Source organism: Pseudarthrobacter sp. PvP004 (assembly GCF_017876035.1).
Taxonomy (GTDB): domain Bacteria; phylum Actinomycetota; class Actinomycetes; order Actinomycetales; family Micrococcaceae; genus Arthrobacter; species Arthrobacter aurescens_A.
This window is the reverse complement of the sequence record NZ_JAGINL010000001.1, coordinates 572,613-803,298: the sequence shown is the minus strand read 5'-3', so window position 1 is coordinate 803,298 and position 230,686 is coordinate 572,613. Positions and strand designations below refer to the sequence as shown.

Genomic DNA, 230,686 nt, shown 5'->3' with positions numbered 1-230,686 from the left:
GATAGCCAAAGGGGTTTCACCGTGATGTGTTCAATTGTCCCGCCGTATATGCTGCGCAGGATTGCTGCCCGGAATGAACCAAGGCTTCGGGCGGTTGCCCGGGCCGCCAAGGAGTCCTTGCTGCACATCAAGGACCTGCAGGCCATCCGTACAGCCCCTATCCCCGCGGCACCGCCAAGCGCACGCCAAGCCAAACCGGGTCCGCCCAAGCGGACCATTTTCGACGCCGGCTCATCGGAAACCCTGCCCGGCCGCATTGTCCGCAAGGAGGGTGCCCCACCCGTCGGAGATGTCGCTGCGGACGAGGCCTACGACGGCCTCGGGAGCACGCACCGGCTGTACGGCGAGATTTTCGGCAGGGATTCCATTGACGATGCCGGGCTCTCCCTGGATGCAACGGTCCACTATGGGAAGCTCTACGACAACGCCTTTTGGGACGGCAGCCAGATGGTCTTCGGCGACGGTGACGGCCAGATTTTCCAGCGCTTCACCAAGTCCGTGAGCGTCATTGGCCATGAACTCGCCCACGGGGTTACGCAGTACACAGCCAATCTGGCGTATCGGAACCAAGCCGGAGCACTCAACGAGTCCATGTCGGACGTCTTCGGGGTCCTCGTCGAGCAGTATCTCAAGCAGGAGTCCGCAGGGGACGCCAGTTGGCTCATTGGGGAGGGCCTTTTCACCGAGCAGGTCCAAGGTGCCGCCCTGCGCTCCATGAAAGCACCGGGGACAGCTTATGACGACGACGTTTTGGGAAAGGACCCCCAGCCGGACTCCATGGATACGTACGTGCGGACGAGCGCTGACAATGGCGGAGTGCACATCAACTCCGGCATCCCCAACAAGGCTTTCTATGTTGTGGCCTCGGAACTCGGCGGCAAGGCTTGGGAGGCACCCGGCCAGATCTGGTACGGCACCTTGACCAGTGGGTCCCTGCCGGCAACCTGTACTTTTGGAAAGTTTGCCAAGACCACTCTTGCGACCGCTGAGGAACTTTTCGGTTCCGGGTCAGCTGAGCATGACGCCGTCCTGAAGGCGTGGGAGACTGTGAAGGTCAAGGTTTAGTCAGGTGGCGGGACCGGACAGTTCGCTCCGGTCCCTGCCGGTTGGCTGACTACAGAACGTCGAACGAGAAGCAGCCGGCCATGAAGATCACCGTCCAACGCAGTGGGGGAATCGCCGCGATGACACGCGTCTGGAGCGTGGATGCTGTGTCTCCCGATGAGAAGGAACGATGGGTTCCGATCGTGGAGGCCTGCCCGTGGGACGAAGCCAAAAGTCAAGCCCGGACACCCAACGAACCTGACCGGTTCATGTACTCCATCCGCGCAGGGCAACGCCGCGCCACTCTCCCCGACCGCGCCGTAACCGGGCCTTGGCAGGAACTGGTGGAATGCGCCCAAGCCGAAGGTTCGGAGTCACGGGGACGGCTCGGCAGCCGACGCTAAGAGCAGCCGCCTTCGTCGGGCAGCAGCCGCTGGGTTTCAGATGGCTTCTGCCAACTGTCCCCGGAATGCCCGCCTGTAGCTCTGTGGACTCGTGTCCAGCACTTTTGTGAAGTGGTGGCGCAGCAGGACAGAATGCCCGAACCCTGCAACACGAGCGATCTCGTCGATGTTCAGCTCAGTGGTTTCCAACAGTTCCTGCGCACGCAGCACGCGTTGCGAGTTCAGCCAGGCAGCGGGCGTAGCTCCGGTTTCCGCGCGGAAGCGCCGGGCGAACGTCCTTGGCGACATGTGGAGCCGTGCAGCCAACTCGTTCACGCTGTGTTCTTCGTCGAGGTGTTCAACCATCCAGCGAAGCAGTTCCTCCATGGGTGCGGAACCGCAACGGGGCATGGGCCTGTCAATGAACTGGGCCTGGCCACCGTCGCGATGCGGCGGTACCACCATGTCGCGTGCGATTGCAGCAGCCACGTTCGCCCCCAATTCCTCACGGACAAGATGGAGGCATGCGTCGATTCCCGCGGCCGTACCGGCGCTGGTGATGATGGTTCCGTCCTGCACGTAGAGGACGTTCTCGTCCACGATCGCGGACGGGTACCGGCTGGCCAGATCCTGCGAATAGTGCCAGTGCGTGGTGCAACGCCGTCCGTCCAACAAACCGGCGCGGGCCAGGGCATAGGCCCCGGAGCAAATGGACATCACCCACGCACCCCTGGCATGTGCTGCCCGCAACGCATCCATGACGGACTCGGGGACGTCCTGGTCCCGGCCGAACGGCGCCATGATGACGAGGTCTGCATCTGCCGCTGCTTCGAGGCCGAGGTTCACATGAAGCGACAGACCGGACTTCATGCGGACGTCACCCGGTTCCGGTGTTACCACCCGGAAATCGAAGGCCGGTACCCCGGCACCACGGTCAGATCGGTCGATGCCGAAGACCTCGAAGGCCGTACCGAATTCGAAGACCGAGAAGTTGGGTACAACAATCACCGCCACTGATTTCAACATACCTCCAGTGTGGCAGAAAATTATCTAAATGGGGCATTTCTGCCACTGTTTCTTGGAGTCCCACAAGAGCAGGCTTGAGACATGGAAATCTTCGGAATCATCCTCTTCATCGTCCTCATCACCGCCGTCGCAGCTACCGTTTCAGCCCTGTTGAAGGATGGACGCGGGCACAACCCGCCCATCAATTCCAAGGAACCCTGGAGCGCCTTCGACGCTCCGAGCAGCCCGTACTGGAACCCCCGCATCTACTAGGGGCATGCCAGGCGACTGCAAGGTCCACCAAGCCAATCCAACCGACGCCCGTCCGTTCACGGAATTCTGCAGGATTCCCCTGAACGGCGGGCGTCCCTATGTCTGCCCGACGCCCACCCGGGACGCCCATGGGCTAGATTCACTTGCATGATTCAAACGTCTGCCCGGCTCCTCCAGCTGCTGTCACTGTTGCAGGTGCGACGCGAATGGACAGGCCCGGCACTCGCTGATCGGATGGGCGTGACCGAGCGGACCGTCCGACGCGACATCGACAAGCTACGGAACCTTGGCTACCCCATCCACGCCTCCCCCGGGATCGCGGGCGGTTACCAGCTTGGTGCCGGCGCGCAGCTTCCCCCGCTGCTGCTGGATGACAATGAGGCCTTGGCTGTCGCCCTCGGTTTGAGTTCGGTAGCCGCCGGCCCGGTGGCAGGCATCGGCGAGGCATCCGTCCGCGCTCTGGCAAAGCTGGAGCAGGTCCTGCCGTCCCGGCTGCGCCCGAAGTTCGCCATGCTGAAAGCGGCCGTCACTACCCTTCCCAGCAATGCGGCCACCGTAGATCCTGAACAACTGACCGTCGTCTCGGCCGCGATATCGGACCGGCGCCAAATCACCTTTGACTACGTCAAGTCCGACGGCGAGTCAGCACGGCGGCTGGTGGAGCCCTACCGATTGGTGGACACGGGGCGTCGCTGGTACTTGGTGGCGTGGGATGTTGATCGGGAGGACTGGCGGACGTTCCGGGCCGACCGCCTCGCTTCCCTGCCGTCAGAACGAAAAAGATACACGCCCAGGCCCCTGCCCGCGGAAGACCTGGCAGCGTACGTCCAACAGTCGATCACCCGTTCGCCTTACAGATTCGACGTCGTGGTGCGGCTTCACGCGCCGCTGGGCGAGGTGGCCGCCGTCGTCAATTCCCAGTACGCGACGCTGACAGCCGACGGGCCGGAAGCCACCATCCTGCGGTCCGGATGGGATAACCTGGCTGCCCCGGCCGCCTATCTGGCCGCGCTGGACATGGACTTCGAGATCCTCGAGCCTGTTGAATTCACGACCTACGCCATGGAACTCGCGCACCGGCTGAGTGCGGCAGCCGGGACTGTGACGGACACAGCGGACGCCGAACCCCAGCCACAGTAGACTGACAGCAGCCATGACACTTCATATTTCCTACCCCGCAGAGCTGCCCGTATCCGAGCGCCGCGAGGATCTGATGGCGGCCATCGCCGCAAACCAGGTGACCATCATTGCCGGTGAGACCGGTTCGGGTAAGACCACGCAGATCCCCAAGATGTGCCTCGAACTTGGCCTTGGAGACAAAGGCCTGATCGGGCATACCCAGCCACGCCGGTTGGCGGCCCGCACAGTAGCCGAACGCATCGCGTCTGAACTCGATGTAGAGATCGGCCAGGAGGTGGGCTTCCAGGTCCGCTTCACCGGTGAGGTCAGCGCTTCCACCAAGATCAAGCTGATGACCGACGGCATCCTCCTCGCGGAGATCCAGCGGGACAAACTGCTCCGGAAATACAGCACCATCATCATCGACGAGGCCCACGAGCGCAGCCTCAACATCGACTTCATCCTGGGCTACCTCAAACGCATCCTCCCCCAGCGCCCGGACCTCAAGGTCATCATCACCTCGGCCACCATCGATCCCCAACGCTTCGCCAAGCACTTCGGGAGCGAGGAAGATCCAGCGCCGATCATCGAGGTCTCCGGACGAACTTACCCGGTAGAGATCCGGTACAGGCCGTTGTCCCAACCCGCCGGCGGGGAGGAAGATACCTCGGACGACGAACTTGAAGAGGACCGTGATCCCCTGGACGCCGTATGCGATGCCGTGGACGAGCTCGCCAAGGAAGCACCCGGCGACATCCTCGTCTTCTTTTCCGGTGAGCGTGAAATCAGGGATGCTGCCGAGGCCATCAACGGCCGCATCCAAACGAACCGGCGCCTTGCCGGGACGGAAGTCCTGCCCCTTTTTGCCCGATTGAGCCTGCAAGAGCAGCACAGGGTGTTCAACCCCGGCGGAAAACGACGCATCATCCTTGCCACCAACGTCGCCGAAACGTCGCTGACCGTGCCGGGTATCAAGTACGTGATCGATACCGGCACCGCCCGCATCTCGCGGTACTCGCACCGGACCAAAGTCCAGCGGCTGCCCATCGAGCGAGTCTCCCAGGCCTCGGCCAACCAGCGCTCGGGCCGCTGTGGGCGCGTGTCCGAGGGCATCGCCATCCGTTTGTACTCGGAAGAGGACTTCGAGTCGCGTCCGCAGTTCACGGATCCGGAGATCCTCCGGACCAATCTCGCTGCGGTCATCCTGCAGATGACCGCCATGGGCGTTGCGCGCGGCCCCAAGGATGTAGAGAACTTCCCCTTCGTGGAACCGCCGGACTCGCGTGCTATCAACGACGGCGTCACGCTCCTGCGCGAACTCGGCGCTTTGAGTTCGCCCAAGGCCGGTGACGCGCAGGGCAACGGTCGCAGTGGCAGTGGCCTGACCGCCGTCGGGCAGAAACTTGCCCAGCTGCCGGTGGATCCGCGGCTGGGCCGGATGATCGTGGAGGCCGGCAAACGCGGCTGCGTACGCGAAGTCATGATCCTGGCCGCAGCACTGACCATCCAGGACCCCCGCGAACGGCCCACGGACAAGCAGCAGCTTGCCGCGGAAAAGCATGCACGCTTCCGGGATGAGTTGTCGGACTTCACCGGCTTCCTTAACCTGTGGAACTACATCCAGGAAAAGCAGCGCGAACTCTCCTCAACCCAGTTCCGCAAGCTGTGCCGCAACGAATTCATCAACTACCTGCGTGTTCGTGAGTGGCAGGACCTTTTCACCCAGCTTCGGCAGATGGCTAAACCTCTTGGCATTGTGTTGGACAACAAACGCGAAGCTGATCCCGTAGGCAACTACGAGGGCATCCACATCAGCCTGCTCTCCGGATTGCTGAGCCACATCGGTCTCCTGGATGAGCGCAAGCGCGAATACGCCGGTGCACGCGGCAGCCGCTTCGCGATCTTCCCCGGCTCTGCGCTGTTCAAGAAATCCCCGGCGTTCGTGATGGCGGCCGAGCTCGTGGAAACCAGCCGGTTGTGGGCGCGTGTTGCTGCCAAGTTCGATCCTTTGTGGGCCGAGCAAGTCGCCCCGGACCTGGTGAAGAGGTCGTACAGCGAACCTCATTGGTCTTCGCGGCAAGGCGCCGTCATGGCCCATGAGAAGGTGACGCTGTACGGCGTGCCGATTATACCTAACCGCCGGGTCAACTACGGGCGCATCGATCCCGAACTCTCCCGGGAAATGTTCATTCGCCATGCCTTGGTGGAGGGCGAGTGGAAAACACACCATAAGTTCTTCCATCGCAACCGTGCCCTGCTCCAGGAAATCGAAGAACTCGAAACCCGCATGAGGCGGCGGGACATCCTGGTGGACGACCAGACGCTGTTCGACTTCTATGACGCACGCGTGGGCAAAGAGGTGGTCTCCGAGAGGCACTTTGATAAGTGGTGGAAGGATGCCCGCCACACGGATCCCGCTCTCCTGGATTTCGACCAATCGTTGTTGATGAGCGAAGACGCCGAGGCGCTGGACGACTCCGCATACCCGAAGAGCTGGCTGCACAAGGGATTCGAACTCCCGTTGAGCTACGAGTTCCATCCCGTGGCGCCCGGTTCGGCCCCTAATCCATCCGACGGTGTTACCGCTGAAGTCCCGGTGCTGTTCCTGAACCAACTGGACGATGCCCCGTTCCGCTGGCAAATTCCGGGGCAACGTGTAGAGCTGGTGACAGCGCTGATCAAGTCGCTACCCAAGCAAATACGGAAGAACTTTGTGCCTGCCCCGGACGTTGCACGGCAAGCAACCGCAGCGCTGGAAGCCGATTTCGACCCCGCCACCGATGAACTGGAGCCGTCCTTGGAACTGGTCCTTCGCCGGCTCCGCGGACACGTCATTCCTCCGGGCTCGTGGAACTGGGACGCGGTACCGCCTCACTTGCGCGTGAGCTTCAAGGTGGTGGACAGCAAGGGCAAGGTGCTTGACGAAGGAAAGGACCTCGCTGAACTCCAGGAGAAGCTGGCGCCGGCAACGCGCCGCGCCATCGCCGAATCGCTCGGCGCCACACCCGCGACGACGTCACGCGCCAAGGGCGGCAAGGGAACCGGCACGTCGGGCCCACCCAACGGTCAAACGCCAGCCCCGGGCGCAACGCCCGCAGGCGATGGAATTGTTGCCGAACGCGGCGGCATCACCACGTGGGACTTCGGCACGGTGGAGCGCCAGGTTACCCGGACGGTCAAGGGCCACGCCGTCACCGGGTTCCCGGCGATCGTGGACGAAGGAAAGTCCGTGGCACTCCGGGTATTTCAGACCCGCCCGGAGCAGGAGGCCGCCATGCGTGGCGGCGTCATACGATTGCTTGCCCTGCGGATCCCGCCACCCGACCGCTACGTGCTGGAGCACCTCAGTAACACGGAGAAGCTGACGTTTAGCCAGAACCCGCACGGATCCGTGAGCGCACTCATCGCGGACTGTGCACTGGCAGCCATCGACAAACTGGTTCCGCAGGATCTGCCATGGGACAAGGAGGCGTTCGATGCGTTGTACGAGGTAGTCCGCGCAGAACTGATCGATACCGTGTTCACAGTGACGGCCGTCGTCGAACGTGTCCTGGCCAGCACCCGCAGGATCCAGAAAGAGCTCAAGTCCAATGCAAGCCTGCCGCTGATCAGTGCCCTCAACGATATGAAGAGCCAGCTGGAGCAGTTGGTCTTTCCTGGCTTTGTGGCACAGACGGGCTACGCGCAGCTCAGCCAACTGCCGCGGTACCTTCAGGGCATCGAGAAACGGCTGCAAAAGCTCCCTGGCAACGTCCAACGGGACAGCTTGAACATGGCGATCATTCAGGCGCTGGAGGATGACTACGATGACGCTGTGTCTGCTCTCCTTCCGGGGCGCAGGGCGGGCACCGAGTTAACCCGTGTGCGCTGGATGATCGAAGAACTGCGGGTGAGCCTCTTTGCGGTGGAGCTCGGCACGGCCTACTCGGTGTCGGAGAAGCGGATCCGCACGGTGCTGAACCAGGCCCTGGCACCCGCATAACCGCACCCGCATTGCCATGAAAAACCCGGCGGTGCTTATTAGCACCGCCGGGTTAAGTCGTGTAGGAGTCAGTCCTCGGGGACAGCGTCCCCGTGGCCCGCTTCCCGGAGCGCCGCACGGAGCTTCACTGCCGTGGCCTCCATGACCGCGGGATCCGGGTTGTGGTCCACGTTGTGAATTTCAAAGTCTGCCGTGGAGTAGGCAGGCCACACGTGAACATGCAGGTGGTCCACCTCGAAGCCTTCCATCAGGACGCCCACACGCTTGGCATCAAACAAATCCTCCTGCACCTTGCCGATGCGCTGGGCCACGTCCATGACCTTGGCCAGCAATTCGGGACTAGCATGCGTCCATGAGTCAACCACATCACGCGGCACCACCAGGGTGTGCCCTTGGGTGATGGGCGAAATGGTCAGGAAAGCAACCACGTCCTGGTCCTTCCACACAAAGCGGCCCGGGATTTCCCCATTGATGATCTTGGTGAACAGTGTGCTCATGCGTCTGCCCTTTCGGATGGTTCCTGAAGAGTTGCTGTGTCCAGTACGAAACGGTACTTCACGTCGCCGGCCACCATGCGGTCGTAGGCTTCATTGAGTTGCTCCGCAGCGACAACCTCGATGTCGCTCACCACTCCGTGTTCCGCACAGAAGTCCAGCATTTCCTGCGTCTCCTCGATGCCACCAATCAACGAACCCGCATAGGCGAGTCGACGGCGGATGAGCAACCCGGGGCTGACCGGCGGCATGTCGTCAGCGGGAAGGCCCAACTGGAAGAGGGCCCCGTCCAGGCGAAGGGTCCGGAAGTAGGGGTTGAGATCGTGGGGCGCGGCCACTGTGTCGATAATGACGTCAATGCTCCGGTTAGCGACCTCCATGGCGTCCGCATCCTTGGACAGGACCACGTGGTCGGCGCCGAGTGCCCGGGCAGCGTCGAACTTGGACTCGGAGGTGGTGAAAACGGTGACGTCGGCGCCCATGGCCTTGGCGATCTTGACAGCCATATGCCCCAGACCACCCAAGCCCACCACTCCCACGGAGTCGCCTTCTTCCACATCGAAATACCGGAGCGGCGAATAGGTGGTGATGCCGGCGCACAGCAACGGTGCGGCCGCCGCGGCGTCCAAAGCATCCGGGACGCGCAGTACGAAGCGCCTGTCCACCACCACCGACGTCGAATACCCGCCTTGGGTGACCGAGTCGCCGTTTCGCGGATCTACAGCACCGTACGTGCCGATGTTGCCCCGCTCGCAGTACTGTTCCAATCCATCAAGACAGCTTTCGCATTCGCGGCATGAGTCCACCAAGCAGCCGACACCTACGCGGTCGCCGGGAGCGAAGTCCTGCACCGCGCCGCCTACACGGGTGACGCGACCTACGATCTCATGGCCGGGGACCAGCGGGTAGGGAGGAACCCGCCATTCACCGCGCGTTGCGTGCACATCCGAGTGGCACAGTCCGCAGAACTCAATGGCAATCTCCACGTCATCCTCTTTAGGTGCGCGGCGAGCCACCGTCAGGGGTACCAAACCACTGTCCGGAGACGTCGCGCCGTAGGCGGCCGCCAGCGTGCTTCCGGTCCTGGATTCACTGGTGTCCAAAGTAATGGGCTTGGCAAGGGGCGGGGGCACAGGGCGTCCGGGAGTCATGCTCCGACGCTACTCCCGGCAGCCGTGCTTGTGCCACTTGGGTGGCCACCGGCTCCTTCAAAAGGCTCGCTGCCCACAGCGACGTCGTTGGCATCATTGTTGGACCATTGCGAGAACGATCCCGGGAACAACGCCGCACGGTAACCGGCGATCTCCAAGGCGGCGATCTCATGGGATGCCGTCACTCCGGAACCGCAATACACCGCAACGTTGGACGAGGTGCCCAGACCCAACTCCTCAAAGCGCCGCCGCAACTCCTCCACCGGCAGGAACATGCCCTCGGCCGTGACGTTCCCTGTGGTCGGCGCGCTCAGTGCGCCCGGGATATGCCCGGCCCTGGGGTCAATCGGCTCCACTTCACCGCGGTACCGCTCCCCCGCCCGGGCATCCAGCAACACGCCCCTGCGGTGCCACTGTGCCGCCTCACTCTCGGAAATGACCGGCATGCGGCCCTCGCCCAACGTGACATTCCCGACGGCGGGACTCACCTCGCCGGTCTCCACCGCGTAACCGTTCGCGCGCCAGGCTGCCAAGCCGCCGTCGAGCAGGTAGACAGCGTCAACGCCGGCGTTCCGCAGCATCCACCAAACACGTGCTGCGGCCATGTTGCCGCTGTTGTCGTACGCGACGATCGTGTCGCCGTCGTTGATCCCCCACCTTCGCGCGGAGTCCTGAAAGTGGTCGCGGGTTGGCAGTGGGTGGCGGCCCAGCCCGGGCTGCGCGTGGTCGGCCAGCTCTATGGGGAGGTCCACGAAAACGGCGCCTGGAAGGTGGGCCGTCAGATAGTCAAGGTGACCGTCAGTACGGCCCAGGACCCAGCGGACATCCAGGAGTACGGTCCGCTCCCCGGTTTCGAGTCGCTGGTGCAGTGCTGACGCACTTATCAACGTGGCCATGGTTCTCCTTCGTTCTTGCGGCGACGGTCAGGCATCCGGTCTTCCTGCACAGGCTCTGTTGCTGCCGGTGCCCGAATTCCAGCCTAGGCTTATCCGGTGAGCAATTCGTGTATTCAGGACAGGGCATGGGCCAGTGAGGCCATCCGCAAGATCGAGGCAGAGAACAACCGCTCGGCCGACACCCATCTTTACGCGGTTCCACTCCCGGAGCACTGGGGCGTTCAGCTGTACCTGAAAGACGAGTCAACGCATAGATCCGGCAGCCTCAAGCACCGCCTGGCACGATCTTTGTTCCTGTACGGCCTGGTCAACGGCTGGATCACGGAAGGCACCACCATTGTGGAAGCCTCCAGCGGCAGTACGGCCGTTTCCGAGGCCTATTTCGCCCGGCTCATTGGATTGCCTTTCATCGCGGTGATGACAAAGACCACCAGCCCCGAGAAGATCGCCCTGATCGAGGAGTTCGGCGGCGCTTGCCTGCTGGTCGACCACGCGTCCGAGGTCTATGCCGTGGCCGAAGAGACTGCCAGGACGTCCGGTGGTTACTACATGGACCAGTTCACCTACGCCGAGCGGGCGACGGACTGGCGCGGCAACAACAACATCGCGGAATCGATCTTCGAACAACTCTCTTTGGAAGAACACCCGGTTCCGGACTGGATCGTGGTGGGTGCAGGCACCGGCGGTACCAGCGCCACTATTGGCCGCTACCTGCGGTACAACCGCTACAACACCCGCCTGGCCGTGGTGGATCCCGAAAACTCGGCCTTCTACCCGGCGTGGCGCGACGGAGACGCGGCTGCGGCCACGGGCCTGCCCTCCAGGATCGAGGGCATCGGCCGGCCTCGCTCTGAGCCCAGCTTCGTACCGGCGGTCATCGACCATATGATCCAAGTGCCCGACGCCGCATCCGTTGCCGCCATGCGGCACCTCCGGAAACTCACCGGCCTCCATGCGGGCCCCTCAACCGGCACCAACCTGTGGGGCGTCTGGCAGTTGGTGGCCGGGATGGTGGCTGAGGGCCGCAAAGGCAGCATCGTTTCACTCATGTGCGACGCCGGCGACCGCTATGCGGGCAGCTACAACGACGCCGGGTGGCTGGCCGCGCACGGCCTGGATCCCGCACCGCACGAAGCAGTTCTGGAGCGCTTTCACAACACCGGGGTGTGGACCGCCTAGACCTCCACGGACTCCATGGGCGCCAGTCGCACGTAAGCGGTGCCATAGCGGGCCCCGATCCGGGTGACATGCCCCTCCACGATGCCGCGTCCCAATTCGTTGAGCAGCCCGTCGTGGACCGGGAAAGCCTTGGGTGCACGGACGGAAATCACGAAGTCCACCACTTCACCCACTTTGGACCACGGTGCATGGATGGGGACCAAGAGGGTCTGGACGTTGATCCCGTCAGGGACAACGAACGAATCCCCCGGGTGGAATACGTTGTCATCCACCAGATAGCCGATGTTCGCTACCACCGGGATCTGTGCGTGGATGACGGCATGTTGTCCACCGAAGGTCCGGATACTGAACCCTGCCGCGTCAAAGGCGGAGTTGGGCTCTACGGTATGCACGCGGTCGGAGACATCGCCGTTTTCCTTCAGCGCAGCAGCCACCCCGGCCGGGGCGTGGACCTCAAGCGCGGTGTTGCTCCGCAGGGCTGCTGTCACCGCGGGACGGTCGATGTGGTCGTTATGCTCGTGCGTCACAAGTACAGCGTGGGCCCCGCTCAGCGCTTCCTCTGCTTCAGAGAAAGTCCCGGGATCGATCACCAGGACCTTTCCCTCTTTCTCCAACCGGACACAGGCATGGGTGTACTTGGTGAGCTTCATGGAGACAGCCTAGGGGCGCCCGCTGACAGTTTCCAAGCTTCCCGTACTGGTAAAATTGGGCTTTGCCAGCATCCCCAGGGAAGTGAGTCTTTCAATGCCACAAGGCACCAGTTCCGCCACGACCGGCAATGAAGCGCCGGCCACCAGCGGCGTCAAGGAGCAGCGCGTCACCAAGCAACGCTTGGCCGTCAGCGCAGCCTTGGATGAATTGGATGACTTCGTCAGCACCCAGGAGCTGTACCGGCTTTTGCAGAACAAAGGCATCTCCGTGTCGTTGGCCACTGCGTACCGCATCCTGCAGTCCTTGGCTGACGACGGACTCATTGATGTCCTCCGGAACGGTGATGGTGAAGCCGTCTACCGCCGGTGTGCAGTCACCGGACACCACCACCACCTGCTCTGCCGCAACTGCGGCAAGGCAGAAGAAGTGGAGGCACCCGCCGTCGAGACCTGGGCCGCCCGCACGGCAACTGAACACGGCTTCACCGAGGTTGCCCACACAGTGGAAATCTTCGGGCTATGCCCCGAATGCACGGCCAAAAAAGCAGCCGGCAAGCTCTAGAGCGCACCGGCCGGCTGGTCCCGTGACACCCGGCCGTTGAGGCCCCTGTTGGCGCGGACCCTGCCGATGATCCGGCACACCACGTAAATCAGGAAGGACAGCGTGGTGACGTAAGGGCTGATGGGGATGCGACTGCCCAAAGCCAAGAGAATTCCGCCCACTGTGGCCGTCATCGCGAAAAGCACACTCAACAACACCACCAAACGCGGCGATGTAGTCACCCTCAGCGCAGCAGCTGCAGGGGTGATCAGTAAGGCGAGGACCAAGAGTGCGCCAACAATCTGGATGGACAGGGCCACGCTGACCCCCAAAAGCACCATGAAGCCGATGGCCAGTCCCCGGACAGGAACGCCTCTGGCCTCAGCCATCTCCGGGTCTACGCTGGCAAAGCTCAGTGGCCGCCATATTGCCACCAGCGCTGCCATCACTACCACGGCGGTGCCGGCCAAAACTTGCAGCTGAACCGAGTCCACGGACACAATCTGACCGGTCAGCAAGCCGAACTTGTTCGCTGCGCGCCCCTCATACAGAGCAAGGAACAAGATCCCCAGGCCCAGGCCGAATGGCATGATCACACCGATGATCGAGTTCTTGTCCCGCGCCCGGACTCCCATGAAACCAAGAAGCACAGCGGCAGCCACCGAGCCGATCAAGGAACCGAAAATGATGTCGGCACCGATCAACAGGGCAAACGCTGCGCCGGCGAAGGACAACTCGGAGATGCCGTGAACAGCGAATGCAAGGTCCCGCTTCATGACGAACGTACCAACCAGTCCGCCCAGCAAGCCGAGAACAGCTCCCGCCCAGATGGAATTCTGGACAAGGACCAGCAACTCACCATAGTTCTCGAAGTTGAAAATGGTCTGCAGGATGCTCTCAAGATCCATCTAGAACTCCTCCCCTGCGGTGGCGTGGGCATCGTCATGGAAGTGCGTGGTTGCGTCGGGAAGACCGACGACGACGATCCTTCCGTTGGTGTGGATGACCTCCACATGGCTGTCGTACAACTCGGAAAGAACTTCCGTGGTCATCACTTCCCGGGGCGTCCCTACCCGGAACTGGCCGCCGGCAAGGTAGAGGACCCGGTCCACGTAGTCGATCACAGGGTTGATCTCGTGGGTCACGAAGACCACAGCGCTGTTCCGCTCGTGGCATTGCTTGTTGATCAGCGCACTGACCCCCTGCTGATGGTGCAAATCGAGGGACAGCAATGGTTCATCGCAGAGGAGAACCTGAGGTTCGGTGGCCAGCGCCTGTGCAACCCTGAGCCGTTGTTGCTCGCCCCCGGACAATTGCCCTACCGGCACCTTGGCATAGTCTGAGGCACCCACCTGCTCCAACAGCGCGTCGATCCGCTGGTTGACGTTGCCGGATGCGAATCGCATTCCCCAGCGGTGACCGTCAATACCCAGACCCACCAGGTCGCGGGCCCTAAGAGGGGTGTCCGGCGCAAACGACTTTTGCTGCGGTATGTAGCCGATCCGCTTGCTGCCGCGTTCCACCGGGTGGCCACCCAACGACACGGTCCCGGAGTGGAGTTCCTGTAATCCGAGAAGGACTTTCAGGAAGCTCGTCTTGCCACTCCCGTTGGGTCCCAGCACAGCAAAGAACTCGCCCGGGTTAATGTCGAGGTCGAGATCCCGCCAGAGTGTCCTCTTGCCGAACTGCAGGCGGGCTCCGCGGAGGCTCACTACCGGTGTCAAAAGTTGTCCTCGATCCGTGCGCTCCGTGGAACGCAGTTGTTGTGCCGCTGGTGTTGGCGAGTGCGGTGGTGGCAGGCAAAAGGCCCCGCAGCCATCCTGAATATCTTAGGACGCCTACGGGGCCCTTCACCGCAATTGGGTTCCGGGAACGCTACTTCTTGAGTGCTGTCGAAATGGATTCCACGTTGTCCGTCATCCACTGGAGGTAGTCTTTCCCGTCAGGCAGCGTCTCAGTGAAGTTCACTACCGGCACGCCGGCCGTGTCCGCGGCCCGTTTGACGGCCTCGGTCTGGGGCCCTTCCGTCTGCTGGTTGTAGGCCAGGAACCGGACAGACTTGGCACTGACAAGGTCAGTGGTTTCCTTCAACACAGCTGCCGGGACATCGGTTTCCTCTTCGATGGCGGCACTGTAAGCCTCAGGGGTCTTGTTTTCCAGGCCGGCTGCTTCCAGCAGGTACAGGGGAACAGGCTCAGTGACCGCCACCGGGGCGTGATCGTTGGCCGCCTTGACGGCAGCGAGTTGTCCGTTGAGTTCAGCGAGCTTCGCTTTAAAGGTGTCCGCATTGGCCGTGAAAGTGGATGCGGACCCCGCGTCCAAGGTGCCCAACTTTACGGCCACTGCATCGGCGAGCTTGCCCATCGCGTCCAGGCTGTACCAGACGTGCTCGTTGAAGTCACCGTGGTCGTGCGCGTGCTCGTCTTCGCTGTGGGCCTCGGCGCTCTTGGATTCCGTGCCATGGCCTTCCTCTTCGGGCGCAAGCCCTGAGATCTCCACAGCACTGATCATGTTCTCGTGTCCGACCTTGGTCTCGTCGGCAATTTTGTGAAGGAACTCGTCGTAGCCTCCGCCGTTCTCCACCACGAGCTTCGCCTTGGAGATCACCAACTTGTCCTGGGCGCTTGCCTCGTACGAGTGCGGGTCCTGGCTTGTCTTGGTGATGATGGCACTCACGTTGACTTTATCCCCGCCAATGGCCTTCACAACGTCTCCGTAGACGTTCGTGGAGGTGACTACCTCAATAGCACCGGATGACGATGCATTGTTGGCTCCAGCCGTACCGGCGCAGGAAGAAAGCATGAGGGCGGCAAGAGCTGCTGAAGCTGCCACGGACAGGCGGGCGGCGGAACGACGCACGAGGACCTCGGATCTACTCAAAATGAGAATCAAACACAATTACTGGCAGATTCCAGTGTAACCCCTAGTTTGGAATGATTCCTATTTAGACAAGTCTGGCGCCGACCTAGGGGGTCGACGCCAGCCTGATTCATTGCTTGCTACTGCACTTGGTGACCACCGTAGCGGCGAATGCCGGTTGCCTGGGTGGCATCCCGGATCTCACCGACCAACTGTTCGATGACGTCCTCCAGGAACAGGACACCCTGAGTTTCGCCGCCTGCGCCGACAACACGGGCAAGGTGCGAACCCGTACGTTGCATGACGGACATTGCCTGCTCGATCTCGTCATCAGGCGCAAGGTTGGCCAACGACCGGATGCGGCCCTCGGCGATGGGATGCCGCCGGCCCTCGTCCGGAATGGACAGGATGTCCTTCACGTGCAGGTATCCGGCGAGTTCGCCGTCGTCGTCCACCATCGGGAACCGGGAGAAACCGGTGCGGCTGACCGCCTTTTCCAAGTCCACCGGAGTGGAAGCAGTCTTCAGCACCACCAGCTTGTCCAAAGGAACCATGATGTGCGAGGCCGTATGCTCCGAGAACTCCAAAGCGCCGCTCAGCAGGCCCGTTTCGTCATCCACCAAACCGTGGCGCGTGGATTCCTGAACAATCGACTGCACCTCCTCAAGCGTGAACGAAGAGGACACTTCATCCTTGGGCTCGATCTTCATCAGCCGCAGGATGTGGTTGGCCAACCAGTTCAGGGTCCAGATAATCGGGTTCACCACACGGGCGATGAACATCAGCGGCGGAGCCAACAGCAGGGCGGCTTTGTCCGCAACGGAAACCGAGATGTTCTTGGGGACCATCTCGCCAAAGGTGACGTGCAGGAACGTGACGAACAGCAGCGCGATGGCAAAAGCGATGATGTCTGCCAGTTCAACCGGAACACCAACCAGCTCCAATGGCTCAGCCAACAGATGGTGGATCGCGGGCTCGGCAACTTGGAGGATCAAGAGCGAGCAAACAGTGATACCCAGCTGGGCGCAAGCGAGCATCAGCGAGACGTTTTCCATAGCGCGCAGTGTTGTTTGCGCGCGCTTGGACCCGGCTTCGGCAAGTGGCTCAATCTGGCTGCGACGCGCCGACATGACCGCGAACTCGGCACCCACAAAGAACGCGTTGCCAATCAGGAGCACCACGAGCCAGACAATTCCTACCCAGTCACTCATACGGCACCTGCTTCGCGACGCGTGCTTCCGGTATCCACGGGTGATGATTCGTCCGTCTCCACGTGATGGAAACAGATCCTGTCGATCCTTCGGCCGTCCATCCGGGTGACGGTCAGCGTCCCGCCGACGGTATCCACCACATCACCTGTCCTGGCAATACGGCCAAGCTGGCTCATGACGTACCCGCCCACGGTCTCGTAGGCAGATTCATCAGGAACGGTCAGGTTGGGAATCTGCTCAGACACTTCGTCCGGCCTCAACAAGCCCGGGAAGTACCAGTCCCCGGACGCGCTCTGCAGCACTCCCGGCCGGACCTTGTCATGCTCATCGGCGACTTCGCCGACGATCTCTTCCACGAGGTCCTCAAGGGTGGTGATGCCCGCGGTGCCGCCGTATTCATCCAGCACGACGGCGAGTTGGAGGTTGCCCTCGCGCAATTCAGCAAGGAGTGCGTCCAAATGAATAGTCTCTGGAACCTTCAGGACGTCCGTCATGATCGCGCCTGCCTCAAGCTTGGCCCGACGCTCCGCGGGAACAGCTACCGCCTTCTTGATGTGAACCACGCCGCGGATATCGTCCGTGGAATCCCCAATGACAGGGAACCGGGAATATCCGGTTCTGCGCGCGGCATCCAGGACGTCGGAGACGGGCTGGTCGGCGTCGATCGTTTCCATGCGGATGCGGGGCGTCATGACGTCCGCCGCCGTGCGCCCGGAAAAGTTCAGGGTACGGGCGACGAAGTTGGCCGTACCGGCATCCAACGTCCCCAGCTCCGCCGAGCGCCGCACCAAAGATGCAAGCTCCGCAGGGGTCCTCGCCCCCGAGATCTCTTCCTTGGCTTCGAGGCCGAACAGGTTCAGCACCTTGTTCGAGAATCCATTCAGCACCACGATGGCCGGCTTGAAAACAGCCGTAAACATCAGCTGGGGGCGCGCCAGGCGTTTGCCCAAAGGAAAAGCGAGGGCAATGGCCATGTTCTTGGGGACCAACTCGCCCAGAAGCATCGAAAGGAGCGTGGCGAACGCCATGGCAACAATCAACGCGACCGAATGCGCCACTTCAGGGGCGAGGCCCAGCAGGCCGAGGGGCCCAACAAGCAGCTGCCCGACAGAGGGCTCCATCACAAAACCTGTCAACAAAGTGGTCAGCGTGATGCCCAACTGGCAACTGGAGAGCTGTGTGGAGAGCGACTTAAGGCACTTCAGCAGCGGGGCGGCAGCGTGGTCGCCGTTGTCGACTGCACGCTGAACGCTTGCTTGGTCCAAGGCAACAAGGGAAAACTCAACTGCTACAAAAAAGCCGGTGCCAAGAATCAAAGCAAAGCCGGCAAGGAGAAGAATCCATTCCACCTAGTGCATCACTCCAAGAGTGGGCGCGTGCAAGGGTGAAGAAGCCTTTGGCTCGGGGATTCTCCCCGGCGGAGGCTGGTCGGGTCCCGCGGACGCATGGTCTGCGGCACCACCGGCTGTGAGCGCCGGCGCGTGATGGGCATGTGAACGGGTATTGCCGGCTCGACGGGCACGCTGTGCGGGTTTGCCAGATTGGCTCCCCCGACAGTTCCCAGGCCGGCACCTAGATTTACTGTCCATAAGAACTTCAGTCTACAGTCCGCCCGGCCACGGGCGCTTCGCCGGCGTCACGTACGCTTCAAGAAGAAGGCCATGCCCAATACGTCAGCCGCAACATGATTTAGGTCACCACTATTGGCAGTTAACCAACGATCCTAACTAGACTGACATGGGTCTGAGTTCGCGGGACCCGGACCCTGGCCCACCGTTGTGGAGAGCATCTGTGGCCAGCGGGAAAACAACACTCATGGAAGAGGCGTATTTCAAGTGCCAGAGCAGCCCAGCCACCGTCTACCAGAGGAATTTGGCGGAAACGAGTGGCTCGTTGACGAACTGTACGAGCGGTACCAACAGGACAAGAATTCGGTCGACGCCAAATGGTGGCCACTCTTCGAGTCCTTTGCTTCCGGTGACGGCACTTCTTCCAACGGATCCTCCGCAGCCGCATCGGCTGCCAATCCCCCTACCCAAGTACTTCCCGTGGTAGCTCCGGCAGCACCGGCACCGACGCCGGCCGCTCCCGCCGCTGCCCCGGAGGCTGCACCGGCGGCGCCCGCCCCGGCGAAAAAGGCACCCGCCACGGTTGCCCGGGACGGAGCAAAGAAGCCCGCCGCCGGCACCACGGCCCAGCCCATTCCGGCACAGCTCCCCAAGAGCACCAAGGCTCCTACAGCACCTGAGGAAGACGTCGTTTCAGTCCTCCGCGGTCCTGCCAAGGCTATTGCCACCAACATGGTGACCAGCCTTGAAGTGCCCACTGCCACGAGCGTCCGGGCAGTTCCTGCCAAGCTGCTCATCGATAACCGAGTGGTCATCAACTCCAACCTTGCCCGCGCCCGCGGTGGCAAGGTGTCGTTCACGCACCTCATCGGATATGCGGTTGTCCGCGCGCTCTCCCAGTTCCCGTCGATGAACGTCTACTACGACGAGATCGACGGAAAGCCGAGCGCCGTTCAGCCCGCCCACGTCAACTTCGGCATCGCCATTGACATGCCCAAGCCCGATGGCACCCGCCTCCTGATGGTTCCGAACATCAAGAAGGCCGAGACCATGGACTTCGCCGAGTTCTGGCACACCTACGAGGACCTCATCAAGCGCGCCCGCAACGGCAAGCTGACCGCTGACGACCACGCAGGTACTACGGTCTCCCTCACCAACCCCGGTGGAATCGGTACGGTCCACTCGGTACCGCGCCTTTCCAAGGGCCAGGCGGCCATCATCGGCGTCGGCGCCCTTGACTACCCTGCTGAGTTCCAGGGCGCGAGCGAGAAGATCATCGCTCAGAACGCCATCAGCAAGATCCTCACCCTGACCTCCACCTATGACCACCGCGTCATCCAGGGCGCAGGCAGCGGCGAGTTCCTCAAGCTTGTCCACCAGCTCCTCCTCGGTGCGCAGAACTTCTACGACGAAATCTTCGAAGCCCTGCGCATTCCGTACGAGCCCGTGCGCTGGAGCCCGGACCTCCAGGTTGATCCTGCAGACGAGATCAACAAGGTAGCCCGCATCCAGCAGCTGATCCACTCCTACCGCGTGCGTGGCCACCTCATGGCCGACACCGATCCTTTGGAGTACGTACAGCGCAAGCACCCTGACCTGGACGTCCTCACCTATGGCCTGACCCTCTGGGACCTGGACCGCGAATGGCCTACCGGCGGGTTCGGTGGCAAGCCGCAGCTCAAGTTCCGAGACATCCTCGGCGTGCTCCGCGACGCCTACTGCCGCACCACGGGCATCGAGTACATGCACATCCAGGAGCCGGCAGAACGCAAGTGGTTCCAGGACCAGTTGGAGCACCCATACTCCAAGCCGAGCCGTGAAGAGCAGTTGCGCATCGTCTCCAAGCTCAACGCTGCAGAGGCTTTCGAAACCTTCCTGCAGACTAAGTTCGTTGGCCAGAAGCGCTTCTCCCTTGAGGGTGGCGAGTCGCTGATTCCGCTGCTCGACGCCGTCATTTCCGACGCAGCCGACGACGGCTTGGACGAAGTTGCCATCGGCATGGCCCACCGTGGCCGCCTTAACGTGCTGACCAACATCGCAGGCAAGACCTACGCACAGGTCTTCCGCGAATTCGAGGGCACCCAGGACCCCCGCTCGGTCCAGGGCTCCGGTGACGTCAAGTACCACCTCGGCACGGAGGGTACTTTCACCTCGGACAACGGCAAGCAGACCAAGGTCTACCTCGCCGCCAACCCGTCCCACCTGGAAGCTGTTGACTCCGTCCTCGAAGGCATCGTCCGCGCCAAGCAGGACCGTCTGGACCAGGGCGAGTCCTTCCCTGTCCTGCCCATCATGGTCCACGGTGACGCAGCCTTCGCAGGCCAGGGTGTTGTGGCTGAAACCCTCAACCTCTCCCAGCTGCGTGGCTACCGCACCGGCGGTACCATCCACGTGATCGTCAACAACCAGGTTGGCTTCACCACCGCGCCGTCGTCATCGCGCTCGTCCACGTACTCCACGGACGTTGCCAAGATGATCCAGGCACCGGTGTTCCACGTGAACGGCGACGACCCCGAAGCCGTGGTGCGCGTTGCGCAGCTCGCCTACGAGTTCCGTCAGCGTTTCCACAAGGACGTTGTCATCGACATGGTCTGCTACCGCCGTCGCGGCCACAACGAAGGCGACGACCCCTCGATGACCCAGCCGCTCATGTACAACCTGATCGAAGCCAAGCGCTCCGTTCGCAAGTTGTACACCGAGTCGCTCATCGGCCGCGGAGACATTACCGAGGAAGAAGCTGAGCAGCTGCTCCGCGACTACCAGGAGCGCCTTGAGCGCGTCTTCGCTGAGACGCACGCTGCACAGACTTCACCGATCCCGATCATCACGGCGGACTCCGCTGCTGTCTCGGACATCGAGCGTCCCATTGCGCAGCAGGCTGACTTCGGGACCAACTCCCCTGCCTCCACGGCGATTTCCGCCGAAACCCTTGCCCGCATCGGCAAGGCGCACCTGGAAATTCCGGATGGCTTCACCGTTCACTCCAAGCTCAAGCAGCTCCTTGAGAAGCGTGAGCAGATGTCCCGTGAAGGCGGCATCGACTGGGGCTTCGGCGAGATCGCAGCCTTTGGCTCCCTGATCATGGAAGGCGTACCCGTACGCCTGGCTGGCCAGGACTCCCGCCGCGGAACGTTCGTCCAGCGTCACGCCGTGTTCCACGACCGCGCCAACGGCAACGAATGGCTGCCACTGGGCAACCTTTCCGACGACCAAGCCAAGTTGTGGATCTACGACTCCCTGTTGTCCGAATACGCGGCCATGGGCTTCGAATACGGCTACTCGGTGGAGCGTCCGGATGCCTTGGTCCTCTGGGAGGCCCAGTTCGGTGACTTCGTCAACGGCGCCCAAACCATCATTGACGAGTTCATTTCCTCGGCTGAACAGAAGTGGGGCCAGCGCTCCTCGCTGGTTCTCATGCTGCCGCATGGTTACGAAGGCCAGGGTCCGGACCACTCGTCGGCACGCATCGAGCGCTTCCTGCAGATGTGCGCCGAGGACAACATGATCGTGGCCAACCCCACCACGGCCGCCTCGCACTTCCACCTGTTGCGCCGCCAGGCTTACAGCCGTCCGCGGAAGCCGTTGATCATCTTCACACCCAAGCAGCTGCTCCGCCTCAAGGGTGCGGCTTCGGCCGTGGAAGACTTCACCACCGGCGGCTTCAAGCCGGTCATTGCTGATCCGGAAGTACAGCCTGCCAATGTGGACCGCGTCATCCTGGTCTCAGGCCGTTTGTACTACGACCTCCTGTCCAACCGTCAGAAGTCCGGCGACACTTCGACTGCGATCATCCGCGTAGAGCAGCTGTACCCGCTGCCCAAGGCTGAGATTGACGCCGAACTCGCCAAGTACCCGAACGCTGACATCGTTTGGGCACAGGACGAGCCCGCCAACCAGGGTCCGTGGCCGTTCATGGGCCTGAACCTGGCACCGGAGCTTGATCGCAAGCTTCGTCTCGTGTCGCGTCCGGCTTCGGCATCCACCGCTGCCGGTTCCATGAAGCGCCACGCTGCTGAACAGGATGCCCTGATCAAGCAGGCGTTCGAACGCAAGTAAACGAAACTGCCCGGCCTGAGGAGCGATGAGCGCGCCTCAGGCCGGGCAGTTCTGTTTAATGGGACAGGTACCCGGTTCCCAAACCGGCCGATGATTCGGAAACCGTGCAAGGACCGTAACGAGTGTGAAGAGGTAACCGTGGAAGACAGGAAGCTGCGCATCGCAGCTGTAGGAGATGAACTGCTCGCGGGTCTGGGGGATCCCCGCGCATTGGGTTGGCTCGGAAGAGTCCTGGCCCGCACGCCCCAGGACTCCGTTGTGGTGGAAAGTTTCCCGCTCCCCTGCCCCATGGAAGGCACTGAGGGCCTCGCCGCCCGCTGGCAGGACGAGGCCGGCAGGCGCTTCAGCGACACGCATGAGAATCGATTGGTGATCGGTCTTTCGGGGCGCGACCTCGAATTTGGCCTGTCCACGGCGCGCAGCCGTTTGAATCTTGCCAACATCCTGGACGGCGCTTCACACAGCAGCGTGGAAGTCTTTGTGGTGGGCCCGCCCCCCACGCTTGATCCCGCCCGCAACAAGCGGCTTGCTGAACTGAACACTGCCTTCGCTGATGTCACCACGCGACGAAACCACCACTACGTTGACACGTTCTCCCCCTTGCTCAATCATGAGCAGTGGAGGACCGACCTCGCAGCCAATGGGGGAACACCGGGCCAGGCCGGCTACGGATTAATTGCGTGGCTTGTCCTGCACCGCGGCTGGTTCCAGTGGCTTAATATCGCACAACCGGAGTAGCCATGACACGGATCGTGAAGGTTTCTGTCAGAGCACCATTCACCGCGGCCATTGTTGCCGCAGTGGTAGCCACAGTTTCCTGCAGTTCCGGTCCGCCCTCTCCTTCAGCGACGTCGCCAACAGCCACGCCCACGGCTTCGTCATCAACGATTTCGTCATCAACATCCTCGCCATCAACGGCCACGGCTGCGTTGCAGCCATTCGACGCCGGAACCCTGCGCGCCGACTTCGAGCGGACCGCGAAGGAAGTCCTTGTCCCTGGGGCGGTGATGTTGTTGGTGACCCCCGAAGGGACCCTCACGGCTTCTTACGGCACTGGTGTCCGCGACGCCCAGCGCGCAGTATCCACCGAGGACCATATCCGGGTGGGCTCCGTCACCAAGACCTGGACCACAACAGCCATTCTGCAGATGGTCCAGGAGGGCAAGCTTTCCTTGGACGATCCGGTGTCCCGGCACCGGCCCGACGTTCCCAACGGGGACAACATCACTATCGATCAGCTGCTGACCATGCGGAGCGGGCTGTTCAACTACACGGAAACCCTCGAGCTCAATTCGGCCATGGACACGGACCCGCAAAGGGCTTGGCAACCGGACGAACTTCTAGCCCTGGCCTACAAACACCCACCGTACTTTGCGCCTGGCCAGAGTTTCCATTACTCCAACACCAACACGGTCCTGCTGGGCCTCATCGCCGAAAAGATCGCCGGGAAACCGTTGGGGCAACTGTTCAAGGAACGCATCTTTGAGCCGCTGGGCATGACGGGAACAGTGTTCCCCGACATCGCGTCGAACAGTATTCCCGAACCCCATCCCCAGGGCTACTTCTTCGGGGACAACGTCCTGACCATGACGAATCCCGCACTCCCGGAGGCCATGCAGCAGGAAGCCAACGCCGGCACGCTCGCACCCAACGACGTCACTGACGTCAATCCATCGTGGGCTTGGGCAGCGGGTTCGGGGATCTCCACGGCCACTGATCTGAAGACTCTTGGGGAGGCCCTTGTCAACGGAAAGCTCCTGAACGCTGAACTGCAACAAAAGCGGCTTGAGACCGTCACGCCCACGAACCCGGACGACCCGCGCAGTGCCTCGTATGGTTTGGGGATCGCGAAGTTCGGTAATCTCTACGGCCACACCGGAGAACTTCCAGGCTTCAACACCTTCATGGGCAGCGATCCTGCGAATTCCGTCACGTTGGTGGTGTGGACCAATTTGGCGCCCGCTGCCGACGGCCGCGATCCCGCGGTAATCATCGCCCGCTCGCTCATCGGCAAGATTTACAGGTCATAGCCCTGACCTGCCGTCCGGCATTAGTCAACAAACCATTGCCTCCTGGCTAGACGCGATATATCGTGTTTTCTATCAACGCGATATATCGCAACTTGGAGGGATCATGTCTGACGAACTATGGACCGTGACGGGCCCGCAAACCATTGATGTGGAGAATGTCCGCTCTCTCAAACTGGGCATTGTCAAAGGCCGCTTTGACGTGGTGACGCACGACGAGCCATTTGTCCGCATCGAGATCAGCGAGATTACGGGCGACCCTCTGACGGTCACGCTTGTTGACGGAAGGCTGGAAGTACGCCACCAACTCCAAGGACCGCAGGGCTGGTTCCGCAACCTGATGGGTACCGTCAACAACACCAGCAGCAACTCGGTGATCGTCGGCATTGCGCTACCATCCGGCGTCGACGTTGAGGCGGGTACCGTGAGCGGTGACGGCATGGTCTCGGGAATCAGCGGCCGCACTCGTCTGAACACGGTCTCCGGTTCGGTCCTTGCCGACAGCACCAGCGGCGAATTACACGTCAATACAGTCAGTGGCGAGGTCATCGCCAGAAACCACGACGGCGTCCTGACCGCCAAGAGCGTCTCAGGCGAAGTCACCGCTTCAGGCAAGTTCAAGAACGTCCGTGCGAGCACCGTGAGCGGCGACCTCAGCTTTGACCTGCAGGACTACACCAACGACCTCGGGGCCAATTCCGTCTCCGGAGACCTGACTATCCGGCTGCCACATGATGTCGGCCTGGACATCGTGGCGAAGTCGGCCAGCGGTACCGTGGTGATCGACGACCAGATGTACGCCCAGCCCGGCAGCAACGTTCACACCATTGTGGGCCCGGACGAAAAACTGATGCTGGTTCGGACCAACACGATGTCCGGGAAGACCTACATCATGCACGGATCGGCGCCCACACCGGAAAACGGCCACCCGGCCCCCGGGGAATCGGGCCTCTGATGCCCCCGGTTTTTGCGCACGGCGCCCTGCGACTGTACCTGCTTGCCTTGCTCGAGACAGGTCCGAAGCACGGCTATGAGCTGATCAAGGAGTTGGGCGAGCGATTCGGCGGCACCTACTCCCCCAGCGCCGGAACCATCTACCCGCGTTTGGGAAAGCTGGAGGAGGAAGGCCTCGTTGCCACGGAGGCCGAAGGGCGTCGCACCAAGTACCTCATCACTGATGCCGGCCGCGCTGAGCTGGACAGCCGCCGGCAGGAGCTTGCCGATGTAGAGGACACAATTTCGGCCTCCGTCAGGCGGCTCGCCGACAATCTGCGGGAGGACATCCGAACCAATATGCGCGGCTTGCGGGCAGATCTCGCAGCCACCGCCGAGGCCGCCCGCACCAGCGCTTCTTCGGCTGCTTTTCGGAGCAGGACAGCGGGCTACACTCCTGAAGGTCAGCGCATCCTCAAGGAAGCGGAACTATTGGTCCAGTCCTTCAGGGACGACATTCGTGTCGAATTGCGCCAGCACGGCGCCGCTCATCCGCTGACTCCCATTGCGCTTGAAACCGTGCGCACTGTATTGGACCAGGCCCGCATCTCGATCAGGAACTCGCTGCGAAACTGACTAACGGGCTGCTCCGAGGGAGCACGACACCCGCCCGGTTCGCGGCGCAGCGCTCTGATGTGCGAAACTGGAGGGCAGCTTTATTGAGTATCAATCCTTGAAGGAGGCCAGCTATGAGCAAGCGTGCACGTAAGCGTCGTGACCGTAAGCGCGGCGGCGCGAACCACGGCAAGCGTCCCAACACCTAAGCCATCGGCTTAGCGTCACAGGCTTAAAAGCGAAGGACCCGGAAACCATGCGGTTTCCGGGTCCTTCGCAGTTAAGAGCTGGAGAAGTTGCACCCTGTGAAGGGATCAACTCTGGAGCGCCGGAGTTGTATCAGGCGTCCACGGCTTTGATGGAGTGAATCCTGTCAAGAATCGAGTTCTTGAGGTTTTCCGGCGCAGATTCAGTGCATGAGCGCTTGACCATGGTGCGGATGAGGCATTCAAGGTCGTACTGCTCGGCACATTCCTCGCAGGTGTCCAGGTGCTGCTTGATCTCAGTGAGGTCCTCGCGGGTCAACGCACCGTCGAGGTACTCGTAGATCCGCTGCATTCGCGTATCGTCGCAATCGCCCAATCCCTGGCAGTCGCTCATTTCTCTTTCTCCTGATTGTTGCTTCCGGCCGCGGCCTGATCATCGGTTTGGGCCCTGAAGCCCCGTTCGGCGGCATAGTCCGCCAGCATGTCCCGCAGCATCTTCCTGCCGCGGTGCAACCGTGACATGACCGTGCCGATCGGGGTGTTCATGATTTCTGAAATTTGCTTGTAGGCGTACCCTTCAACATCCGCGAAGTAGACCGCCAGCCGGAATTCCTCAGGAATTGACTGCAAAGCGTTCTTCACGTCGGAGTCAGGGAGGTGGTCCAGAGCCTCAGTCTCAGCGGACCGTAAGCCCGCGGAGGTATGCGACTCCGCCTTGGCCAACTGCCAATCCTCGATCGTGTCCGAGTTGGACTGCAGAGGCTCACGCTGCCGCTTCCGATAGAGATTGATGTACGTGTTGGTCAGGATGCGGTACAGCCAGGCCTTAAGGTTGGTACCCGGCTTGTACTGGTGAAAGGCCGAAAACGCCTTGGTGTAAGCCTCTTGGACCAGATCTTCGGCATCGGAGGGGTTGCGCGCCATCCGCATGGCTGCCGAATACAGTTGATCCACGTACTGCATCGCGTCGCGCTCGAAGCGTTCCCGCCGCTGTTCAGGAGTCTCCGTAGCAGGATCGACGTCGGGTGCAACAGCTGCGTCGTCGTCCGCGTCGGCTGCCTGGTACATGGCCGCTGCGGCCGGTTCAATGGTGCTCATCGTTGCCAAGTCTACTGTCAGCGTGGGTGAATCCGGCTGCGCACCAAACCCAACCTCCGGTAGAACCATGCGGTCCTTCACCAAAGTCAAAAAACCAACTCCGTTCAGCGAGGCGGCATCACCATGCCGCGGTCCGGTCTCCGCCGCACCTGAAACTCACAACGGCTGCCGCTGGGTAAATATTCCGCAAAAGTGCAAGACTAGAGCAGACTGCACCCCTTGAGCACAACACTCATCGAACTAATGTGGCAAGCCATCCAGGAGGCAAGACATGTCTGTTATCCGTTTTCTCGCACGTCCCATGCTCGCGTCCAGCTTCGTCGTCGCAGGGCTGGACAAGCTCAGGAACGCGGACGACACTGCGAAGCAACTCTCACCCGTCCTTCGCCGCGCCTCGGAATCCCTGCCCTTCAAAGCTGACGAAAAGACGCTCGCGCGCGTCATCGGCGGTGCACAGCTGGGCGCCGGAGCTTTGCTCGGGCTCGGCAAACTCTCCCGCTTCGCCGCCACGGTCCTCGCTATCACGTCGGCCTTGAACTCCTATGTCGAGTGGCGTTCGGCCGATATCAGCACGAAGGAAGGCCGGAGCGCCCGCAAGGCCCAGTTGCTGAAGAACATTTCCCTCACGGGCGGCGTGCTTCTTGCCTCAGTTGATACAGAAGGCCGTCCGAGCATTGCCTGGCGGGCAGAACACTTGGCGGCCGATGCCAAAAAAGTGACAGGCAAGCAGATCAAGCGCGCAGACAAAGCAGTTCGCAAAGCCGTAGACAACGCAGTTGGAGCATAAGGAAGCATGACAGGCACCACCCCCGCTAACACCGAATCAACAAAAGCCGCCACCACGCTCCCCTTGTGGCCGGCCCCTCATGCCAAGGGGCCCGTGGACGCAACGGTGACGGTCCCCGGTTCAAAGTCCCTGACAAACCGGTTCCTGGTGTTGGCGGCTTTGGCGGATGGTCCCTCACGGTTGAGGGCTCCCCTTCATTCCCGCGACTCCGCACTGATGATCCAAGCCCTCCGGCAGTTGGGTGCAACCGTCACCGAAGTACCCGGTGACGGCCACTTCGGACCGGACCTGGAAATTACACCCATGGATCCGGCTGCGTCGGGCGCGGAGACGGCAATCGACTGCGGACTGGCCGGAACCGTCATGCGGTTCGTTCCCCCGTTGGCGGCACTGCGTAACGGCGTTACAGTCTTCGACGGCGACCCCCACGCACGCAACAGACCCATGGGAACCATCATCGAAGCCTTGATCGCCCTCGGCGTTCCGGTGGCAGCGGACGGCGGCAGGACGCCGTCGTCCCTTCCCTTCGCTGTGGACGGTACCGGCGAGGTCCGGGGCGGCCATCTGGTGATTGACGCCAGCGCATCGTCCCAGTTCGTTTCCGCGTTGCTGCTGGTGGGTGCCCGCTTCGTTGAGGGCCTGCATCTGGAGCACGTGGGCAAGCCCGTTCCCAGCTTGGACCACATCACCATGACCGTGGAGGTCCTCCGCAGCGTGGGCGTGGTCGTGGACGATTCCGTACCCAACCACTGGCGGGTCTCCCCTGGCCGCATCCGGGCTTTTGACCAGCGTATCGAACAAGACCTCTCCAACGCAGGGCCTTTCCTCGCCGCCGCGCTGGCCACGCGTGGCACCGTCCGCATTCCCAATTGGCCTGCCGGCACCACACAAGTGGGCGACCAGTGGCGCACCATCCTGACCGCCTTAGGAGCAGAGGTGACCTTCCAGGACGGAACGCTGACAGTGACTGGCGGCGCCGAAATTAAGGGAGCCGACTTCGACGAAACCAGCGAGCTGGCACCTACTGTTGCCGCGCTGTGCGCGTTGGCCACCGGGACCTCCCGGTTAACCGGCATTGCCCACCTCCGCGGGCACGAAACTGACCGGCTTGCCGCCCTTGTAGCCGAGATCAACGGCCTCGGAGGCGATGCGGAAGAGACCGCCGATGGCTTGGTGATCCGGCCGGCGACCCTTCACGGGGGCGTGGTCCACAGCTATGCCGACCACCGCATGGCTACTGCCGGCGCGATCCTTGGTCTCGCCGTCGAAGGCGTACAGGTTGAGGACATCGCCACGACGTCCAAGACCATGCCGGAATTCCCACAGATGTGGGCGGCCATGCTGCAGCCAACCGATGCCGATGAGGCCAGTAACTGATCATGGGCCGTGACGCACGTTCCTGGGACGAATCCGACGTCCGGATCCGTCCCAGCAAAAAAGGATCCAGGCCCCGCACCAAGGATCGCCCCAGCCACGACGACGCCGTGATAGGCAGGATCATCACCGTGGACCGCGGGCGCTACAGGGCTATTGTGGGCGAAGATTCCGCACATGAGCGCATCGTGATTGCAGCCCGCGCCCGTGAACTGCGGCGCAATCCCGTTGTCCCTGGCGACTTCGTCGCTTTGGTGGGTGACGTCTCCGGGTCCCCCGACACTCTGGCGCGCCTGGTGCGGGTGGAAGAGCGGAAGACGCTCCTTCGCCGCAGCGCTGATGATACGGACCCCATCGAACGAGTGGTTGTAGCCAATGCCGATCAGCTCGTTGTGGTTGTTGCGGCGGCCAACCCGGAACCACGTACCGGATTTATTGACCGTGCTTTGGTTGCAGCATACGACGCCGGCATCGAGCCGTTGCTGCTTATCACCAAGGCGGACGTCAAGGATCCGGCGGAGCTCCTTGCCAATTACCTGAGCTTGGACTTTCCCGTGATCATCAGCCGTACGGCTGACTCCGAGGCCGGCGGCATCGATGCCCGCTCGGATGATGGACTCTCAGCCCGGCTGGACAAGGACGCCGTCTCCCAGCTCCGCTCACATCTGGGTGGCAAAGTCACCGTCATGCTCGGCCACTCAGGTGTAGGCAAATCCACCATGGTCAATGCACTGACGGGGGCAGAGCGCGCGACTGGCGGCGTCAACGCGGTGACGGGCCGTGGCCGGCACACGTCATCCTCGGCTTTGGCGCTGAAGCTGGACGATGCACCGTCCGGCAGCTGGATCATCGATACTCCCGGCATACGCTCCTTCGGCTTGGCGCATGTGGACCCGGACCGGATCCTCCATTCCTTCCCGGACCTTGAGCCCGGCACGGAAACCTGCGACCGCGGCTGCAAGCACGGTGCCACCGCCACCAATTGCGGGCTTGATGCATGGGTGAACGATGGCCATGCAGGCCCATCAGGAGTGGCGCGGCTGGCCTCCCTGCGCCGCTTGCTGGGTGCAGACCCACGACTCGAAGCGAAAGAGACCAAGGAACTGGGCACCGTCAACTGATCGTTACCGGCTTCACGTCCCCAATGAGGCGAACGATTCAGGATAGTTTGGTGGCATGACCCATCCCGTTTCCACGTACAACGATGACCTGCGCCTTGCCCATGTCCTCGCTGACTCAGTCGATGCCCAGACCATGGATCGCTTCAAAGCGCTGGACCTCAAGATCGAAACCAAGCCCGACCTCACGCCTGTCACTGACGCTGACAAGGCCGCTGAGGAAGCAATCCGCGGTCAGCTGTCCCGCTCGCGCCCACGTGATGCGGTCCTGGGCGAGGAGTTCGGCAGCAGCGGCCACGGCTCGCGCCGCTGGATCATCGACCCCATCGACGGAACCAAGAACTTCGTCCGGGGTGTTCCGGTGTGGGCAACGTTGATCGCCCTCGTGGACGAAGGCGAACCCGTCGTGGGCGTCGTGAGCGCCCCCGCGTTGGGCAAACGCTGGTGGGCTGCCAAGGACATGGGTGCCTACATGGGGCGGTCCCTCGCCTCGGCCACTCGCCTCAAAGTTTCCAACGTCTCCAGCCTGGCAGACGCCTCCATGTCCTACTCAAGCCTTTCGGGCTGGAAGGAAAGGGGCAACCTTGACGAGTTCCTGGACCTCACCGAAGACGTCTGGCGCACGCGTGCCTATGGTGACTTCTGGTCGTACTGTCTCGTGGCCGAGGGCGCAGTGGACATCGCCTGCGAGCCTGAGCTGAACCTTTATGACATGGCAGCACTCGTCCCCATCGTCACTGAGGCCGGCGGCCGTTTCACGTCCCTGGAAGGCGAAGACGGTCCTTTCGGCGGCAATGCACTGGCTACCAACTCGATCCTTCACTCCGAGGTCCTCAAGCGGCTCAACCCCGGCCTGGACGACCTTCTCTAAACTTTTCATCGCCTTGTCTAACCAGTAGGCGACGGAATTTTCGACGGCGGCAGCCCCCTTTTGGGGGTCTCCGCCGTTTTTTATTCGACGAAGCAGGCATTTTGCCTTCCGCGTAACAAAAGGCTTAACAATCGGCAGCGGCTTTGGATGGGCCCCCGGACGTGCTCTAGCCTTTTTACAGGTCACGAGTGCCAGCGCTAAACCCCGGTTTGCTGGCCGGCAACCCTCCATTCGCGGTGGGGTGCCCCGGGTGACGACCCGGCCGGTCCGGAACGGATGCGGCAAGCGCGGATCCCCTCCGGGGGTCCCTCTTGAGTGAGGTCCCATGAGCACTGTCACGTTCGACTCAAACATCATTCCGTCCTTCGCCGCAGAAACCACAGCAGAAACAGCCCCTGCTGCACGGCCGCTGGCGGCTGTTACCGGCGCCGAGTTGCAGGCGCCCCTGATTCAGGGCGGACATGTTCGCTACGCAAACCTCGACTACGGGGCATCGGCTCCGGCGTTGACCATCGTCTCGGCGTACCTCAACGAAGTCCTTCCCTACTACGCGAGTGTCCACCGCGGCGCAGGCTACGCCTCCCAAATCAGCACGTCGGTGTACGAGAACTCCAGGAACATCGTCCGTGACTTCGTCGGTGGGCGGCCGGATGATTCTGTCATCTTCACCCGGAACACCACGGACTCCTTGAACCTGCTGGCCGGGTGCCTTCCGCAGATCGACGGCAAGCCCGCAGGCGAGGTCCTGTACCTGGATATCGAGCACCACGCCAACCTGCTTCCATGGCAGGGTGTACCGCACCGCAGCGTCGTAGCGGCCCCCACCCTGTCCGCCACACTGGACAAACTCCGCGGAGAGTTGGCCCAGGGCGGTGTCAGCCTGCTTGCGGTGACCGGAGCCTCCAACGTCACCGGCGAAATTCTTCCCATCGCAGAACTTGCTTCCCTGGCCCACGAATACGGTGCGCGGATCGTGGTGGATGCCGCCCAGCTCGCTCCGCACCGCCGGATCAATATCACCGAAGCAGACGTCGACTACATTGTCTTCTCCGGACACAAGCTCTACGCTCCCTTCGGCGCCGGCGTCGTGGTGGGCCGTCCCGACTGGCTCGACGCCGGCACTCCGCATCTGGCCGGTGGCGGCGCGGTCCGTGAAGCCCGTTTGGACTCCGTCAACTGGGCGGCCGGCCCCGCACGGCACGAGGGCGGCTCCCCCAACGTGCTGGGAGCCGCAACGCTCGCTCGCGCCACCCAGGTGCTCGCAGGCCTGGACCAGGACGCGTGGCACGCCCACGAGGCTGCCATCCGCTCGTACTTGGTGGAAGGCCTGGAGGCCATCGACGGCGTGACAGTCCACAAGATCTTCACTGACTCCTTGGACACCATCGGTGTGGTCAATTTCTCCGTCGAAGGATTCGACGCCGGATTGGTGGCCGCTTACCTGGCAGCGGAGCACGGCGTGGGCCTGCGAGATGGCCGCTTTTGCGCCCACCCGCTCCTCAAGCGCCTCGGGCTTCCCTCAGGCTCTTTGCGCGCCAGCTTCGGCGTCGGCTCCCGGTTGGAGGACGCCACCAGGCTGCTAGCAGGCATCCAAGGGCTCAAGCGCGACGGACTGGGCTGGGACTACGTGGTGGACGAGGGCCGCTGGGTTCCCGCCAATGACCACCGCAGCTACCCCGAGTGGGCGCCAAACACTCCGGGCACTGCGGGCGCAGCTCCCTGCACGGTCGACTAAGAACACAGTGAACCGGGCGTCCCGGCCGCTGCGGTAAATTCGTAGGGTACCTTTTGGCCACCCTGTGAAGGAGTTCTGCGTGTCCCTGCGTACCCCGGGCCCCGCAAACGGTGCGGCCGGCATTCCCGGACCCGCTGGACCGCGAGGTCCCAAGCTCCACGCTGCCCGTCGGCGCGAACTCGGCCAGAGCTTCCAGGACGGCGGAGAACACTATGACCGCGTGCGTCCTGGCTACCCACAGGACTCTCTGGATTGGCTCGTTCCTCCCGGGGCGCGGTCCGCGGCCGACCTCGGTGCGGGCACAGGCAAGTTCACGGCACTCCTCATCGAACGCGGACTGGCGGTCACCGCCGTCGATCCTTCCACGGACATGCTGGAGCAATTGCGAAAGAGCTACCCCCACGTCAACGCGTTGGAGGGAACGGCAGAGGCAACCGGACTGACGGACTCAGCATTCGACGTCGTCAGCGTTGCCCAGGCCTGGCACTGGTGCGAGCCCCTCGCAGCGAGCACGGAGATCGCCCGGATCCTGCAGCCCCACGGGGTCCTGGGGTTGATCTGGAATCAATTGGACACTTCGGTTCCCTGGGTTCACCGCCTTTCACGCATCATGCATGCAGGCGATGTCCACAAGCCCGGTTTCCGGCCAGTCGTCGGTCCGGAGTTCGAAGGCCTGGAATCCCACCTGACCAGGTGGGAGGATTCCCTGACGCCGGAGGACATCATGGAATTGACCAAGTCCCGCAGCTACTATCTCCGCGCCAACGATGCCACCCGGGCGAAGGTCATGCACAACCTGGAGTGGTACCTCCACGACCACCTCGGTCATTCCCCGGGTGAAACCATCGGGTTGCCCTACATGACGCAAACCTGGCGGGCATTCAAAATTCAGGGCACGACGCCACGGTAGGCTTAGGGTGTGAAGACCAGTACGCCCTCCTCCTCGATTGAGGACTACGTCAAGGTCATCTACTCCTACACGGAGTGGCAGGACAAACCAATTACGTCCTCCCAGCTCGCCCAGCGCTTGGGGGTGGCCAATTCCTCGGTGTCCGAGATGGTACGCAAGCTCAAGGACCAGGGCTTGGTGGATCACCAACCCTATAGCGCCATCAGGCTGACCCCTCAAGGTATGCGGCTCGCCCTCTCCATGGTTCGCCGGCACCGGCTCATTGAGACGTACCTGGTGGAGGAACTCGGCTACAGCTGGGACGAAGTCCATGACGAAGCCGAAATGTTGGAACATGCGGTGTCCGATACGTTCATAGAGCGTATGTCTGCCAAGCTTGGCCATCCTGTCCGGGACCCGCACGGCGACCCTATTCCGTCGGCCGATGGTTCAGTCGAGTTGCCGCACGCCTACCGGATGATCGAACTGGACCAGGGCCACTCGGGCCGCATCACACGAATCAGCGACGAAAATCCGGACCTCCTGCGCTACCTTGCCTCGGAGGAGATATCCCTGGACGCACCGGTCGAAGTCGTGGGCCGTAAACCTTTCGGCGGAGCCTTGGTAGTGCGCATCGGCAGCGGCGCAAAAGGCCGCGAGTTCGACCTCGCGGACGAAGTCACCTCGGCCCTCTGGGTCCAGAGCTCCGAGACGCACGAAGGGTGCGTTCTTCCGGCCCGTTAAGCCGGGGCGCCTCAGAGGTCAGCCGCGCTGCCCGGCCGCACCGCCGTCGTCGGAGGCTGTATCAGGTTCGCTGAGAGTGGTTGTCGCGACTTCCTGTACCGGGTTCCGGATTCCGACGGCGGACGCCACCGCCCCGATCAGGAACAGGCCTGCTGTCACCAGCAAGGCGTTGTAGAGTCCGTCCCTGGTGAAAGCCGGCCCCACAATCACCCCGGCAAAGGCGATGGAGATCAGGCCCGCAATACGGGCCACGGCGTTGTTCACGGCCGAGCCAATCCCGGCTTCCTCCGAAGGGACAGCCCCCAGGATGGCGGCCGTCAGGGGCGCCACCAACGTCGCGAGGCCAAGACCAAAGACAATCTGACCCGGGAGCACCTGCGTCCAGTAGTTGAGCGGGTCCTGAACAGACAGCGACATCAGGAACCCCGCCCCGCACAATAAGGGGCCGATCGTCATGAACCATCTTGGCCCGTACTTGCCAGCGAGGCCGCCAAAGTACGATGCACCCAGCATCAGGATGACTGTGCCGGGAAGCAGCGCCATACCCGCCACCGTGGCGCCCATGCCGCCCACCTGCTGCAGATAGATGCCCAACACGAAGAAGCCCAGGGAAATGGCGGCATAGATGGCCAGCGTGGCGAGATTACCCCAGGCAAAGTTGCGGATACTGAAAAGTCTCAGCGGCAACATGGGTTCAGCAGTCCTGGACTCGTGAACCAGGAACAGAACCATGGCAACTACACCCACCAGAAGCGGAGCCCATACCTGGGCACTGCTCCATCCCATCCTCCCCTGTTCGATGAAGGCATACACCGGTCCTCCCAGGCCCACCATGGCCAGGAAAGCCCCCAGGTAGTCGATGCTCTTGCTCTTGTCCCTCGCGGCATCGGACGCCCGGAGACCGGCAAGCATGGGCCAAATGGCAACCGCGGGTATGACGTTGATGAAGAAGATGACCCGCCAGGACAGAAGATCCACGGCCACACCACCGATGAGCGGACCCACAATGGCCGCAGCGCTTGTCCAGCCGGACCATTGCCCAATGGCCTTCGACTGCGCCGGGCCTGAGAACGACGAGATGATCATGGCAAGCGAACTCGGAACCAGGAGGGCGCCAGCGATCCCTTGGAGCGCCCGCGAAACCACCAGCACTTCTCCGGTCCATGCCAGCCCGCACATGACCGAGGTCAGCGCGAAACCGGCGAGGCCCCATTCAAGAATCCTTGCCCTGCCGAAATGGTCGGATAATGAGCCGGCCACCAGGATCAACGCCCCCAAGGTGAGCAAGTACGCGTCCACCACCCATTGCTGAATGACCAGGCCGCCACCCAGTTCACGCCCGATCGCCGGAAGTGCGAGATTCACCACAAATCCATCAAGGATCGCGATGAACGAAGCCACAATCGCCACCACAAGTACGCGCTTTTGGAGCGGAGTTCTCGGCAGGAGGGCCGCTGCGTCAGTCATGTGCACAGCCTACGCCGGGGAAGTCCCGTATCGTTGAATGGTGATTAGCAGACGTGATGCCGCCTTGGCCCTTGATATTTCGATGGAAATGGCCCAACGCCACGGCATTCCGTCCCGCCTGTCAGAGGCCGAGCTCAGGGAGATGCAGGACAACCCCCCGGCGTGGCTGGTACAGTCCCGGGCCAACCGCACCGGCAAGCGACCCGTCTGGGTCCATCTGACATGCGCTGTGTGCGGCTACTCCGAAGCCGTTCGCCCCAAGAAATGGTGGCCGGACTTCTCCTTCGTCTTCTGCGGCACCCACCGAAACAACGAACTTCCCGAACTCTTCCTCGGCGACGTACGCAGCGAATACGAGGGCGTCGGAAGCCGTTTCATCGGCGTGGTGGACGTTCGTGAGGACCAAGGCTAGACAGGGAGCCTCAGCCGGCAAACACCTAGGCCGGCTGACTCATTTCGGATGGCACGGCTGTGATCTTCAGGGCCTTGCCTTCGCGGAGCACCGTCAAGGGGAAAGGCTCGCCGATAGCGTCGGCAAAAAGCAACTTCTGCAGGCTTTCAGCGCTGGAAACCGCACGGTCCTGCGCACGCAACACCACGTCCCCCGGTTGAAGTCCGGACAACTCCGCAGGCGAGCCCGGAATGACCTCCACCACCCGCAGACCCTCCTTCTGGCCGGTCCGAACCACCGCACTCGCGTCGAGGGGTATCGGAGTGCTGACCAGGCCAAGGTATGCGCGGCGAACGCGGCCGTCCCTCAGCAGCGACGCGATGATCCGTTGTGTCGTGGTGTTGATTGGTACTGCCAGTCCCAGCCCGAGGCCGGCAACGGCGGTGTTGATGCCCACGATGCGTCCCCTTGTGTCGGCCAATGCACCCCCGGAGTTTCCCGGATTCAGGGCGGCGTCGGTTTGGATGACATCCTCGATCACACGCCTGTGCTCCCCCGCCCTCACGGGAATGGACCGCCCCAATCCGCTCACTACGCCAGCGGTCACCGAACCGGCCAGGCCCAGCGGATTCCCCACGGCAATCACCAATTGGCCTACCCGCAACGTGTCGGCATTGCCCAGCAATGCCGGCGGCGGGGTGGACTTCAGGCCACGGACCACTGCGAGGTCGGAGAGTGGATCTGCTCCCACCAGCTCCACATCAGTGTGCTTGCCATCAGCGAATACAGCCCGGCCGGACTGGATGCCCGCCACTACATGCGCGTTGGTCAGCATATATCCGTCGGCGGTGAAGACCACCGCGGAGCCGCTTCCCCCACGGACCCGGCCACGGCGGTCAGTACTTGTCATCTCGATCGCGGCAACGTGGGGCGTCACTGATTCAGCAACGCGTATGACGATCCGGGAGTACGCATCCAAGGCTTCATGGTCGTCTGCGGATTGCTCTTCGAATGCCGGATTTGTGCTCATCACGTGCCTCCTGCCAATATCCAGCCACGCTTAACCGCGATCCTTCGGCAAAGCGCCCAACAAGTACAACTGCCAAGCAGGTGCCGGTAGTCCTGAACACGCTACGCCGTAGGTGAACGCACGGTGCATTCGGCAAAAGAAAACCCCCGGATCACGAGGATCCGAGGGCTTTCCGGGGTGGAGATGGGGGGAATTGAACCCCCGTCCGATGTCGTTTTGTCAGGGCTTCTCCGGGCGCAGTTCGCGTCGGATTTTCTCGGCCCCAGCCATCCTGCGAACAGGTGGCTGATCCGGGCCCAGTCATCTAAGAGTCCCGTTTACCTCAATGACGAAGGCAAACAGCAGTGGCTATCTAAATGACGCCAGGAACCGGGGCGATAGCAACCCCGGGCTGACGGACTGTCTTACTGCTTAGGCAGCGAGAGCGAAGTCAGTGCGCTTAGATTCGGCACTTATTGGTTTGCAGACAGCGTTTACGAGATAATTCTGCATCCTCGGCCCGCTTCACCTGTCGCGACTAACATCGTCGAAACCGATCATCCCCGTATTTTGTTACCAAACCCGGCAAGAGTTCTTAAACTCCTGTCGGACTACTCATCATAACGCATTCATCCGGCGGATCATTCCCGGACACGCGCTGCCTAGCGTCGGTTACGTTCCCGCAACTCGCGCAGGGACTCACGCTTGTCCTGCTGCTCACGGAGTGTCTGGCGCTTGTCGTAATCCTTCTTACCGCGGGCGATGGCGATTTCCACCTTGGCCCGGCCATCCAGGAAGTAGAGCTGGAGAGGCACCACGGTGAATCCGGACTCGCGAATTTTCTGCGAGATCTTGTCCAGTTCATCGCGGTGCAGCAGGAGTTTACGACGGCGCCGCGCGGCATGGTTGGTCCAGCTCCCCTGATGATATTCAGGGATGTGGATGCCCTCCATCCAGAGTTCGTCGTTGTAGAAGGTACAGAAGCCATCAACCATGGAGGCATGACCTTCACGGAGGGACTTCACCTCTGTTCCCATGAGGGCAATGCCTGCCTCATAGGTGTCCAGGACATGGTAGTTGTGCCGGGCCTTCCGATTGGTGGCCACTACCTTACGGCCACTTTCCTTGGGCACGGTAGAACTCCTTGGTTAGATGCGGATTTCAACTAGTGTACGCCAGCGCGGCATAGCCTCTGCGCGCTATCGACACGCTAGAGGAGGGTCATGGGGTCCACTGCTGCACTGTTGAGCCAGGTTTCGAAGTGCGCGTGGCAACCTGTCGAGTTACCCGTGCTGCCCGAGTATGCGATGAGTTGCCCCGCCGATACTTGCTGGCCGTTGGCTACGACAATGCTGCTGTTGTGGTAATAGATGGTGGTCAGCGAGTTGCCTTGCACCACACCATGGGACAGTTTTACCCGCCATCCGCCGCCGTCGGCCGAGTTCCAGCCCGAGTTGAAGACCTCGCCCGCCGCCGCTGCGTAGACGGGCGTGCCACATGCCGCACCGAAGTCGATGCCGGTGTGCATGTAACCACCGGTGCCATAGAAATCAATGGTGCCTGGTGGCGTTGCACGCCAGCCAAATCCGGAGGTGATGGGGACAGCACTTGCGAAGGGGTGCCGAAGGCCGAACGCCGACGGCGAACCAGCCGGCGGAGGGGAATATGGCGGTTCCGGAGGTGCAGGCCTACCTTGCGCTGCTGCTGCAGCAGCAGCCGCGGCCGCAGCCTCTTCAGCGATCCGGCGCTGTTCCGCTTCCCATGCTTCCCTCAGCTTCCGGTCACGCTCCACGATCTCGGCGGCCACCGTATTTTGTTCGGCCTTCACGCGGGCGAGATTGGCTTCGATGCCCGGTTTGGCTGCCTGAAGTTGTCCGTTGAGGCGGGTGGTGTCCTCGATCAACTTGTCTACTTCGGCCTTCTTGCTCGCTGCCTCGTCCCTTGCCGACTTTTCCCGGTCAAGTGCAGCGTCCGCCTTGGCCTTCAGGTCTTGGATTTCTTCCTCGACGGCAACGAGCCTCGCCTGGGAGTTCACGTTGGTGGCGTTCTGCTGGGTGAGTTTGGTCATCGCCGCGTTTTGGCTGCGCATGGCTTGGTCAGCCAAATCCATGGACTCGGTCAGGCTGCCGGATTCGCTGGACCCGAATAAAAGCGCGATATTTGTGGGGACGCCTCCGGATTTGTACGCCTGGGAGGCAATCTGCCCGATCAACTTCTTGGTGTCAGTGATCTTCTGCTTATCACTCTCCAACTGCTCTGTAATCTTGGCCTTGTTCTGCTGGGCAAGCTCAACCCTGGCAGCAAGTGCCTCGACTTCCTTGACCGCACTCGCCACCCGGCCCTGTGCCTCAAGCAGGGCCTGCTGTGCGCCGGGAAGGCGACCCTGGTAGATCACCAGGTCACCGGCAGCCTTTGCGATGTTTGAGTCAACAAATTCGAGTGAAGCCTGGACACGGGCCGCTTCAGCTTCCAACGCAGCCTGCTGGTCCTCGAGGCTGTCCGCCTGAGCAGTTGGAGCGCCGGACAGGAGGCTGACAGCCAGGCCCACAGCAAGAACCGCTCCCACAAACCGAGCATGACCCGACGCAAGGCGTCGGCGCAGGGGGTTCGGGTCCAACGTGGTCATCAGGAGTCCTTTTCGCTTGTCAGCATTGTTGATTGTTGAGTCAGGGCGTTCACGGCTAGACCTTCAGGTAACGCCGGAGCGTCAAAAGGGAAGATATGCCGGCCAAGCCCGCGCCAAGCGCAATGAGCACCGGCGCGATCACCAGGACCTGGGTGGAGGAGATGAACGGGGTATTGAGGAACTGCCTCGACAGGTCGCCGTTGAGCCAGAAGTGCGCCATGAGCCAGAGCGTGATGGAAGCCAGCAGTGCTCCTACTACGGCAGCAATGACACCTTCCAGGATGAACGGCAATTGGATGACCGTCTTTGACGCGCCCACGAGTCGCATGATCCCTGTCTCCCGCCGTCGGCTGAACGCCGACAGCCGGATGGTGGTGGTGATCAACAAGACCGCGCAGAAAATCATCACCGCCGCCACGCCCATGGCAGCAACCGATGCCCCGTTCATCCAGGAAAAGATGCGTTCGAGCACCTGCCGTTGGTCACTGACTGTCTCAACACCCGGTTGAGAGGAAAACGTTTCGCTGATGATTTCGTACTTTTCGGGGTTCTTCATGTTGATCCGGAAGGAGGCCGGCAACTGGTCTTCAGATACCGAATCCACTATCGGTGAGTTGGAGAACTGCTCTTTGAAGTGGGTGTACGCCTCAGCTTGCGACTCGAACTGGAAATCGTTGATGTACGGCTTGATTGCCGGGGACTCGAGCATGGCCTGAAGGTTCGCCTGCTGTTCCTTGGTGGCCGACCCCGAAGCGCAGCCCACCGCCGTCGAACCGTCATTGCAGAGGAAGACCGCTACCTGGACTTTGTCGTACCAGTAGCCCTTCATCTGGTTGATCTGCATCTGCAGCATTCCTGCCGCACCCACGAACGTCAGCGAAACAAAGGTCACCAGGACCACGGAGATCACCATGGAGAGGTTCCGGCGCAGGCCGCTGCCGATCTCCCCCAGGATAAACAAAAGCCTCACAGCTGTGCCCCCTGCGCACGGTTGAGTTCCTCGCCGCTGGCATCCCTCAGCCGGCGCGATTCGCCAACCACGGGGATCATCGATGTGTACAGCGCCTTGGCTTCGTCGCGAATGACCTTGCCGTTCTTGAGTTCCACCACGCGGCGGCGCATTTCATTGACAATGTCGTCGTCGTGGGTTGCCATGACTACCGTGGTGCCGTTCTGATTGATTTTGTCCAGGACTCCCATGATTCCCATCGAGGTGATGGGGTCCAGGTTTCCAGTCGGTTCGTCCGCCAGCAGAATGCCGGGGCGGTTTACGACGGCGCGGGCGATCGCCACGCGCTGCTGCTCGCCACCGGAAAGTTCATGGGGCATGCGACGTTCCTTGCCCTCCAGGCCGACCGTCTTCAGAACCTCAGGCACTGTCTCCCGGATAATCGAGCGACTCTTGCCGATCACCTGCATAGCGAAAGCAACGTTAGCGAAGACGTTCTTCTGCGGGAGCAACCGGAAGTCCTGGAAGACAACGCCAATTCCGCGCCGCAGCTTAGGGACGCGCCAGCTCGAAATGTTCGCAACGTTCTGGCCGGCGACGTACACGGACCCGGACGAGGCTTTGTCCTCTTTAAGGATCAACCGCAGGAACGTGGACTTGCCTGACCCTGAAGCGCCCACCAAGAAGGTGAACTCGCCGCGGTTGATCTCAAGGCTCACAGAATCGAGCGCCGGTCGGGCATTCTGCTCATAGACCTTGGTGACATTCTCAAATCTGATCATGGCCCTTAGAACCCCGCCGGACATGACATAGTCGCCCAGTCCAACAGCCGGAGCGCGGGCTTTCGATGGGGGAAGTGAGAGCACCGGCCACTCGACTATACGCACGGGCCAGCCGCTATTCCGCGGCTTTCAGGGGCGTGTCGCGGAATCCGAACTCTCACGTGACCCGGGCCACAATGCCCGGGTGCTAGTTGGCCGCTGCGTTGCGGTTGCCGGTACGCCAGCGAATGCCGGCGTCGATGAAGTCATCGATATCCCCGTCAAGCACTGCCGAAGTGTTGCCCACTTCGTGTTCCGTCCGCAGGTCCTTGACCATTTGGTATGGATTGAGGACGTAGGAACGCATCTGGTCACCCCAGGACGCCTTAACGTCTCCGGCCAACGCCTTCTTTTCCGCGTCTTGCTGTTCCTTCTTCACCAGAAGCAACCGGGACTGGAGCACACGCATGGCGGCTGCACGGTTCTGAAGCTGCGATTTCTCATTCTGCATCGAAACCACAATGCCCGTAGGGATGTGCGTCAGCCTCACAGCGGAGTCTGTGGTGTTGACGGACTGGCCGCCCGGACCCGAGGAACGGAAGACGTCAACGCGGATTTCGTTGTCCGGGATCTCAATGGAGTCCGTCTGCTCGATCAAAGGGATGACCTCCACCGCGGCGAAGGATGTCTGACGGCGCCCCTGGTTATCGAAAGGACTGATGCGGACCAGCCGGTGCGTTCCGGCTTCAACACTCAACGTGCCGAAGGCGTAGGGTGCCTTGACTTCGAAGGTGGCGGATTTCAGGCCGGCTTCCTCGGCATAGGACGTGTCCATCACCGTGGTCGGGTAGCCATGGCGTTCAGCCCAACGCAAATACATCCTCATCAGCATCTCCGCGAAATCGGCAGCGTCCACGCCACCGGCTCCTGCCCTGATGGTAACTACGGCTTCGCGTTCGTCGTACTCGCCCGACAACAGCGTTGTTATCTCCAGCTCCGCAAGCGCCTTGCGAATGGACGAAAGTTCTTTGGCCGCTTCCGCCATCGAGTCCTCATCGCCCTCATCCTGGCCCAGTTCAACCAGAACTTCGAGGTCGTCAATCCGGGATGCGAGCTTGGAAAGGCGCTCAACTTCGGACTGCCGGTGCGACAACCTTGAAGTGATCACCTGGGCAGAAGCAGGATCATCCCAGAGGTCCGGAGCCCCGGCCTGCTCGCTCAGTTCAGCGATCTCAGTCTTGAGTGCATCAACATCGGTGACGTTCTCGATTGAGCTGTACGTTGCTCGAAGTGCGCGGATTTCCGCGGGAAAATCAATTTCAGCCATGATCATCCCAGCGTACGCTATCCGTTGCACTCCCCGGTGGCTCCCCCACTCTGTGCCCGTGCCCGCGCGACATCTCATGACCGGGACCTCTCATGACCGGGTCCGCCTATTACTGAGTCAGCCGGGATCGGGCCGTTGACCTCGCTTCAATGAGAATCCCCTCCGGCAGTAGAAAGCTGATCACGGGCGGATGCGCCACTGCGGTTAGTACTACTACCGCCGTACCGCCCGGCTCGCTGCCCGTACCCGCTCCAACAGCCAGGTGGTCATGCCGGGAAAAGGCGTTACTTGCATCAAGGTAGGAGCCGGCTGAGGCGATCGCTGTCGCATCCACCAGCGATGTGGAAGGAACGTAGCTTCCGCTGATATGCGCCACCGTGTAGGAGTCCGCGGCCGCGAGCGCCGCTCCGTCAGCCAAAGACAGCAACTTCTTGTGCTCCAGGTAGACAGCTGACGCTGCCATGACCACCGAAGCCAGGAGGAGTATTAACAGCACGAACCCGACGATGAGAACCGTTATCTGGCCTTCTTCCCGCCTTCTCGATGAAACTACTGTCATTGGTAACGCCCTACAACCTGCGATGCCGACGCACTGAGTCGGCTTGCGTTCAACCGCAGGGAGTCCCCGAAGGGCATCAAGGGTAAGGGAACATCCAAGCGCACAGTGACAGTCACCGTTGCGCCTGCTGACAAGCAACTCCCGCGATCACATTCGATGGCGATGCTGGCCTGCTCCGGCGAATAACCGTGATCCTTGAGAGCGACAAGCACGCTGCGCTCCGCTGCTGTCCTTGCAATGACCGGGTCCCGTTGGGTCACAAAGACTTTAGCTGCTTGATCGGCAGCGCCCACCACGGCAAACGACCCGCCCTGAATCTGGCCAACGGTCACTACGAAATAGACCACCGGGACCATGAGGAGCAAAGCCAGGAAGGTAAATTCCACCACGGCGCTGCCCTTTTGTGCTTCGTGGGGTGGAAGGCAATCCCCTACCTTCCCAGCCCATCCCGCTGGCAAGCACAGGGCATCGCGCAGCCTGCTTTTTAACACATTTTTCACCGCGGCGAGTGGTGGCATTCGCGCGTCACCTTGGGAGATCAGCATGTCCCGTCACCTCCAACAATTTACCGGGGCCGATCAGACCAAAAACCGGCAGAGGGGCCTTTACTGTCACTTCCAAGGTTCGGACCCCCTCAATGGTGACTTCCGTTGAAGTGACATCGCGGGCAAAATCACCGTTCAACGCAGCGCCAATCAACTCCGCGGTCCTGGCACGGGCATCCATAGACGTGCGATCCGACAAGGCCCCGTATCGCGCTCCGGAAGCGGCGGCATCGACGAGTGTGTTCCGAACGTGCAGCACCAGCGTGAGTTGAACTATCGAGATAAAAAACAAGGTCAGCAGGGCACCAACCAAGACGAAGTCCACCGCAGCAGACCCGCGCTCATGTGCGGCATTCGTGGGCACTGAGTGAGAAGAGTCATCGACGACGCCGTCGTAGTCCATCCCGCGTCCTACTTGCCCACCTTGCTCATCGCTTGATTGAAAAGGTCGCCCAATGCCGGTGTCGCGATGGCAAGAAGTCCTGCCACGAGGATCGCGGACATCAGTGTGATCATCACCCACCCAGGTACGTCACCGCGCTCGTGGTCTTCCCTGGGGTGTGTCGTCCTGTGGGCAATCGCCACGAACAACCACCATGAGCAGAGGAGCAGGATTGAGATAACGGACAGTTTGCTTGCACTTCGTTTCATGGTCTTCCTCAGTGTATTTCGAGACGTTGCTGACTTAGCGTGGTTAGTTGAGTGGATAGCTGGGGCGGATCATGGGTGGCGCTCTATAGGCTCATCTCCAAAGCCGCAATGGCAGGAAAAGCAGCGAAGATTACGGTCAGCGGGAGCACGCCGAAGACAAGCGGGACCATCATGGCAATTTCTTTTCGGCCTGCTGACTCCATGAGGTCCCGCTTTGCGGCGTCACGGACGTCCGCTGCTTGCGCCCGGAGGACGTCTGCCAACGGTGTCCCGCGTTCAACAGCAACCATCAGGCCGTCGATGAACCTGACCAAGGGCGGAAGTTCCGACCTCGATGAGAATGCCTGAAGCGCTTCCGTCAGCGGCTTCCCGGACCTGGTATCCGCCAAGATCGTGGCAAACTCCGCGGAGAGCTCGCCATTCGAGCTGCGGCTCACCCTGTCCATGGCGCCCATGGCACTCTCACCTGCTGCGACCGCGAGCGCCATCAACTCCGCGAGGCTGGGAAACTCGGACAACATCCGTGACTCCCTCCTCTTTATCCGCAGACCCAACGCATAGTCCCGAAGCAGGTAGCCGCCCAGCGCGCTGGCGATCACTGAGCTACATGAGACGGCCGGACTGAACCGGCCGGCGCTTGCCCCGGCGACCACCACGACGATAGAGAGCACGAAAGCGGCCCCGGCCCACAGAAGCTGTTCGGCCCGGAAATCCAACGTTGATTTTTTCGAACCCGCACGGTCAAGCTTCTTCGCCAAGGCCGTGTTGCCTACGTTGAAGCGGGACATGGAAGTAAGGGCGTCGCGGATGATGGGGCGAAGAATTCGTTCGAAGGGCCCAAACGGAGTGAGATTGTGTGTTGGCGTGCGGAGCAGGCGCGATTCAAGATTCTGCGACTTCAGTTGAGGTTCGATCCGATCAGCGAATCTGGTTCCCCGCATGAACGGGAGGCGCACCACGATCAACCAGCACCCGGCTCCTAGAAGCAGGCCGCACAGCAAGGCGAAGGCTGTTGATGTGGTCATCGAAGAACCCGCTCATCCTCCGGCAAGGCGCCGACGCGGAGCATCACGGAGTAGCAGAAAACTGAAATCAACAGGCCTCCGAGCAAAACCAAGGCGCCCATGCCTGAGTTGAATGCCAGCATGGCTTCAGGCCTGCTAGCCATGACCACCAAAACTATCCAAGGCGCAGCTACAGCGAGCCGGGCAGCATTGACGGTCCAGGACTGCCGGGCCTCAAGCTCACTGCGCGTCCTTGCGCTGTCGCGCAGGAACCCTGACAGGGTCCCCAGCATTCGTCCGAGGTCGGAGCCACCCACTTCACGAGTCATTCGCAGGGCCTCAATGATTCGGTCGGCCACCGGATCAGCCAGGCGTTCCTTGAGTTTGTCCGCTGCAGCCTCAAAATTGCCGGCGGCTCTATAGTCGGCCCCGAAGTCCAAGAACAACTCCCTTAATTCTTCCGGGCCATTGTGTCCCAGCTGGATCAGCGCCTCTGGCAGTGCAAGGCCTGCACGAATAGCTGAACGCAAGTGGTCCACGATGTCCGGCCACAGCTGCCGTAGTGAGTTCCTACGCTTCCGTGCCCGCCAGCGCACAATTGCAAAGGGAATCCATGAACCGAAGATTGCGAAACACAGGGCCACCGGCGGCGATCCTGTCAGAACATAGAAAACCAGCAGTGCGAACAGTCCAAGTCCGGCGCACGTGGCAAGGAGTCCGGTGCCGGTGACTTTCTCAATCCCTGCTGCCATCAGGAGAAGGTCCAAGCGTCGGGGCTTTTTTCTTTTGGGCTCAGCCGGTGGTTGGATCCATGTGGACCACCACATGAGAAACACCCCTAAGCCACACACGATCCCGAGCAGTGCCGCCATCAGTTCAACTCCAAGAGGGCAGCCACATCGAAGCCTGCGCGGGCAAACTTTTCCGGTGCCGGCATGGAGTTGACCCTGGGATGCAACTGCCCTGCAACCATGCCGAAGACACCCGAGGATTCAATGATCCCGTTTTCCACCCTGCGTCCCAGCGACAGGATCTCGGTCACCTGCCTGCGCCCGGTTGAATGGCGACCGCAGTGCACCACGAGGTCGATGCACGACGCCACTGTGGGTACTACGAAAGCACTCGATATATTGGCCCCTGCCAAGAGCGGGAGGGTGCAGATCTTGGTGACGGCGTCGTGGGCAGAGTTGGCGTGCACGGTACACATCCCGGGTAACCCGGAGTTCAGCGCAATGAGCATGTCGAGGCTTTCCGCTTCGCGAACTTCTCCCACTATCAAGCGATCGGGACGCATTCGAAGCGCTTCCTTGACAAGCCTTCGCAAAGGAATGTCGCCTTCACCCTCGAGATTCGGTTGACGGCACTGCAATCCCACCACGTCGCGCAGCGGAAGCTTCAGTTCAAAGATCTCCTCCACCGTGATGACCCGTTCACGGGAACCGATGCTGGCGGCCAAGCAATTCAACATTGTGGTCTTTCCCGCTTGGGTGGCTCCGGACACCAGAATGTTGAGCCCGCTGGCTACCGCCGCACCGAGGAACCTGGCAGCCTGGGGCGTCAGGCTTCCAAGCTCGACGAGGTGCTCAAGGCGGCTTGCCTTCGCGATGAATTTCCTGATGTTGACAGCCCAGTGCTTGCGGGTGATGTCAGGAATTGCTACGTGCAACCTGGATCCGTCCGGAAGGGCAGCATCCACGAAAGGGGATGAGAGATCCACCCGGCGTCCCGAGCTCTTGAGCATTCTTTCAACCAGATCGCGTACCTGCTGCTCGCTGAGACTTATGGCCGTCAGCTCGGATTCCCCGTTGCGCGCCACGTAGATCTCGTGCGGCGCATTGATCCATATCTCTTCGATTCCGGGATCATCCAGGAGCGGCTGCAGTGGCCCAAATCCTGCGACGGCATCAAAGATGTGTTGTCGCGCGGTCTCGAGGTGTCCGAGAGAGGGAAGGGGACCCAGAAGTGCCCGTTCGTCGTAATCGTTGACCGCCGCCTCTACCAAAAGCCGGACATCCCCGGCTTGTTCCAGCGGATCCAGCCCGCGGCGCCGAATGAGTTCCCGGACTTCTCCCTCGACGATTTTTACAGCATCCACAACTCTCCCCTGATCACGAGCCTGTAAACGAGAGGCGTATCTCGAGTCATTCACGCTAGGCGAGCGAATTCGGACCCTCAAGTCACTCCGAACGCTATGTGGATAACTTCCCATCATCAGTCACGCCAGCACCCTGAATCCCACTAGTCACTCCAGTTTCGGAATGTTAGGGTAAAGCCCGTTAGGAGCTGGCCTAAGGTCTCATGCGCAAGCGCCCGCCCCGGAGCTTGTCCACAAGCCACACCATGCGCCGCTAAGCCGCGGCACAGGGCCGGATGTGAAAATGAAAACTACTTCGATGGACCCGGTCCGCCGCATCCGACTGGCACGTGTAGGCCTGGCGCTTACTATCGCCCTGATCGGAAGTTCAAGCCTGGGAGCACCTGCATGGGCGCAGACGTCCGGACCGCAACCGGCACCGCAGTCGGAGACCCGGGAACCGACGCCGTCACAGGGTCCGCGACCAGCCGGAGACGGCTCGGGTTCGGCGCCCTCCGGCAGCGATTTGCCGACCATCGAACCGGTTCCCGGTCAGCAAGAGCCGCCGCCCGCCGTCGAACCTTCACCATTAGAGGCGCCGTTGCCAACCTCCACGGCCTCAGGACAACCCGAAGCGCAGCGCGCAACACCCCAGACAATGCCTGGCAGCGCCAATAACGCCGACGCCATGAAAGCGGCCATGCGCGCCGCTATTCCGGCCGGTGGCGCCGAAATGGGGCAGCGATCGCCAAGGGTCATGGCGACGAAGCAGCAGAGTGCGGTTTCGCCCCCGTCGGGAGCCCGTTCAATCGGCGGAGCAGTGAATTCAGTGGTTCCCATGGCGGCTGACCCGGGACACTGGCGCCCGACTATCGGCATCGCGGGTCAGGATGTCAGCGCCCACCAAGGCAACGTCAACTGGCAAACCCAATGGAACCAAGGTTCCCGATGGGCCTACGTCAAGGCGTCCGAAGGCAACTACTACCTCAATGAAAACTACACACAGCAGTACAACGGCTCCCGTGACGTAGGAATGGTCCGGGGCGCCTACCACTTCGCTATCCCCAACTGGTCATCGGGTGCGGACCAGGCCAGGTATTTCGTGGCAAACGGTGGCGGATGGACTGCCGACGGTTACACGCTCCCGCCCGTCCTGGACATCGAATACAACCCCTACGCCGGACGCACCATCAACGGGTTCTACTTCGGCAACACATGCTATGACATGTCCAAGGCGCAGCTCGGACAATGGGCGGCCGACTTCGGCAATACTGTCAAGGCACTGACGGGTCGATTCCCGGTGATCTACAGCACCACCGACTGGTGGAACACCTGCGTAGGGAACTCCACCTTCGGAAACTACCCGCTGTGGATCGCGTCCTACTGGAACAACCCAACCAACTCGCCCGGGGCCATGCCTCTCAGTTGGGGCAATTACACCATGTGGCAGTACAGCAGCACGGGCCCCTTTGAAGGCGACTCGAATATTTTCAACGGCACTTATGACCAGCTTCGGACATTCGCTAGAGGAGTCCCCCGCCCCTCCAGCCCCTCCATCCGGTCCGGGGCGGACGTGCTCGCTGCCATGCCCTCCGGACGTCTGGACAATTTCCCGGCAGACGGACAGGGCCGCATCACAGGACCGGTAGGCATTGGTTCCGGCTGGGGAACTGCACAGTCCGTCCACGTCGTTGACTGGAACCAGGACGGAGTCCAGGACATCCTCGCCCAGTGGCAGGACGGCTCGCTCCAGGTTTTCCGGGGCGCTTCCGGTGGCGGTTTCCTTGCGCCCATTCTGGTGGGAACGGGGTGGCAGGAGATGTCGCTCACCGCGGGGTGGTGGAACTCCAGGGACGCGTATCCGGGTGTTATCGGCCAGGACGGCAAAGGAAATCTGTACCGGTACGTGAATGCGGCCGGAGGCGCCCTCGGTGGAGGAGTGCTGATCGGGACCGGATTCGGAGGGCACCAGTTCAACCAACTGGACTTCGACGGGGACGGCAACCAGGACATCGTCTCCCGGACAAATGACGGCATCATGCGTCTGTACCGCTCCAACGGGGTGGGATCGTTCCTCTCCGAACCGAGCCGGGTAATCGGAAACGGCTGGTCCGCCATGACGTCGGTGAGCTCATCGGCCGGGTTCAATGGCGCTGGTTCGCAGGGGCTCCAAGCCCGGACCGCCAACGGTGACCTGTACTACTACCCGGCAGTGTCCGGGTCGTGGGGCAACCGCTTCCTCATCGGAGTGGGATGGAATGATGCGAACGTGATCAGCGGCGCTCCGGTCAACGTTGAGGCCACGCTCGGCGTGGACGCTCAAGATGTGGTGGCCACGCGTCAAGACGGCAACATGTATCGCTACCCCGGGTCAGGTTCAACCTCCTTGTTGCCTGCTGAACTTATCGGCACGCAGTGGACCGGGCTGAAGGCCGGCTTCCTCGCCGACTGGAACAACGACGGCACCTTGGACATCCTGGCTCAGTGGACCGATGGGCGGCTCAGCATGTATCCGGGATTCAAAGGCCGAGGCTACGGGGCGCCCATCAGCCTCGGTACCGGTTGGAAAGACTGGACGCTCACTGTCGGTTCGTGGAAGAAGTCCGACGCCCGGCCGAGCATCGTTGGATACGACCCCTCAGGCCGCTTGTTCCACATCAGTAACCCGTCCGGCACGGGATTGGGCGCGCGTGTTCAGATTGGCGTCGGTTGGGCCGGATTGGCCATCCTCCAGATGGACTTCGACAAGGACTCCAACATGGATCTCCTGGCGAAGAATGCCGCCGGCGATTTGGTGCTCTACCGGTCAACCGGCAGCGGAACACTGATTCAGGAAGCGCCCGACACCGTAGGTGTCGGTTGGAACGTGATCAACAGCTTCGGAGCCATCCGTGGATTCGCTGGAGCCGGCTCAAGCGGGATCCTGGCGCGGACGACCGGTGGCGATCTGCGTTATTACCCGGTTGGACAGAATCGAAGCTGGGGCACACCCACCAGAATCGGCACCGACTGGGGCGGGCTAAGAATCCTCGCCCCCGCCGCAAGTTAGACCAAGCGGGCGCCGGCTCCCGAAAATAGGGCCTGCACACTCTGAAAAGGAGGGTGCGGGCCCTTTTCGTATTCGGCAAAATTACGTAAAGGAAACAAACAATGTTTAGGCCGGAGACAGGTCTAAATCGCGGGATTGCGTGATCTAATGAAGGTGGTCTCACGTATTGGCTGTTCAGCGCATTCGGGAAACGGGCTTTGTTTGGGGGCAAGCGAAGGTCACCAATGCGCACAATCAAGGAGTGATCTTTCATGGCGTTTACCGTTTCAACGGCCAAGGTCAGCATTTCGCCGCCCCTGGATGTCAATCCCTATATGGCGGGGTACGGGACCCTCGACGGCGGCCGGGAGGCTACAAGCAGTGCACCCTACGAATCGCTGTGGGTCAGGGCCATCGTGCTGTGGGAAAATGGCTCACCCAATCTGATCATGAGCGTGGACATTCTTGCCCTGCCCCGGTCAATACACCAGCGTGCCCGGGAGCGGATATTGGCGCTGGCGGGATGGTCCAACGGCGACATTCTGATCCAGTCCACGCACACGCACAATGGGCCGGCCGTCGTCGACACCCTCCACCCGTTCATGTGCTACGGGTTGTCGGACTTGTCCATGGTGGAGACCTACAGCCAGCACTTGGAGAACGACCTCGTGGATGCTGCAAGCGAAGCGCTCAACGCATCGCAGACAGCTGTCACGTTGGATTACAAGGTCACAACGGCCAGCATCGCGTACAACAGGGTGGGCCTTCCCTACCTTGAGAACACCGTGCCGGTCATTGTGGCGCGCAAGCCAAACGGGAACGCCGCAGCGGTGATATTCAACTACGCATGCCACCCGGTCGCGGCCGGCATGCGCACACTTTTCGACGGCGATTTTCCCGCCGGAGCCTGTAACTACATCGAAAACACCAACCCCGAATGTTTCGCCTTGTTCCTTCAAGGAGCAGCCGGAGACCAGAACCCCATGGGAGTGCCCAGCTGGGAGTTGAGGGACGAGTACGCCACTAAGCTCGGCGCTGCTGTTGACGTTGCCATGCAGACACCCGGAAGGTCCATCGGCAGCCCCCTCCAGACCAGCTACCAGGAGGTCCAGATCCCCCTGGACATCACTCCCACTGCCGGGAACATGGCAGCTGTCCGCGCCGCCTACGTGTCACGGCTCCCCAACCTGGACGGCAATCCCGCCTGGTACGGACGCCACGCCCAAGTCATGATCGGTCGAATTGACAGCGGCAGTTACGAAACCTCGGTCGCTTGTCCCTTCCAAGTGTGGAAGTTCGGGGGCAGCCCGCAACTGAGGATTGGAATCGTCGGTGGCGAGTTGGTAAGCGGTTACGCCGCATACTTCCGGGCAAGGTTCGGCGGCGCAAACGGAGTGATCGTTGGCGGGTACGGAAACGAGTCGTGCTACTACGTACCCAGTGCGCAGTTCCTGCCGCCTTATTCTTCCGGGGGCAGCTATGAGGGAGGCTGGGACCCGGACCATCCGGGGATCGCGGGTGGCTCGATGACCGTTTACGGACACATCGGTCACTTCCGGGGCGGAACAACGGGCGTAGAAGCCACTGTTATCAACACCCTGAACTCCATGTTCGCCTGACAACCACCAAACGTCGAAGGCCTTGGTCTCCGGAGCAAGGCCTTCGACGTTTGTATCACCATTTTGTAGCGGTATCGATACCCGATTCACGGGCAAATTCATTGACCGGCATGCGGGTTCTGACAACCATGGAGGTGGAGGTCATCATGCGAACCCTGTACCCGGCCGCTGCGGCGATGCTACTGCTCATTGCCGGTTGCTCCAGCCCACCGACACCTTCCACCACGGCAACGCCCGTTCCCTCCGTATCGGCAACTCCTTCAGCATCGGCGACTCCTTCATCATCGGCAACGCCTGCTCCCGAACCGACAGAGCCGGGCAATGGCAGCGGACAAGGCGCCGGCGCACCTGATGATTCGGGCCGGTTCTCGTACCTCTGTTCAAGCCTTAACGAGGCAGTTCCGGACGTGACGTACACAAGCCTTGCGGAGGTTTGGGCTTCCACCGGATATGTCCGTATGGATTCCTGCACTGCGAGCTATGAAGGACCCGCTCCGTTCGAGCCCACCGAAGATGAAGCCCGGATCATCTCCCTAGCTGAGCCCGGTGTCACACCATCCGAGGGCCTCGACGCCTATTTGACCGCATTGGCACTCTGTACACGCGTCAGCGACGAAGCCGCTTCGGAGCTCTTCGGCCGAAGCAGCCGTCAAATGCTGCGGGCCGCAAGTGAGCTATGCCCCAGGGCACCGCAGGGGCGAATCATCGAACTCTGGGCGTCGGGGGAAAGAGCCGGGGACGGCGAGTCTTCGGTGACGAGCGACGGCCTGGTTCCCGGAAAGTTCCACCTCCGGAAGACCCCGCCGGAAGGCTGCACATGGTCGGTGTCGGCCTCTGACGGCAGCACGAAGGCCAACGGCGGGGCAGCCGAAGGTCAATCAGGAATAATCCTTGAAGAAAAAGACGTACTAGCTAGTGACAAATGCGGAATTTGGGAGAAGATAGAGTAATGCAGCCGGCAACGGCTGGGGCGAAAATCCAACTGCATGCGGAGCTGGGGAGCATCCGAATGAAGTGGGGATCCCTCGGTGGACATGCCAAGACGCGCTATCGTCCAGCTTGGCCTAGCCGGTCTCGTTCTTACAGGCTGCTCGGTCAAGGTCGTTGAAAATGTTGAGCCATTCAGGCTGGGCGTGACGAATGCCGGCGATGCCGACAAACCACGCGTCGAAAGACCCGAACCAGTCAAGCGATATCAATTCGAATGTCGCGGAGCCAATGGAAATCCGCTCATCATTTTGTCGAGCCTTGAAGAGGTTTGGGCAAACACTCAATACAAGAAATTCGCAGATGTCGTAGTGACATATGTGGGCCCTCAGCCCCAGGTTTTGGCGGCGGAAGAAAATGCCGCGGTTAATGTCGCTGTTGAAGCGGGCGCCATTGGAACAAGGAATGACATTTGCCTTGCCATTGTCAAAGCCTGCACCAGAAACAATCCCCCAACCATCAGTACGGCGCTCTATGGGCTTGGCGGCGTTCCGATCGTTAAGGGAGCACTCACGCTGGCGCCCATGGCACCGCAGGCCGCAGTCCTGACCAAGTGGTTGAAGGAAGTGGCGTGATGGGACAGCAGATGAGGCGCGACGCCGGATGGCGGCTTCGCGGACAAAAGGTCACCACGGCATTGGCCGCCGTACTTCTGACGGTTGCAGGCATGACCGCGGTGGTTTCCAGCACCCCGGCACATGCGGACCAACAGAAACAGATCATTGGTATTGGGCTCACCAAGCCTGCGGGGACTGTTCTTGACCCCATCGGCCGCATGTGGGTTTCAGATAGCGTGGCCGGTTTCTGCCGCATGTCCGAACCCGTTAACGGAAACGCGGGCACCATCGAGGAAGACACGTGCTTGGGCGGCAGCCTGCCTGGAGCCGGCCCCGGACCGAAAGTCCCCGGGGTCTCCATCGTGCTTGACCCCACCCCCGGCTCCATCGGCAATGGCGACGAAACAGTCTTCATTCCGGATTCAGCGGTTGGAAGTTCGCATCTTGTACGGGCCGTGTGGAATCCACCGCTGGACCTCTTCGAGTACAGCAGCACACTGACGGTCCTCGATGGCGACGTCCGCCCGAACGCCGTTTCTGACGGACCGGATGGCAACATCTATCTGTCATTCGCCAATGCCCGCTCAATCATCAAGATCGTTGATCCGACCATCATGCACCCAAGCATCGAATCCATTGCGTCGGTCACCACCCGCGCACTGGGCCTGGTGGCGGCGGGCTACGACAGCAACGGATACGTCAGTGTCTACGTACTGGAAACCACCGGCCTCCGGGCGTTTTCCGCCCCTGGCAACGGCGAAATGACAGACTACGTGCCATTGACTTCGTACAACGTCGGCGTCGCGGCGTCGATCTACTACGACTACAACGCCCACGTTATTTACACGGGCACCAGCAGCGGCACCACGGCGGGCACAGACAAGGTCTCACGGCTCGACCTCACGAACGGCACCGTAGACAACCAATGGGCCTTGGGATTCAGCAAGATCGGCGGCCTTGGAATGCGGGGCGGTCAACTTCTGGTGCTCGATGATCCCGGGCAGCTGGCCTCTTCTCCGGGCGAAGGCCGGGGCAGCATCAGCATCCTTGGCGGCGCAGTGGCGAAAATTACTTCCGGCCCCACACTGGCCAGCGGTGCACAAGCTCCCAATCCCGAATTCACCAATGACACGACTCCCACGTTCGGCGTCAGCGCGGATCCGGCCGGCAGTGCGTTGGAGTGTTCCATGGGTGGAGCCTGGGTGAACTGCACCGGCGGCACCTACACGTCAACTGCGTTGACGAACGGGCAGCAGACCTTCTCCGTGAGGCCTGCACCCGGTGGCGTACCGGTTTCACGGACATTCACAGTGGACACAGTCGCACCTGCTGCGCCGGTCTTTACAGCTCCAAACAGTGGTCAAGTAGTCAACGGCAAACCGGTTCTGGGCGCCACTTTTGAGCCAGGAACAACACTCACATGTTCCGTTGACTCCACTGCCGACGCTGCCTTCCAGGCATGTGTACCGGGTGACACATTCACGCTCACCACTGCGGGTGCCCATACCTTGAGGATCCGAAGCACGGACTCGGCAGGGAACGTCAGCCCTGCTGCTGCGCAGACCGTAACGGCTGATCTGACGGCCCCCCAGGTTGCCATCACGGCTCCGGCCAGCGGGGCCACAGTGGGAGCCGGGTACCAGTTCCAGTTCACCTCCGGCTCCTCGGATGTAGCTGGGTTCCGCTGCCGGTTGGGAACCGATGCTTTCACCGCTTGCACATCACCGAAGGTCTATGCGGACATCGCCAACGGACCAAACAGGTTTGAAGTAGAGGCCCGGGACGTTGCAGGCAACACCACCGTTGCAGGCGTCAACTTCACGGTCTTCATAGCTGACACGACTCCTCCCACAGTGACAGCCAGTCCTGTAGGCGGAACGTACGGTCCTGCAAGCAAAGTCACGCTGACAGCGAGTGAAGCAGACGCCAAGATCTACTACACAGAGAACGGCACCACTCCCACCACGGCCAGCACGCTCTACACCGGCCCCATCACCATGGGAAGCAAAACCCTCAAGTACATAGCAGTCGACGCAGCCAACAATGCCTCGGCACCGCAAACCCAGGTGTACGTGTTGGACAATGTTGCGCCAACGGTGACAGCCAGCCCACAGGGTGGAAACCTGACGCTTGGACAAAAGGTCACGCTGACCACGGAATCCGGAGCGAAGATCTACTACACAACGAACAACTCCACACCCACGCTGTCCAGCCCCACCGGCACAACAACCGTGACCGTGACGCCAACAGCGACCACCACGGTCAAGTACTTCGCTGTTGATGCGGCAGGCAACCAGTCTGCGGTGGCATCGCAGACATATACCTTGCCTGCGGCACCGGCCAACACGTGGAAGGACTTCAATGCGGACGCGAAGAATGACGTCCTGGCTCGCGACGCGGCCGGTACATTGTGGCTCTACCCGGGTAACGGCACCGGCGGATGGCTGGGTAAGGTCAACACCGGGACCTCGTGGAACAACTACAACCTGATCGTTCCAACGCGGGACTTCAGCGGCGATGGACGCAGTGATGTCCTCGCCAGGGACGCGTCCGGGCAACTGTGGCTCTTCAAGGGAAACGGCGTGGGCGGCTGGCAGCCTCCTGAAGTTGCCGGTGCCGGCTGGAGCGGATTCACGGCTGTTGTGGCACCCGGCGACTTCAGCGGTGATGGCAAATCCGATGTCCTTGCCAGGGACTCCTCCGGAATCCTGTGGCTTTACAAGGGCGATGGATTGGGTAAGTTCACCGCTGGTCGGACTCAGGTTGGAGCAGGGTGGAACGTCATGAATGCCATCTTCAGCACAGGTGACTTCAACGGCGACGGGAAGACCGATGTGTTGGCCCGCGACACAGGGGGCGCCCTGTGGCTCTACCCAGGCAATGGCAGCAGCGGCTGGGGCAACCGCTCCCAGATCGGAAGCGGATGGAATGGTATGACCGCCTTGCTCGGACCCGGCGATTTCAATGGGAACGGCAAAGCTGATGTCCTCGCCAGGGACGCCAGCGGCAATCTGTGGCTCTACCCAGGCAATGGCTCGGGCGGCTGGCTCGCCTGGGGCCAGGTAGGCAACGGATGGCAAGGATTCACATCGCTCCCCTGATAGGGACCGGACGTAGCTTGCCGTTTTGAGGGGTGCACCGGAGAATATCCGGTGCACCCCTTTCGTCTGCACCCAGCACTGGAGATGCTGCCCTTCCACAGAAGGTATCCAGCAATGAACTAGACTGAGGGTTTGCAAGGAACTCGTGACAACAGCGTTGCGGGCTACGGCTGGCGTTCAAGAATTCGTCGGCACGAACTACCGAGGAGAGTCTTGACTTTCGACCAGGCAGGCCAACCGGATCTCTCCGTTGTGATCCCCGTCTATAACGGAGAACGGATTTTGGCGGCAACAATGGCCCGTCTTTCCGGCTACTTGACCAGTGGCACCTCCGAGATCATCATCGTGGAGAACGGATCTTCAGACAAAACACTCGAGGTCGCCCTCAAGCACGCGGTGGATACTCCCAACGTGACGTTCCAGGTTCTCCAGAGCCAAAAGGGCATGGGAAACGCCTACCGCAGGGGCATCGAAGCCAGCTCCGGCAGCCGCGTGCTCCTCACGGCGGACGATCTTCCCTTCGGTACTGACGATCTCGACGAAGACAAGAAGCTCCAAACCAAACCCCACGTCGTCATCGGTTCGAAGGCCCACAAGGACTCGATCACCGAGCGCAGTCTCATCCGCGGAATTACCACTTTTGGTTTCAAGACTCTGCGGCAGGTAATCCTCGGGTCCAAGGTTGGCGATTCCCAAGGAACACTGATTGTCGACGGCGACTGGCTTCGAAGCATGGTCGACCGCTTCGATGACCCCGGATTCCTCTTCAGCACCCAGGTCGTCTACGCCGCTGAAAAGCAAGGTTTCAAGATCGTAGAAGTGCCCGTCACACTGGCGCCCGACGACGAACCGGGCGAAACCACCATCCGGACTGCCGACGTCGTCAAGATGTTCAAAGGACTCGTGGCCATGCGCCGCCGCCGGAGTGAGTTCGCGGTGGCTCCCAGCGCGGGGACGCACGCCTCATGACGGGATCAATTGCGGAAACACCTTCCAACGACAACGATCTCAATCAAGAACAGCCTCCGGTGAAGAGCACCAAGGCCAAGCTGGTTGACTTCGCCCGGCGCGCCTTGGTGGTCATCGTATTCGCCGCGGCCGTGTACTTCATTGCAGTCCAGTGGCCGCAAGTCCAAGCCACGGTTTTCGCCCTTCAATGGTGGCAGGTCCTGCTGTCCCTGCTGGCGCTTATCCCGGGCGTCTTGCTCGGTATGTACATGTGGCGGGTAGTCATGGCAAGCCTGCTGCGATCCGTAGACATTGAACCCCAAGGTTTGGTGCTCAACCAGATCTACCTGGTCGGCCAGATCGGCAAGTACCTGCCCGGTTCCGTGTGGGCGTTCGTACTTCAGATGGAGCTAGGGCGAAAGAACGGAATTGCTCGCGCGCAAGTCTTCGTAGCGTCCCTGGTGAGCACCGGAATCACCATTGGCGCGGCTTTGGTGGTTGGGGCTTCGGCGCTTCCTATCCTGGTCCAACGGCAGCCCAATCTGCAGTGGCTGTACGTCATCCTGCCGGTTGTTATTTTGGCGATGAACCCAAACGTCGTGACGTTCCTGGTCAACATCGTCCTGCGTGTGTTCCGCCGCCCGCCCCTCCCCGAACGAATTCAGGCCAACACCATGGTCAAGGCCTTCATCCTTGGCGTGCTGATGTACCTGTGCTTTGGCCTGCACCTTTGGATCCTGGTTGGCCATGAGGCCACCTTGGACCTCGCGACGTTCCTGGTTCTGACTGGTGCGTTGGCTCTTGGTATGACGCTGGGCGTGCTGGCATTCCTGCTTCCCGCAGGCGTGGGGGCCCGCGAAGCCATCTTGATCCTTGCCCTGGCCGGAATGATGAGCGCCGGTGCTGCGACGGCAATCGCTGCCCTTTCACGAATCATGTTCACGATCGCGGATCTACTGTGCGTCGGCATAGCTTATGTTCACTTCCGGTGGCGGCAACAGTCAGCTTCCAAGACCACCGTGGACTCGGCCTCGGAGGCCAAGTAGCAGGTGGTGGCGGGTGCCCCCGAACTTCCCGTAATCCAGGCAGTCCTTCAGGCCAATATTCACACTTATGCCGCGCGCTAAGGAGCAAGCTAAGACCATGACAGCAGGAACCTCCGGGGCTACTGCCCAGCGCCCGCCGGTCACCCGACGGCGCTACTTCATGCAGCACGATTGGCATTGGGGCATTGTTACTGCCGCAATAGCAGCCGTCGCCTCCATCATTCCCCGATTGTTCAATCCCACGTTCTACTACTGGGACGACATGATGCAGTCCTTCCTCCCCCTGTGGCGTCATATGGGTGAGGAAATACGCTCCGGCCGGTTCCCGTTGATGGAACCCGGCGGATGGGTGGGCGGCAACATTGTGGCCGAGGTGGGCTACGGTATTTTCAACCCGGTTAACATCGTCAACTCAGTCATCGTTTCGAATTTCGAGAACCTGTCTCTGGCGAGTTATTTCATCATCGTCCAGTTCATCGCGTTGCTGGCGTTCGGTACGTTCATGCTCGCCCGCGACTACGGTTCCAACAGGCCCTTGGCTCTGGCTGCCGGTGTGGCAATCCCCTTCAGCGGCTTTACGCTCTTCTACGAGGCTGCCCGGTGGCCGGGCGGCCTGATGGCCTTCGCATGGATTACCGTTTTCTGGTGGTCTGTCCGCCGCTACGCGCGCCGCAACACGTCACCGTTCCTGCCGTTCCTGCTGGGCTTCCTGACGATGACGGCGGGAAACCCCTACGGGGCCATTGGCGTCATTCTTGTCCTCGCGGCTGTCGCCATCGAGCTGATGCTCATGAGGCATTGGCGCCGGCTTATTCCAATCGTCATTGTCGGTGCCCTGGTAGGTCTGACCGCTGTCCTGGTCTACTTCCCCTTGCCCCTCAGCTCAGCCGTCACAGTGCGGCAACAGAGCGAAATTCTGAATGACCTATTCCTTTCCCCGGACATGTCGTCGCTACTAACCATGAGCACATCGTCCATGCGGCCGCGGATCAACAACTTCTGGGCACCCATCGACAACGTCCCCTCAAGTTACCTGGCGTGGTTCGTCCTGCCACTGCTTCCGTGGCTGGATTTCCGCAGCTTCCGAAACCGCTCGCGTCAAATTTTCAGCATCTACATCATCACCGGAATCTACTTCCTGCTGACCTTCGCTCCTTCCCAGGTGCTGGTCTTCCGCTGGCCGATCCGACTCATCGAGTATGTGTACCTCGGCGTCATCGTTCTCGTCGCGGTGGTGGCCTCAGCGGGCTTGAAGACCACATCATGGAAGAAGCGGTTGTTCATTACCGTGGCCATCCTTGGTTTTGGAACCTACCGCGCCTGGTCCATGGTTCCCGAGGGCGGCAAATGGCAGGTCTTCACCCTGGCCGTGACTTTGGCCTTGGTGGCGCTGGCCGTCTTTGGCTGGAAGCGCTTCGGCTACCGAGGCTTGGCCGCAGTGATGGTACTGGGAACAATCGCCACGCTTGGAATGCAGTCCAGGCAGTTCGTCCCCAACAATGCCGTAGCCGGAATCGGCTCCCCCGTGGATGCAGACACGCTCCGTGACTCAACCAGCAGTTACCGGGGCAACACCATTCAGATCTTCAACACCATGAAAATCACAGGCGAGGAATTCACTGAGGGACGCCTCCTGTACGGCAATCAGATCCTCAACGCCGACGTCAACAACAGCATGGGCCGGTATAGCGGCATCAGCTTCACTACATACGTCAATGCCTTGTGCATGAACTACCGCGGCGAGACCTGCCCGCTTGCCTACACGGAGCTGTTCAAACAGGCGTCCCCGGAAATCGACGTTACGTTGGCCGATGTCCTTCAAGTCGAGACTGTCGCCGTCCAGAAGACCATGATTGCCCCGGACCAACTCAACGTTGCCCCTGGCTGGTCGATTGTGGCCTCGGATGAGACCCGGACAATCCTTCAGCGGGAGAACCCGTTGCCCTACCCCGGCACCGTTTCCTGGGCCTCGGACGGAGTCTCAGTCCAGGATGCGGTCAGGAACGGCAACGATGAACACATAACTCTGTCCGGCGACGGCAGGGCAGGGAAGCTGACCCTCGCCCGCCTCGCGTGGCCCGGCTACACCGTTACGGTTGATGGCGAACCGCAGAAGCTCACGCAGGGCCCAGCGGGGGTCATCCTGGTGGACGTTCCAGCGGGTGCCAAGTCAGTGGACATTTCCTTCACGACGCCGGGCCTCACCATGGGCCTCGCTGCCCAGGCGGTCGCGTGGTTCGGGATATTGGTGTTCACTGTTTTCCACTATGTTCGTCGGCATCGCCGCACAGGGTCCGAGGAACACGTCATTCAGGAGCCGGCCGAAAAGGTATCTGTCTAGCCGGCTGCAACGCATTAGACCGCCTGTAAGTCAGAAGAGCGTCTAAGGTCCGAGGAGCGTCCGCCCCCACCGGGGCGGACGCTCTTCTTTGTGGGGCGCTGGTTTGTGGGGCGCTGGCAGATCCCTCCAGCACCCATGCAGTAGCGCGGTCAGGCCCGCCCCCGTCCTACTTAGAGCAACTCACCTACGGCAAAGGCCACCGCACATCATTCGGAGAAGATGTGCGGTGGCCTTTTTGCTGTCCCTCGTAGGGTTCAAACAGCAATTACCTGCTAGTTGCTATCGCGCAGCCATGCTACAGCTTGGTTAGCGGGGCCTTCGAACTGCACCGTGCCGGAGGCAAGCACAACTCCCCTGTCGCAGATACGCGAGATCATGTCGAGGTCGTGGCTGACCACAACCAGCGTCCGTCCTTCATCCGAAAGTTGCTTGATTTTGGCCAAACACTTCTTCTGGAACGGCTCGTCGCCCACGGCCAGGATCTCATCCACCAAGAAGATGTCGGGCTGCGTGTGGACTGCCACTGCGAAAGCAAGCCTCAGGAACATACCGGAGGAATAGAACTTTACTTCGGTGTCGATGAACTGCTCAATCTCGGAGAACGCAACGATTTCGTCGAACTTCTCGTTGATTTCCTGCTCAGTCATTCCCAGGATTGCAGCATTGAGGAAGACGTTTTCGCGCCCGGACAGGTCCGGGTGGAAACCTGCGCCAACCTCGATGAGCCCGGCTACGCGACCCTTAGTACGGACCGTGCCTTTATCCGGCAGGATAACGCCGGAGATAAGTTTCAATAATGTGGATTTACCTGAGCCGTTGAACCCCAACAAAGCCACGGTCTCCCCTGGCTGAATCTCGAGGCTCACATCGTGGAGTGCATCGAACTTCTTGCTGAGGTCGCTTTTCCGACCCTTCACCAGCCAAACGAGGGTCTCCTTGAGAGAGTGCGAATGGCGGAGATTAAAGGTCTTTTTAAGGTCCTTGACGATTATTGCGGCGCCCATCTAGACCTCCTGCGCAAAGTGGCCCTCAAGTCGTCGGAAGACGAGTTGGCCGATGATAAGGAACAGGGCAGCCATGCCGAGACCAATCAATCCCGTCCACATCAGATGTGGAGGCAGTTCGACTGGACGGTCAACAGTGGGATACCAGAAGGCCCAGTGGAACAACTCAACAGCCACCGTGATCGGGTTGAGCTGATAGATGACCAACACCCAAGGCGGTGCCAGCCGACGGATCATGGTCCAGTCATAAAGCACCGGCGATGTCCACGTTACGATCATCATCAACATATCTACGATGTTCTCGGCGTCGCGGAAGAAGACATTGACGGCTCCGGCCAAGAGGCCCAGGCCGGTCGCCGTAACTGCCACAATGACGAAGCCCAGAGCAGCTCCAATGAGTTGCATGATGTCCGGTTTCCACCCGCTCAGCAGCGCAGCAGCCAACAACACAACCAATTGGGGGAGGAAATGAACCGCAGCAACCCACACTGAGGCAACGGGGAATAATTCCCGTGGCAGGTAGATCTTCTTAACCAAGGCAGCGTTCGACACGATGGATCTCGTGGCATTCGAAAACGCTTCGGAGAAGAAGTTGATGACGATGACACCAGAGAACATGTACAGCGCGTAGTTGGGAATCTGATCCCCGACGCGCAGGACAATGCCCAAAGCAAAGAACAGCACAACGTACTGGACCAACGGCTTGACGTAAGACCAAGCAAGGCCCAGGACAGAACCCCGGTACCTTACCCGGAGTTCCTTACGGACTATCAGTTTGAGGAGGTACCGGCGCCGGTAAACGTCCAGCAGCCCGGCCCCTACCCCCGGAACAGCGTATGTATCAGTGGAAGTTGTCATTGCTACTTGCTGGGCTCCGAAGCTTCGAACGTTTCCCGCCACGACTCCATGGAGGTGATCTCGGGAAGGGCCTCACGGTACTGTGCCCGGAGGGTCTCCCAGTTAGAGAAAAGCTGAGCATGGAGTTTGGCGGACTCAACCACCAGCTGGCGTGCCATCTTCGGGTTTCGCAAATGCCATGAAGCGCCCGTGCCGTCTGCGTTGGATACCACGGCGCTATCCAAGTGCGCCAAGCTCCACCATTTGCCGTCCTGGTGAGCAACGTGAGCCTCAGGGGCAGCCTTGGCGGTGCCGCGCACGGGAGCCAGTGTCTGTTTGAGGACGGTCTTAACTGCCCAAGGAAGCAGTCCCAAGGCGCCTGGCTGCTTGAAAGACTGGGGCTTCTTGGGGGGACGCTTGCGGAAGACCTCGGGGAACGCTGCAGGGTCGGTCTTGACCTGTGAGTCCGGGAACTCCTCGCGCATGGCACGGAGTTTCGGCATCGTCGTCGGCAGTTGCTTGTGCAGATTGTCTGGACCGGCGAGAACATCGCGAAGTGCCATCACCCGTGCCTGCTCCGGGTAGTACTGCATGGATACCAGGTGCTTGACGTCCGTGTTCAAGCTCTCGCGCAGGATGCGACCGCCCTTGGGGAACGGCGAGTGCAGGAGGGTCGCGATAAGACGGTTGCGCTCGTGGTAGTAGGCCTGCCAGTCCACGGAGTCGTCCTTATCGGCCCAAGAGACATGCCAGACCGCTGCCCCGGGAAGGGTCACCGTGGGGAAGCCGGCAGCCCGGCCCCGGAGGGAGTACTCAGCGTCGTCCCACTTAATGAACACAGGAAGGGACAGACCAATGGTTTCCACAACCGTCTTGGGAATCAGGCACATCCACCATCCGTTGTAATCCGCATCCCAGCGACGGTGGAGTTGCGGAGTGGAGCGCAAACCCGCAGTGGAGAAGTCGTGATTACCGAGTCCCTCCACAGGCCCCCAAAGGAAGCGATAGAAGTTGACGACCTCTGAATAGGCGTGCAGGACGGACTTGTTGTACATATCGAACATGTGGCCGCCAACGATGGTCGGCTTACGGCAGAGGTCTGCAAACGCCACTGCACGCATTACGCCTTCTGTTTCCAGCTCGATATCGTCGTCCAGCAGCATGACGTAGTCGCTCTTGTCAGAAACGACCATCTCGTACATGTTCCGCGCGAAACCTCCCGAGCCGCCGAGGTTGCCCTGGTTGATGATCCGAAGTTGATCACCCATGGACTCCGCGACTGCGTCGAAGCCAGCTTGGTCTGCGACCTTCTTGTTGCCCTGATCCACGATGATAAGTTCCGCAAGGATTTCCCGCAGACCAGCGTCACCGTCAATGGACTTGATGGTTTCGAGGCAGTAGTCGGCGCGATTGAACGTGGTTACGCCGAGCGTGACGCGACCCTGTGGGCGGCCCTCATCAGGGACAGCCCAGTGAGCGCTCTTGAGCGTCATGCCGTCGCCGCCCGCAATGAGGTCAAACCAGTACCAGCCACCGTCCCCAAACGGGGCCAATGTCAGTTCGAATTCATTGGTGGAAGGGCCCTCCACCAGAATCGAATCCACGCGCTGGGAAGCACCGCGGGCGTTGGACCGGTAAACGATAACCGTCCCCTCGCCTTCGGTTTCGATGTGCAGCACGGTTTTGGTAGCGATGGTCCACTTACGCCAGTAGCTGGCAGGGAAAGCGTTGAAATACGACCCGAAAGAAAGACGCTCACCACGGCGGACCTGAACGGAGCCGCGGTTCAAAATGTCCTCCGGGTGGAGTTTCCGGGCCATGCCAATGGCCTGAACATCGGCGCCGCCGCCACTCGTGTGAAGCTTGTTGGTGTCAGGATCCACGTACAGCGGCAACGTGTCGAGGTCACGGTTGGCCGGGAAAATCACCCGCTGGACAATCCGCAGGTTCTGTTCCGTGGAAGCGGGGATTTCATCGGCAGTAGTGGCCGTCATAGCGATCTCCTGGCTTTCGTTTGTTGTCGTGGTCATGCGTCCACTCCCCCACTTTCAAGCTTGGCGCCGCCAGTGAAGTGCGGCTTGATCTTGTTGTCGAACATGGACAAGGCGGAACCAATGGCCATATGCATGTCCAGATACTTGTACGTTCCAAGCCGGCCGCCGAACAGGACCGACTTCTCGCCCTTGGCCAGATCGCGGTAGGCAAGCAGCTTCTGGCGGTCGTCAGAAGTGTTGACGGGGTAGTAAGGCTCGTCCCCCTTCTCAGCAAAACGAGAAAACTCGCGCATGATGACCGTAGCGTCCTTGGTGTAGTCCCGCTCGGGGTGGAAGTGACGGAACTCATGGATGCGCGTGAAAGCAGCATCGGCGTCGGGGTAGTTCATTACTGAACAACCCTGGAAGTCCTCAATAGGCAGGACCTCTTCTTCGAGATCGATGGTGCGCCATGAAAGGTCACCTTCGGCATAGTCGAAGTAGCGGTCAACCGGGCCTGTGTAGATGACGGGCACCTGACCGAGGACAGAGGAGCGACCGTACTCACCGTCGTCGAAGAAGTCCGAGTTCAGGACAACCTCAATGTTCGGGTGATCTGCCATCCGCTCAATCCAGGCAGTGTAACCGTCAACTGGAAGACCTTCGTAAGTGTCGTTGAAGTACCGGTTGTCATAGTTGTAGCGCACGGGAAGCCGCGAGATGATTTCAGCCGGCAGATCCTTCGGATCCGTCTGCCACTGCTTTCCCGTGTAGTGCTTGATGAAGGCCTCATAAAGGGGACGGCCAATGAGTTGGATGCCCTTGTCATTGAGGTTCTGGGGGTCCGTTCCCGCCAGTTCGCCAGCCTGCTCGGCAATGAGTGCCTTTGCTTCCGTCGGGCTCATGGCCGAGCGGAAGAACTGGTTGATGGTACCCAGGTTGATGGGCATGGGGTAAACCTCGCCTTTATGGCTGGTGTACACCTTGTGCTGGTAACTCGTGAACTTGGTAAACCGGTTCACGTACTCCCACACACGTTCATTCGAGGTGTGGAAGAGGTGGGCGCCGTAGCGGTGCACCTCGATTCCGGTCTGCGCCTCATTCTCGCTGTAGGCGTTTCCACCAATATGGTGGCGGCGATCAAGCACCGCAACCTTCAGCCCCAACTCGGTAGCGGCGCGTTCTGCAATGGTCAGGCCAAAGAAACCCGAGCCGACGACGACGAGATCAGCGTTCACAAACTCTCCTGTGTATTGGCGTGCGGGCACAGAGATGCCCACGTCTACTGGTAAAGGCTACCCGACGTTACGATCGTTCCCCGATTCGGCAGCTCGCGGCAGCAAGGCATCAATTGTCCGGAAAAACGAACGGGAGGCTTGGCCCGTAGCCAGCCTCCCGTTCAAAACTGCAAAAAAACGAACAAAGCTAGAGCGAGATCACGGAGCCTGTCTCCGCGGACTCAAGTACAGCTTCAGCGACGCGAAGGGTCTCGAGTCCCTCCGCCATTGTGACAATATTCATGGACTTTCCGAGAACAGCATCTCGGAATGCCTCGTGTTCCATCTTCAGCGGTTCGCGCTTTGCCAGGGCAAAGCGGGTCGATGAACCCTCGGACACGCCACGGAATGCCGCAACGGAGTCCCAGTCAGTCTGGAAAGTGCCGTTTTCAATGAACGTCAGATCAGCTGAAATGGTGTCCGCGATGTAGGCACCACGCTCACCCAGAACAACAGTGGTGCGCTCCTTCATGGGCGACAGCCAGTTGACGATGTGGTTGGTCACTACGCCGCTCTGCAGGTGGCCAATGGCGGTGACCATGTCCTCGTGCTCGCGTCCGCTCCGGGAAGTCGTGTGTGCCACGACATTCACGAAATTGCTCTGTGCAAGCCATGCAGTGAGATCGATGTCGTGCGTTGCGAGGTCCTTGACCACGCCGACATCTGCAATGCGGGAAGGGAACGGCCCTTGGCGTCGCGTCGAAATTTGGTAAACCTCGCCGAGGTCGCCGTTGCCGAGCCGTTCGCGGAGGCTCTGCAGTGACGGGTTGAAGCGCTCGATGTGACCTACGGCCCCGATCAATCCCCGCGAGTCAAAAGCCTCGGCAATGCGCCGGCCCGACACAGAGTCGTTGGCAATAGGCTTTTCCACCAGGCAGTGCACGCCGGCTTCAGCCAACTGCAGAGCCACTTCCTCGTGAAGCACGGTGGGCACTGCGGCCACAGCCATGTCAATACCCTGCTCGATGAGCTGTTCAACGGAGCTGCAAACCTCAAGTCCGTTGGCTACGTTGTGGGGGTCACCGAAGGAGTCAGCGACGGCCACGAGGTCGACGCCTTCAAGCTCTCGAATGACGCGGGCATGGTGTCGGCCCATCATCCCCAGTCCAATGAGGCCTGCACGCAGATTTGCCACTAGCTTCCTGCCTTCGCAATGGCGTTGACCGCGGAAACGATGCGGTCAAGGTCATCCTGGCTCAGCGACGGATGTACCGGGAGCGACAAGACGCTGGCAGCTGCTTCTTCCGTGACGGGCAGGTCATCAGAAGTCTGGAAAGGCGCAAGGCGGTGGTTCGGGATGGGGTAGTAGACGCCGCAGCCCACGTTGTATTCCTCGCGCAGGGCCTTGGCGAAACCATCGCGGTCCTCAGCGATGCGAATGGTGTACTGGTGGTACACGTGCTCGTAGCCTTCAGACACCTTGGGAGTGACAACGCCTTCGATGTTTGCGTCGAAGAAGGCAGCGTTCTCCTGGCGGGTCTTGGTCCAGGCGTTGATTTTGGTCAGCTGCACGCGGCCAATGGCAGCGTGGATGTTTGTCATGCGGGCGTTGAAGCCAACAAGCTCATTTTCATACTGCCGCTCCATGCCCTGGTTGCGGAGCAACCGAAGTCGACGCTCGACATCGGCCAAACCTGTGCTGACCATGCCACCTTCGCCGGACGTCATGTTCTTGGTGGGGTACAGGCTGAACATGGCGAAGTCACCAAACGTACCCACCTTGCGACCGTTGACGGCCGCACCGTGTGCTTGGGCGGCGTCTTCAAAGACCTTCACACCGTGCTTGGAAGCGACTGCGCCGATTCCGTCCACGTCGAAGGGGTGGCCATAGAGGTGAACCGGCATGATGGCGGCCGTGCGATCCGTGATCTTCGATTCGACGGAGGCCGGATCAAGCGTGTAGTGGTCCAAGTCCACGTCGGCGAAGACAGGAGTTGCTCCCGTCAGGGCCACGGAGTTAGCCGTGGCCGCGAAAGTGAACGACGGAACAATGACTTCGTCGCCGGGACCGATGCCCGCAGCCAACAAGCCGAGGTGCAGGCCGGAGGTGCCTGAGTTGACCGCTACTGCAGCCCTGCCGTCGAGGAGTACTTGCGAGAACTCCTGTTCAAAAGACGCAACCTCCGAACCCTGTGCGAGTTGGCCGGAAGCCAGGACGGCCTCTACTGCCTTGCGCTCGTCATCACCGATGATGGGCTTAGCGGGGGGAATGAATTCGGGGCTCATGCCTCTACCTCTCGAAGGGTCTCGTTCTGTTCAACATATGTAGCGCCGGTCTCCGGGCATACCCAGTTCTCACCACTGCGTTGCAGCGGGAAACCAGCTTTACCGACCCAACCATGGCGTTTGGCCGGAACTCCGACCATCAGGGCAAAATCAGGGACGTCTTTGGCGACGACAGCACCAGCAGCCACTGTTGCCCACCGTCCAATGGTGACTGGTGCGACGCAGACAGCGCGGGCACCGATGGATGCTCCTTCACGAATGGTGACACCAACGGGCTCCCAGTCGTGGGCGCTCTTCAAGCCGCCATCCGGGCTAACCGCCCGGGGGTAAGTATCGTTTGTAAGTACAACGGCCGGGCCGATGAAGACGCCTGCCTCCAGTACCGCGGGCTCGTAGACAAGTGCATAGTTCTGAACTTTGCAGTTGTCCCCCATTTTGACTCCGGTGCCAATATAGGCGCCGCGTCCTACGATGCAGTTGACGCCCAATTCGGCCTGCTCGCGGACTTGGGCAAGATGCCAAATCTTTGATCCGTCACCAATTACCGCCTTGTCTGAAACATCGGCGCTCTCCGCAACCACTATCACCGGTGAAGGTCCTTCCTCATTGAGCACACGCGACAACGAGATTCATCTTAGCTGAGACACCATGCCACGGTGGCAAGGCAGCGGCTGTACGAGCGCGGGCAGGGGTTGTCCACATACGCCATATCTCCCGCAGCGCTTCCATTCGCAGGGCCGTAGCGTGATTTCTGTCAGCCCGACAATACCCGCCAAGACGCAGAGGATTAGCTAATGGCTTTGGAGTGCACACTGGTACGCGCCCCTGGTGCCGCTGAAGCGACGGACCCGGAGGAACTGAGCATCGCCGTCCCGGAAGGCACGTCCGGCGCCCACGTGCAGCAGCTTCTCTCGGCTGCTCGTGGAACCCGCCGGCTCTCCGTCGGTGGACGACTCCTTGCCACACTTACGGTGGGACAACCTCCTCTTGTTTCGGGCGCCGTCATTGTGGATGCCGCTCCGCCGCATCGGAACGCGAACAGAGCGTCGTTGCCGCTGATGTTGCTCACTCACTCGGGGCCCGGAGCCGGCTCTGTCTTCCGGATTCAACGAGGCCAGTACCGAATCGGCAGGGCTGGTGCCGAAATTTCGGTGTCCGATCCCGGGATGTCCAGGGAACACGCCATATTGGAGGCTTCCAGCACAGCCCTGACCGTGAGGTCCGTCGGGGGTGCGAACCCGGTCTTCGTGGACAATCAACCCACCAATCGAAAGGTGTTGACCTCCTCGTCGACGATGCAATGTGGAAACTCCACCTTCACCGTCGTCACGGACAGTGGTCCCCTTCCATCGATTTCAGTCGACGCGGGTCGCTCCGTTGAAGAACCGCTCGCAGTACCTCATGCCAGCCGTCCCGGAAACCGTCTCGTAGTGGCATTGTCGGCCGGCCTACCGTTGGTTGCCGGCATCGGTCTGGCCCTTGTCACGGGAATCTGGATGTTCCTGGGATTCACCGCCATCTCAGCGATCAGCCTTCTCGTTCCGTTGGCCGCCGGGCGGAAGGCCCGCCGGGAGTGCAAACTCGCCATAGCGCATGCAGTCCAAGAGGACAAAGAACGACGCCGTCGATGCTCGCCATCAGCTGCAGAGATGGTTGTGGCCGTCCACGGGGCTTCCGAGGCGCAAATGGTGGCCACCGAACCCGCAACAGGCGATGTCGGTCCAGCTCTGTCTGCGGCTTCACCGACAGGCGTCCACGCTGTGCGGGATGGCGCATGGCTCCGTCTCGGCACAACTCAAACGGCGGCGAACATTCGGCTGGTTCCCGACGATTCACAGTTCCGGCCACCATCCATTGGCACCGCGCCAATTACTTTGGATCCCGGACATCCAGTGGTGACGCTCTGTGGCCACCCCGATCATACGGACGCCTTACTTCGTTTCGTATTGATGCAGCTAGTTGGTTTTCCCGGCTCTGCCAAAACGCCAGTGATAGTTTTGGGCCGGGCCGGAAGGTTGCCATTGAGCGCCCGATTCCTCCCCCGCGTCACCCTGGCAAGCACCTTGGATACCGCCCTCGCTGCCATGCAGCAGGCAGGCACCAGCGCGAACGGCAGGCTCATCATGGTTGATGATCCATCCCCTGAAGAAGCAAAACTCCTGTCCGCGCTCTTGAACGCCGCCCGACTCGCCGCGTGGCAAGTGATCAAGTGCTGCGCTCAGTCCAAACGCTCCGGTGTCTGCATCGAAATTTCGCCATCCGGCACGGTGGGCTACTTGGAGGCAGGCGGTGAGCGCCGACCATTCATCCCGGATCTCGTGCCGGTCGAAGTTTTCGATAGCTACTGTCGTCAGACACGGGCCACGGCTTTCGGTGAAGGACCCGGAACAAGCTCAACCATTCCTGATGAATGTTCGCTGGCTGAGTTACTCCCCCACGGGCAGCGCAGGGTGCTCCGGCGGTGGGCCGACGCATCCGGGCAAAACGGCCTCAGCGCTGTCTTGGGCAAGGGGCACGGCGGGCACATGATCTTCGACTTTAAGCTCGACGGTCCGCATCTCTTGGTTGCCGGAACCACTGGCTCGGGTAAATCCGAACTCTTGAGGACCCTTGTGGCTTCCATGGCACTGAGTGACTCTCCGGATCGCACAACATTTTTGTTCTTTGATTTCAAAGGCGGATCAGGTTTGCGACCGCTTGCAGGCCTTCCCCACTGCGTCGGCCTGTTGACTGATCTCAGCAAGCATCACCTGGAACGCGCTCTTGTTTCCCTCCGTGGAGAAATCCGTCATCGCGAGGAGTTGTTCGCTGCTGCCTGTGTGTCTGATCTCGCCCAGTATCGGCGGACGGCTTCGCCCACCGATCCGAAGATCCCGCATCTGATCCTTGTCATTGATGAATTCCGCATGCTCGTTGACGAATCTCCAAGCACTCTGCGGGAGCTCATGCGAATCGCGGCCATCGGGCGCTCCCTGGGCATTCATTTGGTGATGGCGACCCAAAGACCCCAGGGAGCACTGACTGCCGATATTCGGGCAAACGTGACCTCAAGCATCGCCCTACGCGTGCAATCGGAGGCCGAGTCCATGGACATCATCCACACTAAGGCTGCCGCCACCATAGGCGTAGCGGCTCCGGGGCGAGCCTATCTCGCCAGGGCTTCGTGCGACCCTGAAGAATTCCAGACGGCGTCCATCGCAGGCTCACCCGATATCGCGGTGTCTGGCGTAAGGCTGGACGGTTTCGGGCCAGCCGTGCAGCCAGCCACGCAGGCTTTGCAGCAGCGTTCCGGAGCCCTTACAACTGGCACCACCCAGGATTCCCTCCCGGATGGTGACCCCGAGTGGGTGGTTTCAACGGTAGAAGAAGCATGGCGCCGGCTTGGCAGACCACTCCCCCGGCGTCCTGTAGCCACGCCACTGCCCTCGTCGATCCTTTGGCATGACAAACTGCCCGATTCAGCTGAAATCTTGGATCTGGCGACCAGCCCGGAAGGCCATTGGGCAGTAGGACCTTTGGCGATGCTCGACAGGCCGGCGAACCAAGTGGTGGAACCGCTGGTGTGGTCGCCGTCCAAAGACGGCCATCTGGCAATGATCGGCACCGATTCAAGTGGCATGCGGGAGTGCTTCAGGGCTGCGTCGGCGATGCTTGCGACTCAGAAACCCCAACCGCACCTCTATATCCTCGACGCAACGGGCACGCTGGACCATCTCACCGACGGGGGTCACCTCGGCGCGGCAGTTGGCCTGCACCAACTGCACCTCGCAGTGCGGGTTTTGAAGCGCCTCGCCACAGAAATGGAACATCGACGAAGTGCGGGCACGTCCGGAATGTCCAGTTCACCTTTGGTCTTGATCGTGGCTGGGTGGTGCTCGTGGGCTACGGCACTCAGAAGCGGGCCTTTCGCCTACGCAGAAGGAATTTTGCAGGACATCGTTCGGGACGGTTGTTCCCTTGGCGTCACTGTGCTTATTTCAGGGGAGCGGGAACTCGTCAGCTCACGCTTTTTTGCCGCCATACAGAACCGCGCCTACTTTCCTTCGGGATCCACTGAAGAGTCGCGGTTCCACTGGCCGCGCCTCCCTGAGGTGGAGTCATTCCCCGGGCGCGCCGTCGTTATGGGGAATTTTACAAAGGAGCACGCTACCGTGGCACAGTTTCGCGGGGCTCCGGACAATGGACGCTGGCCGTTTGCTGATCTGACGCCGTCTGAACCGCCGTTCCGGATACGGCCGCTTCCTGAGCTTCTCCGTAGTGAGGACTTCCATGATTTGGTGGCGCCGCCCCAGGCACAAGGACTGCCATCAGGATCAGGATCAGGCTCCGGCTCGGCGGCCGATCATGGAGCAGGAGCCCACTTCGCAACCGGCTACGCAGTGGGTCCACTCTGGATCGGAGTCGGAGGAGACGAAGCCCTCCCCGTGTCCATGCCTCTGCGGGAACATGGAGTCAGCACCGTCCTCGGTGGTCCTCGCTCTGGAAAAAGCTCCGTTCTGGCATCGCTTCACACCCTGAATCCCGTGGTTCCATGGGTGTTCCCGCCCGATGCAGCGTTCGCCGGCTCTTTCTGGGCCTTGGTGGCGTCCCAGGTTGCTGCGGACACCCTGGACCCCCACAGCATCCTGTTGGTGGACGACGCCGATCTGCTGGATCACCAAGGCCGACAGGCCTTGGCTGCCGTGGTGGGCAAAGTCCGTGGCATCATCCTGACAGCAACACCGGGGCCTGCCCTGCTCCATCAGCTGCCGCTTGCGAAGGAAGCGCAGGCTTCCAGCGCGGGTTTGGTTTTGAATCCCGCAACGCCCCACGACGCCGAACTCCTCGGAGTGAGGTTGGAAGTCGGTCGCGCAGGGTGCCCTGGTCGCGGCTTTCTCATCGACGGCGCAGAGGTGACACCTGTGCAAGCCGTACTCACCACAAGCTTTCCTCCGCCGTCCCAATCTCACTGAGCCCCGGTCAGGAGCCGTCTAGAGTGCCGCGGTGGTGCCCCCGGTTCTTGAGGCATAGGCCACCACGTCCTTCTGAAAAAGGAAGATGATCGCGGCCACCGCTGGAATAAGCATCGCCAGCCCCGGCAACAGCAGCCCACCAGTTACGGTAGGAAAACCAATGGTGAGGACGAACAACTGGGCCACCAACGCTGCCGCACGCGTCCATCTGTAGCCGCGGAACAAGAAATGGCTCACGGCGAATAGCCACGCAGAGAAGGCCAGCAGTAGTCCAAGGGTGAACACTGCCCCCCAAAAGGTCAGGACTGGCGCCCCGCTCAAGAGTTCGAAGGCGTACCAGGCAGCGGCGCCGAGAAGGGCTAGCGCTTCAAGCCCAACAACCACCGAGATAATGACAATTCCCAGTGGACGGCGACCGGCACCAGGGCTGTTCGCCGGTGCATCAAAATCGTCACTTCCGTCCGGGCCGGACGCGGGTTGGGCTGGGTTTACGGGAGGTCTTGACACACTGGCACACTACCGGACATAGTCATCTAGCAGTGAGGGCACTGGCGGCTGATGTGATGCATCGCTCACGGATTCCGAGCATTTCGACCACTAACACCCCTTGTTTACAAGGCGTTAACATGAAACGCTTGACTCAGACGACCAAGGGGGCCCATGCGGGCCCCTTTCCTTTGGAGCCTCTCGTGAATGTTTTCACAAAAGGCTCATCTAGTTCTCACGAATGGAGTGACTGATCAGCATGGATTGGCGTAATCGCGCAGCCTGCCTCGACAAGGACCCGGAGCTCTTTTTCCCAGTCGGCAACACGGGACCCGCACTTCTGCAGATCGAGGAAGCCAAAAGCGTCTGCCGCCGCTGCCCTGTAGTAGACACCTGCCTCCAGTGGGCCTTGGAGTCCGGACAGGACGCCGGTGTTTGGGGCGGTATGAGTGAAGACGAACGGCGGGCACTCAAGCGTCGCGCTGCACGCGCACGGCGCGCTTCCTAACTCACGGCACAAGAAAGGCCGCGGACCATCCGGTCCGCGGCCTTTCTTTGTTTTCTGCTCTTGTGATCGAGTCGAAATTGCTCTCGGAGCTATGCCCTGGCGAGGTTGAGGACGATTTCGACGGCGGTCCCGCCGCCTTCGCGCGGGCTCCATTGAATGGATCCACCGAGCTCGCTGGTCACGAGTGTACGGACAATCTGCAGGCCCAATCCCTCGGTGTACTGGCCATCCGGAAGGCCGACGCCGTCGTCGGCTATGGTCACGGTCAAAAATTCGTCGTTGCCGTCGCCATCTGCCCGGTCCGCCAGCAACCAGACGGTTCCTGTGCGCCCCTCCAGTCCATGCTCGACGGCATTGGTGACCAGCTCGTTGATGACCAAAGCCAGTGGTGTGGCAAAATCACTGGGCAATTCGCCGAACAGGCCTGAACGTTCCGTTCGCACCTGCTGGGACGGTGAAGCCACTTCGGCTGACAGCCTGAATTGGCGCCCGATCAGTTCGTCAAAGTCGACACTCTGCGTCAACCCTTGGGAGAGGGTCTCATGGACGAGTGCGATCGTGGCCACGCGCCGCATGGCTTGTTCCAGCCCCTGTTTTGCTTCGTCACTGACCATTCGCCGTGATTGCATCCGGAGGAGAGCTGCCACAGTCTGAAGATTGTTCTTGACCCTGTGATGGATTTCCCGAATGGTGGCGTCCTTGGTAACAAGCTCCATTTCCCTGCGCCGTAATTCGGAGACATCGCGGCAAAGGACAAGGGCTCCGAAACGGTGCTGTTCGTCGCGCAAAGGAATGGCCCGAAGGGAAAGACTGACACCCCTTGACTCGATCTCGCTGCGCCAGGGCATCCGCCCGGTCACAACCAGGGGCAATGTCTCGTCCACCATTCGCCGGTCCTTCAGAAGCCCGGCAGTCACCTCAGCCAGCGACCGCCCCTCCAGAGATTCGACTTCGCCGAGCCGACGGAACGCTGACACGCCATTGGGGCTCGCATACTGCACTATGCCGTCGGCGTCGAGTCTGATGAGACCGTCGCCAACTCGGGGCGCTCCTCGACGGGAGCCCGTTGGGGAGGCAAAGTCGGGCCATAGACCCAACGTCCCCATCCGCAGGAGGTCATAAGCGCACTGGCGGTACGTGAGTTCCAGCCTCGATGGCATGCGTGAGCTGGACAAGTCCATATGCGACGTCACAACAGCGAGAGTTCTGCCGTTACGTACCATCGGCACAGCCTCTACCCGGAGCGCCATTTCGCTGCTCCAGCTGGTTTCACTGGAGCGCTCGATCGATCGGCTGTTCCAAGCTTTGTCCACAAGGGGGCGAAGATCCGAGCGGATGCCCTCTCCCACGAAGTCCGCGTGGAACACCGTATGTGATGTCGACGGACGGACGTGGGCGAGGGCAATGTAGCCGAACTCCGGATGCGGGAACCACAGAGCGAGGTCCGCGAATGCCAAGTCAGCGACCATTTGCCAGTCACCGACGAGGAGGTGCAGCCATTCGGCATCTCCAGGCCCGAAATCAGCGTGTTCCCTGATGGGGTCTGTAAAGATTGCCACTGCACCTCCATTTGCGACGCCGGGACTGACCCTAGCGTCGAACGATTGACCTCAAGAGCCTTAATGCTACCGACAGTGAAGCCATGTCGTCGGCTTCGAGCGCGTTGACCTCATCAAACATGGTCTTGGCACGTCCCAGTTGTTCGGCATTCTGCCCTTCCCAGGCCTTGAGCCGATCTTCCGCCGCACCGCCGGACTCTGTCGATTCGAGGACCGACGTCGTCATATCCGCCACCGTCGAGTACAAGTCATCACGGAGAGCTGCACGTGCCAAAGCCTGCCAACGGTCATCACGAGGCAAAGAGCTGATTCGTTCCAGCAGAGAATCCACGTGGAAGCGGTTGAACACCGTGTAGTAGACGTGCGCCACGTCCTCGACGCCCTCGTTTCCGGTTTGGGCAATCCGCGCAATGTCCAGGAGTGCGTAGCTCTCGAACAGCTCAGCCCACCTGTGTGCAAGATGATCCGGCAGTTCCCAGCCACGGGCTTTATCCAACCATCCGGAGATGCGGACCTTGTCCTCACCACGGAGGTAGTCAAGAAGCCTGGCCCTCAGCGGAGACAACATGGGCTTGAAGGACTCCACGACGTCCGAAATAGGCTGAGAACCCATCCCCTGCCCCAATACCCAACGCACAGCCCGGTCGAGCAACCGGCGGATGTCCAGATGGACTTCACTCCAATGCTCGGTGGGGAAGGACGCCGGAAGAGCATTCAGTTCGGCAACCATGGGGTCGAGGTCGTAGATTTCACGCAGCGCCACGAAGGCCTTGGCAACAGCCACCTCATTGGCCGAGGTTTCTTCAATGGCCCGGAAGGCGAAGGTGATGCCGCCCAGGTTAATGATGTCGTTGGCGACTACAGTGGCGATAATCTCGCGCCGCAGCGGGTGGGTGTCCAATTCGGCATCGAATTTCTCCCGCAACTGCTTCGGGAAGTATTCACGGATTGTGCCGGCAAACCAGGGATCGTCGGCGAGGTTGCTGTCCCGCAACGCTGCTGCGAGCTCGATCTTTGCGTATGCGGCCAAGACCGCCAGCTCGGGAGACGTGAGTCCTTGTCCCTGCTCCAACCTTGACCGGAGCGTTTCTGTGGTGGGGAGTGCCTCAAGATCGCGCTTGAGGTCGGCAGACTTCTCCAGCCAGTCCATGAGGCGCTCGTAACTTGGGCTCCAGTCCGCTACCCGGGTCCGATCGTTGAGGAGCAGGATGTTCTGGTCGATGTTGTCCTGGAGGACGAGCCGTCCCACCTCATCGGTCATGTCGGCCAGGAAGCTGGCTCTTTCGGCGGAATCGAGCTTGCCGGCCGCCACCATCCGGTCAACGAAGATCTTGATGTTGACCTCATGGTCGGAGCAGTCCACGCCAGCGGAGTTATCGATTGCATCTGTATTCAGGATGACGCCTTGCAAAGCGGCTTCGATGCGACCCCGTTGGGTCAGTCCCAGGTTTCCGCCTTCGCCCACAACTTTGACCCGCAGATCCCGACCGTCCACGCGGATAGCGTCGTTGGCTTTGTCACCGACAGCAGCATGGGTTTCCGTACTGGCCTTGACGTAGGTTCCGATACCGCCGTTGTAGAGGAGATCGGCCGGCGCCAGCAAGATTGCACGAAGAAGTTCCGGGGGGCTGAGCTGCGTCGTTCCGTCCGGCAGGCCCAAGGCCTTGCGTACCTGGTCCGAGACCGGGATGGTCTTGGCCTGGCGGGAATAAACGCCGCCGCCTTCGCTGATGAGAGTCCGGTCGTAGTCGTCCCAGGAAGACCGGGGCAATTCGAACAGCCTTTGCCGCTCGGCAAACGATGCAGCAGCTTCGGGTGAGGGATCCAGGAAGATGTGGCGGTGGTCAAATGCGGCTAGGAGCCGGATATGGCGGGAAAGCAACATCCCATTGCCGAACACGTCCCCGGACATGTCGCCCACACCAACTACCGTGAATTCCTCGGTCTGGGTGTCCAGGTCGAGCTCACTGAAGTGCCTCTTGACTGATTCCCATGCTCCACGCGCCGTGATGCCCATCGCCTTGTGGTCATAACCGACTGAGCCACCCGAGGCAAACGCGTCACCGAGCCAGAAACCGTATTCGGCCGCCAGCCCGTTGGCGGTGTCGGAGAACGTGGCGGTGCCCTTGTCTGCTGCCACTACCAAGTAGGAGTCGTCACCGTCGTGCCGAACAACGTCCGACGGCGGTACAAGCCTTTCGCCGTCCGCCGACGTCACGAGGTTGTCGGTAATATCCAACAGACCCCGGATGAAGGTCTTGTAGCTTTCGATTCCTTCGGCCATCCAGGCCGCCCGGTCCACTGCGGGGTTGGGCAGTTTCTTCGCAAAGAATCCTCCCTTGGCTCCCGTAGGAACAATGACAGCATTCTTGACCGTCTGTGCCTTCACCAGGCCCAGGATCTCGGTGCGGAAATCCTCCCTGCGGTCCGACCAACGGAGGCCACCTCGGGCCACCTTCCCGAAACGGAGGTGCACGCCCTCCACCCTCGGTGAGTAGACCCAGATCTCGAACATCGGACGTGGGAAAGGCAGCCCGTCAATCGACGTGGGGTCCAGCTTGAAGCTGAGGTATTCCTTGTTCTGGTAGTAGTTGGTCCGCAGAGTCGACTCAATAAGATTCACGAAGGTGCGAAGGACGCGATCCGCATCCAACGTGGCCACCTGCTCTATTGACTCCGCGAGGGCTGCCCGCGCAGCGGCTTGGCGTTCAGGCCGCTGTTCTTCCGCAACAGTGGGATCGAAGCGCGCAGAGAAGAGCTCGTTAAGCCCACGTGCAACATCCGGGTTGCCCAGGAGGGTATCAGCGATGAATCCGAAGGAGTTGGTGTTTCCCATTTGCCGCATGTATTTGGCATAGGCCCGGAGAACCACCACTTGACGCCAATGAATTCCTTCACGGAGCACCAGTCGGTCAAAGTTATCCGATTCAACAGCACCCGTGATGGCGGCGCTGAAGGAGTCGCCCAGCAGCTCTCCTGTAGCCAGGGGATCGACTCCCGCGGGGTACTTGAGTCCGAGGTCGTAGAGGAAGAAGTCACGATGATCTGAGGTTTCGATCTCAAAAGGACGCTCATCCAATACCTCCAGACCGAGGTTGTGGAAGTAGGGCAGGATTTGGCTGAGGCTCTTGGGCTCCATCAGATAGAGCTTGACGCGGGCATCCTCTTCCAAAGCCTCGCCGGCACCTTCGGGAAGATATACGTGGACACCGGGCCTGACTTGCTTGGTGACCCGTCCTGCCCGTTCTGCCTCTGCGCCATATTTCTCGAAGCGCTCAATGTCCTCAAGAGCGTCTTCCACCTCATAGTCAACGCGGTATCCCGCCGGGAATGCCTCCGCCCACAGCGCAGATAGAACATCAGCGTCAGCGGCACTCCGGTGCTCGCGGAGAACCTCTGTAATGCCCTCGCTCCATGACCGGGACGCACGCATCAGCCGTTGTTCCAGCTCTTTTACGTCAACTTCCGCCAGCTCGGCTGTTCGGGGCAACCTGATCCTGAAGAACACACGAGCCAGCGCGGATTCGGTGATTCGGGCCTCGTAGTCGATGCTTTCGGCGTGGAACGTTTCGCGGAGTTCCTGCTCGATCCGGAGTCGGACACTGGTGGTGTACCGGTCCCGAGGCAGGTAGACCACCGCGGACATGAACCGTCCGTAGATGTCCGGGCGCAGGAACAGCTTGGTCCGGCGCCGTTCCTGGAGTCGCTGTATCCCGGTGGCCGTGGCGGCGAGATCCGGTATTTCTATCTGGAACAGTTCGTCGCGGGGATACGTTTCAAGGATGCCCAGAAGGTCTTTGCCCGAGTGGGAGTCGACGGGGAAGCCGGCGTTCCGCAAGACAGCGTCCACCTTATCCCGGACGATCGGGATGCTGCGTACGGATCCGGTGTACGCACTGGTGGCAAACAGACCTATGAAGCGGCGTTCACCGTTGACGTTGCCCAAGGCATCGAAGCTCTTGACTCCGATGTAATCGAGGTATGCGGGCCGGTGCACGGTGGAGCGCGAGTTTGCCTTGGTAATCACCAAGGCACGCTTCTCCCTTGCGCGCTTTCGGCCTGCGTCTGTGAGGTGCTGGACCTGACGCGTGGTGTCGCCTGCGCGCAGCAAGCCAAGGCCACTGTCCTCACGGAGCTGAAGAACATCCTCGCCATTCTCATCTACGAGGTCGTATTCGCGGTACCCCAGGAAAGTGAAGTTTCCGTTGTCCAGCCAACGCAGAAGGTCTTGTGCTTGCCTGAGTTCGGCGACTTGCTCAGGATGCGTAATGCCACCCAATGCTTCGGCCAGCTCAAGAGCTTTACTCCGCATCTTGGGCCAGTCCTCGACCGCGGCCCGGACGTCACCAAGGATGCGTTGCAGCCCTGCAATCAGTTCCTCCCGCGCATCATCACCTATCCGGTCAATTTCAACCGCGATCCATGACTCCATGTGCGATGCGTTATCGCCATCGCCCAAGAGATGGGCCACGCTGGGGAGTGCGGCGGTGTCGCCACTGGAAAGGCCAACGTTTGACGGTACCCTCGAGATACTGCTCAGCTCGCCGGAAACCCGGTCACGGGTGACCACGAACAACGGGTGCATCACCAAACGGATTGCGCAGTTCTGGCGAACCAGTTCCGCATTAACAGAATCCACGAGGAATGGCATATCGTCCGTGACGATATAAACAACGTTTCGCTCAGGTTCGGCAGCGATTTCAACGACCGCGTTACCGGGCCTGCGGGATTGGGCCGCAATCCGGTGCTTCCTCGCCCGCGAAATCAGAAGTTCCGGCGAATACGCGCGTGAATCCTCCTCTGCGAGGTGCTCATAGTAGTCACCGAAGAACCCTTCACGGATAACTGCTGCATCGGACCGATCCTCCACGCTGGATCCTGACGACATCGACAAACGCCTCCATCACATGTTGATTGCTGCGACTCTGCAGCCCACATGGCGAGCCTAGCGCTTTAGGTGCCGCAAGGCTCTGATAGTTCGACCAAAGGAATTATGATTTTGCTGGACAGGTGCACAGACGAGCGCTGCTATCGCCTTCCGCAGGGCCGACTCTGGTGCCACTTCCAGCAAAACCGAACCTGATAGTAGGGCGGCATCACAGGCCTCAGCATCAGCCGGCAGGAACGCATCTACACCCGTTCCAGGGCCATAGCGGACCCACGCATCCTCCAGTTGCTCCCGGGGAGAATGGCCCACAGTGGAGCGCTTCACCTTGTTCAGCACAACCCGGAGAGACACATTCGGAACCGCTGACTCGAGGTCCGCCAGCCCGCGCACCAAACGCGGCACTCCAATGGCATCCGCGGACCCGACAGCGAACACCACGTCGGCCATTTCCAAGCTGCGAAGCGTGGCGGCGTTCCGTCGCGGGGCCAGGGTGTCAAAGCTGAGCTCTTCATCCGACTCGAGGCAGAAACCTGCGTCCACCACAACATGATCCGCCAGTTGCTTGGCCCTCTCGAGAACCGTCGAGTAGGCCCCCGCCCTAAGTTCAGTCCACCGATCCGCCCTGGTGGTGCCCGTGAGTACTCTAAAAGTTCCGCCTTTAATGAAGACTGGAATTGCCGCCGCTTTGAGGGCTTCAACATCAAGCAGTCCTTGGTCCGCCAACCTACAGGCCTGGGCCAAACCCGCCGACTCATCCAGGAGTCCGAGCACCGCCGACACACTGGCTCCATAACTGTCTGCATCCACGAGGATGACCGATTTGCCGACGGCGGCCAACTCCGCGGCGATGTTGACCGCAAGGAGTGTCCTGCCGGGGGCGCCGATCGGTCCCCACACGGAAATTACTTGGCCGGCCCCCTCAACCGATTCATCGACACGGGTCGCCACAGGCATCACAAGCAAGTCTGCCCCTGGATCTGCAAATCCCGTGTCCCGAGTGGACCTCAGCTGACTTCGAGGACTGTCGCGCCCAACAGCCTCCGATATTTTGGCCGCGAGGTCTGCAGCCTCGATTCCCGCGCCAGCAGGCACTGCGCCTATGGAGTGCAGACGTTCGACCTCGGCTGGATCATCACTTAGGGCAACAATGGAGACACCGACCGCCCTGAGACGATCAACCAGCGTGGTGGTGAGCTCCTCGCAGCCTTCCGCTACGACAGCCGCCACCGCGAGACCGCTTTGGCAAGCGGCTATGAGTTCAGCGAGCTCTGAACAACGGCGAACCACGGTTACCGGGCCATGCAGTCGCTCCAACCCGCCGACTATGACATCCTGCGCCGAGCCGACGGTAACGACAGGAATGCTCATCGGACTACGCCCGCAGGGTTCCAAACAACTGAAACCTTCGCCTTGTTCGCTTGCGCCCAGAGCAGTTTTGGCATTTGTTCGTCCGTCACCAGCACCATCACCACGGTCGTTTTCGCTGAACCAAAGGCTGTAGACCCCGGAGTCATCAGGGCGATTTCCGCGCTGGGCAAAAGTAACTGCGGTTCATCGAACGCACTATTGGAGCCCGGCATTGCAATCCAGACGTCAACCCTTGCGCCGGGAACGGCCTGCACGGGTAGTTCTTCTTCCGTTGCAATGGCCACCGGCTTACGGTTCAAAGCATCGGGCGCCCCCAGGCTTTCCTGTGGGACAAGCTGGTTCTTGGCCACCCGCTGCAGGGCAACCTTTCCCTCAGCGACTCCGTTCTCGACTGTGACGTAACTGGATTCGACGTCATCCAGACGGACTTTGACGATGGATAGGTCCGCCTCGGTGACCACCTGACCTACTGCAATGTCTTCGCGGGCCGTGTAGACCTGAGTTGTCCTGTCGGCTGTGCCTACCAGTGCAATCACGCCCGAGATAGACGCCAGAACCAGCAAAACGCCGATAAGAAGCCGGGGATCTTTCCACGAAGGCTTCTTTAGCCTGGGGGCTGCGATGCCCGCACTTTGACCCATTTTCCTGCTCCCCGCTGTGAGTTACTGCATGGTGAACGGCACCTGCCTCCTCATTCTTACCGGGCACCTTGGACGGGTCCAAAGCCATCGACCCCAAAGAGGCCGAAACTGTGGATAACTACACCAAACCGCAGCAACGGTGGCAAAATGAAGCCATGCCCCGATTCCTGACTCTTGCGGACGTCGCAGAACAACTACAAATCAATTCACCGCAGGCCTACGCCTTGGTTCGAAGCGGCGAGCTGAAAGCCATCCAGGTGGGAGGGCGGGGACAATGGCGCATCGAGGAAAAAATGCTCGAGCAGTACATCGAGGACCGTTACGCAGAGGCCAGCCGCATGATTCAAGAGGCCAAATCCAAAACCAACCAGCCTTAGTTGCCGCCGCCCCGGAAGTCCTGACTCCCCGCCGAGCAAAGCGCTGCAAATGAACCGAAAGGGACGGTCATGACCGCGGCCACGTTGCCTGCCCGGCGTGCCTCACCGTGCGGGACCACTGCGAGGTCAAAGTGGTCGCGCCCCACCCTGTCTATGACTCCATGCAGCTTGTATCCATCACCTGTCCGCACCTTCAGATGAACAACCAGTTCAGAGCGGTCCCTGGACAGCGCCCTTAGTGCGGAGGCGATCCCCAGCGAATGCTGGATCCGCGATGAGGGCCTCAGCGACACCCTTCCGAGTCCTTGATAGGAAAGGACAGACGTGTAGGGCACGAGCCACTGCCGAGCACCCTCCGTCAGGACCAGCCACTCGCTCCCCACATGGCCTAGCTCCCCTCGAATAACATCGCCGTCGACCATGACGATTTTGATTTCGGTGCCAGCGGAGCCCCGAAGGCGATCGGCCAGTTCGATGCCCGCGAGCTCGATCCTGGCTCGATCCGCTATCTCAGATTCCTTCTCCAAGGCTCGCTCGGCCGAGAATTGCGCTTCCAAATCGCTGAAAAGAGAGTCCCATCTCATGTGGTCAGACTAGGCTGCAGGGAGGAGTCATGGCCAATCCGGAAAGCGGGATTGGACAAATCACGGCTACTGTGCACAAAATGGAAAAAATAGGTCAAGTTGCATCAAACTGCATCAAATGAAGCTCGGGGACTTTGAATGGCTCGAATATTGCGTAGTGACTCCGCCCTCGCGGCATTTGTTCTTGGTCTGGGACTCTCCCTGGGTCTTGTGGGGGAACTGCTTCTGGCCCAGTGGCAGGCTGCTGAGCGACACCATCAAAGCTTTACGTTGGAACATCTTCTCGGATTCCTTGCCAGCGCTGCGGGGATTGCGATCGTGTCTTGGTGGGCCCTCTCCTTGTTAGTCGCCTTCCTGGCCTCATTTTTGCAGCGGGCCGGGCACAGAAAGCATGCCGACTCCCTCGCAAAATTCAGCCCTGCCTTTATGTTGCGTCTCGCGATGGCCATCGTCAGCCTAAATCTGCTGGGCACGGGGATAGCTCAAGCGGCTGCTACCCCACCGGAGCCAGGTTGGCATCGTACGTTCGCCGGCAACGGGGCACCCGCGCAGGCAGCGTGGACGCCCGCTCCCTCACATCGTGCCGACTCCCTCCCGCAATCTGTCGACGACGCCGATACATCCGGCACCCGGCTGAATGATCCGCGCTGGCAACCTCAACACCCCGTGATTGATCCTGGGCTTCTGAGCCGCCAGTCCTCACGATCAACGACGCCACAGGGCGAGGCCGGCGTCGTGGTCAAGGATGGTGACTCCTTGTGGTCAATCGCGGCGTCCAGGCTGGGACCCTTCGCAACCGACGTGGACGTCGCGTTGATCTGGCCCAAGTGGTACGCCGCCAATCGCGCAATCATCGGAAGTGACCCGGCCGTGCTGCGTCCGGGTCAGGTCTTGCAACCGCCTTCGCCGGGCTAGCAGTGAGGGGCTATCGGACCAGCCCTTCGTACAGGACAGCCCGCTCAGGGGCAGAGTCCATATCTCACAACCGATTCCTAGTGTCATCCCAGCAGAAGCCACCGAGCAAAGCGTCCCCCCGCTGCAGCTCATGTAGTGAACGCCAGAGGTATGACCATGACCCTTGCAACAACGAGCCGACCAGCAAGTCGTCGGAGCACTAAACGCACAACCGCCACACGCGGCCCGGGCGGTTCGGACATCGACGTCCGACTTGTTGCCCGGAGCATCGCGCAGGCAGCACTGGAGGTTCTGGCCGGCACCCGTCCAGTGCTTCAGCTCTCCCGCTCACTGAATGAGGAGTGCTACCTGTCCCTCCAGCATCGGGCAGCCCTCACGCGAAAGCACGCAGTCCGGACCCGGGGTAATTCACAACCTCACCGCAGTCCCATGGTCCGCTCTGTTCGAGTCTGTTCCATATCCGAATCAATCTGCGAGGCAAGCATCGTAGTGGCCGAAGAGCAGCGATGCCGTGCCGTAGCCATGAGGCTGGAGCGTTTGGATGGAGTTTGGCAGGTTACCGCCCTGGAAATTGGATAATTCCAAGGGCACAAACTGCTTCGAAGGCATGCGAAAAGGGTGGATCCCGGACAATCAGTCCCGGATCCACCCTTTCATTGCCGCGATATGGAATCTATTCAGCGACGCTTCTTCTTAGCCTGTTTCCGCGGTTCCTGGCTTGCTGCCTTAGCAGGGTTGCCGGAACGGCCTGACGCCCGGCCCTCAATCCGTGTCTGCGTGCCTCCGTCTTCGCCGGGCGCTGTGTACTGCAGCTGCGCAGGCTTTTCAGGTGCTTCGAGGCCCGCCGCACGGATTTGCGGATCGTGATGCTCGGTGTGCGCGCCAGCCGCAGAACCGTCCGCCACCACCACATCTTCGGCGGGAGTTACTTCAACTTCGAGGTTGTAGAGGAAACCAATGCTTTCCTCACGAATGGCTTCCATCATGCTCTGGAACATCACAAACCCCTCGCGCTGGTATTCCACCAGCGGATCGCGTTGGGCCATGGCACGGAGGCCAATTCCTTCCTTGAGGTAGTCCATCTCGTAGAGGTGTTCCTGCCACTTGCGTCCAATGACCGAAAGAACCACCCGACGCTCAAGCTCACGCATGCTCTCCGAACCGATGGCCTCTTCCCGCGCCTGATAAACAAGCCGTGCGTCGGAGAGGATTTCCTCCCTCAGGAATTCGGCAGTGACTCTGGACTTGCCGCCCGCTTCGTCAATGATCTCCTGGGCAGTCACGGTTGCCGGGTACAACGTCTTCAGGTTTGCCCACAGCTGGTTGTAGTCCCAGTCGTCGCCTGATCCCTCGGCAGTAGCCGCATCAATCAGTGAGTTGATGGTGTCTTCCAGGAAGTACTGGACCTTTTCGTGCAGGTCATCGCCCTCAAGGATCCGACGACGGTCGCCGTAAATGGCTTCACGCTGACGGTTGAGAACGTCATCGTACTTGAGGACGTTCTTGCGCTGCTCCGCGTTGCGGCCCTCTACTTGGCCTTGCGCCGAGGCAATGGCACGGGATACGAGCTTCGACTCCAGGGCAACATCGTCGGGCACGGAGCTGTTCATTAGCCGCTCGGCCGCACCTGAGTTGAACAACCTCATCAGGTCATCTGTAAGGGAGAGGTAGAACCGGGACTCGCCGGGGTCGCCCTGACGTCCGGAACGTCCGCGTAGCTGATTGTCGATCCGGCGGGATTCGTGGCGTTCGGTCCCGAGCACGTAAAGTCCGCCAAGGTCCAGAACTTCTTCATGCTCGTCCTTGACCGCCTGTTTGGCTGCTGCCAGCGCCGCCGGCCATGCGGCCTCGTACTCGTCAGAGTTTTCCTCAGGATCCAGCCCCCGCTTGGAGAGTTCGGCGATAGCCGTGAATTCGGCGTTGCCGCCGAGCATGATGTCAGTACCGCGGCCCGCCATGTTGGTTGCTACGGTAACCGCGCCCTTACGTCCGGCCTGCGCCACGATGGACGCCTCCCTGGCGTGGTTCTTGGCGTTAAGGACTTCGTGACGGATGCCTTCTTTGGCCAAGAGTTTAGAGAGGTACTCACTCTTTTCAACGCTGGTGGTGCCCACCAGCACCGGCTGGCCATTCTTGTGTCGTTCGGCGATGTCCTGAACGACAGCATCGAACTTCACTACCTCGTTCTTGTAGACGAGGTCCGACTGGTCGATCCGCTGCATGTCGCGGTTAGTGGGGATGGGAACGACGCCGAGCTTGTAAGTGCTCATGAACTCCGCCGCTTCAGTCTCGGCCGTACCCGTCATGCCGGCGAGCTTCGAGTACATGCGGAAGTAGTTCTGCAGCGTCACGGTGGCGAGAGTCTGATTCTCTGCCTTGATTTCGACATTTTCCTTGGCCTCAATGGCCTGGTGCATGCCTTCGTTGTAACGGCGCCCGGCAAGGATACGGCCGGTGTGCTCGTCAACAATCAGAACCTCGCCGTCGAGAATGACGTAGTCCTTGTCCCGCTTGAACAGTTCTTTGGCCTTGATGGCATTGTTGAGGAAGCCAATCAGCGGTGTGTTGGCGGATTCGTAGAGGTTCTGTATTCCAAGGTAGTCCTCCACCTTTTCAATGCCGGCTTCCAGTACGCCTACGGTTCGCTTCTTCTCGTCGACCTCGTAGTCAACGTCTGGCTGCAACCGGAGGACCACTTTGGAAAATTCGCTGTACCACCGGTTAGTGTCGCCTTGCGCGGGACCGGAAATGATCAGCGGAGTACGTGCTTCGTCGATCAGGATGGAGTCAACCTCATCCACGATCGCGAAGTTATGGCCGCGCTGCACCAGTTCACCGGCGTCCCAGGCCATGTTGTCGCGCAGGTAGTCGAAGCCGAATTCGTTGTTGGTTCCGTACGTGATGTCAGCGGCGTACTGCTCCCGGCGTACGGTGGGATCCTGGTTGGACAGGATGCAGCCGCTGGTGAGACCGAGGAACCGGTAGACACGGCCCATAAGTTCGGACTGGTACTCGGCAAGGTAGTCGTTAACGGTGACAACGTGGACACCCTTACCCGAGAGCGCGTTCAGGTAGGCAGGCGCTGTGGCAACGAGGGTTTTGCCTTCACCCGTTTTCATTTCCGCGATGTTGCCCAAATGGAGCGCGGCGCCACCCATGAGCTGCACGTCGAAGTGCCGCATGCCCAAGGTCCTCGACGAGGCTTCACGCACGGCGGCGAACGCTTCCGGGAGGAGAGCTTCCAGGGTTTCACCGTCTTGGTGGCGGGACCTTAGCCGGTCCGTTTCCTCGCGGATTTCAGCGTCCGTGAAGGACTTGAAAGTGTCTTCCAGGGCATTGATGGAATCGGCATAGTTCCGCAGTGTCTTGAGTGTCTTTTTGTCACCCGTGCGGAGAAGTTTTTCGATTAGTGATGCCACGTGAAATTGCTCCCAGTCTCATGCTGCCGAATTCTGGCTGTTTCAGTCTACGGGAGAGACCATCGCCACGTTGCCGGGTTCCACTCTGAGCGGACTGCCCGGATGGGGGTGTTCTGCCGGGGCACTGCCACCCCTTGCCACGGCCTCGGAAAGCGCTCCGGCAAGATCCCCTACCGGCCACACCACCACTTCCTGGAGGCCGAGCCACGTAGCCATGAGTCTCAGTTCCGCGGCAAGTTCGACGGCGGTATCCGCGGGTGCAGTCATCTCAGCAAAAGCGGCGCGCACCAAGAGCTGACCGGTGGCCCGGTCGGCTTTCAAGTCCACTCTGGCAACAATGGCCTCTCTCAGCAGGAACGGCAGAACATAGTAGCCGAAACGTCGCTTGGCGGCGGGGGTGTAGATCTCAATCCGGTAGTGGAATCCGAACAGCTCCTCAAGCCGCCGCCTTTCGAAAACCAGCGAATCGAAGGGACTCAGCAGCGCCCGGCCAGCTGCCTTTCGTGGCAGTGCGGCGTCAACATGTTTAAAGATATCCCTGTCCCAGCCGCGAACCACAACGGGTTCAAGGCGGCCTGCACGGACCAAACGTTGTACCGAATCCGCACCTGCTTTAAGCGGTGTTCGAAAGTAGTCGGAGAAGCACCTGACCGTGCCAATGCCGTGGGCTTGGGCGGCTGCGTCCATCAGGCGGTCAAGGGACGCTTCAGCGTCGACTTCGGTCGGATTGGTGTCTGCAATAACCCGCGAGGTGAGGGTGTACTTTCGTTCGAATTGCGACGTCCGCGAAGCAGCGGATATCCGACCTTCTTCAAAGAGGTGCTCCAACACGCGCTTAACGATGTTCCAGTTCCAGCCCCAGTTGTCCCGCTCGGAGTCTTCGTCGTGTCCGAGCCTTGCCGTCAGTTCGGATGCAGTCATCGGGCGTCCTGTGGTGAGAGCCATCAGGATACGGTCCTCCATGTCCTGACGTACGGTCGGATCCAGGCCGTGGGCTCCCACCCACGACCGCTTCTGCCATACGCGCAGGTCCTGGAAGTGCTCCGGGCGGATAAAGCTCGCCTCGTGTGCCCAGTACTCCATCATTTTGCGTGGTTTCCGGCCAGCCATCGATTGAAGGATGAGGGGATCGTAATCTCCCAGCCGGGAAAAGAACGGAAGGTAATGGCTTCGTGCCACCACGTTCACCGAATCGATCTGGACAAGCTGGAGCCGGGCAAAGGTCCGGCCCACCGTCCGTGACGTCACGGGGCCGGTGGGCCGGACCTTTGCCAGACCTTGAGCTGCCAATGCGATCCGCCGCGCCTGTGACAGGCTCAGCGAAGCGGTCATTGAAGTCCCTTCGTGCTTATAGAGAGGCTTTACTTGGCTGTGGCGGCCTGATCATCAGAGCGGTAGGCGTGGATTTTTTCTTCCACGGCTTCCTCGCCGGGCTCGCACGTGGAGTCCAGGGTGATCACACCATAAGTCCAGCCACTGCGCCTGTAAACAACCGATGGCGCGTTGGTTTCCTTGTCCAGGAACAGGTAGAAGTTGTGTCCGACGAGCTCCATGTTGTCCACGGCGTCATCGAGGGTCAGCGATGCCGCGGGGAAAACTTTCCGGCGGATCAGGACGGGTGAATCGCCTGCCGGAATGTCGTTCTCGATGTCGTACGGTGACCGCTCGTCTACCGGCGGCGCGGACTCCTGATGGTTGCTTGCCTCTACGTAAAGCGGCTCACTCGCACTGGCTGGCTCAAGTGTCGCCGTAGCTTCCCTCACGGCCTTCGGTGTGTGGCGGCCGTGGTGCACCTTCTTGCGGTCCTTCGCGCGACGAAGCCTCTCAAGCAACTTGTTGTACGCGAGATCGAAGGCAGCAAACTTGTCAGCGGCTGTGGCCTCGGCACGGATAACGGGGCCTCGGCCCAGGACTGTCACTTCTACGGTGAGTTCGCCAGGCGTCTGCCTGGGATTGGTTTCCTTGGAAACCTTTGCGTCAACCCGCTGGACCTTATCCCCCAGCGATTCAATCTTTGAGATTTTTTCGCCGGCATATTCGCGAAAGCGGTCAGAAACTGTCAGATTTCGTCCGCTGATCATGAACTCCATGGTGCCCTCCAAATAACTCAGGTGACACGACAACGGCGCTGTTGGGGGCTTGTCTGACGGACAGTCGAGCCCCTTTCCGAGCCGCTATCGACAGGTACATCTGTTCTTGGTACCCACAACCGACGTTAGTTCATCGCCACCCGTTATTCATCCTTTAGCCACTTATTTTTTGATTGAGTCTTAATGACTGCATGGGGGTCGTCCTTGGCGGCAGTGTAAGCGTAGGCTGGTGGCCTCGTGGCCGCGAGCACAACAGCTCCGGAGACCACACCGCCGGCCGCAGTGACCGCCCGTGCTGCCTCGGCCAGGGTGGCCCCCGTAGTGAGGACATCGTCGACGAGGATGCACCTCTTGCCGCGCAGCTCTTCGCTCCGTCGTCGCACTACCCTCATGGATCCCCGCACACGACGAGCGCGTTCACCTCTTCCAAGGCCCTTTTGGCCTCCGTGTTCAGCAGGCTCATGGCCCGGCACCTCGTCAACGAGCCAGGCGCCCGCTTCTCGGACAACTCGCGGGTTGGCCATAAACCACGGTGACTCGCCAGTTTTCTCCAGCACGTCAAGGATTGGGCAATGGGGCAGCATCCGGCGAACGCTCATGAAGAAGAGCAGAAGGTGCACCGGGCTGAATCCACGCCTTCGGTATGCCTTACTGCTGGTGGGAACGGGGACAAGGCAGTAGCCTGACCGGCCACCTATGGCGGTCTCCACGGCCTTGCTAAGGCAGGAAGCCAGAACAGCCGCAAGGCGCCACTGACCATGGTGCTTGAAGGAGAGCAGGCACCGCGCCAACTCATCCCTGTACGGACCTGCTGCTACCACCCCGATCTTCGCCGTTCCGTCGACATCCACCAACGCGCGCGACTCCTGCTCGGCCCGAAAGGGTTGCCTGCACAACTGACGGACCTTCTTTGCGCAACTGCCGCAGAGTACCGCGTCTTCCTTCTCACAGCAGACACAGTCGACAGGAACCAACACACCCAGGAGGTCAGTTACTGTGCCCTGCAATGCGACGATGACCCGGCCCGTTACGTGTTGATCCGGTCCACGACGACGTGCCCCGACAGGTTCAGGCGGATGTAGATCGGGGTCGAAGTATTGCCGACCCTGCCATGTACGGAACCACGAGCCCGGCAAGCAAAATAAGCCCAGTAAGGAAAATAGGCCTGGCGAAGAGTAGGTGCCACGTATGGAAAAAGTCACCCTCACAGCTTGACCGCGCGCCAATCCCGGCAAAAGGCACGCTGCACGCTATGTGGATAAACGCGCTGTGCGAACAACGCGCACGGACTGGTAGGTAGAACGGCTGCGGGAGAGGTCAGCCCGGGAAAGCCGGTTCTGTTGGGCCTTTTAGCTGAAGCTCCCAGCCGTTTCCGACACGTTGGAAGATCCCGGCATCCGACTGTCCGTAGATTTGCTCAGCTCCGTTTCCGACGCTAATGCTGGTCAACCCGTCCCACGGGGCCAATTGCTGCGGCTCACCCGATTCCAAGGACAGCAACTCCGGTACCACCGTTGACGTGGCCGAACCGGACATCACAGCCACCGTGGAGCCGTTGACCCAGGCGCCTTGATCAGCAGCGCTGTTGCTGAGCAAGGTGATGGGGACGGTGAGGTCCTTAGGCACTCCGTCGGGGTTCCGGACTATGCCCGTAACCTGCACGGCGGACTTACCGTTCGCCTCGGAAATGACCAGGGCTCGGGTGCCCTCCCGGGAGACCCTGAAGTCCTTGACTGTTCGTCCTGTGAGCCAGGCCGGGGTCATGGTGACGCTGGGAATCCCGGCACCCGGGGCTGAGCCTGTGGGCTTGTAGGCCACAACCTCTGCGGCCCCGGTGGCACCAGGGCCCGCCGTCCACACCCAGTCGTTGGGGCTGAACGAAGGACCGGTAAGCGTCGTTCTGGTGGTGAGTTGTCGCGCCGGCTGCCCCGGTTCAATGGAGTAGAGAGTGGTCTTGTCGCCGTTAAGGAAGGCAGCCGTCTGGGACACCGGCGACTCTGCTGGCGAGTGCGGTCCGAGACCGGCAACCGACTGAATGTCCGGCAGTGGGGTGACCCTGTTGTTCTCATAACGCACCAGGTCTCCGTTGTTTACTGCAATCTGGCGGGCAGGAACCGACTTGTCCAGCACAGGCGGCAACACTGTGCCGTTGTCTTCCACGCGTACCAGATCCTGGTCCGCACGAAGTTGAACGTTGATGACATCGGGCTGGTTGCGGAAGGTCAGCGCCAACTGGTTTTGCATCCTCTGGCGGTCTTCCGCAGAGGCGTCAAACAGTTCCTTGGCGGAGAGATCCACCTGCGCCGCACCGGAGACCACCGGAACGGATTCCCTGGCGAGCTTCATCCCGGATGGGAATGCACTCACCACAGCCCCCCGCAAATAAGGTGCCGGGCCGGCAAGAAGGGCGCTGGTCATGGATTTGACCGTGTTCTTTTTGATGAACCAACGGTAGTCCGGCACTGCATAGGTGAAGGTGGGGTCATAGAAGTAGATGGGATTTGCCCCGTAGATGACTTTGAACGTCTCCTCCGGAATGGCCGTGCCATCAGGCACCTTGGAGATTCGCCATTCTCCCTCGACCTGCTCAAGCGTCACGGGAATGGTTTCCTTGGTCCCCGGTGGGAACTGGGTTGCGACGCCGTCAGCATCCACCGAATATGCGAGGTCGAGTTCGTAGAGGTATTCGTTCTCCCCTGCTGCTTTGACTACTTGCGCCTCGCGGAAAACGATGGCCCGTTTGTCAGGCTTCCAGGTTACTGATTGCGCTTGTGTCAGGTACTGACGTGCTACGGGGTAGTCGTCCTCGTAGCCGCTGCCAGCCATGTAGAAATCTTCGATCACAGTCTCCGGACTGGAACCGGCTCGCGGAGCAGCGGGAAAAAAGACCGGTGCGTTGGGATTGCCGGCGCCTTCGTCCTTGCTCTTGCCAACGGGCCCGGAGCGGGGAATCTGCGCGCAGGACGCCAGCATGACCATCAGCATGACCAACAGCGCGACGATTGCCCTCGCGCGGCCGGGACGCAGCATTCTCACGACATCTCCCCTGCTACTCCATCGTCTGGCGCGGGCTTCCCGCCGACGGTTTGAGGCGGCTGGGGAGCCCCGCTGGAATCCGGGCCCAGTACCAGCATCTGCCGTTCGCTTGCCGACCCGGGGAATCCAATGTCCGCAGGCTCCAGTTGAAGCGGGGACTTCGCAATGATGTCTCCTTGCCGCAGCGGAAGCGTCAACCGGAAGTTGGACCCGGCCCCCTTTCGGCCCCACGCCTGAAGCCAACCGTTGTGAAGCTTGGTGTCCTCGGCTGCGATGGAAAGGCCCAAGCCGCTTCCTCCGGTGGTCCGGGCCCTTGCAGGATCTGCCCTCCAGAAGCGGTCGAAGACTCTGGCGGCCTCAGCCTGGGTCATCCCGATGCCATGGTCCCTTACTGACACCGCCACAGCATCGTGGTTGGCCGCAACGGATATATGGATCGGTTTGCCTTCACCGTGTTCGAGCGCATTAAGCAGCAGATTGCGGAGGATGCGGTCGATCCTGCGGGAGTCCATCTCCACGATGATGCTCTTCTGCCGGGCGTTCAGCCGGACTTCCGAACCGTACTCCGCGGCCACTGGTGCCGCACCTTCCATAACGTGAGAAATCACCTGGAAGATGTCTTGTGGCTCTGCATCGAGGACGGCTGCACCGGCGTCAAACCGCGAAATCTCGAGCAGGTCCGAGAGCAACGACTGAAAGCGCTCAACCTGGTGGTAGAGCAGCTCCGCCGATCTCTTGTTCATGGGATCAAAATCTTCCCGAGCATCGAACAGGACCTCGGCCGCCATGCGTACGGTGGTGAGCGGGGTACGCAGTTCATGGGACACGTCAGAGACAAAGCGTTGTTGCATTTGCGACAACGTGGCCAACTGAGTGATCTGTTCCTGGAGGCTGGCGGCCATGTGGTTGAAGGACGCGCCCAATCTTGCGACTTCGTCTTCTCCCTTGACCACCATGCGTTCCTGCAGTTGGCCGGCCGCGAGCTTTTCCGACACGACGGCCGCGTGGCTTACGGGACTGACGACGTTACGGGTCACGTACCAGGCAATGGCACCGATCATGAGGACGAGGGCAGCACCGCCTGCCCACAGGACGTTCTGGATCTCATCCAGTGTTTGCTGGGCAGTGTTGAGGTCGTAGATCAGGTAAAGCTCGTAGGCCGTTCCGTTGAAGGTGACCATATTTCCCACCGCGATGCCGGGCCTGTCCTCATTTCCCACCGGGAACTGTGTGGAGGCCCAGAACTGCTGCTTGCCGCCGGTTTGAACGGCCTTACGCAGCTCCGGGGGAATAACGCGAACCGTCAGCTGGTCCGAAGCACGCGACTCAACCCAGCGGTTACGTGGTTTGGTTTGTTCCGGCGCGGCTTCGAAGACATATCTGCGCTGGATGACCGACCCCCGGCCCTCCACTGCGGTCAAGGTGTCATAAACAAGGGTGATGACGCTCGACTGGTCGGTGACCTGGGCGCCGTCGAACGTGTCCTGGACCTGCTTGACGTTAAAGCGCGATTCGGACTCCGCCTGTGTCAGCCGCTCCTGGAAGAGGTTGTTGGCGATTTGGTTGGACAAGTATGCGCCCACAATCGCGAACGAAGTCACGGCGAGCAGCAACGTGGTCAGGACCGTACGGAACTCCAGGGATCGGCGCCAGCGCCGCAACAACGAACGCCAAACGAACCGCAGCCCCGGCCTAATCTGTCGCACGCCAATGGCCACGAGCCGCGAAACACGAAGAACCAGAATCAGGCCGCGCCGTCTCCAGATCCGCAGCCGCGACAGGAGCCACGAAAGGTTTCTGACCTCTTTGGCGGTCTGCTCAGGGGACGTTTCGGATGACTCAAGGGACGCTTCAGGAGACTTTGACTCTGCCGGGGTCACGTGGTGGACACCGGCCGAATCGGGGGTCTTGGGACCAGGGTCCCCGCCTGTCGCGCCGGTCTTGCCGACCGGGGACTCAGGAACCTGCTTTATATCCGACACCACGCACCGTCAAAACGACCTCGGGCGCTTCCGGATCGCGTTCAATCTTGGAGCGCAACCGCTGGACATGGACATTGACCAGCCGCGTGTCCGCGGCGTGGCGATATCCCCACACCTGCTCGAGGAGCAGTTCGCGTGTGAACACTTGCCAAGGCTTGCGCGCCAGCGCAACCAGGAGATCAAACTCAAGTGGCGTCAGCGAGATGCGCTCGCCGCCCCGGGTCACCAGGTGGCCTGCCACGTCGATGGTCACGTCTGCGATGCGCAGGGTTTCGGGGGCCTTCTGATCGCCCGGCCGCAACCGCGCACGCACGCGCGCTACAAGTTCAGCGGGTTTGAAGGGCTTGGGCACATAATCGTCGGCGCCGGATTCCAGGCCGCGAACAACATCCGAAGTATCCGACTTGGCAGTGAGCATGACGATAGGGACGTCCGACTCGCCACGGATCTGCCGGCAGACCTCGATGCCGTCCGATCCCGGCAGCATCAAGTCCAGCAGCACAAGGTCCGGCTTCGAGGAGCGGAAGACCTCCAAGGCTTGGCCGCCGTCTGCGCAGAACACTGGCTCGAAGCCGTCATTGCGCAGGACGATGCCAATCATCTCTGCGAGTGCTTCGTCGTCGTCAACTACCAGAATGCGTGCCTTCATAGTTATATATTCCCTTATCACCAAGTCTTTGTCCCGTTGGACGCGGCGCACGGCATGGCGTCCCAAGGCTCTTCCACCGTACTGCACCTTGCCGTTACCGCGCCCAGGGAGGCCAGCCCGGGCGGCAGGCTATGAGGGACGACGGCGGGACTATAGGCTGGTGGCGAAGGTCCGTGTGGGGGACGTCGGGAGTCGGCGGGCCGGATCTCTTGGGGAGGAAAACGTGTCACAACCAGAGCACGGCCAGAATCCGCCGCCGGGCGGTCAGCCGGCGTGGGGCAACCCACCACAGTGGGGCAACCAACCACAGTGGGGCAACCAACCACAGTGGGGAAATCAACCACAGTGGGGTGGGCCCCCGGGATGGACCGCCCCGCCGGATGGCGGGCAAAACCGGCCGGGCCAAGGTGCTCCGGGATGGCCGCCAGGGCCGCCTTACGGACAGCCCCTCTATGTCGCTCCCCCAAAGCCTGGAGTCATTCCCCTGCGTCCGCTGCAGTTCGGCGAGATTCTGGACGGCTCCTTCCAGACGATCCGCCGCAATGCCGCCTCCATGTTTGGCTCTGCGCTGATAGTGCAAGCCATCGGAGCCTTCTTCATCGGGATCGTCACGGTGGGGATGTTCCAGTTGTCCATGTCTCTTGAATCCGTCAGTTCAGAGGCAGAGTTCGCCGATGCGATGGGCCCCTTCTTCGCCTTCATGGCGGGCACCCTGGGCGTTTCCGTGCTGGTCGGTTTCCTGGGATCAGTTCTCCAGGGGGTTCTGGTTGTGCCGGTCTCCCGTTCGGTTCTCAACCGTCGGACGGGCTTCAAACAAATGTGGAAGCTTGCGGGCCCCAGGATCCTTCCGCTCCTTGGCGTTGCCGCGCTGCTGACGCTGGGCGGCCTGCTGGCCGCTGCCGCGGTGATCGGGATTGCGATCTTGTTGTTCACTGCCATGGGCCCTGCCGCGCTGCTGTTCGTCCTGCCCCTGGGACTGGGGTCAGTTGTGGTCTTTGTTTGGATCGGCCTGAAGTTGATGCTGGCCCCTGCCGCCATAGTGGTGGAGCAGACCGGCGTTTACGATGGTTTGCTCCGATCCTGGCGTTTGACCAAGAACAATTGGTGGCGCATCTTCGGCATCACGCTGGTGGTTGCCATCATGGTGGGAATCATCGCCCAGATTGTCCAAATTCCTGTGTCCTTGGCCTCCGCGGCCATCGGTTCGGTAGTAGCTCCCCACCCTGATCCCGACTCGATGATGTCCACGTTGGTTCTGACCACTGTGATCTCGACGGCGATCGGGGCCTTGGTGGGGTCCGTGACGTTTGCGTTTCAAGCGTCCGTTTCGAGCCTGATCTACATGGACCTTCGAATGCGTCGTGACGGCCTGGACGTTGAATTGATGCGGCTGATGGAAACAGGTTCCGATCCGGACGGAATACCCGGCGGGCCGTCCACCTTGCCCGGAAAGGCCGCCTGGCCACCGAACGGCGGGCAGTTTCCGTCCGCTCCCCCCGGGCAGCATCCTCCGGCATGAAGGTAGCCGCAAACGACGTTTTCGCATCGCCGGCTTTGATGGAACCGCCTGTGACACCGGACCGCGACGAAGCGCGCCGATGGGCCGCTGAGGAACTGTCCAACCCCCGATATCCCGACGCGACTCCCGGCTGGTTGGACCAGGTGTGGCGTGATGTCCTGGATTGGCTGGCATCTTTGGAAGGTGATGGAGCAGGCGGGCCCAACATCGCCGTTCCGTTGATGGTGGTCCTGGCCGTGGTGCTCATCGTCGCGGCCATCGTCATCGTTCGGCCCAGACTGAACGCCCGGAGGGCAAAAGCGCCCGGGGACCTTTACGGCGAGGACAAAGCTGTCGACGCCGAAGGCTACAGGAGGAGGGCTGCAACTGCAGCCGACGGCGGCAACTGGCCAGCCGCCGTCGTCGATCAGTTTCGCGCTCTTGTCCGATCGGCCGAAGAACGGGACATCATTGACGCTCGGGCCGGCAGGACCGCAGACGAGGCCGCCGATCAACTGGGGCGTGTTTTCGGTACAGCCCAAGTCAGGCTGCTTGCCGCTGCCCGTGTTTTCGACGCCGTGCGGTACGGCGAACAGGCTGCAACGCGGGCAGACTACGAGTCCGTCCGCATGCTGGATGCCGACCTTCTTGCGTTAAAGCCCGACTTCGCCGGACAAGCCCACGCCGGATTTGCGGTACCCCGATGACAACGACGATAGACCGGAAAACCCCGGACCACTCTGCTTCCGAAGGACTTTCCACGGGACGCGGTTTCACAACCTGGTTTCGGAAACACCTCGTATGGATTGCCCTCGGCACCCTGCTTGCCGGCTTAGTGACTTTCCTGGCCATCAACAGTGTCTCCGGCGCAACAGATTCCCGTCGGTTGTCCGCGCGGAACCCAGCACCGGACGGGGCCATGGCCGTAGCCCAAATCCTGGGACGCCACGGCGTATCCGTCACTCCGACAGATACATTCGAGGACACCTTGGAGGCGTTGGCAGCCAAGGAAGAATCCACAGTCCTCCTTTATGACGCACAGGGTTTCCTTGACCACTCACAGCTGGAGGAGATCACGGCAGCAGCAGATCGTGTTGTGGTGGTTGCTCCACGGCTCAGGACCCTCAACGGCCTGGATCGAGGGTTCGGACCTGGCGGGGTAGTTCCGGAAGGAACACAGGTCACGGAACCCGGCTGTGACCAGGAAGACGCCAAGGCAGCGGGCCGGGTGTCTGCACAGGGCTCCGTCTTTTCCGGGAGCGTGGTTTGCTACGCCATCCGCGAGGACGGGCCCGGGTTGTATGCAGCATCAGCCGATGGGCGGATAGTCGTCCTGGGCAGCAGGGAACTGATGGACAATCAACACCTCGCCACAGAGGGGAATGCCGCCCTCGTCCTTCGTACGTTGGGAACCAGCGCGGACCTCGTGTGGTACATCCCGGGCCTCGGAGACATCTCCGCCACCGATTCGAACCCCACGCTAAACGAGCTCGCACCCCGCTGGCTGGCATTCGCGGGGCCGTGGCTGGGCTTGGTAGCCCTGCTGGCCATCGCATGGCGTGGCCGGCGTATGGGCCCACTGGTTTTCGAGCCGCTGCCCGTGGTGGTCAAAGCCGCCGAAACAGCAGAAGGCCGGGCACGCCTTTACCAGGATTCACGGGCCGTGGGGCGGGCCGCCGAGAACCTGAGGGCCGGCACCCTGTCACGGTTGGCCCGGCACTTCAATCTCGGAGCCGACGCCACCACCGAAGCACTACTGGACGCAACAGCCCGCCATGTGGCGCTGGCAGCCACGGAAGTGCGGTCCGTCCTGATCGACTTCAGGCCGCAAAGCGAAGGACAACTGGTGCAGTGGGCACAACAAATCGAACGACTCGAACAGGAAGCGACCGCCCGATGAACAGCCAGCCGAACAGCTACACCAACAGCAATGCCCATTACGCGGGCGGTACGACGCCCCCGCCCGACGCCTTGCAGCAAGATGCGGCCCAGCGAGATGCGGCCCAGCAAGGAACTCCGCAGCAAGGAGCACCCCAGGCCGTCGGGCATCCGGAAAATGGGCAGCGTCATCCCGGGGAAGACCCGGCACGGCAGTCGCTGCTGAATGTCAGGACCGAGGTGGGCAAAGCCGTAGTGGGCCAGGACCCCACCGTAACGGGCATGCTGATTGCCCTGCTCTGCGGCGGGCATGTTCTCCTGGAGGGTGTTCCCGGCGTGGCCAAGACCCTCCTGGTCAGGGCTTTGTCTACCGCTCTGAGCTTGGACACCAAGCGTGTTCAGTTCACTCCGGACCTCATGCCCGGTGACGTCACGGGATCGTTGGTCTATGACTCGCATACCTCGGAGTTCACGTTCCGCGAGGGCCCTGTGTTCACCAACATCATGCTGGCCGATGAGATCAACCGAACTCCTCCGAAGACTCAGGCCTCACTCCTGGAAGCGATGGAAGAACGCCAGGTTTCGGTGGACGGCGTGTCCCGGCCCCTGCCGAGTCCGTTCATTGTGGCGGCAACCCAGAACCCCGTGGAGTATGAAGGAACCTATCCCCTGCCGGAGGCACAACTGGACCGGTTCCTCCTCAAGCTGACCATGCCGCTGCCCGGTCGGGACGAGGAAATCGAGGTCATCCGCCGCCACTCCAACGGCTTTGATCCGCGAAACCTGTCCGCAGCCGGCGTACGGCCGGTGGCTGGCGCCGTCGAGCTTTCCAACGCCCAGCAGGCTGTAGCGCAAGTGGCGGTGGCCCCGGAGATCCTCGCGTACATCGTTGACGTGGTGCGTGCCACGAGGTCTGCGCCTTCCTTCCAACTCGGCGTTTCGCCTCGTGGTGCCACTGCGCTGCTCAACACTTCCAAAGCATGGGCATGGTTGTCTGGAAGGTCGTTCGTGACCCCTGACGATGTCAAGGCGTTGTCGTTGCCGTGCCTTCGGCACAGGGTGGGATTGCGGCCGGAAGCCCAGATGGACGGAATCCAGGTGGACGACGTCCTGGGCAGCATCCTGGCGTCCGTCCCGGTGCCGCGGTGAACTGCGGTCCGGCCTTGGCCGAGGGGGCCTGAGTGGCCATTACGGGTCGTTTCGTGTTGCTGGCCTTTCTGGGTTTGGTGCCCTTGGTGGTTTTTCCGGCGTGGAGCACCGTCCTGTTCGTGGTCGTAGGACTACTGCTTTTGCTGGTTCTTGATCTTGTGGTGGCGGCATCACCGGCGCAGCTTGCCTTGGAACGCGAGCAGCCTGGAAACGTGACGCTGGAGGGCAGCGTGGAGTCCGTTGTGACCGTGACCAACCCCACGCGGCGCAAGCTGCGGGCCGAGGTACGGGACACGTGGCAGCCTTCTGCTGGCGCCGTCAACACTTCACAGTCCTTGGTTGTCCCGCCTGGCGAGCGTCGCCGCATGACCGTCACTCTGGTCCCTCGTCGTCGCGGCGACCTCAAGAGCCCGCACGTGACCATAAGATCGCTGGGGCCTTTGGGCGTGGCCGCACGGCAGCGCACCCGTGTCCTGCCCGGGCAACTGCGGGTCCTCCCGCCGTTCCATTCGAAGCGTCATCTCCCGTCCAAGCTCCGGAAGCTCAGGGAACTGGACGGCAGGGCCGCCGTGCAGATTCGTGGTGCAGGCACCGAATTCGACTCCCTGCGCGACTATGTCCGCGGCGACGATGTCCGGTCCATAGACTGGCGCGCCACCGCGCGGCGAACGTCCGTGGTGGTCCGGACGTGGCGCCCGGAACGGGACCGGCGTGTGGTCATCGTGCTTGATACGTCACGCACAGCGGCCGCCAGAATCGAAGATGAACCCCGGCTCGATACCGGAATTGAGGCGGCGTTGTTGCTCGCCGTGCTGGCCGAGCGCGGAGGCGACCGCGTGGACTTCCTCGCCTACGACCGAAGGCTCCGCGCACGGGTTGAATCTGCATCGAAGGGCAATTTGCTGGGTCAACTCGTCCAAGCCATGGCCCCTTTGGAAGCTGAACTGATCGAACTCGATTGGCAGCAGGTTCCGGCACAGGTGCGGGCAGTCTCGGCGCACCGCTCGATGGTGGTGCTCTTGACGGCGCTCGACGGCGGCGCCCCCGAAGAGGGGCTCCTCCCCACTGTGGCCCAATTGTCCCGCCAGCACGTTGTGGTGGTGGCGTCGGTTCGGGATCCGCTGCTTTCTGCCATGAAAGAAGAAAGGAGCACGGCCAGCCAGGTTTTCCGTGCAGCCGCCGCCGAACGTGCGCTGTTGGAGCGCGCCGCGGTGACGGCGCAACTCCGGCAACTCGGCGCCGAAGTGGTGGACGCCGAGCCCCATGAGGTCCCTCCCTTGCTCGCTGACGCCTACATACGGCTTAAAGCAGCCGGAAGGCTATAGTTCCAAGGTCTAGTGCAACTTTCGTTTCAGCTAAGGAAGGACCGCCATGAATACCCCCATCTACCACCTTGCACTCGGTCAGGACTTCACCAAGCTGGCCCCGGAGCTCCAGGAGTATTTTTCGTTGGCGGCCGGCTCCGGTTCGTATGGAATCGGTGAAGGGGTCTTTGACGTTGTGGGGTGCCGCCAAAAATGGTTGCGGCCATTGCTGGCACTGACAGGGAGCGAGGAGGCTTTCTTCCCTGAATACGGTGAGGGCATTCCCTTCCGGATCGAAAACCACGCCCATGTTGATCCCTTCGGACGCCCCGCCCTGACAGCTCGCCGGGAAATCTATTTCCCCTCGGGAACACGGCTGTTCCACGATACGACGAGCGCCGTCCTGCCTGGCCGGGACGATCAGAATGCCCGTTTGGTGGACCACGTGGGCCGGCACCGCCGGATGGTCACGGACCTGGATGTCAGTGTTACCCCGGAGGGCCGGCTTCGGGGTGTTTCCAGAGACAGCCGGCTGTTCCTTGGACCCTTGCGCATACCGTTGCCCGCAGCACTTGACGCACGCGCGTATGCGGAACAGTGGTGGGACAGCGCCGAAGGCAAGCACCGCATACAGGTCAAGGTCATCCAGCCACAGATAGGCTTGGTTCTTGTGTATGCAGGGCGCTTCGACTACCGCTTGGCACCGTACTTGCCGGGAGCAGCTCCAGGCACAACGCTCCCCCGCTACGCGGAACCGGACCGCTGGGAGAAGAGAATCTGACTTGCCTGCAGTCAGCCCTGGGCCAGCTGGTCCAAGCCGTCAGCCACTTGGGTAAGTTTCTTCAGCACATCCTTGGCCGTTGAAGGCTTGAAGTCAGCCAGTCCTGTCGAGGGGGTGACACGGAGTCCCGCCAGTCCGGACGCCGGAAGACCAAGCTGGCGCCACGGCTTCCAGATGCTTTCAACAACTTCTGCGGTGCGCGGCAGTTGCGCCTGCGGGTTGCTGGTGGAGAGCGCACCGGCCCACACGCGTTTTCCGTCCTCCACCGCTGCGGCAAGCTGCTCCCACTGGCGTGTCGTCAGGGCTTTCAGCGGCACGGCGACCCCGTCCGCACCAGCAGCGAGGATCCGCTCGATTGGTGCTTCAATCTCCGGTACGGAAACCACGGTCTCGACGACGCCGGCCGCCTTGATCGCGTCGATCACCACCCGCCAGGCACCTGTCACTTCATCTCCGGATATTGACCGCAGCGTCTTGTAGCCACTGGCCGTCGGGATGGTCCCGGCCATGACGGACGCTATGTCCGGTTCGTCAATCTGAACCACCAAATAGGCGCCGGGGAGTGCCGCGGAGACGCGCCTGAGGTGTTCTGCGACGCCGACGGCCAAGGACTCCGCGATGTCCCTTCGTGCACCATAGTCCAACAGTGCCCGTTCGCCATTGTGCAGGTGAAGATTTGCGGCAAGGCTCATGGGTCCCAGCAACTGGACTTTGAACCCCGTTGCAGAGACGTCCTCGGCACCAGCGATATCGGCCAGAATGTTGATGTCCGTCGATAACGCCGAGCGGGCGCGCTGGGCGTCCTTTCCGGGCCTGTCCACCAAGCGCCAGCCGTGCGGTTGGACGTCGAGTGCGAGGTCGACCAGCAGGGAGCCGGTCCGGCCGACAGCATCCGAACCCACCCCGCGGTCAGGCAGTTCCGGCAGAAAAGGAAGGTGGGGGTCCCCCAGTTCGCCCCGGATGATGCGGGTTCCCTCCGCAGGATCGCTGCCGGGCCACGGCCCCAGTGCCGTGGCGCTGGCGCGCAGGTTATCCATTTCCGTCATGGATCAAGCCTGCTGGCTGGAAGTCTGGTGATCCTCGGCGATTGCCTCGTGGTGGCGGATCACTTCGCTGATGATGAAGTTCAGGAACTTCTCTGCGAAGGCAGGGTCAAGGTGCGCATCCTCGGCGAGGCGCCGCAGGCGGGCGATCTGTGCCGACTCGCGGCCCGGATCTCCGGCCGGAAGCTTGTGGGTGGCCTTGAGGATTCCAACTTTCTGGGTGGCCTTGAACCGCTCGGCGAGGAGGAAGACCAGTGTTGCGTCAATATTGTCGATGCTGGACCGGATGGACAGCAGCTCCTCCATGACGGCACGGTCCACTTGGCCGGCCAGGGAGCTCGCTGCCGGGTTGAAGGAATCGGCGTCATCGGGGAGGGCATTGTTCTGCTCGGTCATGCACCCCAGTCTATGGTGTGGGGCGGTGTCGTCGCGGGTGTTACCTGCTGGCCGGACGGGTCGCGAAGTCAAGGTACGCCCCCCACATTGAGGGGCGTACCTTTCCCGCGTAGGCGGACGTTCAGGGAACGGTCTAGCCACCCAGCAGCGTGCGGTGCGCTTCCCGCCGTCGTGCTTGTTCATCGGGGTCCGGCACCGGCAGGGAGGCGATGAGCCGCTTGGTGTAGTCGTGCTGCGGTGATCCCATCACATGGTTGCCGATCCCCTGCTCCACCAACCGGCCTTTGTACAACACGCCAACCCAATGGGACAACATATCCACCACTGCGAGGTCGTGACTGATGAAAAGCGCCGCGAAGCCGTACTGCTCCTGGATGTCCTTGAACAGATCCAGGACTTTGGCCTGCACCGAGACATCCAGCGCGGATGTCGGCTCGTCGGCGATCAGAAGACGCGGGTTCAGTGCCAGCGACCTCGCCAAGGAGGCGCGCTGCCGCTGCCCACCGGACAACTCGTGCGGGTAGCGCTCCGCGTACGACGCCGGCAGCTGGACTGACTCGAGCAACTCACCTACTTTTTTCCTCCCCTCAGCGGCGCCGGGCTTGGTGTGGATCAGCAGCGGCTCAGCAACGCACTCGCCGATGGTGAGGTGCGGGTTGAAGGACGCCGCCGGATCCTGGAAAACGAAGCCGATCTCCTTGCGAAGCGGACGGAAGGTACGCTCCTTGAAGTCCAACATCTCGTACCCAAGGACCTTCAGGCTGCCTCCGGTGGTCCTGGTCAGGCCTGCGATGGCCCGTCCAATGGTGGATTTTCCGGAACCGGATTCACCCACCAGCCCAAAGACCTCATTCTCGGACACCGTAAAGCTGACATCGTCCACGGCTTTGAATCCGTGCCTGCCGAAGCGCCCGGGGTATTCGATGGTGAGGTTCTTTGCTTCCACCAGGACTTTGCCTTCCTGATGGAGCCGGCCACGGGCACCCTCGGATGCCGAGTTCCGTCCGAGGTGCGGCACCGCGGCCAGCAGCTTCCTGGTGTACTCCTGCCGGGGTTCAGCAAACAGGACCCTGGACGAAGCCTCCTCCACTACGTCGCCCTGATACATGACCACAACACGGTCGGCCAGATCCGCCACGACACCCATGTTGTGCGTGATGAGCACAATAGATGTCCCGTAGTTGTCCCTCAAGTCGCGCAGTAGCTGGAGGATCTCAGCCTGGACTGTGACATCCAGTGCGGTGGTGGGCTCATCGGCCACGATCAGTCCCGGGTTCAGGGCCAACGCCGCAGCTATGACCACGCGTTGTTTCTGGCCGCCGGAGAACTGGTGCGGGTAGTAGTTCACCCGCGTTTCAGGGTCAGGGATGCCCACTTTGCGGAGTGCCTCGGTTGCCCGTTGCTTGGCCTCCCGGGCGGAGATTCGCCGCCCGTCAGGTGCATGTGCCCGGATGCCTTCGGCAATCTGCCAGCCGACGGTAAAGACCGGATTCAGGGCAGTGGATGGCTCTTGGAACACCATGGCCACATCGCGGCCGCGGATTTTACGCAGGGTGGACTTGCTGACGCTGATGACATTGTTGCCGTTGATCACCACGGCGCCGGAGCTGACAGCAGTTTCCGGAAGCAGGCCAAGGATGGTTTTGGCTGTCACCGTCTTGCCGGAACCGGATTCCCCTACGATGGCCACTACTTCACCGGCTGCAACTTCCAGGCTGACGTCCTTTACAGCGTGAACGTCCCCGCCATCAGTGGCGAACGTGACTTGGAGTCGGTCGATGGTGAGTACGGGCTGCTCGGCGCTGACGTGATCTGACATATTTCCAAGGTTGGTGGTCATGACTTGCCTGCCTCTGCCGGGTTTGAAGGCGTTCCTGCTGGTGTTGGTGGCAGCGTCCTGCCCGCGCGTTTGCGCCCACGGATCCGGGGGTCATTGAGGTCGTTGATGCTCTCGCCCACCAGGGTCAGCCCCAGCACTGTGAGAACCATCGCGATCCCGGGGAAGACGCCCGTCCACCAAATACCGGACGAAGTGTCCGCCAGTGCCTTGTTGAGGTCAAACCCCCATTCAGCAGCTGATGTGGGCTCGATGCCGAAGCCCAGGAAGCCCAAGCCAGCGAGCGTCAGGATCGCCTCGGAAGCGTTCAAGGTGAACATGAGCGGCAAGGTCCTGGTGGCGTTCTTGAAGATGTGCCGCCCAATGATGCGCACGCTGCTCGCCCCCAGCACCTTGGCCGACTCGACGAACGGCTCGGCTTTGAGACGAATGGTCTCTGCCCGGATGACCCGGAAGTACTGCGGGACAAAGACCACCGTTATGGAGAAAGCACAAGAGAAGATGCCGCCCCAGAAACTGGATTGCCCCCGGCTGATCACTATGGAAATCACGATTGCCAGGAGCAGGGTGGGAAACGCATAGATGGCATCCGCTACCACCACCAGAATCCTGTCCAGCCACCCTCCGAAATAACCGCTGAGCAAACCAAGGGCGACACCGAGGAACAGGGACATCGCCACAGACACAACGATGACTGTCACCGCTGTTTGGGAACCCCAAATCACCCGTGACAGGACATCGTAGCCGCCCACAGTTGTTCCCAGCAGGTGCTTGGAGTTCGGAGCCTCCTGGGTGGGAAACGAACCGGAAGAATCGCTGAGTTGGGAGTAGCCATAGGGAGCGAGGAGAGGTGCAAAGATGCTCGTAAGGATGAAGAGTCCACTGAGGACAACGCCCACGATGAGCATGCCTCGCTGAAGTCCTACGCTTTTCTTCAGGTGGCTTATCACGGGCAGCCTTGAGAACAAGGGCTGCTTGGGTCGGGTCAATTGGGAAGTGCTCATGGTCAGTACCTCACTCGAGGGTCGATGAGCGCGGCAATGATATCCACCACGAAGTTGGTGACAGCCACAATGATGGCCAGCAGCACAACGATTCCTTGGACGGCCACAAAGTCGCGCGCGTTCAGGTACTGCACCAGCTGATAGCCCAGGCCCTTCCACTCAAACGTGGTTTCGGTAAGGATGGCGCCGCCCAGCATCAGGGCAATTTGCAGGCCCATGACCGTAATGATGGGAATCAATGCCGGCTTGTAGGCGTGCTTGGTCAGCAGGCGGAACTCACTGACGCCGCGGGAACGCCCGGCCTCGACGTAGTCCTTTCCCAGCGTGCCGATGACGTTTGTGCGCACCAGGCGCAAGAAGACGCCGGCGGTCAACAATCCGAGGGCTACTGCGGGGAGCACCGCGTGGGCGACGATGTCCCCCAGAGCTGCGAAGTTGCCGCTGCGTAACGCGTCCAGCCAGTAAATGCCTGACGGTGCAGCCAGGCCGCTCATGGTCAGTTCCGTCCGCGTAGAGGCTCGACCGGCCACGGGGAACCACCCAAGCCACACGGAAAACGTGAGTTTGAGGAGGAGCCCGGAGAAGAAAACGGGTGTGGCGTAGCAGAGGATGGCAAAGAACCTCAGAAACGCGTCAGGAGTCTTGTCCCGGTGCTGTGCGGCAATGAGCCCGAACGGGATGCCGACTGCGAGCGCGACGATCAGTGCGTTGATCGATAGCTCGAGTGTCGCTGCGCCGAAAGTGGTAAGTACCTCCACCACTGGCCTGCGGTCGGTGATGGTACTGCCGAAGTTGCCGGTGATGAGCTGGCCCAGGTATTCGAAGTACTGGACCAGGACGGGCCGATCGTAACCGGCCTCTTGTATTCGCTGGGCCAGGACGTCCGGGGGCAGTCGTCCGCCCTGCGATGCTGTGATGGGGTCGCCGATGACCCGCATCAGGAAGAAGACAAGAGTTACCAATATGAAGACGGTGGGGATGATCAGGAAAAACCTGACCACGATGTATCTGCCCAGCCCTCCCCCGCCTTTGGATTTGCTCTTGGGAGCAACGATGCCGGGCTCAGCCTCGGGGACCTCAATAAGTGTTGTCATTTGTTACCTGCATTTCCTGCCCGTGGATTGCGCGGGGTTGTCTCATGCGTGCCGGCCACGTGGGTGGTCAGCAAAGGAGGCGGGACACCGGATCAGTGTCCCGCCTCCCTGCTCATTGCAGAGGTGCGGTTACTTGGAAATTACGCCGAGACGGAACTTGAAGGATGGATCCAGGGTCTTTTCGACGCCGTTCACTCCGCTTCCGGTTACCGCCACCTGGGCGCCCTGAAGCAGAGGCAGGGTGGAGATGTCCTTGGCCAGTGCGTTTTGGACATCCTTGATGGCAGCCTCGCGGCTGGTCTTGTCCGCATCCGTCAGCTGCTTGGAGATCAGCTCATTGACTTCGGGGTTGTTGTAGTGGTTCTTCAGGAAGCCGCCTTCCGGGAAGAACGGCGTCAGGTAGTTATCGGAATCGCTGAAGTCCGGGAACCAACCAAACTGGAACAGCGGGTACTCGTCGGCACGGCTGGCCTTGCTGTACGTGACCCACTCGGTGGACTGCAGGTTTACGGTGAAGAGACCGGACTTCTCCAGTTGCTCCTTGATCATGGCGTATTCGTCGCCGGAGGATCCACCGTAGTGATCCGGGTTGTACTGCAGGTTCAGAGCCACCGGTTCAGTGATGCCGGCATCCGTCAGAACCTTCTTGGCCTTGTCCAGGCTCGGCTTTCCGGCGTCGCCGTAGGCGTCCTTGAACGCCTCATTGGCGCCGAGGAATCCGCTGGGAACGTTCGAGTACAGGGGCAGGTAGGTGCCCTTGTAGACCTGGTCAGCAATGGCCTGGCGGTCAACCAGGTTGGCCACGGCCTGGCGAACGGCAAGTGCCTTGGCGGGGTCGGCGCCAGTTGCCTTGGTTCCATACGGCATGGTGTCGAAGTTGAACGTGATGTATCGGATTTCGCCGCCCGGTCCGGTGAGGACCTTGACCTTGGAGTCCTTGCGGAGGTCGTCGATGTCCGTGGCGCTCAGGCTGCGGAAGGCAACGTCAATTGCGCCTTGCTGGATTTCCAACTTCAGGTTGGTGGGGCTGGCGTAGTACTTGATGGTGGCTGCATCATTGGCAGGCTTGCCAAGAACGCCTTGGTAGTCCGCGAAGGCTTTGAAACTGACCAGCTCGTTCTTCTTGTAGCTGTCGATGGTGTACTGGCCGTAGAACGCGTTCGCCTTGATGATCTCGTCGTCCGGGAGGATCTTGTCGGCCGGGAAGACTTCATCGTCCACGATCGGCGCTGCAGGGCTGCTGAGGATCTGGCTGAACGTTTGGTCGTTGGCGTTCTCCAACTTGAACACCACCGTGGTGGCATCAGGAGTACTGACGCTCTCGATGTTGGTCAGCAGCGAAGCGGGGCCGGCGGGATCGTTGATGGCCACCTGACGATCAAAGGAGTGCTTGACGTCCTTGGAATCCAAGGTGTGCCCGTTGGCCCACTTGAGCCCGGACTTTAGCTTGACAGTGTATTCCGACGGCGCCGTGAACGACGACGATTCAGCGAGGTCGGGAACGGGTTCCGCGCCGCCGGGCTTCGAATTCAGCAGGAACGAATAGACCTGGTTCATCACCATAAATGAACCGTTATCGTAGGATCCCGCCGGGTCCAGCGAGGTGACTTTGTCAGTAGTGCCGTAAGCGATAGGGCCTGCGGCGGCCGGGGCGGATGATGAGCCGCCACCGGAGGGTCCCGTGCATGCCGTCAAGGCGAGCGCGGAGATGCCCGCAAGCGCGATAACGCCGTGCAGGGCCTTCTTGTTCATTGCCATCTGATGAACCTTCTGTTCGATGGATTCGGCGCGCCGCCGTGGGATATTTGTGACGGCGCACACTCTTGATTCCACGATTCAATCAGACTTCGAAGGCCACGAACCCTTCATTTTGTGATTTGAGACACAAAATTTACTTTCCAGTAGCTTTCGCTGCCGGAGCGGTGGCTCCTAGAGGACTTGCCGCTGCAGTGAACGGGCGGCATCAATGGTTGCCTGCCCCAGGACGCGGCTTCCCTGATAGAGAACGACCGTCTGGCCAGGGGCCACGCCCCTCAGTGGATCCGTCAACGTGACAACGAGCTGGGCACGCTCCACGCCGGATTCGTCGGTGACGGCTTCTACGCGCGCGATTGCAGGAACGGGATCTCCGTGGGCCCGGACCTGCGCGTGGCAGTCGAACTCAGCGCCGGTGGCAACTTCGGAAATGGGCAAGCCGGCCCACGAGACCTTGATGCCGCGAATCTCGTCGATCGCCAGCAGGGCTTCCGGCCCTACAACTACTTTGTTTTCCTTGGGGCGGATTTCCAGGACGAACCTGGGCTTGCCATCCGCCGCGGGGGTACCCAGCTTCAAACCGCGCCGCTGCCCCACCGTGAAGGCGTTGGCACCGGGATGTTCGCCAACCTTGGCGCCGGTTTCGTCAACGATGTCGCCGGTGGTCATGTCAATCTTCTCGGCCAGCCATCCGCGGGTGTCGCCGTCGGAGATAAAGCAAATATCGTGGCTGTCCGGCTTGTTGGCCACGGACAGCCCACGACGCTCGGCCTCGGCACGCACCTCAGCCTTGGACGGGGTGTCTGCCAACGGGAACATGGAGTGCTTGAGTTGTTCGTGGGTCAGGACGCCCAGGACGTAGCTCTGGTCCTTGGCCCAATCGGCGGCGCGGTGGAGTTCGCGGTTGCCGTCGGCGTCTTCGATGACCTTGGCGTAGTGGCCGGTGCAGACGGCGTCGAAGCCCAGCGCTATGGCCTTTTCCAGAAGGGCGGCGAACTTAATCCGCTCGTTGCACCTCATGCACGGGTTCGGTGTCCTGCCCGCAGCGTACTCGTCAATGAAATCCTGGACGACGTCTTCCTTGAAGCGCTCGGAGAAATCCCAAACGTAGTAGGGAATGCCCAGGACGTCGCATGCCCGCCATGCATCGCGCGAATCCTCGATGGTGCAGCATCCCCGGCTTCCCGTGCGCAGGGTCCCCGGCATCCGCGACAACGCGAGGTGGACTCCGACGACGTCGTGTCCGGCCTCGACTGCCCGGGCTGCGGCCACGGCGGAGTCAACTCCGCCGCTCATTGCTGCAAGTACTCGCATGCTGGCTTTCTGTGTATGTGGGAGTTGGAGTCGCTGATCCGGCTGAGAACAGCCGCCGCGCCCATCTATTCTAGCCCGCCTTGCCACGCATGCCCTAAAACCCTTGACTGGCCCAACCCCTGCTTCTAAAGTCAAAACAATTGGTTTTAGAATCGAGCTGACATGGCACACGAACACATGGTTATCGTCGGAGGCGGGCTTGCCGGCGCTACCGCAGCCAAGACCCTCCGCGCAGAGGGCTATGAAGGTCCCGTCACCTTGGTGGCCGCCGAGAACCGGACACCCTATATACGCCCACCCCTTTCCAAGGAATTTCTCCTGGGCAAAGCTGAGGCAGATGCTGCTCTGGTAGTGCCGGATGACTGGTACGGGGAAAACGACGTCGAGCTTCTCCTCGAAAACCCTGCGAGCCGGATCGAGCCCGCGGATCACGCGGCGGTACTGGCCGATGGCCGAAGCCTTCACTATTCCAAGCTGCTCCTCGCCACGGGCGCCCGGCCACGAACCATCCCGCTTCCAGGTGCGGACCTTGACGGAGTCATGACCTTCCGAACCTTCGATGACAGTGTGCGGCTTCAGAACCTCCTCAAGAACGGAGGCAAGAAGGTGGTCATGATCGGCTCCGGGTGGATCGGCATGGAACTGGCGGCAGCAGCCCGCACGTACGGCAACGACGTCACACTGCTGGGGCTGGAAGACATACCACTGAGTGCCGCCATCGGACCCGAACTGGGTGCATACTTCCAGCGGCTCCACGAAGATCAGGGCGTCACCTTCCGCCTTCCGGCAAGCGCTGCCGGAATTGACGGACAGAACGGCAGCGCGACGGCGGTCCGCACCAGTACCGGCGAAACGCTGCCCGCCGATGTTGTGATCGTTGCCGTCGGCGTCGTACCGGACACAGCACTCGGCGAAGCCGCAGGGCTTGCCATCCGCAATGGAATACTGGTGGATGCCGGGCTGAGGTCCAGCGCACCGGATGTGCTGGCTGCAGGAGATGTAGCCAACGCACTCCACCCGTTTACCGCCGAGCACCATCGCAGCGAACATTGGGCCAACGCGCTCAACGGCGGCAAGGTAGCTGCAAAGTCCATGATGGGCCAGGATGCCCAACTGGACGTGGTGCCGTACTTCTATACGGACCAGTTCACCCTCAGCATGGAGTACTCGGGCTTTCCCTCCCTGACCTTCGGAATCACGCCGGTAATCCGCGGCTCGCTGGATGACGGCAGCTTTATCGCTTTTTGGTTGAGGGAGGGGATGGTAGTTGCGGGAATGAGCGTCAACCAGCGCCGGGTTCAGAAGCCAATCAAGGCGTTGATTTCCACCCGCACCCCTGTGAACGTCACCAAGCTGACGGATCCCGGGGTGCCGCTGGACGAGCTGCAGCCCGGTGAGCAGTAGGACCTAGAAAGGTTCCGACGTGCCCTGCCGAGCCACAGTTGCTGCTGTTTGAATGCTGGATTCATGACCGGCCATTCCAGCCTGCCGGGCCCTCAGGCATGCCTCTGGCAGGGCCTTCAAGAGCGCGTCCACATCTGCATCGGTGGAGCTGTGCCCCAGCGTAAAGCGCTGGGCGCCGCGTGCAGTATCTTCATCGAGGCCCATGGCCAGGAGGACGTGCGAAGGCCGGGGAACCCCTGCCGTGCACGCCGACCCCGTGGAGGATTCAACGCCTGCCAGGTCCAGGAGAAAAAGCAGTGAGTCGCCTTCACAACCAGGGAAGGTGAAGTGGGCGTTCCCCGGCAGCCGTCCGTCCCCAGGAGCACCCCTCAGCACCGCGCCCGGGACGGAATCATGTACTCCGGTGATAAGGCGGTCGCGCAACAAGCTGAGACGTTCTTTTTCAACCGGCAGGTTGGCAGTGACAGCCTCCGCGGCTGCAGCAAAAGCGGCGATTGCGGGAGTATCCAGTGTTCCCGAGCGCACATCGCGCTCCTGCCCGCCGCCGTGCTGCACCGGCGTCAACTTCACGGCCCTTCCCAGGAGAAGTGCGCCGACCCCCACCGGACCGCCCAGCTTGTGCCCCGAGACGGACATTGCAGAGAGTCCCGAGCCACGAAAATCCACGGGAATCGATCCGAAAGCCTGGACCGCATCGGAGTGGACCGGGATTCCATGCAGCTTTGCCAGCTCCACAATCTCCGTCACCGGCTGGATGGTGCCCACTTCATTGTTGGCCCACATCACGGTGACCAAGGCAATTGATTCAGGGTCACGTTGGATTTCCTGCTTGACGACCTCCATCCGAACAGCGCCGTCGCTATCTACCGGGAGCCACACAACGTCCGCGCCTTCGTGCTTTTCAAGCCATTCGACGGTATCCATGACCGCATGATGCTCGACGGCGGAGCAAAGGATGCGTGTACGGTGCGGGTTCTCGTCCCGCCTGGCCCAGAACAGTCCCTTCACCGCCAGGTTGTCCGCTTCCGTCCCGCCTGAGGTGAAAATAACCTCAGATGGGTGCGCCCCGGCTGCCGCTGCCAACGCCTCCCTGGCATCCTCTACCGCTCGCCTCGCGCGGCGCCCCGCGCCGTGAAGCGACGAAGGATTGCCGGTCCGCGCCAGCTCACGCGTCATCACAGCGAGCGCTTCGGCTGACAGGGGCGTGGTTGCGGCGTGGTCAAGGTATACAGGCACCTTGTAATTCTACCGACGCCGGGCGCTCAGGATTTATTACCAAGGGCAGTGATGCGCGCGCAGCAGTGTCCCGGACCATGGTCCGGATCCGGCACGATGATGCCGGCACTGAGTCCGGAGGCCGCAGCAGCACCGCTGAGGAACGCGCCGTTCATTGCGCACACCACTTCCGTGTGGTCCCGCGACAAGCGATGGAACGGACAATTGAGCAGGCGGTATCCCCCGGCGGCGTCCGGCGAGGGGTCATATCCGAGTTCCGAGAGTGCACCCAGGAAATCGCCGGGGCGTCCAACCTCGCTCCCTGCAGCTGCAGCGACATCGCGCAACGCTTCCGCCGCCGGCACACCGTCGGCCTGAGAGCGCGTGATCGCCGCGGCCATGAGGTGGCCGGCGAGGTCGTAGTGCCGCTCAGGAACAGAGACGCCCACCTCGTCCATGACGGGCCTGTAGAGCTTTGATGGCCGCCCCGACCCTGGCCCCGTCTTCTCAGCGGATTTCCTGAACTCAACCCGCAAGAGCCCTTCGCGGACCAAACGATCCAAATGGAAGGAAACCGAACTGCGGGGCACCTCGAGTGCCAAGGCAGCCTGATCCCGACTGACCGCGTCCTCCGTACTCAAAACGTACTCATAGAGCCTGCGACGGTTCTCATCGCCCAAGGCAGCAACAGCAGCGATTTTCCGGATCCACGGGAGTTCGGACGTGCCCATACATCAAAGGTATCTCTAAAAATAAGAATCGTTGCTTTAGCAGGATCCCGAAAGAGGGCGGGGTCAGGACGGTGGAACCACCACGAGGTGCGCCACGGTCTCCGCACGCGCTTGGGCCAGGGCGTTGTCATCCGGACATGCCAGGGAGACATACACCGAGGATGCGGGGACGCTGAACAACCTTGCCAGGATAACGGCCGACTGACCGCCGGTTGCCGAAGAGGATTCCACACCGAGGAACTCAACACTGTGCTGCGGCTTATCGGAGTCCTGTCCCCAACGCAAGGACGCCGACTTCAGGTTATCCAGCGCATTGCCGGCATCCAGGTATTTGAAGAGTTCCTTGGTGGAGGACACATCGTCCCCGGACACCACCAGCGGCCCCTGATTGACGCTGACCCTCACTGCGAGAGTGCAACCGTCCGTCTTCCTGTACCTGGTCTCACCCTGCATTGCGGAATGAACCACGGACCAGCCAGGCACCTCTTCCAACCTCGTGGAGACTGTGACAGGCTCCCCCGGCGCCAATGCGCCACCTGCCGCCAGCGGCAAATCCTTCGCGGCCACTGCGGCTGCGTCGTGCCCAGGCGTAATGGTGGGCGTCGCCAGCGTGGATTCCGACGGCGACGGCTTGGGTGCCGCAGGATCCGGCACGTTGACGCTGCAGGCAGCCAGCAAGACGCCTGCGGCTCCGGCGGCAACCAAGCCGGCCAGCCGTCGTCGAACGTTGTTCGCCACTATGTCTCCTTGCCTTGCTGCCGTAGCCACGCTGCTTGAATCTGACTGCCCTCTTCCCGCCGCCCAAGTAACGCGGCCTATCGCCGCGATCGAGTCTAGCCGTCCGCGGCATGGAGGCCCCGCCGGCACCGCAAACTCACTAGGCAAGTACCCACAGCCCGGCAGGGACGAGGTCTACGACCACCGGTAAATCAGCGATGCGCTCGCCGTCGGCGTATGCCACCACCCCATCGGCTTCCAGCCGCACTTTCCGGACGCGCCTGATCTCCACGGCGGGATGACCGGTATGTTTCCCGGCGAAAACCTTGGGAAACACGGCAAGAAAACGGAGCCTGGACAAAGGCTTCACCACAAACATGTCCAACCAACCGTCGTCGGGCACTGCCCCAGGGGTGATCTTCATGCCCCCGCCAATGAACTGTCCGTTGGCCACCGAAATGAGCAAGGCAGGCTGGCTCCACGACACGTCGTCGGCAGTCACGGTGTAGGTGATCCGCCGGAAAGAGCCCAACTCCCTGAGCATCGCGAGGTTGTAGCGGCTCTTCCCCCGCGGCCATCGCCAGGAATTGGCCCGTTCGTTGACGGCCGCATCAAAGCCGGCGGAAAGGACGCCGGCGAAGTACGTGGTCCGACCAGCAGAGGTGACCCGCCCGGCGTCGATCCTGCGCCCGCCTGCTTCCAGCGCGAGCAGTAGCCGGCGGCACGCGGCGGCGGTGTCCTTCAACGGCAAAGCCAACATCCGTGCCACGTCATTACCGGTTCCGCTGGGAACAATGCCAAGGGGAATGTCCAGCCCGACGAGCGCATTGACACCCAAATGGACCATGCCGTCGCCGCCCACCACCACCAAGGCCTCCACGCCGGTGGCCAGGGTCAGCTCCACCGCACTCCGCAAGGCGTCGTAGTCATCGGCCTGGAGTACGACGACGTCCCGGCCGGCGGCGCGGAGAAAAGCTGCGGCCTGGTGCCCGGCATGGCGCGTACGACCAAACGAAGCAGCAGGATTCATGGCGACAACGATCTTCTTCGGCGTACTGGAAGGGTTCTCGGCTGCCGAAGGATTCACAGCGTGAATTATGCCAGCGGGAACCACGCGCCCCGTTACCGACGTTCACATAGTGGCTGGATAAACTTGCCAGTACCGCGCCTCTTCAGAAGCGCACCGTCACCCTAGAGAAGGGCCCGTGCTTGGCCGAGGGCAGCAGTTCGCATTATCAGGTTCTCCGCGTTTCCGTCACCGCAACGGACAAGGAGATCAAAGTGGCCTACCGCAAGGCTGCCCGGAAAGCCCACCCCGATCACGGTGGAGAAGCCGAGATGTTCCGACGCGTGACCCTCGCCTACGAAACCCTCATTGATCCCCAACGCAGGGCCGAGTACGACCGCAGGTACGCCCGTGGAGCCTCAGGCGTGAGCCAGCCGAGGCCGGGCGACTACACCGGCACTGCCGCACCGGGCCCCTCCGCCACCACAAACGTCAAGCGACCTCAGGCCCAACGCAACACTGCGGGCGACCCCCCGGTTTACGTTCCGGCATTTGACGACCCCAACGAGGTTCCTCTCATCTCAGCGGCCGAAGCGGCGCAGCAAGTCCATGGACTCCCCCGCAAAAGGGGCATCTTTGGCGCCGACGCCCGCATCCAACGCGAGATGCGTACGGTCCAGCTCATCAGCCGGCAGGTCCTGCCCGCGATTCCCGCTGCGCGGCTCATCAACGGCCTGCGCTCGCCGTCGGATAACAACCACATCGACCACGCCGTCCTGTCCGGCTACCGGCTGGCCCTCATCGGTTCAATGCTGCTGCCCAAAGGCGCCTACGCCTGGGACGGGAACTCGCTGCGGCACGGCGGACGTTCGGTAGCTCCCCCGCAACTGGCCCACATCGTCCGCCACATGCAGGACCTTTTCCCCGAGCTCAATGTCACCGGCTGGGTGGTTCTGCACAGCCCTGACGGCAACCTCCATGAACCTGTGATCGACCAGTACGGAAAGGGCCAGTCGAGCCATAATGCCGTGGAGGTAGTCAACGGTGCCGGGCTTGCGAGGGGACTTAAGCAATTCCTCAGTTCGGGGCCGGCGCCGAACACCGTGGTGGTGCCCGTCCTGGCGCGACTGCTTCGCGGAATGCACTAGTCATCCCCCTGTGCCGTTTCCTGAACGCGGCCATACCCGCACGGGCTGACTAAGATGGGACGGTGTTCCGCATCCTCTTCCACACTCCAGAAATCCCGGGCAATACAGGCAACGCCATCCGTTTGGCCGCCATTACGGGGGCCGAGCTTCACTTGGTGGAGCCCCTCGGCTTTGATTTTTCCGATGCAAAGCTGCGTCGGGCCGGTCTTGATTACCATGATCTCGCCGTAGTTACGGTCCATAAGGACATCGAGGCCGCTTGGGCTGCACTCAAGCCGGAACGGGTTTTCGCCTACACCTCCGACGGCGAGACCTCCTACACGGACATCAGCTACCGCGAGGGCGACGTCCTGATGTTCGGTCCCGAATCGGTGGGCCTGCCGGACTGGCTCAAGCAGGATCCGCACGTCACCGCCCGTGTCCGCCTTCCCATGAAGCCTTCTCTTCGCTCGCTCAACCTTGCCAACGCTGCTTCAATCGCCGTCTTTGAAGCCTGGCGGCAGAACGGATTTGCCGGCGCCAAGGTGTAGCCCATCCAACGGAGCCACAGCACCGAATACCTTATGGCAGGACAGTCCCTGCCTTGGACATTCGTTGAGGAGCCTACGTGAGCGCGCTGCAGACCAGGGTGATGACAGCAAGCCGCTGCACCGCCGCGCCTTCGACGCAATCCCGTTATGCTGCCGGTTTCAAACGGGACGACATATGCTGGACGGTGATGGACATCCCCAACAATCCCGGCCCCCCGGTCTTCGAAGCTACCGGCTCTGCGACTGATCTGAATTCACAGCTGGCTGGCTTGCTCGAACTCGTGGCAGCAGGCGACCAGCAGGCTTTCGCCGAGTTCTATGGCCTCACCTCGAGGCGTGTCTTCGGTATGGCCAGGCGCGTCCTGATAGACCCTGACCTCAGCGAGGACGCCACCCAGGAGGTTTACATCCAGGTATGGCAGGGCGCCGCCAAGTTCGATCGCAGTGCGGGAAGTCCGCTGGCCTGGCTCATGACCATTGCCCACCGCCGGGCCATTGACCGTGTCCGTGCCGTGCAAGCGGCAACTGACCGCGAAGCTAAATACGGCGCAGCGAGCCAGGACCTGGACCGGGACCTGGTGGCAGAGGAAGCCGACAGCAACCTGGAGGCCGAAGCGGTCAGCCGGTGCCTCGGGACGCTCACGGACACTCAGCGCGAATCCGTCCGCCTCGCGTATTACGGCGGATTGACCTACCGGGAGGTCGCCGAGCATCTCGGTGCCGCTGTACCCACCATCAAGTCGCGCATCCGTGATGGATTACTGCGCCTGAAGACCTGCCTGGGGGTGGGTTGATATGAGCGAAAACACCAGTGGAGGCTTTATCCGCCGAATGTTTGCCAACGACATCGCCACCGACCTCGCTGAGGGCCGCGTCCTCGAACTGGCGGAAATCTATGCCTTGGACGCTGTAAGCGACGACGAACGGGCAATGATCGATGCCTACATCAAGGACGCTCCGGAAGGTCCCGAATTCCTGCAGCGGGTCCACGAAGCCCGCGAGACCCTGGCAGTCAGCTTCGCGCCCGAAGAAGCGCCGCCCGCAGGGCTCTTTGACAACATTATGGAGCGCATCAGCAACGATGCCGCCAGCCAGCCCCCCGCCGTGGCGGCAAGCCCCGACGTGGCGGGTCCCGCCGTCGACGACCTCGCAGCCGCGAGGGCGAAGCGAGAGGAACGTACCCGCGCGGGCGGGGCGCGCCGGTGGATCGTCGGAGCAGCAGCTGCAGCGGTCATTGCACTCGGTGGCATTGGAGTGGGCGCCTATGTCTCGACGCAGAACGACCCCGTCAACCAGGTACTGCAAGCGCAGGACGTCCAGAAGAAGTCCGCGCCGGTTCCCGGCGGTGGTACGGCCACCATTTCCGCGTCATCAGCCAAGGATTCCTTCGTGGTTCTGATGGATGGCGTTGCACCCGCCCCAGAGGGCAAGGTGTACCAGTTGTGGACCCTCCCCAAGGACGGCTCTGCCCCTGTACCCCAGGGCACCATGGACGCCGAGACTCTCTCCAAACCGGCCGTTGTGAAAGGGCTGTCCTCAGCTTCTTCGGTCGCGATTACCGTGGAACCCGCAGGCGGATCAAGCGCCCCCACCACAGACCCGGTCCTGGTGGTCGGGCTCAGCGCCTGACTCTTGACGCTCGACGCGCGACGGCGGCCGTCCCCTCAAGGGACAGCCGCCGTCGCGCTTTTAACCCGGTTGCTTCCGTAGCTACAACACGAGCGACAGAAGCATCACAAAGCCGAAGCCCACCACGGAGATCAGCGTCTCCATCACGGACCAAGTTTTGAATGTCTGCCCAACGGTCAGCCCGAACAGTTCTTTGACCAGCCAGAATCCCGCGTCGTTGACGTGGGACAGGAACAGGGAGCCTGCGCCGATGGCCAAGGCCAGCAAGGCTGCGTGCGTCGGGCTCAGGCTGCTGGCAAGCGGTGCCACAATGCCCGCCGCCGTCACTGTCGCCACCGTTGCTGAGCCTGTGGCCAGGCGCAGGGCCACTGCCACGATGAAGCCGAGCACCAGGACGGACATGTTGGCGCCTTCGGCCCATTTCTTGACGGCATCGCCTACACCGGCACCGATCAGGGTCTGCTTGAATCCGCCACCGGCGCCCACAATGAGGAGGATAGCTGCAATGGGCCCCAGGCTTTCACCCAATTTGGCTGTGATCCTGCTGCCCGTGAAGCCTACGGCGTATCCGAACGTCACGATCGCCAGCAGGACCGCCAGCGTCATGGCCACCAGGGGCTGGCCCACGAAGTCGACGAAGATTCTGATTGCCGGCGCCGTTTCAGGGTTGGGCCAGATGATGCCACCCAAGGCCTTCAACAGCATCAGCACCACGGGGAAGATGATGGTCAGCAGGGTCACCAGGAACGACGGCTGGCGCTTGACTTCGCTCAGGTCCGCTGCGTGCTGGGTGTCGATGCCTCCCGCTACAGCCGGGGCATCGACCGGTACCCACCGGGCAGCCAACCGCGAGAAGAGGGGGCCACAGATGATGACAGTGGGGATCGCCACGAGGATGCCCAAGCCGAGCGTCGTTCCCAGCTCCGCTTTGACTGCGCTGATCGCAATCAGTGGACCCGGGTGGGGCGGCACCAGTCCGTGAAGCACGGACAGACCGGCCAACGCCGGGATCGCGATGCGCATCAGCTTCATCTTGGACCGCTGAGTAACCAGGACGATCACGGGAAGCAGAAGCACGAGCCCGATTTCGAAGAACATGGGCAAGCCGATGATGACAGCCACGAGCGTGATCATCCACACCAGTTTGTTGCCGCTGGCTTTGGCCAACAAGGTGTCCACCACGCGGTTTGCGCCACCGGAATCAGCCAGCAGCTTTCCGAGCATAGCTCCGAGGGCAATAAGCAGGCCTACTTCCTTGAGGACACCCCCAACGCCGTCCTCGAAGTTGGTGATGACCTTGCCCAGCTCCACGCCGGACGCCAGTCCCACAAAGGCCGAGCCCAGGACCAGCGCCAGGAACGGGTGGAGCTTCAGCTTTGCGATCAGCACCACGATCAGTGCAATGCCCAGCGCGGCCACCACGAGGAGTTGGGTGTCGTGGGCTGTCCATTCCAGTACCTGCGTCGCTGTTTCCAGGACCTTCACGAGGCGGTCGCTTCGGTACCGGCACCTACAGGCCGGAGACCGAGCCGTTCAATGACTTCGTCGGCTTCCTCTGCCGGCGACGCGGAAACGCACAAGGAGATGTAGTTCTCGTCCTGGGTCGGTTCCTCAAGGGCGTCGAACTGCGACTCCAAGAGCGACGGCGGCATGAAGTGGCCGTGCCTGGAGGCAAGGCGATCCGAGATCTTGTCCTTGCTCCCCTGCAGGAAAACGAACACAACGCCTTCGCCCCGGAGGACATCGCGATATTTCTTTTTCAGTGCCGAACAGGTGATGATCGCCGGGGTTCCGGCATCCACGTGCTCCCGGATCCAATCCGAGATGATGCCCAGCCAAGGCCAGCGGTCCTCATCGCTGAGGGCCTGTCCCGACTGCATCTTTGCAACGTTCGCTTCGGGATGGAGATCATCGCCTTCGGCAAGATCCCACCCGAGTTTCCCTGCCAGTACGCCGGCTACGGTCGATTTGCCCGAACCGGAGACTCCCATAATCACCAGTACAGGTTGCTGCGCAGTCTTCGCCATCAAAGTCTGCCTTCCTCGAATAAATATGATTTAACCGAGATCAAGCATATGACACGGGTTACACCACGGCAATGTCAGAAGCCGGCGATGGTGCTGGAACCGTTGACGGACACCACATGGAAGGCTTCCGCGCTGGTCCCGGCAGGCAGGCCGGCACGCTCCCCGTTGGCCAACATCATGCTCCGGACTACCCGCTCCATACCGTCAATATCCGGGTGTTGGCTGGCATGGACACGGATCGCATCGAGCTTTGCGTCCACCTGCTCCGAGACATCAACAAAGTAGTTCTCCCGGGCCTCCGGGCTGGAGATAAACCACAACCACGGCAGCTTGTAGGCAGCCAGCCCGGCCTCAGCCAGCTCCGGGTAGGCAAAGGGGTTCTCCACGGCCGGATAGACCGCCCGAGTCACGGCTTCGCCGGCTGCGAGGTGGTCAGGGTGGCTCTTCTGGAGGCGGTCCCAGTTCCTTTCCGGGTGCATGGTCAGCACAATGTCAGGGCGTATTTCGCGGATCAGCTTCACCACCTGCTTGATGACGCCATGTGTCGGCTCAAGGTATCCATCATGCTCATGCAGGTAATGGATGTCCTTGACCCCCACCAAGGCAGCCGCTCGTTGTTGCTCCTCAGCGCGGAGTTCGGTGATCCGTTCCCTGTCCACCGGATCGAAGCCGCCGGCATCGCCGTCGGTCATGATGCAATAGCTGACCTCCACGCCGGCCGCCGTCCAGGCCGCGATGGTCCCGGCGGCGCCAAAGTCGATGTCGTCAGGATGGGCGGTAAAACAAAGCACCCGCTCAACGCGCTCCATGGAGGCGTCAAACGGGCTCTTCGCTGACGTTATGTCAGTAGGCAAAGGGATCAGCCTTTCCGCTTCTTGATCTCCGCAGTGGCCTGCGGCAGAACCTTGAAGAGGTCACCGATGATGCCGTAGTCGGCAATCTCGAACACCGGCGATTCCGCGTCCTTGTTGATGGCGACAATGACCTTGGAAGTCTGCATCCCGGCCTTCTGCTGGATAGCTCCGGAGATGCCGGCAGAAATGTACAGCTGCGGTGAAACCGTGACGCCGGTTTGGCCAACCTGTGCATCGTGGCCAATCCAGCCTGCGTCGGTGGCAGCGCGGGAAGCGCCAACTGCCGCGCCCAGGGCGTCGGCAAGCTCTTCGAGGGGGCCGAAGTCACCGTCAACGCCACGGCCGCCGGCGACGACGATCCTTGCTTCGCTGAGGTCCGGCCGGCCGCTGGCGGGCTTCTCGGTCCGCGACGCAATGCGAGCAGAGTTTGCCAAGCCGTCAGCAGGAACTTCAACTTTTGCAGTGGCCGGTGCAGTCGCGTCACCGCTCGGCGCGGGTTCTACGTTGTTGGCCTTGACCGAAAGAACCGTCACCGGAGTGGTGGCCTTCGCGGTGGTGTTGTACGAGCCCGCCAGGACCGACTTGTGCGCGGTACCGTCAGCCTCAACGCCAACGACGTCCGTAATAACGCCGGCGTTGAGCTTGATGCCAAGCCTGCCCGCGATTTCCTTGCCCTCAGGCGAGTTGTCCACGAGGACCGCGGTAGCGCCGGATGCTGCTACAGCAGCGGCCAGGTAGGCGGCCTTCGGCCCCACCAAGTAGTTATCGAGATCGTCCACCGACGGCTGGTAAACCGTGGTGGCACCGTAGGCACCCAAGGTAGCGGCGACGTCGTCGTTCAGCTCCCCGGTGAACGCGACGGCGGTCTCCCCCAGTGAGCGGGCGATGGTCAGGAGCTCCAGGCTGCTCTTCTTGAGAGCTGCTCCCGGGTTGTCAATGAAAACAAGTGCGTTTGCCATGGTTGCAGTCCCCTTTAGAGCAGCTTCTGTGCGGCGAGGAAGTCGACCAGCTTGATGCCGGCGTCGCCGTCGTCGGTGATGATGGTCCCTGCCGTCCGCGGTGGGCGGGCCTCTGCGGACTCCACCACCGTCCACGAACCGGCCAAGCCCACCTGCGAAGCGTCCACACCGATGTCGGCCAGCGACAGGGAGGCGATCTTCTTCTTCTTGGCAGCCAGGATGCCCTTGAAGTTGGGGTAACGCGGTTCGTTGATCTGGTCGGTGACCGAGACAACTGCTGGAAGCTGCGCTTCAACCGTTTCAGAGAAGGCGCCAGCGTCACGTCGTGCGCTGACCTGACCACCCGTCACCTCAAGGCTGGAGGCAAAAGTGACCTGCGGGAACGACAACCGCTCGGCGAGCTGCGCCGGGATCAGCGAGGTCTCGCCGTCCGTGGAAGCCATGCCCGTCAGGACCAGGTCCACCGGGCGGCCGTCGGCCGAGATGTGGCGAATAGCGGCGGCAAGCGCCAGCGAAGTAGCAGCCGCATCCGAACCAGCCAAAGCGTCATCGCTGAGGTGGACACCGGAATACGCGCCGATCTGTAGGGACTTCTTCACAGCATTGACCGCACCGGACGGGCCCATGCTCAACGCAATGACCTCGTTCCCGGCCTTCGGTCCGCCGCGTTCCTCCGCCAATTGGAGCGCTGCCTCGAGGGCGTACTCGTCCAGTTCGGACAAAATGCTCTCGTCACGGTCGGTTGTGTTGCCAGGTCCGGTGATGTGCCGGTCGAACTGGGCGTCCGGGACGTGCTTGACCAGAACGACAATCTTCAATGTCTCTTCCACTGTCTTCGAAGCAGCCTTCCATGCTTGTGGACGGCCAACCGCAACAGCGTGGCCGTGAATTGCCCAGCGCGTGGGCTCGTCCTAGCTAAGCATATTGCCCGCAGAAAACCACTCCCAGCGTTAAGCCCTGTTTCAGCTACGCGCGATGCTTACGCTGACCCCTGGCCGTGCCGGGTACGTCAAAACGGCGAACGACACCCGCAGGGTGCCGTCCGCCGTCGAACGCTGTTCTCCCGTCTGGGCCGCCTACTGTTGGGCGGCGTCGAGCGTGACCTCAACCTCTTGCGTCTGGCCACCGCGCTGAATGGTGACCTTGACCTTGGCGCCGGCCGGCTGTTCCCGGACCGCCGCAGTCAGTTGGTTGGGATCGCTCACGGCGTAGTCTCCGAACTTGGTCACGACGTCGCCAACCTTGAGTCCCGCATTGGCAGCAGCCGAACCCGACGTCACGGAAGCAACCTCGGCACCCACGGAGAAACCTGAATCGCTGCCCGTGGACGACTTCGAACGAACAGAGACACCGAATTGCCCATGGCTGGCCTTGCCGGTCTCGATGATCTCCTGCGCAACGCGCTTGGCGTGGTTGATCGGGACACTGAAGCCGACGCCGATGTTCCCGGCCGAAGAATCGGACGTTCCGCTGCCCGCCGAGGCGATCGCAACGTTAACACCGATGACCTCGCCCTTACTGTTCACCAATGCACCGCCGGAGTTGCCGGGATTGATCGCTGCATCGGTCTGGATCACGTTAATGGCGATGGAACCCTCATTGGCAGTCCGCTGGCTCTGGCCACCGTTCGGCGGTGCGAACTGGAAGCCCTCATCATCGCCCTGGCTCTCATCCGGAGTCCCCTCCGGCACAGCCGACGACGCAACACTAATGGTGCGGTTGAGCGTGGACACGATGCCGTCCGTCACCGTGCCGGTGAGACCCAGCGGCGAACCGATCGCGACGGCGGTGTCCCCCACGTTGATCTTGGACGAGTCGCCGAGGGTTGCCGGAACCAGGCCCGACGCGTCGCTCACCTTGATGACGGCAAGGTCTGACAACGGGTCCGTGCCGACCACAGTGGCTTTGAGGACCTTACCGTCGTTCGTGCGGACCTCGATGGCGGCATTGGCCGTGGCGCCGTCGAGGGTGACCACGTGAGTGTTGGTGAGGATGTGGCCCTGATCGTCCAGGATGATGCCGGACCCGGTTCCGCCTTCACTGCCACTCGTTGCCTTGATAGTCACCACACTGGGCGAGGCCTTGGCTGCCGCTGCGGTGATGACGTTGACGTCGTCCTTGTTGTTCACAATCACCGTGCTCGACTGTCCGCCTGTGGAGGCGGCAGGTGCCGGGTTATCCCATAGTGCGTTACTGCCGGCCACTACGCCGCCACCGATCAGGCCCGCCGCGAGCATGCTGGCCACCAGGGTACCGACGCCGAACGCCGGCTTACGCTTGGTTGCTACCGCTGAAGAGTGCCCGGGGGTGTGCTGCATTCCGGGGCCGTTGTGACCTTGTGCGGTGTGGAATCCTTGTGCGTTGTGGAACTGGGAACCAGCACTGCCGTTGGCTCCCGGGTTTGAGCCGCCATAGAACGGCTGGTGCTGCGGGTAGCTCGGGCGGTGACCTGAATCCTGCTGCTGCGGAGCGCCGTAGTACTGCGGCTGCTGCGGGGCTGCTGGCTGCTGGAAAGCCGGCAAAGGAGTGGTGTTGTCCGTCCCGGCTCCTTGCCCGGAACTCCAGGCAGGCTGCTGCTGGGTGGCGGAGGCGTCGTTCTGCTCCCCCGTCGTATCCCGCGGCTCTGACGGCTCGCGGTTCTCTGGTGCGGTGCCCTGCGCTGGGTTCTCCGTCATGGGTGTTCCTTTCATCCTCGTCTCCAACAACTATGTACCCATTAACTGGAACAAAAGCGGACGTTCGCTGGGAGCTTCCTGAAAGGGGTTGGCAACGTTCGTCCGGCCCTTCAATTTCTCCCTCAACGCCTCAACAATCCAGCTCTCTCCTATATTTCGCTGGTGGCATATTCACCCCTGTGGACGGGCCATGGGGTGCACCATAGAATCAAGAGGAATTGCCACAGCGACCTGCGGCTTTACACCATGCGTGGGGGCGCTGAGCATTCTGTGACGATTGGTACGCCTTGTTCCAGTCGCAGACGTGCTGAAGGGTTGCACATGCGGTCAATAGTTAAACGCGTACTCGCCGTGATTGGCCTGGTTGGAATGTTGGCCCTCCCGGCCACATCCGCTTGGGCTGAAAGTCCAGTGACGCTCGATCCCACCACCAAGATTGTGGATTCGGCGGGCGTGCTCGGCGGAGATAAAGCCAAGGTTCAAGAGGCCATTCAGAAGCTCGGGGCTGACCACGCCATGACGCTGCACGCTGTGTTCGTCAAACGGTTCGAGGACCCCGCCGACCGCGTGGAATGGGCCGCTGCCGTGGCAGACCAGGCAAAGCTTGGCTCCAATGCCATGCTGCTCACCGTAGCTACAGATACACGGCAATATTTGTTGAGCAAGCCAAACAATAGCAAAATCACCAATGCCCAAAGGGACACGATAACCAGTAAGGCAATTGACCCCCAGCTGCGTGCAGGGAACTACGCTCAGGCAGTCATCGATGCAGCCGCAGCCATCGGAGATGCTGCAGGCGGAGGCAGCGGAACTGTGCCCAACGGAAACGCTGGTGTCGGAGTACTCGTCGGAGTAGGCGTTGTAGCGGCCGGCGGCGCCGGAACCTACCTCTACCTCCGAAACCGCCGTAAGAAAGGCAGCACCAAGGCTGTCAGCGCCAGCTATGGACCACAAGGCGAACAGCTTGACCCCTTGGCTGGCCTGACCATCCCTGAACTGCGCCAGAAGAGCGGCTCGCTGTTGATCGAGGCGGATGACGCCATCAAGTCCAGCGAGCAGGAACTCGGTTTCGCCCAGGCGCAGTACGGTGACTCCGCGATTGGCAACTTCACCAAGGCCTTGGAAGAGGCAAAGGGCCACATGACTGAGTCCTTCAAGCTGCAGCAGCAGCTGGATGACCACATCCCTGACACCGAAGAGCAGCAGCGGAGCTGGCTCGGCGAGATCATCCGCCGATCAGAAGCCGCCCTGGCATCCTTGCGTGATCAGAAGGCTGACTTTGACTCTTTGCGCGAGCTTGAAAAGAACGCTCCGCAAGCCTTGGCAGCCGTGACCGCGGGAGCCAAGGAGGCCGATGCGAAAATCGCCAGCGCAGAGCAATCCCTTGAAGGATTGCGCGCCAAGTATGCCGAATCTGCCTTGACTCAGGTCTCCGACAACATCCTGCAGGCCAAGGAGCGGCTGGCGTTCGTGCAGAACGCCGTCACTGCCGCCCAGGAGAAGTTGGCAACCGGCGAGAACAGCCTTGCGGCCGTGGCAGTACGTGCCGCAGAGGAAAGCCTGCACCAGACCAACGTGTTGATCGATGCCATCTCCAAGACGGCCGGCAGCCTGGACGAGGCCCGTACGTCGTTGGAAGGCGCCGTAGCGGAAACCAGCCAGGACCTGGCCCAAGCACGGGCCATGATCCAGTCCGGCGAACACCCGGAACTTGCCGGTCCCGTGGCCGGAGTCGAAGCCGCCCTGGCTCAGGTGAAGACCGAGATCCAGGGTGGAAAGATCGATCCCATCGCGACGCTTAGTCGAGTGGAGTCGGCCCACCAGGCGCTCGACCAGTCTTTGTCCGGCATCCGCGACCAGCAGGAGCAGGCCCGCCGCGCCCAGGCCTCATTGCAGCAAACCATCATGGCCGCACAGGCACAGATCAGCGCCACATCGGATTACATCACAGCTCGTCGCGGCGGCGTGGGCACGGAGGCTCGAACGAGGTTGGCGGAGGCTCAGCGCAACCTCGATTACGCGCTCTCCATCTCACGCAATGACCCCGTCACGGCTCTGACCTACGCCCAGCAAGCACATTCGCTTGCAGCCCAGGCGGCACAACTCGCACAGTCTGACGTCGACCAATTCGGCTACGCCGACCAGGGCTACGGACGCGGTGGAATGTTCGGCGGTGGTGGCGGAGGCGGTGGCCTCGGCGGCGCTATCCTCGGCGGCATCCTCATCAACTCCATCCTGAACGGCGGCGGAGGCGGCTGGGGCGGCGGCGGCAATGACGGCGGCGGCGATGGTGGATTCTTTGGTGGCGGCGGCGATTCCGGCGGAGGTTTCGACAGCGGCGGCTGGGGTGGCGACGGCGGCGGTGGAGGCGACTTCTAGCCAGACAGACTAGGCGGGGTCCATGCCCCGCATAGAAGCGGTACAACAACTGATCACTGATTTCAGTGTCACCACTGAGCAGGACGAAAGGCAACACAATGGTTAAGCAGTCCATTTTCGGTCGGATCTCGCAGCTCGCCAAGGCAAACATCAACGCCTTGCTGGACCAGGCTGAGGACCCGCAGAAGATGCTGGACCAGATGGTCCGCGACTACACGAACAACATTGCCGAGGCGGAATCAGCCGTAGCCCAGACCATCGGTAATCTCCGGATGCTGCAGGCCGACTACAACGAAGATGTCAAGAACGCCCAGGACTGGGGCAACAAAGCCTTGGCAGCGTCGCGGAAGGCCGATGAGTACCGCTCGGCCGGTGATCCTGTTGATGCCCAGAAGTTCGACAACCTTGCAAAGGTGGCCATCCAGCGTCAGATGACCGCAGAGTCCGAAGCGAAGGCAGCAGAACCGAGCATTGCTTCCCAGACTGAGGTAGTGGACAAGCTCAAGACCGGGCTTGACCAAATGAAGAACAAGCTCAACCAGCTAACCGCCAAGCGCAACGAACTGGTAGCACGCTCCAAGACCGCTGCCGCGCAGTCCCAGGTGCACGACGCCCTCAAGAGCATCGACATCATGGATCCCACCAGCGAGGTTGGCCGCTTCGAAGAGAAAATCCGCCGTGAAGAGGCCAAGGTTTTGGGCCAGCAGGAACTCGCCAGCTCCAGCCTTGACGCCCAGTTCAACCAGCTCGAAGACCTCGGAGAGCAGACCGAGATTGAGGCCCGCCTTGCGGCCTTGAAGTCGGGCGGCTCCAAGCCCGCCATCGGCGCAGGAGCCCCGGCGTCAACCGGCGCAACAGTCGACGAAGCTGACTTCGACAAGCTCTAAGGAACGCATCGGGCGGACAGCCCAAAGCCGTGCTCGCGGAACCAGAATGGGCCGGATCCTGAAAGGGATCCGGCCCATTTTTGCTTTGCGCTCCTCGTCCAGCCTTAGGAAGGCACTGACGGATCTTGCCCGGGGCTGACGTCGGTCGCCACTTCTGCGCGGATCTCGAAGCCCTTGGGGTGGAAATAGGTGACCGTGCACTCCAAGACCTCTCCGTGAGGTCCAAGCGTAGTCCGCTCCAGGCGTGGCACCATGGCGAACCCGCGGACGTTGAGAGCGTCTGCCAGGTGCTCGGGCGGTGCATGCATGGTCACGGTTATTTCTGCCCGGTGGAGGGGCTTCAGCGTCCTGTCCTGGATGACCTGGTAGATGGAGTTCCGCTCGGCATCCGCCAGGCTGATATGGCGGCCGATATGCGACGGGATGAAAATCTCCGCAATGGCATAAGGCCATCCGGCGCTTGAGTAGGAGCGGCGGATCACCAGCACCAGGTTGTCGTCAGACACCAGCTTGGCCGGCACTGACTTGTCCTTCTCCATCCACTTGTATTCGATGAGTCCCTTGACGGTCTTCATGCCGGCCGCAGTAAACGTCTCCATGAATGGCGCCAAGCGGTTCAGCATCTTCGCAGGACGTTGGGCCATCACGAAAGTCCCCTTGCCCTGCCTTCGGACCAGCAAACCCTTCACGACCAGGGTTTCGATCGCTTTTCGGACAGTGGTCCGGCTGATGCCGTAGGCATCCATCAGGAACTCTTCCGTAGGTATCCGGGAGCCTGGCTCCAGACGGCTGACGTGATCCGTTAGAACGTCAGCCACCTGCTGATACACGGCAACAGGACCATCCCTCTGAAGGACTTCACGCCCATCTCCAAGTTTGTAGTCTTCATTGACCATTGGGCGTCCCATCCATTTCTTGCCTCAGCAAATCCGGGTTTGATGCTAGCACCGGTACCCCGGTGACCAGTTAAACAAAAGATCCGGATCAGTTGTCACTGATCCGGATCTTTCTCCAGTTGCGGGGACAGGATTTGAACCTGTGACCTCTGGGTTATGAGCCCAGCGAGCTACCGAACTGCTCCACCCCGCGTCGCAAGAACAACTCTACCGCACCCTCCAGGGCGCTTATGACCATATGGCATCTAAGGTGCCGCAGATCACTCCCCCGCGCCTGAACGAATGCCTATAGACCGTGGATCGCTTCCGCATCATGCCGCGACCGCGTCCACCATTCCCACCAGAACTCTGCGGGCCAGGCCGAACCCGAGGGACGTGAGAGAGGGTTGGGACCAAACCCGAGGGACGTGAGAGAGGGTTGGGACCAAACCCGAGGGACGCGAGAGAGGGTCGGGACCAAACCCGAGGGACGTGAGAGAGGGTTGGGACCAAACCCGAGGGACGTGAGAGAGGGTCCGGCTTGCGTGCAGGGGTCTTCAGGGATTGCGGGCAAAACAAAAGGTCCGGATCAGTGTTTACTGATCCGGACCTTTTTCTCCAGTTGCGGGGACAGGATTTGAACCTGTGACCTCTGGGTTATGAGCCCAGCGAGCTACCGAACTGCTCCACCCCGCGTCGCAAGAACAACATTACCGTCCGGTGAATGTCAGACCAAATCCTGGCGACGTGATGTGCATCTCCCCTAACGCGAAAGGCCGGCACCCGCCCCCGACAGGGAGCAGGCGCCGGCCTTTGGCCGCCTACAGAGCTAGCTGCTTGGCGACGGCGACGGTGTCGCGCTGGGAGTAGCTCCCGGCGTCGCTGTCGGCGCAGGCGTAGCGTCCAAACGGGCCTGAGCGTCGATCGCCTTCTTCAGTGCCTCAGACAACTTGGTCTGTTGCGCACCGTAGCCGGCGAAGTCGCCCTTGGCCAATGCGGCCTGGCCGTCCTGAATAGCCTTGTTGGCCTCATCGAGGGCTGCCTTGAGGTCGGCCTTGGCGTCGGTGGGCCCGGCAGGCGGCGGAGTGGTGCCAGGAGGCGAGGTGGGCGTCTGGCCATTGTTGTCGGAGTCGCCGGCAGTAGCACCGGAATCACCGCCGAACAACTGGTCCAAAGCTTCATCCAAGGTGGGCGCGAAGCCGATCTTGTCACCGAATGCCACCAGCACACGCTGCAATGTGGGGTACGACGTCTCACCTGTGGACTTCAGGTAGACAGGCTGCACGTAGAGCAGACCACCGCCTACAGGAAGAGTCAACAGGTTGCCGTTCAGTACATCGGATGCACCCTGCCTCAGAAGGTTAAGCGCCTGAGAGACGGTGGGATCAGAGTTGAACTTGTTTTGCGCCTGTCCGGGACCCGGGACCTGTGTATCGGTCGGGAGCTCCAGGAGCCGCAGCTTTCCGTAACTCTCCCCCTTGACTCCCTTGACGTTTCCGGCGTCCGAGTCAGCCGCCAGGAACCCGTAAAGGATGTTCCGGGCGCTGCCGTTGACCGTTTGAGGAATGAAGGACGAGGTCAGCTGGAACGCCGGCTTCTCCTGGTCGGGCATCTGCAGCGACATGTAGAACGGCGGCTGCTTGACGGCTTCCGAAACGGTGGGATCGTTCGGAACACTCCAAGCATCGTTGTTCTGGTAGAAGCTGTCCGGGTCGGTCACGTGGTAGCGGCCGAGCAGTTCACGCTGGACCTTGAACAGGTCCTCTGGGTAGCGAACGTGGCTCATGAGATCGCCGGACATTTCCGAGTACGGCTTGATGACCGTGGGGAAGACCTTTTGCCATGCCTTCAGGATGGGGTCCTGGTCATCCCATGCGTAGAGGTTGACGGAGCCGTCATAGGCGTCCACTGTTGCCTTGACCGAGTTGCGGATGTAGTTCACCGAGCTGTTCGGCAAGGCGACAGTACGTCCTGCACTGGTTTGCGAGTCCACAGTAGCGTTCTGCAGCTGCTGCGGCTGGGAGTACGGGAAGTACTGGCTGGTGGTGTAGCCGTCAACAATCCACTTGACGCGGCCGTCCACAACTGCCGGGTAGGCGTTGCCGTCGACGGTCAGGTAAGGGGCGAGCTTCTCAACGCGTTCGCGTGGGTTGCGTTCGTAGAGAATCTGGGATTCAGCATTCACGCCGTCCGAGAGCAACAGGTCTGAAGACTGGAACTTGATGGAGTACAGGATCCTGTTGAGCCAGTTGCCTACGTTCGGTCCGCCGTTGCCGCTGAAAGTGTACTGCGTCTCTCCACCACCTTCCCGCCCTGCTGGTCGGTCCTGCTCGCGGTTCGGGGCACCGTCCGGCGCTCCGACGATGGAGTATTCGGGAGAATTTTCGCCGAAGTAGATACGGGGCTCGTATGAAGTGTCATTGCCGAGGACGCCGTTGGACGGGATGCCAGACTGCAGGAACTCCGGCTTGCCGTCGGCCGTGAACTTGTTGCCCTTGGCTGCGACAACGCCATAACCATGGGTGTAAACGATGTGCCTGTTAACCCATGTCTGCTGGTTGGCGCTCAGGCCATCCGGGTTCAGTTCGCGAACCGCAATTACGGTGTCCTGGACTTTGCCGTCAACCATGTAGCGGTCAACATTCAGGGTTTGCGGGAACTGGTAGTACGGGCGGTACTGCTCAAGCTGGGCAAACGCCGAGGAAATGAGGTTCGGGTCAAGGAGACGGATATTGGCAGTAGTCTGCGCGTCCGCTGCCAAGGCACCCGTAGTCGCCGTGGTGGTGGCGTTGTAAGCCGACACATCGATCTTGTCCAGACCGTACGCTGCCCGCGTCATCTTGATATTTCGATCAATGAACTCCTTTTCCAAGGTGTTCTCCGACGGACGAACCTGGAACTGCTGAATAACCCATGGATAAACACCGCCTGCCAGAATGGCGGTGATGACCAACATCGCGGTACCGATCACCGGCAGGCGCCACCGACCAATGATCGCGGCAATGATGAACAGGATGGCCACAAGGCCCGCAGCCACAGCAAGGATCGCTTTGGTGGGGACAACGGCATTAACATCCGTGTACAGCGCACCGGCCCAGCGGCCCGAGTTGCTCTGGACAGTTGTGTACCTGTCCAGCCAGAAGTTAACGCCCAGCAGGATCAGGAAGAGTGCACCTGTTACCGCGATGTGGATCTGCGCTGCACGGCTGGTGAAGATGCCACGCTCCATAAGACGGATGCTGCCGTACAGATAGTGGGTCAGGATGCCTGCGATACCGGCTACGACGGCAATGCTGATCAGGAAGCCTGTGATGAAACCCAGGAACGGCAGCGACATCAGATAGAAGCTGATGTCCATGTTGAACAATGGGTCTGCCTGACCGAAGGGCTCCTGGTTGAAGAACAACAGGGCCTTCTGCCACTGGCTGGCTGCCGCGCTGCCGGCAAAGAGCCCGAACAGGATGGGCAGGCCGATCATGACCACGCGGCGGACAGGCTCAAGCTGAGCCTGGTAGCGGTTGAGGTTGTCCCGGGCCTCGGCATCAGGCGCATAGACGGGCCGGGAGCGGTAGGCGATCCTGATGGCAAAGAACACCGCGGCAAACATCATGGCGAAACCGATGAGGAACGTAATGATCCTGGCTAGGTTTTCGCGGATATAAACTTCGAAGAAGCCAAGCTGCTGGTACCACAGGACGTCAGTCCACACATTGGCGAAGAAAATGAACCCGACGACGGCCACTGCCACGACAATGAGCGTCGGAGTCAGGGCACCTCGTCTCAGCGGTGATCTTCCGGGCGGGTTGGAGCTGGCGGGACGGGACAAACTCTGTACCTCATTGGTGTCAGTGAACAGTCGGTGTGCGCGTGTTGACTTTTTCTGCCGCTGGGATGTGGCAGGGGCCGTCATCTATGCCACGAGTGGCGGTGAAGCTAAGTTCCACCGTCAGTCTAGTTGTTTGTGCAGGTGGGAAGGCTCCCCGTGTCCTGACCGGATCCGAGCCGCTCCACGGCCGAGGTCGCATCGGCCAAAGTTTCCACTTTGACAACCTGAAGTCCGTTGGGAACATGGCCCACGACATCGGCACAATTGGATGCCGGCGCCAAGAACATGCTGGCACCCTGTTGACGGGCGCCGATCATCTTTTGGGCAATGCCCCCGATAGGTCCCACGGCGCCATCGGCGGTGATGGTGCCAGTGCCGGCGACGTGCTTGCCGCCTGTGAGGTCCCCGGGCGTGAGGTTGTCCACGATCCCCAGAGCAAACATCATGCCTGCGCTTGGTCCACCAACATTGTCCAAGGAAATGCTGACGTCGAACGGGAATGTGAAGTCGCTGGCCAGCAGCACGCCCAGAACGTACCGGTCGGCTTGGTTCTTGGTGGGGGTTATCGTTTCAGAAACTGCGGTGCCGTTCCTGTCCAAGCCGACCACCGCCGGGGACCCAGCGCCGGCGGCAAGCTCAGCTTGGACCACGCTCATGGACGTGATCGCCTTGCCATTGATGGAGACCAGACGGTCACCCTCCTGGATTTTCCCTGCGGATGGTGACGGCTCAGACAAACCTGCCACGTTGAGCCGCTGCTCAAAAGGAATCTCGAGCTCACGCAACGCCGCAGCCACCGCATTCTCCTGCGATGTCTCCATGGCAATTTCACCCTGCTGCACCGTCTGCTCGGCCGTGGTGCCCTTGGGATAGATGAGTTCTTCCGGATAGATGGCTTTGGAGGGATCCACCCAGGCGCGGAAAACATCAAAGATGGTGGCCGGACTCTTCGGACCGCCGGTCATGACCACGGTAGTCAGGTCAAGGTTGCCGTTCGCCGGAAAGGACTCGCGGCCGGAAATACTAATGACCGGTTTGTCTCCGTCCTTACCAAGGGTGTTGAACGTGGGACCCGCCGACTCTATGACATACGGCACCGGCAACGCTGCTGCCCCGATGCCCAGGCCGAGAGCGAGGAGCCCTGAGATCACCATGATCATGTACCGGCCGTCGCGGGGCGGTGCCGTCGGCGCGGAGGTGGAATCGGCGTCGGGCGTCTGACGCGGGTCCAATGAGCCCTCGGGGCTGGGCGAAGTAAGCATTGAGGCCTCTCTATGCCGGCGTTGCGTGACCGGATCCATGGCTCCTGCCGCCGAAAGCGGCGGCGGCACATACCAAACATCAACACTACGCGGTCTGACGTTGCAGGACTGCTTTGCCTACAGCGAACGGCACCTCCTCCGGGCAGACAGCCTTCCGGCCGCGCGGTACGGTGAAAGAGATCACCAGCCAGTTCGACGATCGGCGGCACCATGACTTCCAACCCCAACAATCCGTCCAACGACGACGACACCCCCAAGGATCCGCTGGCAGAAATGCTCCAGAACCTGATGGGCGGTCAGGGCATGGGCAACATCGATCCCGCCGAGCTGGCCAAGGCCGCGGGCCTGCCCAACGATCCCCAGCTTCTTCAGCAGATGTTCGCCCAGGTTCAGGCAATGATGAGCTCCACGTCTGAAGGCCCTGTGAATTGGCAACTGGCGCACGAGAATGCGCGGCGCGTCGCTGCTGCCGGTACAGATCCCTCGGTCAATGCTCAGCAGACCAGGGAAGTCGACGAAGCACTGAGGCTTGCGGAACTTTGGCTGGACCCAGTGACTGATCTCTCGGCAACGGGCCTGATCGGCCGGGCGTGGTCGAGGGCCGAATGGGTCGAAGCGACTCTGGGGACGTGGAAGCGCCTGACCGAGCCGGTCGCCAACAGCATCGCCAATGCCTTGTCCAATGCGCTCACCCAGCAAATGCCTGAAGAAATGAAGTCCATGATGGGTGGCGCCTCGTCCATGCTGCAAAACATGGGCGGAGCGATATTTGGCATGCAACTTGGACAGGCTATCGGGGCATTGTCAGCCGAGGTTGTGAGCTCCACAGACATCGGTGTCCCCCTGGCAGACCTGGAAATGGCCTTGCTGCCGGCCAACGTTGCCAAATTCGGGGAAGGCCTCAGCCTCCCCGAGAACGACGTTCGACTCTTCCTCGCCGTACGTGAAGCTGCCCACGCGCGGCTGTTCGTCCAAGTGCCCTGGTTGCGTGGCCACCTGCTGGGTGCCATTGAGGCATACGCCCGCGGCATTCACATCGATATGTCCCGCATTGAAGACCTCGCCCGGGACCTTGACCCGAGCAACCCCGAAGGAATTCAGGAAGCACTGTCCCAGGGAGTCTTCACACCGGAACGCACTCCCGTGCAGACGGCCGCGCTGGAGAAGCTCGAAACAGCGCTTGCTCTGGTGGAAGGCTGGGTGGACGAGCTCACAGCGGAAGCAACCAGCAAGGTGCTGCCATCATCGACTGCGCTGCGCGAAACCGTGCGTCGTCGTCGCGCAACAGGCGGACCGGCCGAGCACGCATTCTCGTCCCTCGTTGGTTTGGAACTTCGCCCCCGCAGGCTCCGGGAAGCAGCAACGCTGTGGGCCACGCTGAAGGAAGAACGTGGAATCGCCGGCCGTGACGCAATCTGGCACCACCCGGATCTCCTGCCCACCGGTGCGGACCTGGACGACCCCAAGGGCTTCTCCGAACGTCGGCGCCTTGCCGAGGCAAGTGACAGCGAAGTTGATGACGCCCTGCAGAAGCTTCTGAGCGGCGGCTACGAGACCTCCGACGGCGATGAAGGAGAAGCTTCGGATTCAAAGGACACGTCCACGGAGAAGGGATCCGGCAAAGAGCCGGAAACGGATGAGTCCGACCCCGAGGCACCCACCAAATAGGCTCCGCCCTCGACAACAGAAGTTTGCAACGGCCGCCATCTCCATGGCGGCCGTTGTTCGTTTAAGGCACCGTCATCGGGTAAATTCCGTCGTCCGGGCTTAGTCAGCCACGTCCCCAGCTGGAACGCTGGAGTTTTCCGAGCCTTGTTCTTCCGGGAGTCCCCGGGATGTAGCAAAGGCAACGCCTTCCAGAAAGGCCTTTGCCCGATGAGTCTCAGGGTATGCCTCGACCAGTCTCCAGAACTCTGCGTTGTGGCCCGCCACCAGCAAGTGCGCGAGCTCATGCACCAGGACGTAGTCGATGACCCATTGCGGCATGGGTTGCAGCTTGTTCGACAACCTGATGGTGCCGTCCGCAGGAGTCGCCGAACCCCACCGGGAGTTCTGGTTGGACACCCAGCGAACCGACGTCGGAACCGCCCGCCCGCCGAGGTACGTCCGAGAAAGGTGCTCGGCATGATTGGCGAGGGCTTGGTCCGTGGCGGGACGGCGCCTGCCAGCACCCGCTTGCCGTTCTCCCTGTTTCTTCAGCTTGGCCAGCATTCGCCGGACCCACTCACGTTCCTGGGACTTGGTGAAGCTCGCCGGGATAGCGACCACGGCCTTCCCGTCTTCCCAAAATGCAGCAACAGTTCGGCGGCGCCTGGCTGATCGACGCACGACGACCGGAGCGCCGTCGTCCGTAGTGTGCGGAACGCCGGCATCGGTGGCGGATGGACGCGTCATCAGAGCTCCGAACTCTCAGCGAGTACGGCCAGGACAGCTTCGCCATAGCGTTCAAGCTTGGATGGGCCAATCCCAGCCAGGCCAGCCAGTTCCTCAAGCGATGAAGGCTTGGCTTCGGCGATTGCCGTGAGCGTAGCGTCCGTGAAGACAACATAGGCCGGAACGTCGGCCGTCTGGGCTTCGTCCCTGCGCCACTGCCTCAGCGCATCGAACGTTTGTTCCTCATATGTGGGCGGGCACTGGTTACAGCGCCCCACCTTCCGCTCGGCTCCACTTGCCAGCATGCTTCCGCAGACCTTGCACGACGCCGGTGCGGCAGCTTTCCGTCGGGTGGGACCTGTCTTGCTGCGTGCGTTGGCGGAAGCCACGGAATTGGGGCGAAGTCCGTCAAGGAACCTTGACGGCTTGCGGTTGGCGCGGCCACCCGGCGTTCGGGCTGTGGACCATGAGAGATTCAGATGCTCGCGAGCGCGGGTGATGCCGACATAGAGCAACCTGCGTTCTTCGTCAACGTCCTCCGGGGTGTCTGCGAAGGAAATGGGCATGAGGCCTTCGCTGAGGCCCACCAGGAACACGGCATCCCATTCCAGGCCCTTGGCGGCGTGAAGGGAAGCCAGAGTCACACCTTGAACGGTTGGCGCGTGCTGCGCGACCGATCGCTCTTGTAGCTCGTTGACGAACTCAGCCAGGGTGAAGGACTCTCCGCGGCTGACGGCAAGCTCATCAGCCAGTGCGACCAAAGCTGCCAGGGATTCCCAACGCTCTCGCAGTGCACCTCCGCTATGGGGGGCGGCATCCGTATACCCGAGTGACGCAACGATGTCCCGAACGATTTGGCCCAGTGCTTCCTGGGGTCCTTCGGCCACGGCGCGGGTTGCCGCCCGTAACTGGAGGATCGCATCACGGACTTCCTTGCGTGCGAAGAACCGTTCCCCTCCCCGAAGCTGGTAGCCAATCCCGGCTGAAGCAAGGGCTTGCTCATACGCTTCAGACTGGCCGTTGGTGCGGAACAAGATAGCAATCTCGCTGGCCTTGACTCCGGTATTGAGCAGCTCCTGGATTCGGCCTGCCACCACGGCTGCCTCGGCCTCGTCATCCGGGCACTCCATGAACCGCGGTTCCGGTCCGGAGGGCCGCTGCGCGACGAGCTTGAGGGGAGGCGCCCACGCTGCATCTGCCACCGGGCCGCCGCTTCGTCGGGAGCCGAGGAGGTCGTTGGCGAGCTTCACCACTTGCGGGGTGGACCGGTAGTCACGAATGAGCTTGACGACTGTGGCTCCCGGGAACTGTGCTTTGAACCCCAGCAGGTGCTTGGGTGAAGCTCCGGTGAAGGAGTAGATGGTCTGGCTGGCATCGCCCACCACACACAACTCGTTCCGGCCTCCGAGCCACAAATCCAACAGCCGTTGTTGCAGGGGCGAGACGTCCTGGTATTCGTCCACCACGAAGTGGCGGTATTGTTCCCGGACTGTTGCCGCTACTTTCGGATCCTCCTGGAGGATCCCTACCGTGATGAGGAGAACGTCTTCAAAGTCGATGACGTTCCGGTCGGTTTTGATGTCCTCGTATGCCTGGAACACCCGGGCGACCGCAGTGAGGTCGAAACCTCCGGGAGTACCACGGTCTTGGGCATTCTCCAGGTAGTTGGCGGGCGTCAGCATGGACACCTTGGCCCACTCAATCTCGGCCGCAAGGTCCCTGATGGATGCACGGTCAGTGCTGAGGCGAAGCCTGCGGGAGGCCTCGGCGATCATGTTGGCCTTGTGGTCCAGCAGATTAGGTAGAGTGCCGCCGATTGCCTGCGGCCAAAAGAACTGCAACTGCCTCAAAGCGGCGGCGTGGAAGGTACGGGCTTGAACGTTGGCAACACCAAGATCGCGAAGCCTGCTGCGCATCTCAGCTGCGGCCCGGGCGGTAAAGGTCACGGCCAGAAGCCTCTGGGGGCTGTACACCCCGGAGTGGACCCCATAGGCAATGCGATGAGTGATGGCGCGTGTTTTTCCCGTGCCTGCCCCCGCGAGGACGCACATGGGTCCCGTCAAAGTACTGGCTACTTCGCGTTGCTCTTCATCCAGGCCGCTAAGTATGCGCTCCTCCAGTGAGCCTCCGCCGTCGAAAATTCCTTCGGTCACGGCTGGAGGTCTTCGATGACGCCGCCGTACCAATGCTCAATCAATGAACGCGCGATGGACAAGCGCGTTGAGATGGTGATTTCACCGCTCAGCACAGCTTCCTGCAGCTCCTCGCGGCTGAACCACCGAGCCCGGGTGACCTCTACGCCGTCGGGCCGCGCTACGGCGTCGTTGGTTCTGGCGGTGAATCCCAGCATGAGGGAGGCAGGGAACGGCCACGACTGTGAACCGAGATACTGGCAGGCCGTCACACGGACACCCACTTCCTCCCCGATTTCCCGAACAACAGCCTGCTCCAGCGATTCACCCGGCTCAACGAATCCTGCGAGCGTCGAGTAGTTCCTGGCGTCCACGGGCCCTCCGCCGCCCAGCAGAAGCCGGCCATCAGGGCCAACCACCGTGACGATAATGGCGGGATCCGTCCGCGGGTAATGCTCCGAGTTGTCCTTGGGACAGCGCCGAACCCAGCCCCCGGCTTCGATGTCCGTGGGCGTGCCGCACTGCGGGCAATGCGTGTGGGTTGCATGCCAGTTGGAGATTGCGCTGGCCTCAATGAACAAAGCGGTGTCCTTGGCGTCCAGACGCGCCGCAACATCCCGGAAGCCTGCCCATTCAGCACCCAGCGGGACCGTGGCGGTGCCCGGCGCCGGCGGTTCCGCGACAGTGAACAGCACAACGGACGTGCCTTCCGGCAATGATGACGACGTCAAGGTGGTGCCCAGGTAGATGGCAGCAACAGCACCGCCACCCGACGCGTTAAGAGCGTCCCAGAGCGGAGCGGCATCCCCGAACCAGAGACCGTCAGCAGTCACCAGCGCTTTGCGCTGCGAAATGACCATGGCCTTGGCCGTACCGGAAGCGACGAGATCCTCAACCATCCCAGGCTTCATACGGACGCCCGAGCCGCGATCCACCATGGCAGGGCGGACGGGAAGAACGGTCTCCATCAGGTGATTGGCAAGCGCCGGCGACTCCGTATAACTCATGTCTCTACCGTACTGACTCGTACCGACAAAAAACATTTGGAAAGGTCCCCTGTTGTGGACACCACCCCAGGGGATCACCCGCTTGGGCAACTACGCCGTGCTTTCCCCCACATTTGAAGGGTATTTGCTGCGGATCTGAAGACTCGCCGCACTGCATCATGGCCACGGGCCGCACTCAATCTACCGTGGAGAACGTGAGAAGAACACCGCTCGAACTGGCCGCCATAGCAACCGCGGCGGTGCCTGGCCTTTCGCCGACGGCCGCAGCCTATTCCCCCGACGACGACGCAGACTTCGACTCAGCGTCGCTACTCGACGCAGAAGGCAAACGCTGGCGGGTCCGCTCACCGCGACATCCGGAAGCCAGCACGCGTCTGGAAACCGAATTCATGGTGTTGCGGGCTTTCGCCCCGGCCATCCGCGCTGAGCTGCCTTTTCATGTGCCCACCATCGCCGGCACGGTGCGGCAAGGAGCCTTGACGACGTTCGTCTACGCCCACATGCAAGGCTCCACGCTTTCCATCGAAGAACTTTCAGCCGGCAGTCCTGCCCTGGCCCGGGAAGTCGGAGCAGCCCTGGCAGCCATTCACGACTTGCCACTGACCTTGGTCACCAACGCCGACCTTCCCAGTTACTCGGCCAATGAGTTCCGGCAACGCAAACTCAACGAGCTTGACCAAGCAGCAACCACGGGCAAGATTCCGGCCACCCTGCTGCGCCGCTGGGAGCACGCCCTCGAAGACGTTGCACTTTGGCGCTTCAATCCTTCAGTGGTCCATGGGGACCTTCATGAAGACAACCTGATGGTGCAGGATGACACCGTGACGGCCCTGACGGGTTGGACCGATCTCCGAATCGGCGATCCTGCCGACGACTTCGCCTGGTTGGTGGCATCCAACGAAGCCTCGTTTGTTGAGGCCGTTTTGAACCACTACACGCAAGCCCGCCGCGACGTCCCTGACGCCCACCTACTCCGCCGGGCCGCTCTCCTGGCCGAGTTCGCCCTGGCACAGTACCTGGTCAAGGCCATGGCCGCCGGGCACCAGAGCATGACGGCAGAAGCCGAGTCAATGCTCCAGACACTCGCCGATGACATCGACGAGCAAGTGCGCCGCGATGAAGAAGCTGCACAAGCCGCTGAGGACGAGGCCGCTGAGCTGAGAGCGTCGGACTCACCGGCAGAGAGGCCCGCCGTCAGCGTCGCGGCCATCCCCGATGCGGAGTCAGAGAGCCCTGAACACGGCGACTCAGGCACGAGGTCACTCCATGACGACACTTCCACTGCGGCCATCAGTGTTGTCAGCGTGACCCCGCTTCACGCGGCCGAACGTTCCTAGACTCCGTGGCCGGACTCCAGATGTCCCGGTAACTCAGCGACTGCTCTTGAGCGCCTTCGCGACAATCAGCTCAAGTTCCTCGGCGCTGCCAAGATCGTGCGGACGCACAACAGCGTCATCCGCCACATAGTAGAATGCTGCGCTGACGTCCTCGAGGGGCACATCTTTAAGTCTGGCCCACGCGAGCCGGTAAACGGCCAGCTGCACCGCCCGAATCGCCAGTTGTTGACCTGCGGGGCGTCGTCCGGTTTTCCAGTCAATGAGTTGCCAGCGGCCGTCGGCATCACGGAACACGGCATCGATGCGTCCACGGACTACGACGTCGCCAATCCGCGTCTCCACAGGTACTTCGACGAAAGCAGGAGCGCGCTGGGCCCACTCGGACTTCTTGAAAGCCGCCACCATGTCATCCAAGCCGTAGGCCTCGTCGATGTGGGAGTCCGAACCGGGCGCTTCATCGAGGTCCAGCATGCCGGTTGTTCCGAAGTACTCCTCGACCCATGCATGGAAGGCAGTGCCCTTGCGCGCCGAAATGCCCGGTTCACGGGGAACGGGCCTGCGCAGCTGGGACAGAACGGCCGCAGGGTCAGCGCCGAGGTCCACGAAGAGGGAGGCAGAAATATGGCTGGGCAGGTGGACATCCTGAACGGTCTTAGCCTGCCGTTGGCGATCTAACAGTAGTTCTGCCTCTTGGGACCACTTCCCGGCCACACCAGTCAGGTCATTTGAGGGTGCATGGCCGGGTTCCTCGATGTATCCGCGGACCAGGGCCGCGGCCCGGTCCATGGCAGAACGTCTGCCGGGAGTCAGCCTTAGGCGGGCACCGGTCCGTGGGTCTGAAGGCCCTTCCAAGGGGTCATAGGGGAATTGAGCAACCTCAAGCGCTGCGGTCAACGGGCTTTCTTCAGGCAAGGCCTCCTCGGCCACCGATTCCGCATGGATGACCGCACTGGCGAGCGACTGCATGCGGGCAGCACCGTCTTCCACTGCAGCTACTGCGGCAAGGGGTGCCAGTTCAGAGAGAAAGGCAGACATGCCGGCCATTCCCGACCGAGAGCCGTTCCAGGCAGCGCTGGAAGCCCACAGTACGAACTTCGCCCGGGTGTAGGCGACGTAGGCGAGTCTTCTCTCTTCGGCCTCACCGTGATGCTGGACTTCGGATTTGAAGTCTTTCTCCGCGTCCAGCCATCCCTTTTGGTCGGGCTGATCCAGGTCCCATTGGGGAAGGTCGGCACGATCACCCCGCAAGGGCCACGGCAAGGCCGCGGCGCCGGTGCTCCACCGCGAATCCCTGTTGCTGGGGAACGAGCCGGCGTTGAGGCCGGGGACAAAGACAACGTCCCATTCCAAACCCTTGGAAGCATGGACGGTCAGCAATTGCACCGCTTCCCGGTTGGTCTCAACGGGTGCCACGTCCAAGCCCCCTTCCTCGGAGGCCGCAGCCTCCAGCCAGGACAAGAACGCCAGTAGGTCGATGCGCTGTGATGTCTGCAGGAACCCGGCCGCTGCATCCTGAAAAGCATCCAGGTTGCGGCGTGCCTGATGGATGCTGATTCCGGGCTTGGCAGCCACCTCGATGTCCAGGAGCATTGCTCGTTCCACCTCGCCCAGAAGTGTGGTGAGGTCGTCGCCGATGTAGCTCCTCAGGGAGCGGAGCTCCGAGGCAAGGCTGGTCAGTCGATCCAGGGCGGCAGCGCTCAGGCTCCGCCCATGCCCTGAAGTCCAGCCCGGCCGGGGAAGGAAGTCAAGGGCCTCCACGAGGCTTGCGGCATCGGTGATGTCGCTTTCAACCACTACGCCTGCGGGTTCTTCGTTGTCGTCAAAAGATTCAGGATGGGCTTCCGGAGCAGACCGGCGGCGGGCAAGGAAACGGGACCAGTCGCTGAACGCCATCAAATCTGCCGGACCAATCCGCCATCGTGCCCCGGCCAACAACCTCATCAGAGCATCGGAACGTCCTGGATCGGCGAGGACCCGCAACGTCGCCACCAGATCCACGATCTCTGGTGTGTCCAGCAAGCCGCCGAGTCCCACGATCTCGTAGGGAATGCCCTGGAGTTCGAACTCGCGGCGGAGGCACTCCATCTGCGCCCGTCGGCGACACAGGACCGCCATGGTGGGTTTGACCGGGGTGCCGTCTTTCTCTTCCTCGAAAACAGTTCTTTGGTAGCGACGGACATCGCGGGCTATGACGGTGGCCTCGTCTTCATCCGTGCCGAAGCGACCGATTACTACGCTCCCATCCACCGCTGCAGGGCTGGGTACCAACGCGGGGACTGAGACATTACCGGCTGTCTTCCTGTCCCCTGCCGGACCCTCCGATGCTGCCGCCCTGTTCAAGGGCGCTGCGATGGTGTTGGCGGCTTGGAGGATGTTTCTGCCGTTCCGCCAGGCAGTGGTCAGGTAGGAGGTGGGCGCGACGGAGTAGGACTCATTGTCGCCGGAGTGGTCCGCATTCCTCACGGGAAACTCCTGCACAAAGTGGAAGAGTTGCCCTGCAGAAGCGCCGCGGAATCCGTATATCGACTGGTTCGGGTCGCCTACCGCGGTCACTGCGTGGCCCTGTCCGAAAAGACGCGAGAACAGAACAAGCTGCGCGTGGGAAGTGTCCTGGAACTCATCCAGGAGCACCACTTTGTAGCGGGCACGTTCGGTGGTGGCAGCGAGAGGGATGTCGCTCGCAATCCGGGCCGCAAGAGCCACGAGGTCACCGAAATCAAGGACACCGCGCTGACGCTTCGCTTCCTGGTAGCGGACCACCATGTCGGCAACGCTGCCGCGTGTCCGGAGCATCGCCGCAAGTTCGCCGGCTGCCTGCGTTGGATTCTTCTTAGCCCCGGCTACATAGGGAAGCTCCTCAAAGGTCTGAACGCGCTCCACGACCCAGTCCCGTACTTCCCCCGGATCCTGAAGGTGCTCGGCGCATTCACCGGCCAGCTGGATCACTGCAGTGACGAGTGTGGATTTGGCGGCAGTGAAGTGCTGGTACTCGCCGTCATACGCTTCAACGACTTCGCTGGCCAGCTGCCAGGACTGCGCTCCCCCCAGCAAGACGACATCCCGCTCGATGCCCAGGCGAAGGCCGTAATCCGACACGATGCCGCTTGCATAGGAGTGGTATGTGGACACTTTAGGTTCGAGGTCGTCGGCTTCGAGGAGTCCCTCCGGGAAGCCAATGCTACCGTCATCCGCCGCCGCTATCCGCTGGAGGGTAGCGAGCTTGGACCGTATCCGACTCGCCAGCTCTCCCGCTGCCTTGCGAGTGAACGTCACGCCGAGCACTTCTTCAGGACGCACCCAGCCGTTGGCCACTAGCCACACCACCCGGTCCGCCATGGTGGCCGTTTTGCCAGACCCCGCTCCGGCGATCACCAGACGGGGCGAAAGAGGTGAGGCAATAATGGCTGCCTGTTCAGGCGTAGGGTGGTTCTTCTCGCCAAGGATGCCGGCCAGTTCAGAAGGTGAAAACCTTGGCTCGGGAACTACCTCTACACCCAGGGTGCTGGAGGCGAAGCCGTCCAGGAGCTCGGTTGTCATTCGGTGACCTGCTTTCCTCTGGCGCACAACGGGCAAATATCCGGGAGTCGGCATCCATGGCCGCCATGCCCTCCCTTGCCGGGGTCGTGACGAGCTTCGAACGTCGCACCGGCCATCAGCGCGGCCGCCTCATTGACCAGGCTTTCCGCCCAGTTATCCGTCGAATCCAATGGATCCTGCTGCTGCACGGCGGGACTCTTTGTCTTCGTCCCAAGTTGGGCCAACACAGCACCGCCGGGGACGAAGCCATGACCGGACCCGGCAAGGGATCCGGCGTCGTTCGTTTCCTCCCGCGTTCCAGCATCCAGGAAGGCGCCTCTGAGAACTGCGGCCTGGTACGCACCTAGTTGGGGATGCTTGGCAACCTCAGCTTTGCCGGGTTGCCGCTTGCCGGTCTTGAGGTCCACGATCACGAGCCTGCCCTCCGGATCTATTTCGAGGCGGTCCACCTGACCCCGGAGTACGGCGTGGCGGACGGCCTCCTCATCAGGAGTATGAGGATCACCTGTGCCACCGGCATTCACGGCGATATCCGGCAGCTGAACTTCAAAGTCGTGTTCAACCGCCAGAAGGCTTCTTCCCTCGCTGCGCATGATGAGCACATACTGGGCCAACTTTCGAACCATGAGTTCCGCCCGCTGAAAATCAAGCTTCCCTTCCCAGTTGTCCTTCATACCCAAAGTGGGCCAGCGGCGTACGAGTTCAGCAACGTACTCGGCTCCCGAAGCATCGGGAAGTTCCTGCGCGATGCTGTGGACCAAGGTGCCCAGGCTGCGCGCAAAATCGGTGGCAGCTTCCCCTCCGGCTGCTTGGACGAACCAGTCCAACGGGGACTTATGGACCGCTTCCACTTTGGACGGCGAGACGGAGACGGTGCCGCCAGCCGGCACCACGGCTTCATAGGAACTCAGCGCCGCCAAACCCCACCACGAGTCAGGATGGGCACCCGGAACGGCTGGTTCCGTGCCGGCAAGCCTGGCCAGTATGCGGGCGGCTTCATGCGCGGTTCCGTTGATTCCGGTACCTGCGTCTTCCGATTGGGCGTGCTGGCGCAGTTCCGCGACAAGGGCCCTCAACGTCATGGGACGATCAACAGGCGTGTAGTCGCGCTTGTACTCACCGGAACCCAGCGGCGCCACGTAGTCCAGAAAAGCGGAAGGTTGTTCATCCTCAGAGGACACTGCCGTGCAGATCAATACTTCACGGGCGCGCGATACAGCTGTAGAGAAGCTCCTGAGTTCGTCGTAGCGAATGTCCCGGAGCCGGCTCAGGGGCCCGCGCTTCAGGGCGTAGTCCACTCCATGTTCCACGGCGTCGGCATAGACTGTGCTGCCCAGTAGCTCTCCACGCAATCGGGTGTTGGGCCACACGCCTTCCTGGAGACCCGCCACTATCACCACCGGCCATTCCCGCCCCGCCGCACTTGCGGGAGTCATGATCTCTACGCAGGCCTCCAACTGTGCCCGCGCGGCGAGGGTGTCCATAGGCAGCTCCTGGTTCAACAAGTAGTCCAGAAACTGCTCGGGGCCGGAACCGGGCAGTTGGTCCACGAAGCGTTCGGCTGTATGGAACAGAGCCATCATGGCGTCAAGGTCCCGATCGGCGCGGGCCCCGGCGTTGCCGCCTTCAAGGGCCGTTTCCGCCCAGCGGGAAGACAGTCCGGTGGCATGCCACAAAGCCCACAGAACAGATTCCGCGTTGGCCCCGGGCTCGGCGGCGGCCGCTGTACCGGCTGCGATCATGCGGGCGAGCCGGCGGGCAGAACTGCCTTCAATCCCCAATGAGGCCAAAGCCCCGGGCTGAAGCAGAGCCTCCACCAGCAAAGCGTCGCTGGAGCGGCCGCCACCGCCCGAGAGCTCCTCGCGACGCAGGGATTGCCGGAGCCTCCGCAACTCGATGGCCGTGGCTCCGCCGATGCGGGACGTCAGGAGGGAAACTGCAGTTTCCGGCGTCAGTTTTCCGGGGTCCAGGACAATGGCAAAAGCCTCCAGCAACGGCCGCACGGCGACTTCGTCACGGACAGCTGAGTCTGCCACGGGAACGCGCACCGGAATCCCCTGGCCACTCAGGTAGCGCTGCAACTGCGAAATTTGCCCGCCGTTCCGGACGATCACCGCGATGTCGCTGAACTCCCGGGATTCCCGCAGCTGCGCTTCGAGGATGCGCTGCGCCACATAGCGCAGCTCGTGCACAGCCGATGGGAGAACATGGCCCTCAACCCGACCATGATCGCTGGTAGTCGCCTGACCCGTGCCTTCCGGACGTTGCGGTTGTTCCATCTGCCTGGCCAGCTGACCACCGGAACGCTGTGAGATACGGCCTGCAACCCGGGTCCACGCCTCAGCCACCTCGGGCGTGTGCCTGTGGGTCACCGACAGCGGGCGTTCGAGAACCTTCTGCTGCGTGCCGCCCAGCAGCGATGGCAACTCTGAGACCAGGTCCGGGCGTGCGCCGCGGAAACCCTGCACTACCGTGTCCGGTGAGTAGGTCACCACGACGTCCTTGCCTTCTCCAATGTCGGCAAGAAGTTCGAATACTGCCGGATTCGATTCCTGGGCGTCGTCCACGAGGATGAGTTGGAGACGTTGCCTCTCGGCGGCGAGGAACTCCGGTGAGTCCTGGAAAATTTGCCGCGCCGTGGTGATGATCCCGGCGGGGTCAAAGGCCTCCGGCATGCGGAGGTCCAGGACATCCCTGTACTCGCTGTACAGCTCAGCCGCCGCCATCCAGTCAGGCCGTCCGCACTCGTAAGCCAGCCCAACCAAGTCCTCGGCGGTGCGCCCCGATTCAATGATGCGGTCGAACAACTGCCGGATCTCGTGACGGAAGCCGCGGGTAGGAAGTGCTGCGGTGAGATCCTCCGGCCAAGGCAGCTGGAATCCCGGGCGGGAGTGGCCTTCCAGTAACTCCTTGATGATGAGGTCCTGCTCGGGGCCCGACAAAAGCTTCGGTGGCCGCGTCAGCGGCAGGATGCCTTCGGCCTTTGCCCGCCGGATAACGTCGAAGGCGTACGACGCCCAGGTGCGTGCCGGCGTCGTACTGAGACTGCGGTCCAGCCGCCCTGTGAAGGTGTCGCGCAAAGCAGCGGCGGCGTGGCGCCCGGGAGCGAGAACGAGAATTTGTTCCGGATCCAGGCCGTCTTCACGAACACGGCGGACTGCGGATTCCACGAGCACAGTCGACTTGCCGGTGCCAGGTCCTCCGGGGACAAGGACGGGGCCGCTCCCCTGCGGGAGGGAAACGACTGCGAATTGGTCCGGGGACAAAACGGGTGCCACGTAGTGGGTCTCACGCGGCGGGAGCAGGCGGAGGGCTGCCGGTGCTTGGCGGGTTTTGGCAGGAGTGGCGGTCACACAGTCATTTCATCATCGGGCACCGACAATTTATGGAGTTGACGCTCCAACTGGTCAGAGATCACATCAAGTTGGTCAAAGTCAGGTTCTGTAGGCGCCCATCGGGCGGCTGTCAGATCGACGCGCCAACGGCCTTCACCCGTCCTCAGGAATGCCTCGTAGGCGCCGTGCAGCGGAGTGGATTCTTCCAGGTAGTGCCGCAAGGCGTCTGCTTCATGACCGGTAGGCGCTTCCCCGCTTGCCCGCAGGACACGCCACCATGCGACGGAGCTGCCGTAGTGGCTCATCACAGTCCCAACCTGCCGTGGACCGCCGGCTCCAAGAAGCTCTGCGACGTCACCATAGGCGACCGCCGAACCCGATGGAACAAGGTCCACAACGGCCAGAACAGCCGTCACGTACTCCATCCGCATGTGTTCAGCGTAACGGCAGGAGTGTCGTGCCCAAAGAGTGTCGGACCCAGCCGGTAGCTTGAAGACATGAGTTCCTGGAATACCCTCTCCCGTGCCGCATTCGACCTCGAGACCACCGGAAAGAACTCGCGGTCAGCGCGGATCGTCACCGCTTCCATCACAGTTGTGGATGCTCACGGGGAGCTCATCGCAGAGCACGAGTGGTTGGCAGATCCCGGTGTGGAGATTCCGCTCGAAGCCAGCGAGGTGCACGGCGTAACCACAGAGAAGGCCCGCGCCGAAGGCCGCCCGGCAGCAGAGGTCACACGCGAAGTCGCCGGGGTACTCCAAGGACTGTTCGACGACGGCACTCCCGTCATTGCTTTCAACGCCAGTTACGATTTCACCGTGTTGGCGGCGGAGTCTGCCCGCTACGGCGTTCCCCAACTGAGCCGCTTCCCCGTGCTGGATCCGTATGTCATGAACAAGCAAGTGGACCGGTACCGCAAGGGGAAGCGCACCCTCACCGCTTTGTGCGAGGAATACGGCGTGGACCTGACAAACGCACATACCTCCGCGGCGGATGCGCTCGCTACGCTCCGCGTTCTGGATGCCATGGCCGGCAAGTTCCCCAAGTTGCAGATGCCTGCGTCCACGCTGCATCAGCTGCAAGTAGACTGGGCGGCGTCCCAGGCTGCTGATTTCCAGCAGTACTTGCGCCGGAGCAAGCCCACCGCCGTCATCGAGGGTGAGTGGCCGGTTCTGCCGCCTGAGGATGCCAGCCGGGGCGGCTTCTAGAACAGGAAGCACGCCAAGCGTTACTTTTTGCGACGCAAGTCACAACGAATTCGGGAACCCAAAATGTGGGACTGGCCGCGCGGAGATTCCACGCGAAGCTTCTCTGCCGGAATAGTCCGGAGTCCAGCCGGCGTTTGGCGGGAACTTTGTTCGGTTAATTTGAGTGCTGGCAGTCACTTCTTCGATTCACAGCGCGCTACTGGGCTGGTGACATAATTAAGTTTGGCGGGTTGAAGTCTGCTAGGGCAGCCAACCATTGTTCTGCTGCCGCATTCCCCGCCCACCGCGAAACGTCTCCGTTACCCGATGAAAGTGATTTCTTCATGAAATTCAAAGCCCCTAAGTGGCTGTCTGTTGCCCCCGTGGCCGCAGCCCTGGTGATTTCCCTGGCAGCATGCGGCGGAGGAACCTCCGAGCCCAGCGGCTCGCCCACCGACGCCCTCGCCGGCAGCGACCAGAAGTCGCTGGACACGTTTACCACCGCTGACGTTACGGCGCTGGATCAGATCGACAAGTCCAAGCTGGGCCTCATCACCGACGGCACCCTGCGCGTGGGCACCCTTTCCGATGCCCCGCCGAACATTTTCATTGATCCGTCCGGTAACTTCACCGGTTACGACAACGAACTCCTGCGCGCCATTGGTGACAAGCTGGGCCTCAAGGTCGAGTTCGCGTCCACCGACTTCTCGGCGCTTCTGTCCCAGGTGGGCAACAAGCAGTTCGACGTCGGATCCTCCTCGATCTCCACCACGGACGCCCGTCGCAAGACAGTCGGCTTCACGAATGGCTACGACTTTGGCTACATGGCGATCGTGACCAAGAGCGACTCCAAGGTCACCGGCTTCGCCGACGTCAAGGAAGGCCTCCGCATCGGCGTCGTCCAGGGCACCGTCCAGGATGACTACATGACCAACACCCTGAAGATCGAGCCTGTCCGTTTCCCTGACTACAACACTGTCTACGGCAACGTCAAGAACGGCCAGATCGACGCTTGGGTTGCACCTTCGCAGCAGGCTGAAGGCCAGGTCAAGGAAGGCGACAACACCAAGATCGCCGAGAAGGTTGTCAACACCCAGAACTTCACCGCATACGCCGTGAACAAGGACAACCAGCCGCTGATCGACGCCCTGAACTCCGGTTTGGATGCAGTCATCGCTGACGGCACCTGGGCCAAGCTCACGGCCGAATGGTACAAGGACCGTCCGACTGCCGCCGAGCAGACCCCCCAAGGCTGGAAGCCGGGCAGCAAGGCCGTCCAGCTCCCCGCCAAGTAACCAAGGCGTTCCATGGATATCCTCAATCAACTAGCCGAGACCTTCTTTGACTGGGAGGCAATGGGCGAAGTCATCCCCAAGATGTTCGCCGTCGGCCTGCCCAACACCATCGTCCTGGCCGTCGTCTCGGGCATCATCGGGACCGCGCTCGGGATGCTGCTCGCCCTGATGGGGATTTCCCGGAACGCAGCAGCACGGTGGGTAGCCCGCATTTACACGGACATCCTCCGCGGGCTTCCCCCGGTGCTGACCATCCTGGTGATCGGATTCGGTTTCGGTCCTATCATTCGCGAGCTTACGGGTTCCACCAGCCCTTACCCCATGGCCATCGCGGCTCTGTCCTTGATGTCCGGCGCGTACATCGGCGAGATCTTCCGTTCCGGTATCCAGAGCGTGGATAAGGGCCAACTGGAAGCAACCCGAGCCTTGGGGTTCAGCTACGGCTCGTCCATGCGTCTGGTGGTGGTGCCCCAAGGCATCCGCCGCGTGCTTCCGGCTTTGGTCAACCAGTTCATCGCGTTGATCAAGGAATCGTCGCTGGTGTTCATGCTTGGCTTGCTGGCAACCGAGCGTGAAATCTTCCAGATCGGCAAGGACGCCGCTGCCAACAGCGGCAACCTGTCGCCGTACGTCGCCGCGGCCATCTTCTATCTGGCGCTGACCATCCCGCTCACGCACTTTGTGAACTGGATTGATGCACGCATGCGTGCCGGCCGCCCGGAGAAGAAGGAACCGGACGAGGCAGCAGCCGTCGTTGGAAAAGGAGCCCAAGCATGAGTGAATTCGCATCAGGCACATTGACGGCGAAGAACATCCACTTATCGTTCGGCAGCAATCACGTCTTGCGGGGCATCGACCTGCACGTCGAGAAGGGCACCACGGCATCCGTGATCGGCCCGTCCGGCTCGGGCAAGTCAACGCTGCTCCGCGTGATGAACCGACTCATCGAACCCGACCAGGGCGACATCCTGCTGGATGGAAGATCGGTGCTGAAGGACAACCCGGACGAACTGCGTCGCCGCATCGGCATGGTCTTCCAGCAGTTCAACTTGTTCCCGCACAAAACGGTGGCCGAGAACATCTCGCTGGCATTGCGCAAAATCCGCGGCATGTCCAAGGAGCAGGCGCGCGATGAGGCCCTGGCCCAGCTGGACCTGGTGGGTTTGAAGCACAAGGCGGACTCGCGTCCAGCCAACCTCTCAGGCGGACAGCAGCAGCGTGTGGCAATTGCCCGCGCGCTTGCCATGAAGCCCGAGGTGATGTTCTTTGACGAAGCTACCTCCGCGCTGGACCCGGAACTCGTCAAGGGCGTGCTTGCCCTCATGACGGACTTGGCCCAAGGAGGCATGACCATGGTGGTGGTAACCCACGAAATGGGATTCTCCCGGAATGTCTCGGACATCGTGACCTTCATGGACGCCGGCGTTGTGGTTGAATCCGGTCCTCCGGAGCAGCTGTTCACCGATCCCCGGACGGAACGCCTTCAAGGTTTCCTTTCGGACGTCCTCTAAGGACATCCTCTAAGCAGGACAAAGCACAGGTTACAAAGAACCCCGCCTTCCAAACGAAGGCGGGGTTCTTTGCTGTGCTCACTGCCTTGGAGCCGTTAGTGAGCGGCTTTGACCCGCAGCACTGTCAACGCTGCAGCATCCACCTTGGCCCGGAAAGCAGGATCTGACGTAGCCTTCTGCACCACCGCCCGGTGCATGGCCGGAATGCTCGTGGGATCGGCGCACACCAGCATGGTTCCGCCTGCACCGAAGAAGTTCAGGGCGCGCTCGGCATCGGACCATGCTTCCAGCTGCGCGGCACTGCAGAGATCGTCTGAAAGAACGATCCCCGTGAAGCCGGCGTCAGCACGGAGCATGGTTTCCATCACGGTGGGTGAGAACGGTGCGATGTTGGCGGCGTCAATCTTGTCGTAGTAAGCATTGGACACCATGACCCACTGGGTGCCTGATTTGATGGCCGCGTGGAACGGCTCCAGCGCAGGATCGTTCCGGGTGGTAGCCGTGTCACGGACATCGCTGCTGACATCGGTGTTGGGAACCACCCGGCCAAGGCCCGGGAAGTGTTTGACCACGGGAGCGACGCCCGCGTCCTTCATGCCATCGGCAAAGGCGTTGCCCAGGAGCGAGACGCTGGCAGGGTCATAGCCGTACTCCCGCTGAAAATGGCCGATGGGGGCATTTGACGGGGAAAACTCCGGGCTGGTCACTGTATCAAGGACCGGCGCGAGATTCACATTGACGCCTACGCTACGAAGTTCCTTCCCCCACGTTGCAGCATCCGTGCGGAGCTTGGCCGCCCCGGAGGACGCCTGGAGCACAGCGGTCGGAATAGTGGAGAACCCGGGGCCGGACAGAACCTGCACGTATCCTCCTTCTTGGTCCGTCGCCACAAATAGGGGTACCCCACCTGTTGTGGCAGCCGAGACTGTACCGGTCAACGACGACACGACAGCTGTAGTCGGGGCAGTTCCAGCCTTGCTGCGTCCGCTGAGGTAAACGTTGCCGGCGTGATACTTCGTCAGTGCTTCCATGGTGCCCGGTTCCGCGCCGCTGGCCTTGGCCGCCACCATAAACAGTTGTCCTACCCGCTGCTCAAGGCTGAGCGCTGCGAGTTGCTGCTCCGCAGGTGACGGTGTGCTCGGCGCCGGGGCCGGTGCGGCGGAAGGAGGCGGGGAAGGAACGGCAGACGGCGTGGTTGTCGCCGGCGGGGATGTAGGTGCCGGCGTGGCTGTCGGCGAAGAAGGAGATACAGAAGGCGTCCCCTCCGCCGAGGCCTGGCCGGAGTTGGATGGGCCACTGGAACATCCCGAGGCCGTCACCAGAAGTACTCCGGCGGTGGCAATGCTGACACTCAAAGAAGCAATGGACGGGAACTTGCGCATGGTAAACCGTGAATTCGTTGGGGGTGGGGTTTCCACCTACGAGCCTACCCCGTGACAAGCAACGATGCCCCGGACAACTGCTTCAAGCAGGCGCCGGGGCATCACCAAAAACTAGGCCGATGCGCCCGCTGCGGCCTTCGCTGCTGCAGGGAGGGCATCGACGATCCTGTTCATCGCTGCGTCGTCATGGGCAGCGGAAAGGAACCAGGCTTCGAAGACCGATGGCGGAAGGTAGACGCCGGAGTCCAGCATGGAGTGGAAGAACGGGGCGTATCGGAAGCTTTCCTGCCGCTGCGCGTCGTCGTAGTTGTGCACGCCGTGGGCAGAGGTACCAAACGCGACGGAGAACAGGTTGCCTGCCCGCTGGATGGAGTGGTCCACACCCGCGGCATCAAGGGCAGAGGAGAGCGCGGCGGAGAGTTCCAGGGATCGGGCATCAACGTAGGCGTAGACCTCAGGAGTTGCGTTCGTCAGCGTTGCGACACCCGCTGCCATGGCCACGGGGTTTCCGGACAGCGTCCCGGCCTGGTAAACCGGGCCGACGGGAGCAAGGTAGTCCATGACGTCGGCACGGCCGCCGAGTGCCGCCGTCGGCATTCCGCCGCCGATGACCTTGCCGAACGTGAGCAGGTCCGGAGCCCAGCCTTCCTGGCGGCCGGTCAGTCCCCAGTAGCCGGCGTAGCCGGTGCGGAAGCCGGTGAGGACTTCGTCGAGGATGAGGAGCGCACCGTGTTCCTTGGTGATGCGGGACAGCCCCGCGTTGAAGCCCTCACCCGGGGTAACGACGCCCATGTTGGCCGGAGCTGCTTCGGTGATAACGGCAGCAATGTTCTTGCCGTGCGCAGCGAATGCAGCCTCGACGGCAGCGAGATCGTTATAGGGCAGGACCAGTGTCTCAGCGGCAGTGGCCTCGGTGACGCCGGCAGAGCCGGGCAGTGCCAACGTGGCGACGCCGGATCCTGCGGCTGCCAGCAATCCGTCAAGGTGCCCGTGGTAGCAGCCGGCGAACTTGATGATCAGGTTGCGGCCGGTGAAACCACGGGCCAGGCGGACGGCAGTCATGGTGGCTTCGGTTCCCGTGGACACCATCCGCAAGCGTTCGACGGCGGACACCCGGTCCTTGACGATCGCAGCCAAGTTGGCTTCATCCGGGGTGGAAGCTCCGAAGGACAAGCCACGGTCCACAGCTGCGTGAACGGCGTCGAGCACGGCGGGGTGGGCGTGGCCCAACAGCGCCGGCCCCCAGGAGCAGACGAGGTCTACGTATTCCTTACCGTCGGCGTCCGTCAGGTAGGCACCCTTGGCGGACACCATGAACTTCGGAGTACCGCCCACTGACCCGAAGGCCCGAACCGGCGAGTTGACGCCGCCGGGCATCAGGGACCGGGCGCGGTCGAACAGCTGGTCGGACACAGGGGTGTTTGACGTCATGGTTCCTATTCTTTCAGTGATTTAAGCTTGGCCGGGCGCAGTCTTATGAGGCGTCGGCCAGCAGCTCAGCAACCCGGGGGGCCACCTCGCTGCCGTAGAGCTCGATGCAGCGCATCATGGATTGATGCGGCAATGTTCCATTGCTGTATTTGAGGTCGAAGCGGTCCACACCAAGGTTCCGCTTGAGCAAGGCGATTTTCCGGGCAACGGTCTCCGGGGAGCCAACGTAGAGCGCACCTTCAGGGCCGCACATGGCATCGAACTCTCCGCGATTCCCTGGACCCCAGCCGCGCTCAGAACCTATCCGGTTGCGCTGCTCCAGCCAATGCGGGAAGAGTTCCTCGCGGGCGGCCTTGTCCGTGTCAGCAATGAACCCCGGTGAGTGCGTTGCGATCTGCCGCATCGGATGGCCGTACTTGGCCATCGCATCACGGTACAGCTTGACCAGCGGCGCGAAGCGGCGGGGTTCTCCCCCAATAATGGCGAAGATGATGGGGTAGCCATATTCGGCGCAGCGCAGCACGGACTCGGGTGTACCGCCTACACCGATCCAAGCCGGCAGCAAGTGGTGCTGCAGTTTGGGGTATACCTGCAGCCCGTTGACGTTGGGACGCGTGCGGCCTTCCCAATGAACCGGTTTCTGCGAGCGAACTTTATCGAACAGTTCCAGTTTTTCCTCGAACAGGACTTCGTAGTCCGCCAGGTCCAAACCAAACAGAGGAAACGACTCCACGAACGAACCCCTGCCGAGCATTACCTCCGCCCTGCCGTTGGACAACGCATCCACGGTGGCGAAGCGCTGGAAAACCCGGATGGGGTCATCGGAGCTGAGCACGGTAACGGCCGAGCCAAGGCGAATCCGTGAGGTAACCGCGGCCGCCGCTGCAAGGAAGACTTCAGGTGCGGACACCGCGAAATCGCGCCGGTGGTGCTCCCCCACCCCAAAGGCATGAAGTCCGACGGCGTCAGCCAGCTTCGCTTCCTGGAGCAGCTCGCGCAGCACGCGCGCATGTTCCTTCGGGTTTCCATCGGCGTCCACCCCGGCGTCGCCGAAAGTGTTCAGGCCGAGCAGGATCTCATGGGCCGCCACCGGCGCTGTGGGATCGGCAGGAACAGCGGTCATCAGGACTCCTTCAGCCAGCCTGCGAGTTCGGAGGCCCAGTAGGTCAGGACGGTGTCCGCTCCGGCACGCTTGATGCCGAGGACGGATTCGGTGATGGCACCCCGCCTGTCGATCCAGCCATTGGCGGCGGCCGCTTCGATCATGGCGTACTCGCCCGAGATTTGGTAGGCCGACACCGGCACCGGGCTCATGGCTGCGACGTCGGCCAGGATGTCCAAGTAGCTCATGGCAGGCTTGACCATGACCATGTCAGCGCCTTCTTCGAGGTCCAGTTCAACTTCCAGGATGGCTTCCCGACGGTTTGCCGCGTCCATCTGGTAGGTCCGGCGATCACCCTTGAGCTGGGAATCCACGGCCTCACGGAACGGGCCATAGAATGCTGACGCGTACTTGGCTGCATAGGCAAGAACTGCTGTGTTCTTGTGCCCGGACTCCTCCAGCGCTTGACGGATGACTGCGATCTGTCCGTCCATCATTCCCGAGGGCCCCAGCACGTGAGCTCCGGCGTCCGCTTGGGCAACAGCCATCCGGCCGTAGATCTCCAGCGTGGCGTCGTTGTCTACGTAGCCTTCGGAATCGAGGACGCCGCAGTGGCCGTGGTCCGTGAACTCATCGAGGCAAACGTCGCCCATAATCACCAGGTCATCGCCGACCTCGGCTTTGACGTCGCGGATGGCCTTGTTCAGGACGCCATCCGGGTCCAATGAAGCGGTGCCTTGCGCGTCGCGCACGGCGGGCACACCGAACAGCATGATGCCGCCCACGCCCAACTCCACTGCTTCTGCGGCCGCCCGTTTCAGGGACTCGGTGGTGTGCTGGACGACTCCCGGCATGGAGCTGATGGGGCTCGGCTCTGTGAGGCCCTCCCTTATGAAGGCCGGGAGGATCAGGTCCGCGGGCGCCAGGCGGTTTTCGGCGGTGAGCCTGCGCATTGCGGGAGTGGTGCGCAAGCGGCGGGGACGATGGTTCGGAAAGCTCATTGCGGGTTCCCTTCGTTGGCGAAAACAGATTCCAAGGCGGCCACAATGCCGTCCGGGGTTGGTTCTTTGGCGGTGGCTGCCACGGTGAGGCCGATCCGGGAGGCCTCTGCCGCCGTCGGACGCCCGATGGCGATGAAGCGGCAGGTGCCCAAAGCAGGAAATATGTGGGCGATGCGACGCGCAGCGCTGGGTGAAGCAGCCACCACGGCGTCCAGGCTCCCGGCGTCCATTGCGGTCCGTGCCTCGTCCGGGCTGAGAGTCGGCGGCATGTCGCCCCGGGAAACTACGACGTCGGACGGAAGCTCCGCTGTTAGGCGGAGTTCCGGACGGGCTGGGTAACCGACTGTGTTGTAGGCGACAACGAAGGTCACGTCCGCGCCTCTGGCGGTCAAGCCTTCCCGCAGGCCGGGCGACGCGATATCTGCTTGTGGCAGGAAAACCCGTCCACCGGATGACTCCCACACAGCAAGCAGACCTTCGGCCGATTGGACATCGGTAGGCGACAAAGCAACGGTGAGACCAACGGATTCAAGGACCTGCCGGGACGAGGGTCCAATGGTGGCCACCTTTGTTCCCGATGGCACGAAGTCCGCAAGATCGACGCCGCGCTGCGCAGCTTTGTCCAGGAGAACCCGGACAGTGGTGATGCTGCTGATCACCAGCCAATCGAAATTGCCTGCCACCAAACGGTCCAAGGCTGAATCAAGGGGAGCCTGGTCTCCGGCCCGCTCGAAATCAATGAGCGGCAACACCAGTGGCTCGGCCCCAAAGCTACTGAGGAGCGATGCCAAGGGGCGCGCGCGGTCGGCGCTCCTGGTGATCAGGACGCGCCGACCGGTCAGCCCGTTCGATTCATGCGGCTCAGGACGCGGCAAGGTCCGCGATCTCCGCGGCGCCGGCGGCGAGCAACAGCTCAGCCACTTCGATGCCGAGCAACGTAGCGCCAACCTCCGTGAGGCCGTCGGTGGCCTTCTTCTCGCGGACAGTCTTGGTGCCATCCACTGCGCAGACCACTGCCTCAAGGTGCAGCATGCTGCCCTTACGGAAGGCGTAGGCACCAACGGGGGCCGCGCAACCGGCTTCGAGCCTGGCCAGAACAGCGCGCTCGGCCGTTACGGCGAGGCGGGTGTCGTGGTCGTTCAGTGCCGCAAGGGCCTGTGCCAGCACCCCGTCGGCCCCTTCGGCGGAACCTGCCACGCTGGGGGCGTCTTCAGTGCGGCACTCGATGGCCAATGCTCCCTGCCCGGGGGCGGGAAGCATGACGTCGGATTCGAAGAACTCGCTGACGGTGTCCAACCGGTCCATTCGTTCCAAGCCCGCCGCGGCCAGCACCACGGCGTCAAGGTCGCAGGACTTGCCTTGAACAACCTCATCGGTGGTGTTACCCGGGAGGCCGGGGACGCGTCCAAGGCGTGTGTCCACGTTTCCGCGGATATCGAGTACTTCGATGTCCGGACGTGCAGCCCGAAGCTGCGCGGCACGCCGAGGCGAGCCTGTGCCTACTTTGGCGCCGCCCGGCAGCTGGGCGAGTGTCATACCGTCACGGGCACAGAGCACGTCACGGACATCCACCCGCTTGGGGGTTGCCGCGATGCCCAGGCCAAGTGCGGCACCCGTGGGCAGGTCCTTCAGCGAGTGCACGGCGACATCGCAGGCGTCAGCCAGCAGGGCATCCCGCAGTGCAGCGACGAACACTCCGGTGCCACCCATCTGGGACAGGGATCCGGTTTTCACATCGCCCTCGGTCTTGATGTGCACCAGCTCCACCGGGAAGCCGCCCACGGCAGCCAACTGGTCCGCAGTCTGTTGCGTTTGCGTCAGGGCAAGCTTGCTAGCCCTGGTTCCGATGCGGACTGTCACTTGGCAGCCTCCGAAGCGGGGTAGGCGTCATGGCCGGTCCCGATGCTGGTGCCAACTTCGGCGATGACGGGCTTTGCTCCGCGGAAGTTCTCGCAGCAGTTGGGACGGCAGACGTCGTACCACGGGCCAAGGTCCGTGACGTTGGGACGCTCGGCAATGTTGTTCTCCACCGTGCGTTCGCAGATCAGGTCCACCAGGCCGGACACGAAAGCCGCATGCGTGCCCGGCGTGGGAACGCGGGTGGCCTCGATGCTCAGGTTCTTGCACGTTTCCAAGGCCTCGGTGTCGAGGTCCCAGGCAACTTCCATGTGGTCGCTGACAAAGCCGAGGGGAACGATGACCACGCCGCGCACGCCTTCGGGGGCGATTTCCTCGAGGTGGTCGTTGATGTCAGGTTCAAGCCAAGGGATGTGCGGGGCACCGGAGCGTGACTGGTACACGAGGTCCCAGGCAACGTTCGGTGCCACAGCGTCCATGATGGCCTGGGCGTTGGCAAGGTGCTGGGCTGCGTAGGCGGACCCTTCAGCAAATTCGCGAGGCTCGTCCTGGGACCTGCCTGCGGCTTCAGCATCCCGGGTGGGGATGGAGTGGGTGGCGAACAGAACCCGAATCTTCGAATCCGGGTCAGCTTCGCCGGCAGCGGCCAGCTTGCCGCGAATCTCTTCCAATCCGGCGGCGGTTCCTTCCAGGAAGGGCTGGACTACGCCGGGGTGGTCGAAGTACTGGCGGATCTTGTCCACCTCAAGCTTGCCGTCCAAACCGGTTTCGGTCAGCGCAATGCCGATGTCTTCGCGGTATTGGCGGCAGCTGGAGTAACAGGAGTAGATGCTGGTGGTGAGCATCAGGATCCGGCGGTGTCCGGCGTCGTATGCGTCCTGCAGGACCGGCGCGATGTAGGGATCCCAGTTCCGGTTTCCCCAGAGGACCGGCAGTTCGATGCCACGCCGCGCCAGTTCAGCCTCGATCGCTGCCTTCAGCTCGCGGTTCTGCTGATTGATGGGGCTGATACCGCCGAAAGCGCGATAGTGGTGCGAGACCTCTTCGAGCCGCTCGTCCGGGATGCCGCGGCCACGGGTGACGTTGCGCAGGAAGGGAATGACGTCGTCCTGGCCTTCAGGACCGCCGAAGGATGCGAGCAGTACGGCGTCGTACTGTTTGGCTTCCTGGCGTCCACGCTCAGTGATGGCGTTCGCTTCAGTGGTGATAACAAGCTCGGTCATGCCAGGACCTCGGCAATCTCGGCAGCCGTGACGCGGCGGCCGGTGTAGAAGGGAATCTCTTCGCGGACGTGGTGGCGCGCTTCGGTGGACCGCAGGTGGCGCATCAGGTCCACGAGGTCCACCAGTTCAGGTGCTTCGAGGCCGAGGATCCATTCCCAGTCGCCCAGGGCAAACGAGGACACGGTGTTGGAGATGACCTGCGGGAATTCGCGTCCAAGCAGGCCGTGGTCGCGGAGCATCTTGCCGCGCTCATCCGTGGGAAGCAGATACCACTCGTAGGAGCGCACAAACGGGTAGACGCAGAGCCAAGTGCTGGGCTCTACGCCCCGCGCGTAGGCGGGCACGTGGCTCTTGGAGAACTCGGCTTCACGGTGCACGCCCATGGCGGACCAAACGATTTCGGTTCCCGCAAAGAGCTTGCTGCGGCGGATGGAGCGGACAGCGGACTGCAGGTCCTCCGGCTTGGGCCCGTGGAGCCACACCATGATGTCTGCGTCCGAGCGCATGGCCGAGACGTCATAGCTGCCCCGAAGGATCACGCCGCCTTCCGCGAGCTTCTCGGCAAGGGCTTCGAATTCCTGTGCAGCATCGCCGCTGCGCAGGACGTCGGCCGAGCGCTTGAAGACCGTCCACAGTGTGTAGAACTGTTCTTCGGTTTCAGCAGTTTTAGTGACAGATTCGGCAGAAGTGTGGCTCATGGTTCAAGTTTGCCCCGTGCCAGCCGCTAAGTCGAACGGATCAGTTCTACAAGACGTAGAAGTGATGCAAATCACTCAATGGATGGTCCGTTGGCGCTTACCGCGGCAAGTTGCGCCCGCGTATCAGCTACTACTGCGGCAAGGCCGTTTCCGGCCAACCAGCCGCCCACCATGGTCAGACCGTCCGCAGCGGCGCACACCTTGCGCACTTGCGCCACACGCTGTTTATGACCGACGGCGGCGAACGGCAATGCGCCCGCCCACCGCACCACATCCCAGTCCACGATGTCCGACCGGGATACCCGAACGGTCAACAGCGCGGAAGCGTCTTCCAGGGCGGCGGCCAGGAGAGACTCATCATCCAGTACGAGGTCCGCTCCACCACCCGCCTCTTCGCGCCGACCATAGGAAAGGCGCAGGACATGCGTTCCGGGACCAGCCTCGTCAGCCAACCAATCCCACTTTGCCGTTGCATGCGTCAAGGCTTTGGCCTTGATCCCAGGGGTCTCAGGAGCCACCAGGATCCCTGTCCCACGCGGCCTGCCGTCAAGCTGCGGCAAATCCACAACCATCGTCACCAGGCTCACCAGCGGTCCGGGGGCGGGACGCAGGCTGGACAACTCAGGTAACGACTTCTCCAGCAGCCCAACGGCGGCTGGGCCGTCAAGCGCAACCACCAGCCGGTCGGCGTCGTACGTGTCGTTTCCGGCGGTGACCCGCCAACCGTCTTCCGTCTTGACGACGTCCTCGGCACGCTTGCCGGTCAGCAATGACACCCCGCGCTCCCGCAAGTCCGATACCAGCGCGACCACCAGGGTATTCATCCCACCCTTCAAGCCCGCGACGGCGGAACCCGCCTTCGCCGGGCCGGACGCCGTAGATGCGGTAGCCGTTCTGCGTTGAGCCGCAACAGCGGCAGCGAGGGATCCATGGGCGCGGAGCCCCGCGCGCAGCCCCGGGGCGACCATGTCCACGTCCAAAAGGGCAGGGTCGGCAGAGTGAACGCCACCCACCACCGGAGAAACAAGCCGTTCAAGAACTCTTTTGCCCATCCGGGTTCGGACCAAAGAGGAAACGCTGGTGACGTCCGAGGACGTTCCCACAGAGGCCGGGAGCCAACGGTCCAAGGATGCCCTCATTGCTCCCGCGAGCCCCAAGGATCGCCGAACTTCAGGGTCCCAGGGGTTCGCAGGAATCCCGAGCACCCCCGTTCTGGGGAGCTCCTGCGGGCCGTTGGGAAGCTGTACCCAGGCGCCACCCGGATGCGGGGCGACGATGCGGTCCGCCAGTCCAAGCTCACGCGCGAGGTCGGCTACAGCTGTGGACCGGGTGGCGAACGACTCCGCCCCGCTGTCCAGCTGCAGCCCGGCAACAACATGGCTTCCCACGCAGCCGCCCCAAGCGTTGCTTGCTTCGAGGACAGTGACCGCCCAACCGTCCGCCGCCAGTTCACGTGAGGCGATCAGGCCCGAGATGCCTCCGCCAACCACCACGGCTGTTGGCCGTGCATCATGTGCCCCGGGCTTTGCGTGCCCCCTGCGCATGAGTCCTACTCCGCGGGGATGGAGTGAATGAGCTCCACGACGCGGGTCAGGACTGTGGGGTCTGTTTCGGGGGGAACCCCGTGGCCGAGGTTCAGTACGTGGCCCGGGGCGTGGGAACCAGCGGCGATGACTTCGCGGACGTGGGCTTCAAGGACTTCCCACGGGGCAGACAGAAGAGCGGGGTCGATGTTGCCCTGGAGCGGAACAGTGCCACCGAGCCGACGGTTGGCCTCGTCCAAGGGCAGCCGGTAGTCCACGCCCACGACGTCCACTCCGACGTCGCGCATGGCAACCAGCAGTTCGGAGGTGCCGGTGCCGAAGTGGATCAACGGCGCCCCGAGTCCACGTACGTGGTCAAGCGCGCGGGTAGATGCCGGCGCCACGTATTTGGTGTAGTCGGCCAAGCCCAGCGATCCTGCCCACGAGTCAAAGAGCTGCGCGGCCGACGCGCCTGCCTCAAGCTGGGCCTGGAGGAACATTCCGGAGGTATCGGCAGCCCAGTTGGCCAGCGCGGCCCAGGTCTCGGGATCCGCGTGCATCATGGTCCGCGGGCCAAGGTGGTCACGCGAAGGCTTCCCTTCCACCATGTAAGCCGCAAGGGTGAACGGCGCGCCGGCAAAGCCGATCAGCGGCGTCTTACCCAGTTCGGCAACCGTCAGGCGGACAGCTTCCCGGATGGGCTCCAGGGCTTCCCACGTCAGCGTGGGAAGGGCGGCAACATCAGCTGCTGTCCGGACCGGCTTGTCCAAAACGGGTCCCACGCCGGGGACGATGTCCACGCCGACACCCGCGAGCTTCAAAGGAATGACGATGTCGGAGAAGAAGATGGCGGCGTCAACATCGTGGCGTCGAACGGGTTGAAGGGTAATCTCGGCAGCGAGCTCCGGGCGAAGGCAGGAGTCCAGCATGGCAACGCCCTCGCGCACCTTCAGGTATTCAGGCAGGGAACGGCCGGCCTGGCGCATGAACCAGACGGGCCTGCGGGACGGCGTGCCACCGCGGTAGGCCGTGATCAGCGGCGAGTCCGAGGTGCGACCGTCCTTCAGCGGGTGGTTGTCGCCGAGGGTTCCCGCCGGGGCGTTGGAGGCCGTACTGTTGGATGCTGCCGCGCTAGAAGTCATGCCTTCGATTGTGCCGAAAATCCGGGGCAAAAGATAACGACAAGCTGTCACGTCGCGCCCCGCCCGGGCCGTTGTGGCCGGGATCACTCACTTGCGTGTGGATCACCACGGCGCCACATTGTTCTACCGGGCTACGAAAAAGCTATGATTGGGGTGCTGTGGTTCTTTTCTCATTGGTGGCTACACACGCCGACATCGACCTCGAAACTGTCGCTCAGTTGAGCAACGGTTCCTCTGAGCTTGCCTCGGCAGCCCTGACAGACTCCTCAGTAGTCTCCGGTGCAGTGGTCCTGGCCACCTGCAACCGCTACGAGGTTTACGGCGAAACTGCCAACGGGGCTGACCTTGAGGCGGCCCGTTCCGCCCTTGTTTCGCAGATCAGCGAACTCAGCGGCCTCAACGAGCAACTCGTCTCCCGCTCCTTTGCTACCCACACGGGCCCGGATGTCACCCGGCACCTCTTCGCAGTCAGCGCCGGGCTGGACTCGGCCGTGGTGGGTGAGCGTGAAATCGCCGGCCAGGTTCGTCGGGCCCTGATCACCGCCCAGCAGGAAGGCACAGCCAGCTCCGGCCTGGTGCGTCTCTTCCAGGCAGCGTCCAAGACCGCCAAGGATGTAGGCGCGCAGACCGCACTCGGCTCGCGCGGGCTTTCCATTGTTTCCGTAGCACTGGACCTCGCCACCGATCTCGCCGAGAACGACGATTGGACCACCAAGAAAGTTGTGGTCTTCGGAACCGGGGCCTATGCCGGCGCTACCATGTCACTTCTCCGTGAGCGCGGCTGCACCGATATTTCCGTTTACTCTTCATCCGGACGCGCCGAAGGCTTCGTAGCCACCCGCGGCGGTACGGCGCTCGACGCCGACACTCTTCCCGCTGCTGTTGCCGCGGCTGACGTCATGATCGGATGCAGCGGATCCGACAACCGGGTTGAGGCCGCAGACCTTGCCCGCGTCCGGGCAAATTCGGGCAAACCGTTGATCGCGATCGACCTCGCCCTCACCCATGACTTCGACCCCGCCGTGGGAGAACTCGACGGCGTTGAACTTCTGACGCTTGAATCCGTACGGCTCGCCGCTCCCCAGGAACAGGCAGAGTCACTCTCGCAGGCCAGCGCAATCGTCAACGGCGCTGCCACGTCATTCGAGACCGAACGCGAAGCCCGTTCCGTGGACACCGCCATCGTGGCGCTCCGCCGTCACACCATGAACGTCCTGGACGCGGAAATGGAAAAAGTCCGCGCCCGCCACGGTTGTACCGCTGCCGCCGAAGAGGTGGAGTTCGCCCTGCGCCGGATGGTCAAGCAGCTCCTGCACATCCCGACGGTCCGGGCCCGCGAACTCGCAGCCAACGGCCAGCAGGATGACTACGTTGCAGCGCTCGAGGCCCTCTACGGCATCCAGGTGGAACAGCCCCAGGCTGCAGCCCCCGCCTCGGAGTGCCCGGTGGATCACGAGCAACTGCGCTCCGAAAGCGCCTAACTGTTTTCGAGGCCGCCCCTCCCTGGAAGGCTGGGCGGCCCGACCCCTACGTTTAGTAGACGGGCTTCTGCGGCTCCACGTCCCGCACCCAGGCGAGAATACCGCCGTCGAGATGCCTGACGCGCGTGTACCCCGCCTTCTGTGCCGCCTCAAGGACAGCAGCCGAGCGCGTCCCGGCCTTGCAGTGGAACACGATGTCCTTATCCTGCGGCAGCTCCACCCACGCCTCGCCGGAGAGAATGCGGCCCTGCGGAATGAGGACCGAGCCATCGATGCTCACGATGCTGTGCTCGCCGGACTCACGGACGTCCACGAGTTCGAAGTCCCGCTCCCCCGACTCCCGTTCGGCCAGCATTCCTGCGAGGTCTTTGGCGGACACAGTGTGCTCCTGGTCCGTGGCCGCGAGTGGCGTCACGCCGCAGAAAGCCTCGTAGTCGGTCAGTTCCGTGATGGGTTCGGCTTCAGGGTCCTTGGAGACCTTGATCTCGCGCCAGCTCCCGCCCAAAGCGTCAAAGAGCGCCACACGGCCCAGCAATGAACGCCCGACGCCGGTGATCAGCTTTACGGCCTCGGTCACCATGAGCGATCCAACCGCCGCGCACAGCATGCCGAACACGCCGCCCTCACCACAGGACGGCACGGAGCCGGCGGGAGGCGCCTCAGGGTAGAGATCCCTGTACGTGGGCCCGTGTTCGGCCCAGAAGACGCTTACTTGGCCGTCGAAGCGGAAGATGGAGCCCCAAACATAGGGCTTACCGAGAATGGCAGCGGCATCATTGACGAGATAACGGGTAGCGAAGTTGTCCGCACCGTCGAGGATGAGGTCATATTTCGCAAACAACTCCAGCGCGTTGGACGCGTCGAGCCGGATGTCATGCAGGACAACGTCCACCAAGGGGTTGAGCTCGGCGATCGCGCTTCGGGCCGATTCGATCTTGGGCGAACCCACGTCCCGTACGCCATGGATGACCTGGCGCTGCAGGTTGCTGAGGTCCACCACGTCGTCATCCACAATGCCGAGCGTTCCCACGCCGGCGGCGGCCAGGTACAACAAAGCAGGCGAACCAAGTCCTCCGGCACCTATGACGAGGACTTTGGCATTTTTAAGCCTGCGTTGGCCCAGGGCGCCGATTTCGGGAATGATGAGATGCCGGGAGTACCGCTCCACCTCGGCCGGCGTGAGATCGGCGGCCGGTTCAACGAGGGGTGGAAGGACAGCGGGCGCAGCGGAGTGGGCAGCAACTATTGAGGCCATACCTCAATGTATGCCTGCAGATGCCGCCCGGTCATATTACCCACCGGTAGAGTAGTCATAACTGCAAAGGAAAGGCGGCAGACTGTGGCTGACGGCACACGGGCAAGCGATGGGGCACCAGCCAAGCAGGAACGGGCAGGTTCTACGCGTTCACCAAGGTTGCCGCGGGATGAGCGCCGCGCACAGTTGCTGAACGCGGCATTGGAAGTTTTCGTCTCCAACGGCTTCCATGGGGCAGCCATGGACGAAATCGCGGAAGCAGCGCACGTGAGCAAACCAGTGCTGTACCAGCACTTCCCGTCCAAGCGCGAGCTCTATATGGCCCTCTTGGACAGCCACCTGGCTACCCTGACGCAGCTGATGCTCAATGCCTTGAACTCCACCACGGACAACAAGGAACGCGTCAAGGCCGTCATGCGCGCCTATTACAGGTTCATCGCGGACGACGACCAAGCCCATCGCCTGGTCTTCGAGTCGGACCTGATTAATGATCCCGACGTCAGCTCGCGTTTGGAGACTTTCAACAAGACTTTTGCGGACGCCGTGGCCCACGTCATAGCCGAAGACACCAAACTGCCCCCTCTTGAAGCGCAGCTTCTCGGGCGTGGTTTGGCCGGAATGGCGCAGGTCAGCGCGCGGTATTGGCTTGAAACGGACGGAAACCTGGACCTCGATGTGGCCAGCGATCTGATCTATCGTTTAGCTTGGCGCGGAATCAGTCGATTCCCCAAAGAGTCCTAGGCTACAAATAGAGGACTGACTTAACACTTGATTGGCTTGGAGGCCTTGCTGTGGAAGTAAAGATCGGCATTCAGAACGTTGGCCGTGAGATCGTGCTCGAATCCGCCTTGGATGCTGACGCCGTTGCCAAAATTGTGGCCGAGGCCGTCACCAAGGGCTCCGAACTCCGTCTTACTGACGAAAAAGGCCGCCAGATCATCGTTCCCGGCAACGTCCTGGGCTATGTGGAGATCGGCGCCGAGGAAGTTCGCCGCGTAGGTTTCGGCGCCCTCTAAGGTTTCCCACGTCTCGTCCGTCCGCTAAGGAGTTTTCATGCTTTCTCTCGTCGTGGTGGTTCTGGCCACCATTGCCACCGGTTTCATTGTGTGGGCCAACGACAAGCGGCACGGCAAGTACGGGATCGCGTTGCCGGCCGGCGTCTCAGCAGCTGTGGGCACGCTGAGCTGGATCGCCTTCATCAGCGCAGGTTTGGGCTACCAGCCGGGCGCAACCTGGATTCCGTGGGTCCTGCCTATTGTGCTCGGCACTGCTGCGGCGGTTGCCGTGGTGCTCTTCCTCGGCCGGACCCGGACCCAACACGACACTGCGGCGCTCACCAAGGCGCTGCGGCTTTAGTGCTTTAGTGCTTTAGGCAGAGTGACCGTCACCCAGGGGTGACGGTCACTACTGTTTTAAGCCACTGTCACTACTGATTTAACCCACTTTGCGACGCCGGATAGCGCTCAGGCTGTGCGGTGGCACCCAAGCCCGCTGCAGCTTCGCTCACCGCGGCGGCCGCGGCAATGTCACGATTGGTCACCTGCCCACCCGCATCGTGGGACACATAGCGAAGGAAGACCCTGTTGTACCGCCATTCCAAATCCGGATGATGATGTTGTTCCTCGGCGAGCTGTCCGATAGCCGCAATGAGCGCAAGCGCGTCCGCCGCCGTCGAAGTTTTGTAGACGGTCACCAGGCCCTCCTGATACTTCCAGTCCGGAAGGTCTCCGAGGGCAGCATTGATGGCTGCCTCAGCCAGTTGCTCATCCTTGGCTGCCATGACTGCCCCTTCTATTTCGGAGAACCCAGGTCAGAGGAACTCTGCCCGGCCCTCCATCGCCGAGGATGCGAGCGCATGCTCCCGCCGTGGAATCCGCCCTGCCTGCTTGGCCAGCCTACCGGCGATCACAGCGTGTTTGAAGGCTTCCCCCATCTGTACCGGGTTCTGAGCCCGGGTTACAGCAGTGGCCAGCAGGACGGCGTCGCAGCCTAACTCCATGGCCAACGCGGCATCGGAGGCGGTTCCGATTCCCGCGTCGAGGACCACAGGTACGGAGGCCCGGGACACGATGAGTTCAATGTTGTGCGGGTTCAGGATGCCGAGGCCTGTTCCAATGGGTGATCCCAGGGGCATGACAGCGGTGGCACCCAGGTTTTCGAGCCTGAGCGCGAGCACGGGATCGTCATTTGTGTAGGCGAAAACCTTGAAGCCGCGGTTCACCAGTTGTTCCGTTGCATCCACCAGTTCCACGGCGTCGGGCAGGAGCGTGTGTTCGTCGGCGATGACTTCCAGCTTCACCCAATCGGTCTCCAGGGCTTCCCGTGCCAGTTCAGCAGTCATCACGGCGTCCTTGGCAGTAAAGCAGCCCGCAGTGTTGGGAAGGACCCGGATGTTGTGGTTCACCAGGAGCTGGAACAGCGATCCCGTTTCGGCTGGGGAATAGCGGCGCATGGCCACGGTGGTGAGCTCGGTCCCCGACGCCAGGAGCGCTGATCCCAGGCCATCGAGGCTCGGCGCGCCTCCGGTACCCATGATGAGCCGGGAACCGAATTCGACACCGTCGATCACCAGCGCGTCAGTGGAATGAACGTCAGTGGTGCGAACGTCAATGTTTGCTGTTGTCATGGTTCAGCCTCCTTGGACTGCTGTTACGAGTTCGAGTTCGTCTCCGTCGGCCAGGGCCGTCACGGCCCATTGGCTGCGGGGCACCACCTCGGAGTTACGTGCGACCGCGACTCCCAGCTTGCCGCCGTCGGCCGCTTGTCCGCGAGGGTCCAAGGCGCGGCCGGTGATCGCTGTGACCAGGGTGCTGACGGATGCGTCATCGGAGACTGCGTGATCGGTTCCGTTGAGTTTGATGTTCATGCTGTTTCCTTGGTGGGAGCGTGTGCGGCTGGTGTAAGAACTTGGGGAACTGAAGCGTTGCCCGCGAAGCGATCAGGCAGGAACGGAGTCCATCGAGGGTCCGTTGTGCCGCTGATGAGTTCGCCCACGATTCTGGCGGCCACGGGAGTCAGGAGCACACCGTGGCGGAAGAAACCTGTGGCGATCACCAGGCCGTCAGTGTCGCCGTGGGGACCGCTGACCCGTCCGAGCAGGGGGGCGTTGTCCGGGGTTCCAGGGCGGGCGCGGGCGGTTGCTTCAAGGAGTTCCAATTCCGCAACTGCGGGGACCAGGGCTTGGGCATCCCTCAGCAGCTGGTAGACGCCGCCGGCAGAGACCGCGTTGGAAGACGCTGACAATCCGTCTTCGCGTTGCGTCGCCCCAATCACCACGGTTCCGTCATCCCGGGGAACTATGTAGACGGGAACGCCTCGAACCATCCCCCGAACAGTGGACGTGACCAAGGGCCGGAGGTTGTCGGGGACGCGAAGCCGGAGGATGTCGCCATAGACCGGCCTCACCGGAAGGTTCAGTCCCTCAGGGAGCCCCGACAGTTGGGATGCCCCCAGCCCGTTGGCCACCACGGTCTCCGCGGCGCGGACCACGACTCCGGATTCGAGTTCCACTCCGGTGACCCGCCCGTCATCCCTCAGCACACCGCGTGCCGGGGAAGGAACGGCGAATCCGTCATCGGCCCCGGACACCCAGGAACCGTCGTCAGGTGAATGGTTTGCTAATCCAGCCAGGAGGCATGCGGCGAGCTTTCGCGGATCCACTTGGTGGTCGGCGGGAATATCGAAAGCGCAGGAAATCTGTGGGCTGAGGAGCGGCTCGCGTTGCCTCGCGTCCCGCAGGGCCAGAGGTTCAACTCCCAATCCAGCTGCGAGCTGCACGGACCTCAGGTCTGCGAGCGCCCTGCGGTCGGCTGCGTCGGCACCCACGGCGAGGGTCGGCGTCGTGCGGTATCCGCTGCCCTCTCCACCCACGTGCAGTCCGTCCACGAAGGAAGGCCACAGCCGCGAAGATTCGACCATCAATTCCAGGAGGTCTCCCTCCTGATAATGCAGTTCGCTGACGGGTGCAAGCATTCCGGCGGCGGCGAACGTTGCACCCGAGGCCGGGACGGGATCGATCAGCGCCACTGAACGGCCAAGTCGCCGGGCTTCATGAGCGATGCCAAGGCCTATGATGCCGCCGCCAATGACGGCCACGTCTGCCTGGATGGGGGTATGGCGGGGACCTGCCATTCGTTTCCTTCCCTACGCCGGTACTAGCCGGATCAGGTCAAGCGGTCGGCGCTGAAGCCCTCTCAGCCGGACAGTCATATGACGAATGTCGCGGCTCCCGCAGTACGTGCCCAGTTTAGAGGAACTACTCTGGTTTCCATGACCCAGCCTGACGCCCTCGCCTCCGCCCGCCTCTATCTGTGCACTGATGCCCGTCAACGGCAGGGCGATTTCGAAGACTTTGTGGACGCCGCATTCGCTGGAGGCGTTGACATCATCCAGCTCCGCGACAAGACTCTGGAAGCTGCCGAGGAGCTTGAATTGCTGGCCGTTTTGCGGAGCGTCGCACAACGGCACGGACGGCTTTGGGCTGTCAACGACCGGGCCGATGTTGCCAGTATTTCCGGGTCTCCTGTATTCCACATCGGTCAAAAGGACCTGCCCCTGACGGCAGCGCGAACCCTCTTGCCGAACGTGACCGGCATCGGTCTTTCCACCCACACACAGGAACAAATCGATGCGGCAGTCGCCACCTCCCAGGGCCCCCTGGGACTGGACTATTTCTGCGTGGGTCCGGTCTGGGCAACGCCTACCAAACCCGGCCGCTCGGCGGTGGGGCTGGACTTGGTCACATATGCCGCAGAAGCGGAAAAGCGTTCGGGCAATGCTGTGACACTTCCTTGGTTCGCCATTGGTGGCATCGACCTCAGCAACGTTGAACAGGTAGTGGAAGCGGGAGCCAGCCGGATCGTCGTGGTCCGTGCCATCACCGAGGCAACGGACCCGACGGCGGCAGCCAAGTCGCTGCTGCAAGCACTGGACACCGTGTAGTTTCCCGCCGAATTCAAGCGGTCTTAGCCGCTACGCGGTCAGGCCAAGGCCTGTCATCCGGCGCCCGTGTTTATCGGCGAGTTCCGTCGTTAAGCTCCTGACCGCTGCACGCGCACCCCCGCCGCCTTTCAGCAATGGTCCCAGCAGGGGGTGTTCCATGCCGACGCGCTGCGCCTGCGTCAAAGCCTCCCCCACCAAGCGGCGACCCCACAATGCAAGGCGCGAGGCCAGGCGCGGGTCGTCAGCCAAGGCCCGCCTGATCAGGACGCGAAGGACTTCCGTGGCCTGGTCAGGGGAAGCGACGCGTTCAACGAAATGCCGCGTTGTTGGGTCGAGGAACATCGATACGGCCCTGTAGAAGTCCGATGACACCGTATCGATGACGTACGCCTTCATGACAGATTCGAACCAGTCCCCCGGTTTGGTGCGCTCATGGAAATGATCGAAGGAGCGCTGGAACGGCAGCATGGCTTGTTCCGGATCGACGCCCATCTCCGATAACCGGTCATTGAGGAGCGCAAAGTTGCCGTAGGCGCCCACGGCGATCTTCGCGAACACAGACCTGTCATGGAGGGTGGGGGCATAGCGCGAATCCAGGGAGAGGCGCCCGAAAGCGGATAGCTCGCCATATGCCATGGCTCCAAGCAACTCCGCGGAGAGTTGCCCGGCAGAGGCTGCAGCGTCCGGGGAGATGCCCATGGATCAAGACTATCCCTGGTGGGCCACAACCTCCCCGGGGTCGGGTTCCTGCTTCCAGTGCCATTCCTACTAGGCTGGCTCGAAGTGAGTTGACTGCCGCATGCCCCTCATGCCGTAGGTCCTCCTCCTCGCACCCACTTCACTGAAGGATTTTCAATGAGTCACCCCAGTTACCCACCCGCGCCGCAGAACGACGCCGGAGCAGGAATTCCGCAGGTGCCTGCCGCACCCTACGCTTACGGCGGCCAGTTCCAGGGTGGGGCACAGCCGGGCTACCAGCCCGGACCGGATTCAGGCCCCTACGGAACCCCGGTGGGAGCTCCGGCGAAGTCCTTCATGACCACATGGATCCTGGCCCTGCTCCTGGGTAGCTTCGGTGTGGACCGCTTCTATCTGGGCAAGATCGGTACCGGAATCGCGAAGCTGCTCACAGCCGGCGGCTTCGGTATCTGGTCCATCGTTGACCTCATCATCACGCTGACGGGAAACGCCCGGGACAAGCAGGGCCGTCCGCTTGCGGGTTACCCGGAGAACAAGAAGAAGGCATGGATCATCACCATTGTCGTCTGGTTCGCGGGCCTGATTGTCGGAATCGTGTCCACGGTGTTGTCGTTGACCTTTGTTGCTGCTGCAGTCCAGGGTGCAGGCACCGATGCCCCGGTCCTGCCGTCGGCCTCCCAGGAGGCACCGGCACCGTCGTCGGGCACTGCCTCTGATGACGGTTCCTTAACCGTCACCATGTCCGAGGGCAACACCGTGAAGGTCAGCCTCCTGAACTCCGGTTACACCACCGAAATTCCCGGGATGTCCTACATGAAACCGACCAGGGGAGGCTTCCTCCTCTTGGAGGTTTCCTGGGAGGCCACAGCTGGAAGCAGTTACGCCTCACCCTCGAACTTCGAGGCCTTCGACGCGGACGGCGCCAAGGGCGAGGAGATCTACGTGGAGGAAGGTCTGGGAGGACTGCCTTCCGGGGATGTTGCCGCCGGAGAGATGCAGCGGGGAGTCATTGCCTTCGACATCAAGAACGGCCCCACCACAGTGGTCATCAGCGATGACTTCGGCGACAAGGCAGCTACTTTCACCCTGACGCCGGCAAACTAAACAGCCGGCCCGGTCCATACCGCCGCACGGAAAGCCCGTTGCCCCCTTGGGGTAGCGGGCTTTTTGGGTGGGACATCCAAGACTATCCGCCGGTTTCGGGCTACCCTGATTTTCGTGTCACATCATCGGATAGCGCCCAACGTCGACGACTCCTCGGACCAGCTCGCCGCGGCGCTTGCCGCTCTCAGGACAGAGCTGGAACTCCCTGGCGAATACCCGGCAGAAGCTGTGGAAGAAGCACGGCAAGCCGTCGCGGACCTTGAGTTGCCGGGTCAGGACCTGCGGCACGTACCATTCGTGACCATTGATCCGGCGACCTCCACGGACTTGGACCAGGCCCTGTTCATTGACCGTGCCGGCGACGGCTACAAGGTCCTCTACGCAATCGCCGATGTCCCGTCTTTCGTGGAACCGGGTGGGGCACTGGACCACGAAACCCGTCACCGCGGGCAGACCTTCTATGCTCCTGACGGGCGGATCCCGCTGCATCCGGAGGTCATCAGCGAGAACGCCGGCAGCCTCTTGGCCGATCAGGACTGCAGTGCGTTCGTGTGGGACTTCGACTTGGACGCGGAAGCTGAAGTGTTGGCTGTCACCGTTGCCCGCGCCGCCGTTCGCAGCAGGGCCAAACTCAGCTACAAGGGCGCTCAGCAGCAGATTGACGACGGTACGGCCCCGCCCGTACTTCAGCTCCTCAAAGAAGTGGGAATCAAGCGTGTTGAACTGGAACGGCGGCGCGGCGGCGCAAGCCTCAACATGCCGGAACAGGAAATCGTCCAAGCAACCGACGGCGGCGGATACAGGATCGCGGCTGCCCCCTCCCTCCCGGTTGAGGACTGGAACGCGCAGATCTCGCTCATGACCGGCATGGCCGCCGCGCAGATGATGCTCGACGGAAAAGTGGGCATCCTGCGCACCATGCCCGCTCCTGATGACCGGTCACTGCTCCATTTCAAGCGCCAGACCTCCGCTCTGGGCAAGCCCTGGGACGGCCACGTCACCTACGGCGAGTACCTGAGGACCTTGGACGCATCCGATCCCCAACAGCTGGCCATCCTTCACTCTGCCGGTATGTTGTTCCGGGGCGCCGGTTACACCCCCTTTGACGGGGAGCTGCCGGCAATCGTGACCCAAGCAGCCATCGGGGCTCCGTATGCACACGCCACGGCACCCCTGCGCCGGCTCATCGATCGCTTTGTCCTGGTGATCTGCGAGGCGCTCAGCAACAACCACGACATCCCGCAGTGGGCTCGGGAGGCACTCCCTTCATTGCCGGAGATCATGGCGGCCTCCGACCAGTTGGCCGGACGCCTCGAACGTGCGGCGCTGGACACTGTGGAAGCAGCCCTCGTAGCCAACCACGTGGGCCAGGAATTCGACGCTGTAGTCATTTCGGGGTCCAAGCCCTCCAATGGGGCCGGTTCCAAAGCTGCCAACGGCAATGGCAGTAACAACGGCGGCAGCAACGGCAACGGGCCCTTTGGCGTCATACAAATATCAGACCCTGCTGTAACGGCCCGGTGCGACGGAGAAATGGAGTCTGGAACCAAAGTCCGGGTGCGGCTGCTGAAGGCCGATATCGCCAGCCGGGAGATCAGGTTCGAGCTGCTGCCCTGACGCCGTTCTGCCGACGATCCGGGCTTTCCGGCCCCCAGAGGATAGACTGGGCTTGTAGTAATGGATGCCCGGTCGTTGATTCAGTTAATTTTTGAACTCAACAAGCCCGCCCCTACGCGATCTTGAGATGTACCAACTGGTCACCAGTGCCAGTACTTAGATAGCCCGCGATCGGCTTCCACTGGACTTGCTTGCGCGCCCGTTCGTGCTCCGGTACGGCTCCGCCGCCGCCGTTGAGCATGCAGCGCCAATGCCCAAATGAATAAGGAAACTCCCTGTGAGTGAATTGCATACCCACGAAGTCCTGACGGACTCCACCGGAACCGAATCCATCGAACCCGAGGAAACGATCATCTCGGATGAGACGCCCCACGAGATCGAAGAGAAGTCGTTCGCTGACTTCAACGTCCGCGCCGACATCGTTGAGTCTTTGGCCGACGCCGGAATCACACACCCGTTCCCCATCCAGGCAATGACCCTGCCGGTCGCCTTGAGCGGCCACGACATCATCGGCCAAGCCAAAACCGGTACCGGAAAAACGCTTGGCTTCGGCATCCCCGCCCTCCAGCGCGTCGCCGGAAGGGATGATGCAGGTTACGCCAAGCTCGCTGTCCCGGGCGCACCGCAGGCACTGGTCATCGTCCCCACGCGTGAGCTTGCCGTGCAGGTAGCCAACGACCTCCAGGCCGCGTCACGCAAGCGCAACGCCCGCATCGCCACCATCTACGGCGGCCGCGCCTACGAACCCCAGATTGATGCCCTGCAGAAGGGCGTCGAAATCGTAGTGGGCACCCCTGGCCGGCTGATCGATCTCTACAAGCAGAAGCACCTGAGCCTCAAGAACGTCAAGATGGTGATCCTTGACGAAGCCGACGAAATGCTGGACCTTGGCTTCCTCCCCGACGTCGAGACCCTGATCGCCGGCACCCCCGCGGTTCGGCAAACGCTCCTCTTCTCGGCAACCATGCCCGGCCCCGTCATCGCTATGGCTCGCCGCTACATGACGCAGCCCACCCACATCCGGGCAGCCGACCCGAATGATGAAGGCCTGACCAAGCGCGACATCCGCCAACTCATCTACCGTGCACACAGCATGGACAAGACCGAGGTTGTGGCCCGCATCCTGCAGGCCCGCGGACGTGGCCGCACCATCATCTTCACCAAGACCAAGCGCACCGCCGCGAAAGTTGCCGAGGAACTCGTTGACCGCGGCTTCGCGGCTGCAGCCATTCACGGCGACCTCGGCCAGGGCGCCCGTGAACAGGCCCTCCGCGCGTTCCGCAACAACAAGGTTGACGTCCTGGTAGCCACCGACGTCGCAGCCCGCGGCATCGACGTTGATGACGTTACCCATGTCATCAACTACCAGTGCGTGGAAGACGAAAAGATCTACCTGCACCGCGTTGGACGTACGGGCCGCGCAGGTAACAAGGGCACCGCCGTCACGTTTGTTGACTGGGACGACATGCCTCGCTGGGGCCTGATCAACAAAGCCCTGGGACTCAGCGTTCCCGAGCCCGTTGAAACCTACTCCTCGTCGCCGCACCTGTACACGGATCTGGACATTCCCGAGGGCACCAAGGGTCGTCTGCCGCGCAACAAGCGCGTCCTCGCCGGCGTTGACGCCGAAGTCCTTGAGGACCTCGGCGAAACCGGCAAGAAGAACGCACGCTCCGGCGGCTCAGGCCGGGATGGCGGACGTGACGGCAAGCGCGACGGCGGTCGTGACGGCGGTCGCGGACGCTCCGGCAGGTCCGGTGACGCCGAGTCCAGCGAATCCAAGGGCGAGGGCGGTCGCAACCGAACGCGCCGCCGTCGTACTTCTGATGGCGAGGCAGCCCCCGCTGCCGGTGCCTCGGAAACCCGCACTGCCACCGCAGACAACGCGGAGAAGCCGGCCCGCACGCGCCGGACCCGCACGCGCCGCCGCAACGGCGAAGTGGTCTCCGGTGAGACCGCAGCTGCCCAGTCCGGCAGCACCGAGGCCTAAAAACCTCAATGACTGAATCTGTTTGGGCGCCGGACGGCGGCAACTTGGTGGTGCACGCGGACAACGCGGAGTTCCTCCCTACGCTGCCGGACGGCGCCTTCACACTCATCTACGTGGACCCGCCCTTCAACACGGGCCGGGTCCAACGCCGCCAGGAAACCCGCATGGTCCGCAACGCGGACGGCGACGGCGACCGCGTCGGCTTCAAGGGCCGCTCTTACGACACCATCAAGGGCGCCCTGCACAGCTACGACGACGCCTTCAGCGACTACTGGTCCTTCCTGGAGCCCAAGCTCGTGGAGGCTTGGCGGCTGCTGGCCGACGACGGCACCCTGTACCTGCATTTGGATTACCGGGAAGTCCACTACGCCAAGGTGATGCTGGACTCCATCTTCGGCCGGGAATGCTTCCTCAACGAGATCATCTGGGCCTACGATTACGGCGCCCGCGCCAAGAACCGCTGGCCCACCAAGCACGACAACATTTTGGTGTACGTCAAGAACCCCACCAAGTATCACTTCGACAACGCCGAAGTGGACCGGGAACCGTACATGGCACCCGGACTGGTCACCCCCGCCAAACGCGAGCTCGGCAAGCTGCCCACGGATGTCTGGTGGCACACCATCGTTTCGCCTACCGGCCGCGAAAAGACCGGCTATCCTACCCAAAAACCCGAGGGCCTGGTACGCAGGATTGTCTCCGCATCAAGCCGAGAGGGCGATTGGTGCCTCGATTTCTTCGCTGGTTCAGGGACCCTCGGTGCTGTGGCAGCCAAACTGGGCCGCAACTTTGTGTGCGTCGACCAGAACGAACAAGCCATCGAAGTCATGCGAAAACGGCTGGGCACCAAGGCCGACTTCCGCCGGAGCGGCTCATTGCCGGACGCCAGCCTGGGTCAGGCAGCGCCCTTCACGAAGGCCTGAACTGCGTCCGCGATCATTTGGACGGCAATGGCTGACAACAGCAGGCCGGCAATCCGGGTGACCAGCTCCACTCCGTTTTCCCCGAGCACCCGCTGCACGACGCCCGCGAAGCGCATCGCCAAGTACAGCGAGCCAAGCACCACAGCGATGCCGAGCCCCACCGCCAGATACTCCGCGAGCTGGCTGGACTGCTGCACGAAAACCATGACGGCAACGATCGCGCCCGGTCCGGCCATGAGCGGCGTTCCCAGTGGCACAAAAGCCACGTTCTTGTACTTGGCGGCATTCTCTTCACCACTGGTGGACCCCGTCAGCAGCTGCAGCGCGATCAGCACCAGGAGCAGGCCACCGGCACCCTGCAGGGCAGCCAGCGAGATGTGCATGTAGTTGAGGATCGACTGGCCAAAGATCGCGAACACCACGATCACACCTGTGGCCACCAACAGGGCCTGGAAAGCGGAGCGGTTACGATCCTTGGCCGACATCTGCGCCGTCAAGGACATGAAAATCGGCACGGTACCCGGTGGATCCATGATCACGAACAGCGTGACGATCACGGATGCGAGCAACTGCAGATCCATCAGCGGACCCCTTTCACCGAATGACCGTGCTGCCTGTTGCCAACTCCTCTATCCGTGACAAGACTGCGGGCGAGGTAGTGTTTTCGCCCAACAGGTTAGGCTTGCCCGCTCCGTGGTAGTCGGAGGACCCCGTCATGAGCAAACCGTGTTCGGCGGCCAAGCCGCGAAGGAATGTCCGGCCCTCCTCCGGGTTGTCCCGATGTTCAACCTCAAGTCCCAGAAGTCCGGCATCAATCATGTCCTGGTAGGTTTTCTCCCCCACAATGCGTCCCCGCGATGAGGCCACAGGGTGGGCAAAGACGGGGACGCCGCCAGCCGCGCGGACAAGCTCGACGGCGACCGCCGGGTTGGGTGCATAGTGCTGCACGAAGTACCGCGAATGTGAAGTGAGGATGGACGTGAAAGCCTCCGTGCGATCCGCCACCACACCGGCAGCCACCAAGGCATCGGCGATGTGCGGGCGGCCCACCGTGGCACCGGGAGCCACATGGTGAATCACGTCGTCCCACGTCAACGGATAATCCTCGGACAACAATGTGACCATGCGCTCGGCGCGGGTGAGCCGGGCGTCCTTGGACTTGGTGATTTCCTCCAGCAGGCCGGCATGGGCGGGATCGTGGAGGTAACTGAGCAAATGGACGCTGATTCCCTGCTCCGTCCGGCAGGAGATTTCCATTCCAGGAACGAACGCAATGCCATGTTCCCTGGCAGCAGCGGCAGCGGACTCCCAACCATCAGTGGAATCGTGATCGGTCAGCGCCACGGCATCCAGACCGGCCGAGACGGCAGAGATGATCACTCCGGCCGGTGTCTCGGTTCCGTCGGAAACATTTGAGTGCGCATGCAGGTCTATCCTCACTTTCCCAGCCTATGGGATGCGGGCGTGCTTGGAGTGTTGCGCCGTTGGCCTCTCCACGAAACTGGTGGGACGATGTAACGGTGAACGATGCCGAAAACACCCAGAACTCGTCCTCCCAGCCACTGCAAGAGCGCGTCAACAACCGCTCGCAAAGGCCCACATCCGATGCCTTCAAGGCATTCATGGCCAGCAACTGGGCGCCCGCCCCGCAGGTGACCCCTGCGCGTGACGCCGTTGCAGACCATGCCGCGCGCCGCCGTCGTACTATTTCCGAACTGTTCAAGGGCGAACGGCTCGTTGTCCCGGCCGGTCCACTGAAGGTCCGATCCAACGACTGCGACTACCGTTTCCGTCCCCACTCCGGTTTCGCCCACCTCACTGGCCTGGGCCTCGACCACGAGCCCGACGCCGTGTTGATCCTGGAGCCCGTAGCTGAAGGAAAGGGCGACGACGGCGGTCACCACACCGCGACGCTCTACTTCCGTCCGCTGGCCGGCCGGGACACAGAACAGTTCTACGCTGACTCCCGCGCAGGCGAGTTCTGGATCGGTGCACGCCCCACGCTCGCAGAATTCGAAGCCCGGCTCGGCCTGCCCACCGCGCACATCTCTGAGCTCGAAATGGCAATCACCAAGAACGTGGGCGCCCCGGAAATCGGCGGCATCTCCATTCGACTGGTCCGCAAGGTGGACGAGAACATCGACGCACTGGTTGATACCGCCCGCTACAACACGGCCAAGGACCCCGAGAACCTGGACCTAGGCGAACTCGACGCCCTGGACGAGAAGCTCAGCGAAGCACTGTCAGAGCTGCGCCTCCTCAAGGACGACTGGGAAATCGAGCAGATGAAGATTGCCGTGGCGGCAACGGTGGAAGGCTTCGCTGACGTAGTCCGCGCCCTTCCCCGCGCGCTGACCCACGCGCGCGGAGAGCGGGTAGTTGAAGGCGCCTTCTTCGCCCGCGCCCGCGAGGAAGGCAACGAACTCGGCTACGACACCATTGCCGCGTCCGGCAACAACGCCACGGTTCTGCACTGGAACCGCAACTCCGGAACCGTCAACGCCGGCGAGCTCCTTCTCCTCGATGCCGGCGTGGAAGCAGACTCCCTCTACACAGCTGACATCACCCGCACGCTGCCCGCCACCGGCACCTTCACCGACGTCCAGCGCAAGGTCTACCAGGCCGTGCTCGACGCCGCCGATGCCGGTTTCGCAGCCGCCCAGCCGGGCGTGAAGTTCCGCGACATCCACACCGCGGCAACCACGGTCCTGGCCGAACGCCTGGCTGAATGGGGCCTGCTGCCCGTATCCGTCGAGGAAGCCATCAGCCCGGAGGGCCAGCAACACCGCCGCTGGATGCCGCACGGCACCAGCCACCACCTGGGCCTCGACGTCCACGACTGTGCGCAGGCAAAACGGGAACTGTACCTCGATGGAATCCTCACCGAAGGCATGGTTTTCACGATCGAACCGGGTCTCTATTTCAAGAATGAAGACCTCGCCATCCCCGAGGAGTACCGCGGGATCGGCGTCCGCATCGAGGACGACATCCTCATGACCGCCGACGGACCCGTCAACCTCAGCGCCGCGCTGCCCCGCGAAGCAGACGACGTCGAGTCCTGGATGGCCGGCATCTACCAGGAAGCCCAAGGCTAAGCGCAGGCCGTTGCCACCACAACAGAAAGGGAAGGCCACCGGAGACAGATCCGGTGGCCTTCCCTTTCTTGTGCTTGACGGAAGCCTTTTGCTCCGGCGAAGCCCTACTGCTTGGTCGACCCCTCGGAGGTGGACTGATGTCCCTCTTCCTGCGGGGTGTTCTGCCCTTGGCTCTGGCCGTCGGTCACACGGACGCCGTACTGCGGACGACCGTCCGGGAGGTCGGGGTAACGGACAGCTGCCGGTGCCGGGTTCTGCGCGGACTGGTCCACTGGGGCGTTCTGTCCCTCAGGAGTACTGGAACCGTTGGACTCGGGGCCACGCTGGCCGTAGGGATCGTTCCACGTGGAAGGCCGCTCAGGCGCCTGGCCGGGCTGCTGGAACGGCGCATTCTGCTGGTTGTAGTTGGCGGCCTGCGGTGCGGCTGCCTGCGACGGGTTCATCGGCAGCTGGTGGAGCAAACGGCGGGCCTCGTGGGCTGCCTCCACAGCGACGATGACATCGTAGTTGGTGGCAACCACTTGGCTGGTGGAGGTGAAGTCACGCTTCCCGCGCTGGGTGGCATAGGTGACGATGCCGAACAGCATGAAGAAAGCCGCACCCATGAGCACCGAAGTGATGATGGAGAACGGGCCGCCGGCGGGAGTGAAGAAGGACAACATGACGCCGACGAAGAGGCCGAACCACATGCCGCTCAGGGCGCCGGACAAAGCCACCCTCGGGTAGCTCAGGCGGCCGGTCACGCGCTCCACCATTTTGAGGTCATTGCCCACGATCGACACCAGCTGAACAGGGAACTGCTGGTCTGCGAGGTAGTCCACCGCCTTCTGGGCATCCAAATACGAGGTGTACGAGCCCACGGTGTCGCCTTGGGGGACACTGCGGGATTCCTCAACGGCTTTGGGAGCACCAAAAATGTTTGACATAGCCCCATTGTGTCTCATGGACATGTGTAGTGGCTGGAATTCAGCTAAAAGAGAGCAGACTCGGTAGCCTGTAAACATGAGCACACATCCCTCACGCGTCTTTGTCGCGCGCCTGCTCGGCTTGGACGTCTTCGACCCCCTGGGCGATCGTCTTGGCCGGTTGCGCGACGTCGTGGTGCTCTCCCGCGGCACCCGTGGTGCTCCCCATGTGGTGGGCATCGTGGTTGAAGTTCCTGGCAAGAAGCGCGTCTTTGTTCCCATGACCCGCATTACGTCCATCGACCAGACGCAGATCATTTGCACTGGCCTGGTCAACCTGCGGCGCTTCGAGCAGCGCGGTGCCGAAACACTGGTGGTCGCTGAAATGTTCGACCGCCGCGTGACGCTGGCGGACGGCAGTGGAGACGCGACGATCGAGGACATTGCCATGGACCAGCACCGGTCCAAGGACTGGTTCGTCAGCAAGCTGTTCGTCCGCCGCGGCCACTCCCTGTCCCCCTTTGGCAGGCTCCGCCGCAACGAGACCCTGATCATCGACTGGGCCGATGCCCAGACCGGCGCCCACAACGAGCCCCAGGCCGCTACGCAGTTCGTTGCCACGCACGAAGACCTGAAACCTGCCGACTTTGCTGAAGCCCTTCAGGAAATGAGCGACAAACGGCGTTTTGAAGTGGCCAGTGAGCTCCAGGATGAGCGCCTTGCCGATGTTCTCCAGGAACTCCCGGAAGATGACCAAGTGGAGATTCTCTCCGCACTTGATGTGGAACGCGCCGCTGACGTCCTCGAAGAGATGGATCCTGACGACGCCGCCGACCTCCTGGCCGAGCTTCCTTCAGCGCAGGCCGAAGAACTTCTCCAACTCATGGAACCCCAGGAGGCCGAGGACGTCCGCCGCCTCCTGGAGTACGACGAAGACACCGCCGGTGGCCTCATGACACCGGTCCCGGTCATCCTGCCGCCGGAAGCCACAGTGGCCGAGGCCCTGGCGCATGTCCGGCGTGAGGAGCTCTCACCCGCACTGGCCTCATCCATCTTTATCGCCCGCCCTCCCTTGGAGACCCCCACCGGACGCTTCCTGGGCGTGGTTCATATCCAACAGCTTCTGCGTTTCCCTCCGCCGGAACCGCTGGGCAACCTCGTGGACAAGAATCTTGAGCCCCTTTCGGACCAGGCCCACATCTCCGAAGTTGCCCGGACCCTGGCCACGTACAACTTGAATTCACTTCCAGTCGTGGACGACGACGGCCGCCTTGTGGGGGCGGTGACTGTTGATGACGTGCTGGATCACCTGTTGCCGGATGACTGGCGCGCCCATGAGGACGACGCCCCTATAAGGAAACTTGGAGGCCGCATTGGCTGATAACAACGCCACCCGATCCCCCAAGTCCTCAGGACGCTCGAGCAGCAGCCTTGACACGCCTTTGAGTGGTCGCCAACGCATCCTGCCCAAGTTCTCACCGAACCCGGATGCTTTCGGAAACGCCACGGAGGGCTTCGCCCGGTTCATGGGCACGCCTACGTTCCTCGTCTACATGACGGTGTTCTGCGTGTTCTGGCTTGCGTGGAACTCGTTCGCACCCACGGACTGGCAATTCGACCGCATGGAGCTGGGCTTCACCCTGCTGACGCTCATGCTGTCCCTTCAAGCCTCCTACGCGGCGCCGCTCCTCCTGCTGGCCCAAAACCGGCAGGATGACCGCGACCGTGTCTCGCTCCAGCAGGACCGCCAGCGTGCCGAACGCAACCTCTCCGACACCGAGTACCTGACGAGGGAGTTGGCCTCGCTCCGCATTGCTTTGCGTGAGGTAGCAACCCGTGACTATGTCCGGACTGAGCTCCGAAGCCTGCTGGAAGACATCATCGATGCTCAGGAAGAGCTCCGCGAGAACGAAGCCTCCGCTGATGGCACGGAATCGCCGGGTGAGAAGGTCAAGGAGAAACTGAAGGAGAAGCGCGACAAATCGCGCGGGCCCCGCACACAGCAGATTCCGAAGGTCCGCCCGCCAAGGGCCGCAGGTCCACAACATTCCACCGGCAAACCATCGCCGGGAAACCCCGAAAGCCGAGCCTGACCATATGACCACCGCATCGGCCGAGGCGCTGCACGCTGCCTTGGCAACCGTCATCGATCCCGAGCTCCGGCGCCCCATCACGGAACTCGGGATGGTGGAGTCGGTGTCTGCCGATGATGACGGAGCCGTGCACGTTGCCGTTCTGCTGACCATCGCCGGGTGCCCCCTGCGCGAGACCATTACCAAGGACGCCACCGACGCCCTCACCCGCGTAGAAGGCGTCACAGGCGTGGACGTGGAACTGAAGGTCATGACCCCAGAGCAGCGCGAAGCCCTCAAGGAACAGCTCCGCGGCCCCGGTGGACAGCGTGGCATACCCTTCACCAAGCCTGGGTCCCTGACCAAGGTGTACGCCGTAGCCAGCGGAAAAGGCGGCGTGGGCAAGTCATCCGTCACCGTCAACCTGGCCTGTGCACTGGCCGCCCAGGGCCTCCGCGTGGGCATTGTGGACGCCGATGTGCACGGCTTCTCCGTCCCCGCGCTGATGGGCATCACACAAAAGCCCACCCAAGTGGACGACATGATCCTTCCGCCTGTGGCTTACGGCGTGAAGGTCATCTCCATCGGCATGTTCGTTGCGGGCAACCAGCCGGTGGCGTGGCGCGGTCCGATGCTGCACAGGGCCCTTGAGCAATTCCTCACCGATGTTTACTTCGGCGATCTCGATGCCCTCTTCCTGGACCTTCCCCCTGGCACAGGGGACATCGCGATTTCCGTGGCGCAGCTCTTGCCCAACGCGGAAATCCTGGTGGTCACCACGCCGCAGGCAGCTGCTGCGGACGTCGCCGAACGTGCCGGAACCATCGCCACCCAGACAGGGCAGAAGGTGGCCGGTGTCATCGAGAACATGTCCTACTTGGAAATGCCCGACGGCGGGCGCATGGAATTGTTCGGAAGTGGCGGGGGTGCCATCCTGGCTGAGCGGTTGAGCGCTGCTGTGGGCACCGAGGTTCCGCTCCTCGGCCAGATTCCACTGGACATCCGCTTGCGGGAAGGCGGCGACGCCGGGAAACCCGTAGTTCTGGCCGCACCCGAAACGGCCGCCGCCAAAGCGATGGAGGGTGTTGCTGCAGCCTTGGCAACCCGGCCACGCGGGCTGTCCGGCATGCCTTTGGGAATCCAGCCGCGCTGAACCGGCGGCCCTTCCCTGGTCTGGCAGATGCCTCGGCTCAGGTTGCTTCGGTATCGAACGGGGCGGCTTCGCCCTCGGCAAGCCGCTCGATGATCCGCGCAGGGGCCTTGGGTTTGGCACCTGCTGCTGCAGCAGCAGCTACGGGGGCGCCGGCACTGACCGGCTTGGTGTCGTCGTCCAGGAGCGCATCCTTGATGATGCGACGGGGATCGTACTGACGGGGATCGTATTTCTTCCAGTCGACCTCATCGATGTCGATGCCGACTTCTTCTTTGATCTGCTCGCGTGCGCCGGAAGCCATCCGGCGCACTTCCTTAACCAGGTTGGCGAGCTTTTGAGTGTATTCGGGCAAACGGCTGGGACCGATGACGAGTACGCCGATAATCAGAAGGAGTATGAACTCCGGGCCGTTGATTCCAAGCACGATACGAAGATTACCTTGTCTGTGGTGCCGCTCCTAAACCCGCGGGACGCAGCAAGGTTTGGAGGCCTCGCAGCACCCTTTTGTACCATGCCTCTGGATCTTCGTCTGCGGAAATCAACGCCATGGACTCCCCCGCCCGGACGATTTCCGGGACGGCGTCGTCTGCACTGTCCGCCGGGAGGTCGGAAGCATAGCTGATGACGGCCGCCGGCATGGTGTATACAGCCTTCCACGGGATTCCTTGCGTGACAGAAAGCTGCGCCGACCTGGAGCGCCCGGGTCCGGACCCATTAGCCGGCAGGTGTTCCTCCACAATGGTGGCGTAGTGACCGTTGCTTTCGAGCCTGATCTCCACAGCAGGGTTGCCGTTGAGCATGGTGGCTTGGGCGGACACGACGTGGAAGCCCATTCCGGACAGCTCAGGACAGGCCCATCCTTCGTCCCGCAGTGACTCCAACTGCGCAGGGCTCAAGCTGACCGTGCTGCCCGCCCGAAAAGCGGGGCCAACCATCGATTCTGCAGGGCTACCTGTCCAAGCACCGGCAACCGCGCCAAGGTCAGATGGTCCCGCGAGGACGCGCGAATCCTCATCACCGGCGATTACGTAGGCCGAGACCGCCAAGGCCCCTGCACTGACCGCCAAGGTACCCGCGGCAATGCCCGCAATGCGAAGGCCCCGGAAGCGACCGAACGGATGTTGCGGCGTGGAGGTTGAGTACGTTGGGGCCGGCTCGTTGGCCAGGCGTTCGGTGTGCTGGATCAATCGCGCGGCAAGATCCTGGCTTGCTTCGGGGACAGCCGCTCCACGAAGGCGTTCAAGGTACTGCCGCTCCCGGCGGAGCGCAATTCGGCACTCCGCGCAGTCCTGGAGGTGTTCCGGCGTGCGCGGATGGCGCAGCGCAGCCAATCTGCGTCGGGAAAGGGCTCCCGGACGAAGTGAACGTCGAGGCATCGACACCCTAAAGAATGCTGGCGATGCGGGGCATCTTCAACCGCGGCTTGCGGGCCTCTGCCGGACGGGGGTCGCGGTGGGCAAGTTTCTCGCGCAGCATGGTGCGCCCCCGGTGGATGCGGGATCGGACGGTCCCCAGCTTCACACCGAGCGCCTCGGCGACTTCGTCGTACGAAAGGCCCTCAAGGTCACACAGCACGACGGCGGCGCGGAAGTCCGGTGGGAGTTCTTCCAGGGCCCGCTGGACATCAAGGTCAAGGTTGTTGTGCTCGAAGCTCTGTTCCGGGCCGGGCTCGCGACCGGGCAAACGGGATTCGGCATCCTCGGCGAGCGCATCGAAGCGGATTCGGCTCTTGCGGCGCGCCTGATCCAGAAACAGGTTGGTGGTGATGCGGTGCAACCAGCCATCCAGGGTTCCCGGCTTGAAATTCTCAAGTGAACGAAACACCCTGACGAAGACCTCCTGCGTGAGATCCTCGGCGTCGAACTTGTTGCCGGTCAGGCGATAGGCGAGGCGATACACCTTGGCGGAGTGGTTCGAAACCACTTCCTCCCAGCTGGGCATGACCCAATCAGTAACGGCCTCAAGGCTTTCCGTTGTTTGGACTGGCGCAGCATGCGATGCCGGCATCGTCCACTCCCCTCAAACTCTGGTACACCGAATCTTCGGTGCCGCCCACCTCATGGATGACCGGAGCATTATCATCCCAAGTTTGTCTGGGAATTTCCTGACTGGCGGGCCATTTCTCCGCAAGGCTGAACTCGGTGACGGACACAGGCTCGGAGGAGCTCCCCTGCAGCGGGTTTACCGGTGCGGACCCAGTAGTCTTGGTACAAACACCCCTACCCGCGGAAAGCGAACCCCTTCATGAGTGCCGACAAGTCAAGCAGCTGGTCCTACGCAGAAGATCTGCCGGCTGAGGATGACGTGTTGTTGCGCGCCCGGGAGCGGTCCTTTGAACTCGGTGTTACCCCTATCAGCCCCGGTGTGGGTGCAGTGCTGACAGTGCTCGCTGCCGCTTCAAAGGCCCAGACCGTGGTGGAAGTCGGTTCGGGTGCCGGAGTGTCCGGGGTTTGCTTGCTGCGTGGACTAAGCCCCCATGCTGTGCTGACCACCATCGACGTGGACGTCGAACACCTCAAAGCCGCCAGGGAAGCGTTCCTGGAGTCGGGCAGTCCGGCCAACCGTACCCGCACCATCTCAGGCCGCGCAGCTGATGTGTTGCCTCGCCTGACCGACTCCGCGTACGACCTCGTCTTCATCGATGCCGACAAGCCAAACTTCCCCAAGTACGTGGAACAGGCAATCCGTCTCTTGAAGTCCGGAGGCACCTTGGTCATCAACGATGCTTTGGACAAGGACCGTGTCTCCAATCCGGCGGCGCGGGACGCCACCACCGTGGTCCTGCGTCAGATCGTAAAGGCAATTCGCGACGACGAGCGGCTGGCATCCGCGATGCTGCCGACGGGCGACGGGCTTCTGGTGGCTGTCAAGAAATAGATCGCCCTTCAGTGGCACGAGAACAGCTTAAACAACAGCAGGGCCTCGGCTTGCCGGGCCCTGCTGTGTAACTCTATTCAAAACGCCTATTCAGTAACGCCTACGAGGCATTCCTTGAGGTTGGCCGCTTCCGCAGCGTTGAGCTCGACAACGAGTCGTCCTCCGCCTTCGAGCGGCACACGCATGATCAAGCTGCGTCCCTCTTTGGTAACTTCCATAGGGCCGTCGCCGGTACGTGGTTTCATAGCCGCCATTAGGAAAATCCCCTCCATTTGTCCCAAGTCACGCCAACCCGGCCGGGCTGGTTCCGCGTCGCAATTGCAGCCGGCGGCACCGCTTGGAGGCCGCCTTGGCCGGGCACTTTTCGGTGCTTTGTCCTTGCTCTTAGTCCATTATCCCGTAATTACCCGTCCGTAGCGAATCAAACACCTATTTGTCCGGGCTTTGTACATACTCCCTTCACGCAGCAAAGGTCCACGTCAGGGCGGATAGTCCCCGCCCCCGGGGAGCGGAGCCCACGCCCACAGCCACACCACCCAGACGATCTGGAGGAGGACGAACATCACCACCACGGTTGCCCGGTACGCCTTGGACTTGGACAGCAATGCCACGCCCAGTGCCAGCGGGAAAAGGGGCAACAGCATTCTGAACGTACTGGTCTGAGGATGCAGGAAGACCAGCAGGTATCCCATGTAGCAGGCACACCACAGCCGCAGCTCTGCTCCGAGGGCTCTGACGGGCTTCGACATCATGACCAGCACGAAAAGAGCGGCGAAGACGAAGGGGGCCAGCACGCCCAGCACAGGACCAAACAGCATCCGACCCGTGTCGAACCATGGTTTGAAGGGCACAAGATCGTGCCCCCGCCATGCTGTTTCAGTCCGTGTGTAGGCAGTAAATTCACCGGTAGTAGCCCAAGCGATGGCCGGCCATGCGAGAGCTCCGATGCCCGCTGCAAGCACCAGTGCGCCCAGTGAAAGCAAGCCGCGCACCGACGTCGTCTCGTCGTCATCACGGACCGAAGCTTGGGCCGATAGCGTCCTGGACCGCCCGAAGCGCTGCCACACACGCCAAATCAGCAGCAAGCCCATCATGGCTGCGAAGGGTACCCCCGTCGGCCTGGACAAGCACATCAGGAGCACAACCGGAATTGCGGCCAGATATCGGCGGCGGACCACCAGCAACAAGGAGCCGGACAACAGCAGCAGATTCAAGGACTCGGCATACGGGACCTGGAGGATCGGCGACACGGGAAAAGTAGAGACGAAGACGACGCCCCAGAGTGCGGCGCGCTTGCCTGCGAACTCGCGGAAGAGCTTGTAAATCACCAAAGCTGCGCCCACACCCGCCAGCATGGCGATGATGGTGAGCGCCGGGAAGGTTCCTAGCCCCGTGGCTGCCGAGAGACCCCGGGCCAGGAAGGGAAAGAGCGCATAGAACGCCCATGCGTTCTGCTGTACCACACCATTCGCGTCTACGGGCAGGACCGAGGGGTAACCGTTATCGGCAGCTTCCTGGTACCAGCGTCCATCCCAGATAGTGATGAAGTTCCAGTAATCCGGGGCCGGCGGGAACCAAGGATTTGTTCCCTGGTGAATGGCAGCCGCCATGAAGATACTTGCACTGACCATTCTGGCCACCACAAAAATCAAGGAAACCTGCAGCCACCAAGGCCATCCAGCCATTCTTACTGCCGCGGTCGAGAGCCCGTGGGAAAGCCGATCCGTGGGGGTTCGTGAGCTCACGGCTGGGTCCGACCGGTTTCGCCGCCCTCACGACGCGGCTGCTGTACCAAGGCGCCAAGTCGTTCGATCTCGCGGTCCTTGGCCTGCAGCTGGTCTCTGAGCTCGTCCAGGACCTGGTCAACCTGATCCATGCGGTACCCGCGAAGCCCCAGGGCAAAGCTCAAGGAGTCGATGTCTGCGGGCTTGGCATTCTCCGGCAGCAGGACAGCGGGCAGGTTGGGGACCGGTTGATCAAGTCCCGATCCGATCGAACGCCCCCGTACGATCCCGGCACCGAGATACAGCGCCGCGCCGACGAGGACTATCGCGAGAAACACCAGGAAAAAGCTCACAGGGTCCATCGTGCCAGAAACGGCCGCCTACTCCGGGCGCTGCTGGTTTCCGTTGGTGGTAGGCGGAAGTGGTGCGCCGTGCAGGACACGGTGCACGGCATCGGCGGGGTCGTCCACCAACTGGATCAGGTCGAGGTCCTTCTCGGACACCATGCCTTCTGCCACCAGGGTGTCCCTGATCCACTCAAGCATGGGTCCCCAGAACCGAACACCGAGCAGCACGATGGGGAACGAGGTCACCTTGCGGGTTTGGACAAGCACCATTGCCTCGAACAACTCATCCAAGGTGCCAAGCCCTCCGGGGAGCACTACGAAGCCCTGCGCGTACTTGACGAACATGGTCTTGCGGGCGAAGAAGTACCGGAAGTTGATGCCCAGGTCCACCCACTGGTTGAGTCCCTGCTCAAATGGCAGTTCAATGCCCAGGCCCACTGAGACTCCGTTGCCTTCCACGGCACCCTTGTTGGCAGCTTCCATGGATCCGGGGCCGCCACCGGTGATCACCGCGACCCCGGCTTCAGCGAGTTTGCGCCCCACGTCCACGGCCATCTCGTAGTACTCGGTTCCCGGCTTGGTCCGCGCCGAACCGAACACACTGACGGCAGGTCCCAGGTCAGCCAGGGCTCCAAAGCCCTCCACGAACTCACTCTGGATCCTCAGGACACGCCACGGATCGGTGTGGATGAATTGCCCGGCACCACTGGTATCCAGCAAATGCTGGTCCGACATTCCCGTGTCCGCTTGTTTGCGTCGGAGCTCAAGGGAGCCTTTGTGCTTGGCGGGTGCGATCTCCGAGGGGAGCGGCACGTGGGTGCCCGTGACGCGACCGTTGGCATCCGGGTGGGGAATGGGGTGCTGGCTGATGCTCATTGCCCAAGGCTAGCGCGGATGACGGCATGCTCCGTCGCTGCGACCCGCTTCTTGCATTGCAGTCTGGTATCTCGCTGGGGAGCAGGTTTCTGTTCAGTCACGATCTTCAGGAAGTTGCCGTGACCGTGGTCATATTTGCTTCTTTGTTCGCTAGATTCGTCGTATGACTACTCAAGCGTCCGGCGATGCCCTCGTCTCCCTGAACGGCGTCAACAAGCACTACGGTCAATTGCACGTCCTCAAGGACATCAACCTCCAGGTTCAAAAGGGTGAAGTCGTGGTGGTTATCGGACCTTCAGGTTCCGGTAAATCCACTCTCTGCCGTGCGATCAACCGTTTGGAAACCATCGACGACGGCGACATCGCCATCGACGGGAAGAAGCTCCCCGAAGAAGGCAAGGACCTAGCGCACTTGCGTGCCGACGTCGGAATGGTGTTCCAGTCCTTCAACCTGTTCGCCCACAAGACGATTCTTGAGAACGTCACGCTGGGCCCCATCAAGGTTAAGAAGGTGGCCAAGGGCACGGCTGACAAGGAGGCCATGGCCCTCCTTGAGCGCGTAGGCGTCGGGCACCAAGCACCGAAGCTTCCCGCCCAGCTCTCCGGCGGCCAGCAGCAGCGTGTGGCCATTGCCCGTGCTCTTGCCATGAAGCCGAAGGTGATGCTGTTCGACGAGCCCACCTCCGCGTTGGACCCCGAAATGATCAACGAAGTACTGGACGTCATGATCCAGCTGGCCAAGGAAGGCATGACCATGATCGTGGTCACGCACGAAATGGGCTTCGCCCGCAAGGCCGCTGACCGCGTGGTGTTCATGGCCGACGGTCAGATCGTGGAAGACGCAACTCCCGAGGAATTCTTCACCAACCCGAAGAGCACTCGCGCCAAGGACTTCTTGTCCAAGCTCTTGACCCACTAGCTCCTTACCGCCCGCACCCCGGCCGTAAGGCGGCCATCCAATGAAAGGAACATCATGAAGTCTCTTATTACCCGGAGGAAGTCACTCCTGGTGGCCGCATCGGCTGCGCTTGCCCTCTCGCTGAGCGCTTGCGGCGGCGGCAGCACAACCACTCCCCCGGTTGCCTCGGCAAGCTTTGAAGCCGGCACCACCATGGAGAAGCTGAACAAGGCCCAGACGATCAAAATCGGGACCAAGTTCGACCAGCCGTTGTTCGGCCAGAAGGGCCTGGATGGCAAGCCTGTCGGTTTCGACGTCGAAATGGGCAAGGCAATCGCCGCAAAGCTTGGTATTCCGGCTGACAAAATCGAGTGGGTAGAGACGGTCTCCCAGAACCGTGAGTCGTTCATCGAGCAGGGTCGCGTCGATCTTGTGATCGCCACGTACACCATCAACGATGCCCGCAAGGAAAAGGTCGCCTTTGCCGGCCCTTACTACGAAGCAGGCCAGGCGTTGCTGGTGAACAAGGACGATACCTCCATCACCAAGCCTGAAGATGTCTCGGGCAAGAAGGTCTGCTCCGTCACGGGTTCCACCCCGGCCAAGACCATCGCCGAAAAGTACGGCGCAGAGGTTGTCCCTGCGGCCACCTACACCGCCTGCCTGGAGCCCCTGCGTAACAAGCAGGTTGTCGCCGTTACCACCGACAACGTCATCCTCGCCGGCTACGTCGACAAGGAGCCGGACGCCTTCAAGCTCGCCTCGGATGAAACCTTCACCAAGGAGCCTTACGGCATCGGCCTGAAGAAGGATGACACCGTGTTCCGCAACTGGATCAACGACCAGCTTGAGGGATTCGCCAAGGACGATACGTACAAGAAGGCTTGGGAAGCCACTGCAGGCAAGGTCATCAAGACTGCCCCTGAACTTCCTGCCATCAACCGCTACTAGCTAGTCGGGACCCGTCAACTGCCGCCGCCCATCGGGACGGCGGCAGTTGACGAATCCAGGACCCTGTTCCCTGATTAGCTGCAGCCAAAGGAAGCCATGGACGCCGTCATAGCAAGCCTCCCCGAATATTGGGACGGATTTCTCCGAACCCTTTATCTCTCCGTAATTTCAGGAATCATTGCCCTCATTGTCGGCACACTCCTGGCGGCCATGAGGGTTTCCCCCGTGGCAGCACTTCGCGGTTTCAGCATGTTCTATGTTGAAGTGGCACGTAATACCCCATTGACCATCATTTTCTTTTTCGCCGCCATCGTTTTGCCCCGGTTGGGCGTTAAGTTCGAACAGTTCGAAGTCGCGGCCATCATCGCGTTGAGCAGTTACACGGCAGCCTTCATCGCCGAAGCCGTCCGTTCCGGCGTCAACAGCGTGCCTGTTGGCCAGGCGGAAGCTGCCCGCAGCGTAGGCATGACCTTCACACAGGTTTTGGGCTTCATCGTCCTCCCCCAAGCCGTACGCACCGTCATTCCTCCGTTGATCAACATCCTGATTGCACTGGTCAAGAACTCCTCGGTGGCCGGCGCGTTCTTTGTCCTGGAGCTTTTCGGTTACGGCCGCCAGCTCTCCAATGACTACGGCAACCAAGTCCTCTGGATCCTCCTTGGGGTGGCTTTCTTCTACCTCTTGATCACGGTTCCTTTGGGACTTCTGGCGCACTTTGTTGAACGAAAGGTGGCGATTGCCCGATGACATCGGTCCTGTACGACGTCCCCGGGCCCAAGGCCCGCCTGTATTCGCTCCTGGGCTCCGCCGCCGGAATTCTGATCATCCTCGGCATCCTCGCCATCGCCGTCACAACGCTGGCGCAGCAAGGCATCTTCGACGCAGACCGTTGGGAGATCTTCTACGGCCCCATGGCACCCGATGTCTGGAGCCTGATCGGCCAAGGCATCCTCGCCACGCTGGCCGCAGCCGCTGTGGCAGCCGTGATCGCATTCCCCTTGGGCATTGCGCTCTGCCTGCTGCGTATTTCCTTGATTCCCTGGATCCGGATACCCACGCAGGTAGTGCTTGAGTTCCTCCGCGGCATGCCCGTGGTCCTTATGATGTTGTTCGTCCTGCTGGTTTTCGCCACAGGTCAGTTCCAGGCCGTGGTTGTTGGCTTGGTTCTCTACAACGCCGCCATCTTCGCTGAGATCCTGCGCGCAGGCATCCAGTCTCTCCCCAAGGGACAACGCGAGGCTGGTCTGGCCATCGGCCTCCGCAGTTTCCAGTCACGGATGTCCATCGAGTTCCCTCAGGCTGTGCGCCGGATGCTTCCGTCTTTGGTTGCCCAGTTGGTGGTTCTGCTTAAGGACACCTCGCTCGGCTACATCGTGGGCTACGAGGAACTGCTGCGGAAAATCCAGATCATGGCCGACTTCCTCGGCCCTGACTTCCTGTTCCCCGCCTTCTTTGTGGGCGCTGCGATCTACATCCTGATCAACCTGACGGTGTCACGGATTGCGATCATGATTGAACGCCGCGGTTCCAAGAAGGCCGCCGGCGGCATGGCTCCGATGACAATTCGGACCGGCCTTGAAGGTACTGGCAACGACCCCGTTGCACAGAACGTCGTGCCTGGCGCGGAAAACCCGGAGAAGAAGTAACCCTCCACAATCGAAGAAGGTCCGCAGCTACCAAGCTGCGGACCTTCTTCTTTGCTGGGGGAATTTCGGGACTACGGTGTCAGCCAGGTCCTCAGTGCACGGAGGCACTCACGGATGGCTTCGGCGTCCACGTGCTCGTTGTCCTTGTGAGCCAGCAGCGGATCGCCGGGTCCGAAGTTCACTGCCGGGATGCCCAGCTCACTGAAACGCGCGACGTCGGTCCATCCGTATTTGGGCTTGGGCTCGGCACCGACTGCGGCAACGAAGGAGGCTGCGGCCGGGTGATTGAGTCCAGGACGCGCGCCGGCAGCGGCGTCCGTACGGACGACGTCGAATCCTTCCAAGAGGTCCCGGACGTGGGCCTCGGCCTGGTCCGGTGTTTTGTCCGGAGCGAAACGGTAGTTGATTTCCACCACGCAGCGGTCCGGGATCACGTTGCCGGCAGTTCCGCCGTTGATCTTCACCGCGTTGAGGCTCTCACGGTAATCGAGGCCGTCCACGTTGATGGTCTGCGGTTCGTAGTCGGCGAGCCGCGCCAGGATGGGTGCTGCGGCGTGGATCGCGTTGACGCCCATCCAGGCACGCGCAGAGTGGGCTGTTTCGCCGATGGTGGTGGCTTCGAAACGGCTGGTTCCGTTACAACCGCCTTCCACCGTGCCGTGGGTGGGCTCCAAAAGGATCGCGAAATCGCCCTGCAACAGGTCACCGTGGTTGCGGACCAACCTTCCGAGGCCGCTCTTGACCGCTTCCACTTCCTCATGGTCGTAGAAGACGAAGGTGACGTCCTTGTCCGGCTGCCGCCCGTCGTCGAACAGTGTTGCCGCGAGGGCGAGCTGCACCGCCACGCCACCCTTCATGTCTGTGGTCCCGCGCCCGTACAGGATGCCTTCACCGGGAACCCCGGACTCCCACGTGGCCGGAACGGTGCCCAGTGAGCCCTCCACGGTGGGAAGGGGCACGGTGTCCAGATGTCCGGCCAGGATGACGCGCTCGGAACGGCCAAGTTCGGTGCGCGCAATGATGGCGTCGCCGTCACGGGTCACGGTATAGGCCGGGATGGCACGAAGGGCGGACTCGACGGCGTCGGCGAGTTCGGTCTCGTTGCCGGACACGCTGTTGAAGTCAATGAGCGCGGCTGTCAGCACGGCAACGTCCTGGCGCAGGTCAAGGAGGGCGGGAGCAGGGTTCAGGGTCACCCGTCCAGCCTAATGCCCGCAATTGCGACTTCTATGGCATGAGACGGGTTTTAACCGACCTCTGCCTGCTGGATAGACTTGGCGCATGACTGAAACTGCTTCCTCTGCTGTGCCCGCAAACGCGCCCGCCAACCACCGATCAGCCTATGGCTTCGGCCTCGCCACCATCGCCACCTCGGCTTCCGGGGAAGCAACCGTGCTGGACGTCTGGTACCCGGCACCCGCGCTTGGTGTCGCCGCCGAAACCCTGCGCGACGTGGACAATGCCGATCCTGCGCTCACCGCACTTGCCGAGGAAGGCAAGGACACCGACCGCGGAACCGAGCAGAAGGTTGTCTTTGCACAGATCGACCTCGACGCCGCCCCTGCAGACACGGCCGACGCGTACCTGCGTTTGCACCTCCTCTCCCACCGTTTGGTCAAGCCGAACAGCATCAACCTGGACGGTGTCTTTGGCAAGCTGCCCAACGTTGTGTGGACCAACTTCGGTCCCGCAGCTGTGGACGGCTTCGAACTGACCCGTGCCCGCCTGCGCAAGCGCGGCAACGTTGTGGTCTTCGGCGTGGACAAGTTCCCGCGGATGGTCGATTACGTGGTCCCCTCCGGTGTTCGCATTGCCGACGCCGACCGCGTCCGTTTGGGTGCCCACCTCGCCGAAGGCACCACGGTCATGCACGAAGGATTCGTGAACTTCAACGCAGGAACCCTTGGCACTTCCATGGTGGAAGGCCGCATCTCGGCAGGCGTCGTGGCCGGTGACGGTACGGACGTCGGCGGCGGAGCGTCCATCATGGGCACGCTCTCCGGTGGCGGCAAGGAAAAGGTCGCACTGGGCGAGCGTGTTCTGCTCGGCGCCAACTCCGGCGTAGGCATCAGCATTGGCGACGACTCCGTGGTGGAGGCGGGCCTGTACGTCACCGCCGGTACCCGTGTGCGCGTTCCGGGCCCCAAGGACGAGAACGGCGAGGACACCAGCAAGATCATCAAGGCCGTGGAACTCTCCGGCGTTCCCAACCTGCTCTTCCGCCGCAACTCCACCACCGGCGGCGTGGAAGTACTTCCCCGCAAGGGCCAGACCGTGGAGCTGAATGAGGCTCTCCACGCCAACTAGCAGGAGAGAATCAATGCGCCGGTTCCGCCGCGCCATGGTTGCGGTGCTGGCTTTGGCCCTCGTAGCAGGTGCCATTTACGCAATAGTCGCAGTGCTGCAGCGCTCCGAGACCCTGGTCACGGAGCGCTGCTTTGCCATTGTCGGCTCTGAAAGCCATGAGCTTGCCACGGACCAGGCTGCGAACGCTTCGCTCATCTCCGCGATTTCGGTCCAGCGCGGACTTCCACCCAGGGCAGCGAGCATTGCCCTGGCCACGGCCATGCAGGAATCAAGGCTGCGCAACATCAATTACGGCGACGACGCCGGGCCGGACTCCCGCGGATTGTTCCAGCAGCGGCCCTCGCAAGGCTGGGGAACCGAAGAACAAGTCATGGACCCCGTCTATGCAAGCAACGCGTTCTTTGACGGACTGGTCAAGGTGGCTGGCTACGAATCCATGGAAATCACCCAAGCAGCACAAGCGGTCCAACGTTCCGCTTTCCCCCGCGCTTACGCCCAGCATGAGGGCATGGGCCGGGCCTTCGCTTCCGCTCTCACCGGACACTCCACCGCTTCTTTGAACTGCGAGTTGCGCATGCCGGAGGCGGCCGGTGACCCTGCCGTCGTCGTCGATGAATTCACGACGGCGTTCGGCACCCAAGCGGCCACCATTCAGGGTCGCTCGGTTCAGCTGGAGATCGGTGGAACGCAGGCCTGGGCTGTGGCTCACTGGGCGGTGGCAAACGCCAAGACCCTGTCCATCACGCAGGTGGACCTTGCAGGCCAGACGTGGAACAGGCAAAAACGCGACGGCTGGCAACCCTCTGCCGCGGCCTCCGAGGGCGTCACGATCACCGTATCGGCACCTACCACCTAAGCCCTACTGGAATTCCTTCAGGCGAGCAGCTCAACCACAGGCTGGACGTAACTGCGGAACACGTCAGGCTCGGACAGCAGGCGGTGGCTCATGATCATAGTGCTCGGTTCCAGATACCAGGCACGGGGTTCACTGAGTGGCAGCTCAATAATGGTGAGCTCGAAGTCGCGGGAACTGCGGCCGACTTCAAGGAGCCTGTCTTCCACCATTTCGTTCAGGACGTGCGTCACGCCGTTGGCTTCACGGGCTGCCTCAAGATGGGCGTACTCGTCAATCCTGTCCGTGGCCCATCCGAGCGCTGAACCAAAATGTGCCTGCAGGACGCGCTGCAGTGCCGGCGAGTTGCCGAAGGCCTTGAAGCTTGGCGGTGCCAGCTCAGGAGCCGGGTTGGGATAGGACTTCACCAGGCTCTCCCACCAGGCCTCCCACTCGGTCTTGAGCGCCGGGAAGCCCCCCACGTCAGAGGTGAGATGCTTGTGGTCGGCATGCCGGACTTTCGGAGCAGCGTGGGAGAGCATCGGTTTGCCGGCGCCATCCAGTCCCGCTACATCGCGCAAGTACAGGGCGATGAGCATCGGCCCGGACGTATCCATAGTGATGCGCCATCCCGGGCCGCCTGACTCGTGCATGCGAATTCCTCCCTTGGCAGGTCCCCGACATGTCCCAGTCTATTCCCGATGGCTGCGGACGGTAATGGCGCTGCAGGATGGTTTAGCGGTGGACTGGCACGGCTCCCAGGGATCGCAGGTGGGCTGTGAGGACGTCGCTGCACATCTCCGCGGTCATCCACTCGGGCTGCAGCAGCGCGTGCATGCAGAGCCCGTCCATGGTGGCCAAGAGCCTTTCAGCTTCAGTCACCAGGGTTTGCTGCGCGTCAGCCCCGCCCGGGCTCAGGATCATGATCAGGCGACCGACGATGGCGGCCACAGCGCGGTGGCTGCGCTCGGCTTCGTCGGCCAGGACGGGCTTGATCCTGGCGGCGTGCCGGAACGCCATCCAGACGCACGCGTCTACCGCCAGCTCCTCGTCCAAGGGCAGGACCTGTCCCAGGAGATTCAGCACGGCGTTGTGCTGCTCAGGGCTTTCCGGTGATGCTTCCTCGACGGACGTGAGCGCCGCCTCAAGACGCCCGGCGATGCGATCAATGACTGCCCCGAAGGAGAAAACCAGAAGTTCATCACTGCTGGCGAAGTAGTGCCGCACCGAGCCAACAGCCAGCCCCGCTTCGTCAGCTACTTCCCTGAGGGATGCCCGTTCCAAGCCGTCGCTGGCAATGATCCGGAAGACAGCTTGGACAACTTCAAGGCGCCGGGCTTCGGCATCAACAATTTTGGGCACCAGTATTTTTTAGCACGAACGTGCTTCAACACCGCTCAACAGAGAGCGGCGTGGCTCCGATTTCCGCTAGCGTAGGAACCATGAAAATTCTTGTCACGGGTGGCACCGGCTACATCGGTTCCCACACCGTTTTGTCCCTTCAGGAAGCCGGCCACGACGTCGTTGTGCTCGACAACCTCGTGAACTCCAGCGAGGAATCCCTCCGCCGGGTGTCGGAGCTCACCGGCAAGACCGCCGCCTTCCACCAGGTGGACCTGGTGGACGAGCCCGCAGTTGAGGCCGTGTTCGACCAGCACCAGATCGACGCCGTGATCCACTTCGCGGGACTGAAGGCCGTGGGAGAGTCCGTCCAGGAACCCCTCGCCTACTACTACAACAACATCGTGGGCACCCTGAACCTGCTCCGCGCCATGGACAAGCACAACGTGCGCTCCATCGTGTTCAGCTCCTCAGCCACCGTGTACGGCGAGCACAACCCGATCCCCTACATCGAGAAGATGGAAATCGGCGCCAATAACCCGTACGGCCGCACCAAGGAACAGATCGAGGACATCCTCTCGGACCTGGGCAACGCCGATGACCGCTGGCATATCGCACTGCTGCGCTATTTCAACCCCGTGGGCGCACACCCGTCCGGCCGCATCGGCGAGGACCCCCAAGGCATCCCGAACAACCTTGTCCCCTTCATCGCACAGGTAGCCGTGGGACGCCGCGAGAAGCTCATGGTCTTTGGTGGCGACTACGACACCCCCGATGGCACCGCCCAGCGTGACTACATCCACGTAGTGGACTTGGCAGACGGCCACGTAGCAGCCCTGAACTACATCGCCGAGCGCGCCGGCGTCCGCCGCTGGAACCTTGGCTCCGGCCGCGGTTCGTCCGTTCTCGAAGTACTGCGCTCCTTCGAGAAGGCCGTGGGCCAGCCCATTCCGTACGAGATCACCGGCCGCCGCGCCGGCGATCTCCCCGCCTTCTGGGCCGACGCTTCGTCCGCCCTCGCTGACCTTGGATGGTCCACCACCAAGACCGTGGACCAGATGTGCGAGGACCACTGGCGCTGGCAGAAGAACAACCCTTACGGCTACAACGCTGCCGAGCCTGCCGCGGCGAGCAACGCCTAATCCGCCGCAAACACGGCAAGCAACGACGGCGGCCGCCCACCTCGCGAGGTGGGCGGCCGCCGTCGTTATTGACGCTGTTGCCGTATCAGTTGGCCGGGTAGTTGCGCTCCGGCTCCCCTGTGTAGAGCTGCCGCGGGCGGCCGATCTTCGTCTGGGGGTCGTTGATCATTTCGCGCCACTGGGCAATCCAGCCCGGGAGGCGTCCAATGGCGAAGAGGACGGTGAACATCTTCTCCGGGAAGCCCATGGCCTTGTAGATGAGGCCGGTGTAGAAGTCGACGTTCGGGTACAGCTTGCGCTGGATGAAGTAGTCATCGGCCAGTGCCTTCTCTTCAAGGCGCATGGCGATGTCCAGCAGTTCGTCGTTGCCGCCAAGCTTGCCCAGAACTTCGTGTGCCGTTGCCTTGATGATCTTGGCGCGGGGATCGTAGTTCTTGTAGACGCGGTGTCCGAAGCCCATGAGGCGGACGCCGTCTTCCTTGTTCTTGACCTTCTCCATGTAGTCCTCGGGCTTGATGCCGTCGGCCTGGATCTGGCGGAGCATCTTCAGTACGGCCTCGTTGGCACCACCGTGCGCCGGGCCGAAGAGGGCGTTGATGCCGGCGGACACCGACGCGAAGAGGTTCGCGTTGGACGAGCCCACCAGTCGCACGGTGGACGTGGAACAGTTCTGCTCGTGATCGGCGTGAAGGATGAGCAGGAGGTCGAGGGCCTTGACGACCACCGGGTCCATTTCGTACTGCTCGGCGGGAAGGCCGAAGCTAAGGCGCAGGAAGTTCTCCACAAGGTTCATGGAGTTGTCCGGGTAGAGCATCGGCTGGCCGATGGACTTCTTGTGCGCATAGGCAGCGATAACCGGCAGCTTGGCCATGAGGCGGATGGTGGAAACTTCCACGTGCTCCGCGTTGAAGGGATCCAGCGAGTCCTGGTAGAACGTGGACAGCGCCGAAACAGCCGAGGAGAGAACCGGCATGGGGTGGGCGTCGCGCGGGAATCCGCCGAAGAAGCCCTTGAGCTCTTCGTGCAGGAGCGTGTGGCGACGGATGCGCTGATCGAACTCCTCCAGCTCCGTGGGAGTGGGGAGGTTGCCGTAGATCAGCAGGTAGGAAACCTCGAGGAAGCTCGAGTGCTGCGCGAGCTGCTCGATGGGGTAACCGCGGTAGCGCAGGACACCTGCGTCGCCGTCGATGTAGGTGATGGCCGAGGTGGTGGCCGCTGTGTTCATGAAGCCGGGGTCATAGGCAACGGCGCCCGTCTGCTTCAGCAGCTTGGAAACGTCATAACCTTCGTTTCCTTCTACAACCTTGATGCGCGGCAGTTCGAGTTCGCCGCCGGCATGGCGCAGTGTCGCGCTGGTGGTCTCAGTCATGGAGTCCCCTTCATGAGGCCTTTGGGCCTCTATCGAACGCTTGTCCAACCAACTTCTGGTGCCGCCGCCTTCGACCCTACTGTTGCAGGGCTCCAACGACCGAAGTGCTTTCTTAGTGAAGGCCACCATTGATAGTCAGTTAAAAAGTTACCGCCAGTAACCCTACGGAACTAATCCGTGCCGTCCGGTTACTGGCGGAATGACGCTATTAGTGGTGCAAGTCACAGCATTGTTATGAGGCTGTGGTGAGCCGTTCAACGGCGGCATCAATTCGCTCGTCGCTTCCGGTGAGGGCCACCCGGATGAATCCGTTGCCGGCATCGCCGTAGAAAACGCCCGGGCCCACCACGATGCCAAGTTCAGCGAACCGCGCCACCGTATCCCAGGTGGCTTCGCCGGCCGTGGACCAGAGGTAGAGTCCCGCTTTGGATTCGTGGATTGTCAGCCCGAACTTTTCAAGCGCCGGCACGATCCTCTCGCGTCGCCCCCGGTACAGGTCCTTCTGGGCCAGGACATGGCCGACATCTCCCAGCGCAACACGCATGGCTTCTTGCACAGGGTAGGGAACGATCATGCCCGCATGTTTGCGGCTGTTGACCAGATTCGCCATGATCGCCGAATCTCCGGCCACGAACGCGGCACGGTACCCGGCAAGGTTCGACTGCTTGCTGAGCGAGTAGACACACAGCAGGCCATCCGTGGAACCACCGGTAACCCGGGGATCCAGGATGCTGGGGACGGCTTCCCCGCCGCGCTGGGCATCCCATTCGCCCCAGCCCAGCTCCGCGTAGCACTCGTCAGAGGCCACGACCGCTCCGAGCTCACGGGCCTGAGCTACGATCCTTTGGAGTGACTCAACGTCCCGGACGCTGCCCGTGGGATTGCCCGGTGAGTTAATCCAGATCAAGCGCACTTTAGCGCGGGTGGCTGGATCGAGTTCATCCAAGTCGTCAGCTGCAACGGCAGTGGCACCTGCCAGTGAGGCTCCGATGTCGTAGGTCGGGTACGCGACGGTGGGACGCACAACGACGTCCCCGGCGCTCAAACCCAACAGGAACGGCAACCAAGCCACCAGCTCCTTTGAACCCACCGTCGGCATGACGTCCTTGGGATCCAGCCCCGGGACGCCGCGACGACCGGCGAACCAGTCCACAACGGCCTGCCGCAAGGCTTCCGTACCGTGAACCGTGGGATAGCCGTGGGCGTCGGCAGCGTTGGCCAGAGCCTCACGGATCAGCCCGGGGGTGGGGTCCACCGGCGTTCCGATAGAGAGATTCACTGCACCGCCGGGATGCTTGGCGGCCGTGGCAACATACGGCGCCATGGCCTCCCAGGGGTAGTCAGGCAGGTTCAGGCCGAAAGCCGGCGCCGCGGAAATCAAAGAAACTACCGCCTAGTGGTCTTGGTTCTGCGGGGGCAGCGCGGCGATGTACGGGTGATCCTTGCCCGTGTTGCCGATCTTGGCGGCACCGCCCGGGGAACCGAGATCGTCAAAGAACTCCACGTTGGCCTTGTAGTAGTCGGCCCACTCCTCCGGGGTGTCATCCTCGTAGTAGATGGCCTCAACCGGGCACACGGGTTCGCAGGCACCACAGTCGACACATTCATCGGGGTGGATGTAGAGGGAACGCTCACCTTCGTAAATGCAGTCGACAGGGCATTCTTCAATACATGCCTTGTCCTTGACATCTACACACGGCTGCGCGATTACGTACGTCACGTCCCAGACCTCTCCACGGTTTGTCCCGGCGATAGCCGGGGTAATACGGCCGGCATCATGCCGGGCACTCAACTTCCGAGCCTATTATCCAACAGTGCGCTGACGCCAACCTAGCCCGCGTCTTAGTATGAAACGGTGACTCCCCCGAATTTGCCGCCCCGACAATTCCTTCTCGACGCAGAACCAGGCATCCGGGTGGTGGTCCGCTACCGGATCGAGGACGGGTTGACGGACGCCTTGGGCTATCTGGTGGGAACCACGGAAGGTTCCTGTACCGTACGGACCCGTACTGCCGACGTCGAAATTCCGTTGGCAATGGTTATCGCGGCGAAAGAGGTTCCCCCGCCACCGCCGCGGCGTCAGTCCGCCCGCGTCGCATCCGACTAACAACCAGCGGTTTAACAGCCATAAGCATGATTAACGTCACTACGCCGATGCCGAAGACCCACACGTTGCCCACCGCGTCACCAAGTATCAACTGCTTGGCCGCACCGGCTGAGGACAGGAAGCCGACGGCGGCATAGCTCACCACGCCTGCCACCGCCGTCGGTACTACCGAGCGGGACCACGAAGCGAGCCACAACTGCACAGAGGCAAGCAGCAGCAGCGCAGCGGCCACGCCCCATGAGATCTCCACCCCGGACCAAAGCAAAGTCTGCCGGTGCAAAACCGTACCGGCCAAGGCGACGAAAAGAGCCGCCGGCACGGCCGTGGCAATGCCACGGACCGAACCGGCGACTCTTCTCTTCATTCAGCTGTTCCTGACTGGTTCAGACCAGTACAGGCTAGGACTTGGCGCGGGCGCGGTTGGCCTTGGCGCGCTCGTTGGAGTCCAGGATGACCTTGCGGATACGGATATCTTCCGGCGTAACCTCAACGCATTCGTCCTCACGGGCGAACTCGAGGGACTCTTCGAGGGTGAGATCGCGCGGCGGCGTCAGGTTCTCGAAGGAGTCAGAGGAAGCTGCACGCATGTTGGTGAGCTTCTTTTCCTTGGTGATGTTCACATCCATGTCATCAGCGCGGGAGTTCTCGCCCACGATCATGCCTTCGTAAACCTCGGAGGTGGGCTTCACGAAGAAGGAACCACGTTCCTGCAGGTTGATCATGGCGAACGGCGTAACAACACCGGCGCGGTCGGCGATCATCGAACCGTTGGTGCGGTATTCGATGGGACCGGCCCACGGCTCGTAGCCTTCGGAGATGGAAGCTGCGATACCGGCGCCGCGGGTGTCCGTGAGGAACTTGGTGCGGAAGCCGATCAGGCCACGTGCAGGCACGATGAATTCCATGCGGCACCAGCCCGTACCGTGGTTGGCCATGTTGGTCATGCGGCCCTTACGGGCAGCCATGAGCTGGGTGACGGAGCCGAGGTACTCTTCCGGCACGTCGATGGTCATGTGCTCCATCGGCTCGTGGATCTTGCCGTCGATGGTCTTGGTGACAACCTGAGGCTTGCCCACGGTCAGCTCGAAGCCTTCGCGACGCATCTGCTCAACCAGGATGGCCAGCGCGAGCTCACCACGTCCCTGGACTTCCCAAGCGTCGGGACGCTCGGTGGGGAGGACCTTGATGGAGACGTTACCGATCAGTTCCTTGTCCAGGCGATCCTTCACCTGGCGGGCGGTGACCTTGGCGCCCTTGACCTTGCCGGCCAGCGGCGAAGTGTTGATACCGATGGTCATGGAGATCGCGGGATCGTCCACAGTGATCAGCGGCAGCGGCTGCGGGTTCTCGGCGTCCGTGAGGGTTTCACCGATGGTGATGTCCTCGATGCCGGCGACGGCAACGATTTCACCCGGGCCGGCGGACTCGGCAGGTACACGGGTCAGAGCCTTGGTGGCCAGCAGTTCGGTGATCTTGACGTTCTTGAGCTCACCGTTGGCGCGCGCCCAGGCCACGGTCTGGCCCTTGCGGAGGGTGCCGTTGTAGATGCGGAGCAGGGCGAGGCGGCCAAGGAACGGCGATGCGTCCAAGTTGGTCACGTGTGCCTGCAGCACGCCGTCCGGGTTGTACGTCGGAGCGGGGATGTGCTCGATGATGGTCTTGAAGAGGGGCTCGAGGTCCTCATTCTCCGGAGCCGAGCCGTTGTCCGGCTGGTCCAGGGACGCACGGCCAACCTTTGCAGCGGCGTAGACGACGGGAACTTCGAGGACCTTGTCCAGGTCCAGGTCCGGAACTTCGTCGGCGAGGTCCGAAGCGAGGCCCAGGAGCAGGTCCATGGACTCGTGGACAACTTCGTCGATGCGGGCGTCGGGACGGTCGGTCTTGTTGACCAGGAGGATGACCGGGAGGTGCGCGGCAAGGGCCTTGCGGAGCACGAAGCGGGTCTGGGGCAGGGGGCCCTCGGAGGAGTCGACCAGAAGGACGACGCCGTCAACCATGGAGAGACCGCGCTCTACCTCGCCACCGAAGTCGGCGTGGCCAGGAGTGTCGATGACGTTAATGGTGATGGTCTCGCCGTTGGACGACGGGCCGTTGTAGGCAACCGTGGTGTTCTTCGCGAGGATGGTGATGCCCTTTTCGCGCTCCAGGTCACCGGAGTCCATGACACGGTCCTCAACCTCACCATGGGAAGCGAAGGAGTTGGTCTGCTTGAGCATGGCGTCGACCAGGGTGGTCTTGCCGTGGTCAACGTGTGCGACGATCGCGACGTTGCGCAGATCGCTCCGCGACGCAGTGTTGGTGATGGTTTCAGACATGCGTTAATGACTCGTTTCAGTGGTGAAGTCAGCTGTTTGTATCCGCGCGCATACCTGATCGACTTGATCGGAACACACAGCGAAAAGACCCCGGGACACAGGGCACCTGCATCCAGTCTAAACGCAGTTGCATTTCTCAGCCTAAAAAGCAAGCGATTCAGTGCTGCAATGTGGTGCTGCTCACACTTTCGAGTTGTTACGTAAACGCAAGTCCAGATGCTGGATTTTCCATGCCCCGTGCACCATGATGGGCTGCAGAACCAGTGCCATGTGGAGAACAACGATGCGAAACGCTCCGGCCGTGTTCCGCCTGCTCGCACCATTGATCGCCATCGGCGTTCTTTCGGTGGGCTGCGGACCAAGCCCAGCACCAATCAGCGCCCCCTCTGGCTCAACCGCGCCCGGGCCCGCGCAGACATCGGCCGCGGATAAACCGCTCAGGATCGCCCCGGCCCCCAGCTCGCTGAACCTACCCGTGGGCTCGCTGTACAAAAACCCCGCGAACAACCGCAGCGAAGTGGTTCTCGCAGACGTGCGCCACACGGCTGTACTCATCGGCGACTCCCAGTCAATGCCGAAGGACTCCTGGCCGCAGCAGGGCATCGCAGCCATGGGCTACAAACTGCACGTCGTAGGCATGGGCGGCACCGGGTACGTGGCCAGCAATGGCAAGACAGGAAACTACATCGATGCGTTGCAACGCGGCGACTGGGTGCTGCCCTTCGGCGACCCGCCGCTGATCGTGATCCAAGGTGGCGGCAACGACGCCACACAACGTGCCACCGACGCCCAGATCACCAGCAACGCCGAGCGGCTTCTCGCCGCCCTGAAGAAGCGCTACCCCGGCACCACGCTGGCCATGATTGGAACCCTTGCCAGGGGCGTGAGCAACGGAGGCGGACGCCGCACGGAAATAGATGCCCTCCTGGGCCGCATCGCCGCCAAGCACGCCATACCGTTCGTCAGCGCGGGCGATTGGCTCACCCGCTACAACGCGATTGTGGATCTCCAGGATGGCGTGCACTTGAAGCCGGCCGGGCATGCAAAGCTGGGCGCCGCCCTGGCTCACGAATTCACTGCGCTTGGCCTCACGGCACGCCCGGACAGCGCCGCCTCCGCACCGGAATCTGCACCTGAATCTGCACCTGCGCAGTAGAGCGCGCGTTGCGGGGCCCGCTCTGCACGCTTCGTGAGCCCTTTTGCGCGCAGAGCAGGCCTCACAATACGTAGTTGCGCGTTGCGCGGCCCGCTCTGCACGCTTCGCGAGCTTTATGACGTGCACAGCAGGCCTCACAACACGAAGTTAACGGCAAGAGCCGGTGGTTCCCTTCCGGGGAACCACCGGCTCTGTTGCTGACCGGCTGATGAAACTTACGACGCCGGTCAGGCCACCTCTGGGGGCAACAGCAGCGAACCACCCGGGATGGCGTCCAGAAGTGCCTGCGTGTAGGCCTCCCTCGGGTTGTCGAACACGTCATCCGTGCTGCCAGTCTCCACAAGCTTGCCCTTCTGCATGACGCAGACGTGATCCGCAATCTGCCGCACCACCGCAAGGTCGTGGGTGATGAACAGGTACGTCAGGCCGAGGTTGTCCTGCAGGTCAGCCAAGAGGTTCAGCACCTGGGCCTGAACGAGGACGTCCAGTGCGGAGACCGCTTCATCACAAATGATGACTTCCGGATCCAAGGCCAAGGCACGCGCAATGGCAATGCGCTGGCGCTGGCCACCGGAGAGTTCGTTGGGGTAACGGCGCATGGTGGACTGCGGCAGCGCCACCTGGTCCAGAAGCTCGCGTACTTTCTTCTCACGACTGGCCTTGTTGCCAATCTTGTGGGTCCTCAACGGCTCTTCAATGGTGCGGAAGATGTTGTACATCGGGTCGAGGGAACCATACGGGTCCTGGAAGATCGGCTGAACCCGGCGACGGAACTTGAACAGATCCTTGCTGCCGAGCGTGGACGTGTCCACGCCGTCAAAGATGATCTTTCCAGACGTCGGTTCCAGCAAGTTGAGGACCATTTGTGCCACTGTGGACTTGCCGGATCCCGACTCGCCAACAATCGCCGTGGTGGTTCCACGCTTGACAGCAAAAGACACGGAATCCACGGCGGTGAAGTCCGTGGACTTGCCAATTCCTCCACGAAGCTTGAAGACCTTGGTCAGGTCCTGGACCTTCAGGACCTCCTCCGGCAGAGCCGTCTCGACGACGACGGGCTCAACAGGAGCCAGCAGCTCCTCCGACTCAATACCCTGCTCCTTGGCAACCTGGATACGACGTGACGCCAGGGACGGCGCCGAAGCAACCAGCCGCTTAGTGTAGGGGTGCCGGGGGTTACGGAGAAGTTCCAGAGACGGGCCGGACTCCACAACCTGGCCCTTGTACATGACAACTACCTTGTCCGCGCGCTCAGCTGCGAGGCCGAGATCGTGGGTAATGAGCAACACAGCCGTTCCCAGCTCGGAGGTCATCTTGTCCAAGTGATCCAGAATTTGCCGCTGGACCGTAACATCAAGGGCAGAAGTCGGCTCATCCGCGATCAGGAGGCGCGGCTGGCACGAAAGCCCAATCGCAATGAGCGCGCGCTGGCGCATACCCCCGGAGAACTCGTGGGGGTACTGTTTGGCGCGGCGGGTGGCGTCGGGCAGACCGGCTTCGGAAAGCACCTTGGCCACGTCCTCGGGTCCGGAAGGGAGCCCGTTCGCTTTCAACGTCTCCTTGACCTGGAATCCGATCTTCCAGACGGGATTCAGGTTGGACATGGGATCCTGCGGAACCATCCCAATGGAATTGCCGCGAAGCTCGATCATCCGCTTCTCGCTGGCATGGGCAATGTCTTCGCCGTCAAACAGAATTTCGCCGCCGGCAACTCGGCCATTCCCGGGAAGCAGCCCGATGGCCGCCAGGGCTGACGTCGATTTCCCTGAGCCTGACTCCCCCACGATCGCCACAGTTTCCCCAGGCATGACCGTGAGGTGGGCGTTCCTCACAGCATTGACCTCACCATTACTGGTGGTGAAGTTGATCGCGAGATTCTTGATCTCCAGCAGCGGACGCTCCGAGCCAGCGACTTCTTCCTGGATGTGAACTGAAGAGTTCATGGCTTCGCCTTTCATCGTTTACGCGCCTTGGGGTCCAGGGCATCCCTGAGGGCATCGCCCAGCATGATGAAGCTCAAGACTGTTATGGAGAGAGCAATGGCCGGGTAGAGCAAGGGCATCGGGTTGGATCGCAATGATGCCTGAGCGGCCTGGATGTCATTGCCCCAGGACATGACACTCGGCGGCAGCCCAATACCAAGGAAGGAGAGGGTTGATTCTGCGACGATGAAGGTGCCCAGGGAGATCGTGGCCACGACGATGATCGGCGCGAGCGAGTTCGGCAAGACGTGGCGCAGCAGTGAGCGGAAACGTGAAACGCCCAAGGACCTGGCCGCCATGACAAAGTCAGCATTCCTGACCTCAATCACAGCGCCTCTGGTGATTCGCGCGATTTGGGGCCAGCCAAAGACAATCAGGATCAACACCAAGGTCCACACCGTGCGGTTGGCGCGGAACACGGGAAGCTGCATCATGACGATCGCGCCCAGGATCAGGGGCAATGCGAAGAAGATGTCCGTCAGGCGGGCCAGCAGGGCATCAGCCCAGCCACCGTAGTAGCCGGCAAGGGCACCCACAACGCCGCCGAACAGAACCACGCCGATGGTAGTGAAGAGACCCACCGTCACTGACGAGCGGGTACCAAAAATAACGCGGGCGTAAACGTCGCAACCTTGCTGGGTAAAACCAAGCGGGTGTCCGCTCGTTGGTCCACCATCCGAGTTGGCCAACTGGCACGCCTCAGAGGACGGATCGATCTGTGAGAACAGGCCCGGGAACAGGGAAACCACTACAACGGCCAGAATCATCACAGCCGAGATGATGAACAACGGCTGCTTGCGAAGGTTCTTCCAAGCCTCACCCCACAGGCTTGAAGGAGCGCTGTCTTCCTTGACCTTGTCCGTGGCCTGAAGCGGCGTCTCGTCAAGGTCGGCAACAAAGTGCTCGATGTGTCGGCGGGCGGTGTGCTGCCCGGTCAGGTTACTTTCAGGAGTCATAGCGGATCCTCGGGTCAAGCCAGGCGTATAGGAGGTCAACAAGCAAGTTGGAGAGGCAATAGATCAAAACCAACACCGTGACAATGGAGACCACCGTGGGTCCCTCACCCGACAAGACGGCACGATAGAGCCTGTTGCCCACGCCGGGAACGTTGAAGATGCCTTCCGTGACGATCGCGCCACCCATCAGCGTGCCCAAGTCTGCGCCCAGGAATGTCACCACTGGAATAAGGGAGTTACGCAGAATGTGGACGTTGACAACCCTGAAGCGGGACAGTCCCTTAGCAGTCGCTGTCCGGACATAATCGGCGTTCATGTTCTCTATGACGCTGGTCCGGGTCAAGCGGAGAACATACGCAAAGGAAGCCAACCCAAGGACGATTGCCGGCAGGATCAAATCCTGTACGGTTGCGGCCGCACTGACAGTTGGTTTCGCCCACCCCAACTGCACACCGATGAAGAACTGGAGTATGAAGCCAAGGACGAAGATCGGGATACCGATAACGATCAGGGAGGCGATCAAAACGGTTCCGTCAAAGAGCTTGCCCTTGCGCAGACCGGCAATGAGCCCGAAAGCAATGCCGAAGACTGCTTCAAAGATCAAAGCCATCACTGCAAGGCGGGCCGTCACAGGAAATACCTCGCCGAGGACGGCGGCAATGGGGCGGCCGGAGAAGTCCTGGCCGAGGTCGAACGTGAAGATGCTCTTGAGATAGAGCAGGTACTGGATGATGAAGGGCTGGTCCAGGTTGTACTGAGCCCTCAGCTTTGCAGCAACAGCCTCATTGACAGGCTTGTCGCCGAACAGCGCGGCAATGGGGTCGCCAGGAAGGCTGAACACCAGGAAGTAGACCAGCAGCGTGGCCCCAAGGAAAACGGGGATCAACTGGAGGAAGCGTTTGAGGATGTATGTCGCCATCAGCGCATCACACCCCGATCAGCAGGCACCCTGTCCATGGGTGCAGCGGAGTTGTTCATCGAAGAACCTTTTCGTCTGATGTGCAAACGTTCCAAGCCAAGGCAAGCGAAGGTCTGCACAAGGACGCCCAACCGGAGTTGGGCGTCATTGATTTGCAACGTGATACGGCGGCGGAAGCACTCAGCTGAGCACCTCCGCCGCCGTTTCGCGGTTACTTGCCAGTGATGTTGTAGTACAGCGGGACGCCGTCCCAACCGTAGTCAACATTCGTGACGCCTGTGCTCCAGCCACCCTGTGATACCTGGTACCACAGCGGAATAGCCGGCAGGTCCTGCAGCAGGATTTCCTGGGCCTTGTTCATGGCCTTGTTGCCTTCAGCCACGGACGGTGCGGACAGTCCATCGGAAATGGCCTTGTCGAACGTCGGGTTCTCATAGCGGGCGTCGTTCGAGCCAGCGCCGGTCTTGTAGATCGGGCCGAGGAAGTTGTACAGCGACGGGTAGTCTGCCTGCCAACCGGCGCGGATTGCACCAGTCAACTTGCCGGTCGTAGCAAGATCGCGGGCTTCCTTGAACGTTGCGAACGGAAGTCCCTCTGCCTTGATGCCGAGGTTGTTCTTCAGCTGGTTGGTAAGAGCCTCAACCCAAGCCTTGTGACCGCCCTTGTCAGCGTTGTACGCAATGGTGAAGGCAGTGTTCGGATCCCACTTCTGGATGGCGTCTGCCTTGGCCCAGAGTTCCTTGGCCTTGGTGGCGTCGAAGTTCAGGTTGTCCGAGCCCGGGATGCTGTCGCTGTAGCCGTCCAGGACGGGAGCAGTGAAGTCCTTGGCAGGCTGGCGGCCGCCGCTGAAGATCACCTTAGTGATCTCTTCCCGGTTGATGGCCATGGAGATTGCCTGGCGACGGAGCTTGCCGGCTTCTCCGCTCCACTCCGGGAGGTATTCCGGAATGGCGATGGTCTGGTTGCCGGCGTAGGGCTTCTCGATGAAGCGGTCGCCAAGGTCAGACTTGAAGTTCTTCAGCGCGCTGGTGGGGATGACCTGCAGGATGTCCAGGTTGTTGGACAGGAGATCCTGGTATGCGGCGTCATCGTTCTGGAAGATCTTGAACGTCACGCCACCGTTCTTTGCCTTACGAGGACCGTTGTAGTCCGGGTTGGGGACGAGCTGGATCTGCACGTTGTGCTGCCAACCGTTTTCCGCCATCTTGTACGGGCCGTTGCCTACCGGCTTTTCGCCGTAGGTCTTGGGGTCTGCGAGTGCCGCCGCCGGGACCGGCATGAACGCCGTGTAACCGAGACGCAGCGGCCAGTCAGATTCCGGCTGCTTGAGTTCAACGGTGAACGTGGTGTCGTCGACGACCTTGAGGCCGGACAACGTGTCCACAGTGGAACCCTCTGCACTTGCTTCGTCGTAACCCTTGATGCTCTCAAAGAAGGTGGCGCTCAATTGCGCGTTCTTTGCTGCTGCACCGTAGTTCCAAGAGTCCACGAACGTCTTAGCCGTGATGGCGTCACCGTTGGTGAACTTCTGGTCCTTCTTGATCTTGATGGTGAAGTTCTGTGCGTCGGGCGCCTCAATGGACTCCGCCAGCTCGTTTACCGGCTTTCCGGACGGGTCATAGCTGACAAGGCCGGAGAAGATCAGAGTTGCAATCTTTCCGCCGCCAACCTCGTTGATATCGGCCGGCATCAGCGGACGCTGCGGCTCCGAGCCGTCGGCAATGATGACCTTGTTCGGGTCACCCGCAGATGTACCGGAGTCGTTGCTGCCGCCGCCACCGCAACCGGTAGCTGCGAGGGCGATGATCGCCGCTACGCCTAGAGCTTTGGAAGTGCGCGAGAAACGCATTCCGCCTCCTATGTGTCGTGGAGTTGAGCAGGGAAAATTCGTGATTTCCCCCAGGCAAAGGCACAGTTTCCTACTGTGACGTTGCCTACATGTGTGTGTAAGCCTACCCACATTGTGTCCGGATGTTGGGACTTGCTGGCCAAACTGTAACCGTTCCGCAACCTCCAGATGCCTAAATTGTCAGGGATTTCAAGTCAAACGCTACCCGGTGGTAATATTCGCTGTCTGACAGCAGGACAGGACGATATTGGCGCGAAAAAAGGGCCCCGGTTCTGTTGAACCGGAGCCCTTCGACATCGTGCTTTGTCGAACTTCTACGCAATGAGCCGATACGCACGCACTGATTGAATGTTGTTCTTGAAGAACGTGCGGCTGTACCACCCAACGTCGAAGCCATACGTCGCACCGATCGTGAAACTCGAGGCGACTTCGTCCCGGTTGTCGAAGCTAACGCCCCGGGATATCCCCAACGTCCCGCAATTCGATGTCTTCACCAAGACTGAGGCTGTAGAGGCTCCCCCTCGCGTTCCGCCTGAGTTGGTTCCCGGCTCCGCCGACACCACCTCGCACTGAAGGGTCTGGACGTCTTTCGTGTCCAACCAGGGACCCACCAGGACGAAGACCAGGAATGCACACAGAGGAATGGCAAGCCAAGCCCACAACCGATCCATTTTAGAGAGGTTCTTTTGCGGCGAAGGCGTCAGAGCAGCCTGGGGCTGGACAGGGGCTAGCCCGAGCTCACGTAGGCGTGAATCGAGCCTGAGGGCGGCCGCCTCCCGCTTGTGGAGCGTGTAGGCGGACCGACACTGCGAGGTGGTCCAACCCGCTCCCCGGTAAGCAGCCCACTGCCTACGGGCAGGCCTCTCAATGATGAAAGCAGCCAAGGCAACAACGAATGCAATGATCTGGCTAAGGCCCCCGAACATGACGCCAAAGACGGCTATGTTGGCTACCATCTCCGGATCCGTAGGTAATTCGTAGCCTGTGCTGTCCAAGTACCCAAAGAACATTCCCAAGGCAATAACCGGAAGGCCTATGCGCAGGGAATACCGCCAAAGGTACGACCAGAACGACCAGTGAGCTGGAGGCATCCTGGTCACCGCTGGAAGGGTACTTCCATTCACACTCGCGCCCGGTGGGGCCTCACCAGTTGCTTCACCGGTGCCGGAGTTGTGCTGATGGCCTTCCCCTGCGGATTGAGGGTTCGGGTCGCGGCTCATGGGGTTAGACGTTGAAACGGAACTCCACCACGTCGCCGTCGGCCATCACGTACTCTTTGCCTTCGATGCGAACCTTGCCACGGGACTTTGCCTCGGCCATGGAACCGGCGTCGATGAGGTCGTCGAAGGAGACAACCTCGGCCTTGATGAAGCCACGCTGGAAGTCGGAGTGGATCACGCCGGCGGCCTGAGGCGCGGTGTCGCCCTGGCGGATGGTCCAGGCGCGGGTTTCCTTGGGACCGGCCGTGAGGTAGGTCTGCAGGCCAAGAGTGTGGAAACCTACACGTGCCAACTGATCCAGGCCGGATTCGCTCTGGCCGTTCATTTCCAGCATCTCGCGGGCTTCTTCCTCGTCCAGTTCCACGAGGTCGGCTTCGAGCTTGGCGTCAAGGAACACGGCATCTGCCGGCGCAACGAGGGCTCGCAGTTCGTCCTGCTTTTCCTGATCGCCGAGGATGCCTTCATCTGCGTTGAAGACGTAGATGAACGGTTTGGCTGTGAGAAGGCCCAGCTCTTTGAGGTGTCCCATCTCCAGCTTATCGCTCTTGATCGAGGAGAAGATGGTGTCACCGCGTTCCAGAACTGCTTGGGCGGCCTTGATAGCGGCAAGCTCAGCGGCCTCGCGCTTCTTGATCTTGACCTCTTTTTCGATACGCGGGATCGCGTTTTCGATGGTCTGAAGGTCGGCGAGGATCAGCTCGGTGTTGATGGTCTCCATGTCGGAGCGCGGGTCAACCTTGCCGTCGACGTGGATGACGTCGGGATCGTCAAATACGCGGACCACCTGTGCGATGGCCTCTGCTTCGCGGATGTTGGCCAGGAACTTGTTGCCCAGGCCTTCGCCCTCGGATGCACCCTTCACGATGCCGGCAATGTCCACGAAGGACACGGGCGCGGGAAGCAACTTCTGCGAACCGAAGATCTCTGCCAGCTTCGCAAGACGGGGATCAGGAAGGTTGACCACTCCGACGTTGGGCTCGATGGTAGCGAACGGATAGTTCGCAGCGAGCACCTGATTGCGGGTCAGTGCGTTGAAAAGAGTTGATTTGCCGACGTTGGGCAGTCCGACGATGCCAATAGTAAGAGCCACGAGCATTGATTCTACCCGTTGGAACCATGTCCGCGGTTGTTCCCTCCCCCAACCGACGCCCGCGGCTGCAGCCTCGCTAAAACTGTCGTACCCCTGTGACAGGGTTGCCACATGGATGGATTTGGATTGGTATTGGCCCTGCTCATGCTGCTGATTGGCGCCGCGGTTGGTCTCGCGGCCGGCTATGTTGTCTTCCGACGCCGGGGCGCTGGCTTGGAAGAAGACTTCGACGCCGTTTCGTCGCGGCTTTCAGAGGTGACCGCACAGCTGGCAGCAGCCGACGCCGAGCGGCGGCTCTTGTTTACACAGAACCGCGAGCTGAGCGCAGCAAGGAACTCCGATGGCAGTGTTCTGCGCGCGCTCGCTCCAGTGGCCGAAAAGCTCACGGCGGTGCAGCAACAGGTGTCGCTCCTCGAACGGGACAGGGTGGAGCAATACGGCCAACTGGCCCAGCAATTGCAGGATGCGCGTTCATCCGACGAACAGCTCTTGCGGTCAACGCACGCCTTGGCCTCAGCACTCCGTTCCAACAGCGCACGCGGCCAGTGGGGCGAGGTTCAGCTCCGCAGGGTGGTGGAGGCCTCGGGAATGCTCCGGCACGTGGACTTCCACGAGCAGGTTCATTCCGGACGCGGCGACAACACGCTGCGTCCGGACCTGGTGGTCCAGCTTCCCGGCGGCAAGCAACTGGTGGTGGACGCCAAGGTGCCTTTGGCTTCCTACCTCGCTGCGCAGGAACAACTCCACGGAGACGGATCCTTCGGTGAGGCTGTGGGTCCGGCCATCAACCATGACTCCAAGACGCTGCTGGCACAGCATGCAAAGGCTCTCAAGGCCCACATCGACGCCCTGGCGGCCAAGAAGTACTGGGACATTCCTGGGAACTCCCCCGAGCTGGTGATCTGCTTCCTTCCGGCAGAGTCCATTCTGGCGTCTGCCCTTGAGGCCGACCCCGCCCTGCTGGAACACGCTTTGTCCAGGAACGTGGTCTTGGCGTCGCCCGGCACCCTGCTGGCGGTCCTCAAGTCCGTGGCCTTCACGTGGCGACAGGACGTCCTCACCGACAGCGCCCATGAGCTGTTCGAGCTCGCCAAGCAACTGTACGAACGCATGGGCACGCTGGGTGAGAACGTCGGCAAGCTGGGAAGCTCATTGAAGACATCCGTGGATCGCTACAACGCCATGGTGGGCACGCTCGAGGCTCGGGTGCTCCCGACGGCGCGCAAGCTCAACACCATGGACGACGCCGGACTTGCCGCGCCGATGTCCGTTGAAGTTGTTCCCCGCGCGTTGGCAGCACCGGAACTTCTTTCTGTCGACTCCCGCGATCAGCTGGATTCCGCCCGTGACCATGAGGACAGCGCAGACCGCGAATCAGCCGCCTGAGCTAAAGCCGGCTTAAAGGTGTCTGGTCCGGGATGGGTTGTGTTCACTAAGGTGAACACAACCCATCCCGGACCAGCTATACCAACTATTTGCTAGGACGTCGGACGGTTTCCACGGCCGCCTAGGGCGCGTGTGACGTCGCCGGCTTTCTTCAGGGTGGCCCGCAGTTCCTTGGGAAGCGAGAAAAGCAGGTCTTCCTCTGCCGTCACCACTTCCTGGACCTCGCCGTAACCGTAGTCAGCCAAGAGTCGCAGGACATCCTTGACGAGCACCTCGGGAACAGACGCACCCGAAGTCACACCTACGGTGGCAACGCCCTCGAACCACGACTCGTCCACTTCATTGGCGAAGTCCACGCGGTACGAGCTCTTGGCACCATATTCGAGGGCTACTTCAACCAAGCGCACGGAGTTGGACGAGTTGGCCGAACCCACAACAATCACGAGGTCAGCCTGTGGTGCGATCTTCTTGATAGCCACCTGCCGGTTGGTGGTGGCGTAGCAAATGTCATCGCTGGGCGGATCCTGCAGCGTGGGGAACCGGTCTTTGAGCAGGCGAACAGTCTCCATGGTTTCGTCCACACTCAGCGTTGTCTGGGAAAGCCAGATGGTCTTCTCCGGATCGCGGACGGTGACCTTGTCTACCTCGTGGGGACCGTTGATGATCTGAATGTGCTCCGGTGCCTCGCCGGCTGTTCCTTCGACTTCCTCATGACCCTCGTGGCCTATGAGGAGGATGTCGTAATCTTCCTTGGCGAAGCGCACAGCTTCCTTGTGGACTTTGGTCACCAGAGGGCACGTGGCATCAATGGTGCGCAGTCCACGATCCTCGGCTGATTGCACCACTGCCGGCGAGACGCCGTGCGCGGAGAAGATCACCAACGCGCCTTCGGGGACCTCATCTGTCTCCTCGACGAAGATCGCCCCTTGTTCCTCCAGGGAGCTGACCACATGCACGTTGTGGACGATTTGCTTGCGTACGTAGACGGGAGGGCCGTAATGCTCCAGGGCCTTCTCCACAGCAATGACGGCCCGGTCCACACCGGCGCAATAACCCCGGGGGGCCGCCAACAGAACCTTCTTGGGGCCCGTGACGGGCGCCGCTGCCTGAACCTCTTCCGGGGAACGGCGTCTACGGGGCACCGTGGGCATAGGAATGGAAACTGCTGTGCTGGTCATTCCTCCATGCTACCGGGCCGGACTTTGCCTCCCTGCTATCGGGCCGGACTTTAGCTGCTGGCCGAACGTGACCCTCGTCGCCCTGACAGGACGGAGCCTATGACGCCTGCCACAAAGACTGCGCCCGACGCCACCGCCGCGATCACAATCCATTCCCCAAACCCTGTTTTGGCTGCCGTGAGGAACTCCTGTTTGAACAGTTCAGCCACACCGTTTGCGCTGGACAGGTTGCCGATCACTCCCCCTGCAAGATCCGCACCGGCCGTCCAGAGAGCAGCAAGTGCCAAGCCTCCCAGTCCGAGGAAAACCAGCACCAGGGAACGCCGACGCGTGGCAACAAGCGCCAGGAGCACGGAGAGCACAGCACCGAGGGCGGCCACCCACCAGAGGGGCGCAAAGGCCGCCACCCGCTCCACCAGCTGACGGTGGGAAGGTTCCCCCAAGGACACCAAGCTTTCCGACGGAACATCAATCCGAATTCGGGTGGCCTCCGCGAAGTGATCGCGAATAAGCCTGACCAAAGGGCTGATATCAAGGACCAGGGCAGTGGTGGTGGCGGCCTCCTCAGCTTGCTTCGCCGCGCCGAAGTTCAGCTTGTGGCTGTTTCGCACCGTCTCTTCCCACGCTTGGGGGTAGTCGCTCCACGATTGCATGCCCGATGCAGCGCTGCCGAGTGCATCGGCCGCCAAGGACTGTATAGGTCCTGGAAGATCCACTGAGGACTCGAACGTACCAACAGCGGCCGTGGCGAGCCGGCTTTGGAATTCCGGATCATTGCCCAGCGCACCCGCCATCCGGACAAAGCCCTCTTCTTTGACGATGTTCTGGTCGACCCACGCGGTAGGAACGGCTACGGCAGTGAGGAGTAGAGCGAGGATCACTCCCAATGCTGAGACAAAAGTACGCAAGGTCATCCTCGGGCTCGGGGGCTATGCCACCATCCTAGGTCTGTCCACATGACAGAAAAAATGTCGGAGGTGTTGCCCAAGCTATGGATAGAGTTGGAAGGCCGGTTAGCACCCACAGCCGCACCCTTAAGCGAGGACAATGACAATGCAGGAACAAGCACGGCGACTGAACCAGGTACGGGCCACCCATGTCCGCTGAAGCAACGCCGGAATCCACGCTGCCGGGTACTGCCGCCGAAACCAGCCCGGACAACCCCTGGCCCCTGCAGTTGCTTTCCCGCAAGCTCAAGGCACACATTGAGCGGGCGCCGGCTGCTTGGATCGAAGGTCAGGTCATTGAACTGAACCGCCGGGGTGGTAACGCCTTTCTGACACTGCGTGATGTTGACGCGGAGATTTCACTTCCTGCATCCGTCTGGTCAACGGTACTTGACCGCCAGAAGGTACCCCTGGAGCGTGGCTCGCGCGTGGTCGCCTTGGTGAAGGCGGACTTCTGGGTGAAGACCGGGCGTCTGAACATGTCAGTGAAAGACATCCGTCCGGTGGGCCTGGGAGATCTGCTGGCAAGGATCGAAAGGCTGCGCCAAGCTTTGGCAGCCGAGGGCCTGTTCGCGGATTCCCGGAAACGGAAGCTGCCCCTTCTCCCCCACCGTATCGGCCTCATCACCGGCCGGGAATCCGACGCCAAGAAAGATGTCATGCGCAACGCCGCCCTGCGTTGGCCGGCGGTTGAGTTTGACGTCCGCGAAGTAGCTGTCCAAGGTAACACCGCTGTTTCACAAATCATCGCGGCCTTGAAAAGACTGGACGCCGACCCGCACGTGGATGTCATTGTCCTGGCCCGCGGTGGCGGCGCGTTGGAAGACCTCCTGCCGTTCAGCAATGAAGACCTCATTCGTGCCGTGTCGGCAGCTACCACGCCCGTCGTCAGCGCCATCGGCCATGAAGCCGACCGTCCCATCCTGGACGATGTAGCGGACCTCCGGGCGTCAACACCCACGGATGCCGCCAAGCGCATCGTCCCGGACGTCGCCGAGGAACTGGCCATGGTTCGACAGGCCAGGGACCATCTCCGCCGAAGTATCAGCCGCATGGTGGACAGGGAGACAGATCGTCTCCACGCTCTAAGGTCCCGGCCGGTATTGGCCACTCCCGCTTCAATGGTGGATGCCCGCTCCGAGGACATCCACCGCCTGCAGCGCAGGACGCATTCTGCGGTCAGTACAGCGGTGGTCAGGGCGTTGGACCAGGTCCACCACTTGCGTGCCCAAGTCCGTGCCCTATCGCCACAAAAGACCTTGGACCGCGGCTATGCCGTTGTTCAACTTGTGGGCGAGGACCAGGCGGGGCACCACGTTGTCAGTAGCCCGGATGAAGCGCCGGACGGGACGCCACTGAGCATCCGGGTGGCCGAGGGCCGTTTCAGGGCTGTATCCGCTGGAGCGGGTCAGCTCGTCGAACACTGACAACTCCCGTTGGGCACCCACAAGTCGTCGACCACCACAAGCACAAAGGACCATCATGACCGAGAACAACCAAACAGCGCCGAATCCTGAATCCCTTGACGGACTGAGCTACGAGGAAGCCCGCGAGCAACTCGTGGCGGTGGTGGGACGTTTGGAGGCAGGCGGAGCCAGTTTGGAAGAATCACTGGCCCTTTGGGAGCGTGGCGAGGCCTTGGCCAAGCGCTGCGAAGACTGGCTTGAGGGCGCTCGGAAGCGACTGGCCACGGCCCGCGATGCCAGCAGCGACGGCGGGACCCCAGCCTAGGATTCCACCACGAGGGCGCGCTCAGCGGCGACATCGAAGTCAGCTTTGGGCCAGTCCAGCTGCAAACCGCCGAGGGCATCCAGCAGCAGTTGCTGGACTGCGATGCGTGCGTACCACTTCTTGTTTGCCGGCACCACGTGCCAAGGAGCAATCTCTGTGGAGGTCTTCTCGAAGGCAACGCTGTAGGCGTCCATGTAGTCATCCCAGTACGCACGTTCCGCGAGGTCGCCGCGACTGTATTTCCAGTGCTTGCTGGGATCGTCCAACCGGGCGATCAAACGCTTTTTCTGTTCGTCCTTGCTGATATTGAGCATGACCTTGACGATGGTGGTTCCCTGCTCGGTCAGGCGTGACTCAAAGTCGTTGATCGCGGCGTACCGGCGCTCCAGTTCGGCAGCGTCCGCCCAGCCATGGACACGGTGGATCAGCACGTCTTCGTACTGCGAGCGGTCGAACACCCCCACCATTCCGGCGGCAGGGGCTTGTTTTTCGATTCTCCAGAGGAAGTCGTGCGACTTTTCCTCGTCCGTAGGCGCTTTGAAGGCGGTCAGTTGTACGCCTTGCGGGTCCATGGCGCCAACAACGTGGCTGACAATGCCGCCCTTGCCCGCAGTATCCATGGCCTGAAGGATGAGCAGGAGCCGTTTGGGGTTGCCGAACTTTCCTTCGGCGAAGAGCTTTTCCTGCAGTTCCGCCAGCCGCGCGTCCTGCGCGGCAAGCAACGCCTTGCCATCAGCTTTCACACCGGTGTAGCCGGGTGTGGATTCGGGATCCACGCCTGCCAGCGAAAACCCCGATCCAACCCTCAGTACTTCGGCCGGACTTTTGGCGAACTCAACTGCAGCAACCATTGGCATGCCTTTCTGCCCGGCCGCGCCCTCATGGCGCGGCTATGGACCTCAGGCTAGTTGCCCGGGTACCTCGACAGGAAGTCCGCCATGCGCCCAATGGCTTCTTCGATGTCCTTGACGTTGGGCAAGGTCACCATTCGGAAGTGGTCCGGACGAACCCAATTGAACGCACGCCCATGGGACACCAGGATTTTCTGTTCCTTCAGCAGATCCAGGACGAACTTCTCGTCATCCCGAATGTGATAGACCTCCGGGTCCAGCTTCGGGAACAGGTATAGGGCACCGCGCGCCTGCTGCGTGCTGACTCCGGGAATGGCGTTCAGGAGGTCGTAGGCCTTGTTGCGCTGCTCCAGGAGCCTGCCGCCGGGAAGGATGAGATCGTTGATGCTCTGGTAGCCGCCGAGCGCGGTTTGGATGGCGTGCTGTGCAGGTACGTTGGCGCACAAGCGCATGTTGGCCAGCAGGTTGATGCCCTCAAGGTAATCGGCGGCATCCTTCTTGGGCCCGGAAATTGCCATCCAGCCGGCGCGGTAGCCACAGACGCGGTAGGCCTTGGACAGGCCGCTGAACGTCAAGCACAGGACGTCATCACCGGTGAGCCCCGCGAGGTTGATGTGGACGGCGTCTTCGTACAGGATTTTCTCGTAGATCTCGTCAGCGAAAAGAACCAATCCATGCTTCTCTGCCAACGCGACGATCTTCTTGAGGGTCTCCTCCGGGTAGACGGCGCCGGTGGGGTTGTTGGGGTTGATCACCACAATGCCCTTGGTCCGCGGCGTGATCTTGGCTTCCATGTCCTCAAGATCGGGCTGCCATCCGGACTCTTCGTCGCAGAGGTAGTGCACGGGACGGCCACCGGCCAGCGCGACGGAAGCCGTCCACAGCGGGTAGTCCGGCGTGGGAATCAGCACTTCATCACCGTCGTCCAGGAGTGCCATGAGGGACATGGTGATGAGCTCACTGACACCGTTGCCGAGGTAGATGTCGTCAACGTGGATGTTCTGGATGCCGCGCGTCTGGTAGTACTGCGAAACGGCGGTCCTGGCAGAAAAGATTCCGCGGGAATCGCTGTAGCCTTGGGCGTTCGGCAGGTGGCGGATCATGTCCACCAAAATGGCGTCCGGCGCTTCAAAACCAAAAGGTGCCGGGTTTCCGATGTTCAGTTTGAGGATCCGGTGACCCTCCGCTTCCATTTGCTGGGCGGCCTGAAGAATCGGTCCACGGATGTCGTAGAGGACATTATGAAGCTTGGTGGACTGCTTGAAATTCGCCATCCCTCAAATATGCCACACGGGTGATGCAGTTCAGCTGAGACTTAACTCACAGATACGACGACGGCGGTGACGGTCCCGCGCGGGTCCGTCACCGCCGTCGTACGCGGTTTTGTTCAGGTACTACTTGACGATGCCTTTGTCCTTCAGCCATGCGGCTGCGGCATCCTTGGGCGACTGCTTCTGGTCGCCGCTGACTGCACGGTTCAGGTTGATCAGGTCGTCCGTAGTGAGGATTTTGGAAACGTTGTTGAGCGCTTCCTTGGCCTTGTCCGTCATCTTGGCTTCCTTGACCAACGGCAGGACCTGCTGTGCCTTGAAGTTGTTCTTCGGATCTTCCAGGACGACGAGGTCGTTATCTGCGATGGACGGCGTGGTGGTGTAGATGTCCGCCACCTGAACCTTGTCCTCCAGGAGAGCCTGGAGGGTCAGGTTGCCACCGCCGTCGTTGAAGGGCTGCAGGCCCTTGAGCTCGCAACCATAGTTGGCCTTCAGCCCCGGGAAGCCGTAGGCACGGGTCTCGAACGTGGCCGGTGCAGCCATGGTGAAGTCCTTGCAGACCTTGGCCAGGTCCTCGATGGACTTCAACTGGTACTTCTCCGCCGTGGCCTTGGTGACCACCATGGCGTCCTTGGACTCGGCCTTGGCCGGCTCCAGGACTGCGAGGCCGTCTGGAAGCTTGCCCGGGAGTGCCTTATAGACGTCCTCGGCAGAAACCTCGGTAGCCTCGGTGTCCACGTAGGAGAGAAGGTTGCCGGAGTAGTCCGGGACGAGGTCCACGGAGCCGTCCTGGACAGCCTTGAAGTAGATCTCGCGCGACCCGATGTTCGGCTTGGACGTGGCTGTGAGACCAGCCGCGTTGAGGGCACCGACATAGATCTCTGCGATGACCTGGCTCTCCGGGAAGTCTGCCGAACCGACTACCAGTGAGCCTCCGGCGGCGGAACCGCTGGGCGCCGAGGTGGAAGGCGTGGCCAAGGGACTGCCGCCGCAGGCGCTCAACGCGAGGGCCACACCCAGTCCAGCGGCAAGGCCGCCGAGACCACGGCGCGTAAGAGTCATGGGGACGGGGTTTTTCATGATGTACCTCCTTGAACGGCAGCCCCGGCGGGAACCGTGGCTGTGAGATCGTCGGCTGCCTTCTGGCGGCCGCTTGAGTCGAGGGTCAGGCCGGGCGAGATGACGAGCCTTTGTACGCCGGCCAGGACCAGGTCCACTGCGATGGCCAACCCCGCGATGAGCAGAGAGCCTCCGAGCATCCTCGGGAAATCCTGCAGCACGAGGCCGTCGAACAGATACCGGCCAAGCCCACCCAACGGAAGGTAGGCAACCACAGAGACTGTCGCGATGACCTGCAGAACCGCGGTGCGGATGCCCCCGAACATCACCTGCAGTCCGTTGGGCAGTTCCACGCGGAACAGGATCTGAAGTTCGGTCATGCCCATGGCCCGGGCAGCGTCCACCACCGTGGCATCAACGCTGGAAATGCCGGCGTACGTCCCGGCAAGCAGCGGCGGCACCGTCAGAATGACCAGCGCCCACACTGGCGGCATCAAGCCACTGCCGGCGAGCAATGCGAAGAGGACCAGCAAACCAAGCGTCGGGAGGGCACGCAATGCTCCGGCGACAGCTACCGCGACCACCCGGCCACGGCCGGTGTGGCCAATGTAGAGACCAATGGGCACAGCAATTGCTGCGGCGATGAGCAGCACCAGTCCGCTGTACTGCAGGTGCTCCAGCAGCCGGGTGGGGATTCCGCCGCTTCCAGCCCAATTCTTGGGGTTGGTCAACCACGCGATCGTTTCGGCAAAGATGTTCATCCCGACGCTCCCGGGTCAGGGCGGAGGGCCGCGTGCGGCGTCGCAGGTCCGGCTTTAGGTTCGGTGAGCAGGGCGTTGGCGTCCGGACGTGAAGGCTTTCCCCCTGCTGCTCGGGACCACGGCGTCAAGAGCCGCTCCAAGACCACCAGAACAGCATCCATCAACAGTGCCAGCACCAGGATGGCAATGATGCCAACCACAACTTCGGTGATAAACGTGCGCTGCAGGCCATCCGTAAACAGAACTCCAAGGTTGCCCACTCCCAGCAGTGCCGCCACGCTCACCAAGGAGATATTGCTGACCGAAACCACGCGAAGCCCGGCGAACAGCACCGGCAAAGACAGCGGCAGGTCCACCTGGAAGAAGCGGGCCAGGGGTTTGAAACCCATGGCAACGGCAGCGTTTCGGAGGTCGTCATCCACGGAGTCGAACGCATCCATCGCCGCCCGGACCAACAGGGCCACGGCATAGATGGTCAGCGCCACCACCACGTTCAGCGGATCCAGGATCCGCGTGCCTAGGATGGTGGGAAGAATGATGAACAGGGCCAGGGACGGAATGGTATAGAGCAACGACGTGGCCGTAGCCACCACTGACCTGAGCGTGCTGTTGCGCCGGGCCAGCTGGGCCAGGGGAACGGAAATCAGCAGGCCAAGGATCATCGGGATAATGGCGAGCACCATGTGCTGCCCGGCCAGTCCCAGGACCACGCCACTGTTGGCAAGGAACCACTCCATCAGGTGGCGTCCTCCCTGTGATGGCGGACTTCTTCGATGAGTGCCAGGACTTCTGGCGCCTTCAGGACTCCGGCCACCCTGCCGTCGTCGTCAACCGCGACGCCAAGGCCCGACGGCGACGACAACGCCGCATCAAGCGCGCGCCGCAGCGTATCTCCCTTGCGGAAGAGCGAACCTCCGGGGATCAGCCCGGCGCCGTCACGCGGTGAGGACCACCCGAGTGGTCGTGAGTCTTCATCCACCACCAAGGCCCACTCGCCCGACGCCCGTCCCGCGTGATGGCCATCCGATGGGCTGACCATGGTCACCGGGTGAAGGGTCACGGAGTCTGCCGCACTGAACGCGAGGTGCCGGAAACCGCGGTCGCGTCCCACGAAGGAGGCCACGAAGTCGTTGGCAGGCGCCCGAAGAATCTCTTCCGGGGCGGCGTACTGCGCGAGCCTGCCTCCGACGGCGAACACTGCCACCTTGTCACCGAGAACAGTGGCTTCGTCGATGTCGTGCGTGACAAAGACAATGGTCTTGGCCAATTCCCGCTGCAAACGCAGAAGTTCCTGCTGCAGTTCGTCACGGACCACAGGATCCACGGCGCTAAAGGGTTCATCCATCAGCAGCACCGGCGGATCAGCAGCGAGCGCGCGGGCAACCCCCACGCGCTGCTGCTGACCACCTGAGAGTTGGGACGGGTACCGTTTGCCGAGTACGGAAGCCAGCCCGACGACGTCGAGCAGTTCCGCAGCGCGTTTCCGTGCCGCAGCCTTGGAAACGCCGTTGAGCCGCGGAACGGTGGCGATGTTATCCAAGACGGAACGGTGCGGAAGCAGGCCCGAGGACTGCATGACATAGCCCATGGAACGGCGGAGCTTCGCCGCAGGAACCTGTGAGACGTCCTCGCCTGCAACAGTGATGGTTCCGCTGGTGGGCTCCACCATCCGGTTGATCATGCGCAGGGAAGTCGTTTTACCGCAGCCCGACGGGCCAACGAACACAGTGATGGAGCCCTTGTCGATGGACATGGTGAGGGCGTCCACCGCCGGTTGCCCGCCCTGGTATTGCTTGGTGACGCTCTTGAACTCAATCATGGCTTCGGCCATACCCGGGCTTACCTATCTGTGGTGGAGAACATCGGTAGAGCCAGATGATCATATGCACTCTTATTACTTGGCTGCAAAGCAATCTTCACCCAGCGTAGCCAGCACCACCGACGATGTCAGCGCCGCCACGAGTTCCGTAATGAATCGGCAATGTTCAGCGTTTCCGTCGTTTGCCGCCTTTCCCGGCCCGTTCCGCAGCTTGGTCGTGCCGGTATCGTTCCGCTGCGCGTTGGCCCCGGTCCGCTGACATCACCTTTTGGTGCCATTCCCGTTGGTACGCGCGGCGGGCGGCCGCATCATGTTTCCTGGCCAGGGCCGCGAGTTCACGTTGCAGCTTGAGGTAACTGGCCCAGCGCCGAGGATCGAGGTTTTCCTCCGCGAGCGCCTCCTGGACAGCGCATCCCGGTTCTGCCTGATGGGCGCAATCCGTGAATCGGCACCGGGAGAACAGATCCTCCAGATCGCCGAACATCTCTTCCATCCCCTCGTCAGCGTCGAAGAGCCCAAAACCACGGACTCCCGGCGTATCCATGAGCACCGCGCCGCCGGCCAGAGGCACCAGCTCCCGCGAGGTGGTTGTGTGCTTGCCCTTGCCGTCGCCGGCCCGGACGGCGCCTGTCTGCTGGACCTCACGACCCGCGAGGGCATTGATGAGCGTTGATTTCCCGGCACCGGAGGGACCAAGCAAAACCAACGTTGCACCATCGGGGATGTGCTGCATCAATTCGTCCAGGCCGTCGCCCTGCTCCGCGGACGTTGTGACGACATCAACGCCTCCGGCCTGCAAAATAACCTCCCCTACGACGTCATCCGCGAGGTGAGCGAGGTCGGCCTTGGTGATCACTACAAGCGGCGTGGCACCGGAATCCCATGCAGCCACCAATGTCCGCTCGAGGCGGTTATGGGTCAGAGGACGGTCCACGGGCACCACCACCGCAACAATGTCGATGTTGCTGCCCAGGATTTGTTCCTCGGAGGATGCCTCGTAGGCCCGCTTACGGCTCAGCGCCGAATGCCGGGGAAGGACCTCGACGACGGCGGGCTCACCGGCGGTGTTGTGGCCGACCCACACCCAGTCCCCCGTGGCCGGTACATGCCCATGGCTTGGGTAGGGCAGATGGAGCAGATCGTTGGCGGATGCCACGAGCAACCGATTCCGGTCCAGGCGGACTATGCGGCCGGGGATGGCAGTTTCCTGGCCTTCCGGCGCGGCATGGGCACGGAAAAGATCCGCAGTTTTATCGGTGAAGCCGAACTGCGCTGGTCCTTGTAGCTGCTTGGTCCCTTGTAACTGCTGGGTGGAACTAAAAGAAGGGTTGCTTGAAGAAGCGTAAGTGTTCAATGAAATGCCTCTGATGAGGCCCGGCCGCCTAGCTTCGGCAGGCTGATGCCGGGACAGGAATGGTGGGCTGATGACGGCGCGCCGCAACTGAGAGCGGGGCGCGCAAGATCGCGGCAATCATCAAATCCACCTCCTCGGCATCAAGACCGGCAGCTGGTGAGCCGGAAACGATGTTCAGCGTATCCAACATCGCGCACTTTTGGCTAGGCCTTCCAGCTCAGCTTCCCTCTGCGGGGCGCAGCTTCCCGTCAGAGGGGCGCTCGATGTGCAGGCGCAGTGCCGTGTCCACCAGGGACACGCGGTTGAGCTTCCCAACGTCCTGCAGCGGAATCCAGGCGGCGTGGGTTGTACTGCCGTCCACCTCATGAGTGAGTTCGCCACCCACCACCGTGGCCTCGTACACCAGGCGAAGTGCTTGGAAGTCCTTCACCGAGCCGTCCGGCCGCGTCTCGCCCGGCCAGTGGCCAACGTCGATCCCCAGCATGCGTTCAATGCGCGCTTCGTAGCCGGTTTCCTCAAGGACTTCACGCCTGCAGCCGTCCACGGGGTGTTCGGCCAGGTCCAGGCCTCCACCTGGTAGCGTCCACCCTTCCTTGCCGTCCTGCTTCCAGTACGCCAGCAGGATCTTCTCATCTTGGACAATCACGGCGTAAGCGGCTGGGCGGGTATCGAACTCCAGGGTCATGCAGCCAGCATAATTCCTCGGGTCGGATCCTTACGGAAGTTCGGCCGCCTTGACCGGACCCGCTTCTTCGGGACCTAGGTCAGGCGCCTCGCGAAGTTCGACGACGGTCCCCGGCTTCCCGAGTTCCAGCACCTTGATGCTGTTGCGGCCGGCTTTGAGCAACGGAGCGGGTGCGTAGAGGGTAACCTGCGGGCCCTTCTCCCAGTACCTGCCCAAAAGGAAGCCGTTCAGCCAAACAAAGCCCTTCCCGGAATCGGGCAAGGCAATGAAGGTGTCGGCTGGTTCCCCCACCTCAAAGTCACTTCCTGCCAGTCCGACCAGGTCTTCCGGACCCCACTCTGCGAGGTCAACAGGTGTCTGCCTCCAGTGGAAGGTGTAGCGCTGATTGACGAGGACGCCGCCCAGGATTCCCTTGCCGTGACCGATCAGCGGGCCGTAATTGATGCGGCCGAGGTTTTCCACGAGGATTTCGAGCTTGGCAGCGATGCCGGTGCCCGTGACAGGCAGTCCTTCAGAGCCGTTGACGTCGTCCAGGACACCGGCAAAGGTGCCGTCCAACCAAACGTAGGCACGGTCATTGAGGCCGGTGATCTTCAACCGGCTCTCTGTGGGGGCATCGGGACGGCCCGGCAGTATGGCTTCGGAGGAGTAGAGGACCATGCCGCCGTCGAGTCCCAGTTGTTCGAAACTGAGCGGTTTGACGCTGCTGACCGGCTTGCCGGCGTCTCTGACGAGCTCCAGCAGCTCCGGTCCGGGGCTCAACGGCAGGGACTGCGCCGGGAGTACCGGCGCGTCTGCCAGCAAGTCAGCTGGGAGTTCGGGCAGGTCGTCAACGCCCTGTGCCCGGTAGAACTCCTTACGGAAGGCATGAAACTTGGGAGTCAGGGCGCCGTTCTCAGCGATGGGTGCATCCGAGTCATAGCTGGTGACCGTGGGCTGAAGCATGGTGCCATCGTGGTTACTGCCGGAGCGGAGGCCAAAGTTGGTTCCGCCGTGGGCCATGTAGGCACAGAGTGAACCGCCCAGATCCAGCATCTTGCGTGCTTCCAATGCGGCGTCTTCGGCATCCCGCCCGTGATGGTGTTCGCCCCAGTGGTCGAACCAGCCACCCCAAAACTCAACGTTGAAGAACGGCTCGCCGGGCCGGCGTCGCTGCCATGTAGCTACCGCTTCGTCGCCGCGGCTTCCCAACGTCGCTGTCGCCCACGTGCCTTCCACCGCGCCGCCGTCGAGGAAGTAGTCCGTGCCGCCGTCTGCTGTGAAAAGGAGTTCAGTGATACCGCGCTCCTCCAGCGCGCGCCGGTTCCAGCGAATGTACTCGTGGTCGTCGCCGTAGCTGCCGTATTCGTTCTCGATTTGTACCGCCACCACCGGACCACCCGCGGAGGTCTGCCGTGAGGCGACGATGGGAAGCAAGTTATCGAACCACTCCTCGATGGCAGCGGTGAACACCGGGTCCATGCACCGAAGGCCGATGCCGGGCATGCCTGTCAGCCATGAGGGGAAGCCGCCGTTGTCCCACTCGGCACAAATGTAGGGCCCGGGGCGGACGATGACGTCCAGCCCTTCCTCGGCTGCGAGGTCCATGAACCGGCCCAAGTCCCGCCAGCCGCTGAAGTCCGGAGCTTCGTCGCGCTTAGGCTGGTGGAAGTTCCAAGCAACGTACGTGTCCACCGTGTTGGCGCC

The 230,686-nt window shown here is 61.8% G+C and carries 202 protein-coding genes, 2 tRNA genes, 1 other RNA gene, 1 pseudogene and 2 riboswitches (1 of these 208 running past the window's edge); of the genes and pseudogenes, 79 read left to right on the top strand and 127 right to left on the bottom strand.

Annotation, left to right across the window (positions count from 1 at the left end):
• The first annotated feature begins 24 nt into the window (after nt 1–24).
• A complete protein-coding gene (locus tag J3A64_RS03620; RefSeq protein WP_043470426.1) occupies nt 25–1,065 on the top strand; it encodes a M4 family metallopeptidase in 1,041 nt (346 codons plus the stop codon).
• Nucleotides 1,066–1,145: 80 nt separating this feature from the next.
• The gene (locus J3A64_RS03615; RefSeq protein WP_014922189.1) at nt 1,146–1,448 is read left to right on the top strand and encodes a protealysin inhibitor emfourin; all 303 of its coding nucleotides are present in this window, start codon (nt 1,146–1,148) and stop codon (nt 1,446–1,448) included.
• A 36-nt stretch (nt 1,449–1,484) separates the two neighbouring features.
• Here the strand turns inward: J3A64_RS03615 and J3A64_RS03610 are convergent, their stop codons facing one another.
• Nucleotides 1,485–2,453 carry a GlxA family transcriptional regulator gene (locus J3A64_RS03610; RefSeq protein WP_011775282.1) on the bottom strand — a complete coding sequence of 323 codons (969 nt, stop codon included), beginning with the start codon at nt 2,451–2,453 and terminating at the stop codon, nt 1,485–1,487.
• An 81-nt stretch (nt 2,454–2,534) separates the two neighbouring features.
• Between J3A64_RS03610 and J3A64_RS03605 the strand changes: the two genes are divergently transcribed.
• From J3A64_RS03605 to hrpA, 3 genes are all read left to right on the top strand, one after another.
• Entirely contained in the window at nt 2,535–2,705 is a 171-nt protein-coding gene (locus J3A64_RS03605; RefSeq protein WP_014922190.1) for a hypothetical protein, read from the top strand.
• Between the two features lie 147 nt (nt 2,706–2,852).
• Complete coding sequence (locus tag J3A64_RS03600) at nt 2,853–3,845, top strand: YafY family protein (protein WP_014922191.1); 993 nt, start codon at nt 2,853–2,855, stop codon at nt 3,843–3,845.
• Nucleotides 3,846–3,858: 13 nt separating this feature from the next.
• Nucleotides 3,859–7,806: an ATP-dependent RNA helicase HrpA gene (gene hrpA / locus J3A64_RS03595; protein WP_210063646.1), complete on the top strand. Its 3,948-nt coding sequence runs from the start codon at nt 3,859–3,861 to the stop codon at nt 7,804–7,806.
• A 68-nt stretch (nt 7,807–7,874) separates the two neighbouring features.
• On the opposite strand, the gene J3A64_RS03590 is transcribed toward hrpA, so the two are convergent.
• Genes J3A64_RS03590 through J3A64_RS03580 form a run of 3 tightly spaced genes read right to left on the bottom strand, consistent with a single transcriptional unit; the run spans nt 7,875 to nt 10,347 of the window.
• Nucleotides 7,875–8,303: an HIT family protein gene (locus J3A64_RS03590; protein ID WP_210063645.1), complete on the bottom strand. Its 429-nt coding sequence runs from the start codon at nt 8,301–8,303 to the stop codon at nt 7,875–7,877.
• Nucleotides 8,300–9,451, bottom strand: a complete 1,152-nt coding sequence (locus J3A64_RS03585; RefSeq protein WP_286176156.1) for an NAD(P)-dependent alcohol dehydrogenase — start codon at nt 9,449–9,451, stop codon at nt 8,300–8,302. The genes J3A64_RS03590 and J3A64_RS03585 overlap by 4 nt, the downstream gene beginning before the upstream one ends.
• The gene (locus J3A64_RS03580; protein WP_210063644.1) at nt 9,448–10,347 is read right to left on the bottom strand and encodes a sulfurtransferase; all 900 of its coding nucleotides are present in this window, start codon (nt 10,345–10,347) and stop codon (nt 9,448–9,450) included. Before J3A64_RS03580 ends, J3A64_RS03585 begins: the two co-directional genes overlap by 4 nt.
• A gap of 96 nt (nt 10,348–10,443) precedes the next feature.
• Here J3A64_RS03580 and J3A64_RS03575 point away from each other — a divergent pair, with 96 nt between their 5' ends.
• The gene (locus J3A64_RS03575; protein WP_210063643.1) at nt 10,444–11,526 is read left to right on the top strand and encodes a PLP-dependent cysteine synthase family protein; all 1,083 of its coding nucleotides are present in this window, start codon (nt 10,444–10,446) and stop codon (nt 11,524–11,526) included.
• Here J3A64_RS03575 and J3A64_RS03570 read toward each other — a convergent pair.
• Entirely contained in the window at nt 11,523–12,176 is a 654-nt protein-coding gene (locus J3A64_RS03570; RefSeq protein WP_011775288.1) for an MBL fold metallo-hydrolase, read from the bottom strand. The two genes, J3A64_RS03575 and J3A64_RS03570, sit on opposite strands and share 4 nt — an antisense overlap.
• 94 nt (nt 12,177–12,270) lie before the next feature.
• Between J3A64_RS03570 and J3A64_RS03565 the strand changes: the two genes are divergently transcribed.
• The gene (locus J3A64_RS03565; protein ID WP_014922196.1) at nt 12,271–12,738 is read left to right on the top strand and encodes a Fur family transcriptional regulator; all 468 of its coding nucleotides are present in this window, start codon (nt 12,271–12,273) and stop codon (nt 12,736–12,738) included.
• Here J3A64_RS03565 and J3A64_RS03560 read toward each other — a convergent pair.
• From J3A64_RS03560 to J3A64_RS03540, 5 genes are all read right to left on the bottom strand, one after another.
• The gene (locus tag J3A64_RS03560) at nt 12,735–13,625 is read right to left on the bottom strand and encodes a metal ABC transporter permease (protein WP_011775290.1); all 891 of its coding nucleotides are present in this window, start codon (nt 13,623–13,625) and stop codon (nt 12,735–12,737) included. The two genes, J3A64_RS03565 and J3A64_RS03560, sit on opposite strands and share 4 nt — an antisense overlap.
• Nucleotides 13,626–14,429, bottom strand: coding sequence for an ABC transporter ATP-binding protein (locus tag J3A64_RS03555; RefSeq protein ID WP_307807159.1), 804 nt, complete (start codon nt 14,427–14,429; stop codon nt 13,626–13,628).
• 163 nt (nt 14,430–14,592) lie between these two features.
• A complete protein-coding gene (locus J3A64_RS03550; protein ID WP_014922199.1) occupies nt 14,593–15,609 on the bottom strand; it encodes a metal ABC transporter solute-binding protein, Zn/Mn family in 1,017 nt (338 codons plus the stop codon).
• A gap of 107 nt (nt 15,610–15,716) precedes the next feature.
• Entirely contained in the window at nt 15,717–16,787 is a 1,071-nt protein-coding gene (locus tag J3A64_RS03545) for a hemolysin family protein (RefSeq protein ID WP_210063641.1), read from the bottom strand.
• Nucleotides 16,784–18,136, bottom strand: a complete 1,353-nt coding sequence (locus tag J3A64_RS03540; protein WP_210063640.1) for a hemolysin family protein — start codon at nt 18,134–18,136, stop codon at nt 16,784–16,786. The genes J3A64_RS03545 and J3A64_RS03540 overlap by 4 nt, the downstream gene beginning before the upstream one ends.
• Before the next feature lie 486 nt (nt 18,137–18,622).
• Between J3A64_RS03540 and J3A64_RS03535 the strand changes: the two genes are divergently transcribed.
• Nucleotides 18,623–22,411 carry a multifunctional oxoglutarate decarboxylase/oxoglutarate dehydrogenase thiamine pyrophosphate-binding subunit/dihydrolipoyllysine-residue succinyltransferase subunit gene (locus J3A64_RS03535; RefSeq protein ID WP_014922201.1) on the top strand — a complete coding sequence of 1,263 codons (3,789 nt, stop codon included), beginning with the start codon at nt 18,623–18,625 and terminating at the stop codon, nt 22,409–22,411.
• Between the two features lie 90 nt (nt 22,412–22,501).
• Entirely contained in the window at nt 22,502–23,149 is a 648-nt protein-coding gene (locus J3A64_RS03530) for a GDSL-type esterase/lipase family protein (RefSeq protein ID WP_011775296.1), read from the top strand.
• Here J3A64_RS03530 and J3A64_RS23590 read toward each other — a convergent pair.
• Entirely contained in the window at nt 23,127–23,333 is a 207-nt protein-coding gene (locus J3A64_RS23590; protein ID WP_238324325.1) for a hypothetical protein, read from the bottom strand. The genes J3A64_RS03530 and J3A64_RS23590 overlap by 23 nt on opposite strands.
• A 7-nt stretch (nt 23,334–23,340) precedes the next feature.
• On the opposite strand from J3A64_RS23590, the gene J3A64_RS03525 reads away from it, so the two are divergent.
• The 4 genes from J3A64_RS03525 (at nt 23,341) to J3A64_RS24060 (ending at nt 26,195) form a co-directional block, all read left to right on the top strand.
• Nucleotides 23,341–24,441, top strand: coding sequence for a serine hydrolase (locus J3A64_RS03525; RefSeq protein ID WP_286176155.1), 1,101 nt, complete (start codon nt 23,341–23,343; stop codon nt 24,439–24,441).
• A gap of 103 nt (nt 24,442–24,544) precedes the next feature.
• Entirely contained in the window at nt 24,545–25,393 is an 849-nt protein-coding gene (locus J3A64_RS03520) for a DUF4097 family beta strand repeat-containing protein (protein WP_014922204.1), read from the top strand.
• Nucleotides 25,393–26,007, top strand: a complete 615-nt coding sequence (locus J3A64_RS03515; protein ID WP_011775299.1) for a PadR family transcriptional regulator — start codon at nt 25,393–25,395, stop codon at nt 26,005–26,007. The genes J3A64_RS03520 and J3A64_RS03515 overlap by 1 nt, the downstream gene beginning before the upstream one ends.
• 113 nt (nt 26,008–26,120) lie before the next feature.
• Nucleotides 26,121–26,195, top strand: coding sequence for a 50S ribosomal protein bL37 (locus J3A64_RS24060; protein ID WP_369299106.1), 75 nt, complete (start codon nt 26,121–26,123; stop codon nt 26,193–26,195).
• Between the two features lie 130 nt (nt 26,196–26,325).
• On the opposite strand, the gene rsrA is transcribed toward J3A64_RS24060, so the two are convergent.
• Both rsrA and J3A64_RS03505 read right to left on the bottom strand, forming a co-directional pair.
• Complete coding sequence (gene rsrA / locus J3A64_RS03510) at nt 26,326–26,586, bottom strand: mycothiol system anti-sigma-R factor (RefSeq protein ID WP_011775300.1); 261 nt, start codon at nt 26,584–26,586, stop codon at nt 26,326–26,328.
• The gene (locus J3A64_RS03505; protein WP_011775301.1) at nt 26,583–27,380 is read right to left on the bottom strand and encodes a sigma-70 family RNA polymerase sigma factor; all 798 of its coding nucleotides are present in this window, start codon (nt 27,378–27,380) and stop codon (nt 26,583–26,585) included. The genes rsrA and J3A64_RS03505 overlap by 4 nt, the downstream gene beginning before the upstream one ends.
• A 181-nt stretch (nt 27,381–27,561) precedes the next feature.
• Here J3A64_RS03505 and J3A64_RS03500 point away from each other — a divergent pair, with 181 nt between their 5' ends.
• From J3A64_RS03500 to J3A64_RS03470, 7 genes are all read left to right on the top strand, one after another.
• Nucleotides 27,562–28,077, top strand: a complete 516-nt coding sequence (locus tag J3A64_RS03500) for a DoxX family membrane protein (protein ID WP_210063638.1) — start codon at nt 27,562–27,564, stop codon at nt 28,075–28,077.
• A 6-nt stretch (nt 28,078–28,083) separates the two neighbouring features.
• Nucleotides 28,084–29,454, top strand: coding sequence for a 3-phosphoshikimate 1-carboxyvinyltransferase (gene aroA / locus J3A64_RS03495; protein ID WP_043470431.1), 1,371 nt, complete (start codon nt 28,084–28,086; stop codon nt 29,452–29,454).
• 2 nt (nt 29,455–29,456) lie between these two features.
• A complete protein-coding gene (locus J3A64_RS03490; protein WP_011775304.1) occupies nt 29,457–30,572 on the top strand; it encodes a ribosome small subunit-dependent GTPase A in 1,116 nt (371 codons plus the stop codon).
• 55 nt (nt 30,573–30,627) lie between these two features.
• Nucleotides 30,628–31,440: a histidinol-phosphatase gene (gene hisN, locus J3A64_RS03485; protein WP_011775305.1), complete on the top strand. Its 813-nt coding sequence runs from the start codon at nt 30,628–30,630 to the stop codon at nt 31,438–31,440.
• A 180-nt stretch (nt 31,441–31,620) separates the two neighbouring features.
• A riboswitch (SAM riboswitch) is annotated at nt 31,621–31,734 on the top strand.
• A gap of 31 nt (nt 31,735–31,765) precedes the next feature.
• Nucleotides 31,766–33,175 carry an aminotransferase class V-fold PLP-dependent enzyme gene (locus J3A64_RS03480; protein WP_014922207.1) on the top strand — a complete coding sequence of 470 codons (1,410 nt, stop codon included), beginning with the start codon at nt 31,766–31,768 and terminating at the stop codon, nt 33,173–33,175.
• A gap of 85 nt (nt 33,176–33,260) precedes the next feature.
• Nucleotides 33,261–34,085 carry a class I SAM-dependent methyltransferase gene (locus J3A64_RS03475; protein WP_286140381.1) on the top strand — a complete coding sequence of 275 codons (825 nt, stop codon included), beginning with the start codon at nt 33,261–33,263 and terminating at the stop codon, nt 34,083–34,085.
• Between the two features lie 9 nt (nt 34,086–34,094).
• Nucleotides 34,095–34,808: a metal-dependent transcriptional regulator gene (locus J3A64_RS03470; RefSeq protein WP_011775307.1), complete on the top strand. Its 714-nt coding sequence runs from the start codon at nt 34,095–34,097 to the stop codon at nt 34,806–34,808.
• An 18-nt stretch (nt 34,809–34,826) separates the two neighbouring features.
• Here J3A64_RS03470 and J3A64_RS03465 read toward each other — a convergent pair whose 3' ends face one another.
• On the bottom strand, nt 34,827–36,281 hold the full coding sequence (locus J3A64_RS03465; RefSeq protein WP_210063637.1) for an MFS transporter: 1,455 nt from the start codon (nt 36,279–36,281) through the stop codon (nt 34,827–34,829).
• A 76-nt stretch (nt 36,282–36,357) separates the two neighbouring features.
• Here J3A64_RS03465 and J3A64_RS03460 point away from each other — a divergent pair, with 76 nt between their 5' ends.
• Nucleotides 36,358–36,687 carry a hypothetical protein gene (locus J3A64_RS03460; protein ID WP_014922210.1) on the top strand — a complete coding sequence of 110 codons (330 nt, stop codon included), beginning with the start codon at nt 36,358–36,360 and terminating at the stop codon, nt 36,685–36,687.
• A 25-nt stretch (nt 36,688–36,712) separates the two neighbouring features.
• Here J3A64_RS03460 and J3A64_RS03455 read toward each other — a convergent pair whose 3' ends face one another.
• The 14 genes from J3A64_RS03455 to J3A64_RS03390 form a co-directional block, all read right to left on the bottom strand.
• A complete protein-coding gene (locus J3A64_RS03455) occupies nt 36,713–37,696 on the bottom strand; it encodes a S1C family serine protease (RefSeq protein WP_187329887.1) in 984 nt (327 codons plus the stop codon).
• 175 nt (nt 37,697–37,871) lie between these two features.
• Nucleotides 37,872–38,240, bottom strand: a transfer-messenger RNA (tmRNA) gene (gene ssrA, locus J3A64_RS03450).
• Between the two features lie 97 nt (nt 38,241–38,337).
• On the bottom strand, nt 38,338–38,808 hold the full coding sequence (gene smpB, locus J3A64_RS03445; RefSeq protein WP_017198498.1) for an SsrA-binding protein SmpB: 471 nt from the start codon (nt 38,806–38,808) through the stop codon (nt 38,338–38,340).
• 77 nt (nt 38,809–38,885) lie between these two features.
• Complete coding sequence (locus J3A64_RS03440) at nt 38,886–40,301, bottom strand: M23 family metallopeptidase (RefSeq protein ID WP_014922212.1); 1,416 nt, start codon at nt 40,299–40,301, stop codon at nt 38,886–38,888.
• Nucleotides 40,302–40,356: 55 nt separating this feature from the next.
• Nucleotides 40,357–41,271 (bottom strand): permease-like cell division protein FtsX, encoded by a 915-nt coding sequence (gene ftsX / locus J3A64_RS03435; protein ID WP_014922213.1) that lies wholly within the window; start codon nt 41,269–41,271, stop codon nt 40,357–40,359.
• On the bottom strand, nt 41,268–42,032 hold the full coding sequence (ftsE, locus tag J3A64_RS03430) for a cell division ATP-binding protein FtsE (protein ID WP_017198501.1): 765 nt from the start codon (nt 42,030–42,032) through the stop codon (nt 41,268–41,270). Before ftsE ends, ftsX begins: the two co-directional genes overlap by 4 nt.
• 187 nt (nt 42,033–42,219) lie before the next feature.
• Nucleotides 42,220–43,338, bottom strand: a complete 1,119-nt coding sequence (prfB, locus tag J3A64_RS03425; RefSeq protein ID WP_043471348.1) for a peptide chain release factor 2 — start codon at nt 43,336–43,338, stop codon at nt 42,220–42,222.
• A 109-nt stretch (nt 43,339–43,447) separates the two neighbouring features.
• Nucleotides 43,448–43,897, bottom strand: a complete 450-nt coding sequence (locus tag J3A64_RS03420; RefSeq protein WP_210063636.1) for a pilus assembly protein TadG-related protein — start codon at nt 43,895–43,897, stop codon at nt 43,448–43,450.
• On the bottom strand, nt 43,894–44,442 hold the full coding sequence (locus J3A64_RS03415) for a hypothetical protein (protein WP_210063635.1): 549 nt from the start codon (nt 44,440–44,442) through the stop codon (nt 43,894–43,896). Before J3A64_RS03415 ends, J3A64_RS03420 begins: the two co-directional genes overlap by 4 nt.
• The gene (locus tag J3A64_RS03410) at nt 44,423–44,845 is read right to left on the bottom strand and encodes a TadE family protein (RefSeq protein WP_011775318.1); all 423 of its coding nucleotides are present in this window, start codon (nt 44,843–44,845) and stop codon (nt 44,423–44,425) included. The genes J3A64_RS03415 and J3A64_RS03410 overlap by 20 nt, the downstream gene beginning before the upstream one ends.
• Nucleotides 44,846–44,853: 8 nt before the next feature.
• Nucleotides 44,854–45,093: a hypothetical protein gene (locus J3A64_RS03405; RefSeq protein ID WP_011775319.1), complete on the bottom strand. Its 240-nt coding sequence runs from the start codon at nt 45,091–45,093 to the stop codon at nt 44,854–44,856.
• 83 nt (nt 45,094–45,176) lie between these two features.
• On the bottom strand, nt 45,177–46,118 hold the full coding sequence (locus J3A64_RS03400) for a type II secretion system F family protein (RefSeq protein ID WP_210063634.1): 942 nt from the start codon (nt 46,116–46,118) through the stop codon (nt 45,177–45,179).
• Nucleotides 46,115–46,969, bottom strand: a complete 855-nt coding sequence (locus J3A64_RS03395; RefSeq protein WP_210063633.1) for a type II secretion system F family protein — start codon at nt 46,967–46,969, stop codon at nt 46,115–46,117. Before J3A64_RS03395 ends, J3A64_RS03400 begins: the two co-directional genes overlap by 4 nt.
• Nucleotides 46,969–48,192 (bottom strand): CpaF family protein, encoded by a 1,224-nt coding sequence (locus J3A64_RS03390; protein WP_043470439.1) that lies wholly within the window; start codon nt 48,190–48,192, stop codon nt 46,969–46,971. Before J3A64_RS03390 ends, J3A64_RS03395 begins: the two co-directional genes overlap by 1 nt.
• 283 nt (nt 48,193–48,475) lie before the next feature.
• On the opposite strand from J3A64_RS03390, the gene J3A64_RS03385 reads away from it, so the two are divergent.
• The 8 genes from J3A64_RS03385 to J3A64_RS03350 all read left to right on the top strand — a co-directional run bounded on the left by J3A64_RS03385 (nt 48,476) and on the right by J3A64_RS03350 (nt 61,798).
• Complete coding sequence (locus tag J3A64_RS03385) at nt 48,476–51,220, top strand: GH25 family lysozyme (protein ID WP_286176153.1); 2,745 nt, start codon at nt 48,476–48,478, stop codon at nt 51,218–51,220.
• Between the two features lie 251 nt (nt 51,221–51,471).
• Entirely contained in the window at nt 51,472–52,818 is a 1,347-nt protein-coding gene (locus tag J3A64_RS03380) for a hypothetical protein (RefSeq protein WP_011775324.1), read from the top strand.
• A 110-nt stretch (nt 52,819–52,928) separates the two neighbouring features.
• Nucleotides 52,929–53,768 carry a hypothetical protein gene (locus J3A64_RS03375; protein WP_286176152.1) on the top strand — a complete coding sequence of 280 codons (840 nt, stop codon included), beginning with the start codon at nt 52,929–52,931 and terminating at the stop codon, nt 53,766–53,768.
• Nucleotides 53,769–53,852: 84 nt separating this feature from the next.
• Nucleotides 53,853–54,380, top strand: coding sequence for a hypothetical protein (locus tag J3A64_RS03370; protein ID WP_210066046.1), 528 nt, complete (start codon nt 53,853–53,855; stop codon nt 54,378–54,380).
• On the top strand, nt 54,380–57,463 hold the full coding sequence (locus J3A64_RS03365) for a chitobiase/beta-hexosaminidase C-terminal domain-containing protein (protein ID WP_014922223.1): 3,084 nt from the start codon (nt 54,380–54,382) through the stop codon (nt 57,461–57,463). The genes J3A64_RS03370 and J3A64_RS03365 overlap by 1 nt, the downstream gene beginning before the upstream one ends.
• A 213-nt stretch (nt 57,464–57,676) precedes the next feature.
• The gene (locus J3A64_RS03360) at nt 57,677–58,432 is read left to right on the top strand and encodes a glycosyltransferase (RefSeq protein ID WP_238324329.1); all 756 of its coding nucleotides are present in this window, start codon (nt 57,677–57,679) and stop codon (nt 58,430–58,432) included.
• Nucleotides 58,429–59,457: a lysylphosphatidylglycerol synthase domain-containing protein gene (locus J3A64_RS03355; RefSeq protein WP_011775329.1), complete on the top strand. Its 1,029-nt coding sequence runs from the start codon at nt 58,429–58,431 to the stop codon at nt 59,455–59,457. Before J3A64_RS03360 ends, J3A64_RS03355 begins: the two co-directional genes overlap by 4 nt.
• A 97-nt stretch (nt 59,458–59,554) precedes the next feature.
• Nucleotides 59,555–61,798, top strand: coding sequence for a membrane protein (locus J3A64_RS03350; RefSeq protein WP_043806177.1), 2,244 nt, complete (start codon nt 59,555–59,557; stop codon nt 61,796–61,798).
• A gap of 272 nt (nt 61,799–62,070) precedes the next feature.
• Here J3A64_RS03350 and J3A64_RS03345 read toward each other — a convergent pair whose 3' ends face one another.
• The 7 genes from J3A64_RS03345 to J3A64_RS03315 form a co-directional block, all read right to left on the bottom strand.
• Nucleotides 62,071–62,802 (bottom strand): ABC transporter ATP-binding protein, encoded by a 732-nt coding sequence (locus J3A64_RS03345; RefSeq protein ID WP_210063630.1) that lies wholly within the window; start codon nt 62,800–62,802, stop codon nt 62,071–62,073.
• Nucleotides 62,803–63,660 (bottom strand): ABC transporter permease, encoded by an 858-nt coding sequence (locus tag J3A64_RS03340; RefSeq protein WP_014922226.1) that lies wholly within the window; start codon nt 63,658–63,660, stop codon nt 62,803–62,805.
• A 2-nt stretch (nt 63,661–63,662) separates the two neighbouring features.
• Nucleotides 63,663–65,669 (bottom strand): glycosyltransferase, encoded by a 2,007-nt coding sequence (locus J3A64_RS03335; protein ID WP_210063629.1) that lies wholly within the window; start codon nt 65,667–65,669, stop codon nt 63,663–63,665.
• Nucleotides 65,666–66,850, bottom strand: a complete 1,185-nt coding sequence (glf, locus tag J3A64_RS03330; RefSeq protein ID WP_026005450.1) for a UDP-galactopyranose mutase — start codon at nt 66,848–66,850, stop codon at nt 65,666–65,668. The genes J3A64_RS03335 and glf overlap by 4 nt, the downstream gene beginning before the upstream one ends.
• Before the next feature lie 187 nt (nt 66,851–67,037).
• On the bottom strand, nt 67,038–68,024 hold the full coding sequence (locus tag J3A64_RS03325; protein ID WP_011775335.1) for a Gfo/Idh/MocA family protein: 987 nt from the start codon (nt 68,022–68,024) through the stop codon (nt 67,038–67,040).
• Nucleotides 68,024–69,115 (bottom strand): DegT/DnrJ/EryC1/StrS aminotransferase family protein, encoded by a 1,092-nt coding sequence (locus J3A64_RS03320; protein WP_014922229.1) that lies wholly within the window; start codon nt 69,113–69,115, stop codon nt 68,024–68,026. The genes J3A64_RS03325 and J3A64_RS03320 overlap by 1 nt, the downstream gene beginning before the upstream one ends.
• Nucleotides 69,112–69,729: an acyltransferase gene (locus J3A64_RS03315; RefSeq protein WP_014922230.1), complete on the bottom strand. Its 618-nt coding sequence runs from the start codon at nt 69,727–69,729 to the stop codon at nt 69,112–69,114. The genes J3A64_RS03320 and J3A64_RS03315 overlap by 4 nt, the downstream gene beginning before the upstream one ends.
• 180 nt (nt 69,730–69,909) lie before the next feature.
• On the opposite strand from J3A64_RS03315, the gene J3A64_RS03310 reads away from it, so the two are divergent.
• Nucleotides 69,910–74,067, top strand: coding sequence for an FtsK/SpoIIIE domain-containing protein (locus tag J3A64_RS03310; protein ID WP_210063628.1), 4,158 nt, complete (start codon nt 69,910–69,912; stop codon nt 74,065–74,067).
• A gap of 18 nt (nt 74,068–74,085) precedes the next feature.
• On the opposite strand, the gene J3A64_RS03305 is transcribed toward J3A64_RS03310, so the two are convergent.
• Nucleotides 74,086–74,574, bottom strand: a complete 489-nt coding sequence (locus J3A64_RS03305) for a hypothetical protein (RefSeq protein WP_210063627.1) — start codon at nt 74,572–74,574, stop codon at nt 74,086–74,088.
• Nucleotides 74,575–74,812: 238 nt separating this feature from the next.
• Between J3A64_RS03305 and J3A64_RS03300 the strand changes: the two genes are divergently transcribed.
• Nucleotides 74,813–75,061, top strand: a complete 249-nt coding sequence (locus J3A64_RS03300; protein ID WP_003804966.1) for a WhiB family transcriptional regulator — start codon at nt 74,813–74,815, stop codon at nt 75,059–75,061.
• Nucleotides 75,062–75,150: 89 nt separating this feature from the next.
• Here the strand turns inward: J3A64_RS03300 and J3A64_RS03295 are convergent, their stop codons facing one another.
• From J3A64_RS03295 to J3A64_RS03280, 4 genes are read right to left on the bottom strand one after another with little or no spacing between them, the layout of a single operon-like run.
• A complete protein-coding gene (locus tag J3A64_RS03295; RefSeq protein ID WP_210063626.1) occupies nt 75,151–76,620 on the bottom strand; it encodes a sensor histidine kinase in 1,470 nt (489 codons plus the stop codon).
• A gap of 31 nt (nt 76,621–76,651) precedes the next feature.
• Nucleotides 76,652–81,508 (bottom strand): NAD-glutamate dehydrogenase, encoded by a 4,857-nt coding sequence (locus J3A64_RS03290; protein ID WP_014922233.1) that lies wholly within the window; start codon nt 81,506–81,508, stop codon nt 76,652–76,654.
• Between the two features lie 57 nt (nt 81,509–81,565).
• Nucleotides 81,566–82,876, bottom strand: coding sequence for a chromosome partitioning protein (locus J3A64_RS03285; RefSeq protein ID WP_210063625.1), 1,311 nt, complete (start codon nt 82,874–82,876; stop codon nt 81,566–81,568).
• Nucleotides 82,873–83,517, bottom strand: a complete 645-nt coding sequence (locus J3A64_RS03280; protein ID WP_210063624.1) for an SAF domain-containing protein — start codon at nt 83,515–83,517, stop codon at nt 82,873–82,875. The genes J3A64_RS03285 and J3A64_RS03280 overlap by 4 nt, the downstream gene beginning before the upstream one ends.
• Nucleotides 83,518–83,672: 155 nt before the next feature.
• Here J3A64_RS03280 and J3A64_RS03275 point away from each other — a divergent pair, with 155 nt between their 5' ends.
• Nucleotides 83,673–83,894 carry a helix-turn-helix domain-containing protein gene (locus J3A64_RS03275; RefSeq protein WP_043471355.1) on the top strand — a complete coding sequence of 74 codons (222 nt, stop codon included), beginning with the start codon at nt 83,673–83,675 and terminating at the stop codon, nt 83,892–83,894.
• On the opposite strand, the gene J3A64_RS03270 is transcribed toward J3A64_RS03275, so the two are convergent.
• Nucleotides 83,891–84,478, bottom strand: coding sequence for a hypothetical protein (locus J3A64_RS03270; protein WP_011775344.1), 588 nt, complete (start codon nt 84,476–84,478; stop codon nt 83,891–83,893). The two genes, J3A64_RS03275 and J3A64_RS03270, sit on opposite strands and share 4 nt — an antisense overlap.
• Nucleotides 84,479–84,616: 138 nt before the next feature.
• On the opposite strand from J3A64_RS03270, the gene J3A64_RS03265 reads away from it, so the two are divergent.
• Together J3A64_RS03265 and J3A64_RS23585 are read left to right on the top strand one after the other, a co-directional pair.
• Entirely contained in the window at nt 84,617–85,393 is a 777-nt protein-coding gene (locus J3A64_RS03265; RefSeq protein ID WP_210063623.1) for a LysM peptidoglycan-binding domain-containing protein, read from the top strand.
• 150 nt (nt 85,394–85,543) lie between these two features.
• Complete coding sequence (locus J3A64_RS23585) at nt 85,544–85,972, top strand: Rv3235 family protein (RefSeq protein ID WP_307807158.1); 429 nt, start codon at nt 85,544–85,546, stop codon at nt 85,970–85,972.
• A gap of 98 nt (nt 85,973–86,070) precedes the next feature.
• Here J3A64_RS23585 and secA read toward each other — a convergent pair whose 3' ends face one another.
• The 7 genes from secA to mtrA form a co-directional block, all read right to left on the bottom strand.
• Nucleotides 86,071–88,812, bottom strand: a complete 2,742-nt coding sequence (gene secA, locus J3A64_RS03255; protein ID WP_014922239.1) for a preprotein translocase subunit SecA — start codon at nt 88,810–88,812, stop codon at nt 86,071–86,073.
• Between the two features lie 42 nt (nt 88,813–88,854).
• Nucleotides 88,855–90,144, bottom strand: a complete 1,290-nt coding sequence (locus J3A64_RS03250; RefSeq protein ID WP_210063622.1) for a winged helix-turn-helix domain-containing protein — start codon at nt 90,142–90,144, stop codon at nt 88,855–88,857.
• A 29-nt stretch (nt 90,145–90,173) separates the two neighbouring features.
• The gene (gene hpf, locus J3A64_RS03245; RefSeq protein ID WP_043470442.1) at nt 90,174–90,902 is read right to left on the bottom strand and encodes a ribosome hibernation-promoting factor, HPF/YfiA family; all 729 of its coding nucleotides are present in this window, start codon (nt 90,900–90,902) and stop codon (nt 90,174–90,176) included.
• Between the two features lie 143 nt (nt 90,903–91,045).
• Entirely contained in the window at nt 91,046–91,753 is a 708-nt protein-coding gene (locus tag J3A64_RS03240) for a ComF family protein (protein WP_286139758.1), read from the bottom strand.
• 466 nt (nt 91,754–92,219) lie between these two features.
• Nucleotides 92,220–93,932, bottom strand: a complete 1,713-nt coding sequence (locus J3A64_RS03235; protein WP_011775351.1) for an LpqB family beta-propeller domain-containing protein — start codon at nt 93,930–93,932, stop codon at nt 92,220–92,222.
• A 2-nt stretch (nt 93,933–93,934) separates the two neighbouring features.
• Nucleotides 93,935–95,923, bottom strand: coding sequence for an MtrAB system histidine kinase MtrB (gene mtrB / locus J3A64_RS03230; protein ID WP_043470445.1), 1,989 nt, complete (start codon nt 95,921–95,923; stop codon nt 93,935–93,937).
• The gene (gene mtrA / locus J3A64_RS03225) at nt 95,895–96,569 is read right to left on the bottom strand and encodes an MtrAB system response regulator MtrA (RefSeq protein WP_014922244.1); all 675 of its coding nucleotides are present in this window, start codon (nt 96,567–96,569) and stop codon (nt 95,895–95,897) included. Before mtrA ends, mtrB begins: the two co-directional genes overlap by 29 nt.
• A gap of 223 nt (nt 96,570–96,792) precedes the next feature.
• Here mtrA and J3A64_RS03220 point away from each other — a divergent pair, with 223 nt between their 5' ends.
• From J3A64_RS03220 to J3A64_RS03195, 6 genes are read left to right on the top strand one after another with little or no spacing between them, the layout of a single operon-like run.
• Nucleotides 96,793–98,088, top strand: coding sequence for a hypothetical protein (locus tag J3A64_RS03220; RefSeq protein ID WP_307807157.1), 1,296 nt, complete (start codon nt 96,793–96,795; stop codon nt 98,086–98,088).
• A complete protein-coding gene (locus tag J3A64_RS03215) occupies nt 98,085–98,774 on the top strand; it encodes a DUF4129 domain-containing protein (RefSeq protein ID WP_210063619.1) in 690 nt (229 codons plus the stop codon). Before J3A64_RS03220 ends, J3A64_RS03215 begins: the two co-directional genes overlap by 4 nt.
• Nucleotides 98,771–99,967, top strand: a complete 1,197-nt coding sequence (locus tag J3A64_RS03210) for a DUF4350 domain-containing protein (RefSeq protein WP_210063618.1) — start codon at nt 98,771–98,773, stop codon at nt 99,965–99,967. The genes J3A64_RS03215 and J3A64_RS03210 overlap by 4 nt, the downstream gene beginning before the upstream one ends.
• On the top strand, nt 99,964–101,094 hold the full coding sequence (locus tag J3A64_RS03205) for a MoxR family ATPase (protein WP_210063617.1): 1,131 nt from the start codon (nt 99,964–99,966) through the stop codon (nt 101,092–101,094). Before J3A64_RS03210 ends, J3A64_RS03205 begins: the two co-directional genes overlap by 4 nt.
• A gap of 32 nt (nt 101,095–101,126) precedes the next feature.
• Nucleotides 101,127–102,419 carry a DUF58 domain-containing protein gene (locus tag J3A64_RS03200; protein ID WP_011775358.1) on the top strand — a complete coding sequence of 431 codons (1,293 nt, stop codon included), beginning with the start codon at nt 101,127–101,129 and terminating at the stop codon, nt 102,417–102,419.
• 46 nt (nt 102,420–102,465) lie between these two features.
• The gene (locus J3A64_RS03195) at nt 102,466–103,179 is read left to right on the top strand and encodes a DUF4166 domain-containing protein (protein WP_011775359.1); all 714 of its coding nucleotides are present in this window, start codon (nt 102,466–102,468) and stop codon (nt 103,177–103,179) included.
• An 11-nt stretch (nt 103,180–103,190) separates the two neighbouring features.
• Here the strand turns inward: J3A64_RS03195 and J3A64_RS03190 are convergent, their stop codons facing one another.
• The 7 genes from J3A64_RS03190 to mnmA form a co-directional block, all read right to left on the bottom strand.
• The gene (locus J3A64_RS03190) at nt 103,191–104,225 is read right to left on the bottom strand and encodes a hypothetical protein (protein ID WP_210063616.1); all 1,035 of its coding nucleotides are present in this window, start codon (nt 104,223–104,225) and stop codon (nt 103,191–103,193) included.
• A 3-nt stretch (nt 104,226–104,228) separates the two neighbouring features.
• Nucleotides 104,229–104,618: a chorismate mutase gene (locus tag J3A64_RS03185; RefSeq protein ID WP_014922252.1), complete on the bottom strand. Its 390-nt coding sequence runs from the start codon at nt 104,616–104,618 to the stop codon at nt 104,229–104,231.
• 133 nt (nt 104,619–104,751) lie between these two features.
• Nucleotides 104,752–106,458 (bottom strand): ABC transporter ATP-binding protein, encoded by a 1,707-nt coding sequence (locus tag J3A64_RS03180; protein WP_210063615.1) that lies wholly within the window; start codon nt 106,456–106,458, stop codon nt 104,752–104,754.
• Complete coding sequence (locus J3A64_RS03175; RefSeq protein ID WP_011775363.1) at nt 106,455–107,459, bottom strand: ABC transporter permease; 1,005 nt, start codon at nt 107,457–107,459, stop codon at nt 106,455–106,457. The genes J3A64_RS03180 and J3A64_RS03175 overlap by 4 nt, the downstream gene beginning before the upstream one ends.
• Before the next feature lie 2 nt (nt 107,460–107,461).
• The gene (locus J3A64_RS03170; RefSeq protein WP_011775364.1) at nt 107,462–108,553 is read right to left on the bottom strand and encodes an ABC transporter permease; all 1,092 of its coding nucleotides are present in this window, start codon (nt 108,551–108,553) and stop codon (nt 107,462–107,464) included.
• A gap of 129 nt (nt 108,554–108,682) precedes the next feature.
• A complete protein-coding gene (locus tag J3A64_RS03165; RefSeq protein WP_210063614.1) occupies nt 108,683–110,311 on the bottom strand; it encodes an ABC transporter substrate-binding protein in 1,629 nt (542 codons plus the stop codon).
• A gap of 171 nt (nt 110,312–110,482) precedes the next feature.
• Nucleotides 110,483–111,622: a tRNA 2-thiouridine(34) synthase MnmA gene (gene mnmA, locus J3A64_RS03160; RefSeq protein WP_187329888.1), complete on the bottom strand. Its 1,140-nt coding sequence runs from the start codon at nt 111,620–111,622 to the stop codon at nt 110,483–110,485.
• A 162-nt stretch (nt 111,623–111,784) separates the two neighbouring features.
• Here mnmA and J3A64_RS03155 point away from each other — a divergent pair, with 162 nt between their 5' ends.
• Nucleotides 111,785–113,026: an NAD(P)/FAD-dependent oxidoreductase gene (locus J3A64_RS03155; protein ID WP_011775367.1), complete on the top strand. Its 1,242-nt coding sequence runs from the start codon at nt 111,785–111,787 to the stop codon at nt 113,024–113,026.
• Between the two features lie 3 nt (nt 113,027–113,029).
• Here J3A64_RS03155 and J3A64_RS03150 read toward each other — a convergent pair whose 3' ends face one another.
• The 4 genes from J3A64_RS03150 to J3A64_RS03135 all read right to left on the bottom strand — a co-directional run bounded on the left by J3A64_RS03150 (nt 113,030) and on the right by J3A64_RS03135 (nt 116,776).
• Nucleotides 113,030–114,262 (bottom strand): cysteine desulfurase family protein, encoded by a 1,233-nt coding sequence (locus J3A64_RS03150; RefSeq protein ID WP_210063613.1) that lies wholly within the window; start codon nt 114,260–114,262, stop codon nt 113,030–113,032.
• A gap of 26 nt (nt 114,263–114,288) precedes the next feature.
• Entirely contained in the window at nt 114,289–114,972 is a 684-nt protein-coding gene (locus J3A64_RS03145) for a metalloregulator ArsR/SmtB family transcription factor (protein WP_210063612.1), read from the bottom strand.
• Between the two features lie 63 nt (nt 114,973–115,035).
• The gene (locus J3A64_RS03140) at nt 115,036–115,710 is read right to left on the bottom strand and encodes a hypothetical protein (protein ID WP_238324333.1); all 675 of its coding nucleotides are present in this window, start codon (nt 115,708–115,710) and stop codon (nt 115,036–115,038) included.
• Nucleotides 115,711–115,849: 139 nt separating this feature from the next.
• Nucleotides 115,850–116,776, bottom strand: coding sequence for a diacylglycerol kinase family protein (locus J3A64_RS03135; RefSeq protein WP_014922258.1), 927 nt, complete (start codon nt 116,774–116,776; stop codon nt 115,850–115,852).
• Between the two features lie 122 nt (nt 116,777–116,898).
• On the opposite strand from J3A64_RS03135, the gene J3A64_RS03130 reads away from it, so the two are divergent.
• The 4 genes from J3A64_RS03130 to J3A64_RS03115 all read left to right on the top strand — a co-directional run bounded on the left by J3A64_RS03130 (nt 116,899) and on the right by J3A64_RS03115 (nt 120,002).
• Nucleotides 116,899–117,843 carry a J domain-containing protein gene (locus tag J3A64_RS03130; RefSeq protein WP_011775372.1) on the top strand — a complete coding sequence of 315 codons (945 nt, stop codon included), beginning with the start codon at nt 116,899–116,901 and terminating at the stop codon, nt 117,841–117,843.
• A 62-nt stretch (nt 117,844–117,905) separates the two neighbouring features.
• Nucleotides 117,906–118,373 carry a tRNA (cytidine(34)-2'-O)-methyltransferase gene (locus J3A64_RS03125; RefSeq protein WP_011775373.1) on the top strand — a complete coding sequence of 156 codons (468 nt, stop codon included), beginning with the start codon at nt 117,906–117,908 and terminating at the stop codon, nt 118,371–118,373.
• A 188-nt stretch (nt 118,374–118,561) separates the two neighbouring features.
• Complete coding sequence (gene sigK, locus J3A64_RS03120) at nt 118,562–119,167, top strand: ECF RNA polymerase sigma factor SigK (RefSeq protein ID WP_043471361.1); 606 nt, start codon at nt 118,562–118,564, stop codon at nt 119,165–119,167.
• Between the two features lies 1 nt (nt 119,168).
• Nucleotides 119,169–120,002 carry an anti-sigma factor domain-containing protein gene (locus J3A64_RS03115; protein WP_011775375.1) on the top strand — a complete coding sequence of 278 codons (834 nt, stop codon included), beginning with the start codon at nt 119,169–119,171 and terminating at the stop codon, nt 120,000–120,002.
• 81 nt (nt 120,003–120,083) lie between these two features.
• On the opposite strand, the gene J3A64_RS03110 is transcribed toward J3A64_RS03115, so the two are convergent.
• The 6 genes from J3A64_RS03110 to J3A64_RS03085 form a co-directional block, all read right to left on the bottom strand.
• Complete coding sequence (locus J3A64_RS03110) at nt 120,084–121,487, bottom strand: gluconate:H+ symporter (RefSeq protein WP_210063610.1); 1,404 nt, start codon at nt 121,485–121,487, stop codon at nt 120,084–120,086.
• Complete coding sequence (locus J3A64_RS03105) at nt 121,484–122,029, bottom strand: gluconokinase (RefSeq protein WP_014922260.1); 546 nt, start codon at nt 122,027–122,029, stop codon at nt 121,484–121,486. The genes J3A64_RS03110 and J3A64_RS03105 overlap by 4 nt, the downstream gene beginning before the upstream one ends.
• 74 nt (nt 122,030–122,103) lie before the next feature.
• Entirely contained in the window at nt 122,104–122,883 is a 780-nt protein-coding gene (locus J3A64_RS03100; protein WP_286176149.1) for a PIG-L deacetylase family protein, read from the bottom strand.
• 5 nt (nt 122,884–122,888) lie between these two features.
• Nucleotides 122,889–123,842 (bottom strand): electron transfer flavoprotein subunit alpha/FixB family protein, encoded by a 954-nt coding sequence (locus tag J3A64_RS03095; RefSeq protein WP_011775379.1) that lies wholly within the window; start codon nt 123,840–123,842, stop codon nt 122,889–122,891.
• A 14-nt stretch (nt 123,843–123,856) separates the two neighbouring features.
• Nucleotides 123,857–124,660 (bottom strand): electron transfer flavoprotein subunit beta/FixA family protein, encoded by an 804-nt coding sequence (locus tag J3A64_RS03090; RefSeq protein ID WP_043470457.1) that lies wholly within the window; start codon nt 124,658–124,660, stop codon nt 123,857–123,859.
• A 258-nt stretch (nt 124,661–124,918) separates the two neighbouring features.
• Nucleotides 124,919–126,517: a S1C family serine protease gene (locus J3A64_RS03085; protein WP_043471364.1), complete on the bottom strand. Its 1,599-nt coding sequence runs from the start codon at nt 126,515–126,517 to the stop codon at nt 124,919–124,921.
• 321 nt (nt 126,518–126,838) lie between these two features.
• Between J3A64_RS03085 and J3A64_RS03080 the strand changes: the two genes are divergently transcribed.
• The gene (locus J3A64_RS03080; RefSeq protein WP_210063609.1) at nt 126,839–128,896 is read left to right on the top strand and encodes a TPM domain-containing protein; all 2,058 of its coding nucleotides are present in this window, start codon (nt 126,839–126,841) and stop codon (nt 128,894–128,896) included.
• A gap of 98 nt (nt 128,897–128,994) precedes the next feature.
• The gene (locus tag J3A64_RS03075) at nt 128,995–129,783 is read left to right on the top strand and encodes a PspA/IM30 family protein (protein WP_014922264.1); all 789 of its coding nucleotides are present in this window, start codon (nt 128,995–128,997) and stop codon (nt 129,781–129,783) included.
• Nucleotides 129,784–129,887: 104 nt separating this feature from the next.
• Here J3A64_RS03075 and J3A64_RS03070 read toward each other — a convergent pair whose 3' ends face one another.
• From J3A64_RS03070 to J3A64_RS03050, 5 genes are all read right to left on the bottom strand, one after another.
• Nucleotides 129,888–130,679, bottom strand: a complete 792-nt coding sequence (locus tag J3A64_RS03070; protein ID WP_014922265.1) for a GntR family transcriptional regulator — start codon at nt 130,677–130,679, stop codon at nt 129,888–129,890.
• Between the two features lie 119 nt (nt 130,680–130,798).
• A tRNA-Met gene (locus J3A64_RS03065) sits at nt 130,799–130,872 on the bottom strand.
• 408 nt (nt 130,873–131,280) lie between these two features.
• A tRNA-Met gene (locus tag J3A64_RS03060) sits at nt 131,281–131,354 on the bottom strand.
• Between the two features lie 133 nt (nt 131,355–131,487).
• Nucleotides 131,488–134,568, bottom strand: coding sequence for a UPF0182 family protein (locus tag J3A64_RS03055; RefSeq protein ID WP_011775386.1), 3,081 nt, complete (start codon nt 134,566–134,568; stop codon nt 131,488–131,490).
• Nucleotides 134,569–134,609: 41 nt separating this feature from the next.
• The gene (locus tag J3A64_RS03050; protein ID WP_210063608.1) at nt 134,610–135,746 is read right to left on the bottom strand and encodes a S16 family serine protease; all 1,137 of its coding nucleotides are present in this window, start codon (nt 135,744–135,746) and stop codon (nt 134,610–134,612) included.
• Between the two features lie 210 nt (nt 135,747–135,956).
• Here J3A64_RS03050 and J3A64_RS03045 point away from each other — a divergent pair, with 210 nt between their 5' ends.
• Entirely contained in the window at nt 135,957–137,414 is a 1,458-nt protein-coding gene (locus tag J3A64_RS03045) for a zinc-dependent metalloprotease (protein WP_014922267.1), read from the top strand.
• Nucleotides 137,415–137,513: 99 nt separating this feature from the next.
• Here J3A64_RS03045 and J3A64_RS03040 read toward each other — a convergent pair whose 3' ends face one another.
• From J3A64_RS03040 to nudC, 3 genes are read right to left on the bottom strand one after another with little or no spacing between them, the layout of a single operon-like run.
• Entirely contained in the window at nt 137,514–138,140 is a 627-nt protein-coding gene (locus tag J3A64_RS03040; protein ID WP_011775389.1) for a M48 family metallopeptidase, read from the bottom strand.
• Entirely contained in the window at nt 138,140–140,272 is a 2,133-nt protein-coding gene (locus J3A64_RS03035; RefSeq protein ID WP_014922268.1) for an ATP-dependent DNA helicase UvrD2, read from the bottom strand. The genes J3A64_RS03040 and J3A64_RS03035 overlap by 1 nt, the downstream gene beginning before the upstream one ends.
• The gene (gene nudC, locus J3A64_RS03030; protein ID WP_014922269.1) at nt 140,269–141,258 is read right to left on the bottom strand and encodes an NAD(+) diphosphatase; all 990 of its coding nucleotides are present in this window, start codon (nt 141,256–141,258) and stop codon (nt 140,269–140,271) included. Before nudC ends, J3A64_RS03035 begins: the two co-directional genes overlap by 4 nt.
• 194 nt (nt 141,259–141,452) lie before the next feature.
• Here nudC and J3A64_RS03025 point away from each other — a divergent pair, with 194 nt between their 5' ends.
• Nucleotides 141,453–142,595: a macrolide 2'-phosphotransferase gene (locus tag J3A64_RS03025; RefSeq protein ID WP_307807155.1), complete on the top strand. Its 1,143-nt coding sequence runs from the start codon at nt 141,453–141,455 to the stop codon at nt 142,593–142,595.
• 33 nt (nt 142,596–142,628) lie between these two features.
• Here J3A64_RS03025 and J3A64_RS03020 read toward each other — a convergent pair whose 3' ends face one another.
• The 3 genes from J3A64_RS03020 to J3A64_RS03010 are packed head-to-tail and all read right to left on the bottom strand — an operon-like array spanning nt 142,629 to nt 149,898.
• Nucleotides 142,629–146,132, bottom strand: a complete 3,504-nt coding sequence (locus tag J3A64_RS03020) for an ATP-dependent DNA helicase (RefSeq protein WP_210063606.1) — start codon at nt 146,130–146,132, stop codon at nt 142,629–142,631.
• Nucleotides 146,129–149,485 carry an ATP-dependent DNA helicase gene (locus tag J3A64_RS03015; protein ID WP_210063605.1) on the bottom strand — a complete coding sequence of 1,119 codons (3,357 nt, stop codon included), beginning with the start codon at nt 149,483–149,485 and terminating at the stop codon, nt 146,129–146,131. The genes J3A64_RS03020 and J3A64_RS03015 overlap by 4 nt, the downstream gene beginning before the upstream one ends.
• A complete protein-coding gene (locus tag J3A64_RS03010; RefSeq protein ID WP_014922273.1) occupies nt 149,482–149,898 on the bottom strand; it encodes an MGMT family protein in 417 nt (138 codons plus the stop codon). Before J3A64_RS03010 ends, J3A64_RS03015 begins: the two co-directional genes overlap by 4 nt.
• Before the next feature lie 66 nt (nt 149,899–149,964).
• On the opposite strand from J3A64_RS03010, the gene J3A64_RS03005 reads away from it, so the two are divergent.
• The 4 genes from J3A64_RS03005 (at nt 149,965) to J3A64_RS02990 (ending at nt 153,460) form a co-directional block, all read left to right on the top strand.
• On the top strand, nt 149,965–150,675 hold the full coding sequence (locus J3A64_RS03005) for a 3'-5' exonuclease (protein WP_014922274.1): 711 nt from the start codon (nt 149,965–149,967) through the stop codon (nt 150,673–150,675).
• 323 nt (nt 150,676–150,998) lie between these two features.
• A complete protein-coding gene (locus J3A64_RS03000) occupies nt 150,999–151,949 on the top strand; it encodes an ABC transporter substrate-binding protein (RefSeq protein ID WP_043806194.1) in 951 nt (316 codons plus the stop codon).
• Between the two features lie 12 nt (nt 151,950–151,961).
• Nucleotides 151,962–152,726, top strand: a complete 765-nt coding sequence (locus tag J3A64_RS02995; protein WP_011775398.1) for an amino acid ABC transporter permease — start codon at nt 151,962–151,964, stop codon at nt 152,724–152,726.
• Nucleotides 152,723–153,460 (top strand): amino acid ABC transporter ATP-binding protein, encoded by a 738-nt coding sequence (locus J3A64_RS02990; protein ID WP_011775399.1) that lies wholly within the window; start codon nt 152,723–152,725, stop codon nt 153,458–153,460. The genes J3A64_RS02995 and J3A64_RS02990 overlap by 4 nt, the downstream gene beginning before the upstream one ends.
• 95 nt (nt 153,461–153,555) lie before the next feature.
• Here J3A64_RS02990 and J3A64_RS02985 read toward each other — a convergent pair.
• Nucleotides 153,556–154,545 (bottom strand): annotated as a pseudogene (locus J3A64_RS02985) (glycoside hydrolase family 3 N-terminal domain-containing protein); the annotation flags it as partial.
• A 49-nt stretch (nt 154,546–154,594) separates the two neighbouring features.
• On the opposite strand from J3A64_RS02985, the gene J3A64_RS24055 reads away from it, so the two are divergent.
• A complete protein-coding gene (locus tag J3A64_RS24055) occupies nt 154,595–154,897 on the top strand; it encodes a hypothetical protein (protein WP_051024988.1) in 303 nt (100 codons plus the stop codon).
• 56 nt (nt 154,898–154,953) lie between these two features.
• Here the strand turns inward: J3A64_RS24055 and hemL are convergent, their stop codons facing one another.
• The 9 genes from hemL to hemE all read right to left on the bottom strand — a co-directional run bounded on the left by hemL (nt 154,954) and on the right by hemE (nt 164,819).
• Nucleotides 154,954–156,273 carry a glutamate-1-semialdehyde 2,1-aminomutase gene (gene hemL / locus J3A64_RS02980; protein WP_011775401.1) on the bottom strand — a complete coding sequence of 440 codons (1,320 nt, stop codon included), beginning with the start codon at nt 156,271–156,273 and terminating at the stop codon, nt 154,954–154,956.
• Between the two features lie 43 nt (nt 156,274–156,316).
• Nucleotides 156,317–157,396: an LLM class flavin-dependent oxidoreductase gene (locus J3A64_RS02975; protein ID WP_210063603.1), complete on the bottom strand. Its 1,080-nt coding sequence runs from the start codon at nt 157,394–157,396 to the stop codon at nt 156,317–156,319.
• On the bottom strand, nt 157,396–158,376 hold the full coding sequence (hemB, locus tag J3A64_RS02970) for a porphobilinogen synthase (protein WP_011775403.1): 981 nt from the start codon (nt 158,374–158,376) through the stop codon (nt 157,396–157,398). Before hemB ends, J3A64_RS02975 begins: the two co-directional genes overlap by 1 nt.
• Nucleotides 158,373–159,251: a uroporphyrinogen-III synthase gene (locus J3A64_RS02965; protein WP_210063602.1), complete on the bottom strand. Its 879-nt coding sequence runs from the start codon at nt 159,249–159,251 to the stop codon at nt 158,373–158,375. Before J3A64_RS02965 ends, hemB begins: the two co-directional genes overlap by 4 nt.
• Nucleotides 159,238–160,236 (bottom strand): hydroxymethylbilane synthase, encoded by a 999-nt coding sequence (gene hemC / locus J3A64_RS02960; protein WP_210063601.1) that lies wholly within the window; start codon nt 160,234–160,236, stop codon nt 159,238–159,240. Before hemC ends, J3A64_RS02965 begins: the two co-directional genes overlap by 14 nt.
• The gene (locus J3A64_RS02955) at nt 160,233–161,456 is read right to left on the bottom strand and encodes a ferrochelatase (RefSeq protein WP_210063600.1); all 1,224 of its coding nucleotides are present in this window, start codon (nt 161,454–161,456) and stop codon (nt 160,233–160,235) included. The genes hemC and J3A64_RS02955 overlap by 4 nt, the downstream gene beginning before the upstream one ends.
• Entirely contained in the window at nt 161,453–162,154 is a 702-nt protein-coding gene (hemQ, locus tag J3A64_RS02950) for a hydrogen peroxide-dependent heme synthase (RefSeq protein ID WP_011775406.1), read from the bottom strand. Before hemQ ends, J3A64_RS02955 begins: the two co-directional genes overlap by 4 nt.
• A gap of 71 nt (nt 162,155–162,225) precedes the next feature.
• Nucleotides 162,226–163,698 (bottom strand): protoporphyrinogen oxidase, encoded by a 1,473-nt coding sequence (hemG, locus tag J3A64_RS02945; protein ID WP_210063599.1) that lies wholly within the window; start codon nt 163,696–163,698, stop codon nt 162,226–162,228.
• A 5-nt stretch (nt 163,699–163,703) separates the two neighbouring features.
• Nucleotides 163,704–164,819: a uroporphyrinogen decarboxylase gene (hemE, locus tag J3A64_RS02940; RefSeq protein WP_011775408.1), complete on the bottom strand. Its 1,116-nt coding sequence runs from the start codon at nt 164,817–164,819 to the stop codon at nt 163,704–163,706.
• Nucleotides 164,820–164,977: 158 nt separating this feature from the next.
• On the opposite strand from hemE, the gene J3A64_RS02935 reads away from it, so the two are divergent.
• The gene (locus J3A64_RS02935; protein ID WP_210063598.1) at nt 164,978–166,300 is read left to right on the top strand and encodes a glutamyl-tRNA reductase; all 1,323 of its coding nucleotides are present in this window, start codon (nt 164,978–164,980) and stop codon (nt 166,298–166,300) included.
• 52 nt (nt 166,301–166,352) lie between these two features.
• Here the strand turns inward: J3A64_RS02935 and moeB are convergent, their stop codons facing one another.
• Nucleotides 166,353–167,555, bottom strand: a complete 1,203-nt coding sequence (moeB, locus tag J3A64_RS02930; RefSeq protein ID WP_210063597.1) for a molybdopterin-synthase adenylyltransferase MoeB — start codon at nt 167,553–167,555, stop codon at nt 166,353–166,355.
• 6 nt (nt 167,556–167,561) lie between these two features.
• On the opposite strand from moeB, the gene J3A64_RS02925 reads away from it, so the two are divergent.
• From J3A64_RS02925 to J3A64_RS02915, 3 genes are read left to right on the top strand one after another with little or no spacing between them, the layout of a single operon-like run.
• Entirely contained in the window at nt 167,562–168,296 is a 735-nt protein-coding gene (locus tag J3A64_RS02925) for a TetR/AcrR family transcriptional regulator (RefSeq protein ID WP_011775411.1), read from the top strand.
• 50 nt (nt 168,297–168,346) lie between these two features.
• Entirely contained in the window at nt 168,347–168,571 is a 225-nt protein-coding gene (locus J3A64_RS02920; RefSeq protein WP_011775412.1) for a DUF3107 domain-containing protein, read from the top strand.
• A gap of 37 nt (nt 168,572–168,608) precedes the next feature.
• Nucleotides 168,609–168,911, top strand: a complete 303-nt coding sequence (locus tag J3A64_RS02915) for a hypothetical protein (protein WP_011775413.1) — start codon at nt 168,609–168,611, stop codon at nt 168,909–168,911.
• A 70-nt stretch (nt 168,912–168,981) separates the two neighbouring features.
• On the opposite strand, the gene J3A64_RS02910 is transcribed toward J3A64_RS02915, so the two are convergent.
• The 4 genes from J3A64_RS02910 to thiO all read right to left on the bottom strand — a co-directional run bounded on the left by J3A64_RS02910 (nt 168,982) and on the right by thiO (nt 171,686).
• Nucleotides 168,982–169,335 (bottom strand): 4a-hydroxytetrahydrobiopterin dehydratase, encoded by a 354-nt coding sequence (locus tag J3A64_RS02910; protein WP_210063596.1) that lies wholly within the window; start codon nt 169,333–169,335, stop codon nt 168,982–168,984.
• Between the two features lie 30 nt (nt 169,336–169,365).
• Nucleotides 169,366–170,181 (bottom strand): thiazole synthase, encoded by an 816-nt coding sequence (locus J3A64_RS02905; RefSeq protein ID WP_011775415.1) that lies wholly within the window; start codon nt 170,179–170,181, stop codon nt 169,366–169,368.
• Between the two features lie 3 nt (nt 170,182–170,184).
• Nucleotides 170,185–170,421, bottom strand: a complete 237-nt coding sequence (gene thiS / locus J3A64_RS02900; protein WP_011775416.1) for a sulfur carrier protein ThiS — start codon at nt 170,419–170,421, stop codon at nt 170,185–170,187.
• Entirely contained in the window at nt 170,418–171,686 is a 1,269-nt protein-coding gene (thiO, locus tag J3A64_RS02895; RefSeq protein ID WP_011775417.1) for a glycine oxidase ThiO, read from the bottom strand. Before thiO ends, thiS begins: the two co-directional genes overlap by 4 nt.
• Nucleotides 171,679–171,797: riboswitch (TPP riboswitch) on the bottom strand. It overlaps the preceding gene by 8 nt.
• A 27-nt stretch (nt 171,798–171,824) precedes the next feature.
• On the opposite strand from thiO, the gene thiE reads away from it, so the two are divergent.
• The gene (gene thiE, locus J3A64_RS02890; RefSeq protein WP_210063595.1) at nt 171,825–172,496 is read left to right on the top strand and encodes a thiamine phosphate synthase; all 672 of its coding nucleotides are present in this window, start codon (nt 171,825–171,827) and stop codon (nt 172,494–172,496) included.
• Nucleotides 172,497–172,526: 30 nt separating this feature from the next.
• Here the strand turns inward: thiE and J3A64_RS02885 are convergent, their stop codons facing one another.
• Nucleotides 172,527–173,195, bottom strand: coding sequence for a ferritin-like fold-containing protein (locus tag J3A64_RS02885; protein ID WP_210063594.1), 669 nt, complete (start codon nt 173,193–173,195; stop codon nt 172,527–172,529).
• Nucleotides 173,196–173,351: 156 nt separating this feature from the next.
• Between J3A64_RS02885 and J3A64_RS02880 the strand changes: the two genes are divergently transcribed.
• The 4 genes from J3A64_RS02880 to J3A64_RS02865 all read left to right on the top strand — a co-directional run bounded on the left by J3A64_RS02880 (nt 173,352) and on the right by J3A64_RS02865 (nt 178,829).
• The gene (locus J3A64_RS02880; protein ID WP_210063593.1) at nt 173,352–174,299 is read left to right on the top strand and encodes a TM2 domain-containing protein; all 948 of its coding nucleotides are present in this window, start codon (nt 173,352–173,354) and stop codon (nt 174,297–174,299) included.
• A 114-nt stretch (nt 174,300–174,413) separates the two neighbouring features.
• Nucleotides 174,414–175,916, top strand: a complete 1,503-nt coding sequence (locus tag J3A64_RS02875; RefSeq protein ID WP_210063592.1) for an RNB domain-containing ribonuclease — start codon at nt 174,414–174,416, stop codon at nt 175,914–175,916.
• Between the two features lie 277 nt (nt 175,917–176,193).
• Nucleotides 176,194–177,906, top strand: a complete 1,713-nt coding sequence (locus J3A64_RS02870; protein ID WP_014922290.1) for a DEAD/DEAH box helicase — start codon at nt 176,194–176,196, stop codon at nt 177,904–177,906.
• Nucleotides 177,907–177,914: 8 nt separating this feature from the next.
• Nucleotides 177,915–178,829 carry a site-specific DNA-methyltransferase gene (locus J3A64_RS02865; protein WP_210063591.1) on the top strand — a complete coding sequence of 305 codons (915 nt, stop codon included), beginning with the start codon at nt 177,915–177,917 and terminating at the stop codon, nt 178,827–178,829.
• On the opposite strand, the gene J3A64_RS02860 is transcribed toward J3A64_RS02865, so the two are convergent.
• The gene (locus J3A64_RS02860) at nt 178,802–179,410 is read right to left on the bottom strand and encodes a MarC family protein (protein WP_011775424.1); all 609 of its coding nucleotides are present in this window, start codon (nt 179,408–179,410) and stop codon (nt 178,802–178,804) included. The two genes, J3A64_RS02865 and J3A64_RS02860, sit on opposite strands and share 28 nt — an antisense overlap.
• Nucleotides 179,411–179,423: 13 nt before the next feature.
• Nucleotides 179,424–180,269, bottom strand: coding sequence for a PHP domain-containing protein (locus J3A64_RS02855; RefSeq protein WP_210063590.1), 846 nt, complete (start codon nt 180,267–180,269; stop codon nt 179,424–179,426).
• A gap of 80 nt (nt 180,270–180,349) precedes the next feature.
• On the opposite strand from J3A64_RS02855, the gene J3A64_RS02850 reads away from it, so the two are divergent.
• On the top strand, nt 180,350–181,924 hold the full coding sequence (locus J3A64_RS02850; protein ID WP_043470471.1) for an aminopeptidase P family protein: 1,575 nt from the start codon (nt 180,350–180,352) through the stop codon (nt 181,922–181,924).
• A 104-nt stretch (nt 181,925–182,028) separates the two neighbouring features.
• On the opposite strand, the gene J3A64_RS02845 is transcribed toward J3A64_RS02850, so the two are convergent.
• On the bottom strand, nt 182,029–182,850 hold the full coding sequence (locus tag J3A64_RS02845) for a general stress protein (RefSeq protein WP_187329891.1): 822 nt from the start codon (nt 182,848–182,850) through the stop codon (nt 182,029–182,031).
• Between the two features lie 76 nt (nt 182,851–182,926).
• Between J3A64_RS02845 and J3A64_RS02840 the strand changes: the two genes are divergently transcribed.
• The 3 genes from J3A64_RS02840 to J3A64_RS02830 are packed head-to-tail and all read left to right on the top strand — an operon-like array spanning nt 182,927 to nt 186,054.
• The gene (locus tag J3A64_RS02840; RefSeq protein ID WP_011775428.1) at nt 182,927–184,210 is read left to right on the top strand and encodes a magnesium transporter MgtE N-terminal domain-containing protein; all 1,284 of its coding nucleotides are present in this window, start codon (nt 182,927–182,929) and stop codon (nt 184,208–184,210) included.
• Complete coding sequence (locus J3A64_RS02835; protein WP_011775429.1) at nt 184,191–184,922, top strand: DUF1003 domain-containing protein; 732 nt, start codon at nt 184,191–184,193, stop codon at nt 184,920–184,922. Before J3A64_RS02840 ends, J3A64_RS02835 begins: the two co-directional genes overlap by 20 nt.
• A 4-nt stretch (nt 184,923–184,926) precedes the next feature.
• The gene (locus tag J3A64_RS02830) at nt 184,927–186,054 is read left to right on the top strand and encodes an Mrp/NBP35 family ATP-binding protein (protein ID WP_011775430.1); all 1,128 of its coding nucleotides are present in this window, start codon (nt 184,927–184,929) and stop codon (nt 186,052–186,054) included.
• Between the two features lie 37 nt (nt 186,055–186,091).
• On the opposite strand, the gene J3A64_RS02825 is transcribed toward J3A64_RS02830, so the two are convergent.
• Genes J3A64_RS02825 through sigE form a run of 3 tightly spaced genes read right to left on the bottom strand, consistent with a single transcriptional unit; the run spans nt 186,092 to nt 188,061 of the window.
• Nucleotides 186,092–186,478: a twin-arginine translocation protein gene (locus tag J3A64_RS02825; protein ID WP_011775431.1), complete on the bottom strand. Its 387-nt coding sequence runs from the start codon at nt 186,476–186,478 to the stop codon at nt 186,092–186,094.
• Nucleotides 186,479–186,488: 10 nt separating this feature from the next.
• A complete protein-coding gene (locus J3A64_RS02820; RefSeq protein WP_286176145.1) occupies nt 186,489–187,430 on the bottom strand; it encodes a hypothetical protein in 942 nt (313 codons plus the stop codon).
• Between the two features lie 7 nt (nt 187,431–187,437).
• On the bottom strand, nt 187,438–188,061 hold the full coding sequence (gene sigE, locus J3A64_RS02815; protein ID WP_011775433.1) for an RNA polymerase sigma factor SigE: 624 nt from the start codon (nt 188,059–188,061) through the stop codon (nt 187,438–187,440).
• Between the two features lie 237 nt (nt 188,062–188,298).
• On the opposite strand from sigE, the gene J3A64_RS02810 reads away from it, so the two are divergent.
• Nucleotides 188,299–188,931: an O-methyltransferase gene (locus J3A64_RS02810; RefSeq protein WP_011775434.1), complete on the top strand. Its 633-nt coding sequence runs from the start codon at nt 188,299–188,301 to the stop codon at nt 188,929–188,931.
• 86 nt (nt 188,932–189,017) lie between these two features.
• On the opposite strand, the gene J3A64_RS02805 is transcribed toward J3A64_RS02810, so the two are convergent.
• The 4 genes from J3A64_RS02805 to J3A64_RS02790 all read right to left on the bottom strand — a co-directional run bounded on the left by J3A64_RS02805 (nt 189,018) and on the right by J3A64_RS02790 (nt 191,878).
• A complete protein-coding gene (locus J3A64_RS02805; RefSeq protein WP_009357720.1) occupies nt 189,018–189,185 on the bottom strand; it encodes a DUF3117 domain-containing protein in 168 nt (55 codons plus the stop codon).
• A 225-nt stretch (nt 189,186–189,410) separates the two neighbouring features.
• Nucleotides 189,411–190,616 (bottom strand): hypothetical protein, encoded by a 1,206-nt coding sequence (locus tag J3A64_RS02800; RefSeq protein WP_210063589.1) that lies wholly within the window; start codon nt 190,614–190,616, stop codon nt 189,411–189,413.
• A 56-nt stretch (nt 190,617–190,672) separates the two neighbouring features.
• Nucleotides 190,673–191,017 carry a DivIVA domain-containing protein gene (locus tag J3A64_RS02795; RefSeq protein WP_210063588.1) on the bottom strand — a complete coding sequence of 115 codons (345 nt, stop codon included), beginning with the start codon at nt 191,015–191,017 and terminating at the stop codon, nt 190,673–190,675.
• An 18-nt stretch (nt 191,018–191,035) separates the two neighbouring features.
• Nucleotides 191,036–191,878 carry a TIGR00730 family Rossman fold protein gene (locus J3A64_RS02790; RefSeq protein WP_011775437.1) on the bottom strand — a complete coding sequence of 281 codons (843 nt, stop codon included), beginning with the start codon at nt 191,876–191,878 and terminating at the stop codon, nt 191,036–191,038.
• A gap of 163 nt (nt 191,879–192,041) precedes the next feature.
• Here J3A64_RS02790 and J3A64_RS02785 point away from each other — a divergent pair, with 163 nt between their 5' ends.
• The 4 genes from J3A64_RS02785 to J3A64_RS02770 all read left to right on the top strand — a co-directional run bounded on the left by J3A64_RS02785 (nt 192,042) and on the right by J3A64_RS02770 (nt 195,373).
• The gene (locus J3A64_RS02785; RefSeq protein WP_011775438.1) at nt 192,042–192,797 is read left to right on the top strand and encodes an amino acid ABC transporter ATP-binding protein; all 756 of its coding nucleotides are present in this window, start codon (nt 192,042–192,044) and stop codon (nt 192,795–192,797) included.
• 54 nt (nt 192,798–192,851) lie between these two features.
• On the top strand, nt 192,852–193,727 hold the full coding sequence (locus J3A64_RS02780; protein ID WP_011775439.1) for a glutamate ABC transporter substrate-binding protein: 876 nt from the start codon (nt 192,852–192,854) through the stop codon (nt 193,725–193,727).
• 96 nt (nt 193,728–193,823) lie between these two features.
• Nucleotides 193,824–194,474 (top strand): amino acid ABC transporter permease, encoded by a 651-nt coding sequence (locus J3A64_RS02775; protein ID WP_011775440.1) that lies wholly within the window; start codon nt 193,824–193,826, stop codon nt 194,472–194,474.
• Entirely contained in the window at nt 194,471–195,373 is a 903-nt protein-coding gene (locus J3A64_RS02770) for an amino acid ABC transporter permease (RefSeq protein ID WP_014922296.1), read from the top strand. The genes J3A64_RS02775 and J3A64_RS02770 overlap by 4 nt, the downstream gene beginning before the upstream one ends.
• A gap of 71 nt (nt 195,374–195,444) precedes the next feature.
• Here the strand turns inward: J3A64_RS02770 and dapE are convergent, their stop codons facing one another.
• Nucleotides 195,445–196,569 (bottom strand): succinyl-diaminopimelate desuccinylase, encoded by a 1,125-nt coding sequence (dapE, locus tag J3A64_RS02765; protein ID WP_014922297.1) that lies wholly within the window; start codon nt 196,567–196,569, stop codon nt 195,445–195,447.
• 85 nt (nt 196,570–196,654) lie between these two features.
• Between dapE and dapD the strand changes: the two genes are divergently transcribed.
• Nucleotides 196,655–197,680 (top strand): 2,3,4,5-tetrahydropyridine-2,6-dicarboxylate N-succinyltransferase, encoded by a 1,026-nt coding sequence (gene dapD, locus J3A64_RS02760; RefSeq protein WP_011775443.1) that lies wholly within the window; start codon nt 196,655–196,657, stop codon nt 197,678–197,680.
• 13 nt (nt 197,681–197,693) lie between these two features.
• The gene (locus J3A64_RS02755; RefSeq protein WP_014922299.1) at nt 197,694–198,536 is read left to right on the top strand and encodes a hypothetical protein; all 843 of its coding nucleotides are present in this window, start codon (nt 197,694–197,696) and stop codon (nt 198,534–198,536) included.
• 17 nt (nt 198,537–198,553) lie between these two features.
• On the opposite strand, the gene J3A64_RS02750 is transcribed toward J3A64_RS02755, so the two are convergent.
• Nucleotides 198,554–199,165: a hypothetical protein gene (locus tag J3A64_RS02750; RefSeq protein WP_011775445.1), complete on the bottom strand. Its 612-nt coding sequence runs from the start codon at nt 199,163–199,165 to the stop codon at nt 198,554–198,556.
• 82 nt (nt 199,166–199,247) lie between these two features.
• Nucleotides 199,248–199,874, bottom strand: a complete 627-nt coding sequence (locus J3A64_RS02745; protein WP_210063587.1) for a TetR/AcrR family transcriptional regulator — start codon at nt 199,872–199,874, stop codon at nt 199,248–199,250.
• Between the two features lie 80 nt (nt 199,875–199,954).
• On the opposite strand from J3A64_RS02745, the gene galE reads away from it, so the two are divergent.
• The gene (gene galE, locus J3A64_RS02740) at nt 199,955–200,995 is read left to right on the top strand and encodes a UDP-glucose 4-epimerase GalE (protein ID WP_043470474.1); all 1,041 of its coding nucleotides are present in this window, start codon (nt 199,955–199,957) and stop codon (nt 200,993–200,995) included.
• An 85-nt stretch (nt 200,996–201,080) separates the two neighbouring features.
• Here galE and J3A64_RS02735 read toward each other — a convergent pair whose 3' ends face one another.
• The 5 genes from J3A64_RS02735 to typA all read right to left on the bottom strand — a co-directional run bounded on the left by J3A64_RS02735 (nt 201,081) and on the right by typA (nt 206,786).
• The gene (locus tag J3A64_RS02735) at nt 201,081–202,364 is read right to left on the bottom strand and encodes a citrate synthase (protein WP_026005754.1); all 1,284 of its coding nucleotides are present in this window, start codon (nt 202,362–202,364) and stop codon (nt 201,081–201,083) included.
• A 232-nt stretch (nt 202,365–202,596) separates the two neighbouring features.
• Nucleotides 202,597–203,745, bottom strand: coding sequence for a succinyldiaminopimelate transaminase (dapC, locus tag J3A64_RS02730; protein WP_011775448.1), 1,149 nt, complete (start codon nt 203,743–203,745; stop codon nt 202,597–202,599).
• A gap of 12 nt (nt 203,746–203,757) precedes the next feature.
• Nucleotides 203,758–204,084, bottom strand: coding sequence for a ferredoxin (gene fdxA, locus J3A64_RS02725; RefSeq protein WP_017200392.1), 327 nt, complete (start codon nt 204,082–204,084; stop codon nt 203,758–203,760).
• A gap of 319 nt (nt 204,085–204,403) precedes the next feature.
• The gene (locus tag J3A64_RS02720; protein ID WP_210063586.1) at nt 204,404–204,835 is read right to left on the bottom strand and encodes a hypothetical protein; all 432 of its coding nucleotides are present in this window, start codon (nt 204,833–204,835) and stop codon (nt 204,404–204,406) included.
• A 34-nt stretch (nt 204,836–204,869) separates the two neighbouring features.
• A complete protein-coding gene (gene typA / locus J3A64_RS02715) occupies nt 204,870–206,786 on the bottom strand; it encodes a translational GTPase TypA (RefSeq protein WP_011775451.1) in 1,917 nt (638 codons plus the stop codon).
• A gap of 160 nt (nt 206,787–206,946) precedes the next feature.
• On the opposite strand from typA, the gene J3A64_RS02710 reads away from it, so the two are divergent.
• The gene (locus J3A64_RS02710; RefSeq protein WP_014922303.1) at nt 206,947–207,942 is read left to right on the top strand and encodes an SGNH/GDSL hydrolase family protein; all 996 of its coding nucleotides are present in this window, start codon (nt 206,947–206,949) and stop codon (nt 207,940–207,942) included.
• A 227-nt stretch (nt 207,943–208,169) separates the two neighbouring features.
• On the opposite strand, the gene J3A64_RS02705 is transcribed toward J3A64_RS02710, so the two are convergent.
• The 6 genes from J3A64_RS02705 to ychF all read right to left on the bottom strand — a co-directional run bounded on the left by J3A64_RS02705 (nt 208,170) and on the right by ychF (nt 215,958).
• Nucleotides 208,170–209,885 carry an ABC transporter ATP-binding protein gene (locus J3A64_RS02705; RefSeq protein WP_238324338.1) on the bottom strand — a complete coding sequence of 572 codons (1,716 nt, stop codon included), beginning with the start codon at nt 209,883–209,885 and terminating at the stop codon, nt 208,170–208,172.
• Nucleotides 209,886–209,896: 11 nt separating this feature from the next.
• Nucleotides 209,897–210,880 (bottom strand): ABC transporter permease, encoded by a 984-nt coding sequence (locus J3A64_RS02700; protein WP_014922304.1) that lies wholly within the window; start codon nt 210,878–210,880, stop codon nt 209,897–209,899.
• Nucleotides 210,870–211,799: an ABC transporter permease gene (locus tag J3A64_RS02695; RefSeq protein ID WP_011775455.1), complete on the bottom strand. Its 930-nt coding sequence runs from the start codon at nt 211,797–211,799 to the stop codon at nt 210,870–210,872. Before J3A64_RS02695 ends, J3A64_RS02700 begins: the two co-directional genes overlap by 11 nt.
• Nucleotides 211,800–212,010: 211 nt before the next feature.
• Nucleotides 212,011–213,648, bottom strand: a complete 1,638-nt coding sequence (locus tag J3A64_RS02690; protein WP_014922306.1) for an ABC transporter substrate-binding protein — start codon at nt 213,646–213,648, stop codon at nt 212,011–212,013.
• 314 nt (nt 213,649–213,962) lie between these two features.
• On the bottom strand, nt 213,963–214,739 hold the full coding sequence (locus J3A64_RS02685; protein WP_286176504.1) for a hypothetical protein: 777 nt from the start codon (nt 214,737–214,739) through the stop codon (nt 213,963–213,965).
• A 133-nt stretch (nt 214,740–214,872) separates the two neighbouring features.
• The gene (ychF, locus tag J3A64_RS02680) at nt 214,873–215,958 is read right to left on the bottom strand and encodes a redox-regulated ATPase YchF (protein WP_026005753.1); all 1,086 of its coding nucleotides are present in this window, start codon (nt 215,956–215,958) and stop codon (nt 214,873–214,875) included.
• Between the two features lie 111 nt (nt 215,959–216,069).
• On the opposite strand from ychF, the gene J3A64_RS02675 reads away from it, so the two are divergent.
• Entirely contained in the window at nt 216,070–217,344 is a 1,275-nt protein-coding gene (locus J3A64_RS02675) for a DNA recombination protein RmuC (RefSeq protein ID WP_210063584.1), read from the top strand.
• Between the two features lie 92 nt (nt 217,345–217,436).
• Here the strand turns inward: J3A64_RS02675 and J3A64_RS02670 are convergent, their stop codons facing one another.
• Both J3A64_RS02670 and J3A64_RS02665 read right to left on the bottom strand, forming a co-directional pair.
• Complete coding sequence (locus J3A64_RS02670) at nt 217,437–218,522, bottom strand: 4-hydroxy-3-methylbut-2-enyl diphosphate reductase (protein ID WP_014922310.1); 1,086 nt, start codon at nt 218,520–218,522, stop codon at nt 217,437–217,439.
• Nucleotides 218,523–218,572: 50 nt separating this feature from the next.
• Entirely contained in the window at nt 218,573–219,436 is an 864-nt protein-coding gene (locus J3A64_RS02665; RefSeq protein WP_210063583.1) for a hypothetical protein, read from the bottom strand.
• Between the two features lie 182 nt (nt 219,437–219,618).
• Between J3A64_RS02665 and xseA the strand changes: the two genes are divergently transcribed.
• Nucleotides 219,619–220,896, top strand: coding sequence for an exodeoxyribonuclease VII large subunit (gene xseA, locus J3A64_RS02660; RefSeq protein ID WP_210063582.1), 1,278 nt, complete (start codon nt 219,619–219,621; stop codon nt 220,894–220,896).
• Between the two features lie 55 nt (nt 220,897–220,951).
• A complete protein-coding gene (locus tag J3A64_RS02655; RefSeq protein WP_011775462.1) occupies nt 220,952–221,200 on the top strand; it encodes an exodeoxyribonuclease VII small subunit in 249 nt (82 codons plus the stop codon).
• Here J3A64_RS02655 and J3A64_RS02650 read toward each other — a convergent pair.
• The 9 genes from J3A64_RS02650 to J3A64_RS02610 all read right to left on the bottom strand — a co-directional run.
• Nucleotides 221,197–222,051 carry a polyphosphate kinase 2 family protein gene (locus tag J3A64_RS02650; RefSeq protein ID WP_210063581.1) on the bottom strand — a complete coding sequence of 285 codons (855 nt, stop codon included), beginning with the start codon at nt 222,049–222,051 and terminating at the stop codon, nt 221,197–221,199. The two genes, J3A64_RS02655 and J3A64_RS02650, sit on opposite strands and share 4 nt — an antisense overlap.
• Before the next feature lie 53 nt (nt 222,052–222,104).
• Complete coding sequence (locus J3A64_RS02645; RefSeq protein WP_011775464.1) at nt 222,105–223,325, bottom strand: pyridoxal phosphate-dependent aminotransferase; 1,221 nt, start codon at nt 223,323–223,325, stop codon at nt 222,105–222,107.
• A 120-nt stretch (nt 223,326–223,445) separates the two neighbouring features.
• Nucleotides 223,446–224,402 (bottom strand): ABC transporter substrate-binding protein, encoded by a 957-nt coding sequence (locus tag J3A64_RS02640; protein ID WP_011775465.1) that lies wholly within the window; start codon nt 224,400–224,402, stop codon nt 223,446–223,448.
• Nucleotides 224,399–225,142: an ABC transporter permease gene (locus J3A64_RS02635; protein WP_011775466.1), complete on the bottom strand. Its 744-nt coding sequence runs from the start codon at nt 225,140–225,142 to the stop codon at nt 224,399–224,401. Before J3A64_RS02635 ends, J3A64_RS02640 begins: the two co-directional genes overlap by 4 nt.
• Complete coding sequence (locus J3A64_RS02630; protein WP_210063580.1) at nt 225,139–225,879, bottom strand: ABC transporter permease; 741 nt, start codon at nt 225,877–225,879, stop codon at nt 225,139–225,141. The genes J3A64_RS02635 and J3A64_RS02630 overlap by 4 nt, the downstream gene beginning before the upstream one ends.
• Nucleotides 225,879–226,973, bottom strand: a complete 1,095-nt coding sequence (locus tag J3A64_RS02625; RefSeq protein ID WP_014922316.1) for an ABC transporter ATP-binding protein — start codon at nt 226,971–226,973, stop codon at nt 225,879–225,881. Before J3A64_RS02625 ends, J3A64_RS02630 begins: the two co-directional genes overlap by 1 nt.
• A gap of 154 nt (nt 226,974–227,127) precedes the next feature.
• Nucleotides 227,128–228,315: a ribosome small subunit-dependent GTPase A gene (rsgA, locus tag J3A64_RS02620; protein ID WP_210063579.1), complete on the bottom strand. Its 1,188-nt coding sequence runs from the start codon at nt 228,313–228,315 to the stop codon at nt 227,128–227,130.
• 217 nt (nt 228,316–228,532) lie between these two features.
• Nucleotides 228,533–229,000 (bottom strand): NUDIX hydrolase, encoded by a 468-nt coding sequence (locus J3A64_RS02615; protein WP_014922319.1) that lies wholly within the window; start codon nt 228,998–229,000, stop codon nt 228,533–228,535.
• Between the two features lie 30 nt (nt 229,001–229,030).
• Nucleotides 229,031–230,686 carry the 3' portion of a beta-galactosidase family protein gene (locus tag J3A64_RS02610; RefSeq protein WP_210063578.1) on the bottom strand. It continues 141 nt past the right edge of the window, so only the last 1,656 of its 1,797 coding nucleotides appear in the window; its start codon lies off the right edge, out of view — the gene reads right to left on this strand; the stop codon is at nt 229,031–229,033.

What these genes read in the sequence shown, in the direction of transcription:
- J3A64_RS03620 (WP_043470426.1), top strand. Translation starts at nt 25, where the DNA reads ATGTGTTCAATTGTCCCGCCGTATATGCTGCGCAGGATTGCTGCCCGG.
- J3A64_RS03615 (WP_014922189.1), top strand. Translation starts at nt 1,146, where the DNA reads ATGAAGATCACCGTCCAACGCAGTGGGGGAATCGCCGCGATGACACGC.
- J3A64_RS03610 (WP_011775282.1), bottom strand. Translation starts at nt 2,453, where the DNA reads ATGTTGAAATCAGTGGCGGTGATTGTTGTACCCAACTTCTCGGTCTTC.
- J3A64_RS03605 (WP_014922190.1), top strand. Translation starts at nt 2,535, where the DNA reads ATGGAAATCTTCGGAATCATCCTCTTCATCGTCCTCATCACCGCCGTC.
- J3A64_RS03600 (WP_014922191.1), top strand. Translation starts at nt 2,853, where the DNA reads ATGATTCAAACGTCTGCCCGGCTCCTCCAGCTGCTGTCACTGTTGCAG.
- hrpA (WP_210063646.1), top strand. Translation starts at nt 3,859, where the DNA reads ATGACACTTCATATTTCCTACCCCGCAGAGCTGCCCGTATCCGAGCGC.
- J3A64_RS03590 (WP_210063645.1), bottom strand. Translation starts at nt 8,303, where the DNA reads ATGAGCACACTGTTCACCAAGATCATCAATGGGGAAATCCCGGGCCGC.
- J3A64_RS03585 (WP_286176156.1), bottom strand. Translation starts at nt 9,451, where the DNA reads ATGACTCCCGGACGCCCTGTGCCCCCGCCCCTTGCCAAGCCCATTACT.
- J3A64_RS03580 (WP_210063644.1), bottom strand. Translation starts at nt 10,347, where the DNA reads ATGGCCACGTTGATAAGTGCGTCAGCACTGCACCAGCGACTCGAAACC.
- J3A64_RS03570 (WP_011775288.1), bottom strand. Translation starts at nt 12,176, where the DNA reads ATGAAGCTCACCAAGTACACCCATGCCTGTGTCCGGTTGGAGAAAGAG.
- J3A64_RS03565 (WP_014922196.1), top strand. Translation starts at nt 12,271, where the DNA reads ATGCCACAAGGCACCAGTTCCGCCACGACCGGCAATGAAGCGCCGGCC.
- J3A64_RS03560 (WP_011775290.1), bottom strand. Translation starts at nt 13,625, where the DNA reads ATGGATCTTGAGAGCATCCTGCAGACCATTTTCAACTTCGAGAACTAT.
- J3A64_RS03545 (WP_210063641.1), bottom strand. Translation starts at nt 16,787, where the DNA reads ATGAGTGACTGGGTAGGAATTGTCTGGCTCGTGGTGCTCCTGATTGGC.
- J3A64_RS03530 (WP_011775296.1), top strand. Translation starts at nt 22,502, where the DNA reads ATGATTCGGAAACCGTGCAAGGACCGTAACGAGTGTGAAGAGGTAACC.
- J3A64_RS03520 (WP_014922204.1), top strand. Translation starts at nt 24,545, where the DNA reads ATGTCTGACGAACTATGGACCGTGACGGGCCCGCAAACCATTGATGTG.
- J3A64_RS03515 (WP_011775299.1), top strand. Translation starts at nt 25,393, where the DNA reads ATGCCCCCGGTTTTTGCGCACGGCGCCCTGCGACTGTACCTGCTTGCC.
- rsrA (WP_011775300.1), bottom strand. Translation starts at nt 26,586, where the DNA reads ATGAGCGACTGCCAGGGATTGGGCGATTGCGACGATACGCGAATGCAG.
- J3A64_RS03500 (WP_210063638.1), top strand. Translation starts at nt 27,562, where the DNA reads ATGTCTGTTATCCGTTTTCTCGCACGTCCCATGCTCGCGTCCAGCTTC.
- aroA (WP_043470431.1), top strand. Translation starts at nt 28,084, where the DNA reads ATGACAGGCACCACCCCCGCTAACACCGAATCAACAAAAGCCGCCACC.
- J3A64_RS03490 (WP_011775304.1), top strand. Translation starts at nt 29,457, where the DNA reads ATGGGCCGTGACGCACGTTCCTGGGACGAATCCGACGTCCGGATCCGT.
- hisN (WP_011775305.1), top strand. Translation starts at nt 30,628, where the DNA reads ATGACCCATCCCGTTTCCACGTACAACGATGACCTGCGCCTTGCCCAT.
- J3A64_RS03480 (WP_014922207.1), top strand. Translation starts at nt 31,766, where the DNA reads ATGAGCACTGTCACGTTCGACTCAAACATCATTCCGTCCTTCGCCGCA.
- J3A64_RS03460 (WP_014922210.1), top strand. Translation starts at nt 36,358, where the DNA reads ATGGAAATGGCCCAACGCCACGGCATTCCGTCCCGCCTGTCAGAGGCC.
- J3A64_RS03455 (WP_187329887.1), bottom strand. Translation starts at nt 37,696, where the DNA reads ATGAGCACAAATCCGGCATTCGAAGAGCAATCCGCAGACGACCATGAA.
- J3A64_RS03440 (WP_014922212.1), bottom strand. Translation starts at nt 40,301, where the DNA reads ATGACCACGTTGGACCCGAACCCCCTGCGCCGACGCCTTGCGTCGGGT.
- ftsE (WP_017198501.1), bottom strand. Translation starts at nt 42,032, where the DNA reads ATGATCAGATTTGAGAATGTCACCAAGGTCTATGAGCAGAATGCCCGA.
- prfB (WP_043471348.1), bottom strand. Translation starts at nt 43,338, where the DNA reads ATGGCTGAAATTGATTTTCCCGCGGAAATCCGCGCACTTCGAGCAACG.
- J3A64_RS03420 (WP_210063636.1), bottom strand. Translation starts at nt 43,897, where the DNA reads ATGACAGTAGTTTCATCGAGAAGGCGGGAAGAAGGCCAGATAACGGTT.
- J3A64_RS03415 (WP_210063635.1), bottom strand. Translation starts at nt 44,442, where the DNA reads ATGCTGATCTCCCAAGGTGACGCGCGAATGCCACCACTCGCCGCGGTG.
- J3A64_RS03410 (WP_011775318.1), bottom strand. Translation starts at nt 44,845, where the DNA reads ATGGACTACGACGGCGTCGTCGATGACTCTTCTCACTCAGTGCCCACG.
- J3A64_RS03405 (WP_011775319.1), bottom strand. Translation starts at nt 45,093, where the DNA reads ATGAAACGAAGTGCAAGCAAACTGTCCGTTATCTCAATCCTGCTCCTC.
- J3A64_RS03400 (WP_210063634.1), bottom strand. Translation starts at nt 46,118, where the DNA reads ATGACCACATCAACAGCCTTCGCCTTGCTGTGCGGCCTGCTTCTAGGA.
- J3A64_RS03395 (WP_210063633.1), bottom strand. Translation starts at nt 46,969, where the DNA reads ATGGCGGCACTGCTCGGGATCGTGTGTGGCTTAGGGGTGTTTCTCATG.
- J3A64_RS03385 (WP_286176153.1), top strand. Translation starts at nt 48,476, where the DNA reads ATGAAAACTACTTCGATGGACCCGGTCCGCCGCATCCGACTGGCACGT.
- J3A64_RS03380 (WP_011775324.1), top strand. Translation starts at nt 51,472, where the DNA reads ATGGCGTTTACCGTTTCAACGGCCAAGGTCAGCATTTCGCCGCCCCTG.
- J3A64_RS03375 (WP_286176152.1), top strand. Translation starts at nt 52,929, where the DNA reads ATGCGGGTTCTGACAACCATGGAGGTGGAGGTCATCATGCGAACCCTG.
- J3A64_RS03370 (WP_210066046.1), top strand. Translation starts at nt 53,853, where the DNA reads ATGCCAAGACGCGCTATCGTCCAGCTTGGCCTAGCCGGTCTCGTTCTT.
- J3A64_RS03365 (WP_014922223.1), top strand. Translation starts at nt 54,380, where the DNA reads ATGGGACAGCAGATGAGGCGCGACGCCGGATGGCGGCTTCGCGGACAA.
- J3A64_RS03355 (WP_011775329.1), top strand. Translation starts at nt 58,429, where the DNA reads ATGACGGGATCAATTGCGGAAACACCTTCCAACGACAACGATCTCAAT.
- J3A64_RS03350 (WP_043806177.1), top strand. Translation starts at nt 59,555, where the DNA reads ATGACAGCAGGAACCTCCGGGGCTACTGCCCAGCGCCCGCCGGTCACC.
- J3A64_RS03345 (WP_210063630.1), bottom strand. Translation starts at nt 62,802, where the DNA reads ATGGGCGCCGCAATAATCGTCAAGGACCTTAAAAAGACCTTTAATCTC.
- J3A64_RS03340 (WP_014922226.1), bottom strand. Translation starts at nt 63,660, where the DNA reads ATGACAACTTCCACTGATACATACGCTGTTCCGGGGGTAGGGGCCGGG.
- J3A64_RS03335 (WP_210063629.1), bottom strand. Translation starts at nt 65,669, where the DNA reads ATGACCACGACAACAAACGAAAGCCAGGAGATCGCTATGACGGCCACT.
- J3A64_RS03320 (WP_014922229.1), bottom strand. Translation starts at nt 69,115, where the DNA reads ATGAGCCCCGAATTCATTCCCCCCGCTAAGCCCATCATCGGTGATGAC.
- J3A64_RS03310 (WP_210063628.1), top strand. Translation starts at nt 69,910, where the DNA reads ATGGCTTTGGAGTGCACACTGGTACGCGCCCCTGGTGCCGCTGAAGCG.
- J3A64_RS03300 (WP_003804966.1), top strand. Translation starts at nt 74,813, where the DNA reads ATGGATTGGCGTAATCGCGCAGCCTGCCTCGACAAGGACCCGGAGCTC.
- J3A64_RS03290 (WP_014922233.1), bottom strand. Translation starts at nt 81,508, where the DNA reads ATGTCGTCAGGATCCAGCGTGGAGGATCGGTCCGATGCAGCAGTTATC.
- J3A64_RS03285 (WP_210063625.1), bottom strand. Translation starts at nt 82,876, where the DNA reads ATGAGCATTCCTGTCGTTACCGTCGGCTCGGCGCAGGATGTCATAGTC.
- J3A64_RS03280 (WP_210063624.1), bottom strand. Translation starts at nt 83,517, where the DNA reads ATGGGTCAAAGTGCGGGCATCGCAGCCCCCAGGCTAAAGAAGCCTTCG.
- J3A64_RS03275 (WP_043471355.1), top strand. Translation starts at nt 83,673, where the DNA reads ATGCCCCGATTCCTGACTCTTGCGGACGTCGCAGAACAACTACAAATC.
- J3A64_RS03270 (WP_011775344.1), bottom strand. Translation starts at nt 84,478, where the DNA reads ATGAGATGGGACTCTCTTTTCAGCGATTTGGAAGCGCAATTCTCGGCC.
- J3A64_RS03265 (WP_210063623.1), top strand. Translation starts at nt 84,617, where the DNA reads ATGGCTCGAATATTGCGTAGTGACTCCGCCCTCGCGGCATTTGTTCTT.
- J3A64_RS23585 (WP_307807158.1), top strand. Translation starts at nt 85,544, where the DNA reads ATGACCATGACCCTTGCAACAACGAGCCGACCAGCAAGTCGTCGGAGC.
- J3A64_RS03250 (WP_210063622.1), bottom strand. Translation starts at nt 90,144, where the DNA reads ATGACCGCTTCGCTGAGCCTGTCACAGGCGCGGCGGATCGCATTGGCA.
- hpf (WP_043470442.1), bottom strand. Translation starts at nt 90,902, where the DNA reads ATGGAGTTCATGATCAGCGGACGAAATCTGACAGTTTCTGACCGCTTT.
- J3A64_RS03235 (WP_011775351.1), bottom strand. Translation starts at nt 93,932, where the DNA reads ATGCTGCGTCCCGGCCGCGCGAGGGCAATCGTCGCGCTGTTGGTCATG.
- mtrA (WP_014922244.1), bottom strand. Translation starts at nt 96,569, where the DNA reads ATGAAGGCACGCATTCTGGTAGTTGACGACGACGAAGCACTCGCAGAG.
- J3A64_RS03215 (WP_210063619.1), top strand. Translation starts at nt 98,085, where the DNA reads ATGAAGGTAGCCGCAAACGACGTTTTCGCATCGCCGGCTTTGATGGAA.
- J3A64_RS03210 (WP_210063618.1), top strand. Translation starts at nt 98,771, where the DNA reads ATGACAACGACGATAGACCGGAAAACCCCGGACCACTCTGCTTCCGAA.
- J3A64_RS03205 (WP_210063617.1), top strand. Translation starts at nt 99,964, where the DNA reads ATGAACAGCCAGCCGAACAGCTACACCAACAGCAATGCCCATTACGCG.
- J3A64_RS03195 (WP_011775359.1), top strand. Translation starts at nt 102,466, where the DNA reads ATGAATACCCCCATCTACCACCTTGCACTCGGTCAGGACTTCACCAAG.
- J3A64_RS03190 (WP_210063616.1), bottom strand. Translation starts at nt 104,225, where the DNA reads ATGACGGAAATGGATAACCTGCGCGCCAGCGCCACGGCACTGGGGCCG.
- J3A64_RS03185 (WP_014922252.1), bottom strand. Translation starts at nt 104,618, where the DNA reads ATGACCGAGCAGAACAATGCCCTCCCCGATGACGCCGATTCCTTCAAC.
- J3A64_RS03180 (WP_210063615.1), bottom strand. Translation starts at nt 106,458, where the DNA reads ATGACCACCAACCTTGGAAATATGTCAGATCACGTCAGCGCCGAGCAG.
- J3A64_RS03175 (WP_011775363.1), bottom strand. Translation starts at nt 107,459, where the DNA reads ATGAGCACTTCCCAATTGACCCGACCCAAGCAGCCCTTGTTCTCAAGG.
- J3A64_RS03170 (WP_011775364.1), bottom strand. Translation starts at nt 108,553, where the DNA reads ATGACAACACTTATTGAGGTCCCCGAGGCTGAGCCCGGCATCGTTGCT.
- J3A64_RS03165 (WP_210063614.1), bottom strand. Translation starts at nt 110,311, where the DNA reads ATGGCAATGAACAAGAAGGCCCTGCACGGCGTTATCGCGCTTGCGGGC.
- mnmA (WP_187329888.1), bottom strand. Translation starts at nt 111,622, where the DNA reads ATGCGAGTACTTGCAGCAATGAGCGGCGGAGTTGACTCCGCCGTGGCC.
- J3A64_RS03155 (WP_011775367.1), top strand. Translation starts at nt 111,785, where the DNA reads ATGGCACACGAACACATGGTTATCGTCGGAGGCGGGCTTGCCGGCGCT.
- J3A64_RS03145 (WP_210063612.1), bottom strand. Translation starts at nt 114,972, where the DNA reads ATGGGCACGTCCGAACTCCCGTGGATCCGGAAAATCGCTGCTGTTGCT.
- sigK (WP_043471361.1), top strand. Translation starts at nt 118,562, where the DNA reads ATGGACATCCCCAACAATCCCGGCCCCCCGGTCTTCGAAGCTACCGGC.
- J3A64_RS03115 (WP_011775375.1), top strand. Translation starts at nt 119,169, where the DNA reads ATGAGCGAAAACACCAGTGGAGGCTTTATCCGCCGAATGTTTGCCAAC.
- J3A64_RS03105 (WP_014922260.1), bottom strand. Translation starts at nt 122,029, where the DNA reads ATGGCGAAGACTGCGCAGCAACCTGTACTGGTGATTATGGGAGTCTCC.
- J3A64_RS03095 (WP_011775379.1), bottom strand. Translation starts at nt 123,842, where the DNA reads ATGGCAAACGCACTTGTTTTCATTGACAACCCGGGAGCAGCTCTCAAG.
- J3A64_RS03085 (WP_043471364.1), bottom strand. Translation starts at nt 126,517, where the DNA reads ATGACGGAGAACCCAGCGCAGGGCACCGCACCAGAGAACCGCGAGCCG.
- J3A64_RS03080 (WP_210063609.1), top strand. Translation starts at nt 126,839, where the DNA reads ATGCGGTCAATAGTTAAACGCGTACTCGCCGTGATTGGCCTGGTTGGA.
- J3A64_RS03075 (WP_014922264.1), top strand. Translation starts at nt 128,995, where the DNA reads ATGGTTAAGCAGTCCATTTTCGGTCGGATCTCGCAGCTCGCCAAGGCA.
- J3A64_RS03070 (WP_014922265.1), bottom strand. Translation starts at nt 130,679, where the DNA reads ATGGTCAATGAAGACTACAAACTTGGAGATGGGCGTGAAGTCCTTCAG.
- J3A64_RS03055 (WP_011775386.1), bottom strand. Translation starts at nt 134,568, where the DNA reads ATGACGGCCCCTGCCACATCCCAGCGGCAGAAAAAGTCAACACGCGCA.
- J3A64_RS03050 (WP_210063608.1), bottom strand. Translation starts at nt 135,746, where the DNA reads ATGCTTACTTCGCCCAGCCCCGAGGGCTCATTGGACCCGCGTCAGACG.
- J3A64_RS03045 (WP_014922267.1), top strand. Translation starts at nt 135,957, where the DNA reads ATGACTTCCAACCCCAACAATCCGTCCAACGACGACGACACCCCCAAG.
- J3A64_RS03040 (WP_011775389.1), bottom strand. Translation starts at nt 138,140, where the DNA reads ATGACGCGTCCATCCGCCACCGATGCCGGCGTTCCGCACACTACGGAC.
- nudC (WP_014922269.1), bottom strand. Translation starts at nt 141,258, where the DNA reads ATGAGTTATACGGAGTCGCCGGCGCTTGCCAATCACCTGATGGAGACC.
- J3A64_RS03020 (WP_210063606.1), bottom strand. Translation starts at nt 146,132, where the DNA reads ATGACAACCGAGCTCCTGGACGGCTTCGCCTCCAGCACCCTGGGTGTA.
- J3A64_RS03010 (WP_014922273.1), bottom strand. Translation starts at nt 149,898, where the DNA reads ATGCGGATGGAGTACGTGACGGCTGTTCTGGCCGTTGTGGACCTTGTT.
- J3A64_RS03005 (WP_014922274.1), top strand. Translation starts at nt 149,965, where the DNA reads ATGAGTTCCTGGAATACCCTCTCCCGTGCCGCATTCGACCTCGAGACC.
- J3A64_RS03000 (WP_043806194.1), top strand. Translation starts at nt 150,999, where the DNA reads ATGAAATTCAAAGCCCCTAAGTGGCTGTCTGTTGCCCCCGTGGCCGCA.
- J3A64_RS02995 (WP_011775398.1), top strand. Translation starts at nt 151,962, where the DNA reads ATGGATATCCTCAATCAACTAGCCGAGACCTTCTTTGACTGGGAGGCA.
- J3A64_RS02990 (WP_011775399.1), top strand. Translation starts at nt 152,723, where the DNA reads ATGAGTGAATTCGCATCAGGCACATTGACGGCGAAGAACATCCACTTA.
- hemL (WP_011775401.1), bottom strand. Translation starts at nt 156,273, where the DNA reads ATGACGTCAAACACCCCTGTGTCCGACCAGCTGTTCGACCGCGCCCGG.
- J3A64_RS02975 (WP_210063603.1), bottom strand. Translation starts at nt 157,396, where the DNA reads ATGACCGCTGTTCCTGCCGATCCCACAGCGCCGGTGGCGGCCCATGAG.
- hemB (WP_011775403.1), bottom strand. Translation starts at nt 158,376, where the DNA reads ATGAGCTTTCCGAACCATCGTCCCCGCCGCTTGCGCACCACTCCCGCA.
- J3A64_RS02955 (WP_210063600.1), bottom strand. Translation starts at nt 161,456, where the DNA reads ATGACCGAGCTTGTTATCACCACTGAAGCGAACGCCATCACTGAGCGT.
- hemQ (WP_011775406.1), bottom strand. Translation starts at nt 162,154, where the DNA reads ATGAGCCACACTTCTGCCGAATCTGTCACTAAAACTGCTGAAACCGAA.
- hemG (WP_210063599.1), bottom strand. Translation starts at nt 163,698, where the DNA reads ATGCGCAGGGGGCACGCAAAGCCCGGGGCACATGATGCACGGCCAACA.
- hemE (WP_011775408.1), bottom strand. Translation starts at nt 164,819, where the DNA reads ATGACTTCTAGCGCGGCAGCATCCAACAGTACGGCCTCCAACGCCCCG.
- moeB (WP_210063597.1), bottom strand. Translation starts at nt 167,555, where the DNA reads ATGGCCTCAATAGTTGCTGCCCACTCCGCTGCGCCCGCTGTCCTTCCA.
- J3A64_RS02925 (WP_011775411.1), top strand. Translation starts at nt 167,562, where the DNA reads ATGTATGCCTGCAGATGCCGCCCGGTCATATTACCCACCGGTAGAGTA.
- J3A64_RS02915 (WP_011775413.1), top strand. Translation starts at nt 168,609, where the DNA reads ATGCTTTCTCTCGTCGTGGTGGTTCTGGCCACCATTGCCACCGGTTTC.
- J3A64_RS02910 (WP_210063596.1), bottom strand. Translation starts at nt 169,335, where the DNA reads ATGGCAGCCAAGGATGAGCAACTGGCTGAGGCAGCCATCAATGCTGCC.
- J3A64_RS02905 (WP_011775415.1), bottom strand. Translation starts at nt 170,181, where the DNA reads ATGACAACAGCAAACATTGACGTTCGCACCACTGACGTTCATTCCACT.
- thiS (WP_011775416.1), bottom strand. Translation starts at nt 170,421, where the DNA reads ATGAACATCAAACTCAACGGAACCGATCACGCAGTCTCCGATGACGCA.
- thiO (WP_011775417.1), bottom strand. Translation starts at nt 171,686, where the DNA reads ATGGCAGGTCCCCGCCATACCCCCATCCAGGCAGACGTGGCCGTCATT.
- thiE (WP_210063595.1), top strand. Translation starts at nt 171,825, where the DNA reads ATGACCCAGCCTGACGCCCTCGCCTCCGCCCGCCTCTATCTGTGCACT.
- J3A64_RS02885 (WP_210063594.1), bottom strand. Translation starts at nt 173,195, where the DNA reads ATGGGCATCTCCCCGGACGCTGCAGCCTCTGCCGGGCAACTCTCCGCG.
- J3A64_RS02880 (WP_210063593.1), top strand. Translation starts at nt 173,352, where the DNA reads ATGAGTCACCCCAGTTACCCACCCGCGCCGCAGAACGACGCCGGAGCA.
- J3A64_RS02865 (WP_210063591.1), top strand. Translation starts at nt 177,915, where the DNA reads ATGACTGAATCTGTTTGGGCGCCGGACGGCGGCAACTTGGTGGTGCAC.
- J3A64_RS02860 (WP_011775424.1), bottom strand. Translation starts at nt 179,410, where the DNA reads ATGGATCTGCAGTTGCTCGCATCCGTGATCGTCACGCTGTTCGTGATC.
- J3A64_RS02845 (WP_187329891.1), bottom strand. Translation starts at nt 182,850, where the DNA reads ATGTCAAACATTTTTGGTGCTCCCAAAGCCGTTGAGGAATCCCGCAGT.
- J3A64_RS02840 (WP_011775428.1), top strand. Translation starts at nt 182,927, where the DNA reads ATGAGCACACATCCCTCACGCGTCTTTGTCGCGCGCCTGCTCGGCTTG.
- J3A64_RS02830 (WP_011775430.1), top strand. Translation starts at nt 184,927, where the DNA reads ATGACCACCGCATCGGCCGAGGCGCTGCACGCTGCCTTGGCAACCGTC.
- J3A64_RS02820 (WP_286176145.1), bottom strand. Translation starts at nt 187,430, where the DNA reads ATGCCTCGACGTTCACTTCGTCCGGGAGCCCTTTCCCGACGCAGATTG.
- sigE (WP_011775433.1), bottom strand. Translation starts at nt 188,061, where the DNA reads ATGCCGGCATCGCATGCTGCGCCAGTCCAAACAACGGAAAGCCTTGAG.
- J3A64_RS02810 (WP_011775434.1), top strand. Translation starts at nt 188,299, where the DNA reads ATGAGTGCCGACAAGTCAAGCAGCTGGTCCTACGCAGAAGATCTGCCG.
- J3A64_RS02805 (WP_009357720.1), bottom strand. Translation starts at nt 189,185, where the DNA reads ATGGCGGCTATGAAACCACGTACCGGCGACGGCCCTATGGAAGTTACC.
- J3A64_RS02800 (WP_210063589.1), bottom strand. Translation starts at nt 190,616, where the DNA reads ATGGCTGGATGGCCTTGGTGGCTGCAGGTTTCCTTGATTTTTGTGGTG.
- J3A64_RS02795 (WP_210063588.1), bottom strand. Translation starts at nt 191,017, where the DNA reads ATGGACCCTGTGAGCTTTTTCCTGGTGTTTCTCGCGATAGTCCTCGTC.
- J3A64_RS02790 (WP_011775437.1), bottom strand. Translation starts at nt 191,878, where the DNA reads ATGAGCATCAGCCAGCACCCCATTCCCCACCCGGATGCCAACGGTCGC.
- J3A64_RS02785 (WP_011775438.1), top strand. Translation starts at nt 192,042, where the DNA reads ATGACTACTCAAGCGTCCGGCGATGCCCTCGTCTCCCTGAACGGCGTC.
- J3A64_RS02780 (WP_011775439.1), top strand. Translation starts at nt 192,852, where the DNA reads ATGAAGTCTCTTATTACCCGGAGGAAGTCACTCCTGGTGGCCGCATCG.
- J3A64_RS02775 (WP_011775440.1), top strand. Translation starts at nt 193,824, where the DNA reads ATGGACGCCGTCATAGCAAGCCTCCCCGAATATTGGGACGGATTTCTC.
- J3A64_RS02770 (WP_014922296.1), top strand. Translation starts at nt 194,471, where the DNA reads ATGACATCGGTCCTGTACGACGTCCCCGGGCCCAAGGCCCGCCTGTAT.
- dapD (WP_011775443.1), top strand. Translation starts at nt 196,655, where the DNA reads ATGACTGAAACTGCTTCCTCTGCTGTGCCCGCAAACGCGCCCGCCAAC.
- J3A64_RS02755 (WP_014922299.1), top strand. Translation starts at nt 197,694, where the DNA reads ATGCGCCGGTTCCGCCGCGCCATGGTTGCGGTGCTGGCTTTGGCCCTC.
- J3A64_RS02750 (WP_011775445.1), bottom strand. Translation starts at nt 199,165, where the DNA reads ATGCACGAGTCAGGCGGCCCGGGATGGCGCATCACTATGGATACGTCC.
- galE (WP_043470474.1), top strand. Translation starts at nt 199,955, where the DNA reads ATGAAAATTCTTGTCACGGGTGGCACCGGCTACATCGGTTCCCACACC.
- J3A64_RS02735 (WP_026005754.1), bottom strand. Translation starts at nt 202,364, where the DNA reads ATGACTGAGACCACCAGCGCGACACTGCGCCATGCCGGCGGCGAACTC.
- J3A64_RS02720 (WP_210063586.1), bottom strand. Translation starts at nt 204,835, where the DNA reads ATGAAGAGAAGAGTCGCCGGTTCGGTCCGTGGCATTGCCACGGCCGTG.
- typA (WP_011775451.1), bottom strand. Translation starts at nt 206,786, where the DNA reads ATGTCTGAAACCATCACCAACACTGCGTCGCGGAGCGATCTGCGCAAC.
- J3A64_RS02705 (WP_238324338.1), bottom strand. Translation starts at nt 209,885, where the DNA reads ATGAACTCTTCAGTTCACATCCAGGAAGAAGTCGCTGGCTCGGAGCGT.
- J3A64_RS02700 (WP_014922304.1), bottom strand. Translation starts at nt 210,880, where the DNA reads ATGACTCCTGAAAGTAACCTGACCGGGCAGCACACCGCCCGCCGACAC.
- J3A64_RS02695 (WP_011775455.1), bottom strand. Translation starts at nt 211,799, where the DNA reads ATGGCGACATACATCCTCAAACGCTTCCTCCAGTTGATCCCCGTTTTC.
- J3A64_RS02690 (WP_014922306.1), bottom strand. Translation starts at nt 213,648, where the DNA reads ATGCGTTTCTCGCGCACTTCCAAAGCTCTAGGCGTAGCGGCGATCATC.
- J3A64_RS02685 (WP_286176504.1), bottom strand. Translation starts at nt 214,739, where the DNA reads ATGCCTCCAGCTCACTGGTCGTTCTGGTCGTACCTTTGGCGGTATTCC.
- J3A64_RS02675 (WP_210063584.1), top strand. Translation starts at nt 216,070, where the DNA reads ATGGATGGATTTGGATTGGTATTGGCCCTGCTCATGCTGCTGATTGGC.
- J3A64_RS02670 (WP_014922310.1), bottom strand. Translation starts at nt 218,522, where the DNA reads ATGACCAGCACAGCAGTTTCCATTCCTATGCCCACGGTGCCCCGTAGA.
- J3A64_RS02665 (WP_210063583.1), bottom strand. Translation starts at nt 219,436, where the DNA reads ATGACCTTGCGTACTTTTGTCTCAGCATTGGGAGTGATCCTCGCTCTA.
- xseA (WP_210063582.1), top strand. Translation starts at nt 219,619, where the DNA reads ATGTCCGCTGAAGCAACGCCGGAATCCACGCTGCCGGGTACTGCCGCC.
- J3A64_RS02655 (WP_011775462.1), top strand. Translation starts at nt 220,952, where the DNA reads ATGACCGAGAACAACCAAACAGCGCCGAATCCTGAATCCCTTGACGGA.
- J3A64_RS02650 (WP_210063581.1), bottom strand. Translation starts at nt 222,051, where the DNA reads ATGGTTGCTGCAGTTGAGTTCGCCAAAAGTCCGGCCGAAGTACTGAGG.
- J3A64_RS02645 (WP_011775464.1), bottom strand. Translation starts at nt 223,325, where the DNA reads ATGGCGAATTTCAAGCAGTCCACCAAGCTTCATAATGTCCTCTACGAC.
- J3A64_RS02640 (WP_011775465.1), bottom strand. Translation starts at nt 224,402, where the DNA reads ATGAAAAACCCCGTCCCCATGACTCTTACGCGCCGTGGTCTCGGCGGC.
- J3A64_RS02635 (WP_011775466.1), bottom strand. Translation starts at nt 225,142, where the DNA reads ATGAACATCTTTGCCGAAACGATCGCGTGGTTGACCAACCCCAAGAAT.
- J3A64_RS02630 (WP_210063580.1), bottom strand. Translation starts at nt 225,879, where the DNA reads ATGGAGTGGTTCCTTGCCAACAGTGGCGTGGTCCTGGGACTGGCCGGG.
- J3A64_RS02625 (WP_014922316.1), bottom strand. Translation starts at nt 226,973, where the DNA reads ATGGCCGAAGCCATGATTGAGTTCAAGAGCGTCACCAAGCAATACCAG.
- J3A64_RS02615 (WP_014922319.1), bottom strand. Translation starts at nt 229,000, where the DNA reads ATGACCCTGGAGTTCGATACCCGCCCAGCCGCTTACGCCGTGATTGTC.